Consider the following 194,340-nt stretch of genomic DNA (forward strand, 5'->3'; position numbering starts at 1 on the left):
AAGCCCACCAGCGCCGATGGTACTGCGAAAGCGGGAGAGTAGGTCGCCGCCAGTTTTTATTCAAATCCTCAATCATTTATTTGATTGGGGATTTTTTTTGTTTTGGTGCAGGATACCAGATGCCAGATATCAGATTAAGGTTAAGGTTAAGGTTAAGGTTAAGGTTAAGGTTGCGAGATGCGGGATGCGGGATGCGGGGTGCGAAATTCAATGTTTAAAATTCAATATTCAGGATTTAAGATTGGGGATGGAGGTGAGGTTAAGGTTGCGGGTTGCAGGGTGCGTGTTATGGATGATCGGGGGTTAGGTGATGATTTTAATGTTTAACTTGAATTGACTTGAATAATCCACTATCTAAAACCTGAAACCCATCATCCATCATCCATCATCCATCATCCAACACCCAATATCAATCATCACTCATCATTCATCACTCATCATTCATCACTCATCATTCATCGCTCACTACTCATTACCCATTGCTCATTACTCATAGAACTTTTCTTCTCAGAAATAAATATTCTTCTTAGCTCGCTTCCCTAGCCCTGATAGTAGCGGCATCCTTTAAAGAGTGGGAGACAAAAAAGATACAGCGGATTACAGGAATCAGCTCCTGATAAAATTTTTAATGTTCTCTGTTATTTTGTTCAGCTGTTGTAAAAAGTTGATTTTTCGTAACCGTTAATTTCTATTAACAAACACTTAAATAGACCAAATCATTCGCTATGCTGGTGCTGAATGTCGTAACTTTATGTTATGAAAGAAAGAATTGTAAGCGGTTTCAGATTTGGAAACTATACGGCGCCGGAATCTTCTGTGTTTGACCGGCTTCTGGCAATCTTTACGGATCTGCTCACTCATACTTCAGGAGATTTTGACGAAGCTATAGACTGGTTGAGAATGCTTGATGAAGAATATAAACTGACTACTCCTGAGTATACTATTGAAGATTTTATTGAAGATCTGAAGAAGAAAGGCTACATCAGAGAAGAAATTCGTCCTAATGGTAGCGGAACAGGTATTGATTTAAGTGCCAAAATGGAGCAGAACATCCGCAAGCAGGCGCTCAATCAGATTTTCGGAAACCTTGCTAAAAGCGGGAGCGGCAATCATAAGACGAACAAAAGCGGAACTGGCGAAGACAGCACGGGAGAATTCAGAAATTATAATTTTGGTGATCCGGTAGAGAAGATTTCTATTACCGAAAGTCTTAAAAATGCTCAGATCAATAACGGAATTGGAGATTTTCATCTTACAGAAGAAGATTTGATTGTGGAAGACAGCATTCATCAGTCGCAGATGAGCACGGTTTTAATGATTGACATCAGCCACAGTATGATTCTCTACGGTGAAGACAGAATTACACCTGCCAAAAAAGTAGCGATGGCTTTGGCGGAACTCATCACGACAAGATACCCTAAAGATACTCTGGATATCATCGTTTTCGGTGACGATGCGTGGCCTGTGAAAATACAAGAACTACCTTATCTGCAGGTGGGGCCCTATCATACCAACACGGTTGCCGGACTTCAGCTCGCGATGGATATTCTCCGCAGGAAAAGAAATACCAACAAACAGATTTTCATGATTACAGATGGAAAACCAAGCTGCATCAGGGAAGCGGACGGAACTTATTATAAAAATTCTTTTGGTCTGGATGAGTACGTAGTTCAGAAATGCTACAACATGGCGGCTCAGGCGAGGCGTCTGCATATTCCGGTTACTACATTTATGATCGCTCAGGATCCTTATCTGCAACATTTTGTGAGTGAATTTACTGCAGCCAATCAGGGTAAAGCTTTTTATACTGGCCTGAATGGTTTAGGGCAGATGATTTTTGAGGATTATGAAACCAACAGAAAAAAAAGAATTCGTTAATCATTTTTAATGTGACTTATCGTTAAAAATATTCAACATTTAAACAGATTTTAAAAAGATGACATCAAAACCGGAAATAAATACGTTAGGATTATTAAAAGCTTCAGGCTATAAAGTAAAAAGTATTAAAGATGAATTAAGAGAAAATTTAAAAAAGAAAATACTCAATAAAGAAAATGTTTTTGAAGGCATTTTCGGATATGAAAACACGGTAATTCCTCAATTGGAGCAGGCAATTTTAAGCAGACATAATATCAATCTTTTAGGTTTAAGAGGCCAGGCTAAAACACGGTTGGCGAGAATGATGACAACCTTATTGGATGAATGGATTCCGTTTGTAGCCGGGAGTGAGATCAATGACGATCCTTTACAGCCGATTTCAAGATTTGCTAAAGAACTAATCAAAGCTGATGGAGATGATACACCGATTGAATGGCTTCACCGTGACGAAAGATTTTTTGAGAAACTTGCGACACCTGATGTGACGGTTGCCGATCTGATTGGTGATGTAGATCCAATAAAGGCAGCGAATTTAAAGCTTTCGTATGCAGACGACCGTGTGATTCACTTCGGAATGATTCCGAGAGCGAACAGAAGTATTTTTGTAATTAATGAACTGCCGGATCTTCAGGCAAGGATTCAGGTTTCTCTATTTAATATTCTGCAGGAAGGCGATGTTCAGATCAGAGGATTTAAGGTGAGAATGCCTTTGGATATTCAGTTTGTGTTTACGGCAAATCCGGAAGATTATACCAACCGTGGAAGCATTGTTACGCCTTTAAAAGACCGTATCGGTTCACAGATTCTAACCCATTATCCTGAAAATATTCAGACGGCAAAAGAGATTACTAAATATGAGTCTTCTCTTGATGAACGTCAGAAAGGAATGGTTTACGTGCCGGAACTGGCGAAGGATTTACTCGAGCAGATTAATTTTGAAGCTAGGGAAAGCGAATATGTTGATGCTAAAAGTGGCGTAAGTGCAAGAATGAGCATCACAGCGTTTGAAAATCTTTTGAGTACAGCAGAACGACGGGCTCTGATTACAGGCGATGAAAAAACTTCGGTTAGACTTACTGATTTTGTAGGAATTATCCCTGCCATCACCGGAAAAGTGGAATTGGTTTACGAAGGCGAGCAGGAAGGTGCCGAAGCCATTGCTGAGTTGCTGATTGACAATGCAGTCCGCACCTTATTTGGAGTACTGTTTCCGAAAATTGAAAAGCTGCAGAAAAAAGATGCTTCAACGCCTTACGACAGTATTATCGAATGGTTTTTGGATGACAAAGGTTTTCTTGAAATTACCGATAATTCATCGGATGAAAATTATGTAAAACAGTTAAATCTTGTCACTCCATTAGATGAACTAATCAACGAATTCAGACCCGAAACGGATGAAAAAGGCCGTCTTTTCCTGAAAGAATTTATACTCTGGGGCTTGGCAGTGAGTAAAAAACTGAATAAAGAACGATTCAGAACGGGAGTTTTCTTCTCGTAAAATTGTTTGATTTAACATAACAAAAAAGCTTGAGATATTACATTTCAAGCTTTTTTTATAGTAAAAAATAATTTTAAAGGTTTTACTTAGGCTGTTTTTAGTGACTTGCTGTCTTCCAGAAGTTCGAAGTGAAATCTGATGTTGGCAATGTTTTTCCACGTCGCATATTTAAAAAGAATAAATCCTATACACATTCCTAAAGTGTTTAGAAATACATCGTCAATATCTGCAACGCCGCGTCCAGAGATGTACTGAACAGATTCAATAATAGTAATTACCACCAGAAAAAATCCTGTGATAGGAACCAGAGAGTTGAATCTTCTCACACATAATCCCAACCATCCAAATGGGCTGAAGACAAAAACGTTTCCAATAATATTGACTAAAAATGCTTCGCTGTCTACGTCATCTGTAAAAAAATGCTGGATTGTAATAAACGGTCGCATCTGTAAATAAGATATTTCTGACGCCTCTCTTCCCGAAGCAAAAAACATCATATAAAGTAAAAAAATTGTATAAAGGCTGATAAAAACCACAAAATATCTTCTCATAACTCCATCGCATCACATTAAATATTCTAAAAAGTGGTTATTAAGGGTAGTTATGAAGCAACAAGAATCTTTCCTTTCTCTTCTGAAACGCGATCTTTTATGATTCTTTAAAAAGATTTAACATAATATATGAATTTTACTTAGCAGGAATTGCGAATTTGTCTGATGGACTGTGGCATTGGTAATTACCAGCTGAACCTCTTTAGCATGTTAACATAATTTATTTTTTTAACAAAATATGCCCTTAAAATTGCCTGGTTTTGCTTTGTATCTGCTGATAACTTCCCTGAATATATTTTCGCTGTTCAACCTTTTCCACTTTTGGAAACCAGAATTTTTCATCGTAAGTTCTTGTGATTACAGAAAAACAATTTGAAGATTTATTGATAATCTTTACTAAAACAGTATTTATGATGGCGGAAGGACTGTTGGGGAATTGTGGAATTTTTTCTTCAGATTCTTTGATAGAGCCATCTGAATATGTCGCCTGCCAATAATAAAAATATTTCTGAGATATTTTATCTGGAAAAAAAGACATGGTGCTATCATCAACTTTTACATCTTTAAAATCTGAAATTTCAATGTCGCACTGTTTTTCTTTTACAGGCGAAGGATTTTGAATTTCCACATTTTTTTCACAGGTAAATTTGCCGTCAGCAGTTTCCACTGTTAGATTTACATTTATAGTTCCGGCTTTCAGTGCTTTCAGTATAATTTTTCCTTCGGCGGAAGATTGTATATGCAGCAATTCATCAGAAGATACGTTCCACCTGTAGCAGTCTATACATTTGGCGGCAGTGTTAGACATCAGCTGGAGGCTGTCGCCTACTTTCACTGTGGAAGCGCCTGTGATCTGGCATTGTGCCGGAAGCAGGAGACTCATCGTGGTCAGGATTAAAATAAATACAGTTTTCATAGTGTTCAGTTCAGTTTTCAGTTTAAATATTTGGCAAAAATATGGGTACAAGTTGAACAGCAAAAATCATACTCTTAAGAAAAAGCATTAAAAAAGCCTCACACAAAGGTAAGGCTATTAACATAATTATTTTTAAACAAATCAGACCTGAATTACTCCAAGGTTGAATTTCTCAGTAATTGGTGAGTGATCTGCCGCTTCAATTCCCATCGAAATCCATTTTCGGGTATCAATTGGGTTAATAATAGCATCCGTCCATAGTCTTGCTGCAGAATAGGTGGCCTCAGTTTGTTTTTTATATTTTTTTGTAATGGAATCAAGAATTTCTTTGTGTTCTTCTTCAGTAATTTCTTTTCCCTGTTTTTTCAAAGTTGATTCCTGAATCTGGGCCAAAACTTTTGCTGCCTGAGAACCTCCCATCACTGCAAGATCTGCCCATGGCCAGGCCACAATCAATCTTGGGTCATAAGCTTTACCGCACATTGCATAATTTCCGGCACCGTAAGAATTTCCTGTGATAATCGTGAATTTCGGAACTACGGAATTTGAAACTGCATTAACCATTTTTGCCCCGTCTTTAATAATTCCGCCTTGTTCAGATTTTGAACCGACCATAAAGCCTGTCACGTCCTGTAAAAAGATTAAAGGAATTTTTCTCTGGTTACAGTTTGCAATAAATCTTGTAGCTTTATCAGCAGAATCGCTGTAGATTACACCTCCAAACTGCATTTCGCCTTTACCGCTTTTTACAAGTTTTCTCTGGTTGGCAACAATTCCCACAGACCAGCCATCGACTCTTGCAGTCGCACAGATGATGGTTTTGCCGTAGTCTGGTTTGTATTCTTCAAATTCAGAATTATCTACAATACATTTGATGATTTCTAAAGTATCGTACTGGTCAGCTCTGGAAACGGGCATAATTCCGAAAATATTCTCCGGTTTTTCCTTTGGCGGGAAACTTTCGATTCTGTCGAAACCTGCTTTGTCATAGCTTCCGACAGATTTCATAATGTTTTTAATTCTGTCTAAAGCATCTTTATCATCTTTAGCTTTATAATCCGTCACTCCCGAAATAGAGCAGTGAGTTGTGGCTCCACCCAGCGTTTCGTTATCTATAGTTTCTCCAATCGCGGCTTTCACAAGGTAACTTCCGGCTAAGAAAATTGAGCCGGTTTTGTCAACAATCATCGCTTCGTCGCTCATAATGGGCAGGTAAGCGCCACCGGCAACGCAGCTTCCCATCACGGCAGAAATCTGGATAATCCCTGCTGCACTCATCTTAGCATTATTTCTGAAAATTCTTCCGAACATTTCTTTATCAGGAAAAATCTCGTCCTGCATTGGAAGGTAAACTCCTGCAGAATCTACGAGGTAGATGATTGGAAGTCTGTTTTCCATCGCAATTTCCTGTGCTCTGAGATTTTTCTTTCCGGTGATGGGAAACCACGCTCCGGCTTTTACTGATGCATCATTGGCAACCACAAGACATTGCTTTCCTGAAACATAACCCATTACCACTACAACGCCTCCACTTGGGCAGCCTCCATGTTCTTCGTACATTTCGTAGCCTGCAAATCCGCCAATTTCTATGGAATCTGAATCTTTGTCTAATAGATATTCAATCCGCTCTCTGGCAGTCATTTTACCTTCATCACGCAGCTTTTGAAGACGCTTCTCACCGCCACCCTTTTTTATCTCGGTAAAGAGCCTGTTAATTTCAGAAAGTTTGAGTTTATTTTGATCTTCTCTTTTATTAAATTCTAAATCCATTACATCTTATTTATTACGTTTTAAATATACTACTTTTAGATAAATCAGATAAATCAGATTTTTTAGTGATTAAAGAAGTGGTATTCAGAAAATTATGAAATTTTTAACTTGATGTTAGTTTAATTTTGGCAATACTTTTGCTAAATTTACAGTAGAGATAAATGGGATCGCATCTCAGTTTACGCTCTAAGTTCCTAGTTTATTTTTTTAATAGTTTATTATTTGAAGGCCCTGAAAGTTTCATAGATTTTCAGGGTTTTTTGTGGGATGAGATTAAGAAAGTTTTTCATGTGGATAGCGTTTCTAATTTGTACTTTTGCTAAGTTTTAAATTGATCTCAAAACATGAAGCAACAGGCGCTTTTCAGACTGCATTTTATCGTTTTTCTGTGGGGTTTTACAGCGATTTTAGGAAAGCTTATAACGGCGTCTGCTCCAGTACTTGTTTTTTACAGGATGCTTTTTGCAGCTCTTTTTCTGTATTTGTATTTGAGAATATTTAAAAAAGAAAGCATTAAAATTTCAAAAAAACTTTTTTTTCAGCTTGCGGGAATTGGTTTTGCCATGGCGCTGCACTGGTACTGTTTCTTTTATTCCATCAAAGTGTCCAATGTTTCTATTGCACTTAGTTGCCTTTCATTATCCACATTATTTGCCTCGATCATGGAGCCGGTTATTTTTAAACGGAAAATCGATATTGCCGAAGTAATCATGGGAACGGTGATTGTGGCGTGTATACTTTTAATTTTTAAAACTGAATTTCAATACAAAGAAGGAATTTTTTACGGAATTTTATGTGCGGTTTTCGGGACAGTATTCTCAGTTTTTAATGGAAAAATGTTCGGAAAAACAAGTTCTGGAAATATTATTTTCTATGAAATTTTCTCAGGATGGTTTATGTTGATGATAATTTATCTTTTTACAGGACAGTTTTTTAGTTTAAATGAAATAAACTACCGTGATTTGGCGTTAATAATCTTGCTGGCGAGCGGTTTTACGGCCTTTCCAATGTTGGAATCTGTGAAGCTGATGAAATATATTTCGCCATTTACCTTAATTTTAACAGTAAATTTAGAACCAGTCTACGGAATTATCTTAGCTTTCTTTATCTTTGGAGAATCAGAACACATGAGTTCAGTATTTTACGTGGCCTCACTGGTAATGATTTTGGCAATTGTGGTGAACGGTTTTATAAAAGCAAAAAAACAGAAACAACTCAAATAAGCATCAATTTATATGATGAAAAAATATTTTTTACTGGTTTTCTCATTGGTATTCGGGATTTCTCAGGCACAGATTGTAAGAAAATATTCCAACGAATTCCTTAATATCGGCGCAGGTGCGAGAGGTTTAGGGATGGGAGGAGCTGTAATTTCCAATCAGGACGATGTATACTCACCGATGTGGAATCCCGCGGGACTTTTGGGTATTCAGAAAGACTGGCAGGGAGCTGCAATGCACGCAGAATATTTTGAATCGATAGCGAAATACGATTATCTGGCTTACGCAAAAGTTTTGGAGAACGGTGTTTTCGGAGTTTCAGTGGTAAGATTAGGGGTTGATAATATTTTGAATACCACCCAGTTAATCGACGCTGAAGGAAATATTGATTATGACAAAATCACGCAGTTTTCACAGTCAGACTATGCTGGGATTTTATCCTACGCTTTCCGTCCCGGAGGAAATGAAAATCTTGACGTGGGGGTGAATGCGAAAATCGTTTACAGAAATGTAGGGAAATTTGCCAGCGGCTACGGTTTCGGGTTTGACGTGGGAGCGATCTACAAATTAGACAGCGGTTACAAAATCGGTGCGATGTTGAGAGATGCAACAACCACAGTTAACTTTTGGAATGTAAACCAGAAAGAATTGTCAACGGTAGTAAACGGTGAAGAATTTAACCCTGCACCAACTGATAAAATGGAACTAACGATGCCTAAACTAAACATGGGTGTCAGCAAAAATTTTGCGATTAATAGTTCGATGTATGTTCTACCGGAAGCAGGAATCAATGTAGATTTTGCCAAAACAGCAGCTTTGCTTTCAACAGATTTTGCGAGCATAACACCTTATGCCGGAGCAGAATTTGGTTACCAGAAAATGATTTTTGTCCGTTTGGGGGTCAACAGATTCCAGTCGATTACAGATATTGAAGATTTGAGCAGAAAAGTTTCTTTTCAGCCGAGTGCAGGTATAGGGATCAGATATAGAGGTCTGACGTTGGATTATGCCATCAGCAACTCCGGAATCGGAGCATCTAATTTTTACTCAAACTTCTTTTCTTTAAAGCTGGACATCGGAGAATTCAGAAATGACTAGTGTGCTTTTGGCTATATGCTGATGTAGAAATAATGTAAAATTTAATTTAAAATGAAAAAATTAGCCATCGCCTTTTCAATGCTGAGCTTCACCGCAATTTTCGCACAGAAGGTTTCAGATTATCAATACATAGTGATTGCAGATAAGTTTGAAGGATTCAAAGACAGCAATTATGGTCTGGATAAAGCTTTAACCAAATCTTTAAACTCGAAAAAATATACCGTTTTATCTTCCAACCGTAACGAGTGGCCTGCAGCAGCTCAGCAAAATCCATGTTCCGTTCTTGTGGCAGAAGTGGAAAATGACAGTGGAATGCTTAGAAATAAAGTCCTTGTAAAATTCCGAGACTGCAACAATAAAGAAATTGCCACGCAAAAAGGTGGATCATCCATTAAAGAATTTGAGGAAGGATTTCAGGATGCTCTGAAACAGGCTATGACAGCAGTTCCTGCTTCAAATCCAATTGAAAATTCCGTAGTTCAATCTCCGGCAGGAAATAACAGTGTGCCCGAAATGATGACGAAAGAAGTTGTTTCGGAAGATACAGGATCTGTCTCGGGAGCGGAAATGTATACCAATCAGGGTATTAAATTCCAAAAAGTGAAGCTGAGTGCTGAACAGTTTATTTTAACAGACCAAAGCTCGTCTCCTTTCGCTACTTTCACAGCTACAACAAAAAAAGATGTTTACAGAGTTAAATTCAGAAGCGGACAATTAAGCATCGCCTATTTTGAAAATGGAAATCTCATTGTAGAAATGCCATTGTCTGGAGAAAGTTACCTGAAACAGGTTTTTAGTAAAAATTAAAAATATTTTCATTTAAAAATCCGATTCCGTACAGAATCGGGTTTTTTTTATATTTCCGGGTTGTCATTAAAATATTCCCAGACAACCTTTGCTTTGGTTTTCCCTAAAATTTCTTCCAACGTCACAAGATCTGCTTCTTTTATTCTCTTTACAGATTTCAGTTTAGATAAAAGCAGTTCAATAGTTTTTTCTCCAACGCCGGGAATTTCTTCCAGTTCCGTTTTTATAGTGGAATTTTTTCGGCGTGTTCTGTGATGTCTAACGCCGAAACGGTGGGCTTCGTCACGTACCTGCTGTAAAATTTTCAGCGTCTCAGATTTTTTATCCAAATACAATGGAATAGGATCTTCCGGAAAGAAAATCTCTTCAAGCCTTTTCGCAATCCCGACAATAGTAATTTTGCCGTAAAGTCCGAGAAGTTTTAAACTTTTCACAGCGGAAGAAAGCTGACCTTTTCCACCGTCAATCAGGATTAATTGAGGTAAAGTTTCGCCTTCATCCAGCATTCTTTTGTAGCGGCGGTAGATGACTTCTTCCATGGTTTTAAAATCATCCGGACCGACTACCGTTTTGGGATGGAAAATTCTGTAATCAGCCTTGCTGGCTTTCCCATTTTTAAAAACCACGCACGCCGAAACCGGATTGGTACCCTGAATGTTGGAGTTGTCAAAACCTTCAATATGTCTTGGCTCAACGGGCATTCTCAGCAGCTTCTGCATCTCAGCCATAATCCTGTTGGAATGTCTTTCAGGATCGACAATCTGTACCTGTTTCAGTTTTTCAATTCTATATTCTTTTGCATTTTTCTCTGAAAGTTCAACGATTCTTTTTTTATCGCCAACTTTCGGAACAATCAGTTTTACATTCGGGATTTCAACAGATAAATGGAACGGAAGCAAAACTTCTTGTGAATCAGAATCAAACTTCTGGCGGATTTCAATCAAAGCTTCCTCCATAATTTCCTCATTCGTTTCCTCAAGCATTTTCTTGATTTCGGTGGTGAAACTCTGTATGATATTTCCGTTTCTGATTTTAAAATAATTCACGTAAGCCGCCGTTTCATCACTTGTCATTGCAAAAACATCCACATCATCAATATTCGGATTCACAACCGTGTGTTTCGACTGATAATCTTCCAGGATATGAAGTCTTTCCTTGATCAGCTGAGCATTTTCAAACTGAAGATTTGACGCATATTTTGTCATCTGATTCACCAGATATTCCCTTGCACGGCGGAAATCTCCCTTAACAATTCCACGGATGGCATCTATTTTTTCATCATAATCCTTCTTGCTTTCCAGTCCTTCACACGGGCCTTCGCAGTTTTTGATATGGTATTCTAGACAGACTTTGTATTTGCCCTCATCAATTTTGGATGGTGCTAAATTTAAATTGCAGGTACGGAGTTTATAAATATGCTTAATTGTATCCAGCAAAATCTTTGCGGGACGCACTTTTGCATAGGGTCCATAGTATTCTGAACCGTCTTTTATCTTAGTTCTTGTGAGAAAAATCCTTGGGAAATTTTCATTTTTAATACAGATCCACGGGTAGGTTTTGTCGTCTTTCAACATGATGTTGTAAAACGGCTGATGTTCCTTTATTAGATTATTTTCCAGTAACAACGCATCATACTCGCTATTCACGATCGTGGTTTCCAGACGGTTAATTTTCCCGACCATAATTCGGGTGCGGTATCCTGAAAGTGTTTTGTTGAAATAGGAGAGGACTCTTTTCTTCAGATTTTTTGCTTTACCTACATACAGAAGATTTTCGTTTTTATCGTAATACCGATAAACGCCAGGCTCTGATGGTAAAGTTTTAAGCTGTAGTTCTAAAGAAGGATTCATAGAGCAAAATTAAGCAATTTTAAGCCCATAAAAAAAGCCACGGAAAATTTCCGCAGCTTAACTGTTATTTTTTAATCTCAATTTTATCCGTTACTCATCTCTGTGTATTCTCTGATCAGGAAGCTTAAGTAATCCCATTCTACAGATTTTTTAGGATACATTTTCATAAATTCTGCATTGTCTCCGAATAAGAAATCGTAGTTGTCTTGAAAATCATCTTTGTGAAGCCAGATTACTTTGTCGCCTTTTTTCACATAGAAAGATTTGGTAAGTCCGCCGCTCACCTGCATTCCTCCGAAGCTCATTCCTCCGGTTTCTTTAGCTCTCGGATCATGATAAACAGAGATAATATCGTTAAACTCAGGATTGATGAGCTGCATTAAAAATTCTTTCTCATCTTTCTTGTTTTTAAGTGAAACAGTCTGATTGATAAAGTGAATTCTTTCTTCAGAAACACTTTTGTTCATTTTTTTTCTGTTGATGTTGTTCACGTTTGAAACAAATTTCATTGCCTTCAGACCTTTTTCAAAATTTCTTGGCATCAGATACATTTCTCTCACATTTTCAGCGTCAAGTTTCAATTGCTTTCTGGTTGCGCTGTCTTTCAGTACGATTTGATAGATCTGTCCCTTTTTCATATCGGTTTCTTCACAAAACCCTTTGTGGATGGTTCCGTCTTTCAAAATAACCGTTGAAACTTTCTTGGAAGATGGGGCAGAAAATCCTTCGTTGAAGAGATACTGTTCCATGTTTTTGATCTGCTCTTTGGTGTATTTTACCTTTTCCTGAGCGAATGAGAAAGCACTTGTAAATGAAAGTGCCACTAATAAAGCTTTAATTTTCATACATGTATGTTTAATATTAAGGCGTAAAAATAATAAAATATTTGACTTGAGCTCAAAAAAAATTTGCTTCCAAAGATGCCGTTTCCAGTTCGCTTCAAAATGTGTATTTTTAGGCAAATTTTTTTAGAATGATATACGGTATAGATACTCTCAGTTTCCATGATGTTCTGGAAATCTGCAAGACCCCAAATAAAGCTATCCTCAACGAAGCGGCAAAAAATCAGATTTTAAAATCTCAGAATAATGTAAAGCAGATTGTACAGTCAGACCGGACGGTTTATGGTATCAATACAGGTTTCGGGCCACTTTGTGATGTGAAAATTTCTGAAGAAGAAACAGCGCAGCTTCAGTATAATCTTATTATTTCTCACGCGGTAGGAGTGGGAAAACCTATTGATAAAGACCTGTCTAAAATTATGATGATCGCGAAAGTTCATGCGCTGTCTAAAGGTTTTTCGGGAGTTTCTCTGGAAGTAATCGAGCGTCTGATTGTAATGCTTGAAAAAGATATTATTCCCGTGGTTCCGGAACAGGGTTCTGTAGGAGCTTCCGGCGATTTGGCACCGCTTTCACACCTGGTTTTACCGCTTTTAGGATTGGGGCAGGTTTGGGTAGGAAACGAAATCTTTGAAACGGCCCATATTTTAGAGAAAAATAACCTGGAGCCATTGGTTTTAGGTCCAAAAGAAGGTTTGGGATTAATCAACGGAACTCAGTTTATACTGGCTCACGCCATAAAAGGTTTGGAAAAATTCGAATACCTTCTAGATTTGGCTGATTTGACTGCCGCAATGAGTCTTGAGGCGTACAGAGGTTCTTCCAGTCCTTTTAAAAAAGAACTTCATGACATCAGACCTTTTGAAGGAAGTAAAATAGTAGCCGCAAGAATGCTGAAATTTTTAGAAAATTCACACAATCTGAAAGCGCACGAATACTGCGACAGAGTACAGGATCCATATTCGATGAGATGTGTTCCTCAGGTGCATGGAGCGAGCAGAAATGCTTTCGAACATTTAAAAGTAATGGCAGAAACGGAATTAAATTCTGTGACAGACAATCCTATCGTTTTGAGCGCAGAAGAATCTATTTCTGGCGGTAATTTCCACGGTCAACTGATGGCAATGCCCTTAGATTATGCAACTTTGGCGGCTGCAGAACTGGGAAATATTTCAGACAGAAGAAGTTATCTTTTACTGGAAGGAAAATATGGTTTGCCGAGATTATTAACGGAAAGTTCAGGTTTAAATTCCGGATTTATGATTCCTCAGTACACTTCCGCAGCTTTGGTAACCGAGAACAAAACGCTTTGTTTCCCTGCATCGGCAGATTCTATTCCTACGAGCTTGGGTCAGGAAGATCATGTTTCTATGGGAAGTATTTCGGGGCGAAAATTCAATCAGGTTTTAGGAAATTTGGTTAATATTTTAGCGGTAGAATTGATGTTTGCTGCACAGGGATTAGAGTTCAGAAGACCTGCGAAATGCTCGAAGATTATTGAAGAAAACCACGCCATCCTCCGTTCAAAAGTTGCAAAACTGGAAGACGACAGATTGATTGGAAAAGATATGCTGGCAATCGCTGAATTGATTAATCAGAAAAAGTTTATTGTGAATTTTTAAACTTAAAAATATTCTATGTCAATCAAAGCTTCCAATCCGGAAGCTTTTTTTAATCACCCAACTGATAGTCTAAGGGAAGAAGTTTCTCTATTTTGGTACTTGCAAACTCACCCTGATTCATCATTTCCTCAGGGTTGGAATTGTTTCCGTTTACATAAATTTCAAAAGTATGCCCCTCCGGATGCAGATAAGAAGTCTGAATAACGGGAATATTTGATTTTACAGACTTTCCTTTTTTCAGTTCGTAAAAATATTTTTTGTAATTGATCTGCATCATATGATCATAATCCAGAATGACTTTTCCGTCAGTATATTTAATGTAGTCAGATTCAGGAATTTGACTTTTTGTAACTGCTATTTTGTAAGGTACTTCATTTCTTTTTCTGCTGGAAATATCAAGTAAATCTGGGGGCAGGCTAATAATCGTTTTGTTTTTTAAATCTTTTGCAAAGTCTTTCAAACGTTGCAGCTCTTCTGCTGTAGGATATTTCTCATTGGGAAACTTCGTGATCTGATTCACCACAAAACCGTCATTTTTTGTAGTTCCCATAAAAACGCTTCTGAAAAAATGTTCCTGAATTCCTTCGAAAGCATTCATTCTGTTGAGTCTTATTTTATCTGTATTTTTGGTTTCAGTAAAAAAACTTGTACCAATGTAGCGCATGGTTTGATTCTCAAAATCTGCAGTAAAATCTACCAGATTGTAATCTACAGTGTAGCCCAGTTTTTTATTTTCAATACGCAGTGTCTGTGGAGATTTCACCTTTAAAATTCTGTTTTCTTTATCATAAGAAAATTTCAGCGTGCGTTGATTTTTAATTTTTACATTTTCCTGATCGTAACCAATAAAAGTATCCAGAAAATACTGAATGTAATTTCTGTAAGCAGCTTCTGTGTAGGGGATTATTTTTACTTCCTCAATGGTTTTTGCCTTAAGTAATTCTACTTTTATAGTTTTGTTGGGGATTTCAGAAATATTTATGGTAAAAGTATCGTAACTATCTTTCTGAAAAACCACAGTTCCGTTTTTAATATTCGAAATATTCAGGCTGAAACTTCCGTCCACGGCTGAGGTAGTTCCTGTCGTAGTACCATCAAGGTAAATACTGACCTGTGGAATGGGTTGGTCTAAATTATTTACTACAGTTCCGTTAACAGTCTGAGCAATTGAAAGATAGAATGGCAGAATAATCAGTAAAAGTAATAGCGTTTTCTTCATAGAATACAATAATACTCTTTTTTGTGTGATTAAAGAAATGAATTTTATCCAATTCTCACACTCGTCATGCTGAGAGATCCGGCGATAAGCTCATCATTAAAAAGTTTCAGATCTTCAGATTTTTCTTTTAAACCTAAAGTATACAGCAATGGAAAAAAATGATCGGGAGTAGGAATGGCATATTCAAGCGAGGTTCCATGGCTGCGGTAATCAATCAGATTTTGAAAATTTCCGTCAGTCAGCCAGTTGTTGGTTTTTTCTCTGGCTTCGATTGCCCAGTCCCAGCCTGCTCCCACGGTGTTGATGTTTTTCCAGTCGACCATTCTGAGGTTGTGAACAATATTTCCGCTTCCGATAATTAGAATTCCTTTTTCTCTGAGTTTTGAAAGTCTTTTACCTAAATCGAAATGATACTGCGGAGGTTTATTATAATCAACACTCATCTGAATCACGGGAATATCAGCATCAGGATACATATGTTTGATGACCGACCATGCACCGTGATCGAGTCCCCAACTGTGATCTTCTTCCGCAACCGGATTCAAAATATTCACTACTTCACTCGCCAGTTCCGGACTTCCGTGAGCGGGATACTGCACATCAAACAAAGCCCGTGGAAAACCTCCGAAATCATGAATGGTTCTGGGCATTTCCATCGCAGTAACAAAAGTTCCTCTGGTCAGCCAGTGTGCCGAAATACAGAGAATAGCGTTCGGCTTCTCAATCTCTGAAGCAGCCTTCCGGAATCCCTGTACAAACTGATTTTCTTCAATCGCATTCATCGGCGAACCGTGCCCAAGAAATAAGACAGGCATTTGTTGAGATCGTTTAAAACCGCTGCTTATATTTTCGAGATCGTGGAGATTCATAGTTTAGAAAAAAGAAACCTTCAAGGTTTTTAAAACCTTGAAGGTTTGGATTATAAGAATATAATTTTTCGCTAAAAATTAAGCTTGCTTAACAAACTGAAGTTCGCCGGCAATTTTCACTTCTTCGCTCACCATCACACCACCTGCTTCAAGAGCTGCGTTCCAGTTCAGACCAAAATCTTTTCTGTTAATTTTCGTTTCGAAAGAGAAACCGGCTTTGGTATTTCCCCACGGGTCAACGTTTACTCCACCGAACTCCACGTTCAGAACTACAGGTTTTGTAATACCGTTTACGGTAAGATTTCCTTCCACTTCATCATTAAGAGATGTTGATTCAAAAGTGATGGTTGGGTTTGCTTCTGCGTTGAAGAATTCAGCAGATTTTAAGTGATTGTCTCTGTCTGTGTTGTTGGTAAAGATTGAATTTACATCAATTGTTGCCTCCACTTTAGCGCTTTTGAAAGTATCGTCATTTGCTTCGATATTGGCATCAAAACTTTTAAACTGACCTTTAATGTTAGAGATCATCATGTGTTTTACTTTAAAAGTAACTTCGCTGTGCGTAGGATCAAGATTCCATTTTGTAGACATAATTTTTGAATTTTTAATTGTTATTGTATGATGCAAATTTAGGGCAAGTCTGTTGTGGGATTCATTGATTTAGGATAAGAAATGTTTTTTTTCCATAAAATAAATTAGTTGAAACTGCTCACTGGCAAAAAATTCAGACTTCTTTTTTCAGGTTTTGCACAAAAAAAAGCAGATAAAATTAATTATCTGCCTGTGTATCACGATTGAAGATTAATCTTCTGAGATTACGCTTTTTTCACGTTAACCGCGTTAACGCCTTTTGCTCCGTTTTGTAGATCAAATGTTACTACATCATTTTCACGGATAGTATCTACTAATCCTGAAGTGTGTACGAAAACATCCTGACCTCCTGTTGATGGTGTAATAAAACCAAATCCTTTGGTGTCGTTAAAGAATTTTACTGTTCCTTGTTGCATTGTATTGTATTAAAAAAATTATTGTATTTGCTGATAAATTGTTTGGCTGTTGCCATTATCGTTCTGATCAGCAGGTCAAAACCATAATAAATCGATTTGTAAGCAAAAAATGATGTTGGAAATTTTTAGATCCTGAAATTATTCAGATTAAAAAAAGGTACAGCACCTGTTCTGTGACGACAAAAATTAGCGACTGTAAAAGCGAAAACTGATAGAAGAGCGAGCTCAAAGTTTCAGAAGTAGCATTGGCAGAAGCCTGATTATGGCACAAATGTACGCATAATATATTGAAAACAAGCACTTTTTATTGTTAATCAATTATTTCATTGAAATATGACTTAATAAAATATATAGTTGATGACTTTATATTAGACTGAAATTTTGATTTAATTAAACTATTCTATCACATCTGATTTTGCCTGAAAGATTGTGCTCAGATGCTGTGAGTATGCTTTTGTTTTAAATTTAAGAAGGATTACAGACTTTTTTGTTAGACATTTTAGTCATTGAAATCTCATTTCATTTACTTGTGTTTATCGGCTGATTTTTATTTCTTATTTTTGGCAGATTCTATTTAATTTTATGAAAATGGCATCAGAAATATTGTTTTATGTACAATTATCCTGTTGCCGGACGACATATTATTGATACAAAAATGAAATTTTACTTATGAAACTACATCAATTATCTTTAATGATGATTCTTTTGGGAGGAAGTGCTTTTGCACAAACCCAGAAATTCACAATGGCCGAAGCAGTCAATGGACTGAGATCCAATCTGGCTGTGAAAAATATTTCTCAGTTTTCATGGTCGGAGGATGGGAAATCGTATATCAACGCTGTAAAAAACGGTTATCTGATTACAGATATCAAAACCGGAAAACAGGATACTCTGGTTTCTTTAAACCAATTAAATAAAGGCTTGGCAGAAGATAAGCTGAAAGGTTTCCCACAGGTGAAATTTACAGATGCCTCAAAAGGCTATTACATGTCCGGCGGGAAAATGGTTTGGGTAGAAAGAACAGGCAGCGAGTGGAAGGCTAAAAAATCTGTCGAAATGCCGAAAACTACTGAAAATCTTAAAGTTTTTAAAGATAATCAAACCTTTGCATTTACGGATCAGAATAATCTTTTTGTCAATAAAAACGGAAAAACAATTGCGATCAGCAATGAATCCAACGAAAATATTCTTTTTGGAGCATCCAATGTGCACAGAAACGAATTCGGGATTGATACCGGAATTTTCCCCTCACCCAATTCAGAATCAGTAGCTTTCTACAGAATGGATCAGACAATGGTGGCAGATTATCCTATCATCGACTGGTCTGTAACTCCCGCTGTAAATACAAATATCAAATATCCGATGGCCGGGAAAACTTCGCATGAAGTAACCTTAGGAATCTATAATATTAAAACTGAATCTACAACTTACCTTAAAATTGAGGGCGAAAAAGATCAGTATTTAACGGCAGTGACCTGGAGTCCGGATTCAAAATATATTTTTGTGGGCGTGCTAAACCGCGGACAGAATCATTTACAGATGAATCAGTACGACGCGGCAACAGGAAATTTAGTTAAAACTTTATTCGAAGAGAAAAGCGATAAATATGTAGAGCCACAGCATCCGCTTTTGTTTTTTCCTGATTCAAACACAGATTTCATCTGGCAGAGTCAGAGATCCGGATACAATCATTTGTTTCATTACAATTTAGAGAAAGGTTTAATTGCCCAGATTACGAAAGGGGAGTGGCTGGTAACTGATGTTTTGGGTTTTAACGAAAAGAAAAAAGATATTTATTACACCTCCACAGAAGTAAGCCCCACAGAAAGACATTTGTACAGAATCAACTGGAATTCCTACAAAAAACAGAGGCTCGACGATGCCGAAGGAACACATTCCGGAGTTTTGAGCGCCGATGGAAACTACCTCTACGATAACTATTCAAACGCTGTGACGCCGAGAAAAGTGAATCTGATTAATACCAACACTTTAAAAATTCAGAATATTCTTACTTCTGAAAACACTTTAAAAAATTATAAAAGGCCAGAAATAAAAGAAGTTAATCTCAAAGCCGACGACGGAACCATTTTATATGGAAAAGTAATTCTTCCTACTGATTTTGATCCCGCTAAAAAATATCCTGCGATTGTATATCTATATAACGGACCGCATTTGCAGCTCGTAAACAATACTTTTCCGGCGTCAGGAAATCTTTGGTATGAATATATGGCTCAAAATGGCTATATCATTTTCACAATGGATGGCAGAGGTTCTGCAAACCGTGGACTGAAGTTTGAGCAGGCTGTTTTCAGAAGCCTGGGAACTACGGAAATGAATGACCAGATGAAAGGGGTTGACTATTTGAAATCTCTTCCTTATGTAGATTCTCAGAAACTGGGAATTCACGGTTGGAGTTTTGGAGGTTTTATGACGACAAGTTTTATGCTGCGTCATCCAGAAACCTTTAAAGTGGGTGTTGCCGGCGGTCCTGTAATAGACTGGAGCATGTATGAAATTATGTACGGAGAAAGATATATGGATTCTCCTCAGGAAAATCCACAGGGTTATGCAGCATCGAATCTTTTGGATAAAGTTCAGAATTTAAAAGGAAAACTTTTAATGATCCACGGTGCTCAGGACGATGTTGTGGTTTGGCAACATTCTGTAAAGTTTCTGAAGTCGGCTGTTGACAACGGTGTTCAGCTGGATTATTTCATGTATCCGGGGCATCCTCACAATGTTGTTGGAAAAGACCGAGTGCATCTGATGCAGAAGGTGACTGATTATTTTGATCAGAATCTGAAGAAGTAGATGGCTACTGGCTTTTGGCAAATGGCCTTTTGCTTATTGCTGTTAAAATTTATCTAACTATTAGTTCCAGTCTTAAGAGGCTGGAATTTTTTTTAATGTATAATGATTAGTGCCATTCGTAAATTATTTGTGGAATTCGTATTCATTCCATTCTTACCAAACATCAACGTTTTTAAACAACCATTCAACTAATTTTACCCTATAAATATCAACAATATGGAATTAGGAATAGGAATGTTTGGCGATGTCGCCTTCGACCAAAAAACCGGAAAATATAGAGACGCAGGAGTAAAGATCCGTGAAATCATCGGTCAGGTAAAATTGATGGATGATGTAGGGATCGATGTTTTTGCCATGGGAGAGCATCACCGTGCAGACTACGCTGTCTCTTCGCCTGAAATGGTTCTGGCAGCCGCAGCAAGTGTCACCAAAAATATTAAACTTGCGAGCGGTGTAACAGTTTTGAGCTCTTCTGAACCCGTAAAAGTGTATGAAGATTTTGCAACTTTAGATCTGATCTCAGACGGACGAGCAGAAATTTTCGTGGGTCGTGGAAGCTTTATTGAATCTTTCCCTTTATACGGCTATTCTCTGAAAGATTACGAGCAGCTTTTCGACGAAAAATTAGATTTATTAATGAAGATCAATTCTGAAGAAAACGTTTCGTGGTCGGGAAAACTTCGGGCTCCTATGGAGAACCAAACCGTTTATCCGAGAGCGAAAAACGATGGTAAAATTCAGATTTGGAGAGCTGTTGGCGGAACACCACAGTCTGTTTTAAGTGCCGCAAAAATGGGAATGCCTTTGGTGGTCGCCATCATTGGAGGAATGCCGATTCAGTTTAAAAGCCTCATTGAATTTTACAGACAGGAATACCTGAAAGCCGGTCATCCTGAAGACGAAATGCAGATTGCCGTTCACTCACACACTTTTGTAAGTGAAGATCAGAAGGTGATCGATGAATATTTTTACACTTACAAATCTCAGATGGACAGAATTGGGAAGTCCAGAGGCTGGGCACCTTTTTCCAAAATGCAGTACGAGGGTGGTAGAAGCGAAGATGGCGCATTATTTATCGGAAATTCCAATCAGGTTGCCGACAAAATCAATTACATAAAAGAGATCTTCGGAATCACCAGATTTATCGGGCATATGGATGTAGGCGACCCTTCAGACGATGTAATGAGAAAATCAATTGAGCTGTTTGGCGGAAAAACCGCAGAGCTGATAAAGTAAAAAAAAAACTCCTTAGGTAAATTTCTGAGGAGTTTTTTTATGTCTCAGTACATTGAAAAAAATAAAATTTATCTGAAAAGACAGACTTGTTAAAGATAAAATTGTGGGGTATGTAATCTGCTTTAGATTGTAATGGAAATAAAACAGAGCAGTTTTTTCAACCGCTCTGTGACCTAAACCAAAACACAAATCATGAAAATGAATGTTGGTTTAAATATAAAATTTTTTATAAATGTTTGCAACTATTTTTAAATAATATTCAAATAAAATAAAAATCCATTGCAGTAACCGCAAAACAGAGTTTTTTTACACTACTTCAATCAAACTTCCCCGCTCCTCGTCTTTTGTGATGTGTAGCGACACCGGAATTTTCTCTTTAAGTTCCTCAACATGGGAAATAATTCCCACAATTCTGTTCTCTTTCTGAAGATTCATCAGTGTTTCGAAGACTACGTTTACAGATTCTACATCCTGAGTGCCGAAACCCTCGTCAATAAAAAAGAAATTTTTCTCAGACTGTGCGTTCGTCTGTACACTTTCAGCGAGAGCCAGCGCAAGACTCAGAGAAACCTGAAAAGCCTGCCCGCCGGAAAGCGTTTTTACACTTCGGCTTCGGCCTTCATTCAGATAATCAATGATTTCAAAATCGTTATTTTCGTTCAGCTGTAAGCTCAGCTGATTTCTCGTCATTTTGTGAAATCTTACATTAGCATGATCGCAAAGCTGACGCAGATATATGGACGAAATATAGCGCACAAAACCCGCCCCATTAAAGAGATTCTGCATTATTCCCAGATTCTCGCGACGCTTCTGAACTGTAGCCAGATCCAAAAGTAGATTTTCTTTTTTCTTAAATTCTTTCTCCAGACGCTCAATTTCTGAACTAATTTTTACAACCGAATCATTCGCAGATTTTAAATCGTTTTCAAAGATTTTGAACTGATTTTCTGTCGCTGAAAACTCTTCTTCATCAAAAGAAAAATCCTTCAGTTTGTTCTCTAAATCTGAAATTAAATTCTTCAGAGTCTCAAATCTTACTTTAAATTCCTGAATTCTGCCTCTCGCTTCCTGAATGTTGATTTCCTGTTTTAAAATTCCCGTAATTTCTTCTAAATCAGAGAATTTCTGTTCAGTTAAAGCTTTTTCAAGAGAAGTTATGTTTTCTGAAATCTCTTTTTCAAGCTCTGAAATCCGTTTTTCTAACTGAGAAACAATTGTTTTCTGTTCGGCAAGTTTTGGTGAAAGTTCTTTTTCTTCCTTAATTAACTGTTTATAATTTTCTTCCGTTTCATGATTTGATTTTGAAAGTTTGGTGAAAATTTCCTCCACTTCTACAAAAGTTTTTTCCTGATAATCAAGCCACTGTAAAACTTTTAAATTCGCTTCGTTGCTCCTGATTTGCTCTTCTTTTTTCGCTTCATCCAACCTGAATTTTTCCAGGGCTTTGTTGTAGCTGTCGAGATGTTCTCTTTCTTTATCTGAATTTTTCTGTTCCAGAGAAATCTGTTGATTCAATTCATCAATCTGTTTTTCTATGGAGAAAGACTGCAACCGTTTTTCCTCGAAATCAGTTTGGTTTTCAGCTGAAAATTCTTTCCAGATAAAACTTTTTGAATGCTCAGCAATCTGAGTCTGAATCTGTTTTAAAATTTCCTCTTCAGATTTCAGCTGTTCTTCAAAAATCTTTTTCCGGTCAAGAATTTTATCAATTTCTAAAGACTTTTTTTGCATATTTTCTTTCTGAATTTCAAGTTGCTCAATTTGTTTCAGAATATCATTCAAATCAGAATTCACATCATCAAAATGTACAATATTCGGATGTTCCAGAGCACCACAGAGCGGACAGGATTCGCCGTCATGCAGTTCATTCGCAAAATGAGCCAGCTTCTGCTGAACTTCAAGGTGATTTCGTTTTTCAGCAAGTATTTTTCTTTTATTTTCTAAGGTTTCAATCTGAATTTTAAAATCATTTTTAAATGTTTCTGACTTAATTTCAAAAGGTTTTAACTCCTCTGAAATTCTTTCAATTTCAGTTTTTTTTGTAACAGTTTTCTCGGTTTGATTCTGTAAACTTTCCTGTAATTTTTTTTTATCCGAAAACCAGTTTCCTACATTCAGAATCAGGTTAGAATCCAGTTTTTTCGGCTTTAAAACTTCAGCATTTTTTATAAGTTCCTCAATTTTTTTCTGAATTAATATCTGCTTTGCTTCAACTTCTTTTACTTTTTCCGAACCTTTTTTTGTCCGCTCTTTTAAAGTTTCTATTTCCTCTGAAAATTTCAGCATCTGAAGAATAAAATTCAAATCAGTTTCCTGAATTTTAGATTGAGCTAAAGCTTCATATTTAGGCTTAATCGCTAGTAATTTATTTTTATTATTTTCAAACTGCACTTCTGTTTTCTGCAAAATTTCAGTCTGAACTTCTTTATTCCTGTTTTGATCATCAAGCTCTTTTGCCAGTTTATTTTTCTCCGAAATCAAAGGCATAAAAATTCTGAAAACCCTGTCGTAGACTTCAGTTTCTGTTTCTAAAATATCAAATTCAACCTTTTGCGCTGTCAGTTTTTCAAAATCTGATTTTTTAGAACTCAAATCAGCAAAATAATCCTTCAGATTTTTGAGTTTCAGATATTTTTCTTCTGTCTGTTTAAATACCGTCTGAATTTCGTCAAACTTTTGTTTTTCAGTTTTTAAATTTTCTTTCTGAACTGAAATCTGCTCTTCATTCACCTCCTCAAAACCTTTCAACTGACCTTCCAATTGATCTAATTCACTTTTGTTTTTCGAATTTAAAGCCGAAACATTATCCTTCAAATCAAATTTCTGAAGATTAAAAATTTCTTTCATCATTGTCGTTCGTTCCGTCGCGCCCAGTTCCAGAAATTCTTTGAACTGACCCTGCGGAATGATAATCGTGCGCTTGAAATTGGCATAGCTTAAACCAATAATTTTTTCAGCACTCGAATGTTCCAGAGGAATCCAGTTTTCATTTTTCCACTCGTAAAAAGTCACATTCGGAGTTTTTACATCTTCAAAATTTTTAGAATTCCGTTTAAATTCTCTTGTCGCACGAAACTTTTTATTTTCATAATTAATAAAATCAAACTCGATCAAAGATTTATTTGATTTTAAATTCATCATATTATAAGTACGTTTATCCCGTGCGTTCAGTCTTTCCGTTTCGCCATACAGGGCAAATGAAATGGCTTCCAAAATAGAGGATTTCCCCGATCCCACCGAGCCGAAAATCCCGAAAAGACCAGCTTCCGTAAGGTTTTCAAAGTTTATTTTCTGGCGTTCCTGATAAGAATAAAGACCTTCTAAAGTCAATTGAATTGGAATCATGATTAAATGTGTGTTATTTACCGCAAAAGAGACAAAAGATTTTAATGCTTTTAGTTTTTCAAAAGTCTGCAAAAAAATATACATTTTGTAGACTTTTGAATTTCTAATTTTCATTAGCTTCTATTGTACCTTTGCGGTTAAAAATATTTTACAGATTAAAAAAATATTTTTTCTTACTAATTGCCTGAAGCTATTTCATTAAACAAATTAATCAAATCTTCATTCGCTTCCTGACCGCCGTTTTTAGATTTAAAATAATCTTTAAACAGTGCCTGAATATCCTGATTGAGATTAATTTCGCTCAGCTGATTTTCATTAAACTCCTGGTTTTTCACCTTAGGAATCAAATGAACAATTCCGCTGTGGGACTGAAAGATGCGTTTTCTTTCTTCAGCTTTTAAAAATGTTTCACTTTCCAATGTTAATTCAACGAGAGAATTGGGATTTTCTGTAAGCCACTCCAGGGTTTTATCAACGCAGTCAAACGTTTTTCTTTCAAGACGTTTTCCATTTTTGATTGCAATTTTCTCAAATGAAACCTGTTGATTGGGTTCAGCTGCGATAATGGAAACATATTTCGTCTGTCCGGCCTCAGAAAAGCTGTAACACAAAGGCGAAGACGAATATACAACGGGTTTTCCGGCAGTTCCTATGTTCTGAAAACGGTGCAGATGTCCCAAAGCCGTATATTGAATCTGTGGCGGAATACTGTCAGAAAAAACCAGGTCAGCATTCCCGATTTTAATGGGTTTTTCGCCATCAGGTTCCTCCAGAAGCGCTTCACCCTTTTTGTTCATATACAAATGTGTCATCAAAAGATTGACTCCATTTTCATCGCAGAAGCCATCGGCAATTTGCTTCCAGTTTTCTCTCAAAACATTGTTGAGCTCGACTTCTTTATTCTCCCCGAAATATTCTTTCAATCGGACTTCATTCGCATAAGGTGTATGTAAAATTCTGACAGGGAAGTTCTGATTTCTAAATTCCAGTTCAATAAAACCGGCGGCAGCCTTAGAAATTTTAAAATGTTCGAGTTCAAAAGGTGCAATATTCGCTTTTGGATGTCCTATCAAAATAATTCCGCATTCTCTTGCTAACGGATCTGGTGCATCAATCAGACTTGGCGAATCGTGATTTCCGGAAATGGCGATCACCGGACGTTTTCCGTTTAATGATAAACGTTTCAAAGTTTTATAAAAAAGTTCTGTTGCCTCAACACTCGGATTGAAATTATCGAATAAATCGCCGGCAATTAAAACCAAATCTACACTCTCACGGTCTGCGATTTCAACGATTTCGTTCATCACCAAAACCTGTTCTTCCAGTCGTGAAAAACGGTCGAGGCGTTTGCCCAAATGCCAATCGGCGGTGTGGAGGATTTTCATGATGCCTGAGATTCGTCTTTTTGTTCTGTCGATAATTTAGCTTTCGTATTTTCACGCATTTCCTTCAGGCGGTTCTTTCTTTTTAGTTCGGCTTCCTGAATTTTTCGCTTCTTGTTGGCGATTATCTTATTGTATGTTTTTTTATTGGCGTCTGTATTTCTGCTCATCTCAACTTTATTTTGGTAAATTTTACTTAAAATTGGTATTGCTAAATTAATCTATTCTTTAGAAAAAATTTGATTTCGAAAGGTATTTCATTATTTTATTCGACAGTTTTATTTATCCAAAAAAGATCTTTTTGGAATTAAAAAAATCTCCGTTTGTTCAAAACAACCTTGTTTGCGACTTCCGGAGTCTGCATTTTATTTAAAACAACCCTGTTTGTAATAAAATGCGTTTGCAGTTGGTTTGTTTCAAGGTTGTTTGTAACCAAATGCAGAATACTTTAAAACAACCTTGTTTGTAATCAAATGCAGTTGCAGTTGGTTTGTTTTAATGTTGTTTGTAACCAAATGCAATTTTACACGATCAAACTTAACGGGTTTTTAAAATCCGTTAGGTTAGAAACGTACATTTATAGGTGAATTTGCCGAATAAAACCTCATAGGTTTTCAAAACCTATGAGGTTTAGAGAAGGTTTAAAATTGAAATAATTAACTTTACAAAATTATGGAGCAACAGTCAAAAGATCCTTTACACGGAAAACGCCTCGATACCATTCTTGAAGAGCTGATAGAATATTATCAGGGCTTTGAAGAATTGGGAAAACAAATCAACATCAAATGCTTTACAGATAACCCGAGTATCAATTCATCACTGAAGTTTTTGAGAAAAACAGACTGGGCAAGAGCGAAAGTGGAAAGTCTGTATCTGTATGTTCTGAGGCAGAAAAAAAGAGAGGATAAAAACAGCAGAGGGTAGACTTTCGGTTGGTTTAATTTGTATTGATGACATATTAAATATAGTGCTGAAGATTATTAAGACCGTTTGAATCATTTCAAAAACCTTATCTTTGTGCCGTTTAATCGTGAAAAAAAGTCACGCAAAAAAAGAAATATGACAATTGACAACAATCATGTGGTAGCTGTAAAGTATGTTCTTCACACTATCGAAGAGGATGGGAGCAAAATCCTTGTAGAAGAAACAACTGCAGAAAATCCGCTTACATTTTTATATGGTGTGGGAATGATGATTCCTAAATTTGAGCAAAATATCCACGGTTTGACGGCTGGTGACACTGCTGCTTTCGTGATTCAGCCTGAGGAAGCTTATGGTGAAAAACAGGAAGATGCAATCGCACAGTTGCCAATCGATATGTTTGCTGAAGCTGGAATTCCACCAGTGGGCGCTATTTTGCCTTTGTCTGATAACGAAGGAAATAATTTTCAGGCATTTGTAGTGGAAGTTACTCCGGAAGTTGTTGTAGCAGATTTAAACCACCCAATGGCTGGTAAAACTTTAGATTTCCAGGTTGAAATCTTAAATACACGTCCTGCAACTGAAGAGGAATTATCTCACGGTCACGCTCACGGTATCGACGGGAACGAGGCTCACTAAGAGTTTTCTAAATAAAATTAAAAAGTCCTGCAGAAATGCCGGACTTTTTTTTGACACATAAGTCACATAAGTATTAGTTTAAAACTTTGAAAATATTTTAGAACACATAAGATTTGAAAATCAAAGATTTTCAATTGTTTGCTTATTCAAGAATGCACGATTTTGCTGTGACACATTATAAAAAACTTTGATTTTCCTCTAAAGTGGTCTGAAAATGTTTTCAAACAAATAAAAATCTCTTTGACTTATGTGTTAACATTTTTTGTGGTTAAATAATCAGTCTAAAAATTCCCCGGAAACATAATACCAGCGGTTTTGAATCATTTTAAATGTCGACAGTTCATGATGAATATTTTTTTCGCCGTCTTCATCAGTATAAAATGCTTTGAATTCCACCTTATTCACCGATGGTTTTCTGACGATTTCCAGTTTTGTCCATTCGTTGATTTCTCCCCATTCCTGCAAATCTTTGGTGTTGTGGAACTGTCTTTTGCTGGGCGAGGTGGTTTCCATTAAATATTTCCCATTTGGAATGGCAAAAGCTGAAAATCTTGAACGCATCAGAGCTTCAGAGGTCGGAGCAAATTTTTCTCCATTGTGAAAAGGTTGGCAGCATTCTTCATAGGATTTTCCGGAGCAGCAAGGGCAGTTCATTTCTTTGATTTTTTTTGAAACACAAATTTACATGATTATTTTTCACAAAAGCACAAAGCTTGTTTCAATACGGACGGGCTTTAGCCCGTCCAGAATTTAAATTGATCCGATTGGCTTTAGCCAAAACTCATCTCCTGTTACAAATTTACCCGAAGAATATTACACTCACATCTGTGTAAATCCGTGAAATCTGTGAGAAATAGCTCACAGATTTCACAGATATACACAGATTTTATGCTCAAAATCATCTCAATCAAATCTGCGTAAGTTCAATTCGAGATAATTCGCATAAAATCGTACAATCTGTATCAAAAAAAAACATCCAAAAATTGAATACTTCTTAAATTATTGATTAATTTCTGTCTTCAATTTTTGTGTCAACAAAAGAATATTCATTATTCATCATCTCCATAGACATACTTTTTGATTTAAATTTTATATGTGATTTGTCCGGAATTTCATAAGTGTAAACATCGGTGTTTCCTGAGTAGAAATGTAGTTCATGGAATTCTCCGTTTTCAATCCACCATTGTCCTTTTTCAATTTGCTGATTCACTTCGCAATCCTGAACTGTAGTAAAAATAAGGGTAAAAGTTCCATCCTCTTTTCTGTCCATTACCCAAAGTTTTTCCATTCCTGCAATTTGTTGGTCTTTTTCACTGCCCTTCCATAAGCCAACTAGTTTTTTGTCGATTTTATTTGCTTGTGGTGTTGCTTTTTGTGCATACAAAGTTCCGAATCCTAAGATTAATGCGGTTAAAACTATATTTCTCATAGTTATTTAAAGTGTATTGTTAAGTTCATTTCACTATTTACTTTTGTTCCTAAGCTGGTCGCTGGAACCCATTTAGTATTTTGTACAAATTGTTTTAGATGATTAATGAAATATGAAGAATATTTATAATTTTTTTTATTCTGGAAGTGGAGATCAATTCTTACATCTGATATTTCTCCGGTTTTGTAGATGACAAAAGCTGCACTCATATAAGAATATGGCACTTCTTTTTTGAATTCAAAATCTTCTGGGTAGCTCACATTGCTCCAAAAATCTTTAATACTTTTTTTTGAAAGCTCTTTTTTATTATTATCATTTGGATATCTTGAGATATAATCACATTCCATAAATGTGAAAATTCTATTCGGGTTATTTTTTACATACTGTTTCTGTGCAAGTAATCTTAAAGAATCGATGAATTTATGACCAAATCTTTTGCTAATTTCATTTTCCATCAAAGTAGCATAGCAATGTTGTAATTCACTAGGCGCCATACAATAATGTAATGCAGAATCTACTTTAATATTATTTTCTTTTAATAAATTATAAAACTCTTTATTATTTCGATTCCATGAAATGTTGACATACGTTAATTCATTATTTTGAATATCGTTTTGTGCTTTCTTAGTTTCTTTTTCGCAAAGTGATGTCCAATATTTATTTTCCTCTTCCCAATATTTTGCTATTTCAGTCCGTAATGAATCCGAAATTGTGTCACGCTTCGATTGATAGTAAGTTTTTCCTAACTCTTCAACTTTTTTATTTGTCACAGTAAAAAAAGCAAAAGTGAGAGTTGATGTGAAAAATAATAGTTTTAATCCGCTATTTATCATGATAAGATATTACTTAATAAAACCTCTGTTTCTCAGCAACGGTTTAATATCCGGATCGTGTCCTGTGAAATCTCTGAATGCCTGATTCAAATCAACAGAATTTCCCACAGATAAAATGTATTTTCTGAAACGGTCGCCGTTTTCTCTGGTCAGTCCACCGTTTTTTTCAATCCATTCCCATGCGTCACTGTCTAAAGTTTCAGACCATAAATATGCGTAATATCCTGCCGAATATCCACCGCCCCAAATGTGCGCAAAATAAGGAGTGTGATACCTTGGAGGAACGGTTGCTAAAGTAAATCCGTGATTTTTAAGAGAGTTTTTTTCAAACTCTAGAACCGGAAGCAACTGATTTTCATTTGTCACAGAATGCCAATCCATATCCAGAGATGCGGCAGAAACCAGTTCGGTGGTCATATAACCTTGGTTGAAAGTCGCTGCTTTTTTAATTTTATCAACCAAAGCCTGCAGAATCGGCTGTTTTGTTTCATAATGAAGAGCGTAATTCTTCAAAACGACAGGATCTAATGCCCAATGTTCATTGATCTGCGAAGGAAATTCCACAAAATCTCTCGGTACGCTGGTTCCTGAAAGTGACGGATATTTCTGGCTCGCAAACATTCCGTGAATAGAGTGGCCGAACTCGTGGAAGATGGTGGAAACATCATCAAAACTGATTAATGATGGCTTGCCCGGTGCCGGTTTCTGGTAATTGTAGCAATTGACAATCACAGGTTTTGTTCCCAACAGATAAGACTGCTCTACATAATTGCTCATCCACGCTCCGCCGCTTTTAGAATCTCTAGTGTAAAAATCTAAATAATAAATGGCCAGAGATTTTCCGTCATGGTCAAAAACTTCGTAGGTCACAACATCAGGATGATACACAGGCAGGTCAGTTCTCTTTTTAAACGTCAGTCCGTAGAATTTTTCAGCGGCAAAGAAAACTCCTTTCTCCAAAACAGTTGTAATTTCAAAATAAGGCTTGATTTGGTTTTCATCTAAATCAAACTTCGCTTTTCTTACCTGTTCAGCGTAGAAATTCCAGTCCCAGGGTTCTACTTTAAAACCACCTTTCTGCTGATCAATCAAATCCTGAATATCTTTTGCTTCCCTTTTTGCCGTTTCCACAGCGGGTGTAGCGAGCTGATTCATCAATTTCACTGCTGCATCAGGTGTTTTTGCCATTTGATCCTGTAATTTCCACTCTGCGAAGCTTTTTTTACCTAAAATCAGAGCTTTTTTAAGTCTGAGTTTTGCCAGTTTTTCAATGGTTTCTCTGGTATCGTTGGCATCGCTTTTTTCGGCTCTCGTCCACGATGCTTTGAATAATTTTTCTCTTGATGCTCTGTTTTTTAGGTTTTGCAAAAGAGGTTGTTGCGTAGTATTTTGTAAAGCTAAAAGGTATTTTCCGGGTTGTCCTGCATTTTTAGCATCACTTGCCGCTGCCGCAATTTCATCGGTTGTAATTCCGTCAAGTTCTTTCGCATCAGAAAAATAAACGCCACCTTGTTTTCTCGCTTCCAGTAATTTATTGGAATACTGGGTGGAAAGTGAAGCGAGTTCCTGATTCACCTGCTTCAGTTTTTCTTTGTCAGCTGCAGAAAGGTTGGCTCCTGCAATTTCAAAATTTTGCTTGTAAAACTGCACGAGTCTTTTGCTTTCAGCATCCAAACCGTTTTCGGAAATAGATTTAATTCTTTTATAAAGATTTTCATTTAGATACATTTTATCGGAATGAGCTGCAAAAACCGGGGCGTATTCTTCGTCTAAAGCCTGCAAAGTTGGGTTGGTATTTGCGCTTGTGAGATTTGAGAATGTAATTGATGCTCTTTTTAAAACTTCACCACTTTTTTCCAGTGCTACGATTGTGTTTTCAAAAGTTGCGGCTTCAGAATTGTTGGCGATTTTTAAAATTTCGGCATCGTGTTGTTTTAAACCAAAATCAAATGCGGGTTTAAAATGTTCATCTTTAATCTTATTAAACTCCGGAGCTTCGTACTGAAGTTTGCTTTTCTTTATAAAAGGATTTGAAGAAAGAGATGCGTCTGGAACAGGAATTTCCTGTTTTTGGTCGTTTGTTTTCATTGTCGTTGTACAGGAATAATTGAATGCCAGGGCAGAAATTAATAATACTGATGAAATATTTTTCATAGGTATAACTTATTTAAAGATAGGGTTGGAGCTCTTTTCTGATTTAAAAAATACAGATTTTGTTGTCAGTTGTAAGAGATTCCTTAATTTAGTTGTTATTAAAATATAAAGATATTAAAAACTAAACTTTTAAGCATCAAAACATGAAATCTACAACTATTTTACTTTTGACAACGCTAATTGCTCTTTCTTCCTGTAAAGAAAATGACAGAAAAGACGGAAACTCAACCTGGCTTCCGGACGTAACCAACAAAGATCACGGACCTTTAAAACAGAAGGAAGTGAAGGGAGATTTTGACGAAATTGAAGTTTCGCAAGCCATCGAAGCCGAAATTATTAAATCTGATGTTGAAAGAGTGGTAATCTCTGCTCCTGCCAATATTATTGATGAAGTCTTGGTAGACAATAACGGAGGTGATCTGCATATTCATTATAAAAGTGGTTTCCGGGTGATGAATACCAATAATGTAAAAGCTAAAATTTATGCAAAAGATTTTAAAAAACTGGAAGCCAATTCTGCGGCAGTTATCGTGGTAAGAGATCAGTTTACACAGGATAAAACTGATGTGGAAGTCTCAAGTTCAGGGCATATTTCCGGGAAGCTTGAGGCGAACGAAATGAATATCGATGCGGGAAGCAGCGGAACTTTTAAAGGAAATATCTGGGCGGTCAACCTCACAGTAGAATCCTCCTCGTCTGCTGAAGTAATTCTTTCCGGCAAGTCTAAGAATGCCGATGTTAGCGCTTCATCTTCAGGTACAGTTTCGGCAAAAGAATTAGTGGCAGAAAAGGTGAAAGCAGAATCTTCCAGCAGTGCAGATATCGAAATTGGTGTCTCTTCTTCTTTTGAAGGCAGTGCATCATCAAGCGGTTCAGTAAAAGGAATCAAAAAAGGTAATGTGACGACGGTTTCTAAGGAAGAAAACAGCAGCGGAAGCGTAAGTTTACAGTAGCTATTTATCGCCTTCCTCTTCACCTTCAGTGGATGAGGTTTCCCAGTCTTTATTTTCAAAATTCAAATTATCATAAGCCAGTAAATCCTCCTCCCGTTGGAGGATTTCTCTTGTAGTGAACAGCCGGATGTCTTCATCGTCTTTTGATTTTGCCAGTTTCCGGATCGAAGCTTTATCGATGGCCATAAACCTCTGTCCCAAACGCCTTGCCGCATATTTTCTCATGCCGGTTTCGTGAAGAACATCCACTGCCATATCCACAGCCGTTCCCAGAGTTTCGCGGTAAATATTGTCAATTCCGTTGTCTAAATAAGTGTATGCATCAATTCTGTTTTTGGCACGTACAAATATTTTCACATCTGGATATTGCTCACGTACGACCTCTGCCACAAATTTATTGTCATCAGGATCGTCCAGACATAAAACCAAAATTTCAGCGTCTTCAATTCCCGCAGCTCTCAAAACGGGAATTCTGGTCGCATCGCCGTAATATACTTTAAAACCGTAGCTCCTCAGGAGTTTTACACGTTCAGAATCTCTGTCTAAAACCGTGGCTGTAATTTTATTGGCTTTCAAAAGCCTTCCGACTGTGCTTCCAAAATGACCAAAACCAACAATGATGATCTTTTTCTGAGAAATACTGCTGTCTAAAATGTTAAACGGAGAATCTTTATCCGGAACTTCTTTAATGAATTTTGGAGTGATTATTTTTTCATTGATAATTAAAAGAATCGGTGTGATACACATCGTGATCGCAGTTACGGCCATCATCTGAGCGTTAATTTCTGAATTGAAAAGTGAAAGATCTGATGCATAATTGATCAGAACGAAAGCAAATTCTCCCACCTGAGACAAGGCAAATGCATAAAACAGACTTTGCACCGTTTCTATTTTAAAGAATTTACCGATAGCATACAGTACAAAAAATTTCACTGCTAAAACCACAAAAACAGTACTGAAAATAAAAACAGGATCTGCAGCAATCACATTAAAATTCATTGTAGAGCCCACGCTGACGAAGAAAACGGCGAGAAGCAATCCTTTAAATGGGTCAATATGAGCTTCCAGTTCATGACGGAATTCACTGTTGGCAAGCATTACACCTGCTAAAAACGCTCCCAAAGCCGGAGATAAACCAATGGCAACCATTAGTTCTGAAACCCCAATCACCAAAAACAGGGAAGTAGCCGTCAGTAATTCAGTCATTCCGGCTTTTGAAACATATCTTAAAAAAGGTACAAAAACATACCTTCCCAGTAAAATCAACGCAACTACTCCGAAAATTACCGTTGCAGCCTGAAGCCAGTCGGGAAGTTGCTGGATGAGCATGTGAACTTCATTGTCATCCTTTTTTGCTTTAGAATGTGCCAAAACAGGCAGCAGTGCCAAAATAGGAATCACCGCAATATCCTGGAACAAAAGAGTAGTGAAAGAAGCTTCACCCGCGGATGTTTTTAAATTATTTTTTTCCTGTAAAGTCTGAAGTACGATTGCCGTGGAAGACAGAGCAAAACACATAGCAATAGCAATTGCTTTATCGGTTTTCCAGCCTGCCCATACAAAAATCACGAAGAGAATTGAAATGGTGGCCACCATCTGGGTTAACCCGAGTCCTACAATTTTTTTCCGCATTTCCCAGAATTTCCTGGGTTCCAGCTCCAGTCCAACCAAAAACAGAAGCATGATGACGCCAAATTCGCTGGCGTGCATAATGTCGTTAACATCGTTTCCGGTAAATTTTAAAACGTAAGGGCCGATGATAATCCCGCCTAAAATGTAGCCAATTACCGAGCTTAAACCAAATTTTCTTGCCAGCGGGACCATGATAATGGCAACGCCCAAAAAAATCAGGGTATTCATTGCTATTGTTGATTCCATATTATTGATTTAAGATTTCTACAAATTTCTTTTTGTGTAAAATAATTTCTTTTTTAGACAGTTTATTGGCTTCGTATACGATGGTGATGTCTTTAATATTTGCCCCAAAAACGTTGAGAGAAACAATCAGCGTGCTGATGATTTCATCGATGGTGTATTTGTATGTTCCATCCTTAGAAAAAGATCTTTCTTTACCGCCGGTGGTCACAACAATGTAAACTTCTTTGTTTTTGAGGGGATTATATTCACCTTCCTTGACCCAGTTTCTGTCGAAAACTTCGTCAATCCACAACTTAAGTAAAGGCGGAATTCCAAACCAGATAATCGGAAACTGAAAAATAAAACGGTCGTACTGCTGTAGTCTTTTTCTTTCTCTGAAAGCTGCAATGTGAAAATCGGGATATTCTTCGTACAAATCACGAAGTGTAAAATGCTGATGACGAACGTAGAAATTAATCAGTTCCACGTTTGAGGTAGAATGCTCGAGGTAAGGATGGGCAAAAACCACCAGTGTTTTCTTCATAAACCCGTTTTCAGTAAATATAATGAAAATTGCTCAAGAATTTGCGGGTGTTGACGGTTTTATTAATGAAATTTTAATCAGAAAAAAGATATAAATGAGTATGATTAAAAATTATTCACACTCTTTAAAACCCATTAATAAGCAGGAAGCTAAATTTTCCGAATTTTTATCTATGATTATTTTTCTTTCTGCTATTTCAGTGTAACCACGATTATGACCACTCGTACCACCATTTTTGGTAGGTGTAAAAATAATATGCTGATCATTTCGAAATATTTGAACACTTTTAGAGTCTTTCATTTGCTTTTTTATTGAGGAGTGGGAAGTTAGTTTTTTATAATTTTCATACATCTCTTTAAAATCAATGTTTTTTTCCTTCACACATTTCGAATAATTCAGATGTTTTAAAATTAAATTATTAAGATTTGATTCTCCTGTATTTTTTTCACAAATGGTAATAAGGTCAGTTCTTTTCCATAAACCTGTTTCAATTTTGAAATAGGTTTCGAATGTATAATTTTTAGGGTATTCAATAACTGAAATTAATTGGCTGTCAGGTTCTTTTTTTCTGAATAGTTTTTCAAACATAATCGTGTGAAATTTAAATCTACCATCCCCCCGAAGCACCACCGCCTCCGAAACTTCCGCCACCGCCGAAGCCTCCAAAGCCTCCACCGCCGCCTCCTGAGCTGCCGCCACCAAATCCGCCACCGCCAAAACTGCCTGGGAAAGGGAAGGGGAAAAATCCTCCGGGATAATTTCTTCGGCCACGTCGCGTAATGATCACATCGTCGTCATCGTTATTTCCGCCGCCGCGGTTTTTAAAGATGATGATCAGAATAATAATTATAATAAAAACGATAAGCATAATTTGTCCCAAACCTGCATCTTCGTCCTTTTTCTTCTCAATAGGTTTAAACTTTCCCTGAACCGCATCCATAATGGCTGAAGTGCCCCGGTTGATGCCCTCGTACCAGTTTCCTTCACGGAAATGCGGTGTCACGATGTAATCGATAATCTGTTTTGAAGTAGAAGCGGTAAGATACTGCTCAACTGCTCTCCCTTGCTGAATAGCCAGTTTGCGGTCTTCGGTCGCAATGAGAAAAACAACGCCGTTATCGATTCCTTTTTGCCCGATTCCCCATTTTTCGCCGATCATCGTAGCAACAAAATTGATGTCTTCACCTTTTGTGGAAGGGATAATTACAACTTCAATTTCTGTAGATGTAGAATCTGAGAATGCAATCAGCTTTTTATTTAATTCATCGGTTTCCTGTTTCGATAAAAGTTTAGCTTCGTCATAAACAGGATAAAGCAATTTAGGTTTTTCGGGAATGCTGTATTGTGCCGATACGAAAGCGTAAAAGCATAGAAAAAGGAATGAAAATACGGTTTTATGAAAATGTAATTTCATTGGAAAGTTCGTTGGTGTTTTCTCCCGTCACCGGAAAATGTTTTTTAAGTTCGAAACCTGTTTTTAAAATTGCATCGCGCAGGGATTCAAAGAAAAATCCTTTGGAAAAGCCTTCTGTAATCTCGTCGTGCAAAGCATCCCAGAAAGATTGGCTTACCTTTTCATGTATGCCTTTGTCACCAATAATGGTAAGGTATTTTTTCTCAAAATTTACATGAAACAAAACCGCATTCAATTCTGCGGTTTTGTTCATACAAAGTTCGTGGAAAACTTCAAACGCTGTTTCTGCATTTTTGGTTTCTGTATTTGAATCGATATGCACTCTGATTTCGCCCGTAGAATGATCTTCTGCGGACTCTATCGCATCTACAAGCAGTGCAATCTGACGGTCTGTAAGAAAAATGCTCACGGGATTAATTATTCTGAGAATACATCCGGTGCTTTTTCTGCTCCTGCAGCTGCTTTAAAGGATGGTTTTTCTTTAAAGTTGGTAAAGTTTGCAATGATATTAGACGGAAACTGTTTGATAGAAACATTATAGTCTTTCACAGCAGCATTATAGTACACTGTTTCAGATCTGATGCTGTTTTCAATCGCAATATATTCACTCTGAAAGTTGATGTACTGCTGATCAGCTTTTAAATTAGGATAAGATTCCACTACTGCCATTAATCTGCTGAGTGCTCCGGTAAGTTCACCCTGTGCAGCCTGGAATCTCGCCATATCCTGCTCTGTCATATTGGTTGGGTCAATATTGATGGAAGTTGCTTTAGATCTTGCTTCAACAACTTTTGTAAGCGTTTCCTGCTCAAATTTTGAATAAGATTTTACTGTACGTTCCAGATTTGGGATGAGATTGGCTCTTTTCTGATAAACCGTTTCTACGTTAGACCACTTATTGTCTACTACAGCCTCTTTTTCAACAAAATTATTGTATCCGTTTTTTCCCCAGAAAAAAACAATTGCAACAATCACTAAAAGTGCAATGCCGATAGTTCCTGCGCTTAGGCAGCCTTTATTTTTCATAATCAAAATGTTTTTTTAAAATTTTGCGTTTTCCAAATATACAAATTATGTGCTACTTTTGTAAAAAATTTTAGAAATGACAACAATTGTGGTAGCAATGGGTGAGAAGAATGAGATAGGAGCAGATAATAAGCTTCTGTGGCATCTTCCGAATGATCTTAAACACTTTAAAGAGCTTACTTCCGGACATCCGATTATTATGGGCAGAAAAACCTACGAAAGTATTGGTAAAGCCCTCCCAAACCGCACCAATATTGTTGTTTCAAGAAAGAAAAACTGGTTTCAGGAAGGGATTTTGATTGTAGGAAGCATTAAAGAAGCATTAAAATTTGCAAAAAAAATAGACGAAAATGTATTCATCATCGGAGGTGGAAATATTTACGAACAAACAATGGAAGTTGCTGATAAACTTGAAGTAACCTTAGTAAAAGCTCAACTTGAAGCCGACACATTTTTTCCAAAAATCGATACCAAAATCTGGAAACTGAAAGAAGAAATTCATCACGGGAAAGATGAGAAGAACGAATATGATTTCAGCTTTCAAACTTATGAAAGAGTTTAAAGTTTTGATTTTAATGTGTGAGGTTTATACATTATGATGTTGATGTATCGAAACTTTAAACTTTAAACATTGAACCTTAAACCTTAAATTATTACCTTTGCATTTCTAAAATTTAAACATGAACAAATACATAAAATTTGTTATCTCTGCACTTATCATAGCAGTTGCAGTTTATCTGATGATGAACAGAAACATCGGCTGGGGAATCGTTTTGGTGATTCTTGCGGCAGTACCGGTTTTCCTTTACTTTAAAAACGAATACATTCTTTTGGCCTTCTGGCAATTGAGAAAACAAAATATGGAGAAAGCTGGAGTTTGGCTTACAAAAATTACCAACTACACTTCTCAGCTGGATAAAAACCAGTACGGATATTTTCACTATTTACAAGGTTTGACTTTAGCTCAGGACAATCCTGCGAAAATAGAACCTTATATGAAAAAAGCGCTTGATTATGGTTTGAATATGAAGCATGACCGTGCAATGGCAACTTTGAATCTGGCTGCCGCAGCACTTTCTAAAGGAAGAAAGCAGGAAGGACAGAAACTTTTGGAAGAAGCAAAAAGATTAGACACGGCAGGAATGATGACCGAGCACATTAAAACAATGAAGGCTCAGCTGAAAATGCCAACGATGCAGAAACACGTTCACAATCCTCACATGAGACAGAGAGGGAAGTTTTAAGAACTTAATTTTAAATAAAATAGAAATGCATCTGAGAAATCACGTGCATTTTTTTGTTTTTACATTTCAGAATTGCTTTCATATCCATAAAATTTCGGGATCTGCCAGTGGTATTTTACGGCTAAAGTTCTAACGGCAACGATCATTAAAATCGTAAAGATCTGAATAAAAGTATAGGAAAGTGTGGTGAAATGAGTCAGCAGCAAAAAAGTAGAACCTCCAACGATACAGGCGCTTGCATAGATTTCTTTTCTGAAAATTAGTGGAATTCTGTTCAGTAAAATATCGCGGATAATTCCCCCAAAACAGCCGGTAATTGTTCCTAAACCGATACAAATCAGAGGATGAATGTCTAAATTTAAACCTTTCTGAACACCAATAATGGTAAATAATCCCAACCCAAAACTGTCAAATATAAAAAGGGTAACCTTAAAATTTTTCTCGATTGATTTAAAAACCATAGAAAAAATACTCGTCGCCAGAATCAGTCCGCACATTAAAAGATCGTGCATCCAGAAAACCGGAGTGTCCAGTAATAAATCTCTGACAGTTCCGCCACCAACCGAAGTTACGAAGGCAATAATCAAAACCCCAAACGGATCCAGCCGTTTCTGCATTGCAGCAAAACTTCCCGACATCGAAAAAGAGATCGTCCCGAGGATTTCTATGATAAAGTTTAGCTGCTCGTGCATCTTTTATGATTGATGTTTGATAAATGATGATTGATAAAATATTTGTCTTGAACATCACTGATCAATCATCACTAATCATTTATTTTTCTACTCTGACCGCTTCCGGAACCAACAATTCGTATTCGCCGCCGTGGTTGATGATTTCTCTAACGATGCTGCTGCTGATGAACGATTTTCCTGATGAGGTCAAGAGAAAAACCGTTTCCAGTTTTTTGTGAGCAAGCGTTCTGTTGGTATGGGCGATGGCTTTTTCGAATTCAAAATCGGCAGGGTTTCTGAGGCCTCTGAGGATGAACTGAGCATTTTTTTCGAAACAGTAATCGACGGTAAGGCCTTCAAAATGATCAACTTCCACGTTGGGAAATTCCGCAACAGAGTTTTGGATGAATTCCATTCTTTTTTCAAGAGGAAACATGTATTTCTTCTGAGAATTTTGTCCGATAGCGATAATGACTTTGTCGAAAAGTGCCGCAGCTCTTTCGATAATATCGTAGTGTCCTAAAGTTATTGGGTCAAAAGAGCCCGGAAAAACGGCAATTTTCATGCGTGAAAAGTTTTTGGTTTTAGGTTTCGAGTTTAAAGTTTTTTATAATGATAAACTCTCCCCATTGAACTATATTTTATTTAAATTAAAAAATGAATGTTAAAAGCAAAGTGCAAACTTCCATCTTCCAACATCCATCTTCCTACTTTTTTAAAGCTTTTTCCACTTCATTTCCACAAAGATCTTTGATGGAAATTCCATAAATTTTTGCCTGTTGTGGAAGAATACTTGCGGGAGAAAATCCAGGGTTGGTATTCATTTCCAGCATATACGGAATTCCATCCATCAGAATAAATTCACTTCTTGAAAAACCGCTCATTCCAAGAGAATTGTAAGCTCTTTTGGCTATTTCTTCCACCCTGATTCTTGTTTCGTCGTCAATTCTTGCGGGTGTAATTTCTTCAGAAGCACCTTCATATTTAGCTTCGTAATCGAAGAATTCGTTTTGAGGAACAATTTCTGTGATTCCTAAAACAATGGTTTCCCCTTTATAGTCAATCACTCCTACAGAAACTTCCATTCCGTCGAGGAAGCTTTCAATTAAAATTTCATCATCTTCTTTAAATGCAATTTCAGTCGCAGCTAAAAGTTCAGACTTTTCTTTTACTTTAGAAATTCCAAGAGACGAGCCGGATTGATTTGGTTTTACAAATACCGGAAGTTTTAGATTTTCAACAATTTCATCCACATTAATTTCTTCTCCTTTCCTTAAATACACGCTTTTCGCAGAAGGAATTCCATACTTTGAGAGTACAGCTAATGTATCTTTTTTATTAAACGTTAAAGCACTCTGATAAAAATCGCAACCCGTATATTTTTGTCCGATAGCATCCCAGTAAGCCTGCAGAATACCATTTTCGCCAGGCGTTCCGTGGATGATATTAAAGCAAACGTTGAATTTCAGAGTTTGTTCATCAGATAATTTTACTGTGAAATCACCTTTGTTGATGTCATGTTTATTTTCGTTTTCATCCAAAAAATACCATTCGTCTTTCAGAATGACAATTTTGTATACATTATAAAGATCTCTGTCTAAAGAATCAAAGATCAGCTGCCCGCTTTTAAGAGAAACTTTGTACTCATCGGAGTAACCTCCCATTACAACGGCTACATTTTTTTTGTTCATATCTAAAACTGTGTGTCTAACAGGGCAAATTTAATGATTTTAAAGAATGCTGAAGCCTAAATTGATAAATTTTAAGCAGCAAACCAAATGTATTAAATAAATCCTATTCTAAAATTATTATTTATATTTGCCGTTACAAACAAAGAGTTTATCAGTATGCTCAAATCACTTTTCAACTGGAGAGTTCTCCTGAATTTAATCCTTGCAGCCGGAGTTTTTGTAGGTTTAGTATACCTCACATTCCGCTGGCTGGAGATTCACACCCATCATGGTGATGAGATTCAGGTTCCCAATGTAGTAAATAAATCTGTACACGATGCCGTAAAAATTCTGGATGATTCCGGATTGGAATATGAGGTAGACAGTTTTAAATATGATCCCAAATACAGACCTTTTCAGGTACTGCAGATTTATCCTGCGCCGGGATCGCGTGTGAAAAACGGAAGATCGGTTACTTTAAAAGTTAACCCGAGAAGCTGGGCGCCGGTTTCGGTTCCGGATGTAATCAATAAATATTCGGGATTAGGCTTTCAGCGTCTGGATCAGGTAGGTCTGAAGGTAGGTGATACCATTTATGAACCGAGTATTCAGAAAGATGCGATTTTAAGAATTTTATTTAAAGGAAATACCATCAAACCGGGAACTAAAATTCCACGATTCTCAATAATTGATGTGGTAATCGGCAGTGGACCGATGAGAAATATTGGTATCCCGAATATGGTAGGTCTTACCGTGAAAGAAGCAAAAGCATTGATTGCAAGAAATCTCTTTGAAGTAGGAATTGTGGATTATGAAGATGGTGGAAGTGACGAAAATGACATTGTGTACTATCAGGATCCGGCTTCCGGCGATGTCCGGGATCAGGGAATGCAAATTGACCTCTGGGCGAGTAAAAAAACACCTGCCGAGCTGATGAATAAAATTAACGAACTGAACTCTATGTACAGAATGAAGATTGATACCACGCTGCCTCCGGTAAGATATGAAGAAGTTCCGAACTTCCCGGATCCGGTGCCTGTTGATCCTGTACCGGTAGCTCCGCCAAAAAAAGAAGTTCCGAAGAATGATCCACCAAAACAGAATGCAACGCCGGCAAAATCTTCTGCAGATAAGCCTAAAACGACAACAACCCCAACCAAGCCTGCAGATAAGCCAAAAGCAAAACAGGTTATCAATTAGATTAAAAGTTATACACATAATCAGGCTTCAACGGTAATTTGCGTTGGAGCCTTTTATATAGAAAAAAGATGATAGAAGACAGCGAAGATTTTTTAGACGGGGAAATTGAAGATTCCGGAGAGCAGAATCTGGATCTTGATGAAGAAAACAGAGGACTCTATGAGCACCTGAATATGACGGCAGACCCGAAACAGGAACCCTTAAGGATTGACAAGTATCTTCTGAGTTTCCGCCAGAATTCATCCAGAAATAAGATATCACAGACGTGCCGTGCAGGAAATGTGATTGTAAACGGTTTTCCCGTGAAGCAGAATTACCGAGTGAAGCCGGGTGACCAGATTTCTGTTCTGCTTGCTCATCCGCCGAGGCAGAATGTTATCATTCCACAGGATATCCCTCTCAATATAGTTTATGAAGACGAAGATCTAATTATCGTAGACAAAGAACCGGGCATGGTAGTACATCCGGGACATGGAAACTGGGATAAAACTTTAATCAATGCGTTGGCTTTTCATTTTGAAAAAAACGGATCAAAATCTGATCTGGACAGGGTAGGCCTTGTTCACAGAATTGATAAAGACACTTCAGGGCTTTTGGTGATTGCTAAAAACGAATTTGCCTTAAGCTATCTTGCCAGACAGTTCTTTGAGCGGAAAACAAAAAGATTATACTGGGCTTTTGTGTGGGGGAACGTGAAGGACGATGAAGGCACCATCAACGGCCATATCGGCCGCCACCCGAAGAACAGAATGCAGATGCACACCTATGTAGATGGAAGCCAGGGCAAGCATGCCGTTACCCACTATAAAGTTTTAGAAAGATTTAAATATATGACGTGGGTAGAATGCAAATTAGAAACAGGCAGGACACACCAGATCAGAGCCCACTTCAAGCATATAGGTCATACTCTGTTTAATGACGAAAGATATGAAGGTCATACGCCTCTCCGCGGAGTGAATCTTCCTAAGTATAAGCAGTTTATAAAAAATGTCTTCGAAGTATTACCAAGACATGCACTGCACGCACATACCCTCGGTTTTATACATCCCACTACCAAAAAGGAATTGTATTTTGAGAGTCCGATGCCATCAGATATGGCGGATGCTGTAAAAAAATGGAGAAATTATTCAGAAAACTAAAAATATATTGAGATTTTTTTTATATTTGTTGAATTGAAATCAAGATTTGTTATGAGAAAACTATATGCTATCGTATGTTTAGCTCTTTTGTCGAATGCATACAAAGCACAAGAATCACTACCATACTATCAACAATATCTTTTGGATGGTGAGTTCCTGTTCAACCCTGCTCAATACGGTAAAACGGACTATGTACAGCTTAACCTTAACTATCAGCAACAATTTTCAAAGTTCAGCGAATCCCCAAATGTTCAGTCAGTAGGGATCAACGCGAATATCTTTGATAGAGTAGGTGCCGGAATTTCTGTCTTCAGAGACAGCAACGGACCCATCTCCGCAGGTGGTATTACGGCTGGTGCGTCTTATTTTATCCCTTTAAGCAGTGAGGGAGAGAGAAAAGATCAGTTTTCATTCGGTACCAGTGTTAATTTTTATAACATGAATTTTGATTATACCAAAATTAATACTGAAGACGGTTACGATCCTTTGCTACAAGGTAATGAGAGTAATATTTTTATGGTATATGCCAACTTCGGTATGGCTGCAACCTACAAAGGTTTATTCGGAGGTGTATCTGTAAATGATATTGCACTAAGCAACGATGAAGCAATTGTAAACAACTACGAGCCTTCTCCAATTAAATTCTTCTTAAACTTAGGTTACGACTGGAATCTTGCTGATAATATCGCTTTAACACCATCAGTATTGGTAAATTTGAATACCAACTCTACAAGAATGATGGATGTGAACCTAATGGCAACGTTCTCAAACGACGTCAATGCGTTCTCAGTAGGAGCAAGTTACAGAACTGTACAGAACAGATTTGATAACCAGACTCTTCAGGTTGCACCAGTAGTAAAAGTAAGATTAAACAAACTGATGATTGGAGCTACTTACAACCTTGGACTTTCTGATATTCAGGAGTACGGTGGGAACAGCTTTATGATCGGTCTTGGTTATAACTTTGATAACTTTATTAATCATAGAGGATTTAGATACTAATATGATTTAATTTGAATAAATTTGAGCTCTGAAATTTTCAGAGCTTTTTTTATGATCTACATTCACATTCCTTTTTGCAAACAGAAATGCAGCTACTGCAATTTTCATTTTTCAACTTCATTAAATTTTAAAGATGAAATGATTTCGGCAATAAAAAATGAAATTTTTCTTCGTAAAGATGAACTTCAAAATAAAAAACTAAACTCACTTTACTTCGGTGGCGGCACACCTTCAATACTTTCTTCAGACGAAATCAAGGCTTTGATGGATGAGATTCTGAAATATTTCAGTTTTAATGCTGATATTGAAATAACTTTGGAAGCCAATCCGGATGATTTAGATAAAAATTTTTTGAAAGGAATTGCCACTTCTACCATCAACAGACTCTCCATTGGAACTCAGAGTTTTTTTGAGGAAGATTTAAAATTAATGAATCGCGCACACTCGGCTTCAGAAGCTGAAAGTTCGATAAAAAGAGCTCAGGATTTTGGGTTTGAAAATATCAGTATCGATTTAATTTACGGTTCGCCAACTTCCAATATGGAAATCTGGAAGGAAAATTTAAACAAAACCATCGCTCTCGAAGTTCCGCACATTTCTTCTTATGCTCTTACAGTGGAACCCAAAACAGCTTTGGAGAACTGGATTGCCAATGGAAAAGTAAAATCCCCAAAAGAAGCCGAACAAAACCGCGAGTTTTTCTACATGAAAGATTTTCTGAAAGATCATGGTTTTGATCATTATGAAATTTCAAACTTCGGTAAACCTTGTTTTCATTCAAAACACAATTCTGCCTACTGGAAATCCTGTGAGTATCTTGGTATCGGCCCTTCAGCACACTCGTACAACGGAAATGAGGTTAGAAGTTGGAATGTCGCCAACAATAAAAAGTATACAGACGAGATAAACTCGGGAATTCTGCCTAAAGAAACTGAAATTCTTTCTCAAAAAGATCAGTTCAATGAAATGATTATGATCGGCCTCAGAACAACTTGGGGTGTAGACCTATCCGTTTTAAAGGAAAAATTCAATGATGAAGTTCTGGAACATTTTCAATATGAATCTAAATTAAAATTAGAAGAAGGAACTTTAATCGTTGAAAACAATCATCTCAAAATTCCTGAAAAACATTGGTTTATGGCCGATGGAATTGCTGCGGATTTGTTTATAGTTTAGTTCTGATGTCCGAAGTCTGACGATGGAAGATTGTGCTTGTGAAAAACTTCAAGCATCCAGCATCCAGCATCCAACAATTTCCTTATTTTTGCACTAAATTTAATCAGTTTTGAAAACTAAAAAACACGATTATTCTCATCTTTCCGCGAAGCAGCCCATCGGTATTTTTGACAGTGGCGTTGGCGGACTGACGGTTGCCAAAGAAATCAAACGCCTTCTTCCCAACGAAGATCTGATTTATTACGGCGATACAAAACACCTTCCGTACGGGGAAAAATCAAAGGAAGCCATTGTAGGCTACTGCGAAAAAATAACGAATTTTCTGCTTGAGAAAAACTGTAAAGCTATCGTCATTGCATGTAATTCGGCAACGGCAAATGCGCTGAAGGAAGTTCTTGATCTGGTTGCTGATCATGTGCCTGTAATTGATGTGATTAATCCCGTGGCAGAAAAGGTTTCGTACGAAATTCATAACAACGTCGGTGTAATTGCGACCAAAGCAACCGTCAATTCAGGACTCTACAGAAAAAGCATCAAAAAACACAATAAATGGATCAAAGTAGACGAGTTGGCAACACCACTTTTGGTTCCTGCGATTGAAGAGGGTTTTAAGAATCATCCGATTACGCATTCCATCATTTACAATTATCTGAGCAATGCCAAGCTGAAAAATATCGAGACACTGATTTTAGGCTGCACGCATTATCCGCTTCTGATTGACGAGATCAAACAGTATTACGGAAACCGCGTAAGAGTAATAGATTCTCCAAATATTGTTGCGAGTCATCTGAAGATTATTTTAGATAAATACCATTTGCTGAACAACAACAATTCAAAACCCAATTATCATTTTTACCTTTCGGATCTTACCAAAAATTTTGAGAAAATATCTAAAAAATTCTTTGGAAAAACCATCGATCTTGAGCTGAAAGTATTATAAATCAAAAAGCTGTTTCAAATTCTGAAACAGCTTTATTTTTATCTTTCTAAAATGACTTTGTGGCTTTCGAGTCTGCGTTTTGGTGTGTGAATCGGCTGGTTGGTATCTGCCTCAGATTTTTCGCCAATTGCTACAGCAAAAAGACTTTGGTATTTTTCATTTTGCAGAATTTCGTCATATTCGGCAGATTTAATGCCTTCCATCGGAGTACAGTCGATTCCCATTTCGGCGCAGGCGGCAAGAAGAATTCCCAATGAAATGTATACCTGCTTTGCCATCCAGTTTTTAACGTATGCTTCGCCATTCGGCTCAACCATGTTTTTATAATAATTAACAGCCATTTCCGGAAGGTTTTCATTGATTTGAGTCTCAAAATCTTCAACAGATTTTAAAACCTGAAAAACAATAACCAACTTGCTTTCAATCACCTTAGAGGTGTTGTGAAAAGAAACTTCCGACAGCTGTTCTTTAACTTCCTTGTCCGTCACAAAAACAAAATTCCAGGGCTGACTGTTGATGGAGGACGGACTAAGTGTAAGGATTTCCTTTAATTCCTCAATTTGTTCAGCACTGATTTCTCCTTCAGCATTGTATTTTTTCACCGTGTACCGGTCTTTCATTTTTTGCAGAAAACTCATTTTGAATTGGTTTTAAAATTTTAATCAATATAAATTTACATTTTAAGTCTGACTTTAGAAAATTGACCAAAAAAAATCAGGAATTAATTTTCCTGATTGCTTATTTCTTCTTCAACTTCTGCAGTAGGTTCATAAAAACTGAAGCTTACATTTCCGTATTTTCTTGTAAACTTAAAATTCGGATGATCAAGCTTTAATCGGCTTTGATGTTCTACAATCAAAACTCCGTTAGGTTTCAGATATTTATTTTTTAAAACTAAAGATAGCAGCTCATGATACTTTTTTTCTTCAGTTTCAAAAGGTGCATCAGCAAAAACAATTTCATAAGACTTATTGTTTCTGAATTTCTTCAGCCAGTCGTAGACATCGCCTCGCTGTGTGCTGATTTGCAGACTCATATCCAATTCCGAAGCAGTTGAGTTGATGAACGATGTGTGCTTCGGATTCATTTCCACAGAAGTTACATCCTGACAGCCTCTCGAAGCAAATTCAAGACTGATGGAACCGATTCCTGCGAAAAGATCAAGAACGGAAATCGACTGCATGTCGTAAGTATTTTCCAAAATACTGAAGAGTGCCTCCTTGGCAAAATCTGTTGTAGGTCTTACATCAAAATGTCTGGGAGCGGCTATTTTTTTTGCTTTCCACTTACCGGAAATTATTCTGTACATAAATGTGGGGTGTTAGATGTTAGGTGTTGGATGATCGATGATTTAATTAAAACGATACTACTGAAAATCCAAAACATTGCGTGCTTTTGCAAGTGAAACGGCTTGGTGAAATTTAAAACAGTTGATAATATAATTACTTTGTGAGCTTCGTGTTCAAAAATAATTTCAAGACATCATCCAGCCTAATTCAAAATAAAATTCTTACTTGGAAGATTATCAAAAACAATCTTCAGATTCTTCACAAACTTCTGAAGTTCCGAAATAAAAGTCTCATTTTCTGTCGTCTCTCCGTAAGCGAAAAATTTGGTTTCATTAATTCCAAAACCGATTTTGCTTAAAGTAAACATCACAAAATAAAGAAAATCAACTTCAGAATTAACGTCTAAATTATTATAAAGAATCACCTTTTTATCATCAATCGCAAAAAACTCACACTGATTGTGATACAGATTAATGTGAATCTCTTTATTGTTTTTAAAACTGATAGTATTTAAAAACTTTTCACCTGAAAAATTAAAGAAAACCGGAATTGACAAAGCCTTGATTTTCTGATAATATTCTTTTGGAAAAGTATAGTAAAACTGCACATTAAACTTGCGGTTTACAGACAGCATCAATTCTTCATTTTCCTTATTTACAGGTGTGTTGAAGGCTATCAGGTCAAAACCCGATTCGTGATCAGAAAAACCTTCCGGCATGAGTGTAAAGCTGTTTAAAGCAGAAACCACGTGCACTTCTTCGAATCTCTGTTTGAGTAAAACCTCATCAAGTGCGTCAAGTAAAAAGTTTTCCGGCGGTTCTTCGTCAGAGAAATAAGATTTTTCTTCTACAATGCTTTTATTTTTAGCAATCTGGTAGATCAGTCCATCTTTTGTGAAAAGTAAATGTAGTACGTTCATAAGTCAATTCCTGCAAATTTAGTGAAAATCTACCATTACCGCACCCGATTGATGATGAAGTATTTCTTTGTTGTAAAAATCAAGATTGGTTTGGCTTTCAAGCACATCCAAAACCATTCTCTGTAAAGTTCCGTCGCCGATTCCGTGTACGATTTCAAGTCTTTTAAGATGATTTTTTCTACAAAAATTGATTGTCTGAATCAGCTTTTCTTTTTGAAGAAACAACCGCTCAAAACTATTGTAGTCATTAGGATTTTTAACTAAATTTTCAAAATGAAGATCCAGAATCATCGGATTTTTATCGTGTTTTTTGGAAACTGTTTTTTTTGGTTCAGCCTTCTTTACGATTTTAATATTTTCATAGATTTCAGCATTTTTCGGAACCAGTTTTTCTTTCGGGTATTGGTAAGTAAAACCATATTCGTCTTTAAAAACCACCGTATTTCCATTGACCGAAGTGACAACTCCACCCAAATCTTCATCCAAAACTGAAACTTTTTCTCCTATTTTCATTGTATTGCGAGTGAAACGAAGCCATCCGTTTCTTTATTTTTTTATTTTTTTTCAGGAGCCGGGAACCTGCTTTCCGCTCATACTCCTCACGCCACCGCTTTTGCCATCGCCAGTTGCGGGGTGACCGCTGCAATCAGGGCTAGTTACAACAATTTCCCCAAAACCCGTTAGGTTTACTCCCGAACTCCGAACTCCGAACTCCGAACTCCGAATCCCGAATCCCGAATCCCGAATCTCAAATCTTCGCTCCCAATTCTATCACTTCCAAATCCTTTATTTCTTCGCCATCTATTACAAACCGCATCATCGTTCTCATTTTATGCCAACCCTGTTTTCCGCAAGCTCCGGGATTCAGATGCAGAAGATTGTTTTTTTGATCAAACATCGCTTTCAGAATATGAGAATGCCCTGAAATAAACAGTTTCGGAGCTTTTTCAGAAATTTCTTTATTCGCCAACGGTGTGTATTTTCCGGGATAACCACCAATGTGAATCATCAAAACTTCCACATTTTCACAAAAAAAACGATTCACTTCAGGGAATTCTGAACGGATTTTTGCTCCGTCAATATTTCCCCAAACGCCTTTCAATTGTTTTATTTTTTCAAGCTTTTCAATGATTTCAAAACTCCCGAAATCTCCACAATGCCAGATTTCATCAGCCTGCGAAGCATATTCTAAAATTCTGTCATCAATATAGGAATGAGAATCGGATAGGAGAAGGATTTTGGTCATTGAGTTTTCATTTACCACAAAAGTCACAGAAGATTTTATTTTGCGAAAGCATTTTAAAGTTCAAAAAAGCCTGAGCTTTATTTTTTTTATAAAATTATATAAAGCAAAGCTTCAAAAATACTGTTCAATAATCGGTCTGGATTTTTGCAGATATTAAATCAGCCACAAATTTACTCAATAATCCCGAAATGTTTAAATTTGGTGAAATTTAAAACTTATGAATTCGCCATATTTGATTATATCTGTAATAAGCAAAATTAGATTCTGGCGATTCCATATGACCTTCAAAAAAATAAATATTTACATATGAAAAAGAAACTTTCTTTTTTCCTTTTTCTGTTGACGGTAGGCATTGCGAATGCCCAGGTTGAAGAAAAAAAACTTGATGAATTGATTCAGAATACTTTAAAAACATTCGACGTTCCGGGAATGTCTGTCGGAGTGATCAAAGATGGAAAAGTTATTTATTCCAAAGGTTTTGGTGTCCGTTCATTGACCTCAAAACAGCCGATGGATGACAATACTTTGGTGGGAATTGCTTCCAACTCGAAAGGATTTACGTGCACGGCTCTCGCAATTTTAGCAGATGAAGGAAAATTGGATTGGGACGATAAAGTTTCAAAATATATCCCTGAATTTCAGATGTATGATTCTTATGTTTCTCAAAATGTAACCATCAAAGATCTGGTAACGCACAGAGCCGGCTTGGGTCTCGGACAGGGAGATTTGATGTTCTTTCCCGAAGGCGGAAATTTAAGCGTAAAAGATATTGTACATAACGTAAGATATTTAAAGCCTGAAAATCCTTTCAGGACTACTTTGGATTACAATAATGTGATGTTCATTGTTGCCGGAGAAGTAATTACAAGAATTTCGGGACTGAGCTGGGCAGAATTTATTGAGCAGAAAATTCTGAAACCTGTGGGCATGACTTCAAGTTTCGGAAGCTACAACAGAGCAAAAGCCGTTGCCAATAAAATCGATGCTCACGCTCCCGTTGACGGAAAAGCCATCGCTGTGCCACACGACTGGAACGAAACTGCCAACGCAGCCGGCGGAATTATGAGCAACATCAAAGACATGACGACGTGGGCAGAATGTCTGATGAATAATTTCACCACCAAAGACGGTAAAAAACTGGTTTCAGATAAAAACATCATGCAGCTTTGGAATCTTCAGATCTCCAGTGGCGCGGCTTTGAAAAATCCTTACGACACAGGTTTCTACGGCTATGGACTGGGATGGTTTTTAAGTGATGTAAAAGGTCACAAACAGGTTCAGCACACAGGTGGATTAATCGGAACGGTGACTCAGTTTACTTTGATTCCGGATATGAAACTGGGAATTGTGGTGTTGACGAATCAGCAGTCAGGTGCAGCTTTCAATACTATAACCAACACGGTAAAAGATTCTTACCTTGGTGTAGCCGACAGAAACTGGCTGAAAACCTACGGCGACAGAATGAAAAAAATGGAAGAATCTTTTGATAAGCAGAAAAAAGAGGCGTTTGCAAAATCAGAAGCATTTAAAAAAGACAAAAACCTTCAGCCAAAAGCGGAACAGTTCACAGGAACTTACAATGACATTTGGTTTGGAGATGTGAATATTACTAAAGAAGGTAATACTTACAGACTGAACTGCAAAAATTCACCAAGACTGAAGGGCGAGTTACTTCCGTATTCCAACAATACTTTTATCGTTAAGTGGGATGACAGAAGTTATGACGCAGATGCATTTATTATTTTCAGTTACGACGAAAGCGGAAAAGCAGAATCTGCGAAAATGAAGGCAATTTCAGACATCACAGATTTTAGTTTTGACTTTGATGATCTGGATTTGAAGAGGAAATAAATCTTTTAAATTAAAAATATTCTAAAGCGTGTCATTTTAAAAGTTGATGCGCTTTTTTTGTAGATGTCTGACAAAAATTCTGTTTTACTAAAATCAGGAATGTTAATCTTTTCAAAGATTTCTTTTTGACTTAAAACGATGGTGTTTGTATTCTCATAGATTTGTTCTAATTAAAACAAGAGTGTTTGTTCTTTCACAGAGTTCTGTTTAATTAAATCATAGCTATTTGTCCTTTCACAGAATTTTTGAATAAAATTGTTATTTCTTCATATCTGATTAATGTTGCGTGAAGTTTTTATCAATAGGGGTGGGCTTCAGCCCGCCTGATTTGTTAGCGCTGTGAATTGGCTTTAGCCGAAATTTAAATTTACGCGTGTAACCACCCCGTCAAAAAATCGAAGATTTTTCGCCACCAGTGCCTCATTATTTTATTTTTGCTTCGGAGAATCTCGCGCCTCGATTTCCAAAGGAGGGGAATTAAAAATACCCGTCAAAATAGAAAGGCATTTTGGTTTCAGAATATAGATTTTTACATTTTAATCTGTTTAGGTTCATAAAAGAAAAGCAGCTTTTTTCTGGCTCCCTCGAACTGCGACCAGGAATCACATTCAATCTGAAATCCGGCAACGCCACAGGTAGGGAAATGATAAATATCCTCGGAAATAGAATTTGCAAAATTGGAAATCCCGTTGTTGTGCGAGAAAACGGCAACAGAATTCAGAGAATCATCCAAAGTATAAATAGCAGATTCGAAATTTCTTTCTTTTGGATTATAAAGATTCTGATCAGTTCCTATTGTCAGCTGATAAGTTTGATTGAATATCTCGCAGGTATTCAAAGCCCTTACTGCAGGACTTGAAAGAAGGTAATCAATGTTGATATTGTTGTTTTTCAGGTATTGGGACATCTTCACGGCGTCTTCTAAACCTTTGGTGGCGAGCGGTCTGTCGAAATCTTCTGTTTCTTCCGGCCAGTCGCTTTTTGCGTGCCGTACTAAGATGAGTTGCTTCATAATGAGAGGTTTGGAAAATTAAATTTATAAAAAAAATCACGGAAAATATCAATATTCATAAAAAAAACTGTGTTTAGAATAAAATGAGTAAAATTTCTTAAATTTGCAGTCTTATGAAACAGGCCTTTTCAAAATCAGAAGATGAGTGTATAAAGGATGACCGGGGATTCATAAGAAACAAATACATCTGCACATGAAACAAATCCTGGCTGTTGACTATGGAAAAGCGAGATGTGGTATTGCTGCCACAGACGATATGCAGATTATTGCAAGCGGTCTGGATACCGTACCTACAGCTTCACTGATGGAATTTTTTAAAAAATATTTCTCAGAGAACAAAGTAGAAGCGATTGTTGTGGGTTTGCCCACAGATTTAAAGGGAAATATTTCTGAGATAGAAACCCATATTCTGGTTTTTATTGAAAAGTTTAAAAAAGAATTTCCGGAGGTGGAAGTTTACCGTTTAGACGAAAGATTCACTTCAAAAATGGCTTCGTTTTTCATTTCCCAAAGTGGAAAAAATAAAAAGCAGCGGGAGCAGAAAGGATTGATAGACAAAGTAAGTGCAACGATCATATTGCAGAATTTTTTAGAACAAAAAAGAAGATGATTTTACCCATAAGAGCATTCGGAGATCCGGTTTTGAGGAAGGTAGCGAAGGATATAGACAAAGATTATCCGGGGCTGCAGGAGTTGATTGATAACATGTTTGAAACCATGTACAGTGCCAACGGAATCGGTCTCGCAGCGCCACAGATCGGTCTGGATATCAGGCTTTTCATGGTGGATGTTTCGCCTTTGGCCGATGATGAAGATTATGAAGATATTGCTCACGAGCTGAAAGATTTTAAAAAAGTTTTCATCAATGCCACTATTCTTGAAGAATCTGGTGAAGAATGGAAATTTAATGAAGGATGTCTTTCGATTCCGGACGTGCGGGAAGATGTGAAGAGAAGAAGCAATATTCTGATTGAATATTATGACGAAAATTTCGTTAAACATACAGAAACTTTTTCCGATATTAGAGCCCGCGTAATTCAGCATGAGTATGACCACATTGAAGGGATACTTTTCACTGATCATTTAAGCGCTTTAAAGAAAAAACTGGTGAAGGGGAAACTGGTGAAAATTTCTCAGGGCGAGGTGGGAATCAGCTATAAAATGAGGTTTCCTAAGTAAATTGTAAGAGTAAAAAAAGAAAATAAATAGCTAAAGGTGGTTTTGTACTGCCACAAAAAACAAGATTATGCAGTTAGAAAAAATAATTTCGATTTCCGGTAAACCGGGACTTTTCAAATTGGTTTCTCAGCTTAGAAACGGTTTTATTATTGAGGATGTTTCAAACAAAAAGAAAGTGAGCATCGGAAATTCAAGTCAGGTAAGTCTTTTAGACAATATAGCAATGTTTACCTTTGATAAAGAAGTTCCTCTTTTTGAAGTGTTTGAGAATATCGCAAAAAACTACGATTATAAAGAAACCATTTCTCACAAATCTTCAGAAGCAGAATTGAAAGAATTCATGAATGCGTCTCTTCCCAATTACGATACAGAAAGAGTGTACGTCTCTGATATTAAAAAATTGGCGCAGTGGTACAATACACTTCACAAGGCAGGATACATCACGCCGGAAAGCTTCGTAAAAGCAGAACCTGAAACTGTAGAAGGCGAAGCAGCTGCTGAAGAAATCAACGTTGAAAAAGAAGCTCCCAAGAAAGCTCCAAAAGCAGAAAAACCGGCTACACCAAAAGTAAAGGCGAGCACCGGAGCTAAAGCAGCTACAAAGAGCACACACAGAAAAATGGGATAATTTTTTATCTGAATTGATACAGAACCTCGTCAGCAATGATGAGGTTTTTTTGTCATTGCAGGCAAAGCGCAACAAGCATTTGAGGCTATTTTGTACAGGTTCAACAGATTGCTTCGCTGTCCCTGATGGCAACGACAGCCAGTTTTTACAATCGGTTTTACTAAATTTGCCTTAACCTTAACCTCAAAAAAATGAATACCAGACAGGAAAAATTAGAAGCTTTCGGAAGACTTTTAGATATAATGGATGACCTTCGTGAAAAATGTCCATGGGATCAGAAACAGACGCTTCAGACCCTTCGTCATCTGACTTTGGAAGAAACTTATGAGCTTTCTGATGCGCTTTTGCAGGATGATTTAACGGAAATAAAAAAAGAACTCGGCGATGTTTTGCTGCATTTGGTTTTTTATGCTAAAATTGGTTCGGAAAAAGGAAGTTTTGACATTGCTGATGTTATCAATTCTTTAAATGAAAAGCTGATATTCCGTCATCCTCATATTTACGGCGATACCGAAGTGAAAGACGAGGAAGAAGTGAAACAAAACTGGGAAAAATTAAAATTAAAAGAAGGCAACAAATCTATTTTGGGTGGTGTTCCGAAAGGTCTGCCTAGTTTGGTTAAAGCTTACAGAATTCAGGACAAAGTAAAAGGAATTGGTTTTGAATTTCACAATGCCGAGGATGCGTGGAAGAAAGTGGATGAGGAAATTAAGGAATTTCATGAAGAAACCGATTTATATAAAAAAGAACTGGAATTGGGCGATGTGTTTTTCTCGATGATCAACTATGCCAGAATTTCAGGCTTAAATCCTGATTCCGCTTTAGAAAGAACCAATATAAAATTCATATCAAGATTCCAGAAAATGGAAGAGCTTGCAGCTGAGGCAGGTTTAAAATTAGCTGATATGAATTTGGAAGAAATGGATGAGCTTTGGGAGAAAGCGAAAAAACTGATGTAAGTATTTTCAACCTTTCTTTCAGCAAAATGAGCTGAAAGGCGTTGCGATTATCAGTTCCGTTTTTTTCTCTCATAAATCTATATGCAGGAATAAATTTTATTTTAGATATGATAAATTTTTTCAGAACTTAGTGAATATTTTATATATGAAAGGTATTTTCTATGATATTATTCTAAATTGCTGTTAATACGTTGTAATTAATTAATGTTAATGTAATTTACAATGCAGTTTTTGCATTGATAAAAAGTATATTTTTGCAGCAAATTAAGGTTAATTTTTATGAAAAGAAATTTATTTATTCCAAAAACAGCTCTGGCGTTTTTGATGGCACTCTTCTCTGTGTGGGGATGGGGGCAGACGACGATATTCTCAGAGAATATGGGAACCACTCTTACGGGAAATCCTTCGCCATCGAGCTACACGGGATTTCAAAATTATGGAAACTATGTTTTCTCAGGCACTGGAGATCTGAGAAATACCTCAGCTTCATCAGGTTACACGGGGGCATCTGGGTCAAATCATGTGATGCTTAATAGTAGCGGTGAAACTTTAATTATTGGAGGCTTTAATGTGTCTTCTTATATTAATTTAGTTCTTTCTTTCGGTGTTAGAAAGGGAACTAATTCAGAGAATGGTTCTGGATTAGTAGTTGAATATACAACAAATGGTTCATCATATGTTGCTATATCTAAGGACGCATTACCAACAGGAGAAAACGGCTGGTATTTAAGAAGTTCAACATCATCTATCCCAACTACTGCAACTGCAATTAGATTTCGTAGTACGAACACTACAGAATGGAGAATTGATGATGTGAAGTTAATCGGAACTTTGGCCAGTGGTACAGCGGCTCCTGTTGTAACTCCAGATAATTTTAGTGGAACCGTAGGAAGTTTTTTTACTCAACAACTGCAGGCAAGTCAATTTCCCAGTTCGTACACATTGACAGGAAGTTTACCAACAGGTTTAACATTTGATAACACGTCGGGAATTATTTCGGGAACTCCAACAGTGGCAGGATCTGCTACTGTAACTGTAACTGCTACTAATAATATTGGAACTTCTAATCCTGCAACATTTAATTTAACAATTGCAAAAGGGAATCAAGTTCAGGCATATAGCGATATTAATGCTGTTATCAATGATCCTGCTGTCACTCTTCCCGCAGTCACTTCTTCCGGGTTGGCAATTAATTACAGTAGTTCAAACAACGCAGTAGCTTCAGTTTCAGGCAATGTTTTAACATTTGGATCCGTAGGTACCGCAACAATTACTGCAAACAATTCAGGAGATAGTAATTATAATCCTTTCAGTAGTTCATTTACAGTATCTGTTACTGCTACCCCAATCCTGCCATGGGAAGATTTTGAAAATGGAACGAAAACCGGCTATACATTGGGTAATGTCACATCAACGGCAGGAAGCTGGACAATGAATGATGCATTACTTGGAAATGCAGCAGGAGACAAAAAAAATGGTTCAAAATCTGCCAGAATTCAAAATACGGGCTACATTCAAACTAATTTTGATATAACAACTGGTGTTGGAAAAGTGAAGGTTAACTATGCAAAATACGGGACAGATGTAAATACAACTTGGGTGTTAAAAGCATCGACAGACGGAGGTTTGACGTGGAATGCCTACACGAGTTCTGTAGTAAATGCAACTGCGACAACATTGACTCCCATAGAATTCACTTTAAATATCCCAGGTAATGTTAGATTAAGAATTGAGAAAACATCAGGTTCTGAAAGAATGAATGTTGATGATATCTACGTAACTTCTTATAGCGTTCCAGTTGTAACAACTACAACATGGAACGGTTCATCGTGGTCAAATAATGCTCCATCAAATTCTGTGGATGTTGTACTGACAGGTAATTATACAACTTCAGCAACAACTCCTCCTTTCACAGCCAAAAACATCACCATCCAAAACGGTGGAACTTTAGAGATTACTGATGGTAATACAATCACTGCTGCAGATGTTACAGTAGAAAACGGGGGTAATCTTATCCAGAGAGGTACAGGTGCGTCAGGCGGAATTTTAAGTTATTCAGGAACATTTAAAGTAAATAAAAACTACACAAGTGCTGCTGGTAAATATGCATTCTGGTCTTCACCGGTACAGAATCAAAATATGTTTAATGCATTTGCCACACAGCCAACAGATGTTACTACATACAATACAGCCACAAATTACTATGATGCTGTAACCACTTTTACTAACAACTCCGGTAAAGGATACTCTGTTCAAATGCCGGCAGGTACGGCTGCTTCATTTGTAGGAACTCCTAACAACGGTACAGTAAACGTAGCTCTTTCAAATGCAAGTTTTGGATTTAACTTAGTGGGAAATCCTTATCCTTCAAACGTAAGTCTTACTGCGCTTTTTACTGCCAATAATGGTAATATTGATCCAACGCTTTATTTCTGGGACAATACAAGTGCACCCGTAGCAAACCAGTCCGGACAGACTTCTTCTAACTACGGATATGCAACTTTTAATGCAAATGGTTCAGGAACCTGGGCTCCAGCGCAAACTGTAACAAACGGAACAGGAAACTATATAGATTTAACCAATGCACCTGCGCAGGTAAATCCCGGCCAAGGATTTATTGTAAAATCTTTGAATGGAAATGACCTTGTTTTTAACAATGGTATGAGAAATTCTACTGCCGGAACTTTCGTAAATAAAAATATGAACAGTAGTGCAGAAGGCAAATTCTGGTTAAAACTTACAACTCCGTTTTCCGCAGGTAATACTTTAGCGATTACTTACGGTGAAGGAGCCTCAAATGCTTTAGACGGATTTGATTCGAAAGCTTTAGCTTTGGGTTCAGATGCATTTTACAGCAAAGTTTCAGATAATAAACTGGCCATTCAGGGTCGTGCAGATTTTGTAAATACTGATGTAGTGCCTTTGGGTAGCAAACATTTTACAAGCGGTCTTCACATCATTTCTTTAGTGAATAAAACAGGAATTTTCAATAACGGACAGGCAATCTATCTTCATGATAAAGTGTTGGGAACTTACACCAACCTTCAGAACACTTCTTATAATTTCACGGTAAATGCAGGTGAGATTGCAGACAGATTTGAAGTAGTGTATTTATTAGGAACACTTTCTACATCAGAAGCTCAAAAAGGTTCATTTGAAATCTACAGAGATGGCAATGATTTCTATGCGAGAAACAACAAAAATATCGACAGCGTTGAAGTATTTGATGCTTCAGGAAGAAAAATTCAGGAAATGAATCCAGCTTCTCAGTTGGTAAGAATTCCATTAGATTCTAAAGGTTTCTATATTATCAAAGCGAAATCAGAAGGTAAAGAATACTCTAAAAAAATAACTTACTAAGATCATGAAAAAAATATTTATAATAAGTTCAGTTTTTTTATCAGGTTTAGCATTTTCGCAGAGTGATAACAGATATGTCTATGAAGAACAGGAAGATAACTCAACAGAAAAAGCAGAGGGAGATTTTCCTTCAGCTCCAGGGGCTCCTATCGATGATTATATTCCGGTTTTAGTATTGGCTGCCGTTGGTATTGCTGCTTACTACGGAAGAAAAAAGAGAGTTACAGAATAATTCTTTAAATTAAAATATCCCAAAGCCTTCAAAGTTTTCTTTGAAGGCTTTTTTTGTCACCGCAAAGGAAGCAAGGCAGTCTGTTGAAATAAAATACCTAACTTTATTGAATTAAATTTACACTCATGAAATTCACTTATATTTTCGCTATACTTTTATTGAGCTGCAATCCCAAAACACAGGAAAATGTGCAGCCTCAGGAATTGAAAACAGAATTTTCACTTCCAAAGAAACTCAAAGAAGTTTCAGGAATTGCACTTTCTCAAGACCAGAAAACCATTTGGGCAATTGAAGACGCAGGTAATAAAAATGTGGTCTACGGTTTAGATTTAAAAGGTAATCTTATCACAGATGTTTTGGTTGAAAATGCCGACAACAACGACTGGGAAGACATTACAAAAGATAAAACAGGAAATATCTACATCGGTGATTTCGGGAATAATGAAAACGACAGACAGAATCTTTCCATTATTAAGTTAGATTTAAAAGACAGTTCACAAAAATCTACACAAGTAATTCAGACTACGAAATTTCATTACGAAGGACAGACTGAATTTCCGCCAAAAAAATCTAATTTACTGTACGATTGTGAAGCTTTTGTAGAAAAAGACAGCAGTTTTTATCTTTTTACAAAAAACCGAAGCAAAGGATTTGACGGAACTTTTTTAGTTTTCCAAATTCCCAATAAAGAAGGTGATTTTGAAGCAAAATTGATTGGAAAATTAAAACTTGAAGGCGGTTATAACGATGCTGCGATTACTTCTGCTTCTATTAATTCGAAAAACCAAATTGTTCTTTTGACACACAAAAATATTCACGTTCTTTCCGGATTTACACCTGATAATTTTAACTCAGCTAAAATTGAGAAAATATCTTTAAACCACAATTCACAAAAAGAAGCGGTCGTTTTCCTTGATGATAAAACCCTGCTGATTGCCGATGAAAAGGATAAAAATGAAGGTGGAAATGTGTATAGGTTTGAATTAAAGTGATTTCATAAAAAACAAACCTTCAAGGTTTCAAAAACCTTGAAGGTTTAAAATTATACTTCCAAAAATTTCAAAAAGCTCAATAACCTAAAAACTCATTCCTACGCCACCGGAAATTCTTCCGCCATCTGAGCCGACGAAGTAATCTACCCTGGCAGAAATCATATCCAGAATTCCAAGCCAGAAACCGGCGCCGACACCTTGATGCCATTTATCTGAAATTTCATTGTCCATCCATACTCTTCCCAAATCGTATCCCACTAAAATTCCCATATTGGCAGGAACGATGCTGTTTTTCACACGGCCAAAATCCCAGCGGACTTCTGCACTGTTGACGAAGTAGGATTTCCCTGAGAATCTCTCATTTCTGTAAGCACGCAATCCGTTTCTTCCACCGATGCTTGCCGCCTGATAAAATTCAAAATTATTATTGTTGATAATCATGGCGTTGGCAGAATTGGCAAACACGAACTTTCCTTTCTTATCTATTTTTCTGAATAAATTTAAAGTTCCCTGATAAGCCACAAAATTCTGGTCAAAGTTCGAAAGATTTGTTTTCCAGCCGGCGTTTAAAATTAATTCCATACCCAAAGTTGGGAAGGAGTTGCTGTCTGAGTTTTTAAAACTAAAAGTATAGTTGGCACCTCCAAACTGCTGTCCGCCAAAAACTTCAGGATTGATATCTGGTGAAACAGCAACTATTCTGTCATCATTTCTCTGCACTTCAGAATGCTCAAAATTCAGCTGGAACTGATGTTTTATATTCAGCCAGCTCGTTTTAGAGAGCGAAGGAGCAATTCTGATCTGCGAAATCCGAACGCGGTTAAAGTTTCTGTCATCTTCATCAGCATTATTTACACTTTCATTGCCCAGTCCAAAGAATGTTCTGGCAAAATGTGGCGTTGTGTAAGAGGCATCTACATTGGCATCCCAGCTTCCGACAGCTTTTTTAAATATACCTTTATATCCTAAATTAAAACCACCCGTTGCAGTGTATAAATTGGCACTGAAAGAATGCTTTTGAGTAAACGGATCACGAATAAAATTGTTGACGGTATAATTAGCCACAAAACCCAGAATCACTCCGTCATCAGGATTGAAATTGGCATTAGGGTAGCCTGCAAAAAAGCTGTATTTGGGGTGTTTCCAGTTGTAGGTATTGATATCATAGTCATTGCTCAGGCGTTTTGAAGTGCCTTTGGTTTCATAGGTATTTTTTTGGGATTTAAAATCATAAATTTTCACCTTACTTCCGTTGGAAACTCTGTATATATCGTGGTTGTAGCCACCAATCAGGCGGATGTTTATTTTAGATTTTCCATCGCCGTTCACTTCATAAATATCATCATCTTCCAATCCGTAAACCCAGATTTCTTTGGTTAAAGTGTCGTTGTAGGTTTTTTCGAAAACCAGTTTTTCTTTCTGACTTTTGTCGTCGAGTTCGTATTGTTTTACAGTCACCAAACCGTCAGTGTCCTTTGTAATTATAAATTTATCTTTGTTGACGGTACCTGCGACAGGAACTTTTTCAATTAAATTAAAATAATAATTTGTCGCATATTTTCCAAGATCTTGTTTTCTTACTTTCAATTTTCTCTGAATATTGGCAATCGTTTCATCCTGAACTTCTTTCGGAAGGTTTTTGAAAGCTTCATCAATATCTTTGTCTGAAATGTTTTGCTGAATAAATTCTGCCTGCTCATTCCACTGTTGTTCGCTGGCGGCTTTCAGAATTATTAAATCCAACGGGTACGGTTCCATATTCATCCACTTCACATTTTTGATTTCATCTTTAAAAGATTTCATGTGACGAATCATCGGGATATTCATAATCACTTTAAAAGCTGTCCCGTCATAATTGCTGAACGCCTGATCGTGATCTCTCGGAATAGGTTTGTAGAAAACATTTTTTCCGTTTTTATATTCTGCCCATTTCCATTGGTCTTCGTGCCTGTCCCAGTCGCCGATGAGCATGTCAAAAAGCCTCGCACGGATATACAAATCCTGATCAACAGTATAACTGCTGTTTTTCTGAAGGTTTTTAATTAAATCAGCTGTCGAGATAATATCTGTAGCGTTTTCCAGTGAAGCCAGTGTTTTTGGATCAGAAGAAAAGCGCTCTTCAATCATATACATTTCGTCACCATAATTTTGGTTAAACTGACCGAGTTGCTTTTGTTTCGGAATGTAATACAACTTCGGATTACTGTGAAAAAGATCGATTTTATCAGCAAGACTGTTGACTGAAAACGCGGTAAAAGGATGACTTGTGGTATAAAAATCCATCAGAAATCTTTCAGGAAAAGTATTAGAGAGTTCAGAACCGAAACTGTTTTTCTTAAAACCCTGATTGTTCAAAAAACGGATGGCATTTTTCTTCACGCCACGCATCACAAATTCCTGTCCGTCTTTAGATTGAAGTCGCAAACTGTTCGACTGATTTCCGCCACCTTCACGAAAAGGTGTGTAGCCGCCGTTCAAAGTCGATAAATCGGCAACCTCATTGGTAATCGGTGTTGCATAATATCTTCTGTAATGATTTCCCCAAAGCCAGCTGTAAAATTTCCCACGCTTCGTCATTTTTTCAGTGTAAACTGTACTTGTAAAAGTTGATGGTAAATCTGAAGGATAATTATTGACAAATTCTTTCGGTGTTTCTTTCACCTGAATATTCGAAAGGCTTTTCAGTTCATTATTTTTAGTTGAAAAATACTGTACATCAGCACTTTGGTCTTTTCTTAAATTTAAAACAGCAAAACCGCTACCGCCAAAAGAAAAATCGTTTTTTGAAGCGATCGTAACGGGATCTGTTTTTGAGCCTGCTCCACTGATGATCTGTCTCAGATTTTTATCTGAATGGTATTGAAGATTGTGATCGTGTCCTGAAACAAAAATCACATTTTCTTTGTCCTGAACAATGTTTTTAATTCTACCTGCAAATTCTGCGTAATGATTGTTGCTGAGGTCTTCCATACTCGCTCCCGACGAACTTCGTAAAGTATTAATCAAAGTGGCAACGCCCGGAACCGGAAGTTTTCCCTGAAATGAAGAAAGATGCGATTTTGCAGAATTGAATCCGGCATGAACTCCCGAACTGATAATCGGATGATGCACCGCAACGATAATTCTTTTATCCTGATTTTTGACGATTAAATCTTTAAATTCTTTATAAAAATCTTCCTTTGTTTTGATGTCACAGCCTTTATTGATGCCGGGATATTTGTCCCAGTCGATCAGTGCCCATTCAGAATCGATGATGATCAGTTTAATGTCTTTGGTTAAATTAACATCATCAATCGGGCATGAATTTTTTGGTAAAAATGATTTTTTGTCATTGAGATAGTTTTTTACGAAATCTTCCTGAGCCTTCAAGCCTTCCAAACCGTGGTACCAATCGTGATTTCCGGGAATAACGAGTGTTTTCCCTTTAAAATTTTTGGTTACAGCCAATTGATTTTCCATTTTCACTCTGGCAGAATCATATTCTTTACTGCCTTCTTTCGGCATTCCGAGAGGGTAGATGTTGTCTCCCAAAAAGATCACCATCGAATTTTTATCTGCGGAATCGAGTTTGTTTTTAAGCAGATTTAAAGTGTTCTGAGCCTGCTTTTCATTGGCGTTTCCGGCATCACCGATGAGGAAAAGTTTAAAATCATTCTCAGTTTTGGTCTGTGAAACAGGGATTTCCTGCAAATCTTTTCCTTTCTGAACTTTGTAGGTGGCACAGGAATAGAGAAGTACAGAAGATATAATTAAGCCGGAAAGTGTACGGCTGTTTTTGCGAAATTTAATACAAGATAAATTCATACATTTACATTAAGAAAAATCTGCAATGAATATTTTAGATAAGGCTAAAAATCACGTAGAAAGCTTATTCAAAGATAAGTTATCTTCGGTTTACTTTTACCATAATTTTATTCACACCTCTTTTGCTGTTCAGAAAGCGGAAGAGATCATTAAACACAGCCAAATTTCAGAAGTTGAGAGGGAGAAAATAATTCTTGCTTTGTGGTTTCACGATGTTGGTTTTACTGATTGCAATGCAGAAGGACACGAGGCAAAAGGAGCTGTTTTAATGAGAGATTTTCTCAGAAAAGATAATTTCTCTGATGAGTACATTGATGAAGTGGAAAAGCTGATTCTTTCCACAGAAAAATACCATCAGCCTCAAAATATGGCGGAAATGATTATGAAAGATGCAGATTTCAGTCATTTTGCGAGCCCCTTTTATAATGATTCTGCAGAAGCTTTAAGAAAAGAATGGGAACTCACAGGAGGGCCGTGCTTTTCAACCGATGAATGGAACGAAATGAACGTAGATTTCCTCAAAAATAAACATCAGTATTTTACCGATTATGCGAAGGAAAACTGGGAGCCTTTAAAGCTTAAAAATGTAAAAAAAATCGAGAAAAAATTGGAGAAAGAGGATAAAAGTAAAAAAGAAAAGCCAGAGAAAAAAGAAGAAAAATCAGACCGCAGTGTCGATACACTCTTCAGAGTTACGTTAAATAATCATACAAGGCTGAGCGATATTGCCGACAGTAAAGCGAATATTTTACTTTCTGTAAATGCGATTATCATTTCAGTTGGTCTTTCAGTTTTGGTTCCGAAATTAGATACTCCCAAAAATACTCATTTGATTATTCCTACATTTTTGCTTTTGCTGTCGAGCGTTCTGACGATTATTTTTGCGATTCTCTCAACAAAACCGAATGTCACAAAAACCAATTTTACGAAGCAGGATGTTGCTGACAGAAAGGTAAATCTTTTGTTTTTCGGGAATTTTCATCAGATGATGTTTGATGATTTTCAGACTTCAATGCATGATCTGATCAAAGACCGGGATTATATTTTTGATTCTATGATCAAGGATTTATATTATTTGGGTAAAGTTTTAGACAGAAAATATAAACTGCTGTCGATAACTTATCAGATTTTCATGGCGGGAATTATAATTTCTGTTTTGTCATTTGCGTACGCGTTTATGATGTTGTAGGTTAGTTTTATATTTAGTTTGACGGGTTTTGATTTTGCCCTTTCAGGGCTTCTACTAATTCGTTTGTATTTATTCACAGGGCTTCACCTTGGCTGATGATTTTGCCATTTCAGGGGATTTTCGAAAAGTGATTTCTATTTAAGCCAATGAAACCCGCATTGCCAGAAGTCCGGAAGCGCCCTGCAGATCTTCAACGCGAAGTAATTCTACATCATTTTTCAGAATGCCGGTTTTCTGAAGCCGGGAAATGTAACCCAGATATTCTTTCTGATTTTCCATACCGAAGTAGACGATCGTAATTTTCCCCGGACACGTAATTCTTTCCTGAGAATCTTTTATTTTGGCCTTCTCAAGACGTTTTTTAATGATTTCGTAAAAGGAATTATGAGCGCCGTCTACATCGAATCTTTTTTCATCCATACGGAAACGGATATCAATTCTTTCATTGTAAACAAAGATCAGGGAAGCAATTTCCAGAGAAACGGGAAGTTCTTTGCTGAAATTTTCAAACTCATGCTCAATTTCACAGATGGTTTGAAGTTGCCAGTACCGCAATTCATTAAGCTGTTTTGCAGAGTATTTTAAGGTAGGATTAAGATTTTGCCCAATATATAAATTATGTTCAACACCATCAGATTTGAACCTTTCGAAGTAATGAGGATAAATTTCCTGCGCTTTTACCTGTCTTTCATCTAAAATATCTGCTATTTTACGGTTGATTAATGTGATCGACTCATCCAGTTTTCTTCGGTTGGAATAGAAAAGACTGTTAACTGAATACACTTTAGAAAAATAATTTTTGATACTTTCAAGCGATTTTATCTCCAGCTGTGCCTGTAAATACGGATGGATTTCTTCTCTTAAAAAATACTGAAATCTCTGTTCTGTATCGGCTTTAAAATCATTATTAAGTTCGTTTTCGAAAACATCGAGTGCGAGAAGGTATTTTTCACTTTCGTCAAAATGAGATTCTGAGAAAAGAAGATTCAGAGATTCAATCTGTTCGTTCAGATCTTCCAGCATCAGGTGGAAACGCTTTTCGGAGGAAGACCTGATGTCTGAAACTCCAAAAAGCGGACTAAGGTTTTTAAAGCTTATTTCCCTAAGCGTATAAAGTTTTTTCTGAAGAGACGCGTTGAAATATTTTTCAGCTTCGTTTCTAAATTTCCAGATGACAGAATTATGAATGGTGGTGTATTCCCGTTGGATAATCGCCTCAATCTGATTGTCCCTCTCGTGTTTAAAACGGTTAAGAGAAAATACCAAAATATCGCTCAAAGAATCCAGTTTGCGGAGTTTAAGTCCGTTAAAACTTCCGGCGATTTCTGAGGTAAATTCCATTAAAGCCAAAACTTCGCCTTCGTGCACAATCGGGATTACCATAAAACTTTTGATATTGTTTTTGGTAAGCACAGAAAAATTCGGAGCATTTTTTATCTCATCATCAAAATGATCTACATCTGAAATAACAACGGGTTTAGGATTGTATTTGAGGTTTTGAAAAGCTGTTTTCTGAAGTTCTTCATCGTAGAGGTTGATCCAGAAATCGAGCAGATAATTGCTGAAAACATTTTCGTAGATGGGAAGTTTTTCGAGCTTCTGGTGTTGGTGATCCATGAGCATTAATCCAAAATTAAGCTGTGGAACATCAAAATATGATTTGAATATTTCCTGCAGATTTTCATTAGGCAGCGGGTTTTCAGGATCTATCTGTATCATGGTAGATTTCAGATCAGAGAGAGCGACTTCCGTGGTACAGTCTATGAGTGAAAAGATATTAAAACCCTTTAAAGTCCAGGATTGAGGTGGAAAGTGTTTTTTCCAGAGGCTTACATCGTCGAGGTTTTCCAGAAGGAATTCGATTTCCTTGTCACCTGGAAAAGGATCTGCTTGAAGAGGCGCGATTTCAGAAAAATCTGAGTTTACAGTGATTTTATAGTGTTTTGTTATTCCATTTCTATCTGGTATATCGTAATAAAAAGGAATTGTGATTTTGATATCTTTCTTAAAGTAAATCTGAATGATGATGCAGCAGGAGAGCACGTAAATTTCGTCCTGAGACATATCTCTGAATTCCAGCTGAAAATCATGACCGGCATCAGAGAGTATTCTGCTGAAACGTTCTGTGTAATTGAAAGTAATGTCTGTAAACGGGATGCTTGCTGCTTTAATTTCATTGTTGGTAAGACCGGTAGGGAAGAGGTCTGCCAGCAGCATTCTTATCAGTTCCTGATGTTTGGAAAGTAAAGTAAAATCCTGCGAACCATCGCGCAGTTCAGGAAATTTTTTGAATCTTTCGATGATAGATTTTGCGTAGTTTACACGGTATTCCAGCCTGTCGTTATATTTAATATGTTCCAGCACATCCAAATATTTTTTGAATGATAAAAAAACCTGAAACGGACTGTCTTCGTGAAAAAATTCTGACACTGATGAAATAATTGGGATGCTAAAGGTAGGGAATTTAATGAAAATTTTTATGTCTGAAATAGAGAGTTTTCACATGTTTCCAAAAAAAAATACAATCCGGAGACTGTATTTATATTTTAATTGAGCGCGGGATTTATCCTCCCATTCTTGCCATTTCTTCTTCAGTCATTACTTTGTAACCTTCAGGAATTGTAAGGTTAAAAATGGATGGGCTTACGGTTTTATCAAAGTTTGTAGCTTCAAAATGTACGTTCATACCCTGTTGCATAGTAGAAAACTCCAACGGTACACCTTCGAGACCGTTTGAAAACTGCTCCTGTCCTGCTAATGTTGTTTTGATGTCTGTAGTTACCCAAAGCACAGAGTCATTACCATTTCCTTCAGGATCTTTAACGGTGTATTTTTTACAGTTGAAACCCAAGATTTTCTTTGTTTCAGAAGTTGCAACTGGCTTTCCGATTTTGTCTTTATCTATTTTCTTTTTAGAGATAGATTCGATGTTGTTGGCAATTTTCTGCCCCATTACTTCCATCAGAAGAATTCCTTTATCTGCCTTCGTGTCCATTACGCTTTTCATTTTCATAAAGCTGCCCATAGTAACGTCTGCCGCAGATTTATCTTTCATAAAGTAAAGCTGCATCGTAGATCCCTGCATCATAGGAATTGCTGCTGCCATCTGAGGATTATCGCTACCGAACTCCATTTTGTAGGTAAGCTGGCCTTCTGTGGTTTGTGCAGATAATGTTCCTAAAGAAAGAACCATCATCAGCGTAAGAAATAGTGATTTCATTGTTTTTTGATTTAAATTTAATTGGGTCTAAAGATAGGGAGAATTTTCGTTTGGAAGTCAATTTATTTTTGGCTGAGGCTGAGGCTTAGGTTGGGGTTGAGGTTGAGGTGGAGGTTGAGGTTGAGATTGCGATTTATTCTGAATTTTTCTGTCATATCTGAATTTACATTAACCGCAAATAGGCGTATTTTAACTAAAAGTATTCTTTCATTAAGTACAAACAGGGGTGTTTTAACTAAGTGTATTCTTGCATTGAGTACAAATAGTGGTGTTTCACTTCACTGTAAATATACATTGAATACAAGCAGGGTTGTTTTAATTCAATGTAAAAATATTCAGACAGTTTACTTGAATATTTTAAACAAAAAATGCAACCCGAAGATTGCATTTTCTGTATTTTAAATTCAATTTCTTATCCCACGAATACAAAGACTTTTGCAAACAGATCCGGGAAAACACCGAAAACTACTAATGAAGCAATTACAAAAACCGCTACAATGTTGTAGGTAACTGAAACTTTTTCTGAGGTTTTAAACGTGCTTTCTTTGAAGAAGAACATGGCAATGATCAGTCTTAAATAATAAGCAATTGAGATCGCTGAACCTAAAACGGCTACCAATACAATTCCTACATTATCATCATTTCCTAAGGCCTGTGCAAACAATGAGAATTTACCCATGAAACCTGCAGTTAAAGGAATACCTGCCATCGAAAGCAAAGATATTGCAGTTACTACTGCTAAAAGAGGTTCAGATTTTGCCAAACCTTTAAATGCTTCGTAAGAGGCTTCTCTTTTGATTTTTTCTACATAAATAAGGCACATAAATACACCTACTGTCGCCAGTGAATAGGCAAAAAGGTAGAATGCTAAAGTGTAGTTAGACATTGCGTTCATCCCGAAGAATACCAAACCGATGTATCCGGCGTGAGAAACGGAAGAGTAGGCCAGCATTCTTTTGGCGTTGGTCTGTGCAAGTCCCATCACGTTTGCCAAAAGCAGAGTGATAATTACGAAAACCCCTAAAATATTAATCCATTCCTGTGTAACACCCACGAAACCGATGCTCATCATTTTAAATAAAGCAAAGAATCCTGAAATTTTTACCACACTCGCCATGAAACCTGTGATTAATGACGGTGAACCATAATATACGTCAGGGCTCCACATGTGAAAAGGTGCCAAAGCTACTTTGAAAGACATCGCACAGAGAATCATAATCACACCGATGATAAACATAATATTCCCCGGATATGCAATACTGAAATCCTGAATGTTCATTAAATCAAAACTTCCTGTACTTCCGTAGATGAAAGCAATACCGAATAAGAGAAATCCTGTGGCGAACGCTCCCATCAGGAAATATTTAATGGAAGCTTCATTTGATCTTAAATCTGTTTTATTGGCTCCTGCCATTACGTATAACGGAATAGACAAAATCTCGATCCCGATAAATAATGTCACCAAATTCTGGAATCCGAAAATGGTAATCCCTCCACACAAAGCAAAAAGCATCAGTGCATAGAGTTCAGACTGGTGGCTTCTGTGGTTGCTGAATGCGAAACCTCCCAAAAAGAAAAGCAAAAGTGTGACTACTAAACTAATTTTAGTAAATAATGCTGCATTCTCTCCGTAGTTGTACATTGCTTTGTACTGATCAAAGAATTCCGGTTGTGGCATGTAGCTTATGATCATTGCGATGATAAGACCAAAAATACCGATGTATCTTGCCAATTTCCCTTTCTCAAAAACTCCTGAAAACAATGCTGCAACAGCCGTTAGGAAAACAATAATTAAAACACTCATAGTATAGATTTGAGATTTGAAATTTGAGATTTGAAATTTATCTTATCTAAATTTTTTTGTTCTCTTATTTTTAGATTATTTAATTAAAATTTATGTACGTAATCTTATTTCTTAAGAAATTAAAGATTTGTAAATAAACTGTACAGAACTTCCAACCATATCGATAATTGGCTGAGGGAAAATACCCATCACGATTACAAACACAGCAATGCTTGCCAAAACCGAAAACTCTACTGCCGACAGATCTCTCGCCGTACTCAAGACAGCATCATCACCTTTCCCGAACATTGCTTTCCCATAGAATCTTAAAAGATAAACTGCACAAAGAATAACTGTAAGTCCGGCAATAACGGTTGCTAAAACATTAAAGCTGAAAATAGATTTAATAAGGATAAATTCACCGATGAAACCATTCGTCAACGGAACGCCCATTGAACCTAAAATGATGATTAGGAAAAGAACCGCAAATTTAGGAGCAACTTTTGCCAGTCCACCCATTTGTCTGATGTCTCTTGATTTGAATCTCTTGTATAAAATATCACAACAGTAGAAAAGTCCGACAACGTTAATACCGTGAGCGAAAGTCTGTACCAGAGCACCTTCAGCACCTTCCACATTGAAAGTTCCTCTTAAAGTAACAACAGCTGAAGCAAAGATTCCAGCTACCATCAAACCTACGTGAGAGAATGATGAATAAGCAATGATTCTCTTCATATCAGTCTGAATAATCGCAATTAAAGCACCGTGTACAATTCCTACAATCGCTAAAATAATAACAATCTGTCCGCTGATTCCTAAAATAGCAGATGGTGTGATTGGTAATAAATAACGGAGAACTCCGTAGATCGCCATTTTCAGCATAATACCTGATAAAAGCATCGATCCCTGAGTAGGAGAGTAGGTATACGTATCCGGCTGCCAGGTGTGGAAAGGGAAAACCGGAAGTTTCACTGCAAAAGCAAAGAAAATCATCCAGAAAACAACTACCTGCTGTGTGTCTCCCAAATTGGCATTATATAAATCTGTAAGTGCAAATGAAGCAGAATGAATTCCAACATAGATCAATCCTGCAAGCATAAATAAAGATCCTACGAAAGTATACACGAAGAATTTTGTAGTGAATTCAAATCTCTTGTTTTCCTGGCCCCAAAGAGCACCAATGAACCAGATCGGAATCAAAGTAACTTCCCAGAAAATATAGAATAACAGTCCGTCTAAAGAAGTGAAAACTCCGATAAGACCAAATTGCATCAATAATATTAAACCGTAGAAAGAGTTTCTGTAGCTTACATTTTCATTGAAAGATGAAAGAATGATGATCGGCATCAAAATGTTGGTCAGCAACAAAAGAAGCAAACTCATCCCGTCAATCCCGAAATGCAGCGTACTTTTGATAAACTGAGACCAAGGATAATTGATTTCGTACTGCAACACGCTGTCTACGGTAGGCGCAAAATCGAAATCCGCAGCCACGTAGAAAGTTAGAAGCATTTGTACAAGGGCAATCGCCAATGCTACATATTTGCTGGAAGCATTTTTCCAGGCAAAGACTATTCCCGAACCTACAAGAGGTAAAAGTAATAATGTTAATAGTAAATAAGACATTATTGTAATATAAAGTTAACAATCAATATAATTCCCACAGCTAAAGACATGATGAGAATGTAGGTTTCTACATTTCCGTTCTGAATACGCTTCATAGATCTTCCGCTGTCTTCAGCACCTTCGCCTACGAAGTCAACAACCTTGTCCAGCACGCTTTTATCAAACATTTTTCCGCCACGTCCCAGTCCTTCAAACGTTTTTACAATTAAAGCATTGTAAAGTTCGTCTACATACAGTTTTTTAGCAGAAAGCTTTTCCCATCCAGTATACTGGTCTTCCGGCAAAGCCTGTTTCTTTTTATTTACATAAATGTTTTTTACGATAAACCAAACTGTGAAGAACATTACAACTGTCGCTCCCAAAAGAATCATTTCTGTACCGAAAGGAACTCCAGATAAAGTAGCTTCCATTTGCTTGTAGCTTTCTTCTGTAAGAACCGGTTTCAGCCATTCCAGCAGTTTAGCATAATGACCGTGACCAATGAAGTGAGGAAGATTGATTAAACCACCCAAAACTGAAAAGATAGCCAGAACGATCAACGGTAAAGTCATCGTAGACGGACTTTCATGTAAATGATGTTTCTGCTCTTCAGTACCTCTGAACTCCCCGTGGAAGGTTAAATAATACAGTCTGAACATATATGCTGCGGTTGTTGCTGCCAAAATGAATAATAATACCCAATACATTGGATTTTTAGCAAAAGCGGCAACCAAAATTTCGTCTTTGGAAATCATCCCTGAAAGCAAAGGGAATCCTGAGATGGCCAAAGTTCCGATAAGGAATGTAAAGTGTGTAATTGGAATATATTTTTTTAAACCTCCCATGAAACGCATATCCTGCTCGTTGCTCATTGCGTGAATTACAGAACCAGCTCCAAGGAACATCAAAGCTTTAAAGAAAGCATGCGTCATTACGTGGAACATCGCCGTTGTATAAGCTCCCAAACCTAAAGCAATAAACATAAAACCAAGCTGTGAAACTGTAGAATATGCCAGTACTTTTTTGATGTCGTTTTGTCTCAATGCATAGAAACCAGCCAACGCTGCCGTTAAGAATCCGATGAAAAGAATTCCACCCTGAACGGTTGGTGCTAATGTAAATAAGAAGTTTGATCTCACTACTAAATAAATACCCGCCGTTACCATCGTCGCTGCGTGAATCAAAGCAGAAACCGGCGTTGGACCTGCCATCGCATCAGGCAACCAAGTGTACAAAGGAACCTGAGCAGATTTTCCAGTTGCTCCTATGAATAAACTCGCTGTGATAAAGATGATAATCGTTCCGTCCAATTCAAACTGTCCGGCGTTTTGTTTTATAGAAAGATAATCGATCGCGTTGGTCTGCGATGCAATCATAAAGATCCCAATTAATAAAGCAAGGTCACCGATTCTGTTCATGATGAAAGCTTTTCTTGCTGCTTTACCATATTCTTCGTTGGTGTACCAAAATCCGATCAAGAGATAAGAACAAAGTCCTACACCTTCCCATCCGATGAAGAGGATGAGGTAGTTGCTTCCCATTACCAAAAGCAACATGGAGAAGATGAAGAGATTTAAATAAGTAAAAAACTTATAGAAACCTTTATCATGACTCATATATCCGATAGAGTAGAGGTGAATCAAAGATCCTATCCCTGTAATGATCATCACCATCATTAAAGAAAGCTGATCGATAAGGAAACCGAAATTAATCTGAATACCATTTACTCTGAACCATTCAAAAGCTGTAAAAACCTGTGGCTGGCTTTCAGAATCAAAATTTAAAAATAAATAAACGGCAATTGCAAATGATCCGAAAACCATTGCTGTAGCCAAAGAACCGACAACTATTTTAGGAAGGTTTTTCCCGAAAAGGCCATTGATGAGAAACCCTAAAAGAGGTAAAAGTATTATCGCATACACTAAATTTTCCATTCTTATCCTCTTAATTTATTAAATATACTAACATCTACAGAACGGGTATTTCGGTAAAGCATCGCAATAATTGCAAGACCCACCGCAACTTCGGCAGCAGCTACCACCATGATAAAGAATACCAAAAGCTGTCCGTCGCTGTTTCCGTTATACGCTGAAAATGCAGCCAGTAAAAGGTTTACAGAATTTAGCATTAGCTCTACACAACCCAACATTACAATCGCATTTTTTCTTACCAATACGCCCAAAACTCCTAAGCTGAACAATACAGACGAAAGAATAATGAAGTACTCTAAGGGAATGCTTTGCATAAATGTATTTACTTCTCCCATAATTTTATAAATCTTTTTTACCGATTAACACCGCACCTACAATACCAGCCAGAATAAGGATGGATGCAAGCTCAAACGGCAAAACATATTCGTTAAATAAAAGTCTTCCCAAATTTTTTGTCAGTCCGACACCTTTATCTACATTGGCAACAACCACGTGTTTCTGATCGATTCCTCTGAAAACACCTAAAATACCGATCAAAAGCAAACCTGCAGTAAAAACTCCGATGAATTTTAAAGTACCGGACTTCTTACTTTCGTCTTCTTTATTAAGATTAAGCATCATTAGTATATAAAGGAACAAAACCATGATCGCACCTGCGTAAACGATGATCTGGATGATCGCCAAAAACTGTGCATTCAGAAGAACATACATTCCGGCGATTGAAAACATTGTAACAATTAATGACAGAACAGCATATAAAGGATTTTTTGCAAACACGAAGTAAACCGCACTTGCCACTGCTAAAAACGCCACCAAGAAAAATAAAAACTGATCCATTATTTTACCGCATTTTTTTGTTTCTCGGACTGTCTTTCAGTAATATCAATCCTTTCATTTATTTTTTCTACCAATTTATCTTTACCGTAAATGAAAGAGCCTCTGTTGGTTTCTACATCCACCAAACGGTCTGTAAGATAGATTGCAGATTTAGGACAAGCCTCTTCGCACATACCGCAGAAAATACATCTCAACATGTTGATTTCATATACCGATGCATATTTTTCTTCTCTGTAAAGATCTTTTTCTTCTCTGGTTCTCTCTGCAGCAGTCATTGTAATCGCTTCCGCAGGACAAGCCACGGCACACAAACCACAGGCTGTACATCTTTCTCTGCCTTCTTCGTCTCTCTTCAAAACGTGCTGACCTCTCCAGATATCTGCTCTCGGTTTCTGTACTTCCGGATAAGAATAAACATTCGGAGCACGCTTTACAACGGTTCTCACAGCATGTTTGAGAGTAATCCCCATTCCTTTAAAAATCGCCGGAAGGTAGATTTTTTCAGCAAGGGTCATCTCTTTATTCGAAACAACTTTTGATCTGTTGGTTAATTTCATTTTCTATTGTTTAAATGTTGGAAGATGGAAGCTGGGTGATGGAAGTTATCTCATCGCTGCTTTCTCATCAGCTCATTTTTCAAATTTATATTTCTGTCAGAACTTGGAAATGGGATGTTTAATATCAAATCCCCATTTTCAAATTCTCAAATTATTTCATTTTCAAATTAATTACCGAAAGCAAGTATAACCGCTCCTGTAATCATTAAGTTTACCAATGCCAATGGAATTAAAGTTTTCCATCCTAAGTGCATCAATTGATCGTATCTGAATCTTGGCAACGTCCATCTGATCCACATGAAGATCAGGATTCCGATAACTGTTTTTGTTAAAAAGGCTACGATGCTTATAATTCCTGCTGTATTTTCTCCCCAGTTTTGAGTAACCCACTCGATTCCCGGATAGTTGTAACCTCCAAAGAAAAGAACCACCATGAAAGCATTGGAAATAAACATATTCACGTATTCACCGAACATGTATAAACCTAATTTCATTGATGAATATTCGGTTGTATAACCTGTTACCAATTCAGATTCACATTCAGGTAAATCGAAAGGGTGACGGTTGGTTTCTGCCAAAGCTGCAACGAAAAATATTAAGAAAGCTAACGGTTGGTAGAAAATATTCCAGTTCATTCCTGAACCGATAGGGATAATTCCCCAAAGTTTTCCTTCAGTCTGATTTTCGGTAATTACTTTTAAATCTAGACTTCCTGTCATCATAATGATAGAAAGTAATGCGAGACCCATAGCCAATTCGTAAGAAATCATCTGCGAAGAAGCGCGGATTGCACCTAAAAGAGAATACTTGTTGTTGGAAGCCCAGCCACCGATCATAATTCCGTAAACTCCGATAGAAGCCATACCGATAATAAAAAGCACACCTACATCAATATTAGCAACCTGAAGATCATAGGAAACATCACCAATATTTAAGGTTTTTCCCCAAGGGATAACCGCTCCGGTAATTAATGAGATAAACATCACCAACGCAGGTCCCAGTACGAAAAGAAACTTTTCAGCATTGGCTGGTGTAAAATCTTCTTTGAAGAAAAATTTACCACCATCCGCAAGTGGCTGCAGCAAGCCGAAAGGTCCTGATCTGTTTGGCCCGATTCTGTCCTGCATAATGGCTGCCACTTTTCTTTCTGCCCAGGTAGAGTAGGCTGCAATCGTTAATGAAAGCAGGAAAAGTGCAAATACAAGTATTAATTTAAATGTAATTAAATCCATTGTTTTATTTAAATGTTTGAAGATGGGAGCGGGGAGCTGGAAGTTTTGCAATTCGTCGCACTAACTCGTCATCTTGATCAAATTTTATCTTCTAAGTTTTGATGTTTGAATCTGGATATAAACGTTCAGTTTTAAACTTCAAACTTCATTATTTTTCGTCTTTTTCGCTGATTTCCTTCGCCATCGGATTGTCTAAAACTCTCAATTCGTCTTTAGGCTTCTCGTAATGGTTTAATGAAATCACCGAATGTCTGTCGATATGTCTTGGTCCTTCAATGTTCCAGTCTGAAAGAGATTTTCTTTCGAAACGGCAAGTGTCGCAGATAAATTCTTCAACCTCTCCCCACTGATCTTTTCTTGCGGTTACTCTTACCACTTCGTCACCTTTAAGGTAAACAGTAGCTTTTCCAGAACATTTATCACATTTACAAGAACCGTTCATTGGCTTTGTAAACCAAACTCTGCTTGTAAAACGGGCTGTTCTGTCTGTTAATGCTCCCACCGGACAAACGTCGATTACGTTTCCTATGAAGTCATTATCTAAAGCTTTATTCAAGTAGGTTGAAATTTCAGCATGATCTCCTCTGAATAAAATTCCGTGTTCTCTTTCGCCAGTGAGTTGATTGGCTGCCAAAACGCATCTTGCACACAGGATACAACGGTTCATATTCAATTTGATGTTCGGACCTAAATCGTCTGCATCATAAGTATTTCTTTCGAATTCAGTTCTGGTTTCAAGATTTCCGTGCTCGTAACCCAGATCCTGAAGATGGCATTCTCCTGCCTGATCACAAACCGGACAATCCAAAGGGTGGTTTACCAATAAGAATTCGGTAACCGCTTTTCTGCCTTCCTGAGCTTTTTCAGAAGAAAGGTTTTTCACTTCCATTCCGTCCATCACATTCGTTCTGCAGCTTGCTACCAATTTTGGCATAGGACGCGGATCTGCTTCTGAACCTTTGGAAACTTCCACCAAACATGTTCTGCATCTTCCACCGCTGGTTTCCAGTTTGCTGTAGTAGCACATTGCCGGAGGAACAGATTTTCCACCGATTTGTCTTGCAGCTTCCAAAATAGAAGTGCCAGGCAAAACTTCAGCAGTCTGTCCGTCTATCGTTATTTTGAATTTTTTAATCTCTTCGCTCATATTCTATGCTGTTAGCTATTAAGCTATATTTTAATTATACTTTTTCGTATTAAATGTATAGCCAATTCCAAAATTGAACTGTGCATACACAAAATCCTGAGAAGCCTTATCCGGCTTATTGTTCAGGGTAGTTTTTATATCCGGCATATTGATGTAGCCTAATTTGCCTTCAGCCTGCAAAACTATATGTTTTACTGCAACTACCGAAACTGCTGCTCTCACATCGGTTCCAAAACCTGCCAGATGAAATCTGTCGCTCCTTGCGTTGCCCATCAGCTGAACATTTGATTTTGGCAATAATGCTCCAATTCCTGCTCCATAACTCAAGAAAACATCTATATTTTTCCTGTCCAGCACATTATGATATTTCTGTGCGCCGATATTGATATAATTAAGACCATCGGTGTGTTCGAATGTTAAAAAATTGCTTCCACTCAGGTCTACTTTACTGTTATTAATCATTCCTGCATATTTCGGATCATCAATATATCCCTTGAAATCTACAGTCTGGTTTTGATCCATTACATATTTCATGTGATCCATTCCTAAGGTAATTCCAAAATTATCTTTTGGGAAATAGGTAATCCTATAATTTACCTGCGGAATCGTAATGCTTCCGGGATTAAAATACTTTCCCCAAGAAAATTTGGTCTGTCTGTCACTGGCAATGACATCATTCAACTGAAAATCATAACCATCACCTTTAAAATGAATGTCTGACTTGGAATATTTTGCATTATTCCAACCCCAAAACGCCATCACAGATCCTTTTTTAAAAGGATTGATATCTTTTTTTTCTGCAGTAACCTGACCAAAAACAAAATTCGACAACAAAAGGCCTACAGCAATTATCTTTTTCAAAATGTCAATCTCTATTAATTACTCGCTGCAACAGGAATCGGGTCTGCATAATTTGCCAGACCGTAATTTTGTGTTAAACACAATTCTGGATTTTTAATATGCCACTCAAATTCATCTCTGAAGTGACGAATCGCTGCTGCTACAGGCCACGCTGCTGCATCACCCAATGGGCAGATCGTATTTCCTTCGATTTTTCTCTGGATGTCCCAAAGTAAATCGATGTCTTCCATTTTACCTTCTCCCTTCTCAATTTTCTTTAAAATTTTGTACATCCATCCCGTTCCTTCACGGCAAGGAGTACATTGTCCGCAACTTTCGTGATTGTAAAATCTTGCTAAAGTCATGGTATGTTCCACGATACACTGGTCTTCATCCAAAACGATGAAACCTCCTGAACCCATCATTGTTCCGGTAGCAAAACCACCGTCAGCAAGAGATTCATAGTTCATGTATCTTGGTTCACCGTTTACCGTTTTCAACAATAAATTTGCCGGAACAATCGGAACTGAACTTCCTCCAGGTATACACGCTTTCAGCTTTTTACCGTTTGGAATTCCGCCACAATATTCATCAGAGTAAATGAATTCTTCTACCGTAATGGTCATGTCGATTTCGTAAACTCCTGGTTTGTTGATGTTTCCGCAGGCAGAAATTAGTTTTGTACCTGTAGATCTTCCAACGCCAATTTTAGCATATTCTGCTCCTCCAATTTCGATGATAGGAACAATTGCCGCTATAGATTCAACATTGTTTACCACAGTTGGTCTTTCCCAAAGTCCTTTTACAGCCGGGAAGGGTGGTTTTAATCTTGGATTACCTCTTTTTCCTTCAAGAGATTCCAGCAAAGCAGTTTCTTCACCGCAGATATAAGCGCCACCACCTCTCTGAACATAAATTTCACAATCGAAACCAGTTCCGAGGATGTTTTTACCTAAAAATCCTGCAGCTTTAGCTTCTTCAATTGCCTCTTCCAAAATATCAGGAATCCATGAATATTCTCCACGGATGTAGATATAAGAAACATTTGAACCTAAAACGAAAGATGAAATCAACATTCCCTCAATCAAAAGATGAGGAAGAAATTCCATTAAATATCTGTCTTTAAAAGTTCCCGGCTCAGATTCATCTGCATTTACAACCAAGTGTCTTGGTACGCCTTCTGGTTTTGCCAGAAAGCTCCACTTCATCCCTGTTGGGAAACCTGCACCACCACGACCACGAAGACCTGAAGTTTTTACCTCTTCAAGAATTTCTTCCGGTGTCATTTTAAAGGCTTTTTCTGCTGCTGTGTAACCTCCCTGCTTACGGTAAGTTTCAAAGTAGCGGATGCCTTCTACATGTGCGTCTTTAAGTAAAAGTTTTTTACTCATTTTAATATGCTTTTAGCGTATGGCCTCTAGCTTTTGGCTATTTGCTGTGCGCTTTTTTTAATTAGTTTAAAATTTATTTACCCCAAATCAACCTGTCCTTCTCTGCAAAGATCAAGGATTTCGTCAACTTTTTCTATGGTTAAATTTTCGTGATAGAACTTTCCTAACTGTAGCATTGGAGCATAACCACAAGCACCCAGACATTCAGCTGGTTTTAATGTAAACATTCCGTCTGCAGTTGTTTCACCGTCTTTAATGTTCAGTTTGGTTCTGATGTGGTCTAATATTTTTTCGCTTCCACAAACCATGCAAGGTCCGGTTCTGCATACTTCCAAAACATATTTACCAACAGGTTTCATATTAAACATGGTATAGAAAGTGGCTACTTCGTACACTTCAATTGGCTTAATACTTAATAATTCAGCAACATAATCCATCACAGGAACGTCTAACCAACCTCCGAATTCTTTCTGCGCAATGTGAAGCACAGGAAGAAGAGCAGATTTTTGTCTTCCCTCAGGATATCTTGCCATGATTTTATGGACCTGCTGTAAACTTTCCGGTTTAAAAGCTATTGTTTCGCTCATCTTTATCTGATTTGAAATTTGAGGTTTGAAATTTGAGATTCAAAAGCTCAATTCTAAATTTATTTTAATTAAAAAGTTCTTTTTGGAACTATTTAGTTGTAAAATATACGAAGTACAGAGTACTGGGTAATTATTTAACTATTTATATTTTCAAGTACATTATACATTACTACATTGTACTTTCTACAATTTTATGCGTCTAATTCTCCCGCAATCACATTCATACTACACATCGTTACGATGGCATCTGAAATTACCGAACCTGTAATCATCTCAGGATAAGCCTGATAATAAATGAAACAAGGTCTTCTGAAATGCAGTCTGTAAGGTGCTCTTCCTCCGTCACTTACCAGATAAAATCCTAATTCTCCGTTACCACCTTCGACAGCATGATAAACTTCTCCTTTTGGAACATCAGTTTCTCCCATTACAATTTTGAAATGGTAAATTAAAGCTTCCATCTTTTTGTAAACATCGGCTTTTTCAGGAAGATAAAATTCAGGAACATCTGCGTGGAAAGGTCCTTCAGGCAAATTGTCGTAGGCTTGGTTGATGATTTTTAAAGATTCCCAAATTTCCTGCTGACGAACCATAAAACGATCGTAAGTATCACCAGAAGTTCCTACAGGAATGATGAAATCAAAATCTTCGTAAGAAGAATAAGGTTCTGCAACTCTTACATCATAATCAACCCCTGTTGCACGTAAATTCGGACCTGTAAACCCGTAACTTAAAGCTCTTTCAGCTGAAATTGCTCCTGCACCAATGGTTCTGTCCATAAAGATTCTGTTTCTTTCCAAAAGATTACAGAACTCCTGAAATCTTGCAGGGAAAGTTTTTAAGAAATCTTTCAGCAACTCATGGAATTTTGGAGTGAAATCTCTTTCAAATCCTCCGATTCTTCCCATGTTGGTTGTCATCCTCGCTCCACAAATCTGCTCGTACATATCATAAATACGCTCTCTTTCGATGAACATATAAGTAAGACCTGTAATTGCACCTGCATCCATTCCGGTTACCCCGTTACAGATTAAGTGATCACCGATTCTCGCCAATTCCATTAAAATAACACGCATATAATCTACACGTTTCGGAACTTTTACACCAATCAGTTTTTCTACAGTCATGTGCCATCCGATATTATTAATCGGAGCTGAACAATAGTTCATACGGTCAGTAAGTGTAGTGATCTGAGCATAATTTCTTCTTTCAGAAATTTTTTCAAAAGCTCTGTGGATGTAACCAACAGTTTGCTCAGCATGGAGAATTCTCTCGCCGTCCATGGTAAGAACGTTTTGGAAGATTCCGTGTGTCGCAGGGTGAGTAGGTCCCAGATTCAGGGTGTATAATTGCCCGTCAATTTGCTCGTTACTGTCGTGTTGGTTAAGTATATTAGATAATGAGTTGTCTTTCATAATATATAATTGATAATTGATAAGTGATAATTGATCATTCATCAATCATCATTAATCATTTATATTTTTATCTTCCGAACATCGCGTCGTCCTTATCTGTTCGTGTTCCGTCTTCCAGACGATATTCTTTCAGCATTGGATGATAGCCAAGATCTTCCATGTTCAGAATAGGTCTTAAATCTGGATGACCTTTAAATTTAATTCCGTAGAAATCAAATGTTTCTCTTTCCATCCAGTTGGCACCGGCGTATAATTCTGTTAAGGAATCAACTTCGATGTTTTCTCTAGACATGAAGATCTTTAAACGAAGTCTAAAGTTGGTCATCATGTTTTGCAGGTGATAAACCACACCGATTTCTTTTTCGGGAAATTCCGGGTAATGGATTCCACAGACATCGGTAAGGAAATTAATTCCAAGAGAAGAATCTTTAAGGTAATGAATTATTTTTTTAATATCATCTTTGTTTACTTCCACAGTAAGCATTCCATAAGGTTCTGAACTTGAAATTACAGATTCCGGAAATTCTCTCGAGAGTGCTTCTAATACAAATTCGTTCGTCATTATTCCTTAGTTGTCGATGTTGTAAGAGTCTAATAAATGCTGATATTCCGGTGTATCTCTTCTTCTGATGCTTTCACTTTCTGCTAAAGCCTGAACCTGCATCACCCCTTCAATAATCTGCTCCGGTCTTGGCGGACAGCCTGGAACATAAACGTCTACAGGTATAATTTTATCAATCCCCTGAAGAACCGAATACGTATCAAAAATACCGCCGCTGGAAGCGCATGCTCCTACGGCAACCACCCATTTCGGTTCTGCCATCTGAGTGTAAACTTCTTTTAAAACAGGACCTAATTTTTTAGAAATAGTTCCGCAAACCATCAGCATATCTGCCTGTCTTGGTGAGAAAGAGTTTCTTTCCATACCAAATCTGGATGCATCATAGGTTGGGTTTAGCGTAGCCATGAACTCGATTCCGCAACATGAAGTAGCGAATGGTAAAGGCCAAAGTGAAAACTTTCTTGCCATCCCGATGACACTGCTCAATTTCGTTGCGAAAAATCCTTCTCCTTCAAATCCTTCCGGAGCTGGTGCATCTGTTCTTATAATTGGTTTTTGATCTGACATTTTGTTGATTTTAAAGATTTTAATTTAGATTTCAAATCTGTTATTATGTTAACTAAGATTTGATAGAGTTAATCTAAAAGTCTTATTTAAAATTGATACCTTATTTATCCCAGTCCAGCGCGCCTCGTTTCCAGACATAAAAAAATGCCAGGAAGAAAATCGCAACGAATGTGAGCACCGCAAAAAACCCTTCGAAACCGAATTCTCTGAAGTTTACAGCGTAAGGATAAAAAAATACGATTTCAATATCGAATAGTACAAAAAGCACTGCGGTCAAGAAATATTTAATTGAGAATGGCGTTCTCGCATTACCTTCTACAGGCACACCGCATTCCCAGCTTTGGTTTTTTGCAGAATTTCCTTTTTTCTGCTTTGGTCCTAAAAAGTGAGCGCCTAGTAGCGAAATCGCCACAAATCCTATAGCTACACCCGCTTGAATAAGGATTGGAATGTAATTTTCTGGTAAATTCATTTTTACATTATTATCTCAAGTTGCAAATTTAGGCAATAAACAAGAAAGGGTGAAATTAATCATACTAAATGTCGCTTCATTATGAAGAAAAAGCATAATTTAGAATTATTAAAAATAGTGTTATTTTCTGAGCTTTTTTAATACTGTAAATGCAACAAAAGAAATGTATCCGAAAAGTACACTTGCATAAACGATGTTAAATAAAATGTGCATTCTTTCGTCCGGCAAAACGAAAAAAAAGTTATAAACCACAAAACCTGCAATTAAAACCGCGAAAATGATCAGATGTACTTTCATGTCAGAATTTTATGGCGTACGTTCTTCTTCTTTTATGATTGGTTGGATTATAGTCCTGCCATAAAACCTGAACGCTCTTGTTTTCTTCCAGCTCCGGGTTTGTCTCTGCAAAATCGATTCCCATACTGTTGAAACGGACGAATATTTCTTTGAAAATAATTGCCGTCACGCCACGACGCTGATATTCAGGGTGAATACCGATAAGATAGAAATTGGCGCGGTCATTTTTCTTCTGAGCCTGCATAAAATGCCACCATCCAAACGGAAAAAGTTTGCCTTTAGATTTCTGCAGGGCTTTGGAGTAAGAAGGCATTGTTACGGCAAAAGATATAAGCTCATTATGCTCATCAACCACGCAGATCACATAGTTTTTGGCAATCATCGGGAAGAATTTTTCTTTGTAGGTCTGAATTTGCTCTTCTGTGATAGGAGTGTAGGTAGAAAGATGTTTGTACGTTTCGTCAAGCAGTTTAAACATTGGTTTTACATAAGGTAAAATTTCTTCCTTGCTTTTGAAATCCAAAACTCTCAGATTGTATTTTTCAGCTATTAATGAACTGAATTTTTCAACTTTTGGTGGCAGTACTTTAGGGAAATTCATTTCAAATTCTACCCATTCTTTTTCTTTTACCAAACCGAGTTCTTCGATATGCTGATGATAGTATTCGTGATTGTAAATCCCAATCATCGTTGCTATTTTCTCAAAACCAAAAGTCAGCATTCCTGCTTTGTCTAAGTTTGTGAAACCCATTGGGCCTTCAATGTTGTCAATTTGGTGTGACCTGGCGTAATTAACTGCCGTATCAATTAAAGCTTTTGAAACCTGTCTGTCATCAATAAAATCAATCCACCCGAAGCGCACCTTTCTGATGCCAAGCTCTTTTTCTTCTTTACGGTTAATCATCACGGCAATTCTACCCACGATTTTGCCTTCTTTTTTTGCTAAAAACTGTTTCGCTTCAGAATAATTCAGTGCAGGATTTTCTTTGGGATTCCAGACATTAATTTCATCCTTAATAAAGGACGGAACATAATATGGATTGTTTTTGTACAATTCCATTGGAAACTTTACAAACTGCTTTAAATCTTCGGGAGTTTTTACTTCAAAAATGGAAACTTCAGACATAGTTTTCGGCTAAATAGAACCACAAATATAAAAAATTTAAGCGTAAACTTTGGCACAATTTTTACATAGTGTAGTCATAAACTTATTTTAAAATTAAGCGCAAAAAATGACAAGCTATTATATCATTATAGGAATCTCAATGTTGGTCAGTTGGTGGGTTTCTTCAAGATTAAAATCTAAATTTGAACATTATTCACAGGTTCATCTGAGAAACGGACTTTCCGGTAAGGAGGTAGCTGAAAAAATGCTTTCTGACAACGGAATACATAACGTACAGGTTATTTCTGTCCCTGGCCAGCTTACCGATCACTACAATCCTGAGAACAAAACAGTAAATTTATCTGAAGCTGTATACATGCAGAGAAATGCTGCCGCAGCGGCTGTTGCAGCTCATGAATGTGGTCACGCAGTGCAGCATGCTGTAGGATATTCCATGTTGCAGCTAAGATCAAAGCTTGTTCCTGTGGTAAGTATCAGTTCAAATCTGATGCAGTTTGTAATTATGGGAGGTATTATTCTGATGGCGATGAGTGGGAATAGAATCCTTCTCTTCGCAGGTGTAATCATGTTTGCTTTAACCACACTTTTTGCTTTCGTTACACTTCCTGTAGAATATGACGCGAGCAATAGAGCAATGAAATGGCTGAAAGATACCGGCACTGTAACTTCTGAAGAATATGTGGGTGTACAGGATAGTTTAAAATGGGCAGCAAGAACTTATCTGGTAGCTGCACTGGGATCTTTAGCCCAGTTGTTATATTTTGCGTCACTTTTAATGGGTGGAAGAAGAGACTGAAAAATCCTGAGATAAAAATAAACAGACTGATCCTGAAATAACGTTTTCAGGATTTTTTTTGGTTGTCACTCGCCAGAAACATGAATTTATCATCAAAATCAAATGAAATATGCTGCATTTCTGATAATTTGTCTGCCAGATTCTCTTTATCTGAAAGTTTTACAGAAGCTTTTATCTTACAGTTTTCCAGTGTTTCAAAACTTAAAATTTTTGCATCAAATTTTGTAAGTAATGTGAAAATTACGTTCTGCTGATCAAAATTAAACTGTACTCTTATTTCAGTTTCTAATTCTCTGGTGATGATTTCAGCATTTTCCAAAGTGATTTTAGCACATTCTTTATATGCTTTTACCAAACCTGAAACGCCGAGTTTAGTTCCGCCATAATATCTTACCGAAATTACAAGAACATTAGTGATTTCATTGGCTAAAAGCTGATTGTAAATGGGTAAACCGGCACTTCCTGAAGGCTCGCCATCATCATTGGCACGGTAGTTTTCACCATTGAAACCCATTCTAAAAGCGTAGCAGTGATGTGTTGCTTTGGGATGCTCGCCACGAATTTTCTCCAACGCAGTTTTCAGTTCTGCCTCAGTAGCAACAGGAAATGCGAAGCCGATAAATTTGCTGCCTTTTTCTTTGAGGATCGTATTTTCTATCGGTTTTGATATCGTTTTATATTCGTACAACATTATTTCGCCCGCTTAGTTTTTATTGATATGGAACTCAATGATAATGTCTCTGAAACTTTGAATTTGGGAAGGCTGGTTCTCAAATTCCGGAGCTTTTGTACCGTTTTTTAAAACCAGACTGTTGTTTTTAATCACAATACTTTCATCCCAGAGATCAGCATCAATAAACTGCTGAAGAACCATTCTGCCACCCTCTACAATCATCGACTGAATGTTGAGTTCATGAAGTTCTGCAATTAAATTCCCGATAAAATTTTCTCTTGATGTTTTGATGTATTTCACATTTCCGGCCTCATCATTTTTAACTGTATTGAAAACCAAAGTTTCAGCTTCATTATTGAAAATGTTGTAATGCGGAGGAACTTTCAGATCGATATCAATAAGTATTCTTACAGGATTTCTGCCTTGAATTTCCCGTGTTGTAAGACTGGGATTGTCTCTTAAAGCTGTCATAGTTCCTATAAGAATCGCGTGTTCATCACTTCTGAGTTGATGTACAAACTGTTTCGTTAAAGTATTGCTGATTTGAGTTGGTTTAAAATCCTGATCCATAAACCGGTCCGCAGATTCTGCCCATTTCAGAACAATATAAGGACGTTTTTTTTCGTGATAAGCAAAAAATCTTTTATTGAGCTCAATGCATTCTTTTTCTAAAACTCCAGACACTACTTCAATACCGGCATCCTGAATAAGCTTTTTGCCTTTTCCGTTTACTTTATCATGAGAATCCATAGCGCCGATGACTACTTTTTTAAAGCCAAGCTCAATAATTTTCAGAGCACACGGCGGTGTTTTTCCAAAATGAGCGCACGGTTCGAGAGAAACGTAAATGGTGCTTTCAGAAATCAGTTCCTTATTTTTTACCGAACTGATGGCATTGATTTCAGCATGCGGTTCGCCGGCTTTTTGGTGGTAACCTTCGGCAATAATTCTGTTGTTGTGCACAATTACACTTCCAACCATGGGGTTGGGGTAGGTTTTTCCCAAAGCTTTTTTGGCAAGCTCAATACAGCGTTGAATGTAAAATTCGTCGTTCATTTTTACAATTAAAAAAGGCGAAGACAAATTGCTTTGCTCCGCCCGTATTAGGTTTTTCAGAAATTATTCACCGCTGATGATGGTGTGAAGATTCTGTTTTAAAGTTTCCAGATGGGCTTTTTTACTGTCTAATGTGTTGTAAGTATCTGCCAAAAGAGGGTTTTCTCTCGTTGGTTTGGTAAAGAATGCCAGGTTGTTTTCCAGCTTTACAATTTCACCTTCCAATTCAGAAATCTGAGTCTTTATTTTTCTTGCCTTATCCGTAAGCTGGTTTTCAGATAAGCCTTCTTCCTTCAGCTCCAGCTCATTCATTTTATTAAGCTTCAGTTTTTCTCTCAAAGCTTTATTAAATTCAGAATTGATCCCGATTTTATCTCTTGGCACTTTACCAATATTATTCCAGGCAGTTTTGATGCTTTCAATTTTTTCTACACTTCCTTCTTCATCGGTTACCAGTTTAAGGTCGTCCAGCAAAGCTTTTTTGGTTTTGTAGTTTTCTTTCCAGTTGTCGTTAGACACATTGCTTTTTTCCCTGTAATTATTGAAGAAGGTATTACAGGCTTCACGGAAATCTTCCCAGATTTTATTGGTCATACTTTTCGGTACGTGACCAATTTTTTTCCAGTCTTCCTGAAGTTTTTTGAAAAGGGGAACAATTACATCCCAGTCTTCACTGTTCATATTGTCTTTTGCAGTTGCAATTAACTTCAGTTTTTCGTCCAGATTAGTCTGTTGAGAACCTTTCAGAGATTTGTAATATGAGTTTTTTGTGGTATTGAAACTGCGTAAGGTAGATTTGAAGTCATTCCAGTTTTGATTAGAAAGTTTTCTTGGAACGCTCCCGGTTTTTAAAAATTCTGTACGTAAATCTTCAACTTTTCTGATCGCGTTTTGCCAGTAATTGTGATTGGCATTTTCAGCAGTTTGAGAAAGTTTTTTAATTTCCTCAATAATATTGTTTTTCTTTTCTAAATTTTCGTTCTGCTCTGTTTCAATAGCGGCAGAAAGTTCAGATTTTCTTTCGTGAATTTTATTTGAAATCTCCTTAAATTCATCCCATGTCTTTTCACGGAATTCTTCGGCAACGGGCTCTGCTTCTTCCTTCCAGAGTTTGTGGAGGTATTGCAGCTCGTTCAGTGCCTTTTGAATTACCGGCTCATTTTCCAGCTGTTTTGCACGCTCGATGATGTGCTGTCTTTTTTCAAGATTGTGAGCATATTCCTGCTCCAGGTATTCTTTATTGAGATCAAGCATCTGATAAAACTGGTTCAGATGATGAAAGTAGTTGTTGTTCAGGATTTTAAATTCAGACTTTGCAACCTGCCCTGCATTTGACCAGTCTTCTTTTACTTCTCTGATGGATTTAAAAAGATTAACGCCAGGTTCAGAATTGGTGTAAAGATTTTTCAGTCTTTCGATGATTGACTGCCTGTGCGCAAGGTTTTTGTGCTGTTCTTCATCCTGATCTTTCTGGTAATCATCATGTTTTTCTCTGAAAATATGAACCAGAGCGTTAAATCTGGACTGCTGTGGATGCTGAAAGCTGAATGTCTCGGGAGCATTACCTCCGTCTGTGTACTCATGTTTTTTGTCTTCCACCTCGTCATGAATGAAGTGATTTGCTTTTTCTTTCAGAAAGTTAAATCTTTTGTACTGTTCGCCTGCATTGGGAGTATTGATGATGCTTTCCATTTCTTTCAGAGAATCGGAAAGATTGAGTTCCTGCTCAGGCTCCTCGTGATGCTCTGCCTCAGTTTCCTGATATGCTGTATCGTTCTGCACCGGAATAATTTCCTCTGTGTGAGGATCATTGATGTTCTTTTCTTCGTTTTCAGAAAAGTTATTTTCTGTAGTCATATCAAATCTTTTATGTGTATTGGTACTGCATTCTTTCTAAAATGTAAAAAAAGCATAACAGAGTACTAATTTATACTATTTTTTTTGATTACTCCAAATTTCCCATGCTTTTTCTGCTTGTTGTTCAAGCATATAAAATCCATTTGCTGTTTTCGCTCCTTTTTCAGAAGCATTTATGATGAATTTTGTATAATTTGGATTGTAAATCAGATCGATAATCAAATGTTGGGGCGTAATTCCGTCAAAAGGAAAATCCAGGCAGTCATCAATATGCGGAAAAGTTCCTACAGGTGTTGTCTGAATTATTAACTGATAATTTTTTACCGTTTCAGCAGAAATATTTTCAAAATTATATTCGTCAGAGCTTCTTGCAACGGTAATATTAGGAATTTTCATTTGGTCTAAAACATATTTTACCGCTTTTGCCGCACCTCCGTTTCCTAAAATCATAGCAGATTGATGGTGAGGCTTGATGTGAAGAAGCAGAGTCTTATGAAAACCTGCAGCATCAGTATTGTAGCCTTTTTTTATTCCGTCGCTGATTTTTACACAGTTTACAGCGCCGATTTCTCTTGCCTCATCGCTTAGTTCATCTAAAAAATCAATAATTTTTTCTTTGTAAGGAATCGTAACGTTGAAACCTAAAAGTTCGGGATTACTGAAAAGCGTATTCACATCTTCAATATTCTGCAGATCAAAAATGTTGTAAGAATGATTGTGAATCATCAGTTTCTGAAATTTATCTTCAAAATATTTTTTAGAAAAAGAGTAGGAGATGTTCCGTCCTACCAGCCCCAGTTGTTGTTTGCCTTCCATGTTTCAAAAATAAAAAAAAGACCGGAAAATGCCGGTCTTTTGATGTTTAATTTGGTTTAAGATTAATCGATGATGAATTTTGCAGAGAATTGATCAGTTTTCAGAATATAAACTCCGTTGGAAAGGTCTTTTACGTCGATTTTATTGGAATGAACAAACGGTTTTTCAATTTTCTTTAAAAGCTGACCGTTTAAGTTATAAATCTCAGCAGTTTTAATATTATCCAGTTTTTCACCTTTAATGAATATCTGGTAGTTTTTTACCGGATTTGGATAAAGTTGATACTGAGTTTTCTCAACGATAAGATCTTTTGTGCTTAAACTACCGCAAGTCCAGCTTAGATCATCAATCGCAACACGATCGCCGGTTGAAGTGATTGAGATCACGGCATTTCCAGAAATGTTGATGTTACTTATTGTTGTGGTCTGAACCACAGAACTGTAAGGTATTGTGCCTACAGTAGTTCCGTTGATTTTTAAGGTAAGTGTTCCGGATGAATCATTTGTGAATGGTAATCTGGTGGATACAGTAACACTGTTTACTCCACCTGAAAGAGTAGAACTTGTGAGATTACCGTTTCGGATAACCACCGCACGTCCGTTAATCGTCTGGTCTGTTCTTGCGTCTGTTGCATTCCAGGTGATTCCATTGCTCGTCCACGTTCTAATAGCGTAGTTGCTTGCATTGGCAGGCATGGCCGAGAAATCTTCTGTTCCACAGGTTGATCCTCCTGGTGGAATTGCTGTAGTGCTGGCCTGCACGGTATTGCTTTGAGGAGAAAGGTTGCTGGCGGCATCTGTAGCAATCACATAGAAGCTGTATGCAGTTGACGGTGCTAAACCGGATACGTTAGCTGTGGTTCCAGAAACTGTAGAGTGAAGAGTTCCGTTAACGTAAATCATATATCCTGTAACAGCAATATTGTCTGTAGCAGCTGTCCAGCTTAAAGAAACTGAGTTGCTTGAACTTCCTGTTGCAGCAAGGTTTGTAGGCGCTGTAGGTGCTTGGGTATCTAAAACTGTTGTTGCCTGAACGGTGTTGCTTTGAGGCGAAAGATTATTGGCCGCATCTTTTGCAATGACATAGAATGAGTAGGTAGTGCCGGATGCAAGTCCTGAAACAGTTGCAGTAGTACCTGTAACGGTAGAATAGAAAGTACCGTTTACATAAATGTTATATCCTGTAACGCCTATGTTGTCTGTAGCGGCAGTCCAGCTTAGAGAAACTGAATTCGTGGTAGTTGCCGTAACTGCAAGATTTGTTGGAGCAGTTGGAGCCTGAGTGTCAGTGCTTGGCGCCCAAATATCATTTGCATAAGACGGGTTGTCTATGAAAGGATTTCTGTTTCCCTGATATGTGTAGGAAGCATTATTTCTTATAACTTCATTAGGTGAAACCGGGTCTGCGTTATGCCACGCCAAAAGCTGGTTGAGCTCCCACGTCTGAAGGCCTGGAAAAGCAGAATTACCAAGCATATTTCCTGAAGAAAATCCTGATAGCTGGGTTTCATATCTTGTTACAAAATAGAAAATCATTCTTGCAACATCCCCTTTGAAAGCATCAATAGGTTCAAATACGGTTCCGGAGTAACCCGCAGAAACAGAATTACCTCTTTTAGATCCATTTTGTGAGATATAATTAGTAACGCCCACCACACCAAAAGGGAGGCTACCTCTTGCATTATTTACATATCCGTCGGTTGCTCTGATGAAATGTATATCTGAAACCATCGGAGAAGCTTCGTTGAAGAGACTTTGCGGTACAATGTGTTCTCTGTTGTAGCAGTCACCTTCGCCGCCGTAATTTCCGCACTGCGAACTTGTGCTGACGTAATTGTAAGGGTCTACACCGTTAGGGTTTTCAGAGTAGATATCAAGGATACTGTTGTCATTTTCAAGCCCCAGAACTCCTGGCGCATTGTCGCGGTCTGTGGTCTGATATGCTGTCCATAATCCGCTGTAGCTTCCTGGGTTGTGGTTGGCTGTGATAATGTTTTTAAGCGCGGTTTTGAGAGGGGCGCCCGTTAACCCGTTTGCGGCAGTGTAATATCCTGCCGGAGCCTGAGCGTTGCTGAAGATTACAGCAAAACTGAATGCTAAAAAGGAGAGAAATCGCTTCATTTTTTTGAAATTGGGCGACAAAGGTACAAAAATTAAATCGCTGATATATTAACTTTTAGTAATATAGCCCTTGCTGATTTTAGAAAAAATCCACGAAATAAGAATTCCAAAACCTGCGGCTGTAGCAGAAACAATTACGTAATTTTTCCATTCTATTCTTACAGGAAACGGCAGGTTTTCAACTACTTTAAACAGACCGGTGTATTCCTGAAAAAGACAGAGTGAAGTGCCAATCACGAGTCCGCTGATGATGCCGGCGGAGACGATTAGAATTCCTGTGTAGAAATATGTTTTTCTGAGGTGGCTTAAAGGGAAACCCAGCGATACCAAAGATCTCGCCTGCTCCCGCTTGTCCAGCTGCAGAATAATGATTGCGCCCGCAAGATTAAATGTTGTAATGAATATTACAAGTCCGAAAATAAGATAAATAAAGAGTTTCTCGGTATTGATCATTTTCCAGAATGCAGAATTTTCTTCTGTTTTAGTGCTTAATATCACATCTTTACCCAAGCTTTTTTGAAGTTCACGCCTCACTTCATTTACGTCATCAGGATTTTTAAGTTTGATAACGATGTTGTATGCAGAATTTTTTGGAAGATTTAAAAGTTCTTCGGATAAAGCGATTGGAGCAATAATGTAACTGTTCAGCTGATCTTTCCCGTTAAAAACTCCGGTAATGAAAATATTTTTCCGGTTATAAATGTCTTCTTCTCTATTGATAAGGCCTTTGCCTGGCTTTGGCATGTATAAAGTTGCCAGATCCTTATCTGAATTTACAGGAATTGAAAGCCGCAAATCAAGAGAATTTTCAATTAAAACCTCATCATTAAATCTAAAATCAGGATATGTACCCAAAATAATACTGCGGTGGAGAGGATTAACTTGGGCATACACAGAATCTACGCCACGGAGGTAGGCAATATCGCCTTTTCCGTCGAAATTAATGTAAACCTTCTCTTCAATGACCCTCGAAAAATGAGCGATCTCTTTGTTCTTTTTTAAAATTTCAGAAATTTCTGAAGTGTTTTTAATAGTTTTTCCGATTTTGCTTTTAATCGTAATATCGGCGTGGAGGTCTTTTACAAGATCTTCATTAAAATCTTCCAGCCCTGAAAATACCGAGATAATTACAAACATTGCTGTTACTGCCACGCCCATTGCTCCCACGGCGAGCCATGTGATAAAAGTTACCGCCGTACTTCCTTTTTTGGAAATAAGGTAGCGCGATGCAATGTAAAATGCAATGTTTTTCAAGATTTACAGAATAGGATTTTCTCCCTCGCCACGAAGTTCTTTTTCAATTTTTTCCACATCATCCAGAGTGGTATCCAGATAAAAATTAAGCTGTGGAATAATACGAACCTGCTTTGCCATTTTCTGACCGATAAAATTTCTGTACTGTGCCTTGTTTTCCTCAATTTCCTTCATAATTGAAGAACGGAATTCCTGAGGGAAGATGCTTAAATAAATTTTTGCAATCCCCAAATCCGGAGTTACCTTCACATCAGAAACCGAAACCAAAAAGTTCTGTTTGCTTTCCGATGCCTGTTTGCGGAAAAGTTCTGCGAAATCTTCCTGTATAATCTGTGCTACTTTTCTTTGTCTGTTACTTTCCATAATTTGTGCAAATTTACTACTTTTGTTTTAATTGTTATTTCTAAATACTTCGTAAAACTTATAATTTGCTGTGATTATTCTGAAATAAAGAGTTTTCACAACTTCAAGTGAAAAAAGTCGGAAGTAAATTGTTAGAAAAAGCTCCCACACAATCAGTGGGGGAGACCATTAAAAAATTATTTATGAAACTTGAGCATATTGGTATTGCCGTAAAATCACTGGGATTTTCTGATGAATTATTCACTAAATTACTAGGTAAAGAATCTTATAAACAGGAATCTGTAGAGCGCGAAGGTGTGGTGACTTCTTTCTACGCCGCCGGAGAATCCAAAATAGAACTTTTGGAGGCTTCAAAAGAAAGCAGTGCGATCTCAAAATTTATCGGGAAAAAAGGTGAGGGCATTCATCATTTGGCCTTTGGGGTAGAAAATATTCAGGTAGAGATTGAAAGACTGAAAAAAGAAGGATTTCATTTTATCTCAGAAGAGCCTAAAGAAGGTGCTGATAATAAAATAGTTGTCTTTCTGCATCCCAAGTCCACCAACGGTGTTTTGGTAGAATTGTGCCAAGAAAAATCATAAAAAGTTTTGTAAAGAGATAAATTTTGCTATTTTTGCACACACAAAATTTAACCAAATTTTTGAGGTCCTATAGCTCAGTTGGTTAGAGTCCCTGACTCATAATCAGGTTGTCCTTGGTTCGAGCCCAAGTGGGACCACAATAAAACCCTTGAATACGCTGATATTCAAGGGTTTATTTTTTTTTAATGTTTCTGCAGGCAGCTTTGCTTTTTTTTAATTTCCTTTTTTAAAATTAAAATGATTAATTAAAATTCTGATTTCATTAAACTCAAAATCTGACGGCAGCGCAGATTTCCACTCGTTGAGAGTTTCGTGAGGGTTTTTGTAAAATTCATCTTCAAATTTTTTGATTTTGTCTGAAGTAATCACTCTCGTAATATCCAAAAGACCATTTTCTGCATATTTTGCGAGATGACCTATGACGGTTTCTTTTACCAGACCTCTTTCCATTGCAATCTGAGAAATGGTTTTTCCCTGCTCGAATAACTGGAAAGTTAAAACCTGAGAAGGTACTTTGGCAATCTGCATCGTCACTTCTTTATCATTTTTTTCATCTAAAAGTTTGGTTTCCAACAAATGAATTTCTCTCAAACTGTTTAAATATTCTTCTATATCTTCGAGCCAGTTTCTGAGGTCGTCGTTGTATTGTTTCAGCCCTTTTGCGCCTTTTATTTCAGAATAAAAATCCTTCGTCGGATCAAAGATTTTATTTCTTGTTTCTGTAAAAAAGAAATTAACAGCGCCTTTGGTTTTGCTTTCAATTTCAGTCCATTCTTCTTCTCCGTTGATGAAACTGATGATTTTTTGGTTTAAAATACGGTCAAGTTTCTCAAAGATTTTGATGAGATTCAGAGTATCGTGCTTCAGTTCCTGATACAGCTTTTTAGCCTTGAGATGATCGATGCTTTTAGTAACGATGGATCGGTTGTTCCAGTCTTCCACTTCTTTCAGAAACCAATGGCAATCAATTGATCGGAGAACTTTTCTGATGCTGTAATCGTATTTTTCTTTATGAATTATGGTTTCCACATGATCGTTGGCGTGCGTGTCTCCCTGAAATTTCAGAATTCTGTTGTCTTTAAAAATAACTTCAGGTGTAATTTTAGATTTTAAAACAATTCCTTCCAAAGTACGGCAGCGTGAAAGAGCAACATAAACCTGCCCCGCTGTAAAACTTTTTCCGGCATCAATAATTACTTTATCAAACGTCAAACCCTGACTTTTATGAATGGTAACTGCCCACGCCAGCTTTATCGGAAATTGCTCAAAGCTTCCCAATACTTCTTCCTTGATATTTTTTTCGCTGTCAAGAAAGTATTTTTTCTGCTCCCAGACTTCTCTTTTTACAGTAATTTCTTTTTCCGAACCTTCCAGAATTACTTTTATTTCATTGTCGTCCAGAGAAGAAATTTCACCTAATTTTCCGTTGTAATATTTCTTTTCTCCAGAAATATCGTTCCGGATAAACATCACCTGAGCGCCAATTTTTAAATCTAAAAACTGCTCATTCGGATATTGGTTTTCTTTAAATTCACCAAAAAGTTTGGCTTCGTAGGTTACGCCGTCATATTTCAGTTCCTGCAGCTTTTCCTGATTGATGTCGTCTGCCATTTTGTTGTGCGAGCACAGATAAACGTACGGCTGATCTCCGGAATCAAAAAGCGGATCGTATCTTTTATTTAATTCCTCAAAATCAATATTCGCAACATCGCCGTCGCGGATGGCATTTAAAATTTCAAGAAAATCTTCGTCGGTCTGTCTGTAAACCTTCGTCAGTTCGATGGTAAGTAACGGAATCTGTTTGATGGCTAAACTGTCGAAGAAGAATGGTGAATTATAGAACATTTTTAAGACATATTCATCTCTCACCACGGGCGGAAGCTGGTATAAATCTCCGATAAAAAGCATTTGCACACCTCCAAAAGGCGAGGCGTTTCTTCTGATAAAACGCAGCGAATGATCCATCATATCCAAAACGTCGGCTCTCAGCATTGAAACCTCATCGATGATGATTACTTCTAATTCACGCAGGAGTTTTAATTTATCTTTTCTATATTTGAAATGTTGTTGAAGATCAAAAATATTATTGGCAAGATTGGTATCTATTCTGTCTGTAGTTGGCAAAAAAGTCCGCAGCGGAAGGCCAAACATGGAGTGCACGGTAACTCCGCCCGCGTTGATTGCGGCTATGCCTGTGGGAGCTACCACGATGTGTTTTTTGCGGGTGCGCTTTACGAAATCATTCAGGAAAGTGGTTTTTCCGGTTCCGGCTTTTCCTGTTAAAAATACGCTTCTGTTGGTATGCTCAATTAATTCAAAAAAATGATCTTTCATCGTGTTCAAAATTACAAAAATGTTGCGAAGGCATACACTTTGATTTCGTTTAAAAAAATGATATAATGAAAATGAATTTCATAAAAATAATGTCAGTCTGTTTATTTTCTGTGATGATTACCGCCTGCAAAACGGCCGCACCGGATCCGGAAACGTTACCTAAAGATATTGCTGAAAGACCTGCTGATGCAGAGAGCAGAAAGTATGATCAGGCACAGCTTGATATTCTGAAATCATCCATTGATGCTGAGATTGAAAAAGAAAAATGTACAGATCCTAAAGAATGGGCATTTGCTCCAATCGGTGCCAAAGCTTGTGGTGGGCCATATTCTTACATTGCCTATCCAAAGAAAAATGAAACTTCAATTCTGGCAAAACTTGAAAATTTCAAAAACAGAATGATTGCTCACAATAAAAAATACGAACTTGTTTCTGACTGTATGCTGCCGGCAGAGCCGGTTTCCGTCAGATGTGAAGCGGGAAAGGCTGTGTTGGTATATCCTTAGGGTAGAAACAAGGCAAAAGTAAAAAAGAGTCAAGGTTATCTAAAAAAGCCAAGTAATGAGGTTAAAGAGCCAAGTGAAAAGGCAAAAGTGCCAAGTTTGTTACGGAAAACCAGGTGATAAATTTGATTTTTTAAATAATTCTGTTACAAAAAAAATTAGGTGATCAACCACGAAGTGGTTCAATTAACCGATACCTGTAGAAATAAAAACGACTTTGAAAAATATTTCCGAAGTCGTTTTTATTTTAAGTCTTTGCAAAACTAAAAATTATCAGTAAACTTATAAACCATTAATCCACTAATCCAATCCGACTCTCAAACTCACTTTTCTTCCTTATACCATGAAGAATATTTCACATAATTATCTGCGATTCTGTTTACTTCGCCTTCCAGAAGCTGAGAATTTATGTCTTTTAATTTCCTTGCAGGAACGCCGCCCCAGACTTCTCCGGATTTGATGTGTGTTCCCTGGGTAACCACAGAACCTGCGCCAACGATGGAATTTTCTTCAACAATACAATCATCCATCACGATGGAGCCCATTCCAATTAAAACATTATCCTTGATGGTGCAACCGTGAACAATTGCGTTGTGACCGATGGATACGTTGTTGCCAATATTCAAAGGATGTTTCTGATAAGTGCAGTGCAACATCACGTTATCCTGAATATTGACCTTGTTTCCCATTTTAATGTAATGTACATCGCCTCTGATTACGGCATTGTACCAGATGCTGCAGTCAGTTCCCATGGTAACATCTCCAATAATTGTTGCGGTTTCTGCTAAAAAAGTATTTTCTCCAATCTGAGGAGTTTTTCCTAAAAGTTCTTTTATTAAAGCCATATTCTGATTTGAAAATTTAATAATGTGTTAATTTGAAAATTAGATTTAAAACTACGGTGGTAAATTACAGTGATAGCAAAAATCTAACTCCCAACTTCCAGCTTCTAACTTCTAAATCCGTATTTTTGTACATTCAAATTTAATTAAAAAATGCGTACTATACTTATAGAACCAACCGAAAACCCTAAAGTGATGAAATTTGTATCCGACTACAATTTGATTCCCGGGTCTTTGGAGCTGGACAGAGATTCTGATATATCAGAAATTCCTTTGGCACAGGAACTTTTCAATTATCCTTTTGTGGAAAGAATCTTCATCACCGCGAATTTTGTTGCTGTGGCAAAACAGGACACTGTAGAATGGGAACACGTTGCAGAAAGCCTGAAAAATGTAATCGAAGACGAACTTTTGGCAAACCCGAGAATTTATCTTCAGAAAAAGAAAGAGATGTATCAGATTTATGCTGAAATGACGCCAAATCCTAATGTGATGAAGTTTGTTTCAAGTCAGGTTTTGATGGATGGCTTTGTAGAGGTGAAATCAAGAGATCAGGCGCAGGGTGTACCTTTGGCTCAGGCAATTTTTACTGAATTTGATTTTGCGAGCGAAGTATTCATTTCTGATAATTTTGTTGCCGTTACCAGAAATAATTCTGTAGAGTGGCACCAGGTGATGATGGCTGTACGTGGTTATATTGCCGAATATCTGCAGAGTGGAGGCGAGATTTCCAATATTGAAAGTCAGAAGCATGAAAATCCTGTAGAAAAAATTATCAACAGAGATTATACTGAAGATGAGCAGAAGATTTCTGATATTTTAAATGAATATGTGGCCCCGGCTGTAGAAAATGATGGTGGTAAAATTTCTTTGATGGAATACGACGGCTCTACAAAAACAGCCAAAATGCTTTTACAGGGCGCATGTTCAGGATGTCCAAGCTCAACTGCAACTTTAAAAGGAGGAATTGAAAATATCTTAAAACAGTTCGTACCTGAACTGGTAGAAAAAGTAGAAGCCGTAAACGGATAAATAGATAAGTAATCAGCAATGAGTAATGAGCAATATGTAAATTACTCATTACTGATTACCCATTACTCATAATTATGAAGGGAATTTTATTAGTCAACCTCGGTTCGCCAAGGTCAACATCTGTTCCGGATGTGAAAGAATATCTTGATGAATTTCTGATGGATGAAAAGGTAATTGATTACCGTTGGTTTTTCCGTGCACTTCTGGTAAAAGGAATCATCCTCAACACAAGACCTGCAAAATCTGCAGAGGCTTACAAAACAGTCTGGACAGACGAGGGTTCTCCTCTAATCGTTATCACCAAACAGCTTCAGGCAAAACTTCAGAAATTGGTGGATGTTCCGGTAGAAATCGGGATGAGATACGCCCAACCCAGCATTGAAGCCGGAATTCAGAAGTTGGTGGATCAGGGCGTTACAGATATTGTACTTTTCCCGCTGTATCCGCAATATGCGATGAGTACAACAGAAACAGTAATTGATAAAGCCGAGGAAGTAAGAAAAAAATCTTTTCCGCAGATTAGAATTAATTACATTCAGCCTTTTTACAACAGAGATATTTATATAGACTGTCTCGCGGAAAGCATTAAGGAAAAACTTCCGGAAAATTTCGATGCGTTACAGTTTTCCTATCACGGTGTTCCCGAAAGACATATATATAAGACAGATCCTACCAATACCTGTAACTTAAATGACTGTTGCTCGCGGAATTCAAACCCAAGTCATCAGTTCTGCTACCGTCATCAGTGTTTCAGTGTAACGAATTCGGTGATTAAAAAATTAGGTTTACCTAAAGAAAAAGTGATGGTCACGTTCCAGTCGAGATTAGGAAAAGATAAATGGATGGAGCCTTACACGGATGAGACGTTGGAAAATGTCGGCAAAAAAGGGGTGAAAAACTTAGCAATTGTTTGCCCGGCCTTTGTTGCTGACTGTCTGGAAACGCTTGAAGAGATTTCTGTGGAAGGAAAACATCAGTTTGAACACGGTGGAGGAGAGAATTTCCATTACATTCCATGTCTGAACGATGAAGACCGATGGGTGAATGTGGTAAAAACACTTTGTGAAGAAAAATTAAATGATTTTTATGGGGTTTGACTCAAATAAAACTTGTTTTTAAATACCGTGCCCCCTTTTTTTTTCAATAGATTTTATTTAAAATATAATTTTTTTTAACAATACCCCTAAAAATTAGGGGTATTGTTTTGTTTTTTAAATTTTTTTTCTACCTTTACTTCATCAAAGACAAACTGACACTTCAAAATTTGAAATAATGGAGACAACTATTGAAATTTTAAAAAAGAAAATCGACATTTTAAGTCCGGATCTTGTAGAAGCATTATCTAAAATTCTGAACACTGTGGAAACACAGGATTTGAAAGATATCTCTCAGTTTCAGATGGACGAAATTTCATACAGAATTTATTTCCATTCTGAAAATCCGAATACGAAGCTCGATTTTTTCGAAAATATAGATGAACTTGAGCATTTGTGTGCTTAGGATGAAGCAATGAAAGTGCTTTTATCATCCATCGCAAAGAATGACATCCGTTTGCTGATGCGTGTTTTCAATGCTGAAAAAAAGAATAAAGACAGATATTTCTTAGATGTACTGAAAGATTCTGTACAGCAGATTGTTGAGAATACAAATCATTTAGATATCAAAAGTAAAAAGATGCAGGTTTTTAAAACCGAAAATCTCCCAATCAATATTCATTATGTGATCGAAGATAATAACGATTTACTGATAACAGCGGTCTTTAAAGAATAGACCTTAAACCCAGAACACTTTGTTTGTTGACATATTATATTTTATTTTTCTGTGAGTCTTAAAAAGACAGTTGATCTGGACCTTACAGTTATTCTGTAAGGTTTTTTTATTTCACAGGTGTTCTGAATTCTCCGTAGCCTATCAGTCCGTCGTAATTTCTGCCAAAAGGTCTGTAGTAAAGAAAGGCCTGATATAGATTTTCTGTCTGCCAGAAATTTCCGTTAATCTCCCCAAAATTCATTCGTCCGTCTGTCTCTTTTGTGGCTAAAATATAGTTGTAGAAACCCTGTTTCATAAAGATTTTGGCGATGTATTTTTTCTTTTCTGCATCATAAGTCATCATATATTCTTTTGATGGTTTAAAATCATTAAAACCACCTAAAACATAAAGCTCTTTACCCATCGGTTCAGAATCTAAAGAAAAATGAACCACCGCATAATCTCCCTCACGCTCAGCATTCCGCTCAATTCCCATATCGTTTCTTCTGAAATACCACGCTCCGTTCACATCTGGCTGATACTGATAATCTAAAGGATAAGCCCAAACCGGATGCAGATAGGTCTGATGAACATTGTCGATAATTTCTGTCGCGCGCACCATATCGGCAGGCATTCTGATATTTTTATTGTCGAAATAATAAAATTCATTATTCCCGGGGAAAGTAAGATTCATCTGTTGGAAAAGCAGTTGATTTCCCATTGTAGAACTTGCCTTCTGATTAAAAACAGTCATGTGCGGGTTGTTATTCTGAACCACATTCATGGTCATAGAATTCACGTTGGAAGAAATGTCGCCGCCTTTGGAAGTTGCCTGTACTTCAACTCTCTGGTTGATGTTCGGGTTTCTGGCATCTGAAACTCTGGTTATGTTTAAAGCTAAATTCACCCCATTTTCCGAAATACTGAATCTTCTTTTAAATAAAGGCTTATCTGCAGAATCTTTGTAAACGATGATTTCAAAATTACCGGAAATTTTGGGTCTGATTTTATCATTCGGAAATGAAAGCTTGTAATGCGTATAAGGCCGAAGCGTGTTGAAAGAATATTCAAACTGGTCGAGCAAGGCATTCATCGTTCCTGTAGCGATTTCGGTGAAAAATAAGTTATCATCCTGCCAGTTTCTGTCGTAATGTTTTAAAGTATAACGGAAAATCGTGCTGCTGTTTGTAAGATCATCAAAACTTAATACCAGCTGCTCACCCATGTTGATTACAGGTGTTTCGTCGTTGGTCTGAGGATTAAAAAGCTGTATGCTCTGTATGTTTTGGCCGAATACGAGACCACTCAGACCCAGTAAAAATATCTTTAACGTTTTCATTCTTACGAAGATAATGAAAAATGCCCATTTCACTATTATTATCGTATTTTTGATGAAAAATTAATCTCAATATGTTTCAGATACAGGCTTTCGTATTCAATTTTGCAAGTGAAAATACTTATGTTCTTTTTAACGCAAATAAAAACGCATGGATTATCGATCCGGGAAATATGAATGAGCAGGAAACGAAAGCAATTTCAGATTTCATCAACGAAAAGGAATTAAATGTCACCAAAATTATTCTTACTCATGCCCATATTGATCACGTTTTAGGTCTGCAGTGGGCGTTTGATGCGTATAAAGTTCCGGTTATGATGCATCGGGATGATAAAGAGGTTTTAGATATGTTTCAGATCAGCGGGATGAGGTTTGGTTTTGAACTGGATCATATTAATGTTGATTTAGAATACATCAATGAAGATGACGAAATGGATTTTGACGGAGAAAAATTTAAAATATATCATGTTCCGGGGCATTCTCCGGGAAGTGTGGTTTACCATAATGAAGCTCAGAAATTTATGATTTCCGGAGATGTTCTTTTTGAAGGAAGTATCGGCAGAACAGATTTGTACAAAGGAAATTATGAACAGCTGATTGATGGGATTAAAACCAAACTTTTTGTTTTGGATGATGAAACGCAGGTCTTTTCAGGTCACGGAAATCCTACAACAATCGGTTTTGAGAAACAGTATAATCCTTTTTTGAAGTAAATTTTCGAGATTTTTCTGAAAATTAAATGTAAAAACCGCCAGAAAATCTGACGGTTTTAATCAATTTTTATGAAGAAATTAAATTAGAAATCCAAAGTAATTGAAGCTCTTACAGCCGCGCCCATAATCGGTCTTGCCATGATGGTTCCGTCTCCGGATGGAGATCCTGCTCTTGGGTCACCTTCAGTAATTCCGATGGTGTTGAAGATATTGGTTCCGTCAACTGCAAATCTTATTTTCCCCAGCTGATAGGAAGTTCCCGCTCCTACCTCTGAGAATGACGGCAATGTCTGCGCATTTTTCTCATCCTGGAAACGTTTTCCGTAATAATTCACACTTGCATACGCTCTCCATTCTTTCGTAATGTTTACAGCAGGATCGATGTTGAAATAGAATTTCGGCATTCTTCTCACGGTATTGTCATCATAGTTAAATGTAGAGCCGTCCCCGTTTCTACCAGTAAAATCCTGATATTTTGGGTTTTGTACGGTTCCGTTGAAGGTGATTTCCAACAGATTGTTAAAAAGTCTTGCATAACCTTCCAGTTCTACCCCAAAGTTGGTGGTGTTTGCAAATTTGTTTTCTGAAGTTCCGTCTGAATAAACATCGGTAAAAGACAGGTTTTTTAAAGTAGAGTAGAAAGGAATTACTGCTACATCAAAAGTTCTGGAATAATATTTATATCCCACTTCCAGCTGATTGGTCGTTACGGGTTTGATGGCAGAAAGATTGTTCATATTGCTGTAATATGATTCTTCGTTCGGAGATCTGAAACCATTGGAAAAGCGTGCGTAAACAGCATTTCCTTTATTGATTTTATAATTCATCGCTGTAGTGAAAGAAACTCTGTTTACATCATACTTCCAGTATGTGAATTTATTTCCCAAAACAGATATATTATCATCTGCCGTAGTTGTAAGGAAGCTGTGCGTTCCGTCTGTTGTTAAGCCAGAATTATTTAAATTTCCGGAAGTTGTATTTACGCCGTAACCTTTGTAGAAATCACGGCTGTAACGGATTCCTCCGTTTAAGCTTAAAGCATCAGTGATGTTGTAATCTAAGTTCGCATATAGGTCATTCAAACTTCCCTGAACCTGAGAATCTCTTAAAAGAAAAGATATTTCTGTAACTCCGTTGTAGGTTTTAGAATATCCCGTGCTGTTTGGTGTAAGAGACGTATCTGTTAAATTTAAAAGTTCGGGATTGTCTGTTGCTGTTGCCAGAATATTGCTCCAGTTCCAGTTTTGATGAGTTTTCCAGTTAGATTTGTAGAAACCAGCGGTCAGGTTTCCTTTATCAAATTTATAGCTGAACTGTAAGTCATTCACAAAATTATTCATCTGTTTGTCTATTGCCCAGAATCCTAACTTCTGTACAAAAGCAGGATTCACAACTGCACCAGAACTTACAGACGTAAATTGGAAATTATTTCCTGTAATTCCGTAATCGTTTGCAAATTTGGCCGCAGTTGTAGGTACGCCAGCAGGGAAAATTCCCGTATAATTCATATCAATATTGGTGTATCTTGTTTTGTTTAAAACAGAGAAATTTCCCCCTAAATCATACTTAAATTCAGCGCCCAAAACATCAACTTTCGGATGAATTCCGTCTTCTAAATTTCTGCTGAAGAAACCTCCGCCCGCTTGAGGAATATTCAGCTGACTGATATTTCTGTAGCTGTACGTTCCGTAATTGGCATCGAAACCGGCAAATTCTTTAAGATCACTTCCATTCTGCACCAAAGGAATCGGCAGGAAAAACGTATTTCTGTCGTCTAATTTTTTATAATAAACCTTAGCGTATCCTTTGTCGAAAACGTATTTCAGATTCATTCTGATCTGCCCGCCCTGATTGGCTTTAAAATCAGTTTTTCTGATTCCGTCATCTGTTCTGTAAAATCCGCCTACATTGAAGAATAATTTGTCCTGAACCAAAGCGCCGCCCACATTCATATCAGTACGCATCAATCCGTAAGTACTGGTTTCAAGTTTCGCGGTTCCTTTAAAATCATTTCCGCCCTCTTTGGTAATAAAGTTGATCAAACCACCCGGCGAATTGGTTGCAAAAACAGAACCCGAAACACCTCTCAAAGCTTCTAATCTGCTGACAGAATTATCTACTCTGAAAAAATTATCTGCATTGGCAAACTGTAGAGCTCCGTCTTCAAAAACCGGAAGACCATCTTCCTGAACCTGAACAAATTCATAAGCTCCGGCCGAAGGAATTCCCCTTGCAAAAAAGGTTATTTCCAACTTCTCCACCAGAAGTTTCTACCGCAAAACCGGGAACTCTCTGTAACAGGGCAGCCGCATTGATTGGGTTTTGTTTCTGAATTTCTTTTGCGGTAAATGTGGAAATTGCAGTGCTTGATTCGATTTTTGGTTTTGGTCTGGAGTTACCCGTTATTACAACCTGGTCAATAGATGAAACTCTGGCAGAATCCTGAGCAACTTCCTGACCGAAAGCACTGTTGAAATAGAATGTTGCGATACCGGTAAGCAACAGAATGGATCTTTTTTTCATAGCTTTTAATTTTTTAATGTTTGTTTATTTGAAGTTTGATTAACTGTTTATGATAAACACCGTTCGTCCATACAAAACCATCCTGGTTGGGATATTCTCCTCCGCCAGCAATGGTTTCTGTGTCTAAAGCGTTATATTTTTCCATTAATTTTCCGGTGTTGCTGTACACTCTTTCTACATTGCGGCACCAGTTGTTTTTAATTTTTTCGGCGGCATCATCAAAGCCATAATTTTTCATAGACTGAAAACCCAACCATTGATAAGGTGCCCATGCATTAGGGAAATCCCATTGCTGCCCGGAATTTTTGGTTGTGGTAACCAATCCTCCTGCGTACAGAAATTTTTTCTCAATATTTTCTGCAACCGCGAGAGCCTGTGCCTCACTGGCCAGACCCAAAAATAAAGGATAAAGAACGGCAATGTGTTCAGACGGGGTTTTTGTGTTTTTTTGGATGTGATAATCGCTGTACATTCCAGAATCTTCGTTCCAGAAATACGTATTGATCATCTGTCTTCGCTTTGCCGCTCTCTCTGAATATTCCTTTTCTTTATGTGTGTCATTTTTTGAAGCTGAAGTTTTTGCCAATGTACTTTCCAAATGCCAGAGAAGACAGTTCAGATCCACCTGTGCAATATTCAGAGTTTCTATGGTCTGTATTGTTTCTCCATCTTCAAACCATCTGCTGGAAAAATCCCAACCAGATTCGCAGGCACTTCTTATATTTCTGTAAAATTGTTTTCCAGCATTTTCACTGTCTTCAATATCAACTAGATAACTCTCTGTTCTTGGCGTATTTTCGGAGTCGAAATATCTGTTTAAAACATCACCATGAATCGTTTTTAAAACTCTCTTCGAAGTTGAATTTTTATCTAAATTTTCCTCGCCATCCATCCAGAAAGCATATTCTTTTTCTAAAGTATCATGATATTTGATGTAAATATTTTCATCTTTTGTTGTTTCAAAAAGTAAATCGAGCATTAACGAAAAATAAGGCGGCTGAGAACGACTCAGGAAATGAGTCCGGCTTGCATTCGGCACAAATCCAACTGTTTGAATGAGATAAGAGCAGTCTTCAATGATATTTTCCATCATTTCAACTCTTCCCGAAACCTGTAAACCGAGCATGATAAAATAACTGTCCCAATAGAAAAATTCGTTAAAACGCCCTCCCGGAACGATGTATGGTTTCGGAAGTTTCAGCAGTGTTCCTCTTTCTTCATAAGCAGTTCTGGTCAGTTCATCCCAAAGTTTTTCTATGTGTTCGTCAATCGGTAACTGAGTTTCTCCTGTAACTGAAATTTTAGTTTCCAAAAAATCGAAATTGGCAAGGACGAATTTTTTTAAATCAAAGTTTTCAGTATTTTTTTCATTTTCATATTTTGCATTAATGTCATCAGCAGAAAAAAGAGGAACAGCATCAGTCATTATTTTTTGGTCTTCAAAAATCTGTGACCGCTGAACGTCATCAAAGAGCGCCTGAATTTGGTTGATATGCAGTGGATTACCCATTTTTATTTATTAGAATTTATTTTAAATTTATTCATCGTCATTGCCGAAATTAGCAGAAGTGCAAGCGGAATCAGTGAAAGATAAAATGCCTGCTGTCCGCTGAATTTCTCAAACACAAAGCCTGTAATTACAGAGCCTACAGTGCCTCCAACTGCGGAGAAAACTACAATTAAACCTGCCATGGCGCTGTGCAGATATTTTGGGATGGATGCCAGAATCACAGAGTTGATGCTGGGGTAAATAGGAGCCAACAAACCGCCCATTAATGGAAATAAATACACAACTAAAGGAGCGTTGAGCCATGTTGCATCAGTTCCCACCTGAATACTATGAGTAAGCGGCAACACCAATAAAATACTTATTGCAAAGCCAACTACACAAAAAGAAACCACATAAATCCAGCTGAATTTCTTAGAGAAAAAGCCCGATAAAAATCTTCCTAAAGCAAAAGCACCCGCCAAAACTGCGCCCGCCTGAATAGACATTGAGGTCGGAACTTTTAAGACTTCTTTATAAAAAGTAGGTGTCCAGGTATGGAAACTTTGTTCCACCAAAACAAATAGAAAGGCGCACAGTAAAAAGAACAAAACTTTTTTGTAACTGAAAAGACTGAGGCTGTTTTTTACATCTCCCAGCAAATCTGTTTTCTCACTTTTCGCTTCAGTTTCGTTGAGTTTTGTAAAAAACAAAAAAAGAGATGATAAGGTTGAAAGCGCTCCCAAAACCCAGTACACATTGAGCCATTGGGTGGATTTCGGATTGTGGTCATCAATAAAAAGACTGAAAATAACGTTTCCTACCAAAACACCAATCATAAAAAACCCTTCCAGATATCCCATAAAACTGGTGTTCTTTATCTGTATCTGTCACCAGACCGATTGAGGTAAAGACGGAAATTTTAATTAAAGCAAATGAAATCCCGACAATAGTAAAAAGTAATTTGAAAAACCAAAAATCATTGGAAAACGCCATTACGAAACACATACAGCTCACCACGAATAACGCAATTAACATTGAGTTCTTAATCCCTATTTTCGGTAAAAATGATGCTAAAATAAACGAGCAAATGGCTATTGGTAAATCTTTAAAACCCTCCAGAACACTTGCGGAAGATTTGGAAATCCCGAAATTCTGCTGCACCTGCAAAATGACAGTTCCCACAGAGTTTAAGAGAATTGCAAAAACAAAATAGCTTAAGAATAAAACTGCTTTTATATTGAAATTTTTCATTATTAATTTTATGTTGGCGAAGATATAAGCTAATCCGTTCACATTAATTTAACATAGTAAACCATTATTTGAACTATATTAATATATTTTGTATTTTAACAGATTTATTATAGTTAATTAAATGAAAGTTACATTTGAACACGTTATTCCAGACGACAACAGTTCGTTTTGTGTAATTCACAATAATTTACCTGTATCATTATTAAAATGGGAGTATCATTATCATCCGGAAATTGAGTTGGTTTGTGTTCTTTCAGGAAGTGGAACACGCCACGTGGGATACCATAAAAGTAATTATACCAACGGAGATCTGGTGCTTATAGGCTCTAATATCCCACATTCGGGATTTGTATTAAATTCAATAGATCCTCACGAAGAAATCGTTTTGCAGTTTAATGAAAATATTCTGCAGTTTCCTGCGAAGGAAGTTGAAACGGGACTTATTAAAAATTTATTTGAACTCTCAAAATATGGCGTGAAATTCAGCCGGAAAACTAAGAAAAATATGATCCCAAAACTGAAACTTATGCTGGAATCTGAAGGCTATAAAAGATATGTTCTGCTGCTGGAAATTCTTTTCGAACTCTCAAAATCAAAAGACTACGTGCTTTTGAATAGCGAGATTATGCCTTATACCATCATTTCAAAGAATAAAACAAGACTTGAAAATATTTTCACTTTTGTGGAAAAGAATTATGACAAAGAAATCAAAATTGAAGATGTGGCAAAACTGGCCAATCTCACGCTTCCTGCGTTCTGTAATTTCTTCAAAAAAGCTACCCAGATTACTTTTACAGAGTTTGTAAACCGTTACAGAATCAACAAAGCGTGCCTGCTGATGGCGCAGGATAAAAGTATTTCTGAGTGCAGCTACAGTTGCGGATTTAACAATGTTACGTATTTCAACAGAATGTTTAAAAAATATACTTCAAAAACGCCTTCAGAATTTCTCAAGAATTTTTCCCACAGCAAAGTGAAAGTATAAATAAAAAAAGCTGTCCGAAAATAGAACAGCTGTATATGTTTTTAAACTACATGCATCAGTGTGTAATAAAAAAGTATATTATTTCCACTTGATACCACACCCTAAACTTGGTCTCTGCATTTCTTCCTGTGGTGCGCCAATGAGAAGGTTTTCAAACGCGATTACCAAATCTTCGCCGGTAACTTCTTTGTTATTTCCAGGTCTTGAATCATCCATTTGGCCTCTGTAGATCAGGTCTAATTTTTCGTCAAACAAAAAGAAATCTGGTGTACAGGCTGCGTTGTAAGCCTTTGCAATCGCCTGGCTTTCATCGAATAAATATGGGAAATCAAATTTTCTGTCTATTTGAAACTCGATCATTTTTTCCGGAGAATCAGCAGGATATTTTTCAACATTATTAGAATTGATGGCGATAAACTCAATCCCTGCTTCGTTATAATCTTCGTAAAGCTCATTCAGCTTGTCGATTACATGAAGAACAAACGGACAGTGGTTGCAGATAAACATCACCAGAGTTCCTTTTTCACCTTTCAATTCTTCCAATGACTGGATTTCACTGGATTTTGAAGGGTTTGGCAGCTCAAAAAAAGGTGCTTTCGTGCCAAGTTCTATCATTTTAGAAGGAGTATCCATATTTTTAATTTAGTGTACAAAGATAAAAATTTCTTTCAGTATTTAAAGGCTCAGAATTTAATGGACGGTTAGATGTTATTACTGAAAAGATAAATTGAGCATAGCAATATAACTTATTTATATTTCCAATAATATTTTATAAATAGAGCGTATCGCCCTATGTTAGGGCATTGCGGCACAATTCTAATGGTTATGAAGCATTCCCGAAAAATTATCTGAACTTCAATGTTTGGAACTTAACAATAAAAGTTTGTAGTTTTGCTAACGCTGTTAGAAATACAGCAATCGTTATATGGGAGTTCATGAACGCCGTCAGAGAGAAAAAGAAAATATACGTACCAGCATTCTGGATGCGGCATTTACTTTGGCTAAAACTGAAGGCTGGGCTTCTCTCTCAATTAGAAAAATTGCGGATGCCATAGAATACAGCGCTCCCGTCGTTTATGATCATTTCGAAAATAAAGAAGCAATTCTCTATGAAATCTCACTGAACGGTTTTCACTGTCTTCACATTGAGTTGTTAAAGGCTCAGAAAAAGCATGATACTCCTGAAGATCAACTCGTTGCGATTGTAGATGCATACTGGAAATTTGCTTTCAATAATAAAGAATATTATCAGCTGATGTTTGGTCTGGGAATGCAGTGCAGCGGGAAAGGGATGATGAAAGAAGAGTTTTCTTCGTTTCAGGATATGTTGTATGAGTGTACTTTAGAAATCATCACAAAAAAAGGATCCAATCCTGATAATGCCTGTCACTCTTCACACGCTTTGTTCTCAGCAGTTCACGGATTGATTTCTATCATGATGATGAGAAATGATGATATTCCTTCCACAATGAACAAAACAACTTTAGACGAAACGGTTTCTGCTTTTATTAAATCTCTGTGATTTTTTTTTAAACAAATATTAACACTGTTAGGAAAAATATCACATATAATTAATATAGTCCGAATTTTAATAATTTAAAAAACTTTAAAAATGAAATACGATTTTATCACCATGATTATGGCAATCTTCTTTCCATATCACTAACAGCGTTAGAATTACTAACATCAATTTTGTATTCCTCCTGTCAGCTAAAAAATCGGGAAAGAATACCTTCACAAAAATGATCTGCATATATTTTTTTTGTATAATGATTAACACTGTTAGCATTAATTATGTCTGTTTTAAAACTTTCACCTTCTAATATTAAAAAAACTAAAGTCAAAAATCATGAAAACATAAAGATGTCATCTTTCTGATTCCTACTGTCTTTTTTTAAGCTAAAAATTAACACTGTTAGAAAAAGTAACGGAATTCAAATCTTTTATACAATTTTAAATCAACACACATTAAAACTTAAACTCAAAATGAAAATACCTGGAAAAATAAGGTTTATCGTACTTATATCAAGTATTATCCTTTTACAGAACTGTACCAAAGCTGCTGAAGGTGGGAACGCTGCTCCAGCTGCACCAGAATTACCTGTCTACACCGTCATCACTTCTCCGGCAACCGTCTATCAGGAATTCCCAACTGCACTGGAAGGCAAAAATAACGTCGAAATCAGATCACAAGTCGATGGATATTTAGATAAAATCTATGTGGAAGAAGGCGCTTACGTAAGAGCCGGACAACCTTTGTTTAAAATAGATTCAAGAGCTTACGGCGAGCAGGTGAATATGGCAAACGCCAATTTACAGGTTGCCAATGCCAACATTCAGAAAGCAAAAGTGGAAGTGGACAGACTTCAGCCATTAGTCGCTGCAAAAGTAGTTTCTAATGTACAGCTGAGAACAGCAAAGGCCAATTATGCAGCAGCCGTTGCCGCTGGTTCACAGGCAAAAGCTTCTGTTGGAGGAGCTAGAATTAATGTAGGATTTACCACAATTACAGCTCCGGTTAGCGGTTACATCGGGAGAATTCCTTACAAAAAGGGAAGCTTAATTTCAAGAACAGATGCCAATCCGTTGACGATGTTGTCAGACATCAGTGAAATTTACGCTTATTTCTCTTTAAGTGAACTTGATTTTATCGGTTTCCAAAAGAAATATCCGGGAGCAACTTTAAATGAAAAGCTTAAAAATATGCCGATGGTAGAATTGGTGATTGCCGATAACAGCACGTATCCTGAAAAAGGTAAAATGAGCATTGTTGACGGACAGTTTGACAAAACCACCGGCGCAATCAGCGTTCGTGCAGTTTTCCCAAATGCCAACGGAGCGTTGAGAACGGGAAATACAGGCAGAGTCCGTATGCCACAGTTATTCACCAATACACTTGTTATTCCTCAGGAATCCACATTTGAAATTCAGGATAAAACCTACGTTTACGTTGTTGGAAAGGATAAAAAGGTAACTTCAAAACCAATCACCATTTCAGGAAAAACGGAGAGCTATTACTTTATTTCTGAAGGACTTTCTGCTGGTGATAAAATCGTTTACACAGGAATCGGAGCTTTAAAAGATGGAGTTATGATTCAGCCAAAAGCGATTTCTTCTGACAGTCTTTTGAGAGCGAGACCTCTTTAAAACGGCTTAAAAATTTTGACACAAAAGTCAGAATAGCGTTTAAACAACATTAAAAAATAAACTTCTTATGTTAAAAAAATTCATAGATAGACCTGTACTTTCTACGGTTATCTCCATCATATTGCTGCTGTTGGGAGCGATGTCGGTTTTTAATCTTCCGATTACACTGTTTCCCGATATTGCACCACCGAGCGTTCAGGTGACAGCATTTTATCCGGGAGCGAATGCAGAAGTTGTTGCTCGTTCCGTTGCGGTTCCGATTGAAGAAGCAGTGAATGGTGTTGAGAATATGACGTACATGACCTCCAATTCAAGTAACGACGGATCAATGACTTTGAGTGTATTTTTCAAACAAGGTTCGGATCCGGATAATGCCGCAGTAAACGTTCAAAACCGTGTTTCAAAGGCGATGAGCCAGCTTCCGCAGGAGGTTGTACAGGCCGGAATTTCGACTCAAAAAGTTCAGAACAGTATGATTATGTTTATGGGATTGTCAAGTGATGACCCGAAACAATACGACGAACTTTTCTTACAAAACTATTTGAAAATCAACGTCATTCCACAGATACAGCGTATTCCGGGAGTCGCTCAGGCGCAGGTTTTCGGTACGAGAGATTACTCCATGAGACTTTGGCTGAAACCGGATCGATTAGCAGCCAATAATCTTTCTCCGCAGGAAGTTTTGGCAGCAGTAAAAGATCACAACTTAGAAGCTGCTCCTGGTCGTCTGGGACAGGGAAGCAAGGAAACTTACGAATATATCTTAAAGTATAAAGGTAAATTAAACAAAAATGCAGACTATGAAAACATCGCCATCAAATCAAACAGTGACGGTTCATTTTTAAGATTAAAAGATGTTGCGAGAGTAGAATTCGGTTCTTACACGTACACCGCAGCCAACAGAATGGACGGTAAACCTGTCGCAGGTTTTGCAATTCTCCAGACAGCAGGTTCAAATGCAAATGAAATTTTAACTGCCATTGAAAAGCAGATTGAAGAAATGAAAACTACCTTACCAAAGGGAGTTGAGCCTATTATCATGTACAATTCCAAAGACTTTTTGGATGCGTCGATTCATCAGGTAATTGAGACATTAGTGATTGCATTTATCCTGGTATTTATTGTAGTGTACATTTTCCTTCAGGATTTCAGGTCTACATTAATTCCTGCGATTGCCGTTCCGGTAGCAATTATCGGTACGTTCTTTTTCCTTCAGATGTTTGGTTTTAGCATCAATATGTTGACTTTGTTTGCATTGGTACTCGCGATTGGTATTGTGGTAGATGATGCGATTGTCGTCGTTGAAGCCGTCCATTCAAAAATGGAACAGACGGGAATGCCGGTTGAACAGGCTACTACACATTCAATGAGCGAAATTTCTGGAGCGATTATTTCTATTACATTGGTAATGTGTGCGGTATTTATTCCGGTTGGTTTTATGCAGGGGCCTGCTGGAGTTTTTTACAGACAGTTTGCCTTTACTTTGGTCATTGCGATTATGATTTCAGCGGTTAATGCGTTGACATTAAGTCCTGCTTTATGTGCTTTATTATTAAATGATCCACAAGGAGAACATGGTGATCACGGTCAGAAAAAAGGTTTTGGGGCGAAGTTTTTCAACGCTTTCAACAAAAGCTTCAACAACATGACCAGAAAATATATCTACAGCCTTAAATTTTTAATTAAAAATAAATGGGTTGCCGTTACAGGTTTAGCGTTGATTACAGCGGCAAGTGTTTTCTTAATTAATAAAGCTCCGACAGGATTTATTCCTACAGAAGATCAGGGATTTGTTTTGTATGCAGTGAATACGCCTCCGGGAAGTTCATTAGACAGAACACACAGAGCCACTGAGCAAATTGATAAAATCATCAATGGTGAAAAAGCAAAAAATCACCTTTGGGTAGCCGACGGAATGAACTTCATCAGTAATTCCAATGCTTCTCCTTATGCTGCAGGTTTTATTAAACTGAAAGATTTTGAAGATCGTGGTGAAGTGAAAGATCCCGATCAGATTGCTGCGGGCTTGACAGGAAAAGTAGCACAGGTAAAAGATGCCAGTGCATTCTTCTTCAACTTCCCTACCGTACAGGGTTTTGGTAACGTTTCAGGGTTTGAATTTATGCTTCAGGATAAAACGAACGGATCTTTTGAACAATTGGGAACAACCACTCAGACATTTATCGGAGAATTAATGAAACGTCCTGAAATTGCTTTTGCGTTCACAACGTATGCAGCAGGAAATCCTCAATATACGATTGATGTAGACACCGATAAAGCCAATCAGCTCGGAGTTTCCGTAACTGAATTGATGCAGACGATGCAGATTTACTATGGAAGTAGTTTCGTTTCAGATTTCAACAGATTCGGTAAATATTACAGAGTAATGGCTCAGGCAGATATTCCTTACAGAACTGATGCGAATTCTATGGAAGGAATTTATGTTAAAAATAAAACAGGCGAAATGGTTCCTGTAAAGACTTTGGTAACATTAAAAAGAACTTTCGGACCAGAAACGGTTTCAAGAAACAACTTATTTAACGCCGTGACCATTAATGGAACTCCAAAACCTGGTTACAGTACCGGAGACGCCATTAAAGCGGTAGAAGAAGTTGCTCAGAAATCACTTCCTAGAGGTTACGGTTACGAATGGACAGGAATTACCCGTGAAGAAATCAAAACTGGTGGACAGACTGCTTTTGTATTTATGTTAAGTATTTTGTTCGTGTATTTCCTATTGGCAGCTCAGTATGAAAGTTATATTCTTCCGTTTGCTGTTATTTTGACCATTCCTACAGGGATTTTCGGAGTATTTGCTTTCACAGGATTGGCTGGAATTGACAATAATATTTATGTTCAGGTAGGATTAATCATGCTCGTCGGATTATTGGCGAAAAACGCAATTTTGATTGTCGAATTTGCCGTTCAAAGAAGAAAAGCAGGAAAAACATTGATTGAATCTGCTCTTCAGGCTTCAAGATTACGTTTAAGACCAATTCTGATGACTTCATTTGCCTTTATTATCGGTATGCTTCCATTGGTCTGGACGCAAGGTGCCGCAGCAAAAGGAAACCATTCCATCGGAATCAGTACCGTTGGTGGAATGTTTACAGGAGTTGTTTTCGGGATTTTCATTATTCCGGTAATGTATGTGATCTTCCAGTATTTACATGAAAAAATGCCAAGCAGAAAACAAAAAAGACTTCTAAGACAAAAACTGGAGGAAGAACTTTTAGCAACTGCACATTAATAAAAATGATTAACAAAACTTTGAGAGTACTTTAACCACAACAGTCGAAAAAGATTATACAGCTTTTATTTAAGCTAAAATGTTTGAAAATAAAAGAAGATATAAGTTTTTTTTATCATAAAAACATCTGTGAACATCTGTGAGATCTGTGGGAAAATTAACAGGTAAAACATTCTCCTACTAAAGACATTTTTGCTTGATCTCAAAGTTTTGCAATCAATAAAATTTAAATTATGAAAAGAGTAAAAAATATAATCATCGCTTTTGGAATTGCATTAGGTGCAGTTTCCTGTGTGCCGAAATTGGCCTACCAGGAAACGAAACCCGAACTTCCCGAAACATTCAAATATACTGCAACCGCCGATACAGCAAGCGTTGCCAACTTAGAATGGAAACAGTTTTTCAACGACCCCATTTTACAGGAACTAATTGAAAAAGGAATAAAAAACAACTACGATTTACAAATTGCTTTAAAGCAGGTCGCTTCCTCACAGGAAAAACTGAAACAGGCAAAATACCTTCAATATCCCGATATTGGTTTCGGAGTTTCAGCACAAATTTCAAAACCTTCCAAAAACAGCATGAACGGGCAAAGCTTAAATTTATTTTTAGGGCAAAGTCATGTTGAAGATTACAATGCAGCATTCAATTTATCTTGGGAAGCAGACATTTGGGGCAAAATAAAAAACCAGCAGGAAGTTTCAAAAATGCAGTATCTGCAGACTTATGAAGCGACAAAAGCAATTCAGACACAGGTTGTTGCGGCAATTGCTCAAGGTTATTATAATTTATTGATGCTTGACAAACAATTACAGATTGCAAAATCAAACTTAGATTTAAGCACCAATACCCTTTCTCTTACAGAAAAATTGTGGCAAAGTGGTGACACAACCTCTCTGGGAGTTCAGCAGGCAACCGCTCAAAAGCAGTCGACAGAACTTTTGATCACTCAATTAGAACAAAACATTGCCATTCAGGAAAATGCTTTGAGTATTTTGGTCGGTGAAAATCCCAATAAAGTCAGCAGAACGATTGAAATGTCGGATAGTTCTTTGCCGCAGGATATTTCGGCCGGACTTCCGGCTGCCATGGTTAGCCGTCGTCCGGATGTTCGTCAACAGGAATTGGTTTTATTGGAATCAAATTCAATTGTGGGAATTGCTCAGGCAAACATGTATCCTTCCTTAAAAATCACAGCAACTGGTGGAGTTAATTCATTTAAAGTTGATAATTGGTTTTCAATTCCGGCTTCACTGTTCGGTTCTGTTTTAGGAGGATTGACTCAGCCTATTTTCCAGAAAAGACAGTTGAAAACAGATTTAAATGTTGCTAAAATTCAACGAGAGAAAAACGTTTTGGCGTTCCGTCAATCTGTTTTGAATGCAGTTGGTGAAGTTTCTGATGCGTTAGTTTCTAATGAAAGCTTAAAAGTTCAGGAACAAAAAGCAAGCGAACAGGTAACAACGTTGAAAAACGGAATCAAAAGCGCCGAAATGTTGTACAAAGGCGGAATGGCCAATTATTTAGAAGTGATTACCGCTCAGGGAAATTCCCTGCAGGCTGAACTGAATCTTGCGTCCGTAAAAAGACAGAGATTAAGTAGTATTGTAGATTTGTACCGAGCATTAGGAGGCGGATGGAAGTAGTAAATTAATTATATTGTTTGAAGTGCGGTCTTTCGGGATCGCATTTTTTTGTTTAAAATTATATTGAAGTTTCAGCTTTTATGTACTCAATCAATCCATCAAAATCCTCTGGTGAATATTCAGCCTGTATATAATGAATATTTTCTTCCTTCCTGTACCAAGTCAATTGCCGTTTTGCAAATCTTCTCGAGTTTTTCTTAATCTCAGAAACCGCAAAATCAAGCTCCCATTCTCCATCAAAATATTTGAAAAGCTCCGAATAACCAACCGTATTGAGTGACGCCAAATTCTTTCCTTCCTGAGATTTTCTTAATTCATCCAGATTTTTCGCCTCATCAAGCAAGCCACTTTCCATCATTTTATCGACGCGAAGATTGATCCTTTCATAAACGATTTCCCGTGGCGCTTCAATGCCGATTCTAATCGTTTTGAAATTTCTTGGATTTTTGTCTTGAGAAATATTTTCTGTATATGTTTTTCCGGTTTGCCAGATAATATCGATCGCACGCAAAAGCCTTCTCTGATTATGAATATCTACATTTTCATAATATTCAGGATCCAAATCTTTCAGCATTTCCTGAAGTTTTTCGATTCCTTCAGTTTTCCAGATCGTTTCAAGTTTTTCCTGATTTTTTTCGTTCGCTTCAGGCAAATCATTCAGACCTTCAATTACCGCTTTTTCATACATCATACTTCCGCCAACCATAATAACCATGTCGTTTTTTTCGAAAAGTTGATGTAATAATTCTAAAGAATCATGCTCAAACTGACCGATAGAATAATAATCTTTTACAGAAAGCTGACCAATAAAATGATGTTTTGCCTGCGAAAGTTCATCTTCCGAAGGAGCAGCGGTACCGATTTTCATTTCACTGAAAAACTGTCTGGAGTCGCAGGAAATAATTTCTGTATTAAATCGTTTAGCAAGCTCAATAGCAAGTTTTGTTTTACCAATTCCCGTTGTGCCTAGAACAGAGATTAAAGTTTTATTTTTCACTCGGCTAATTTACGAAAATGAGTTAGTTTTCTTAATACAGTATTTGCTGGAAGATGGATGCTGGGAGATGGAAGTTTAAAATTTAATTATTTACAATATGCTGCCAACAAACAAAATATGATTTTTCATTAAATAGCATAAGTATTGTCATCTTCACACTTCACACTTCACACTTCCCGTTTCCTGCTTCCCGCCATCTTACTTTAGCAAAACTATAGACTTAAATGTTTATCTTTGTACAACAATAAAAAACTATGATTTTATCAATGACTGGCTTCGGTAGAGCCGAAGGTGTTTTTGAAGGGAAAAAAATTTCTATCGATATTAAATCACTGAACAGCAAGAGCTTTGATTTAAACATCAAAATTCCTTTACGTTATAAAGAAAAAGAATTTGAAGTAAGAAAAATTCTGAACGATAGAATCATCCGCGGAAAGGTAGATTGCTACATCAATATCGAGAACCTTGAAGAAACCAATGATGTGAAAATCAACAGAAGTTTAATCGATTCTTACATGAATGAGCTTAAAAAAATTGCTTCTGACGGACCTGATTTTGAGTACCTGAAAATGGCGGTAAGACTTCCTGACGCCATCACTTCAAGACCAGACGAACTGAATGAAGGTGAATGGGAAGCTTTGGCGAAAATTGTAAATAATGCCGTAGATAAATTTCAGGAATTCAGAAAAACGGAAGGGAAAATTCTTCACGAGGAACTGGAAAGAAATATCAAAAATATCGATAAATCTCTGGCAGAAGTTGTTCCTTACGAGCAGGTGAGAATCGACGCTGTAAAAGAACGTTACATGAAAACTTTGAGAGAGTTTGAAAACGTTGACGAAACAAGATTCTATCAGGAAATGGCTTATTTTACTGAAAAATTAGACATTCAGGAAGAAAAAGTTAGACTTTCCCAGCATTTGAAATACTACTCTGAAGTAATGGAAAATGAAGATTTCAATGGAAAAAAATTAGGTTTTATTTCTCAGGAGATCGGAAGAGAGATCAATACTTTAGGTTCAAAAGCCAACCACGCTGAAATTCAGAAACTGGTTGTGATGATGAAAGATGATTTGGAAAAAATTAAAGAGCAAACGCTTAATGTATTATAAATGATCATTGATAAATGATGATTGATTAAAATAGCAATCAAGTTTTAATCAATCATCAATTATCGATCATCAATCATTATTTATGAGCAAGGTTATTATATTTTCAGCGCCGTCGGGAAGCGGGAAAACGACATTGGTAAAACACTCTCTGGAAGTAATTCCGGAATTGGAATTTTCCATTTCATGCACAACGAGACAGCCGAGAGGAAGTGAAATTCATGCGATTGATTATCACTTTATTTCGCCAGACGAATTCAGACAGAAAATTGCGGAAGACGCTTTTGTAGAATTTGAAGAAGTTTACACCGATAAATATTACGGAACTTTAAAATCTGAGGTCGAAAAGATCTGGAACCAGGGAAAAGTTGTTATTTTTGATGTAGACGTTAAAGGCGGAATTTCACTAAAAAAATATTTTGGCGAAAAAGCATTATCCATTTTCATAGAACCACCTTCGATTGCCGAATTGGAACGAAGATTGAATTCAAGAGGAACGGATGACGCCGAAACCATCAAAACCCGCGTAGAAAAAGCCGAAGAAGAGCTTACCTACGCCATAGAATTTGACAAAATCGTTATCAATAGCGATTTGGACGACGCAAAAAGAGAAATAGAAAGTTTAATAAAAGGTTTTATTGGAAGTTAAAAGTCAGAAGCTGGAAGCTGGAGGATGGAAGTTTGACATCATTCAAATAAATTCATTTCAGTATTTTCAAATCTAATTTATCTTCAATAAATAAAAACACAGGTCTATATGAGTACCGAAACATTAGAAAAAGCAAAATCTTCAATTCCCGTAAGAGGATTTTTAGATATTAAAGACCTCATTATTCCGGAAGGAGAGGAATTGGTAAAAGCGATTTTAAAATTAAAAGAAGAAAAAAACGCCGTTATTCTGGCGCATTATTATCAACCGGCAGCAATTCAGGACATCGCTGATTTTCTGGGAGATTCTCTTCAGCTGGCGAGACAGGCAAAGGATACCGACGCTGACATGATTGTATTCTGCGGAGTACATTTTATGGCAGAAGCTGCAAAAATTTTGAATCCAACAAAAAAAGTAGTTCTTCCTGATACAATGGCTGGCTGCTCTTTAGCAGATGGCTGCTCAGGAGAAGGTTTGAGAAAAATGCGTAAGCAGCATCCGAACGCTTTGATTGCAACTTATATCAACTGTAATGCGGAAACAAAAGCAGAAAGCGACATCATCGTGACAAGCTCAAACGCTGAAACAATTATTGAAAATCTTCCGACTGACAGACCGATTATTTTCGCTCCGGATAAAAATTTAGGAAGATATTTATCTCAAAAAACAGGTCGAGATATGATTCTTTGGGACGGAAGCTGCATCGTACATGAAGCTTTCTCAATGGAGAGAATTGCAAAACAGTTGGCAGAAAATCCAGATGCAAAACTGATCGCTCATCCTGAAAGTGAAGAATCTGTTTTAAAACTGGCTCACTTCATCGGATCTACTTCGGCACTTTTGAATTATGTTGAAAAAGAAGACTGTCAGAAATTCATCATCGCTACTGAAGAAGGAATTCTTCACGAAATGAGAAAGCGTGCACCACACAAGGAACTGATTCCTGCTCTGGTTTTTGACGAAAGCTGTAATTGCTCAGAATGTTTTTACATGAAGAGAAACACAATGGAAAAACTGTATTTGTGTATGAAATATGAACTTCCGGAAATCATCATTGAAGAAGAGCTTCGACTGAGAGCGTTGAAGCCCATTGAGGCAATGCTTGATCTTTCGAAAAGCATCAAATAAATTTTAAAGCGGGTTTTTTTACTCGCTTTTTTAGTTCGAAAATATAATAAATAGATGTCACCAAAGGAAATATTAACTTATGCTAGAAAACTTCATGATGAGGGACGATATGATGATGCCATACAACTACTTTTGCCATTAAAAGATATTAGTCCTAAACTAGAAGAACATCAATATATATCTATATCCTACAGTTATTATTGCCTGAATGATTTCAGACAATCTTTTTATTATGCAGAAATGGTTTCCAGCAAAAATAGATCAAATGAATTTGCATCTCAACTAAAGTATTTTTGTCTTTTTGAAGAGAATAAAATTGATGATGCTTTATCAGAAGTCATCAACTTTCTAAATGACTTTCCAGCAAATCTTTATAAAATTACATTAGAAGAACTTTTAGTTGATGTAAATGAAGATAGAATTCATGGAGAATTTGCTGCTAAAATATTATTTTTAGCAAATAAAAATAACGTTATAAATCAGGTAAAATTCAATCCGATTGATAAAGATCGATTAAATTAAAAAAAAAACATGAGCAAAATTTTTTTAGAAGATGTAAAAATCTACGCTTACCATGGCGTTCTTCCCGAAGAAAACATCATCGGAACGTATTATATTTTAAATGCAGAAATTCATACAGATTTGTGGGATGCCGCTGAATCTGATGATTTAAATGATACAATCAGTTATGCCGATATCAATGAAATTATTCATGAAGAAATGAAAATTAATTCTAAACTTTTAGAGCACGTTGCAGGAAGAATTATAAAAAAAATTAATGAAAATTTCAATGATGTCTCTTATGTGAAACTCAAAATTACCAAAACTTCTCCGCCGATGAAAGGTGAAATGAAAGGGGCAAGTATCGAACTGGAAAAAAGTTTCCTTTTGGGAAGTTCAGAAGATTAATTTAATGCAAAAGACATTGAAAAAAATTGTAATAATTCTGTTTTTATCTTTCGTCAGTTTCATGTTCAGTCAGGAAACACAGCAGATTTACACTTTCCCGAAAATAAAATCCAGTATCACGATGCCGGTTAGAATTCCTTTGGCTGAGGTGAGCAAGATGGTTAATTCTTCTGTGAAAGATTTGATTTTTGAAGATAATTCTTATTCAGACAACAATAACGATCAGTTTAAAATTAAGGTTTGGAAAACAAAACCTATCCGTCTGGTTGGTGATGTCAACAACAGAATTTTTATCGAAGTTCCGCTGAAAATATGGGCAGAAAAGGGTATTGGAACGCTTGGTGTTTACGCTTATCAGGAAACAACTTTTGAAACAGTGATGTATTTTGTGACGTCAATGGAGTTTAAAAATAACTGGACAGTTTCTACCGAGACGAAAGCCAATGGTTTTAAATGGGTTGTAAAACCTGTTTTAGATTTTGGCAAGATTAAAATTCCAATAACGGGGCTTGTAGAAAAAAGTCTGAAAACACAACAAGCGGAATTCAGCAAAACTATTGACAGGCAGATGGCTTCACAACTCAATTTTCAGCAGTACGCAGTGTTGGCTTGGAACAGTTTTTCTCAGCCTTTCAAAATCTCTGATGAGTATGATACTTGGCTGAAAGTGACGCCAGTTAACGTCAATATTGCTCCACTGAAATTTTACGGTGATGCGATTGACACTACAATCGGAATTGATGTTTTTACGGAAACTTTCACAGGGATAAAACCTGAAGCGTCACAGCCCATCAGGACGGCCATGAATTTCAGTTTTGTGCCTTTGCCAGTCGAGAGTTTTCTGATGCAGACCACAGCAAATATTCCGTTTTCTGAAGCTACGGAGATTGCAGAAAAAACTTTTTTAAACAAAGAATTTGATGTTCGCGATTCTAAAGTGAAAATTACCGATATTAAAGTGTATGGTGAAGGAGAGAGATTTGTCATAGAAGCTCAGACAGATGGTTACGTTAAAGGAAAATCTTTAATTTCGGGTATTCCGGTCTTCGACAAAGCAAAAAATAAAATCGTTCTTTCTCAAACAAAGTTTAAACTTAAAACAGGAAATATTCTTCAGAAAACAGCGTCCGTCTTATTTCAGGGAAAGATTGTGAAAATGATTGAAGATGAGTACGGGATTCCCACATCTGAGCTTGAGAGTTCTTCGCAAAAGAGCATTGAAGAAGCTTTTAACAAAGAATATTACAAAGGTCTGAAAATGAATGGAAGGGTTTTTAAAATTGAACCGTCTAAAATTCTTGTGAATAATTCGGGACTAACAGCTGTTGTAGATATTCAGGCGGGTTTAAGACTTATTATGAGTAGTTTTTGATAAGAATTTTAAATCTCTAATGCTTTGAAAATCTTAACTCTCGGAGTTTTTGCTGTAAAAAATAGGATAGAAATTTGGATTTACATTAAAAATATTGATATATTTGCACACCTTAAAAAATGGTGCTTTGGCCGAGCGGCTAGGCAGTGGTCTGCAACACCATCTACAGCGGTTCGAATCCGCTAGGCACCTCGCAATAAAACCCTAAAGCATCGAATGTTTTAGGGTTTTTGTTTATTTGTAAATCAAACCAACATAGATTATTTATAAATGTCTAAATACTCTTTCAGAACAGATCTAAATTACCATAAAATGCTATAAAATATTTTTTTACATACTCTTAAACGAACAGTTCTTCTAACTGATGCAACATTTTATTATTTGAAATAATTTGTATTAGTTTTTAAATACTGAGTTGAGAAGTTTAGTAGTTAATATTTTTATCTTTATGATAATTATATACAAATTTAATGGAAATACCTGAAGGGTACGTTTTAGTACCAAAGCTCTGGGCAGAAAAATACTTCATTCGTGCAGAATGGCAAGAGATAGAAAATCCTACAATTTCAGAATTAAGCATTTATTTAGGAATCAGTAAAGAAAAAATAAAGAAAGATTTAAAATATTACGATTGTCCTTTGAGAAAATTTAGTTCAGGAGCAAAAGGAAGAGGTTATCAAATGAGATTTATAAAGTGTACTGTTAAATTCTATGAAGAATGGCTTACTAATAAAAAAATAGTAAATTTATAAAGGTTAAGAAAGTTTCTTGAGATAAAAATAAAGTTAAAATCCTATGAACAATGGTGTGCCACAAGTTTTTTACGCTGAAACAGTTTCACAATGGCGAAAATGGTTAGAGAAAAATCATATTTCTCAGGATTCGGTATGGCTGGTTTTTCATAAAAAATCATCAGACAAAAAATCGATTACGTGGAGTGAATCTGTGGATGTTGCATTGTGTTTTGGATGGATTGACAGTAAGAAAATTAAGCTGGATGAAGACACTTCTCATCAGTTTTTCAGCAAAAGAAAACCTAAAAGTACGTGGTCTAAAATTAATAAAGATAAGATCGCGAAGCTTACAGAAAACAATCTGATGACTCCCGCCGGTCTGAAATGTGTAGAAACGGCTAAGGAAAATGGCTCGTGGACTATTCTTGACGAGGTAGAAGAACTCATTGTTCCGGATGATTTAAGCAAAGCCTTAAAAACTCATGATGGGGCAGAAGATTATTTTTTGAGTCTGAGCAGGTCTGTACGAAAAATGATGTTATATTGGATAGTAAGCGCAAAGCGTCCTGAAACGCGAAATGCCAGAATTATGCAGATTGCAGAAGCATCTTCACTGCGTACAAAACCAAAACAGTTTCTTTGAATCACTTTTAAACTAAAAAATACGTTTTAAATACCACATTGTTAAAATGCAGAAAATTAGGCACTGTTTTTGACTGAGTGATTTTACCAAATCACAAAATATTTTTTATGGAACTTCAAAAAAGCCTACTGCACAATATTGGGCAGTGTCTCTCAGCCGCCAGCGAAACTGTTGCCATCGCTGAAAGTGTAACCGCCGGATTCTTACAGTTCTCATTTTCACAAATTCATGATGCTTCCACGGTCTTTAAGGGAGGTCTTACGGTTTACGATAAATCGCAGAAAAAAGAACTTATGAAACTCGGCCAGAGTCATAACAGTGACCGGGATCTGGTCTCCGGTGAAATTGCCGAAGAGATGGCGTTGAAAATCTCAGAAATTTTTGATACAGACTGGGGAATAGGAATAACAGGATACTCACAACCCTCTGAAATATCAGATTTTAAGACATTTGCCTATTTCAGTTTTGCATACAAAGGTGAAATTATTCTCACTAAAATTTTAGAACTTCATCCCCGTACAGAGTCTGTGAATGCACAGTTATACTACACAGAGTTTCTGCTGGGCTGTCTGAAATGTGAGCTTAACAAGATTGCGATGCAGTCTCACAGTTTTACTGGTCATGGATGAAAACATCCTGGGCCTTATTGCAGGAGTACTCACAAGTATCGCTTCTCTGCCGCAGCTCGTCAAAGTTTTTAAAACTAAAAACACCGATGATATTTCTGCATTGATGCTCATCATTTTAATATCCGGGCTCTCGCTATGGGTTTGGTATGGTGCGATACAGGAAGAATGGCCCATTATATTTTCTAACGCATTTGCTGTACTTCTCAACGGTATTTTGCTTCTCTTTAAACTTAGTTTTAAAAAGTAAAATTCATTATTCTGTCTTTTGCATACAATTTGTTTTAATAAGGCATAACATCAATCAAAATATTATGGAAAATCAAATCACAGATAGAAGTCTTGAAGGAAAAACGGTGGTCATTACCGGAGGAACTAGTGGAGTGGGGCGGGCCGCAGCAGAGGCATTCGCTTTGGAAGGCTGTAACGTTGTAATAGCAGCGCGGGGAGAAAAAGGCCTTGAAGACACCACTGCCTTACTGCGTGACCTGGGAGCTGTAACTTTAGGTGTGAAAACAGACGTTTCGGTAGATGAAGACGTAAAAAAATTAGCCTACCAGGCTTTACAGTTCAACGGCAGAATCGATATCTGGATCAATAATGCAGGTGTAATGGCTACGGGGAAATTTGAAGATATGCCGGCTGAATCTGTTGATCAGGTGGTTAAAACTAATCTTTTAGGTTATCTGCATGGAGCTCATACAGTTTTGCCAATATTTAAAAAACAGACAGACGGAATTTTAATCAATAACATCTCAATTGGCGGATGGGTTCCTACCCCTTACGGAACGGCCTATTCCGCCTCAAAATACGGAATCAGAGGAATGGCAGATGCCTTACAGGGCGAAATTTCTGACTTCCCTAATATTCATGTATGTTCTTTATATCCGGGAATGCAGAAATCTACGGGAAATTCTCACTCCGCAAAATTTTCCGGATTGGATTTCAAAGTTCCGCCTGGAGCAGCAGATCCGAGAGATACTGCTCAACTGATGGTGAAGACTGCTAAAAATCCCAAAAAATCTGTCATGCCGGATGTTTCAACCATGATGATGAAAGGTTTTTATAAATTATTACCTGGCGTTTTCAGTAATGTCAGTTCAGGTGTGTTGAGAATGATGATGAAACCGGATAAAAACAAAGAATCCAATGGAAATATATTTATTCCTTCACCCGGGCCATCAAGAATTTATGGCGAAACAATACTGCCGGAAATTACCAGAAAAACAAAGATGATTGCTGCAGGAGCTCTGGCTGCAGGTGCAATTTACCTTCTTCTGAGACGAAGAAATAATCATTAAATCATAAATAACAGTCATTTAATTGATTTAAAATATTATGAAGGTAAGATTTTGATTGGTTTTAAACATAAACCTAAACCTTACAAAACAAAACAAAACAAAACAGCCTGCAAAAAAATTGCAGGCTGTTTCTGAAGTATAGAAATTAGTAAAATAAAGTTAATAACCTTCGTTCTGCACCAGATATCCCGGCGAACTTGAAGCCCCGTCAATCGCAGACTGCGGAATCGGGAAAAGCCTTTTTCTTGGGTCGGCATTGGTTTTTGAAGTGTAGGTATCTTCATACCGGCCAAATCTGATCATATCTGTTCTTCTGGAAAATTCCCAGTAAAACTCAAAGCCTCTTTCTCTGTATAACGTATTTAAAGTAATTGAAGCTAAGGGTTGCGGTGTGACTGCCGGTCTCGATGTTCTTGAAGCTCTTACTAGATTTACATCAGCCAAAGCGGCTCCTGCATTTCCTTTTCTCAACTGAGCTTCTGCTCTCATCAAATAAATATCTGCCAAACGCAACAGAACTATATCGGCATTTCCTCTGTTTCTTCCCGTATCTGAAGTTCTGCTGAATTGATACTTAGCAACTCTGTAACCGTCTGCATAATCCTTGTTGGCTGGGTTTTCAAGATCGATTTCCAATACATGATTTACATATTTGGTAAAGCCATCTCTCTGCTCAATCATTGGATATATTCTAAACTGCCCGTTTGCACCTGGTTGGAAGGGCTGTCCGTTGGCAGAATTTCTCAGTCCCCACTGAATTCCTCTCTGAATTCCTCTATTGATTTCATACGTTGAACCATTGACCAGGAAATAATGATTTGAATCATTTGCAGGAGAAATACCGGTTAAATTCTGCAGATTTGCAGGTACTGTAAAGTTCTCTTTGTAAAATCTCGCATCAGCCTGCGCCGGATCTGTACTTCCATTGGCCTGAACCCACGTCTGATAAAACTCAGGAGTGATCGCAGGGCCATCTGTTCCGTTGGCTTTTGGGAAAGCTGCCAAAGGATACTGACTTCCGGAAAGTGACCAATATCCCAGTCTGTTGTGAGATGTTGTTAAATCCTGACGTTGATCGATTGCAAAAATAAGTTCTTTGTTTGAATGGTTATTGTCATCAAAAATGGCAAAATATTCAGGTGATAAAGAGAAAATTCCTGTGTTGATAACTTTATTGGTGTACTCAATCACCTTATCCATGTCAGTGGCTGCAAAAGCAGGTGTTCCGTATGGATCTCTGTAAACTCCGGCGTTCAGATAAAGCTGAGCTAAAAATCCATTTACAGATGCCTGAGACATTCTTCCCGGACCTTTTGTATTGTCAAGATCATTCACTACTGCAAGAAATTCGCTTTCAATGTAAGCAATAGCTTCCTGTTTTCTGAGAATTACTGAAGGCTGACTGGCGGCGTCTTTTTTAAATGCGATTCCCCAGTTATCCAGCATCAGCATATTGTAATAAGCTCTCAATGCTTTCATTTCAGAGAGGCCTTTTGCTGCTTCAGGATTGGTAGAGGCAATCGGCTGTAGTCTTTCAATAGCTGTTACGGTTCTTGAAAGCATTAATGTAAAAGCATTCCATGTGTCTCTTACTACTACGTTTGTAGTGGTAGTATTGTGTTGTTTAAGTTCTATATATTTTCCGCCGTCGTACCAGTCATTTCCACTTCCTCTCGGAGGCAAAATTCCCTGATCTGAACTGATGAGCTGCAGACCATAATTTTTTGTATGGGTGAATGCATCAGGAAGCGGTCCGTAAGCAGGTGCCATGACTCCCAAAGTGAGATTTTCTGTGCTTGCATCCAGCGATTCATCAATGATTTCTTCTGAAAGATCTGTACATCCGGTCGCTACAAGTATTCCCAGACTCAATATTGTGATTAAAAATTTATTTTTCATTGTTAATTTTTTAAATATTTAATTAAAATGCTACGTTTACACCAAATACAAAGCTTCTGGCTCTCGGATAGGTCGCGTAATCAATCCCGAAAGACTGAATTCCTCCCTGTGAAATTCCTGTATTGATTTCCGGATCAAACCCTGAGTACTTTGTGATGACAAAAAGATTCTGAGCAGTTACCGTAAATCTGATATTTCTGATCTGTTCCCCGATACCAATGATTTTCGGGTCTAAACTGTAGCCTAAAGTCGCATTGTTAAGTCTGAAGAAATCTCCTTTTTCCAAATATCTTGTAGAAATTACGTTGGTGTTGTTGGCACTTTCGTTCGGGAATTGCGTCGCAGCGTCTGTTGTATTTTGAGAAAGACCTAATCTTCCTCTTGTAAATAAAGTTGAAGCGGTGTTGTTGTAAATCATATTTCCTGCAACACCATTGAAGTTTAGTCCTAAATCAAAGTTTTTGTAGGCTGCTTTCAGGCTGATGTTGTAGGTGAAATCAGGTAGTGCACTTCCCGCAGCGATTCTGTCGTTATCAGTGATCTGTCCGTCGCCGTCAACATCCCTGAAGATATTGGTTCCATTGGCATTCAGTCCCTGAAAATCTCTTACATAAAAGGTTCCGATAGGCTGACCGTTGATATATCCGTTAATTACGGCGTTCGTCGTTCCAGGTCCCTGAGCACCTCCCGTTGAAATTACTTTGTACGGAGAATCTTTTACTTCATTTTTGATGAAAGACATATTTCCGCCGATACTGTAGGTAAACTCGCTGTTTCTGTTGCTGTCGTAGTTCAGGGCAAATTCAAGACCTGTGTTGTTGATGGTCATGTCGGGAATGTTTTTCCACATGGTTTCTGCCGGCTCAATAGGGTCTTCAGGACTGATCTCCAAAAGAATATCGCTGGAAACTTTTTTAAAGAAATCTACACTACCGGATAATCTGTTATTTAAAAATCCGAAATCTAAACCGATATTGCTTTGGGTCGTAACTTCCCACTGAAGATCGGGATTATTTGCTCTGACCAGATAAATTCCCACCGGATAATTTCCACTGCTGTCCATGGGGTAAGTTGCCTGTCCGCTTCCGTCCGATGCAGATTTGTAGCTTCTTTTTGTGATTTTACTTGGGATTTCCTGATTTCCTGTTTTACCCCAGCTTGCTCTAAGCTTCAGATTGCTGATGGCATCTGCATCGGCAAGGAAATTTTCTTTACTGATGTTCCAGCCCGCAGCCAGTGACGGGAATACTCCGTAACGGTTGTTTTCACCGAATTTTGACGATCCGTCTGCTCGTAAAGTGGCTGTAAGTAAATATTTATCTGCATACCCGTAATTTATCCTCCCAAACCAGGACTGCAGCTCGTTTTTGTTTGCAAGTGAAGATGAGGTGGTATTGTTTTTATTGGCTGCTCCGATCTGATGCTGAGGTTCAATTCCGTTATTTGGAAATACTGAATAATCCCAGCTTCTCGCTACAAGATAAAGTCTTTGGTAAGACTGTCCTGCCATCACGTTAAAATCATGACGGTCAATTTGTAATTTATAGGTTAAAGTATTCTCAATCAAAGTGTTGTTGTTTGAGAAGTAATTTAAATTTAAAGATCCTACTTCCAACGGAATTGCGTGAGGCGTATTCTGAATAACCCTGTCAGCCGAAGAATAGTCAACTCCAAGATTCATTTTATAAGTTAAACCTTTAATGATTTCTACTGAAGGAGAAATATTGGCTAAAATCCTGTTGTTGTTTGTAAAATCTTTATAAATATCCTGACGGATAAGGGGATTAAAACTTCCGTTATTGAAAACTGTTGTTGGCGAACCATTGGTGAAAGCAGGATACGTTGGATTGAGCGTAAGCATTGTAGAAACCATGCTCGTTACGCTGGGTCTGCTGTTTTCTGTTCTGGTTCCGTTCAGATTGAAATCAATATTTACCCTTCCGTCAAATGCTTTTTGCGAAACATTTACACGTCCCGAATACCTTCTCAGATTACTGTTATACAAAATACCTTCCTGATTTTCGTAACCTAAGGCTGCATAATAATTTGAATTTTCTGTGGCTCCTGCCGCTGAGAAATTGACGTTTTCAGAAATTGCTGTTCTCGTCAGTTCATCCTGCCAGTCGGTGTTTCCGCCCATGTCATCTACCTTTGCACCCATTGCGGCAACCTGTCTTCTGAATTCATCTGCACTGAAAACATCCATTTTATTAGCCAATTTGGATACCGTGAGATTGGAAGAAAGATTCATCTGAGTTCTTCCTTTTTTGCCTTTTTTAGTAGTAATCACAATAACCCCGTTTGCGCCTCTTGCCCCATAAATTGCAGCAGCAGAAGCATCCTTCAAAACATCCATCGATGCAATATCATCAGGATTAATAAAGTTCATCGGGTTATTGGCAACTCCGGTATTGCTGTTATCGATAACAAAACCGTCGATCACATACAATGGAGTAGTTCCCGATCTCAAACTTCCGACACCTCTGATGACGATATTTTGATTGGCTCCGGGCTCGCCGCTCACGTTGGCAACATTTACTCCGGCTACTTTTCCCTGAAGAAGCTGACCTACGTTGGCCACCATACCTTTGTTAAAATCTTCGGCTTTTACAGAACCAACAGCTCCGGTTACATCCGATTTTTTCTGGGAGCCATAACCAATCATTACAACTTCTTCAATGTCTGTCGATTTGTTCTCGCTGCTAATAGAATCAGACTCTTTTTTTTGTGCAAATGTTAAGCTGACACAGCCCATCAAAACAGTTGGCACGAGATAAATACGCTTCATTCCTTTTTATTTTGGTGCAAAATTAGGCTCAAAAAAAGCCGACTTCCGTTAAATTACCGTTAAGTAACCGATTTTTAAAATTAATAAAATGTAAATTTTATTGCGAAAAATTAAATTTCAGTAAACTTATTGTTAAATGGATTTGTCTAAATGTCTGGAAGTAAGAATAAAGTCTGTTAACATTGAATTATACTGCTATCGTGTCAATGTTTCGTTTTGATATAATGCCTAATTTTGCCCGTTGATTTTGGAAATAATTAATTATTAAAATAATAATCATTATGAATTATATTTGTAAAAGTCCTAATATAAAGGTGTTTGCGGCTGTTTTAATGCTTCTGTTTGAAACTATAATATATGCGCAAAGTCAAAAACCCATCAATGTCATCTTTATGATTGGTGATGGGATGGGAGTATCTCAAGTAACATCTGCATTTTATTTCGGAGAAGGAAAACCGAATTTTCAACAATTTAAATATGTAGGTCTTTCTGAAACGTCAAGTACTAGCGACCGAATTACAGATTCTGCGGCTGGCGCAACAGCATTGTCCACCGGACAGAAAACCTACAAAAGAGCGATTGGAGTTGACAGGGATTCTGTTGCCATCCCAACAATTCTGGAGCAACTGCGGGATAAAGGTTACAAAACCGGACTGGTCAGCTTAACGAGTCTCACCCATGCAACGCCCGCTGCCTATTACGCACATATCAAAGACCGCGACTGGCACGAGGATATCGCTTTGGATTTTATAAAATCTGATGTCGATTTCGCAGCAGGCGGAGGTCTGAAGTTTTTTACCAAAAGGAAAGATAGCAGAAATCTTTTGAAAGATTTAGCAAAGAAAAATTACAGGATAGACACCGTTTCCCTTTCAAAACCGATTGCCGGAAAAAGAAATTTATACCTTCTGGCTCAGGATGAATTGCCCAATAAAATTCAGGGACGGAAAGATTTCCTTCCGGAAGCTACTCAAGCCGCATTGGATTATTTTTCTGGCGAAAAGAAACCTTTCTTTTTAATGGTTGAAGGTTCGTTCATCGATTGGGGCGGCCACGCAACCAATGCAGAAATGATGGTAAAAGAAGTCCTTGATTTCGATAAAACCATAGGCGTTGTGATGGAATTTATCAGGAAAAATCCAAATACTTTATTGGTTGTAACCGCCGATCACGAAACAGGGGGTGCTAGCATTGGAAAGTTTATGGAAAAAAATGAAGAGACGGGAAAAAAGAAAGAAGTAAAAGATAAAGTACAGGTCAATTTTATAGACAATCAGCACACTGCCGCTTTGGTACCTGTGTTTGCGATGGGAAAAGGAGAAGAATTGTTCTCAGGAGTTTATCCCAACAACACCATTTACCACAAACTGGTAGAAGCTTTAAAAAAATCTGGTGTTTCCGTAAAGTAATTTTTTAATGACCACATGAGAAAACCCTGTCAAGGTTAATCAGCAGCCAAAAAAATAATCTTGATAAGGTTGTATCTTATCTGAAAATGTATTCAAAAAACTTGCTGTTTAATTTTTTTTAATCCAAAACAGAAAGTTTACTTCGACGGAGCAATGACGAACCGACGACGAAGAAACGGCGAAGCGATTGACATCCAAAAAAACCACCAGTTTTTACAACTGTTTAATTTTTTAAACGATCTCATCCTCATCCTCATCCCTAACCTTAACCTTAACCTTAACCTTAAAAAATGATTTCCACAATAAAAAAAATAAGTTTTGCCATCGCTTTTTCAGCGGCGAGTTTTGCTTTTGCACAGAATTATTCAGCGCATTCTCATAACGACTACGAACAGAAAGTGCCGTTTTGGTACGCTTTGGGTTCGGGGGCAAAGTCGATTGAAGTGGATGTTTTTTTAGTGAATAATGAACTTTTCGTTTCGCATGAACAGAAAAATATTCAGAAAGAAAGAACTTTCGATCAACTGTATTTAAAGTCTATTGAAAAAGCTCTTGATGTAGGAATAATCAAAGATCAGCCGGTTCAGATCTTAATTGACCTGAAAACAGATGGCGAACCGACATTAAAGAAAATCGTTGCTGAAATTTCAAAATATCCAAAAATCACTGCTCAGAAAAATATCAGTTTTGTGATTTCCGGAAATCATCCAAAACCCCAAAAATTCACTTCGTATCCTGATTTTATTAAATTTGATTATCAGTCTTTGGAAAATCTTACGCCACAGCAATGGGAAAAAGTAGGACTTTTAAGTTTAAATTTTAAAGCCTATTCTGTCTGGAACGGTAAAGGCGGTCTGACTGAAAATGACCTCCCGAAAGTGACCGAAGTTATCAAGAAAGCCAAATCATTTGGTAAACCATTTCGTTTTTGGGCAATTCCTGATGGTAAGACTTCATGGGAATTTTTTGCGCACGCCGGCGTCGATTTTATCAATACAGACCATCCCAAAGAATGCGCAGATTATCTAAATAAATTAGACCAACGGACTTTCAAAAACACGCTGTACAGTGAAGTTTATCAACCTAAATTTTTATATGAAAATAAAAATGTTCCAGTAAAAAATGTGATCTTACTGATTGGCGACGGAAATGGTTTATCGCAGATTTCGTCTTCGGTTTTAGCCAACAAAGGTCAGTTAACATTAATTCAGCTTAAAAATATTGGTTTAATTAAAACTACAGCAACCGATAATTTTACAACAGATTCCGCAGCGGGAGCCACCGCTTTTGCCACAGGAAAGAAAACCAAAAACAGATTTATCGGCGTAGATTCTGACGGGAAACCGATTCCGAATATGACTGAAGTTTTGTATGAAAACGGCTTCAACACGGGAATTATCACAACAGACGAAATCGTTGGTGCCACACCATCCGCATTTTATGCGCATCAAAAAGACCGCGGGATGGAAAAGGAAATTGCACAGGATTTGACAAAATCTAAACTCACTTTTTTTGCTGCCGGAGGAAAATCTAAAGTTTCAGGTTTAAATCACTTTAAACTCGCCAATAATGCTAATGAGGTGGGAGAAAGCAAAGCAGAGAAGGTGGCATATTACCTCTCAGACAACGGAGTTCCACAGGTTTTGAAAGGCCGTGGAAATCTTCTTGCAGAAACGGTGGAAAATGGTCTGAAGTTTTTAAACAGCAAGAAAAAACCATTTTTTATGATGGTGGAAGCCGCCCAAATCGACAGTGGCGGACACAGCAATAATGTCGGAACAATCGTTACGGAAGGAATTGATTTCGACAGAGCAATTACCAAAGCCATTCAGTTTGCAGACGAGAACGCCGGAACGCTGGTGGTGATTACGGCAGATCACGAAACGGGCGGTTTCAGCATTCCACATGGAGATATGAAAAGCAGCACGATTGAAGGAGATTTCACTACAGATGACCATTCGGCGACATTAATTCCTGTGTTTTCTTACGGTTCCGGTTCTGAAAATTTCACGGGCGTTTATGAGAACAATGAGATTTTTCATAAGATTTTGAAGTCTTTGAAACTGCAGTAAATTGGCTTACGCAGATTTTGCAGATTGAGCTGATTATTAAGATTTGCTGAATCAGCCTAATCTGCGTGAGATTTTTTTTATTAAAATTTAAAAAATATCGGTTTGAAAACGTTTTTAAAACTCCTTGTAATCATCTTTTATCTAAATCATTTTACGGTTTGTGCTCAACGAACTCCCGTAAAGATTGTATTTCTTGCAGATGTACATTTTCAGGATCTGTATGGTGAATTTTCAGACTCTGATTTTAAGGGAATAGATAATCCGAAAACTGGAAAGAAAACCATTCTCAGAACAATGGATTCTCAACTTCATTCGACCAGAATTTTTAATGAAAATTATTTTGCTTTCATTGCTGCTTTGGATGATATTGCAAAGAGAAATATTAAAATTGTTGTACTTCCAGGAGATTATACGGATGACGGACAGGCCTACAATCTCCGTGGTTTAAGGAAAATTTTGGAGGGATATCAGAGAAAATATCAGATGCGGTTTTTCATCACAACCGGAAATCATGATCCTGTCGGGCCATTTCTGAAGCAAGGCGGAAAATCTGATTTCATGGGCGAAAATGGGGGAGAACTTTCGATTGTAAGTGATGAAAATTTAATTAAAGATAAAAATTTAAAGGCAATTATTACTAAAGATATTGCGATGTCAGGTTACTTGGAAATTCTGAATGAACTGAAGAATTTTGGTTTTGCACCAACGGAAAAAGATCTGTTTTGGCAAACGCCTTTCACTAAAAATTCTTTTGAAAACTACAGTTACAAAACGGCTTCAGAAGATGCTCGTTATGAAAACAGAATGTATGAAGTGCGTTCAGGATTTTCCGTTCCCGATTTTTCTTATGTTGTCGAACCTGTAAAAGGAATCTGGCTTTTGGCTATTGATGGAAACACTTATATTCCCAAAAATCTAAACGCAAATCCTACTGATGAAAGCAATTACAACGGTGCATCCATCGGATATAACAATGTTTTGACTCATAAAAAACATCTGTTTGCGTGGGTTGAAAAAATTGTCAGTGAAGCGGAAAAACAACACAAAACTCTGATTGCTTTCACGCATTATCCGATTCTGGATTTTAATGATAATGCAGATTCTGAAATCAAACAGTTTTTAGGCGAAAACAAATGGCAAATGGATCGGGTTCCACAGGATGAGGTTGCAGAACTGTTTGCAAAAGCAGGTTTGAAGCTCCATTTTGCGGGGCACATGCACATTAATGATACGGGAATTAAGAAGTTCAATGATGGAAAAATGCTTGTCAATATTCAGGTGCCTTCTTTGGCGGCATATATTCCTGCGTACAAAATTCTGACAGTGAATTCGCAGGATGAGTTTGAAGTGGAAACAATTTCAATAAAAGATGTTCCTCGGTTTGATGAACTGTTTCCGCTGTATGAAAAAGAATTTGAAAATTTAAAAGTTATAAACTCAAAAAACATCTGGAACAAAGATATTTTAAAGATAAAAAACTATCAGGATTTCACATTATTTCATTTGAAAGAACTGGTGCGTTTGAGATTAATTCAATCAGATTGGTCAAAATATTTTATTGAAAAAGCGTCAAAACTTTCGGGTAAAGATTTGCTCGAATTAAGTTTAGGAAATTCTAAAAACTTAAGTAAATTCAACACAAAAAGTTTTGAGAGATGGAAGTTTGAAGATGCGCTTTTAAACCTTTACCAATTTCAATCTGCAGATGAACTGGCAAAAAAAGATATTCCGAAAAAAAGGCTTGAGCAATATAGGATTTTAGAACAGAATTTTGATAATTTGAAAACGGAAGACAAATTTTTAAATCAGCTTAAAACGTTCTTTAAAATTTTAGAAAAACTCTCTTCCGGAGATGCTTCTGATCATTTTAAAATAGATTTTCAAAAAGGAGAAGTTGTGAGATTGAGGTGATGGTTAGCATTAGATTTATTCCCAATATCCAAATTCATTAAAGTAATCTAAGCAAGTTCTCCCTTTTTTAATTCTGCTTCACAAATCAAGCAAAACAGATCTTCGCGCAAAACACGGTTGAGTCTGTAATCGAGGATGGCTCTTATTTCAAGATCAAAGTCCTGCTCGGCAACAGTTTTTTTTGGATCTGATGTTTTACCAGCCAGAATTTTAGGAATTATTGGATTTTGCGATTCTGTTTTTACGATGCTTTGCTTCAAAGTTGTTGTGACAGAATCTGCTTTAGATTGATTTTCATGCGGCTGGCTTTGCGCAAAAGTAAAATGACAACTCAATAGAAATATGATGGGTAAAAACAGTTTCATCGATGATAATTTGTGAAAACTAAGGTAAGAAAAATATGCTCTTATTGTTCTCTTGTTTGTGATTTTTTTAAAGACAACTTCTCATATAGGAATTTACAAATTCCTAAAACGATACGGAATCTTCACAATATCAATCACCTTTTGTCCCTGACTGTTTTTTCCGGCAGTCCATTTCACATCCTGAGTTGATTTTGTCGCAGCATTTTTTACTTCTTTATTGAAAATTTCATTTTTTCCGTAGGTTGAAATATTGAGAACATTTCCCTGCTTGTCTATCTTTAAAATGATTTCAGTATTCAAAGTTGCTCCTTGATTTTTCAAATTATTTCTGTTGATATTTTGGTCAATTATTTTTAAAAAAGCTTTATTTCCATTTGGAAATTGTGCCGGAAAGCTCACTCTTGGCGGTGGCGGTACAGACTGATCTTGCGGTTGCGAAGATTGGTAGCGGTCTGCTATTTTTTGAGAAAAGCTGTTGGAGAAGAGTAAGAGAGTTGGGAGTAAGAGTATTTTTTTCATAATCATATTTTAGGATTTTTAATAAATTATTACAACATTTCACTCGTGAAGATAATATCTGCCCGTTTAAAACTCAAAATTAGTATAATCTTTTCTGAGTTTATAATTGTAACTTTTTCTAATTGTTTTCTACTTTGCTTTTAATCTCAGAAATTTCAGGATATTTTACGGAATAAATTATATCGTATTTGTCTCCTTTTTTAAATCGGCTATTATAATTATAAATTCCTTTTTTAAAAATACCGTCTTGGGTTCTGTATTGAAATATTGCCCAGATTTTCCACCCACCTCTTGTATGTCTGCTTTCCAGATTTATTACTTCTGCGATAGATTTTCCGGTTGGTTCATTATTTAATATGTTTTGAATCCTTTTATCAGTTAAGTTTCCAGTAACAATAATTGAAAAGAACATTCCAATAATTGCAAAACCTATTATTGTAGTATTCTTAATAGTTTGTGTTATCCATAGCATTTTATTTGCGCTGAAATTTGGTTTTTTAAAATTGTAATACTTTCCAAATAGTGAAAAAGTAATGATTAACCAACCACAAAAAAAAGCGAAGTAGCTTATTATTCCCAAAAAAATGTTGTCCTTATAACCAAAAAAGAAGACTATTAAAAAGCCTACAGAGATTAAAAGTATTCCATACAAGAAAGATTTATTTTTCAATTTAAATATTTTATTGTTTAATAATTTCAAGGTTCGCATATCCAATAAATGCAGCACTAATTCACCCCAAACCAATCCTCCCATCAACCTCCTTCAGCATCCCTTTCCCAATCAAATCCTCCACACAAAACTTCACCACCGCATCAATCTGCGAGCCCACTTTTGAAAAACCAAAAGTCTTGCAAACGGCACGAACCAATTCCTCTTTATTTAAGCTTAAATTCGAATGCATCAATTCCATCATCGCCACCGAAATTTCTTCAGGTGCAATCTCATCAATCAACCTTTTTTCTGCGGAATTATCTCGGTAAAAATCGAGATTTTGAGGTTGTGAATTTTCGCTCCAGTAAAATTTCTGGTAACTTTCCGTGGTTTGAATATTCGGAATAGAAGCCAAAGTTTCCAAAAGATAGGTATTCAGTTTTCCGCCGGCTCGCGACGTGTTCCAAAGCTTAAGAATCTTCCTGAACAAAGCATTCTGACTAATCGGCGATTCTGTATCAATGATGGTTTTTAACTGACTTAAAAGCGTCTGTCTGTTTTCAAAATGATAAATCGATTCTGAATTGGCATTGGCCTCCGGACTCAAATTTGCAACAACATAAGAAACCATTTTTGAAGGTTGTTCGTCCTCCGCAACCTCACTCAGATAGATTTTTTCAAAAGTTTTCAGTTCGGTAATTTCTTCCTTTTTTTCTTTAACCTGAGTTTTGATTTTTTCTAATTCGATCTTGATTTTTTCAACAATTTTCTCTTTATTTTTAATCCAGTCCAACGTCCAGATCCTGAAAACATTCCAGCCGAGACCTTTCAGTACATTCGGAACCAGCAGTTCACGGTCATTGGTCGTGTGGATGTTAAAATAATTTTCACTGTCCAGCAAAATCGCCAGAAGATATTCGCTTTCATTTTCAGGATCGATGATTCCGATGTCGATTTTATATTCTGAAGTGCCAATGTTGGTTTTTATTTTCAAGCCTTTTTCTTCAAGCGTTTTCGCAACAGCATTCACCATCAGTTTTTGCTGATTGACGCTTTGATTTGAGTTGTAATACACCAGTCCTTTTTCAGAAAAATTCAAAAAGTTTTTCAATCCCAAAACACCTTCCGAGCTGGTTCTGTTCATGTCAATCTGGTCGCCTTTTAACGAAGAAAACACTTTCATTTCATAACGCGCTCTCGTCACAGCAACATTCAGTCGTCTCCAGCCACCGTCACGGTTGAGCGGACCAAAATTCATTGAAACTTTCCCATCTTCATCGGGTCCGTAGCCAATCGAGAACAGAATTATATCTCTTTCGTCACCCTGTACATTTTCCAGATTTTTAATGAAAATAGGTTCTTCAGAATTGATTGCAAATTCTTCCAAATGCGGATTTTCCTGAAATAATTTCTGCAGCAAATCTTCAATTAAACTTTGCTGAGTCTGGCTGAAAGTCACGACCCCAATCGACTTTTTATCTTTCTTTTCGAGATGATTTTTAATGTATTGAATAATCGCTTCTGCTTCATTTTTATTGGTTCTCGTTTTTCCCTTGTCGTAAAATCCATCAATAAATTCAAAGGTCACTTTTCGGTTTAAATCGTCCGGAGAGGGGAATGTGAGCAATTTATTGTCATAAAAATGAGCATTGGAGAACGAAATTAAACTTTCATGCTTACTTCGGTAATGTCTCAGCAAATAATTCGATGGAATTGAAAGCGCTAAACAATCATCGAGAATACTTTCCAAATCTTCCAGTTCAAAATTTTCTTCATCCACTTTCTGGGAAGCAAAGAAACTCGTCGGCGGCATCTGTTTCGGATCGCCTACAATAATTGCCTGCTTTGCCCTCGCCAAAGCACTGACCGCCTCAGAAGTCGGCAGCTGCGAAGCTTCATCGAAAATCACCAAGTCAAAATGCTCTTCATTCACATCAAAATACTGCGCTACCGAAATCGGACTCATCAGCATACACGGTTTCAGTCTCGGAATTAAAGTCGGAATTTGGTCAAATAATTTTCTGATGGATAAACCCCTGCCTTTATTGCGAATCGCTTTCTGCAAAATCCCAATTTCAGAGCTTTGGACGGCTTCCTGAGAAAAATTCGGAATACGGTCGCTGAGCTTCATCGTCAGCTGATTTTTCGTGAGTTCAGTAAATTCTTTGTGCAGATTTTTATACTGCTGAATCTGAGATTCGTAAATACTGGCGTCAAAACCATTCAAAGTTCCCGAACTGTAAATAGTTTTAATGAATAAATTCAGATGAATGATTTTTTCAAATTCCAATTCAAGAGATTCTGTATCGAGCCAGCCTTTTTCAAGGAAACCGATGAACCAGTTTACGTTTAAATCCTGTGCTTTTTCTTTTAAACCATTAAAATTAATCCAGTCTTCCAGCTGATGAATATTCTGTACAACCGTCTGCAAATCGGCTTCATTAGGTATTTCTTCTACATATTTCAATAAATTGTTTTCTGCATCGTAAAGTTCTTTCAGCTTTTCAACATGGTCAGAAATATTCAGACTGTTGTTTTGTTTTGATGAAAAATCTTTCAGCCATTCAGGGAAATTTCTGATGGCAATTTTTTGGGCTAAATCTTTCGCGTTTTCAATGGTTTTTAAATCTTTCTCAATCGCAGAAACGTCAAACGAATTTCCGTTAAAATAAAGATTCGTCACCGGTGAAATTGCGTTGTAATGAAGATTTGAAAGTTTATTTTTAAGCTGCTGATAATTTTCAAGCTTCTCAAAAAGTCCGTCAATCTGCACATCAGATTCCATTCCTGATTTGGCGTAACCGTTCAGTTGCTGCTTGACTTTCTTCTGTTTAAACCATTTTGGAATAAACCAAGTGTGCTTTGCCTGATTCCAGATTAATTTCAACGAAACAAAGTCAATATTTAAAATGGATGAATTGAAACTGGCAGTAATTTGACTTTCAATCTGCTGAAACTGTGTCTGCTGTGACATCCAGTTTTTAAATAAATTCAGTTGACCTTCATTAAAAACCAAATCAACCAAACCGGATTTTACAGGATTATCTTTTAAAAACTCAAGAATTTCCACACTGTCCGCATTGGAAACTTCCTCGAGCTGGAACTGCTTTTTTATCTCCTCGGTTACATTTTTCTTTTCATTAAACTGAGAAATCGCCGAGAGAATCAGTTTTTTATTTTCAAACTGATGACTTGAAGTTTTTATCGGCCGCAAAGCATGAAGCGAAGGCTGCCCGATTTTCTGCACAATCGATGCAAACGGAATGAGCCAGTCTTTCCACTGATTCCAGTTGAACACATCGGCACTTTCCAAAGGAAAATTGATATGAAAACGTTCATCAGCTTTTACGTGATTTGTTTCCAGAAAGGCAATCGTTTCAAATAAGCTCCAGCCAATCGGGAATTTCTGATGCAGATCATTCACATATTTTCCAAGCTCTTTTCTGCGTTCGTCGAGCCGTTTTGCCTCTTCGTGATAATCGGCGTTGATTTTATATTTCGGAACTTCCAAAGTTCTTTCAAACTGTTTCAGAACATCCGACTTTTTGGATTTATTGGAATGCAGTTCGAGACAGAATGCCCCCAGACCAATATTTTCCAGACGGTTGTGAACGACATCCAAAGCGGCCTTTTTAGCAGCCACGAAAAGTACTTTTTTATCATTCGACAAAGCATCGGCGATGATGTTGGTAATCGTCTGCGATTTTCCCGTTCCTGGAGGCCCGTGTAGAATAAAGCTTTTGTTGAGGTTGGCATTTTTTACGGCGTTTAGCTGAGAGTTATCTGTAGAAATCGGCAAAACCAATTCGGATGCTGGAATGTTTTCCAAACTTTCCACATCGTTTTCTACACTTTCCAAAGTTCCGGTCAGTCGCCCATCAATCAGACTTTTTACAATCGAAGATTTCTGAATTTCTTCAGAATATTTTGAAATATCCTGCCAGAGAATCAATTTATTAAATGAGAAAATCCCCAAAACCAACTGCTCCAGAACATCCCAACCTTCAAGATTCAGAACGGCATTTCTGATAATCGCCAAAACTTTTGGAACATCTACTCCGGATTCGTCCATCGGAAGATTTTCGAGGCTGTTGATGTTGAGTTTAAATTCCTGTTTTAAATATTCAAGCAACGTAATGTTAATCATCGTTTCCTCCTCACGGCTTCGAAGCGTAAATTTAGAATTCACCGACTTCCGTGACAGTTCGACGGGAATCAGTAAAAGTGGAGCAAGCCTTGGGATGTCTTTATTTTTGGGTTCAAACCATTTCAATAAACCGATTCCCAAATACAAAGTACTTTTTCCGTTCTCTTCCTCGGCAAGTTTTGCGCTTCGGTAAAGGTTGGTGAGGATATTATCGAGGTCATCCTGATGATAATAGGTGAGGAGTCGGTTGTATTTAAACTCATCCTGAGTCATTTTAAAAAGCGGCTGCGACTGATGTAAAGGTTCGCCGTAAAGACTGTATTTTCTGAGAACCGCCTGATTGTTATCGGGATGAATGGTGAAAGATTTTCCGTCGGCGAGGCTGTCTTCGAGCACATTGATTTTCGTATCGATCAACTGGAGCATGCTTTTGGTAAAGCGCAGATTCAGAAGGTTGTTTCTGAGCGAAAGATCGAGCAGTTTTCTTTCCCAGACTTTTTGTTTGGTTAAATTTGAAAAATCCGTCACTTCGAGGTCGTCGTACTGCGTTCCCAAATCAAAATCCTGATCGAGCTCAGTTGAATGTTGAATAGAACTGAAATCCTGAGTTTTTAATGTTTCATTTTTCAGAAGTGGGAGAGGAGAAATTCCCGCCGACCGTGCGTTTTTAATATCTAAAGACAACAGAAATCTTGAAGAATCCATCAGTTGGGTTTCGGCAGAATTCATCGCATCTTTGAACGAAATGTTGCTTCCTCGGCAAAGGCTGGTCGATTCAATTAAAGCAATTTCTTTAATTCCCGAAGCAATCCTTTTGGAGATTGCCGCCTGATCAAAATTAACCATTCCATCGAATCGCTGATCATCCAACCAGACTCCGACAAAAGCGTGACCTTCTGTTACCACGATTATTGGATTTAAATCAATAGCTTCCAGACACGCCGCAAACAAAAGGGAAATATCGATACAGTTTCCGAATTTTGTTTCTAAAACAGTGTCCACAAGCCTGATTCTTTGTCCGTTCTTTTCAAAACTTGGCGGCATCGCGCTGTAAATTAGATCCAGATTCTGAATGGCTTTGTAAATCGCCGAAACCATCTGCAAAACCCTTTCTTTGCTTTTCTGCTGATACCCTTCAAACGACGGCGTGAGTTTATTTCTCGCCAAAATATCAATCGCATCGGCTTTCAGTTTGTACAGTGAAGTAGTATTGGAAAGGACATACGAAGCCAGAAGTTGGGGGTAAGACTGCAATCCACCGAAATAATCCATCGGCAGCACTTCGATGCTGAAAGTTTTTTCAAAAATCGATTCGCCATCTTTAAAAACCTGAATTTTTATCTGATCTAAATCTTTTTCCGTCAGTCTTTTCAGCAAAGCATTATCAAAGACAAAATTGAAAAGCGAGATTTTGTACTGTGCATTCGCCTTGATTTTATCAATATAAACATCGTATTTTTGAAATAAACCCAATGAAGAACTGATCTGAAGATTGAGATTTTCAAGATCTTCAGTCACGTCTCTGAAAGCAATGCTCTGCAGAAAAGGATATTGGTTTAAGCAAAAAGTATAGTTGAAATAAGTGCTGTGCTGTATCTGTAAGTCAAACGGAATAATCTGATTCATAAATGTTTTTTGTGATTGTCATTCTCTTTTTTGGGAGATAATGCAATTTAGAAATAAAACAGATATTGACAAAATGGATGTGTTTTAAGTTAGTACTGTTTTTTCAAAAATGACTGGATATTTTCATAGTAAAAATTATTCAACGTATTTTTTTATTTCTTCTTCAATCTGATCTAGCTCACCCAATTTTCTGGCTACAATTTTTCCATTGCGGTCAACCAATATTTGTAGTGGATATCCTGAAGCATTGAGTTTTTTTGGAAATTCCTTTTTCGTATCAAAGTAATTTTTCCAGGCAACATTGTTTTTCTTCAAAATCTCTGTCGCTTTTTCCATATTTTCTTTTTTATTCTCATCAGTCACGCTGATGAAATTAACCCCTTTTTCTTTAAATTTTTTGTGAAGTTCAACCAGCTTTGGCAGATCTTCAATGCAGGGTTTACAAGTAATAGACCAGTAGTCAATTAGAGTTAAATTATATTCAGAAAAGTCAGATTTTGAAATCATTGAGTTTTTATCAAACACGACATCCGGAAAATTTCCGTTAACTCCGGTTGAGTTTTCTATGGCAATAATTTTTTTAAATTCATTATAGCTGAAGTTTTTCTTTACCTCTGAAGAGAATAGAGCCAATGATGTGATATAGGACTTATGAAACTGAAATTTGGAAAAATCACTTACAATTTCCCAAAATGCAACAATCGAGTTTGGGTTTTTCCTGATATAGCTTTGCAGAAATTTCTGTTTAGCTTCGATATCAGTTGGATTATTATTTTGGAATGGCTTTAATTTATTGTCAAAATTTTCTAACTGTTTTTTTAAGGTCAAGTATTCTTTATTGGAAGGAGTTTCCGTCTCCAAAACCGAGCTTATATTGTTTTCCTTGTTTATACTTATCTCAATGTTGCCTTTTTCTATGAAAAAAGGTTTTGTCATGTAGCCTCCGTTAATTTTAGGATCGTAATATGAAATCTCGAAGGGATGAGGATACTCAATTTTTCCTGTAATAGTATTTTCGTCTGCAATTTTAATTTTGACATAACTATTTTCCTCATTGAAAATGACATTTTTTGTAGTAACAATATCGTAGCTATAAATATTTCTTATATTTCCTGTACTCGTTGGAGGTCCCATAAATAAAGAATCTTTCTCAAATTCAGGTGCGTCAATTTTTAAACTAAAATTGTTCTGAGAAAAAAGCAGTGAACTTAGAAGCGAAAATAATAGTAGGTAGTTTTTCATCGTTTTAATTCATTAACTTTTCAAAATTAAGTGAAAATTATTGATGAGAATTAAAAAACTTTTATTAAATTATTTTATTGAGATTTTTAAATTTAATAATTAATTACCTACGGATGAAAAGACTAACTCAATTTATATCTGCCATTATCATCAGTTTTCTGTTCCAACAGAATTTAAATGCTCAAAAAGTTGAAACAGTGAAAGAACCAATCGATTACACCATCGAAAATTGTGTCACCGAGTTTGATCTGTCGAAAGCAAAGAAAACAAATTCAGGTTATCAATATTGGTTCGCCGATAAGAAATTCACAGAAGAGAATACTTTAAAAATGAGCATCGTAGAACCAAGAAAATCCACACACGCGCCACACCGACATCCTGAGGAGGAATTTTTTTATATTCTCGAAGGTAAGGCTGCATTTTATCTCAACGGAAAAACTGTGGAAGTCGGTCCAAATACGAGTCTGTATTGTCCGCCAAATTCAGAACATGGAATTAGCAATGCGGGGGATAAGGATTTGAAGTATCTGGTTATTAAAAAGGATTTGAAATAGAATTACAATTTATTTTTTGACTGTAAATTTCTGAATGGTCAATAATAAAAATGATAATTCAATTATATCAATGTTTCTTTTTATTATTTCGATCAAATTCATCTTTGCGAAATTTAACTTGGTTTCCAATTGCAAAAGGAAAAATGATAAATACTAAAACGAGCAGAAAAATTATTTGGAACAACATATTTCATTTTTAAGTAAAGTTATTAAATTTTATGTGGCAACTCATATGCTTCCAATGAAAATTGGTGAGCAATATTCTGAAAAATATGGTAAAATTGACACAGAAACAAGTTTTGAAAATTTGGAATTTGAAATTGAACTGACCGATGAAAACCATAATCCTCTACTTGAAGATCCTATCTTAAAAGGTAAACTTGTTGATTATTCGCCAATTGTAAAAGAGGCAGAGGGTCATACAAGAATTTCAAATGGAACTGCAAATATTCAGTATGAATTCCCAATTTTAATAGATACTAAATGGAAAGATGATATTCATACTAAAGATGAAAAAACTAAAGCTTATTCTGTAACAATAAAAATAGTCAATACTAAAACAAAACACGAATATTTTTTCACACCCAACATGAGCCAGATACGTAGGGTTGCGGATAATAAAAGAGATTTTGATGACATTGAAGTCTCACCAATATTTATGGTAAAATATGAATCTATGGACACTATTCTTTCTCAGATGGAAGATAAAAAAAGTAATATGATTCAATACATAGGTGATATCGACTACAGCTATAAGGAATCAAATCCTTGCGCATATTCTAAAATCACAATTAATAATGGTGAAAAAGATTTCGAAGTCTTTAATGAATATAAGCTTTCGGTGAAGAAAATTAAAGATGATACACAACGAATTGTTGATATAGTTTGTGGAGATAAAGAAACAAAAGATATTAAAATATCTGCAATGTTTCTGCTCTCAAAAGATGGCGCTGAGGATCATGTCAGAACTGATAAAAATGGATTTAAATGTCAAATGATTTTAAATGATGGGAAACTACATGATGGCATTTATGATGTTTTCAAAATGAATTGGATTGTGGGGCAGTGGGTACCATCTAAAGATCCTGCACTTTTTGCAGAACATTACATGAAAATGATTGGTTTAGGACAAAAACCATCCTTTTTTCACCCTTCGAATGGATCCTCTTCTCCAAAATTAGAATGGAACAAATCTGACCAGGAAGCCAAAGGAATAGAATCTCCAGATAAAAAGGATTATCAAACTGTTTCTGTCGCAGGAGTTCAAGGATTATCAGAGGGAACAGATTATACCTTAAATGAGGCAGATGATTCTATCACTTTAAAATTAAAATATAATTACAATAAATCTTATGATGATAATATTTTAAATTATCTCTATGGTGAGCAAGAGTATCTAACAAAGGGATTTTTTGACGAAAATTTTAAAAATATCTGGGTGATTAGATATTTATTAAAATGGGTGAAAAATGAACGGATCTCACAAACTTATTTTGTTCCCGTTACCACTTGCAGATACCCCAACCAGATTGCGAAAATTGGAGTTTATCCTGATATGAAATGGGTAATCAACTTTAATTATAATATTGAAACACCTCTTTATTATAAAGCATCTACTCCATTAGTAGAACATTATAGTGGCTTTAATGAAGGAAAAATAAATACATCAAACAACAATAAAAGAAAAGAAATTTTAGATAAAAAAGTATCTAATGGCTTACAACATTATGTAGGCAGAAAAACTACATTTGGTCTATATGTTGAGTGTGAAGTTTCTGGTGAAGATGACGTATTCAAACTTGGAAATGAATTTGGTGAAAAGTACAGAGAAATGTGTGCTCCTCTTTTGTGGATGGTCAACAAATTAGATAGTGACTTGGGTGTTTCAGATGCTAAAAAAGAAGCTGGAAAAATTAGGACTGGGTCAGCGCCAAAAGGTTTAAAAGCTAGATTAAGTGCTCTACCTATGAGTTTTACCCTTAATCCACCCAGCTTAAGTTTAGGTTTTGGAATTGGTTATTCAACATCTCAAAATGGAAATATAACTTATGAGGTTGATGCGAGAATAAAAGCGGATCCAATTATTGGAGCTAAAGTAACCTTAGATGTATTAGCTTTAGGGAGTAAATTAAAACCGTGGGGAGCTATTATTGATGCACTTGATATAGCATCTTGGCTCATAAATTTTTGCAGTGCTGGAAAAATCGAAATTGATTATAAAGTTGAAGTAAGGTTTACTGCTGAGATAAAATTAGTAGGTAAAAAAACAAAAGAGGAAACAGAAACAGAACCAGCCGAATATGAGTCCGAAGCAAAATTTACATATAATTTTGCAGACAGAAACTTAGATTTCCATGGAGGAATACAAGGGCCAATATTAGGTGAAATCGAAATTAGTACCTCTGTGAAAATTAAAGCAAATATTAAAGACGCACAAGGAAAGCCAGCCGAAGAACCTAAAGATGTGGCCGAATTAAGTATAGGTGTTAAAGCAAGTTCCTCAGTTACACTTACATGTCCATTTAAATTAAACAAAGAGGGCAAATTAGATTTAGACTTAGAATTTTCAGGTGTCAAGTTAGAAATCTGGTTTAAAGCCGGCTTAAATATGGATGAAGAGGATTCCGAAGAGCCAGACAAAATTGTACCTTTAATACCTAAAGTAAATTTTAAAGAATCAATTGAATTTTAGTATGAAACAAGTTGCAATATTAATTATCGTGCTTTTCATTTCATGTGGAAACAAAGAAAGTATAAAAACAAAAGAGCAATTAACTGAATATAATTACAAAAAAGGAATTATGAAGAAAACGTATTTTGCAGATTTCAATTTCAGAGGAGATTTCGAAATAATCTTTAATGGTTTATCTATAAAAAGAAATAGTAGTGATGGTGTATCAAATGGTTTGGAGTATTTAAATCCATTTATTGAAAAATCTGGAAAACAAACAATCACTTTATTGTTAAAACCTGCGTCAGGCAAAATATTACCGTCAGAAATTAAAGATTATTATATAGATATTGTATATACTGATAACGGAGAGTCATCACCTATACATAAAGTTATGAGATGTTCTTTTCCTCAGTCAGACAAAGCAGTTGAATCTCTAATGGATACTTGGACATTTGACGCAGAAGTTCCCTTTGATATTTCTACTTTAAGTGATGCAAAAGATTTAAAAGATGAGAAACCGGAAGAGCTTCTCAAAGCGGTAGTTTCAGAATATGAAAAAGTAAGTTCTTTTATTAACAGTGGAAATATCACAGAATATATGAATTTATATAAAAAATCAAGAGAAAGGGAAATGATATCTATGTATTATGATGATACTAAAAAAAAGGAATATTTAAGCAGTCTTCAGCAAAGGGCATCATCATCAAAAGGATTTATGCAATTATTATCAGAGTATAAACTTTTAATTCATCCTAATAATAAAGTTGTCAGTTTAACTAACTCACAAGGGAAATCTCCATTATTTTCGAAGGACAAGGAAGGTAAGATAAAGACCTATGGTTTACAATTATACCGTTCAAAAACTACAGGAAAATTGGAAGTTTATTAATGAAATTTTAAAGTATGAACAAGTTAATCGCATTATTTCTTCTCTCGATATTTTATAATCCCATTTTTTCGCAAAAAAAAGAAAATCCTCCAGAAGTAAAAGTTGAATCAAAAAGATATCATGTGGTATATGATGAGAATGCCTCGTATACTTACATTTTAAACACTGAAAAAATCAAAGTTTTGAAGCCTGAGACAACAATAATAAAAGTCTTAACTTTCAAAAACGAAAAGCTGGCATATCTCAGCATGGTTTATGTACCTGAAGAGGTACAGCTTGTAGATCACGACTTATATAAGACAAATTTTAAGAGAAGAATTTCCGATGAAATTCCATTAAAAGTGAATATCGATTATGACAAAATAGTTTTGACAAATAAAGATTTTAAGCAAAACTTGACTTTAAAGATTATGGGAGAATATGATAATATTTCGTTAAAAAATATTAAAACAGGAGAGGTTTTTATCAGTAATAATCCGGTCATTAAAAATTCCAGAGACAATAGAGTTCCACTTTATAAATCATCTGCTACCAAATAAGTGATAGCGGAATCATTATTATCAGATTTTTTTTCATATTATTAAAAATGAAAAAGTTACCCCAAATTATACCGGCCATCATCATCAGTTTTCTGTTTCAGCAGAATGTAAATGCCCAAAAAGTTGAAAATAAGAAAGAACCAATCAATTACACGATAGAAAACTGTGTCAATGAGTTTGATCTGTCGAAAGCGAAAAAAACAAATTCCGGTTATCAATATTGGTTTGCTGATAAGAAATTCACTGAAGAAAATACTTTGAAAATGAGTATTGTAGAACCCGGAAAATCTACCCACGCGCCACACCGACATCCTGAGGAGGAATTTTTTTATATTCTGGAAGGAAAGGCTGCGTTTTATCTCAACGGTATAACTGTGGAAGTCGGCCCAAATACGAGTTTGTATTGTCCACCCAATTCAGAGCATGGAATTAGTAATGCGGGAGATAAGGATTTGAAGTATCTGGTGATTAAAAAGGATTTGAAGTAAATTTATCGTAGAAATTATTCTGAGGTTAATGAAATTTCGGTGAAATGAAATTCATCGCATCCATCCTTCAACAATATAATTTTTCTGATTCACTTTATATTCTTTATCATTATTTGGCTTGTACCAAAGTTCAATTCTCGCTCCATATTTATCTCCCCATGAGCCTTCATAAATTGCAAATTCTCCGGTGTAAATCTTTTCTGAAGGTTTTTCCATAACAATTTTCGAACGTTCGTTTATCCGTTCTTCTGACAATCTGTCGTTTGAAGTTATTTCATATGCTTTGATGTAAAAATATCCTGCAACTTTTGGTTGATGATTAATGTAAAAATTATAAATACCGGGCTGCGAAATTTCTGATAATCTAAAATCGTTTAGCTTTAAATCTTGTACCGTGATTTCTTTGTCAACAGGTATTTCAAATTTTATATTTTTTGGAATTGTTTTGTCTGCGCCATAAAAATCGGGTGGTGAAAATGTAAAATACATTGAAACGGAAAAGAACAAAAATGCCGAAATTATCATTTGAGGAAACAGTAAATACCATTTTTTAATAACGATTTGAACAAGCGCAGAAATTATGTTACCCAAAACATTGAGATAGAAAATGCCCAAAGCAAGATCTACAACATTGTCTTTTTTCAGAATCATTCCCAATTCCAAAATAACATAAGGAATCAAATAGGCAATTATTGGAATCCACCAGATCAGAAAGTATTTTTTTATATATTTCATTTAATATTTTCTACTAAGATTTTTTATCTCCTCCAAAAATTGCTTCATCTCCACTGCTTTCTGTGTCCCAATCAACAGTTTCTTCCCATCCTTAAAAACCAGTTGCAACCCCATATTTCCTGAGATATTATAGGCTTTTCCTCTTCCAAAAGATATAATTCTTAAACCCCAGCCACCATAATCCATAAGCGGAGAATATTGCCGGATGAATGCTTTGTCAATGTTTTTCCATGGAAAATATTTGAACTGCAGATGAAAAGGAAAAAGCCGAACCCTTATGCCCAAATGATCAATTTTAGTTTCCAGTTTAATGATGAAAAATAAAAAGAAAATCACAACAGGAACAGCAGTTGAAATTATCAACTCTGTGCGGGAGAAATATTCTGCATTTTCATAGGAGTTGTACGCAGAAAATCCGAGTACAAAAAAAATAATCAACCAAAGCCACCATTGTCTGAAGCGCTGTATTTCGTAAAATTCGGGATTCTCTTTCATTGGATTTAATTGGTGTTTAAAATTATGAAAATTTTAATTGGTTTTGTGTTGGAAGTTCAGTCTGATTACACAAATGCTGATAATTTCACAGAATTTCAGTTTAAAATTTGAAACACCACATCAGTTTGACAGATGAAGATTTATCCGTTAAATAATATCGGGAGAAGTTGAAATGACTTTTAAGAAATATTTAAGGTTTTAAATCTAATAAATACTCAGAATATTTTTACTTTTGATAAAACTACATTTTATGTTCAGACAAAAAAAATGGAAACTGGGTTTGAGTTGTGCAATCGTTTGCATTGCTGCAAATTTTATGAATGCGCAGACTTCAATTCAGGTTAAAAACACTCAGGATTTTGCCAGAAATGAAGTCGTTTCTGTTTCAACTAAGCAATTGAAAGTATTTTTAGGGAAAAATAAAGCGGAAGATTTAAGAATAAAAGACGCCCAAAACCAATATCTGCCGATTCAGTGGATCGATAATGACGGTGACGGGAAAAATGATGTACTTCTTTTTCAGGCGAAACTGGATGCGAAGAAAACAAACTCTTACACAATTATTGCGGATGCAAATACACCGATTCCTGAGAGTAAAGTGACCACATATTCCAGATTGGTTCCGGAAAGAGTTGACGATTACACGTGGGAAAATGATAAAATTGCGTTCAGAGTGTATGGCCCGAAAGGTCAGGCTGAAGCGTTGGCAAAAGTGAAAGGAAGCACACTTTCCAGCGGTGTCGATATCTGGTTTAAAAGAACCGAAAAATCTGTTATTAATGAATGGTACAAGGGTTATCAGACGGATCCGATGTATTATCACAAAGACACAAGAGGTGAAGGCTACGATCCGTATCACGTGGGAGACAGCCGTGGAACGGGAGGAATAGGAATATGGAAAGACGAAAAACTGCAGGTTTCCCAGAACTTTGTGACTTCAAAAACCATTGCAGAAGGTCCGCTGAGAACCGTTTTTGAACTGACGTATGCGCCGTGGAGTGAATTTGGAGTAAAAGAAACAAAAAGAATTTCTCTTGATTTGGGTTCCAATTTTTCTAAATTTGAATCTACTTTTGAAACTGAAAAACAAGTTCCCAATTACACGGTCGGAATTTCTTTACATAAAAACGAAGGCGAATCTAAACTGAATGATCAGGCCGGATATTATCTGCATTGGGAAAAAATAGATGATGCTTTTGTGGGCGAGGGAATTGTGGTAGATCCGAAAATTGTTCAAAAATCGGTAGCTTTCAAATCTGAAACACCGGACCAGAGTAATCTTCTAGTTATAACGAAGCCTCAGAAAAAACTTACATATTACGCAGGTTTTGCATGGCAGAAAAGCGGACAAATTCAAACTCAAAAAGATTGGGAAAATCTGTTGCAGAAGCAGGCGAAAATTGTTGCCAATCCGCTTATAATTACTCTTAAATAATTTAAAAAAATGATCAATTTAAAACTGACTGTAGCTTCATTTTGTCTGATAACATCAGCATTTTCTGCGCAGGTAAAAGATACTTTAGCCGAAAAAATGATGGTGTATCAGCTTCCGAACGGCGGTTGGGGAAAACATAACAGCGACAAAAAAAATGTAGACTACACTAAAAAGATAGACGCTAAACTTTTAAAAATAATCAAGGCCAACGATAATGATCTTGCGACAATTGACAACAATGCAACCTCAAAGGAGATTAATGGTTTGATAAAAGCTTACGGTACTACAAAAAATCCTGCATACCTGAAATCTGCTGAAAAAGGAATTGAGTATTTGCTGTCGATGCAGTATGAAAACGGTGGATTTCCGCAATATTTTCCAAACTCTGCGATTTACAGAAAGCAGGTGACTTACAATGACAATGCGATGATCAACGCGTTAACTGTTCTGTACAATGTTGCTGAAGGAAAAGAGGGTTTCGATGCGGTAGATCAAAAATTAAAGGAAAAATCAAAAATTGCCGTTCAAAAAGGGCTTGACTGTATTCTAAAAACTCAGGTCATGCAAAACGGTAAACTTTCCATCTGGGCAGACCAATACAACGAAGTGACTTTAGTTCCTGAAAAAGCGAGAGCCTTTGAACCGATGTCTCTGGCAACCGGAGAATCTGTGAACATTGTGAAGTTTCTGATGATGCAGCCCGTAACTCCGGAAATTGAAAAATCTGTAAGGGCGGCAGTTGAATGGTTTAAGGCGAGTAAAATTGAAGGGTACACCTACAGTGTTTCGAAAGAAAATGATAAACCAATCCGTACACTGAGCAAAAAAGAAGGCTCAGCAGTTTGGGCGAGATTTTATGATATTCCAACAAACAAACCTGTTTTCGGTGACCGAGACGGAAGTGTGAAATTTAATTATGAAGAGGTTTCTGAAGAGCGTAGAATGGGCTACAGCTGGTACAATGAGGCGGGAACAAAACTCATTGAGAATGATTATCCAAAATGGTTGAAGAGAAATAAACTTTCGCAATAATTAAAGAAACCTCATTGGTTTTCAAAACCTATGTGGTTTGATCTAAAAACAAATCCTGACGCTTGACTGCATCAGGATTTCTTATGTTTCCAGCTCACGCGGATTTTGCGGATCGTGCTGATTTTTTCTTCGATTACTTTTACCTAAAATTATATTAAAAATTCGTGTATTCGTGGCAACAAAAAGATCTGTGAAAATGCGTGAAATCTGTGCAAATCTACTTCGCTTCAAAACTGTAAACTCCGCCTTTTTCAGTTTTAAAATCAAACATTTCTGTTTCCGGAACTGCAAAATCTTTCAGCTCTGCTTTGGCCGATTTTAAAGGCGTTTTAATAACATCCACTTCATAATATTCGTTGGAGTTTGACCCTTTTGCTGAGGTGAAATTTGTTTTCGATTTTAAATTTAGACCTTTCGCCACTCTTATTCTTGCATTTCCACCTAAAGAAGATTTTATAACCAGTTTGGTCAGTTTGGAATTTTTCCAGTCCATATCGATTTCAAAACCGCCTCTTGCTTTCAGACCTTTCACAGAGCCGTTTGGCAATGCATCGGGAAGTGCAGGCAACAGGTAAATGTATCCGTCATAGCTTTGCAAAAGCATTTCAGCAATGCCGGAAGTACAGCCGAAATTTCCATCAATCTGAAACGGCGGATGTGCATCCAGAAGATTCGGATAGGTTCCTCCAGACTGGCCTTTTGTTTCGAGTGGAGCGGGAGTCAACTGGTCTGAAATGAGTTTAAAAGCACGGTTTCCATCCAATAATCTTGCCCACCAGTTCACTTTCCAGCCCATCGACCAGCCTGTGGATTTATCGCCACGGTAAATCATTGAATTTTTTGCAGCTTCAGCCAGTTCAGCGTTTCTCAACGGTGAAATCTGTCCCGAGGGAAATAAGCCGTACAGATGCGAAATATGTCTGTGTTTGTCATCCGTTCGATCCATATCAGTCAGCCATTCCTGAAGTTGAGCATGTTGCCCGATCTGCATTGGCGGAAGTTTTGACAAAGCCGATTTCACTTTATCGGAAAGATTTTTATCCTGATTTAAAATTTTTGATGCATTGATGAAATTATTGAATACATCAAAAACCAACTGGTTGTCCATTGTCGTTCCCGCAGTGATGCTTACGTTTTTGAAGTATTTATTTTCCGGCGACATTGATGGCGACACCACGAGATATTTTTTTGAAGGATCCTGTTGAAGAACGTCTAAGTAAAACAACGCACAACCTTTTAGAGCTTCATAATTTTTCTTTAAAAATTCCTTGTCTCCGGTGTATAGATAGTGGTTCCAAACGTGTTGAGTAAGCCACGCTCCGCCCATCGGCCACATTCCGTAGAAGCCGCCATCAACGACTCCCGTGATTCGCCAAAGATCGGTGTTGTGATGCATATTCCAGCCTCTTGCTTTGTACATTTCTTTGGCAGATTCTTTTCCTGTCACAGACAAATCCTGAATCATATCAAACAATGGCTCGTGCATTTCGCTGAGGTTGGTATTTTCGGCAGGCCAGTAATTCATTTCTGTATTGATGTTGACCGTATATTTGCTGTCCCAAGCCGGATTCAGCTGATAATTCCAGATGCCTTGCAGATTGGCTGGCTGCGTTCCCTGTTGAGAGGAAGAAATCAAAAGGTAACGTCCAAACTGGAAGTATAAAGCTACCAAATCCGGATCTTGTGAATTTCCAAATTCTTTAATTCTTATATCGGTTGTTTTCTTAGCTTGTTCGGTTATTCCTAAATCTAAACTGACACGCTTGAAATATTTCTGGTATTTTTCAATATGAGCCTTTAATTCATCATTATATTTTTTGTTTAAAGCCTTATTTAAATATTCTGAAACTCTTGCGTCTGGATTTCCTGAAAGGTCATTATATTTTTTAAAATTAGTTGCAATAGAAACATAAATTACAACTTCATCTGCAGTGGTAATTTCAAGCTTGTCTTTTGTTGAGGTCAATTTTCCACCTTTTAAAACTGGAACTGCAATAGTTTTAAAATTAATTTTCCCGGTTTTATTGTCCACAGAACCACTTGTTCCATTAATGACCAATTGATTTTTCTCTGTGAAAATAGAATTGATTTTGTGTGGAGTAGAGGCATTGACAGAGAAATTTAGACTACCTTTTTTGCTTGAGGAAAGTTTAATCACCACCACATTATCGGCAAATGATGAGAAAATTTCACGTTTAAAAGTCACACCATTCACTTCGTAAGAAACCGTGCTTATTGCTTTTTCAATATCTAAAGTCCGGCCGTAGTTTTTAAAATTTTCATGACCTTTAAAATCTAAAAAAAGATCGCCCATCGTCTGATACGGCATTCCGTAATTCAGATCTTTCGGAGCTTGTCGCGGATAGGTTATATTGGTTAAATCCTGTGCTTTTTCAAACTGTCCATCACTAATCAGTCGACGAACTTTTTGAATACTGTCGAACGTGTTTTTCGGGACATTATTTCCTGGTTCGCCCGCCCAGATTGTCTCCTCATTGAGCTGAAGATGCTCCTGAGCTACGCCACCAAAAACCATTGCTCCCAATCTTCCGTTTCCGATGGGAAGTGCTTCGTTCCAGTTTTCAGCGGGCTTGTTGTAAGTTAATTTAAGATTCTGTTGTGCAAAAGTTGATATAGAAATCACCGTTCCGCAAGCCAGTAAGATTATTTTATGTTGAATGATTTTTAGCATTATTTGATTTAAGTTTTTTAATAAGTATTTAATTATTACTCACCAATTATTTATTATTCATATTCCTAAGCCAGTCTGCACAGATTTTCTTCCAGTTATCTGTCAATTCAGTTTTATTTGAAATTCCGATGTTGTGTTCACCTTCCGGGAAAATAAACAGGGCTCCTTTAACTTTATTTTTATTCATCGCTTCGTAATATAAAATTGAGTTGATTACTGGTACGGCATTGTCATTTTGAGCATGAAATAAAATGGTTGGTGGTGTTTTTTCGGTCACGCTATTTTGCATTGAATATTCTTTGATTTTTTCGTAAGAAGCATTTTCTCCTAAAAGATTGTTGCGGCTTCCTTTATGAGCAAATTCTCCCAGATCAATCACGGGAGAAACCAAAATGGCAAAATTTGGAAGTGTTGAAACACCTATCCATTCACTTTTCAATTCAGTATAATCAGTCGGAATATTACTTACCATTGCCGCCAGATGTCCACCCGCAGAAGTTCCTAAAACTCCAATCTGATCAGGTGAAATTCCGTACTGACTAGCATTTTTTCTGATTAGTTTAATTGCGGCCTGAATATCCTGCAATGGACCAATTTCTCTCTGTTTTAAATCCGGAGAAGTAGGTAAGCGGTAGTTTAAAACAAATGCTGAAATTCCTAATGTGTTGAGCCATTTTGCGTACGAATATCCGCCCAAATCGTAAGTTAAATGTCTGTAGCCACCACCGGGAATAATGATGACAGCCATCTTTTTTCTCTCTTCTTTGGCAGGCAGAAAAGCGAACAGTTCAGCTTCCTGAATCTGTGTAATCCGTCCTTCTTTTTCTTCAATAATGTTTAATTTTAAACCTTTGGAATTGGGCATTGTACCTTGTTCCCAAACTGCTATTTTCTGTTGAGCTGAAATTTGAATTCCAATAAAAATGCTGAATATAAGGATGAAGTTTTTCATTGATTAAAATTTGTTTAAATCTGAATTACTGACACTTTTTTAATTAATAACAAATTTGTTTTGATGACAAATCCGCAGCCCGACTTGAACGGAGCTCTTTTTGTGAGGAGGAAAGACGAATAAAAAAGCGGGAGTGGAAGGCGGAATAGCTGCCCAAATGAATTACTCATTACCCATTACTTATTACCCATACTAAAAAGCCAGTCTGCACACAGTTTTTTCCAGTTTTCGTTGATCGGATCTTTATCAGTCACAAAAAAACGGTGGCCACCTTTAGGAAAAATAAATATTGAACCTTTTACCTTATTTGTTATCATCGCTTTGAAATAAAGAATGCTGTTCATCGGCGGAACGGCGGTATCATCCTGATTGTGAAATAAAATGGTAGGTGGCGTCTTTTCCGTTACTCTATTTTGCATCGAAAATTCTGCAATTTTTTCTGAAGAAGCGTTTTCTCCGAGCAAACTTTCACGACTTCCCTTATGTACAAATTCCCCAAAGTCGATGACCGGACAAAAAAGAACAGCAAAATTCGGGATGGTGGAAATTTCTGACCAATCACCTTTTAACTCGGTATAATCTTTAGAAATATTGCTCGCCATTGTCGCCAAATGTCCGCCTGCTGAGGTTCCCACAACGCCTACCAGATCGGGAGAAATTTCCCACTGGTCTGCATTTTTTCTGATGTATTTGATGGAAGCCTGAATATCCTGCAAAGGCGCAATTTCTCTCTGAATTAAATCGGTTGAGGTAGGCAATCTGTAGTTTAAAACAAATGCGGAAATTCCCAAAGTGTTCATCCATTTTGCGATTTGAAAAGCCCCTTCATCATAAGTCAGTTTTGAATAACCACCGCCGGGAATGATGATAACGGACTTCTGATTTCTCTCCTTTACGGGAGGCAAAAATGCAAAAAGTTCAGCTTCTTTCAGTTCTGCCAATTCTTTTTTCTTTTTGGTCTTTGAAACCAAAATTTTCGAGTTGGGCATTTCACCTTTTGGCCAAAATAGAAGTTTTTCCTGAGCAGAAACTTGCGCAAAAAGTAAAATAATTAAGATGAAAATTGCTTTCTTCATAACTTATTTAAAGCTTACTGTTAAAAAAAACCTAACAGGTTTTAAAAACCTGTTAGGTTTGAGTATTTTGAATTTAGCCAATTAAAAAATCTTCTCTAAACGGTGTGAACGCATCAACTAGTTTTCCTGCTTCAAGACATTTTACGCCATGAAAAATATTGGGTTGGGCAAAAAAACCGTCGCCTTTTTGTAGGATTTTGGTTTCACCGTCAACGGTCACTTCAAACTTTCCTTCCGCAACGTATGTGATTTGCGAATGAAAATGCTGATGTAAAGTTCCAATCGCATTTTTTTCAAATTTAACGATGACCATCATCACCTGAGAATTGTATCCCACAAATTGTCTGGAAACACCATCTCCTAAATCTTCCCATTCGGAATTGCCATCGAAAAAAGGTTCTTTTTTGAAATTCATTGTATTGATTTTTCTATTGTATATATTAAATATTAGTAGATTTTATAAGCTGTTCGATAAAAATTAAATACAACTATCAGGTCGCTCCTCTGGAGCTTGAATTCTCAACATAGCTGTTTTCTATTAACATTTCGCTCCCATGGAGCTGAATATAATCCCATCGGGATTGACTGTTAGTAGAAAAAGAATAAAGTACCCAAAACAAAGCTCCAGAGGAGCGAACTGTTGATTCCATCCTACAAACATTGATTTGTTATTTTATTAAATTTTTTACGTAAAATAATGATTTTTTTGAAATTAAATCTGTGAAAATCTGTGCGATCTGTGGGACATCTATTTAATATATTTTTCCAAACCTGTCTTTAAGTTCTTTAAAAACTTTGTAGCCAGTTTGGCAACCGTTTCAGCTCCCAGTTTTGATAAATGCGTGTCATCTGCTTTGTCTTTTTCATAATATGCATTTTCACCTGCTTTGAAATAGAGGTGAAGCAGTTTCGATTTCTCAGGACCTGCAGCAATCTCCATCTGTTCGGTCAGTAATTGCATGTCTACAAACGCGACTTTCATGTCATTCGCCACCATTCTTACCACCAAAGGATAATCGGTGTGTGTATCAATTAAAACGCCGTTTTCGTTGAAGTTTCTTCTGGTAATGGAAGTCATCAGAATGGGTGTTGCTCCTTTTGCTCTGGTCTCATTCACATATCGCTCAAGATTGGCTCTGTACTGTGTATGAGGATTTGTAAATTTTGTAGAATCTTTCAATTTCTGATCGTTATGACCGAACTGTATGACTACGAAATCTCCTTTTTTCAATTGTTTTTCCACTTTATCCCAACGTCCTTCGGTTCTGAAACTTTTTGAGCTTCTTCCGTTCATGGCGTGGTTCTGAATTTCAATTCCGTTGGTCATGAATTGTCCTAAAACCTGTCCCCAACCGTGTTCCGGGTTTTTATCAGGATTGTCTTTATTGGACATTGTGGAGTCGCCGATTAAAAATAAGGTTGGTTTTTTCTGAGCTGTCGATAATGCTGAAATTATGATGCTTAGGACTAAAAGTATTTTTTTCATTTTAATTTTTTATTTAATGTATAAAATTTTAAACCGCAAAAGAATCAAAAGAAATAATTAAAATAAGACTGTCAAAAGTTTACAAAATGTAAAAAGTTCCATTTTGCAAACTTTTGATTATCTATCATTCTCAAACGTCTTTTGTTTCTTTTGCGGTAAAATAACTTTTCATAGTATGGTTTTACTGTTTTGAAATGCTTCGACAGGCTCAGCATGACATCGCTAATACTAACTATTATATTTAAAATGGCTTTGAGATTGCTCATTACCAATTACTTATTACTCATACTCGGATTCCAGTCGCCGAAAATATTTTTAATGGTATATCTTTTTGCTTCTTTTTTTGTCAACTGATGCGACCACGCAACTCTTTGAGAAGTATTTCCGCCTTCGCCTTTGTTGTTGTATTCTGCATAGTATGCGGTTTTGTCTTTGTCGGGGAACATTTTGTCGCCTTTCCATGGGTTCCAGCCTTCAGGAAGTATGTGGCTGCCCATTTCGGTGTTGATGAAAACGGTTTTTGCGTACGGTCTCCACGGTCTGCCTAAAAATACTTTGTTGGTGCCTTCTTCCGCAATTAATTTGCAATCGAAAAATACATATCCAAATTCTTTGCTTTGGTCTGTGGATGCTGCTGTGATATAAGAATTGGCCAAACTTTTTATCGTACAGTTTTTGAAAATCACCGTTGCCGAACCAAAAATAAAGTCGGTTGTTCCTTCAATAAAGCAGTTTTCATAGTATTGCCTGCTGTGATTTCCGCCTGTATAAACCGTATCCTGACAGCCTAAAATCCTAGAATCTTTCACGGTAAAACGGTCACCTTCCACATGTAGTGCAACAGCCTGTCCCTGATTGCATGACGAATTTTTTATGGTGAGGTTCGAAATTTTCACATCATCAGACATTACCAACAGCGTGTACGAATTGAAAGTCGTCATTTTTTGGTTTAAAGCATCCATCTTGCCTGAATAATCGTCGTTGGTAATGATTGTATTTTCTTTACTCTCACCCTGTAAAGTGATTTTATGTTTTGAAGATGGAATAACGATCTTCTCATTATACTTTCCGGCTTTTATTTGAACCAAAGCTTCAGAAGGCCCGAAATCTCTGATGGATGTAATGGCCTGTTGAATGGATTTGAACTGCCCGCTGCCGTCCTGCGCCACGGTTACGGTAATATATGGATTGTTTTGAGCCAATACAAAATTGGTTGCTGAAATGATGAGAATTAAAAGTAGTTTTTTCATAAATACATTTTACGATTGATTCTTAATTTTTTAACGCAAAGATTTAATTTCTTGCTGTAAATGTTAAAGGAGCAAAGGATGTGAACAAGTCGCTTAAGCTTGAAAATAAACATTAGCTTAAAATCAATTTATTGATTATTCTTTGCTCCCTAAATGTTTTCAATTAAAATAAATCTTTGCGTTTAAATTTTGCCTAAACCTTAACCCCAATTTACTTCAACGTTTTATCTAAAAAATCCACTGTTAAATTCAAGGTTTCTGTGAACCATGGTTCAGCAGACCAGAAGGAGTGCGGAGTATCTTTGATTTCGTGATATTCTGTGAAAGTTCCGTAGCTTTTTAATTTTTTCATCATGTCATCCCGTCCTGCATGGAAGCGGGGTTGAGAAGAATTGATGAACAGAATAGGAGCTGTGTTTTTGTCAACGTATTCCAATGGGGAAGCTTCTGTCCAGTTTTTAAGATTTACATCTCTGTCACCGCCCAACCAGAAGGCTGCGTAAGTGCTTTCTTCAGCTTCGGGATGGATGAAGGAAACAATGCCATCGATGTTGACAATTGCCTGAATTTTATTCTTTTTTTGAACTCCTACCAAAGTTGCGATTTGCGCTCCGGCTGATTCTCCCAAAATTGCGATCTTTTTGGGGTCTACAGAATATTTCTTTTTGTTTTTCTTTAAATATTTAATCGCATTGCTCACATCATCAATTGCTGCAGGAAATTTTGCAACTTCGCTTAAACGGTAACCGACCGCAATGGCGACATAGCCTTTGGCAGCCAACTCCTGAGCCATGTATTTTTCGTTTTCCTTACTTCCTGAAATCCAGCCACCACCGTGAACCATTGCGACTGCCGGATGTTTTTTGGATTTGTCGAGAGGGTAGTAGATATCGGCTTTCAGGGAAAGTCCGTTGATGTTGGCATATTCTACATCTTTATCGATCCCGATGTTGGGCGGAACCGGTCTGTTCAAAGGGGTGATGAACGGATGTTTCTTTTTAAGTTTTTCGTATGTTGCTTCGTTTGTGTAAGGAGTAGCATTCGGCTTTGTCTGACCGAATGCTATAGCTCCTACAAAAAAAACAAAAAGAAAATATAGTTTGTGAAAACTCATTTTTAAAATTAATTTGGTTTTGTTTGACCGCAAACTTTTTAGTTTAACCACAAAAGGCACAAAAGTTTTTTGACACATGAGTGACTTTGAAGTTTACATCTTTGAAAATATTTAAGAACACATCAGTTGAAAAATTAAAATTTTTCTCTTACGTGAAATTTCAACTCTAATATTGTCATTTTGATAGGATTTCATCCTATCCTATATTAGAACGTCCTTTCAGGACTTTAACATCAAACTTTAAATTTCTTTTGTGTTCGAATCTCTAATCCCGAATCTCAAATCTCAAACTTCAAATATCAAATTACTTCACCGCATTCTTTGCAATCTCTTTCGAGATACTTAATTGCTCGCCTTTTACGTCTTTCGGAAGTTTTACCGATGTGGTTTTTGCTCCCAAAACTTTGATGGTTGGTTTTTGAGTTGATTCCAGCTGCAGGCCTGTCAAGTCAATATTTTTACTGTTGAGAATGGTTGCTCCCATTCCTTCGGTGTATTTCAGTTTCACATTTTTCAATTGAATCCCGTCTGCATCAACGATTGATAAACCTTTTTTGGTTTCAAACTGAGAATCTTCAATCACGATATTTTTAAGATTCATTTCTGCCAGACCGAATAAAGTAATTGCCTCGTCAGAATTGGTTGCTGTGATATTTTTAAAGTAAATATTTCTGAAAACCGGAGTTTCTTCCGTTACCGGGTATACTTTTTCAGGGGCTTTGTTGCCTTCAGCTTTTTGTCCGTCTTCCAAAACAGGTGAAGCACCTTCGTAGAACATATTAAAACCTATCGTCTGCGTTGGGATGTTGATCATATCGATGTTTTTAATATAAATATTTTCAACAACACCACCTCTTCCACGGGTAGTTTTAAAACGAAGACCGATGTCTGTTCCGATGAAAGTACAGTCTGAAACGTGCATGTTTCTTGCTCCACCAGACATTTCACTTCCAATTACGAAACCACCGTGACCGTGATAAACCATATTATTTTTGATGATTACGTTTTCAGTTGGCATTCCTCTTTTTCTTCCGTCTTCATTTTTCCCGGATTTAATGCAGATCGCATCGTCACCCACGTCGAAAGTATTGTCGTAGATCAGAACATTTTTACAAGATTCTAGATCTACACCGTCACCATTTTGAGAATACCAAGGGTTTCTAACGGTAAGATTTCTTAAAATTAAATTAGAAGTCATCAGTGGATGAAGATTCCAAGCCGGAGAATTCTGGAAAGTTGGGCCGTCCAAAAGTACCTGATCACAACCAACGATGCTCACCATTACCGGACGAAGGAAATCTTTTACAGATTCCAGTTCAGATTTGTTGATTTTATCGGGAACATTGAAGCTTGAGCTGCCTTCAAATCCTTTTTTATAGCTTTCTGAAGGGTACCATGTTTTACCGTCTTTGGAAACAATTCCGCCTGATGCAACGAATTTTTTCCATTCCACTTCAGATAATTTTGATTTTTTCACTGCTCTCCACGCGTCACCGCTTCCGTCGATTACTCCTTTTCCTGTGATGGCGATGTTTTTAGCATTTCTTGCAGAGATCGGAGACTGACAGCGGATTGTATTTAAACCTTCAAAACTCACGTCTACCAAAGGATAATCGCTTTTGTCTGTACTGAAAATAATCATCGCACCGTCTTCCACATGAAGATTGATGTTGCTTTGCAAAACGATAGGGCCTGTCAACCAAAGACCTCTTGGAACGACTAGTTTACCACCACCTTTTTTTACCAAAGCGTCGATTGCTTTTTTGAAAGCTTCCGTATTTTTTACACTTCCACCTGCAACACCTCCAAAATCCTTGATCGATACGGTATTTGCTGCGAAAGAAGTTTCTACCACTTTAGGCATTTTAAACTCAATTCCTTTGTAAATATCTGTATTTTGAGCGTAGAATTGTCCCGAAAACATCATTGCCGCGACAAGACCTATTATTTTGAATGACTTCTTCATATCGTTATATCTTTTTATTTTTCTGTTGATTTTTTTCATTCTCCCAAAGATTTTCGCAGATGAATGCACATAATTTGAAAATTAACCTTCAATAAAATCTGTGAAAATCCGTGAAGTCTGTGGGAAATATCTAATTTTTTGTTATTCTGAAATATTCAAAATCTGCATAGCCACCGCGGTTTGCTTTCTGTGTGCTTACAGAATATAATCCCACTTTTGCACCAATCCATTTTCCGGGTTTTGCCTGAAAAAGTTCGCCAACTTTGATAAAATTTTTACCATTTTCACTGTAACTGAATGTACAGATTCCGTTAGGTTCGCTGACATTTACTTTAAAATAAGCTTCGTTTGATTTTAATTTGGTTTCAAATAAAACTTTTTCTTCGCCACCTTTTTCAGCCTTTTCTGCTTTTCTCAACTGAACATAATATCCATCGGTTTTGTTGGTGATGACAATCGATGCGTGATCCATTCCCATAATTAAAAGTCCGGCAGTTTTTCCTTCTTTGGCATCTTCGGGAGTTAACTTAACTTTCGTGGAAGCCACAAAATTCGGAGCGGGAAATTTTTGAGTCAGAAGATTCGGAACGTTCCAAAGATTTTTATCGTTTTCAGCCATTTTCATGGAGAATAATCTCAGGAATTTCTGTCCCGGAAGTTTGGATGACCAAACGATGTTTTCGTTGGCGCTCCATTGCCATTGCAAACCTAATTTTTCACCATCAAATTCATCAGTTTCAGCTGGAGTTACGACAGGATAAGTTTTCCCGACGTTTGGTTTTTTATATGTTAAAACCGGTTCGCCGATGCCATTTTTATCGTTGTCGATTCCCATGGCAGGCCAATCTTTTTCCCATTTCATTGGTTGCAAATGCACAATTCTTCCACCTGCATCCACATCCTGAAAATGATAAAACCAGTCTTCACCTGAAGGCGTATCTACCCACGCTCCCTGATGCGGACCGTTGATTTTTGTTTTTCCCTGCTCAAGAACAATTTTCTCTTCGTAAGGACCGTAAATATTTTTTGATCTTAAAACCAATTGCCAACCTGTAGCCACACCTCCCGCCGGAGCGAAAATGTAGTAGTAGCCGTTTCTTTTATACATTTTTGGACCTTCAACTGTTGGATGAGCATCGTGACCATCGAAAATATGAACGCCTTTATCCAAAACTTTTGTTCCTTCAGGATTCATTTTATTTAATGACAGCAAACTTTTCACTCCGGCGCGGCTTCCTGCCCAGCCGTGAACTAAATAGGCCTGTCCGTCCTCGTCCCAAAACGGACAAGAATCGATTAAACCTTTTCCTTCCATTACCAAAACGGGCTCGTCCCATTTTCCAAGCGGATCTTTGGTTTTTACCATGTAAATTCCGAAATCAGGATCGCCCCAGTAAATGTAAAATTCGCCTTTGTGGAAACGGATTGCGGGAGCCCAAACGGCGTCACCTCTTCTTGGAACGGAAAAATGTTCTTTCGGCAAAACATCCTGAATGGCGTAGTTGACCAATTTCCAGTTGACCATATCTTTTGAATGAAGAATAGGCAATCCGGGAGCTTCGTTGAAACTTGAAGCGGTCATATAATAATCATCACCAACACGCGTAACGTCCGGATCTGAATAATCTGCGTATAAGATCGGGTTTCTGAAATTTTTCCCCTGATCGGCTGTCCAGACTTCTGAAACGTATGGTTTTTCCTGTGCATTTAAATATGATGATGCAATGGAAAATGCGGTGATTGAAAGTATATTTAAAATTTTGTTTGTCATAAAATCAGATTTTTGATCTGGTTTGTTTTAATCCCGAAACTTCGGGACAAAGATTTTTTTTATACTTGATGTATATTTTAAGTTCGCAAAGGCGCTCTGCTCAGCAAAGGCTTGAAGTTTTAAATTTCAGAGTTTGTTCAAAAATTTGAAACTTTTTATACGTTGAATTGCATGCAGCCCGACTTGAACGGAGCTCTTTTTCTGAAAAATGGTGTGGGAAAAGCCCTGGAGATTTTTCAGAAAAAAGCGGGAGTGGAAGGCGGATTAAGCTGCCCAAATATTCATTCTACTTTTCAAATTCTAAACTTGCCAAAATAAACGGTCCTGTTCCTTTTCCGTCGTTTGAACGGATCTCTTCATTCACGTAATATTCGTAAGAACCGTCTCTATAAGGTTTTCCTCCCAAACCGGCAACAGCACAACATTTATTTAAATTTACAACACCATTTTCATCAACAGTGATAAGATTTTTGATGATTCCGTCGTAGCCTTTTTTTGCTGCGGCTTTGTACGATTTTGGCAAATAACCTTTGTTTACAGACTTTATCATTGTGTACACAAACATGGCTGAAGCCGTTGCTTCTTCATAGTTTCCGTTTGCCAATGGCTTATCCAAAACCTGATACCAAAGTCCTGATTTTTTATCCTGATATTTAATAACAGCATCAGAATAGGATTTGATGTAAGAAATAATTCTCGCTCTTCCCGGATGGTCTTTCGGTAAATAATCCAAAACGTCTACCATCGCCATTCCATACCAACCCATGGCTCTTCCCCAGAAATTCGGCGAAAGTCCGGTTTGTTTATCTGCCCATGCCTGTTCTTTGCTTTCGTCCCAGGCGTGATAAAGCAATCCTGTTTTTTTGTCTAAAAGATTTTTCTGAACAGAGTCGAACTGCATTACGATATCGTCATATGCCTTTGCAGCATCTGCACCTTTTGTAAAATCTTTGGTATAGTGTGTGTAGAAAGGCATTCCCATGTATAAACCATCTAACCAAACCTGGTTTGGATATATTTTTTTATGCCAGAAAGAACCCTCGTTCGTTCTTGGCTGTCCGTCGATTTGTAAACGAAGCGTTTGAAGTGCTTTCAGGTATTTTTCTTTTTTCTCTTTTTCGTAAAGATAAAGCAGTACGTTTCCGCTGTTCAGCATGTCGATGTTGTACTTGTCAAGATCGTAAGTAGCGATTGTACCGTCTTCCTTGATCAAAGTTTCACCGAAACCGCTGATGTAATCGTAATATTCTTTCTTACCAGTTTTAATGTACAATTGTTCAGCACCATCCAAAACAATTGCTGACGGATACGTCCATTTCGGGCTTTTGCTGAAATCGAGCATCCACGCTTCCGGGAATCTCTGCATTTCAGAAAGCATCATTCTTTCAGACCATTTCAGGTTTGTGGGAACTACTTTTCCTGATTTTGCAGTTTGTGTTGTAGCTTTTGAAGCGGTTGCCGTTTTTGTCTGTGCACAAGCCAGGAACATTCCTGAACCTAAGACGGCTACAGCGTATATTTTTAATTTTTGATTAATAAAACTCATTGTAAGTCAATTTTAAAGTTGATTGTTATTATCTAAAATTTCTAATTTTTTATCTAAATCTTTATAGAATTCTTCCTCAGTTTTTATTCCGTTAGGTTCCTGAGACCACGCTCCCATAAAGTAATACGAAACGTTTTTGGTCTTTTTGAAAACCACAACGTGAGTCGATTTTGTTTTTACAATTTTATCTAAATTTCCGACAGGGTAGAAGATGACCATTCCTAACTGATCTTCTTTTTTAGCCAAAGTCTGCGTTCCGTATGTTGCAATATAACCCCATTTTTTGTTTTTACTAACCGCCTCTTTCATGGGAATATCTTTAAATGCGACAATTCCGGTACATAATCCTGAAATTGGTTCATTTAAATTTAAATCAACCTTCACAAAACGGTCTTTGTTGAAAATGGTCAGCTTGGATTGAAGATCAACTGCTTTTCCCCACGTTTTCCAGCCTTTGTAATCGATGGTTGCGAAAGATTTATCGTTTTCATTAACAACTTTTGCAGTTGTAGTTTTTACGGTTTTAAAAGTTTCGACAAAATCGTTCTGCTCGTCATATCTTCCGTAAGAACCGACTCCTATGGTGCGGCCGGATTTCAAAATATCCTGTCCCCAGGGTGCATCGTGATGATAGGTTTCAAAGCCGTCCTGTCCAACTTCCGGCAAAACCAAAGTATTCACTTTTTTACCGAAAATATCTGTGGCATTTCTCCAATCAAGGTATAATCTGTAACCGATCTGACTGTTTTCCAAACCAATTCCTTCGTATCTGATGTAGTATGAATGGTCTGTGTGTTCAGCAGGAAGCTGTAATTCGTTAACGTTTTTGAAAGTTCCGCCGATGTACTCATTGCCCTGCCATATTCCGCCATCTTTTATGGATAATTCAGCGTAGGAGAAAGGAGCTTTCGGGTTTTTACGGATTTTCTCGATCACATTTTTTTGGGCGAAAGATGAACCGCCAGCAAAAACTGCTGCCGCTAGAAATATTTTGAATAAGTTTGATTTTAGTTGTACTGACATTATTTTTAATTTAGATAACCGATGGGTCTGAAAGTTCAGTGACTAGCGTTGATTTTCGGTTATTTTTTTCACGAGGTCATTCATATACACCTCGATATTATCATAATTTTTATCTAAATCTTTTCCGTTGGCATTGGCCGTATTTGGATCAAGATTATTTTTGATTTCCCATTCATCCGGCATTCCGTCATTGTCTGAATCGAGCAGAGCTTTTCCGGGTTTTAAATCAGGAAATCCACCGACATCGTTCTGAGAATCGATAATTCCGTTTTTGCTGCCCCGTGAACCTTCGTAAGTGAAAGTTCCTTTTTTCATATCTTTTAAAACTCTCAAATCTACCGCATCCCGCACCAGACTTGCTCCGCCGATTTTTAAAATTTTTTCATAAGCCTCTTTCGGAGAATCAGTTTTTATATTGTTCTGAATATCGTGTGGCTGATTGACTTTAATTGAATTTTTATCAGCATCCGTAAGATTATAGGCTTTATTCATCTGGTTGAAAACTCCTTTTTCCCAATTGTCTGCGGTTACTTCAGGATTGCCTTCAGAATCATTTCCATTAATATAGTATTTACCCCAAATGTTGTAGACTTCAGTTTCAGGCTTTTGATTTTTATCGATGGCAACTATTCTTTTTTTGTTCATCGATGCGGGACCGGGTTTGTAGTAATTGTTGACCAAGTTTACATTCATTCCCTCACCTCCGTAGACATTGTTGTGCCCCCAGTTGTAAATGACGTTGTTTCTGAAATCAACCAAATCGGTCAGTGCAAATTTACTTCCGGCATATTCTCCTAACCTCGGATTTCTGCTGTCGTGATTAGCGTACATGTTATGATGGAAAGATGCAAATTTTCCACCGGCAATTCCGCCGTATCCGTGAGCTCCTTTTTGATGGGCCGAATTTCTAAGGCTTTCTGTAATTACACACCACTGAAGTGTCGTATTTTCATTAACGTAAATGGAAACCGTCTCGTCTGTTGACCAGCTCATCGAACAATGATCGACAATCAGATTTTTGATAAATCTCGCGCCTAAAGCATCGCCTTCCACCTTTTTCTGGTCGCCCATTCTGAATCTCATGTAACGGATGATGACATTATCTGCAGCTACAAAAGTTTCGTAGTTGGCAACAGTAATTCCGTCTCCGGGAGCGGTTTGTCCGGCAATCGTAACGTCGCCTTCTTTTATTCTTAAAGGAGATTCCAGATAAATCGTTCCAGCAGTTTTAAAAACAATATATCTTGCGCCTTTTTGTTCCAGAGCGTGTCTTAATGTTCCTTCCGAACTGTCATCTGTCAACTTAGTCACAAACAAAACTTTTCCGCCTCGCCCTCCGGTTGTGAATCTTCCGAAACCTTCAGCACCAGGGAAACTCAGCGTTTTTTCCTGAGCTGATACCTGCAGAGAGAGCATTGCGAGAATGCCTGTTGCAAAGATTTTATGTTTCAGATTGAATTTCATTTAGATGTTATTTCATTATTTTGAAGGTCTGTCCATTTATTAACAGGTCGCTCCTACGGAGCTTTAATTTTTTTGCATTCATTTTCTATTAACAGTAAATCCCGATGGGATTATTCACAGTCGCATGAGCAGCGAACTATTCATTATGAAATTTGCTAATAGTATGAAAGTTCTAAAAGAGCGAACTGGTGACTTTGTCTAATTCTTATCTGGAAATATGATTTATTGAAAATTTTTCTTAAAATTCCAGTTGTCTTTTCCTTTTAAAATATTTTCAGCATTATATTTTTTACTTTGTTCCTTTGATAATTGATGTGACCATGAAACTCTTTTTTCAGGGTTGGCTCCTGAACCTTTAGAATTGTATTCTGCGTAGAAAGTTGTTTTCTCTGCATCAGGTTTAGACCAGTTATGCCAACCTTCCGGCTTGATTGTGGAATCGATTGCACAATTCACATAAACGGTTTTGGCAAACGGCCTCCACGGACGACCCAAATATACAGAATTTGCATCGGCATCTCCTGTTACATTACAGTTAATAAATACATAACCGAATTCGTTACCTTCAATTGTAGAAGCTGCAGTAACGTAAGAAGCGTTTTTCTTTGAGTAAATCGTGCAGTTTTCAAAAACAGCAGTTCCTGCTCCGAAAATATAGTCGGTAGTTCCTTCGATGTAGCAGTTTTTAAAATAGTTTCTGGAAACTTTTGTTTTATCAGGATTGTCTTGTGCACCTTTGGTGTAAAGTGTATCCTGAAATCCTAAGAATTTACAGTTTTCAAAAGCAATTCTGTCGCCAGTTGTTAAAACGGCAACGGCCTGTCCGATTGGTCCTGCATCGTTTTGAAACGTAATATTTTTAGCTGAAAAATCGTCAGAGAAAATAAAAATGCTTGATGAACCTGTAGTTCCAATGTTTTTACCTTCAGCATTTTGTTTTGATGCGTGATCGCCGTAAACTAAAATTGTGTTTTCTGCATTTTCTCCAATCAGAGTAATGGGGCTTTTTGCAACATCTACTGTGATTTTTTCTCTGTAAGTTCCGGGTTTAATGATAATTTTTGTCCTGTTCTCTGTATTATTTTCAACTGAATTTACCGCTTCCTGAATGGTTTTGAAATCTCCTTTTCCGTCTTTCGAAACCACGATTGTTCTGTCGGAAGTTTTGAAAGAAAAAACAATTAGAAGAATTACAAATGCTGAAATTACTGTGAGAAAATTTTTGAAAATCGCTGACATAAAATTTTTCTTTAGGAAAAATACAGACTTGCTCCCGTAAAGGAGAAAGTCTGTATTAAAATCAATTTAATATGAATGTGTATTTTTACTAGTAACCATAATCCTGGGTAAGATTGAAGTTATTCTGAATGTATTCGAAATAAATCGGCAATAATTCTCTCTTGTTAACCTGGAAATACTGTGCATATCCCGAAGCTGGATTATCTACATAAGTTGCAGTAATTCCAGATCTCCATGCAATAGATTTGTATCCGGCAGGAGTGGTAGCAGACTGGTTTGGAAGGTAAAATACCGCACTTTTATCTGTTCCTGTAGTGTAAACATCTATTGCAGCTATATTTTGCTGAGCCGTTTTAGTAGGATCGTAAACAGAATTTTTGTAATAAATGTTTAAAGGTACATTGGCATACGCGCCTGTGCCGTTGATAAATGCTGTAAGTTTCGCTTTTGTTTCAGCAATTTTAGTTGCCAATAAATTCCAACGGATCAAATCATATTTTCTGATTCCTTCTGAACCTAATTCTAATAATCTTTCCTGAACAACAGCATTAAAGAATCCTACTTTATCCGAAGGAATTGCTCCTACCTGACCGAGGTTTCCTGTGTATGCTCTGTTTCTCACTGCCAATAAAGCATTTTTAGCTTCCTGAGAAGGTGCACCATTGATTTCGTTGTCTGCTTCTGCAAACATCAACATTACATCTGAAAGACGAAGTAAAGGCCAGTCAACAGCTAATGTCTGAGAAGGACCGGTAATGCTTGTCCATGATTTTCTGTATTTAGAATCTGTCCACGCATTAGATGCAGCCAATTCCGCTTGATTCGTAGCATTAATGGTGAAGATTCCGACATTCATGTCTCTTCTTAAGTCAAATTTTGAAAACTCGTAGAAATAAGTTGGAAGTGCATTGATACCTCCACCACCTTTCCATACAGAATTGTCGTGATGCTTTAAGCCATTGTAATATCCGATTTTAGAGTCTGTTCTTACACCACCTCCAAATGCTCCTACTGCGAAAATCACTTCATTGGTTGTATCCTGAGCATTGGTATGTAACGCTCTGAAAACATTTTCATAGCTAGGGTTAAGACTATGCTCACCGGAATGGCTCATGATATCTTTACATTCAGTTAAGGCAATCTGATAATATTTTTGAGGGTTTGATCCCTGAGCCATAATCTGCGGGCTTCTTCTGAGAGAATATCCTGCTCTTGCTAAAGCAATTCTAGCTCTTAAACCTTTTACAAATCCTTTAGAAATTCTGTTACTCGTTGTACCACCTTCAGACCTCCATGGAACTAATGTTGCGGCTTTTTCAAGATCATTAATCATCTGATCATAAATGATATCGCGATCTGTTTTTGGCTGGTTCTGTTCAGTTAAGTCAGATGCAGGTACTAAATAAAACGGTACGTCGCCCCAGTTTCTGATTAATTCATAATAATACTGAGCTCTAAGCGTTAATGCTTCACCCATGTACCTGTTCATCAGAGCTTTTTCCTGTGCACTTCCTGTCTGCATAACAGGGGATAGTGGAATATTTTTCAGAACAAGGTTAGCACGCTCAATTCCTGTATATAATTTCCCAAACGGATTGTTGAGTTCTGTATTGGTTGTACATGCTCCGAAAGTGGCAACACCCCTTCTGTCGTTACAGTTGTAGTTTCCAGAAGTTCTGAAGTCGTCACCAGATTGAGGGATAATAAGAGATAATCTTTGGCCGTACCCATCATCACCACCTAATTGCGCATAAACACCAATTAATGCTGAAAAAGTATCGTCTGTACTGTCAAACTGTTGTGCTTCAGAAATACTTGAAAGATTTTCCGGATCAAGGAAATCGTTACAGGAATTAGTAAAGAAAAGTGCTCCAACGAGGCAACTTGCTATAAATATTGATTTTGTTTTTTTCATGATAATAAATTTTAGAAAGTGATATCTACACCTGTTACGAAGAATCTGCTGCGCGGGTAAGCTGAATAATCAACTCCCGGAGTTAAAGGATTTCTTCTTGTACTTGCTTCAGGATCGTATCCAGAGTATTTCGTCAGAACGAAAACGTTGTTTACTGTTGCATACAGTCTGAAGTTTTTAACACCTACCGCCTCAAGGGAACCTTTAGGTAATGTGAAACCTAAAGTTACGTTATTTAATCTTAAGAAAGATCCGTCTTCGATTCCGTAAGAGTGTAAGATGTACTGTCCGCTTGGAGGAGTCCACATTGTTGTATTAGCGTTTAATGCTGCCAAAGCAGTAGGATCATTCACTTTCACCCCATTGTTGTCAAACCATCTCCATCTGTCTGCTACTTCTGCAGCCATGTTGTTGTCTCTGTAAAGATATTGAGTTGTGTTTTCTATTTTATTGGCATTGTATACTTTATTTCCTACAGAGAAGTTGAAGAATAAACTCATGTCAAAGTTTTTGTATCTGAAAGTTTGGTTAAAACCTCCAAAAAACTTCGGCTGGGCGCTTCCCAGCTCCTGTCTGTCTGCATCAGTAATCTGTCCGTCGCCATTTAAATCTTTTAATTTAAGATCTCCAGGCTGCACAGCTCTTGCTCCTAAAGCGATAGCACTTGTACTTGGTACTCCTGCTTTTAATGTATAAACCTGAGTTGCGGCATTGTAATCAAAATCGCTTACTTCGTATCTTCCTTCAGTTACATATCCGTAATAGGTTCCTACAGCGCTTCCCACTTTTGCAATAAAGTCAAATCCGCCGATACCTCCAGATTGAACCAGATAATAATCCTGGCCTGGACGTACACCGCTTCCCAAACTTAAAATTTTATTTTTGTTTGCAGAAAGGTTGATGTCTGTTTTCCATGTGAAATCTTCTTTGTTGACGATAGCTCCACCTAAAGTAAATTCTAAACCTTTGTTTTGAGTTTTACCAGAATTCTGGAACTGGTTAGCATATCCCGGGAAAGGAACTTTAGCCAAAACCAACAAATCTTTAGTGTCGGTGATATAACCGTCTACACTACCATATAATCTACCGTTGAAAAATCCGAAGTCAATACCCGCATTTTTAGAAACCGTAGCTTCCCATTTTACATTTGGGTTTGCCTGTGTTGTAGAGATTCCGGCTCCCGGAGTTACAGAAGTTCCGAAAACATATCCGTTGTTTGCACCGATGTTGTAGAAATTCGCCCATAGGTAAGATGTGATTCTGTTGTTACCTGAAAGACCGTAACCAACACGAAGTTTCAATTCTTCAAGCCAGGAAACATCTTTCAAGAATTTCTCTTCGTTAACTTTCCACGCCAATGAAGCTGCCGGGAAATATCCCCACTGATTTCCCTTCATGAAAACGTTAGATCCATCAGCTCTTACAGAGGCGGTAAGAATATATTTATTATCAAAAATATAATTTACACGTCCGAAAAATGAAGCTAAACGATCAGGAGCCATAGCTGCTGTTCTTGCAGCATCCTGTATTAAACCTGCCGGTGGTGTTGCAGCAGCAATATTGGAAAATGCTTCTTGCGGGAGAATAGACTTTGGAAACCATTTTACATAGGTGTTACTTGTTTCTCCGTCAGTCTGAATGATTTCCTGACCAAGCAAAACATCCAGTTTATGTCTGCCAAATTTTTTAGTGTAATTTAAGGTATTGGTATTGGTAATTCTTCTCGATTGAGATCTGTCTAACTGTACAATCGGCATATCTGCATTAGCTCTTGCCTGTGATGTTACAGTACCCCAAAACTGATTGGTGATAATATCTCTCTGTACGTACCCAATAACACTTCGGAAAGTGAAGTCTTTTGAAATGTTCCAGTTGATGTAACCGTTTAATAATAAGTCATTTGAACGGTTAGTTCTAACTTCGTTCTGATTTAGAATTAAAGGATTAACCAAGTTGGTGTTGGTAGCGTAATCTGGGTCAAAATCATCAACAGGAATATTAGATCCTCCTTCAAAAGGCTGGTATCTCACCGCATTTCTTAATCTGTTGTTACTTTGAGAACCGGTACTTGAAGTACCTACACCATCTATTAGTGATCTGCTGTATCTTGCATTAAAACCAAACTTTAATTTTTTGCTGATATCATAATCGTACTTAAAGTTAACCATGCTTCTCTTGAATCCAGAATTGAGCATGATCCCATCTTCGTCTACATGATTTAATGTTAAAGCAAAAGCCGATTTTTCTGAACCACCATTTACCGTAAGGTTATGGGTAAAGTTAAAAGCTTCGCGACCGAATAATTCATCCTGCCAATCTCTTCTTTTAACGTTGCTGTATTTATTGTACAGCTCGTTATAAGTTCCATATCTGGTTGTGAAAGCCAAAACATCAGCTGCCACACCATTTTTGTTGTATAGTTCGTACTGATACATTACAAATTCATAAGGATCAAGAACATCCAATGTATTCATGATTTTCCTTACACCTGTAAATCCGTTGTAGTTTATGGAAGTAGTTGCTCTCTTTTTACCACTTTTTGTAGTGATGAGCACCACCCCGTTTGCACCTCTGGAACCGTAGATTGATGTAGATGAAGCATCTTTCAGAACTTCGATTGATTCAATTTCTTTCGGAGTAAGAAGCGACATAGCGTTATCCATCTGTACACCATCTACAATATAGAGTGGGGCATTGCTTCCGGTAATAGAAGTTCCACCTCTTACTTTAATATCTACTTCTGCACCCGGGGAGCCTTCACTTGCCTGCACCTGAACTCCTGCCAGTCTGCCCTGAATTGCTTCAGCGGCACTGTTTACAGGCATATCTTTCAAAGCTTCTGCTTTTACAGATGAAACAGCGTTGGTTACGTCTTTTTTAGAAACTTTGGAGTAACCTACCAAAACCACCTCGTCGATATTTCTTTCTTTTTCTTTCTCCTGCGCCATCGCTAGCATTGGCAAAAGAAAAGCAGAAAGATATAACCACTTAATCTGTTGTACTTTTTTATTCATTGAACTGTATTCTTAATTTAATTACTGTAATTTCTGTTGTCTGTTTCTGTGAATGGGGCTAAGTATTTTTTATCGTTAAGTGATTATCATTTCAGTCAAAAATTTACGTTCTCCAGTGTGCAATCGATTGCGTAAATTTTTTCAACATGAAATACCTGGCTCCTAAACTAATATTATTTTCGATTACGCAAAGAAAATTTGAATAATTTTTTATTAATTTAATTGTCTAAGTTTTAGAAATTTGGATAACAATCGTTAGGTTTTTTATTTTAAATAATTAATAATCAGTTCAATGATATTTTTTTCTGCACTTTAAAATTTCTTTAAAATTTCTTAATGTTTCTTCCTGTTTAATGTATTTTGACCATCTTTTCAAGACTAAATCACCCAAATTTTAAGCATTGAAAATTCCCAAAATTAGTACTCAAGATTAACTTTATGTGAAATTAAATGATTTTTGTCACGTTTTTCAGACGATTTCTCATTGTTTCATTAAGGAACTAATTAGGTATTTCTATTCTGTCAGTCTTATCATAAAAATTAATGATAATTGTCATATTTAATTTGTAGTTTTTTTGGCATGATTTTATGTTTTTATGTCTGTTAAAGTAAATTTTAGGGAATTTATTTTCTTTTTTATAGATATTAATTATCCTGTTTTTCTTTAATCATTACTTTTATTTTATTGTAAATCTATTAGTTATGAATAAATATTAAATTTTTGTTAACCAATTGAAATTTAATTCTATATTTAACACCAAGTATTTCAATCGTTAAAAATGTGTAATTTTATGCAATCGATTACACAGTAAAATTTATCGGCTTTCGGGCCACAGAAAAATTCAAAATTAAGAGTATGACAAAATCAGAATTTCGTTACGCCCATCATCCTGAAGATGTAAAAAAATATACAACTGAAGACCTGAGAAGGGAGTTTCTAATCAATGATTTATTTAATGAAGATCAAATCAATGTAGTGTATTCTATGTACGACAGAATGATCGTAGGTGGTGCAATGCCCGTAAAAAGCGCATTGAAACTGGAACCTACTGATGATCTGAAGGCAGAGAACTTCTTAGACAGAAGAGAATTGGGAATCATCAACGTTGGCGCTGCCGGAAATGTAACTGTTGACGGAGAAGTTTTCGAGCTTGGAAATAAGGAAGCTTTATACATAGGAAAAGGGGCAAAAGATGTTGTTTTTGAAAACGGAAATGAAGGTCAGACTTTGTTTTATTTCAACTCTGCACCTGCGCATCACACTTTCCCTACAAAGAAAATCACTAAAAATGAAGCCGAAATTGTAGAATTAGGTGAAGCGAAATATGCCAACAGACGTACAATCAACAAATTGATCGTCAACAGCGTATTGGAAACCTGCCAGCTGCAAATGGGAATGACCGAGCTGCACGAAGGAAGTGTTTGGAACACCATGCCTTCTCACACGCATACCCGAAGAATGGAAGCTTATTTTTATTTTGATCTTGAAGAAGGGCAGGCGGTAAGTCATTTTCTTGGCCAGCCGAATGAGACCCGTCATATCTTTATGAAAAACAATGAAGCAGTCTTGTCTCCGGAATGGTCTATTCACTCAGGAGTTGGTACTTCCAACTATACTTTTATCTGGGGAATGGCAGGAGAAAATATGGACTATGGCGACATGGACGCTGTTAAAACTAACGAACTAAAGTAATTTTTTCTACATGAATTTATTCGATTTATCCGGAAAAGTAGCCGTTGTAACCGGCGGTACTCACGGATTAGGAATGGCAATGGCTGAAGGTCTTGCCTCTGCAGGTGCTGAGCTGGCAATCACAAGTACAACTCCCTCAAAATTAGACGAAGCCTTAGAATATTATCGCAGTAAAGGATATAATGCAACGGGCTATCTTTTTGATGTGACGGACGAATTGGAAGCCGCTCAGAAAGTAGCATTAATGCTTGCTACACATGGGAAAATAGACATCTTAGTCAATAATGCAGGGATTATCAAACGTGTTCCGGCTTTAGAGATGGATGTTGCAGACTTTAGAAAAGTAATCGATGTAGATCTTACCGGTCCTTTCATCATGTCTCAATTGGTTGGGAAACACATGATCAAAAGACAGTCCGGTAAAATCATCAATATTTGCTCTATGATGAGTGAGCTTGGCCGCGACAATGTAGTAGCGTATGCTTCTGCAAAAGGCGGACTGAAAATGCTGACCAAAAATTTAGCAACAGAATGGGCAAAACACAATATTCAGGTGAACGGTATCGGTCCCGGATATTTTGCTACAACTCAGACAGAACCTATCAGAGTTGACGGTCATCCGTTTAACGATTTTATTATCAGCAGAACTCCGGAAGGAAGATGGGGGAACCCAGAAGATCTTGCAGGAACGGCTATTTTCTTAGCTTCAGACGCAAGCAAATTTATCAACGGACATATCATTTATGTTGATGGAGGTATTTTGGCGACCATCGGGAAACCTGCTAATGAATAACACAAGAATTTTACAGAAATGAAATCTTTTATTACAGATAACTTTTTATTACAAAATAAATACGCGGAAGAATTATACTTCAATTTCGCAGAAAAACAGCCGATCATCGATTATCACAATCATTTGATTCCTAAAGATATCGCTGAAGATACGGTTTTCGAAAATATTTCTAAAGTATGGATTGCGGGCGATCATTACAAATGGCGTGCAATGCGTACGATGGGCGTGAACGAAAGATTCATCACGGGTGACGCAACAGATAAAGAGAAATTCAAAGCTTGGGCAAAAACGGTTCCTTACACTTTAAGAAATCCTTTGTACCATTGGACGCATTTGGAATTAAAGCGTTATTTCGGAATTGATGAATTATTGAACGAAAAAAATGCATCAGAAATTTACGACAACATCACGGCACAGCTTCAGACTCCTGAAAAGTCGACAAGAGGTTTGCTTAAAATGATGAACGTAGAATCTTTGTGCACTACAGAAGATCCGATTGATGTTTTAAATTACCATCAGGATTTGGCGAAAAGTGATTTCAGCATTAAAGTAAGTACGGCTTTCCGTCCGGATAAAGCAATTTTAATTGAAAACCACAATTTCGCAGATTATATTTCTAAATTAGGCGAGTCAGCTGGAATTGAAATCAATTCTTACCAGACTTTGTGCGATGCTTTATTAAAAAGAGTAGAATATTTCCACGAAAACGGATGCAGACTCTGCGACCACGGATTGAATAATATTTCTTTCGAAGATGCTTCAGAAGCTGAAGTGAGTGCAATTTTCAATGATAAAATTTCAGGAAAAGTAATCGCTGAAAAGCAGGTGAATCAGTTTAAAACTGCCATTTTACTATTCTTAGGCGAAACATATCATAAATTCGGATGGGTTCAACAGTTCCATTTGGGAGCGTTGAGAAACAATAACGAAAGAATGCACAGAATCTTAGGTCCTGATACAGGATGGGATTCTATCGGTGACTTCGTTCAGGCTGAAACTTTATCTAAATTATTAAACGCTTTAGACGGAAAAGATAAACTGACCAAAACAATTCTATATAACTTAAATCCTGCCGACAACGAAATTTTCGCTACAATGATCGGGAATTTTAATGACGGCAGTATCAAAGGAAAGGTACAGTTCGGTTCCGGATGGTGGTTTTTGGATCAGAAAGACGGAATGATCAAGCAGATGAATGCCCTTTCAAACATGGGATTGATCAGCTGTTTCGTAGGAATGTTGACAGATTCAAGAAGTTTCTTATCTTACCCGAGACACGAATATTTTAGAAGAGTATTGTGTAATCTTTTCGGAGAAGAAATGAAAAACGGCGAATTGCCGGACGATATGGAACTGATCGGGAAAACCATTTCCGATATCTGTTATCATAATGCTAAAAATTATTTCGATTTTTAATTAAAACAAATTTCAAACCTTCGAGGTTTCCAAAACCTTGAAGGTTTAAAGATAAAATTTGAACCATAAAGAGAATTAATAAGTTAAGTATTTTTAAGGTGAAAATATAAGATTTTATTAAGCACACTGCTTAAAGCAAAACTCAACTTGAAAAATCTTTATAACTTATAGATCTTAATGGTTTAAAAAATAAAACATTGATGATCATTAATAGCAAAAGCTTATGTGATCTTTATATTCTCAATATTTTAAACTTCAAAAAACCAAAGCATTAAAAACTTTTGTGCCTTTTGTTGTTTAAAAAGAAGTCAATTAAAAGTTATGAGTAAAATACTTACTTACGGTGAAGTAATCATGAGGCTTTCACCTCCCGGAAACAAAACAATGAAACAGAGCCACGAGATGGAATTCTTTTTCGGCGGAACTGAGCTCAACGTAGCCTCCTCATTGGCAACAATGGGTTGCGACGTAACGCACATCAGCAATGTTTCTGACGATTTTGTGGGAGAATCTGCATTGTCTTTCATCAAAAGCTTTGGGATTGATACAACTTTCATCAACAAAAACGAACATCCTTTAGGTTTATATTTCCTTGAAGTAGGGGCATCCGTTCGTGCAAGCAGAATCGCTTACAACAGACTGAACGGTTCTTTCGCCAACATCAAACCAGAACAGATCTACTGGAAAAATGCTTTGGAAGGGTGCGACTATTTCCACTGGACAGGCATCAGCCCGGGAATCTCTGAAGGTGCTTACGAAGCTTTAAAAGAAGGTTTATTGACCGCCCGTGAAATGGGAATCGAAGTGACCACCGATCCTGCTTACCGTTCCAACCTGTGGAAATATGGTAAAAACGGAAACGAGGTTTTAAAGGAACTGGTTTCTTACTCAACGATTTTCATCGGTGGTGTCAATGAGATCAATGAAATTTTGGGAACTCAGTTTTCATCAGATCAGCAAGGTTTTATGGAAGCTTGTGAAGAATTAAAAAAGCAATGTCCATCCATCCATAAAATTTTCGACAAAATAAGAATTGGGGTTACGGCAAGTTCTCAGCAAACGCAGGGAAGAGCGTTGATTAATGGGAATTATTTTGAAACCAAGTTTTTAGAAATAGACAACGTAGTCGACAGAATCGGAACGGGAGATGCTTTTGCAGCAGGTCTGATTTATGGATTATTAAATTTCGATGACGAAAAAGCTTTAAATTTTGCCAACGCAGCCTGTGCCATCAAACACACCATTTTAGGCGACATCAATTATTGCAGCGCAGAAGATATCCTCGAAGTAATGGCCGGAAATTCCGGAGGAAGAATCAAGAGGTAGATTTTGCTTTTGGCTATTAGCAATTGGCTTAGGAAGTTTTAAAAATAAAAGTCATCATATTTAAATTATAATGGTCTTTTATAAGCGAAGCGGCTTTGTGAAACTAAAAAACAGTTAGTAGTAAAAAACCTCTGTGAACTCTGTGTTCAAAAAAAATTCAAACTGATAACCTCTCCAAAGAGAACAGCATAGCAAAGGATGGATAAAACCCCATCAAAGATTATTTTAACAAAATAATTAAAACAAAATGACAAAAATTCAATTGGTTACAAACACCATCATCAATCAGGGAGCTTTGCCTCTGTATTACAATGCTGATGAAACGGTAACTTTAGAAATATTAAAATCGCTTTACAAAGCAGGAATCCGTGCGGTAGAATATACCAGCCGTGGAGAAGCCGCGTTGAGCAATTTCACAAAAATGGTAGAAGTTCGTAATGCAGAAATGCCTGAAATGCTTCTTGGTATCGGAACTATTAAAAATGTAAAACAAGCAGAAGAATATTACAAAGCAGGGGCGGATTTCTTTATCAGTCCGGGCTTTGTGGCGGAAGTTGCAGCATTTTTAATTCCTAAAGACTTATTGTACAGTCCGGGTTGTATGACTCCGACTGAAATTATCGAGGCTGAAACGGCTGGGGTAACTTTCATTAAATTATTCCCAGGAAATGCTTTGGGACCAGGATTTATGAGTGCTATCAAAGATGTTTTCCCGAATCTGAAATTTATGCCGACCGGAGGTGTTGATACCACGAAAGAAAGCATTGAAAGCTGGTTCAAGGCAGGAGTTTCCGCAGTTGGAATGGGAAGCAAGCTGGTAAGCAAAGAATTGATGCTTGCGAAAGACTATGCGACGATAGAAAGTGAAACCAAAAAAGTGCTGGATATTATTCAGACTTTAAAATAAATAAATTGACTATGAGTTCAGTTAAATCTCTTAAGCCGACGCAATACAGATGGACGATCTGTCTTCTTTTATTTCTCGCCACCACGATCAATTATCTGGATCGTCAGGTTTTATCATTGACATGGAAAGATTTTATCGCACCGGAATTTCACTGGAATAATAACGATTACGGAAACATCACCGCATTATTTTCTATATTTTATGCTGTGGGAATGCTTTTCGCAGGAAAGTTTGTAGATTTCATGGATACCAAAAAAGGTTTCCTTTGGGCAATCGGAGTTTGGTCAATCGGTGCAGTTTTACACGCATTTTGTGGAATCGCTACTTCAGGAATCCTTACAGGAACTTGGACGGCTGGTTTTCATGGTTCAAAAGAATTAATCTCTACAGTTTCCAACACTTCTGCAATCATCAGTACGAGTGTAACTTTATTCATTTTTGCGCGTTTCGTATTGGCAATTGGTGAGGCAGGAAATTTCCCCGCTGCGATCAAAACTACGGCAGAATATTTCCCGAAAAAAGACAGAGCATTTTCTACAAGTATCTGGAATGCTGGAGCGACGGTTGGAGCTTTGGCAGCACCGCTTACAATCCCTTTTATTGCAAAATCCATGGGTTGGGAATGGGCGTTTATCATTATTGGTGCTTTAGGATTTGTTTGGATGGGACTTTGGGTATTCGTTTACAAAAAGCCACATTTACACAAAAGAGTTAACGAACACGAACTGACTTATATCAATCAGGATCAGGACGATCTTCCGAATGAAGACACTTCAGTGCCGGAAAAAGTATTTACGTTCAAAGAATGTTTCAGCTACAGACAGACATGGGCTTTTGCCTTCGGAAAATTCATGACAGACGGTGTTTGGTGGTTTTTCTTATTCTGGACTCCCGCTTACTTAAGTTCGGTTTACGGAATGGATTCTACTGAAAGTGCATTGCCGCTATTCGTACTCTACATGATTACTTTATTATCCATCATCGGTGGATGGCTTCCAAAATATTTCGTTGAAAAGAAAGGTATGAACGCTTACACTGGAAGAATGAAAGCGATGTTGATTTTCGCATTTTTCCCTTTATTAGCACTTTTGGCTCAACCATTAGGAACAGCAACTTACTGGATTCCGGTTTTAATTATCGGTGTAGCAGGAGCAGCACATCAGGCTTGGTCAGCAAATATCTTCTCAACCGTAGGTGATATGTTTCCTAAAAAAGCCATCGCAACCATCACAGGAATTGGCGGAATGGCTGGAGGAATTGGTTCTTTCATCATCAATAAATCTTCAGGAGTTTTATTCGATCACGCCCACAAAGCATGGTCAACCGTAGACGGAGTTCCGTTGTTGGAAAAATATCCTCAATACGTTAACGACCGTTTGCCCGACGGTTTCTTTGAGCAGTTGGAAAAATCAGGAGCCGTAGTTTCAGACGGAATCGACAAAGGATACATGATTATTTTCTCCATCTGTGCAGTCGCTTACCTGATTGCATGGACAGTAATGAAAATGTTGGTTCCTAAATATAAGGTTATTAGTAAGTAGAAATTTTCAAAGCATTTTTCTTTTCCCCAACCCTAAAGGGAGGAAAAATGTCTTGAAAATTTCATCAGAATTAACTCCCTTTAGGGTTGGGGTAAATTAGTTTTGATGAAATTTTAAGAAACCAAAATAAATAAGAAGCAAATCAGTTTTACAATGCTCTTAGCTAAGTGAAACGCCTTTGCGAACTTAAAAATATATATCAAGCATTAAAAAAAATCTTCGCGGACTTTGCGTTAAAAAAAGCATTCCGCATCATGATTTAGCAGAATTAAAAACACAATTTAATTCAATTTAGAAAAATGGAAAATCAGACAAAACAACAGTTAAACCGTCAAAATAGCGGTATAGATACAAAATTACCAATCAAAATCGTACAGTTCGGGGGAGGAAACTTCATGCGTGGTTTTACAGATTATGTGATTGACAAGTTAAACAAAGAAGCAGATTTCAACGCAGGAATTGTCAACATTCAGCCGACACCCAACGGTTCAGTTCACAAGCTTGAAGAACAGGGGAATTTGTACACTTTATTTTCAAGAGGAATTAAAAAAGGAGAAATTATCGATGAGAAATGTGTGATTTCGGCAATTCAGAAGTCAGTTAATCCTTACGCAGATTACAACAATTTCCTTGAATTGGCTAAAGAAGGGGAACTCGAATTTGTTTTTTCAAATACAACCGAAACCGGAATTGCTTACGACGAAACTGAAAATTCTTACGAAGGTCCGCATAAAAATTTCCCGGCAAAAGTAGCAATTTTACTTCACGAAAGATATAAGCACTTCAATGGTGCAGCTGACAAAGGTTTAAGAATTATTCCTTGTGAGCTGATTGAAGAAAATGCAATTGTTTTAAAAAGTATCATTTTAAAATATGCAAAGCTTTGGAATTTAGATGAAGGTTTTACACAATGGGTTGAAAACAGCAATCATTTCCACAATACTTTGGTCGACAGAATCGTTCCGGGCTACCCGAAAGATGATGCTGCAACTTATGAAGATCAGTTGGATTACGAAGATCCGATGATGGTTGTTTCAGAAACATTCCTTTTATGGGTGATTCAGGGAGGTGAAGATTTAAAAAAGAGAATTCCTTTCGATAAAATCAACGAACAAATTTTGGTGGTGGATGATATTCAGCCCTACCGTTTGAGAAAAGTTAGAATTCTGAATGGCGGACATACTTTGATGTTGGCTCCGGCAATTTTATCAGGTAAAGAACTGGTAAAAGAAGCGATTGATGACCAGTTTATCGGAACTTTTTTAAGCGAATCAATATTTAATGAAGTCAATCAGACTTTAGGTTTAGATGAAACTGAACTGAAGGAATTTGCGGAAGAAGTGTTTGACAGATTCAGAAATCCTTTCATTAAGCACCATTTGGCAAGCATCGCTTTATATTTTGTTTCTAAATTTAAAGTAAGAGTCGTTCCGAGTTTGCTGACTTATGTTGAAAGAAATAACAAACTTCCGTTGAACTTAACGTTCTCTCTGGCAAGTTTAATCCGATTCTATCAGGGAAGTTTTGGTGAAAAATCTCTTCCTCTGAATGACGAAGAGGCGATCGTAAACAGATTCAAAGAAATCTGGAAAAACGAAGATTATGAAACAGTTTCAGAACAGGCATTAAGCGAAAAACTGTTCTGGGATACCGACCTGACGCAGGTTGAAGGTCTGAAAGCCGCAGTAGCAAAAGCATTGTACGAAATCGACCACAATGACATGGAAACTGCTTACAAAAATTTTATTCAATTTTATTCTTAAACAATCATGCAAAAGAAAGTACTGAAAGTAAATCCCAAAGACAACGTTATTGTAGCGTTGATGGATTTGCCTGCCGGAGAATCGGTGCACTTAGACGGTACAGATTATACGATTCTTAAAGATATTAAAGCAAAACATAAATTCGCTGCCGTAGATTTTGAGGATGGCGACCATATTTTAATGTATGGCGTAATCGTTGGGAAAGCCAACCAATCCATCAGACAGGGCGAAGTGATTACCACCGAAAACGTAAAGCACCAAAGTGCAAAAGTGGTCGGTAAAACTGCTACTTTGGGTTGGACTCCACCCAATGTTGACAAGTGGAAAGACCGTACTTTCATGGGCTATCACCGTGAAGACGGACAGGTAGGCACAGAAAATATCTGGCTGTTTTTCCCGTTGGTATTCTGCGAAAACAAGAATATCGAAACACTGAAGGATATTTTTGAAAAAGAACTGCTTCATGATAAAGCCAGCAAACATCAGTTATTACTGCGTTCTTTATTGAACGGCGGCGCAGCTGTTGAAGTTGAAGAAGAACAAGCGGACACAAGAATATTTAAAAATATCGATGCAAGATTCATCACGCATCAGGGCGGTTGTGGCGGAATTCGTCAGGACGCTGAAGCGTTGGGAAGATTGTTCGCAGGATATGTCAACAATCCGAATGTGGCGGGAGCTACGGTTCTCAGCTTAGGGTGTCAGAATCTTCAGGTACAGATTTTCATGGATTCACTGCATGCATTGGCTCCAGATAACAAAAAACCAATCGTCGTTTACGAACAGCAAAAATCGGGTACTATTGATGAAATGCTGACCGGCGTTATCAAAGATTCTTATGAAGGCATTAAAAAAGCCAACGAAATAGAAAGAAAACCAGCCTCCATCACCAAACTGAACATTGGTCTGGAATGTGGTGGCTCAGACGGTTTCTCAGGAATTTCTGCAAACCCTGTTTTGGGTGAAGTTTCAGATATTATGGCGGCAGTGGGCGGAACAACGATGTTGGCCGAATTCCCTGAATTGTGTGGAGTAGAGCAGGAGCTGGTCAACCGTTGCATCAACGATGAAGACGGTGTAAAATTCCTGAAACTGATGAAAGATTTTGAAGCATCCGTGGTTGCGGCAGGTTCAGGATTTGATATGAATCCGTCTCCCGGAAACATCAAAGACGGTTTAATTACCGATGCTATGAAGTCTGCAGGAGCATCCAAAAAAGGAGGAGCTGCACCTATTGTAGAAGTTCTTGATTTTACAGAATATGCCACAAAGCCAGGACTGAATCTTCTGTGTACTCCCGGAAATGATGCCGAATGTACAACGGCTTTAGTAGGTTCAGGTGCAACAGTCGTACTTTTCACCACAGGTCTTGGAACTCCGATGGGAAATCCTATTTCGCCGGTTGTGAAGATTTCTTCCAACACAATTTTGGCAGAAAAAATGTCAGACATCATTGATTTTAATGCAGGTACCGTAATCAGCGGAGAAAAAACAATTCCCGAAGCAGCAGACGAACTTCTGGAACTCATCATCAACGTAGCCAGCGGCGAAGTAAAAACCAAGGCAGACGTTCTTAATCAGAATGATTTCATTCCATGGAGACGAGGTGTCTCTCTGTAATGGGTTAATTATATTAAATATTAGGGTTGAAAATGCTTCTTGCTTCGGTGGGGAGCATTTTCTTTTTGTTGATAGTGCGGATTCGATAGCGCGGATTTGTAATTTGATAGCGCGGATTTGCAATCCGTGCTTAGACTAGTATGATGAACGTCACGGATTGCAAATCCGCGACATCAGTTCAGTGTATTGCTTTTTTGTTTAAATTTGCTTGGTAGTAATGCTAATATCATGGATTTAACAGTAAATGATTTAAGACGACATGCTTTATCTTTTGATCTATATTTTTCTAGATTAGAAATTATAATCGAAGGATTAAATAATGCTGTTAAACATCTTTATGAATCTGAACTAAGTATTGATTGGTGGGGAAGTATGGACGAAAAACATGAACTTGGGACTATTTATAAATTAGCCATCATAGCTTATGAGAATTATATTATTTCAAGTGTTAGGTATTTTCTTGAAGAAGGTGAAAACCCACAACAATTTTACAATATTTCCCCAGATATAATCTTAGTTCTTTCTTTGGCTGAATACATGAAATCACATTCAAAAAATAATCAGGAAATTTTTAAGAAATATTCATTATATGAAGATAATTATCCGATCTATCATGGAATCAAAATTTTAAATAAAATAAAGATTTAACTCAAATCTCAAAAATATTAAAATCATGGCGAAACCAAATAGTTTATATAAAATATCCTCATAACAGAAATGAAAATATTTTAAAATGAAAATGTTATTTAAGTTGTTAAGCGATAACTGCAGATTTGCAATCTGTGCATAAATTGAATTATACTTGATGTCGCAGATTTACCATCCGTACTTCTTATTTAGCCCATAAAAATCACAAAAACATCTAAGCATTATCTAATTCTGCATAATTTCTGGCACTGCTAAAATATTAATGCTCAGGTTCTGCCACTATTTTCTGTTTTACAGGATTTTGATGAATGTAATTTATCTTTTCCTTAATCCATTTATTTGAAAAAACTTCTTCAGCATGATAGCCATCTTGCCAAACTATAAACTTTTGTTCTCGGGATAAATGCTCACAGGTATTGTTAATCATCTTCAAATTCAAGACAAGAATGTATAAAATCAATATCCGATTCTTCTAAATCATCTTCAATATTTGAAAAATCTAATCTAATAAATGCCTTTTTTGAACATTCGATGCATCTAGCCCTCAAAACAGCAAAATACATAATGGTAAAAACTATTGTTAAATTTTCTAACTTCAATTGGGGGATTTTGGAGTGTAGTGAAATGCTTAACATTTCGCTGATTTGTTTTTTTCCTAAAACTTCACAATCGGAGTCAGATTCAGTTATTTTGTATTGAAAACCAAGACTTCTCAAATCATCTAATATTTCAAGTATTTCGTCTTTTGTAAAGTTTGTAGCTCGTTGAATTAATTTTATATCTTCATGCAAATCTTCTTCAATATTATGTGTGCATGAATTTATAACCATCTCTGAAAGAAAAATTCTTTCCCTTTCATTTGTTTTTTTTAGTGTTTCAAAAACTGTATGAACAGTCACCTTTGCATCTTCTTCAGAAAAATTCTCATAGATATTAGTAAGAGCTGAGATTAAATAATTTTGCTTTTTAGGAATAAAATTTTCAGGTTCAATCTCTCCAAGCTTTTCAATTATTTTTTTTCCTAGTTGTATTGGTTTTAAATCCTTTAAAGATAAATAACCAATAGTATTTCTAATTCCTGGAATTTCGGTTTCATCAAATCTTACAGGCAAAATATATTCTTCATTTTCACTAAAAGCTCTTGCTTGTGCACTTTTTAATTCATGATTAGTCCATAATTTTTTCGAATAAGCTTCTGAAATAAAAATTACTGCATATTTTGCTTTTCTTTGATAAACATTATCTAAATGTTGATATAAATCTTTTCCCCATAAGTCAACAGTTTCGTAGTTGTCATAAAAGACTTTTACTCCTTTGTTTCTCAGATATTTTGCTGTTTGTTCAACATACACTCTATCTTCACCAGCAAATGATAAAACAACGTCATATTCAAGTTCTAAACATTTCATTTATTTAAGTTTATAATGCTCTAATTTAAATTTTTATTACGAATTAGATAGTAATTCAGTTTTCATTTCAATAAAAATAATTAAATAAATATACAAACACAAATTTTTTAAAAGTCATTCTTGGTGCAATATTCACGCTCGTACCCATTGCCTATGATTAGAGCGGTCACAAGCGAGACGCTTGCGCCAGCGAAAACCAGCTCGACAGGTCTTCAACCCCAAATTCCACGTTCCGCACCCCAACCAATACGTCCAAAACCTATCCCGACACGTCCCGAAGAAATCCCGCCACGTTCTGTAAAGGTTTCGATACGTTGCACAACCTATCCGGACACGTTCATCAGAAGTCCATCGGGGTTACCGATGCCTCCGATGGGGTTATCAATACATCCAGATACGTAACACCACCTATCCCGACAGGTAAAACATATGTCCGGATAGATAAAAGACCACTCCCGGCCTATACTGAACGTATACAGAGAAGTCAACCGCCGCTCCCGACCATTAAAAAACGTCTCGGGACAACTGAAAGACGTCTCCAGACCGATACGGGACGTGTTAGGAGGAGTATAAAACTTCTCCCGGGTATTCCACAACGTATCTAAATTGGTTTAATGGAAAGTTGAAAGCATAAAAATACCCCTCCAAAATACTGAAGGGGCAATTACTGACTGGCATTTTACTTTTTTTCCTCAGGCGGTGCAGTAGAAGTTGAATTTTTCACAAAAAACTGTTTCAGATCTCTGTACTTATCTTCAAATCCCGGTGCCGAAGAACCTGCTTTGTAGGTGGTGAAAGAGTAATCGATCAAAGCCGCCTGATAATTGTCGAAATCGTGAAGAATCTTGGCATTTATCTTTCTTGTGGTCAGACTCTCCAATTTACTGATCATGGCATCCATGGTTTTTCGGGAGCTGTAATCTCTGTTAAATTCATCCCATTCAACTTCGGGCGACCTCAATTCAGGCTGATTGTGGTTGTAGTCGTCGACCTTGTTTACAAAGAGTTTGTTTTGCTCGTTGATGCTGCCATACTTTTTTCGGTCGTCGGCTGAAAGGTTGTGTGTGAGTTCATCAAGAGCTGTGTCCAATGCCGCGATGGCATCCTGTGCCGCAGTGATCTTTGCACTGCTCAAATGGGTGGAGTTCAAATTTGTTAGTCCCATCATTTTAGATTTTAAAGGTTAATACTAAAAGAAATAAAATCGTGTGTTTTTTTGATTTGCTGTAAAACTAAATTAATAAACCATTCAACAGAACAGAGAAAAAATTGGTAATTTGAAAATTTTGTGCAGTAAATCATGTTGAATAAAGAAACATATTCATTTATGTCAGTATACTGCAAATACCGCTTCCAATTTGAAAAAGCGTTAAAAATAGATTTTATTGGTCTGAAAATGAAAAACATATAAATAAATTGTGGTATGTTGTTGATTTTTGTTATTTTTAAAAAAAATATAAATGTTATGAAAAAAAAATTTTTTATTTTGCTTGTTTCAATCTCTACCTATGCTAGTGGACAGATTAGCTTAACTACTTCTGGTGTTGCATATTCACAAAATTTTGACAGTATGGGTACTACAACTACACCGCCTGCAGATTGGAGTGCTATTACGGCTGGTGGTCTTTTGCCCAGTGGAGTAACAATACTTCCCGTGGTTAGTGATGGAGGAGCTTCATCTTCGGGTGGTGTATTCAATGTTGGAACGGTTTCAGCTACTGACAGAGCTTTAGGAGTTCTTGCTGCAACAAATATTGCTGCTTTTGGGGCGAGATTTATTAATAATACCGGATCTCCTGTTACAAGTGTTACAATATCATTTACTGAAGAGCAGTGGAGAACGGGTGCAAATTCTGTGGTAGAAAATGTTGCTTTCTACTACAGCACCAATGCTACAAGTTTATTGGTAAATTCTGGAACATGGATTCCGGTTACTACCCTGAATTTAACGGAGATACTCAGCTCAAGCAATGATAATATAGCAGTTGATGGCAATTTAGCACTAAATAAAGCAGACAAAACTTTTACCATCACAGGTTTAAATATTGCAAACGGAAGTGTGCTTTCAATAAAATGGATTGATGCTAAAGAAACTGGTAATAATGGAATGTATGCAATAGATGATTTTTCTTTAACACCATATGTAGACTTATTGGGAGTTTCAGATACTAAAGATTTTAAATCAGATTTCATTAAGAATACTTTTGTTGAAAACGGAGAAATTATTTTCGGGGCAGAGGTACAAGATATTAAAATATTTACACTCACAGGACAAATTATTAAAACCGGTTCAGTAAAAAAAGGTATGGCTTTAGATGTTGCGGAATTGCAAAAAGGAAATTATATTGTGACAGGAACAATAAATAACCAATTGGTTTCTCAGAAGATTTTAAAAGACTGATCTGAAATACATTATTTAAATTTAATCAGTTGTCTAAGATGGACAACTGATTTTTTTTACAAGGGATTAAAAATAATTTTACTCCCCCCCCCCCACACACACACACTGGCTTGAGCGCAATGTCATTAAGTTAAGCAAAAATCACAACGCATCTTTCATGTTTTTAGGGATTTTGGTTTTTTTTCTGTTACGATATTTGTCCTTGTGGCGTTCAAATTTTCTGTCGGGTCTTATGGGAACGAGATGTTTGCTAAAAAGTTCTTTTAAGTCTGTAAATATTATTTCTGTTTTTGTTTAAGAGAAAAATAGGGATACAATTCTGTCTTTAAGTAGGCCATATGAAAGATTATTATTGACTTTATAAACATATTTTGTATTTCTCTTTACTTTCAATTCTTCATTAATTTCACCTACAATTAAACTTTGAATATTTGATACAAACAACGCAACATAAAAGTCTTGTAAAATACTATTTTTTGAATAGCCTGAAAAATGCTCTGCCTTGACTTTATTTTTAAATTCATCATAAAACGTTTCTACACTCCATCTTTGAAAATACAGGTGTTTAAAGATCTGTGATGGATATTTTTTAACGTCTAAAAGGGATGTTATCAGTATTTCGGCTTCTCCATTTGAAAGCTCTACCCGAAGAAGCCTTACCGTTTGAGAGGTTTTGTAGCCATACTGTTTATCACTGATTTTAGTGTTTTTCCCGGGATATATTTTTACAATTTTAGTCCTGGAACCATTTTCATAAAAATCTATAATTTCCTTATTAAAATCGTTTTTAGCTCGAATAACAAAATCAATATTTCTACTGTAATGCTCAAATATTAACTGGAAGGAAGGATAGCCTCTATCATAAATGATTAGATCTTGATGTCTTGCACATTCAAGATGCTTAAGTGCAGAAGAAGGCTCTCCAATCGAAAGAGGAGAGAGTTTACCATCTAACACAAAATGATTTAAACATCATACAACACCGAAGCCCTTGCCTGAACAACGCCTGTTGAAGTTTGATTTTTAGTTTCTCCATATTCATTTTTAAGCTCTTCTGTGTTAGGTAAAGTCATTCTTGAACCATCTACTGATAATAGGCGAAACCCTTTCCAAAGCTTCACTGAAGCCTCATTGTCAGTATAAAACTCAGTTATTAAAGAATCATTAAGGTGTTTAAATACTTATGGCTGAATTTTGTTACGACATTGCACAAAAACACTTTTTGAAAAGCCTGTAAACTTAGCATTTCCTATAAAGAACTTAAAATGTTTCGCAAAATTTTCAATCTCTAGTGCAAGGCTTTTTCTTAAGAAATTCATCATAAAAAGTAATGTTGTAGAAAATGCTTGTTTTCGAGTTATTGTGAAATGTTCTTTAGAAATTTTGTATCTCTCTACAAGCTCTGGATTATTAATTTCATTCTTTAAAACATCAAAGATAAAGGTAGAAGTTTTTTTCATAAAACTAAATAACTGTCTGATTACCATATGAATATACGGAATTTCAAACTAAAAAATGATATTAAATTATTGAAAATCAATAATTTAAATCACTAACTTAATGACATTGGGTGCGAGCGTCACGTTCGTACCCATTAGAAAAAGATACGATCGAGACGCTCGCACCAGCGAAAAATAAACCGGTACCCGATGTCGCGGATCTCAAACATCAAATCTCAAATCTCAAAACTTTTTGTCCGCTGTTTCGGTCTTGGTGCTCGTCCTCACTCAGAAAAACGAGAACGAGATTTCAGCAAAAAATCTCCAGACATTTATTAAAAGTCATTAAAGCCAAAAAACCTTCACTTTTCAAGATAGAAAATCCGCATTACTCCAAAGGAATAAAATCTGTGTAGCGAAAAAAAATCGTATTCCATCGCACTCCATGGGAGTGCCATCTCAATACCGGTTAAAAATAATCCCCCACCCCAAATCCCGAATCCCGAATCCCCTCACACCCGAATCAAATCTCAAATCTCCCTTCACTACAACTTTTCCCACACCTAGCCAGCGCGTTAAATAATTATGTTAAATAAATATGAACAAAAGTTTGGTGGGTGTGTTAAAAGTTTCTACTTTTGCACCACTGAAAACGAAAG

169 protein-coding genes and 2 tRNA genes are annotated in these 194,340 nt (G+C 37.0%); 75 read left to right on the forward strand and 96 right to left on the reverse strand.

Annotation, left to right across the window (positions count from 1 at the left end; genetic code table 11):
- The 3 genes from ASG31_RS18780 to ASG31_RS15480 form a co-directional block, all read left to right on the forward strand.
- On the forward strand, positions 1-307 hold a 307-nt coding region (locus tag ASG31_RS18780), incomplete at its 5' end, for a hypothetical protein (RefSeq protein ID WP_206549406.1).
- A gap of 449 nt (positions 308-756) precedes the next feature.
- Positions 757-1,878 (forward strand): vWA domain-containing protein, encoded by a 1,122-nt coding sequence (locus tag ASG31_RS15475; RefSeq protein ID WP_056034755.1) that lies wholly within the window; start codon positions 757-759, stop codon positions 1,876-1,878.
- 58 nt (positions 1,879-1,936) lie between these two features.
- Positions 1,937-3,376: a sigma 54-interacting transcriptional regulator gene (locus ASG31_RS15480; protein ID WP_056034758.1), complete on the forward strand. Its 1,440-nt coding sequence runs from the start codon at positions 1,937-1,939 to the stop codon at positions 3,374-3,376.
- 86 nt (positions 3,377-3,462) lie between these two features.
- Here ASG31_RS15480 and ASG31_RS15485 read toward each other — a convergent pair whose 3' ends face one another.
- The 3 genes from ASG31_RS15485 to ASG31_RS15495 all read right to left on the reverse strand — a co-directional run bounded on the left by ASG31_RS15485 (position 3,463) and on the right by ASG31_RS15495 (position 6,613).
- On the reverse strand, positions 3,463-3,927 hold the full coding sequence (locus tag ASG31_RS15485; protein WP_056034761.1) for a VanZ family protein: 465 nt from the start codon (positions 3,925-3,927) through the stop codon (positions 3,463-3,465).
- A 244-nt stretch (positions 3,928-4,171) separates the two neighbouring features.
- The gene (locus tag ASG31_RS15490) at positions 4,172-4,843 is read right to left on the reverse strand and encodes a hypothetical protein (RefSeq protein WP_056034764.1); all 672 of its coding nucleotides are present in this window, start codon (positions 4,841-4,843) and stop codon (positions 4,172-4,174) included.
- A gap of 141 nt (positions 4,844-4,984) precedes the next feature.
- Positions 4,985-6,613 carry an acyl-CoA carboxylase subunit beta gene (locus ASG31_RS15495; protein ID WP_056034767.1) on the reverse strand — a complete coding sequence of 543 codons (1,629 nt, stop codon included), beginning with the start codon at positions 6,611-6,613 and terminating at the stop codon, positions 4,985-4,987.
- Positions 6,614-6,957: 344 nt separating this feature from the next.
- Here ASG31_RS15495 and ASG31_RS15500 point away from each other — a divergent pair, with 344 nt between their 5' ends.
- The 3 genes from ASG31_RS15500 to ASG31_RS15510 are packed head-to-tail and all read left to right on the forward strand — an operon-like array spanning position 6,958 to position 9,738.
- The gene (locus ASG31_RS15500) at positions 6,958-7,836 is read left to right on the forward strand and encodes a DMT family transporter (RefSeq protein WP_056034770.1); all 879 of its coding nucleotides are present in this window, start codon (positions 6,958-6,960) and stop codon (positions 7,834-7,836) included.
- Positions 7,837-7,848: 12 nt separating this feature from the next.
- Positions 7,849-8,931: a PorV/PorQ family protein gene (locus tag ASG31_RS15505; RefSeq protein ID WP_056034773.1), complete on the forward strand. Its 1,083-nt coding sequence runs from the start codon at positions 7,849-7,851 to the stop codon at positions 8,929-8,931.
- A gap of 51 nt (positions 8,932-8,982) precedes the next feature.
- Positions 8,983-9,738 (forward strand): hypothetical protein, encoded by a 756-nt coding sequence (locus tag ASG31_RS15510; RefSeq protein ID WP_056034776.1) that lies wholly within the window; start codon positions 8,983-8,985, stop codon positions 9,736-9,738.
- A 47-nt stretch (positions 9,739-9,785) separates the two neighbouring features.
- Here ASG31_RS15510 and uvrC read toward each other — a convergent pair whose 3' ends face one another.
- Both uvrC and ASG31_RS15520 read right to left on the reverse strand, forming a co-directional pair.
- Positions 9,786-11,588: an excinuclease ABC subunit UvrC gene (gene uvrC / locus ASG31_RS15515; protein ID WP_056034780.1), complete on the reverse strand. Its 1,803-nt coding sequence runs from the start codon at positions 11,586-11,588 to the stop codon at positions 9,786-9,788.
- Positions 11,589-11,671: 83 nt separating this feature from the next.
- Positions 11,672-12,433, reverse strand: a complete 762-nt coding sequence (locus ASG31_RS15520; RefSeq protein ID WP_056034783.1) for a hypothetical protein — start codon at positions 12,431-12,433, stop codon at positions 11,672-11,674.
- Positions 12,434-12,561: 128 nt separating this feature from the next.
- On the opposite strand from ASG31_RS15520, the gene hutH reads away from it, so the two are divergent.
- Positions 12,562-14,052 (forward strand): histidine ammonia-lyase, encoded by a 1,491-nt coding sequence (gene hutH, locus ASG31_RS15525; protein WP_056034786.1) that lies wholly within the window; start codon positions 12,562-12,564, stop codon positions 14,050-14,052.
- Between the two features lie 49 nt (positions 14,053-14,101).
- Here hutH and ASG31_RS15530 read toward each other — a convergent pair whose 3' ends face one another.
- The 4 genes from ASG31_RS15530 to ASG31_RS15545 form a co-directional block, all read right to left on the reverse strand.
- The gene (locus tag ASG31_RS15530) at positions 14,102-15,271 is read right to left on the reverse strand and encodes a carboxypeptidase-like regulatory domain-containing protein (RefSeq protein ID WP_056034789.1); all 1,170 of its coding nucleotides are present in this window, start codon (positions 15,269-15,271) and stop codon (positions 14,102-14,104) included.
- A gap of 44 nt (positions 15,272-15,315) precedes the next feature.
- On the reverse strand, positions 15,316-16,140 hold the full coding sequence (gene ygiD / locus ASG31_RS15535; protein WP_056034793.1) for a 4,5-DOPA dioxygenase extradiol: 825 nt from the start codon (positions 16,138-16,140) through the stop codon (positions 15,316-15,318).
- Between the two features lie 78 nt (positions 16,141-16,218).
- Positions 16,219-16,731, reverse strand: a complete 513-nt coding sequence (locus ASG31_RS15540) for a YceI family protein (protein ID WP_056034795.1) — start codon at positions 16,729-16,731, stop codon at positions 16,219-16,221.
- Positions 16,732-16,955: 224 nt separating this feature from the next.
- The gene (locus ASG31_RS15545) at positions 16,956-17,147 is read right to left on the reverse strand and encodes a cold-shock protein (RefSeq protein ID WP_056034800.1); all 192 of its coding nucleotides are present in this window, start codon (positions 17,145-17,147) and stop codon (positions 16,956-16,958) included.
- A gap of 669 nt (positions 17,148-17,816) precedes the next feature.
- On the opposite strand from ASG31_RS15545, the gene ASG31_RS15550 reads away from it, so the two are divergent.
- Positions 17,817-19,958 carry a S9 family peptidase gene (locus ASG31_RS15550; RefSeq protein WP_056034803.1) on the forward strand — a complete coding sequence of 714 codons (2,142 nt, stop codon included), beginning with the start codon at positions 17,817-17,819 and terminating at the stop codon, positions 19,956-19,958.
- A 216-nt stretch (positions 19,959-20,174) separates the two neighbouring features.
- Positions 20,175-21,194, forward strand: coding sequence for an LLM class flavin-dependent oxidoreductase (locus ASG31_RS15555; protein WP_056034806.1), 1,020 nt, complete (start codon positions 20,175-20,177; stop codon positions 21,192-21,194).
- 306 nt (positions 21,195-21,500) lie between these two features.
- On the opposite strand, the gene ASG31_RS15560 is transcribed toward ASG31_RS15555, so the two are convergent.
- The 3 genes from ASG31_RS15560 to ASG31_RS18655 all read right to left on the reverse strand — a co-directional run bounded on the left by ASG31_RS15560 (position 21,501) and on the right by ASG31_RS18655 (position 26,091).
- The gene (locus ASG31_RS15560) at positions 21,501-24,653 is read right to left on the reverse strand and encodes an AAA family ATPase (protein ID WP_056034809.1); all 3,153 of its coding nucleotides are present in this window, start codon (positions 24,651-24,653) and stop codon (positions 21,501-21,503) included.
- A 62-nt stretch (positions 24,654-24,715) separates the two neighbouring features.
- Positions 24,716-25,924 carry an exonuclease SbcCD subunit D gene (locus ASG31_RS15565; protein ID WP_056034812.1) on the reverse strand — a complete coding sequence of 403 codons (1,209 nt, stop codon included), beginning with the start codon at positions 25,922-25,924 and terminating at the stop codon, positions 24,716-24,718.
- Positions 25,921-26,091: a hypothetical protein gene (locus ASG31_RS18655; RefSeq protein ID WP_185113225.1), complete on the reverse strand. Its 171-nt coding sequence runs from the start codon at positions 26,089-26,091 to the stop codon at positions 25,921-25,923. The genes ASG31_RS15565 and ASG31_RS18655 overlap by 4 nt, the downstream gene beginning before the upstream one ends.
- A 502-nt stretch (positions 26,092-26,593) precedes the next feature.
- Between ASG31_RS18655 and ASG31_RS15570 the strand changes: the two genes are divergently transcribed.
- Both ASG31_RS15570 and ASG31_RS15575 read left to right on the forward strand, forming a co-directional pair.
- Positions 26,594-26,845, forward strand: coding sequence for a VF530 family DNA-binding protein (locus tag ASG31_RS15570; protein WP_056034814.1), 252 nt, complete (start codon positions 26,594-26,596; stop codon positions 26,843-26,845).
- 135 nt (positions 26,846-26,980) lie between these two features.
- Positions 26,981-27,481 (forward strand): peptidylprolyl isomerase, encoded by a 501-nt coding sequence (locus ASG31_RS15575; protein WP_056035201.1) that lies wholly within the window; start codon positions 26,981-26,983, stop codon positions 27,479-27,481.
- Between the two features lie 276 nt (positions 27,482-27,757).
- On the opposite strand, the gene ASG31_RS15580 is transcribed toward ASG31_RS15575, so the two are convergent.
- From ASG31_RS15580 to ASG31_RS15595, 4 genes are all read right to left on the reverse strand, one after another.
- A complete protein-coding gene (locus tag ASG31_RS15580; RefSeq protein WP_056034821.1) occupies positions 27,758-28,135 on the reverse strand; it encodes a YchJ family protein in 378 nt (125 codons plus the stop codon).
- Positions 28,136-28,487: 352 nt separating this feature from the next.
- Positions 28,488-28,910 (reverse strand): hypothetical protein, encoded by a 423-nt coding sequence (locus ASG31_RS15585; RefSeq protein ID WP_056034824.1) that lies wholly within the window; start codon positions 28,908-28,910, stop codon positions 28,488-28,490.
- Between the two features lie 2 nt (positions 28,911-28,912).
- Complete coding sequence (locus ASG31_RS15590) at positions 28,913-29,743, reverse strand: hypothetical protein (protein WP_056034826.1); 831 nt, start codon at positions 29,741-29,743, stop codon at positions 28,913-28,915.
- A gap of 9 nt (positions 29,744-29,752) precedes the next feature.
- Positions 29,753-31,897, reverse strand: coding sequence for a M3 family metallopeptidase (locus ASG31_RS15595; RefSeq protein WP_056034829.1), 2,145 nt, complete (start codon positions 31,895-31,897; stop codon positions 29,753-29,755).
- Between the two features lie 143 nt (positions 31,898-32,040).
- Here ASG31_RS15595 and ASG31_RS15600 point away from each other — a divergent pair, with 143 nt between their 5' ends.
- Positions 32,041-32,850, forward strand: coding sequence for a head GIN domain-containing protein (locus ASG31_RS15600; protein WP_056034832.1), 810 nt, complete (start codon positions 32,041-32,043; stop codon positions 32,848-32,850).
- Here the strand turns inward: ASG31_RS15600 and ASG31_RS15605 are convergent, their stop codons facing one another.
- The 6 genes from ASG31_RS15605 to ASG31_RS15630 form a co-directional block, all read right to left on the reverse strand.
- Positions 32,851-34,728: a monovalent cation:proton antiporter-2 (CPA2) family protein gene (locus tag ASG31_RS15605; RefSeq protein ID WP_056034834.1), complete on the reverse strand. Its 1,878-nt coding sequence runs from the start codon at positions 34,726-34,728 to the stop codon at positions 32,851-32,853. It lies immediately after the preceding gene.
- A gap of 1 nt (position 34,729) precedes the next feature.
- Entirely contained in the window at positions 34,730-35,251 is a 522-nt protein-coding gene (locus ASG31_RS15610; protein ID WP_056034836.1) for an NAD(P)H-dependent oxidoreductase, read from the reverse strand.
- Positions 35,252-35,362: 111 nt separating this feature from the next.
- A complete protein-coding gene (locus ASG31_RS15615) occupies positions 35,363-35,839 on the reverse strand; it encodes a hypothetical protein (protein ID WP_056034839.1) in 477 nt (158 codons plus the stop codon).
- 19 nt (positions 35,840-35,858) lie between these two features.
- The gene (locus tag ASG31_RS15620; protein WP_056034842.1) at positions 35,859-36,665 is read right to left on the reverse strand and encodes a TPM domain-containing protein; all 807 of its coding nucleotides are present in this window, start codon (positions 36,663-36,665) and stop codon (positions 35,859-35,861) included.
- Positions 36,646-37,074 carry a TPM domain-containing protein gene (locus ASG31_RS15625; RefSeq protein WP_056034845.1) on the reverse strand — a complete coding sequence of 143 codons (429 nt, stop codon included), beginning with the start codon at positions 37,072-37,074 and terminating at the stop codon, positions 36,646-36,648. Before ASG31_RS15625 ends, ASG31_RS15620 begins: the two co-directional genes overlap by 20 nt.
- 8 nt (positions 37,075-37,082) lie before the next feature.
- On the reverse strand, positions 37,083-37,691 hold the full coding sequence (locus tag ASG31_RS15630; protein WP_056034848.1) for a LemA family protein: 609 nt from the start codon (positions 37,689-37,691) through the stop codon (positions 37,083-37,085).
- Positions 37,692-37,767: 76 nt separating this feature from the next.
- On the opposite strand from ASG31_RS15630, the gene ASG31_RS15635 reads away from it, so the two are divergent.
- Both ASG31_RS15635 and ASG31_RS15640 read left to right on the forward strand, forming a co-directional pair.
- A complete protein-coding gene (locus tag ASG31_RS15635) occupies positions 37,768-38,253 on the forward strand; it encodes a dihydrofolate reductase (RefSeq protein ID WP_056034851.1) in 486 nt (161 codons plus the stop codon).
- A 118-nt stretch (positions 38,254-38,371) separates the two neighbouring features.
- Entirely contained in the window at positions 38,372-38,935 is a 564-nt protein-coding gene (locus tag ASG31_RS15640; RefSeq protein WP_056034853.1) for a hypothetical protein, read from the forward strand.
- A gap of 59 nt (positions 38,936-38,994) precedes the next feature.
- Here the strand turns inward: ASG31_RS15640 and ASG31_RS15645 are convergent, their stop codons facing one another.
- The 3 genes from ASG31_RS15645 to ASG31_RS15655 form a co-directional block, all read right to left on the reverse strand.
- Positions 38,995-39,627: a trimeric intracellular cation channel family protein gene (locus tag ASG31_RS15645; RefSeq protein ID WP_056034856.1), complete on the reverse strand. Its 633-nt coding sequence runs from the start codon at positions 39,625-39,627 to the stop codon at positions 38,995-38,997.
- A gap of 79 nt (positions 39,628-39,706) precedes the next feature.
- Positions 39,707-40,171, reverse strand: a complete 465-nt coding sequence (coaD, locus tag ASG31_RS15650; protein ID WP_056034859.1) for a pantetheine-phosphate adenylyltransferase — start codon at positions 40,169-40,171, stop codon at positions 39,707-39,709.
- Between the two features lie 142 nt (positions 40,172-40,313).
- Entirely contained in the window at positions 40,314-41,297 is a 984-nt protein-coding gene (locus ASG31_RS15655) for a D-alanine--D-alanine ligase (protein ID WP_056034862.1), read from the reverse strand.
- A gap of 156 nt (positions 41,298-41,453) precedes the next feature.
- Here ASG31_RS15655 and ASG31_RS15660 point away from each other — a divergent pair, with 156 nt between their 5' ends.
- From ASG31_RS15660 to murI, 5 genes are all read left to right on the forward strand, one after another.
- Positions 41,454-42,476 carry a PASTA domain-containing protein gene (locus ASG31_RS15660; protein ID WP_056034865.1) on the forward strand — a complete coding sequence of 341 codons (1,023 nt, stop codon included), beginning with the start codon at positions 41,454-41,456 and terminating at the stop codon, positions 42,474-42,476.
- Between the two features lie 68 nt (positions 42,477-42,544).
- Entirely contained in the window at positions 42,545-43,615 is a 1,071-nt protein-coding gene (locus tag ASG31_RS15665) for an RluA family pseudouridine synthase (protein WP_056034868.1), read from the forward strand.
- A 51-nt stretch (positions 43,616-43,666) separates the two neighbouring features.
- Positions 43,667-44,617 carry a PorP/SprF family type IX secretion system membrane protein gene (locus ASG31_RS15670; RefSeq protein WP_056034871.1) on the forward strand — a complete coding sequence of 317 codons (951 nt, stop codon included), beginning with the start codon at positions 43,667-43,669 and terminating at the stop codon, positions 44,615-44,617.
- Positions 44,618-44,668: 51 nt separating this feature from the next.
- Positions 44,669-45,793 carry a radical SAM family heme chaperone HemW gene (hemW, locus tag ASG31_RS15675; protein WP_082504614.1) on the forward strand — a complete coding sequence of 375 codons (1,125 nt, stop codon included), beginning with the start codon at positions 44,669-44,671 and terminating at the stop codon, positions 45,791-45,793.
- Between the two features lie 109 nt (positions 45,794-45,902).
- Positions 45,903-46,733 carry a glutamate racemase gene (gene murI / locus ASG31_RS15680; RefSeq protein ID WP_056034874.1) on the forward strand — a complete coding sequence of 277 codons (831 nt, stop codon included), beginning with the start codon at positions 45,903-45,905 and terminating at the stop codon, positions 46,731-46,733.
- A 38-nt stretch (positions 46,734-46,771) separates the two neighbouring features.
- Here murI and ASG31_RS15685 read toward each other — a convergent pair whose 3' ends face one another.
- The 5 genes from ASG31_RS15685 to ASG31_RS15705 all read right to left on the reverse strand — a co-directional run bounded on the left by ASG31_RS15685 (position 46,772) and on the right by ASG31_RS15705 (position 50,187).
- On the reverse strand, positions 46,772-47,371 hold the full coding sequence (locus ASG31_RS15685; protein ID WP_056034877.1) for a nitroreductase family protein: 600 nt from the start codon (positions 47,369-47,371) through the stop codon (positions 46,772-46,774).
- 83 nt (positions 47,372-47,454) lie between these two features.
- A complete protein-coding gene (gene rsmD, locus ASG31_RS15690) occupies positions 47,455-48,042 on the reverse strand; it encodes a 16S rRNA (guanine(966)-N(2))-methyltransferase RsmD (protein ID WP_056034879.1) in 588 nt (195 codons plus the stop codon).
- Positions 48,043-48,224: 182 nt separating this feature from the next.
- Positions 48,225-48,941 (reverse strand): DUF3822 family protein, encoded by a 717-nt coding sequence (locus ASG31_RS15695; RefSeq protein WP_056034882.1) that lies wholly within the window; start codon positions 48,939-48,941, stop codon positions 48,225-48,227.
- An 18-nt stretch (positions 48,942-48,959) separates the two neighbouring features.
- Entirely contained in the window at positions 48,960-49,454 is a 495-nt protein-coding gene (locus ASG31_RS15700; protein ID WP_056034885.1) for a Smr/MutS family protein, read from the reverse strand.
- Positions 49,455-49,689: 235 nt separating this feature from the next.
- A complete protein-coding gene (locus ASG31_RS15705) occupies positions 49,690-50,187 on the reverse strand; it encodes a metallophosphoesterase family protein (RefSeq protein WP_056034889.1) in 498 nt (165 codons plus the stop codon).
- Positions 50,188-50,493: 306 nt separating this feature from the next.
- Here ASG31_RS15705 and ASG31_RS15710 point away from each other — a divergent pair, with 306 nt between their 5' ends.
- Positions 50,494-52,038: a serine hydrolase gene (locus ASG31_RS15710; RefSeq protein ID WP_056034892.1), complete on the forward strand. Its 1,545-nt coding sequence runs from the start codon at positions 50,494-50,496 to the stop codon at positions 52,036-52,038.
- A gap of 529 nt (positions 52,039-52,567) precedes the next feature.
- Here ASG31_RS15710 and ASG31_RS15715 read toward each other — a convergent pair.
- On the reverse strand, positions 52,568-53,050 hold the full coding sequence (locus tag ASG31_RS15715) for a SixA phosphatase family protein (protein ID WP_056034895.1): 483 nt from the start codon (positions 53,048-53,050) through the stop codon (positions 52,568-52,570).
- 193 nt (positions 53,051-53,243) lie between these two features.
- Between ASG31_RS15715 and ruvX the strand changes: the two genes are divergently transcribed.
- The 7 genes from ruvX to ASG31_RS15750 all read left to right on the forward strand — a co-directional run bounded on the left by ruvX (position 53,244) and on the right by ASG31_RS15750 (position 60,400).
- Complete coding sequence (gene ruvX, locus ASG31_RS15720; RefSeq protein ID WP_056034898.1) at positions 53,244-53,660, forward strand: Holliday junction resolvase RuvX; 417 nt, start codon at positions 53,244-53,246, stop codon at positions 53,658-53,660.
- Positions 53,657-54,229, forward strand: coding sequence for a peptide deformylase (def, locus tag ASG31_RS15725; protein ID WP_056034900.1), 573 nt, complete (start codon positions 53,657-53,659; stop codon positions 54,227-54,229). Before ruvX ends, def begins: the two co-directional genes overlap by 4 nt.
- Positions 54,230-54,296: 67 nt before the next feature.
- A complete protein-coding gene (locus ASG31_RS15730) occupies positions 54,297-54,857 on the forward strand; it encodes a DUF5606 domain-containing protein (RefSeq protein WP_056034904.1) in 561 nt (186 codons plus the stop codon).
- 191 nt (positions 54,858-55,048) lie between these two features.
- Complete coding sequence (gene mazG / locus ASG31_RS15735; protein ID WP_056034907.1) at positions 55,049-55,816, forward strand: nucleoside triphosphate pyrophosphohydrolase; 768 nt, start codon at positions 55,049-55,051, stop codon at positions 55,814-55,816.
- Positions 55,817-56,095: 279 nt separating this feature from the next.
- Positions 56,096-59,176 (forward strand): putative Ig domain-containing protein, encoded by a 3,081-nt coding sequence (locus ASG31_RS15740; RefSeq protein ID WP_056034910.1) that lies wholly within the window; start codon positions 56,096-56,098, stop codon positions 59,174-59,176.
- Between the two features lie 4 nt (positions 59,177-59,180).
- Positions 59,181-59,408, forward strand: coding sequence for a hypothetical protein (locus ASG31_RS15745; RefSeq protein WP_056034912.1), 228 nt, complete (start codon positions 59,181-59,183; stop codon positions 59,406-59,408).
- Between the two features lie 125 nt (positions 59,409-59,533).
- A complete protein-coding gene (locus tag ASG31_RS15750; protein ID WP_056034915.1) occupies positions 59,534-60,400 on the forward strand; it encodes a hypothetical protein in 867 nt (288 codons plus the stop codon).
- A gap of 84 nt (positions 60,401-60,484) precedes the next feature.
- On the opposite strand, the gene ASG31_RS15755 is transcribed toward ASG31_RS15750, so the two are convergent.
- The gene (locus ASG31_RS15755) at positions 60,485-64,204 is read right to left on the reverse strand and encodes a metallophosphoesterase (RefSeq protein ID WP_056034918.1); all 3,720 of its coding nucleotides are present in this window, start codon (positions 64,202-64,204) and stop codon (positions 60,485-60,487) included.
- Between the two features lie 25 nt (positions 64,205-64,229).
- Between ASG31_RS15755 and ASG31_RS15760 the strand changes: the two genes are divergently transcribed.
- Positions 64,230-65,393 (forward strand): Pycsar system effector family protein, encoded by a 1,164-nt coding sequence (locus ASG31_RS15760; protein ID WP_056034920.1) that lies wholly within the window; start codon positions 64,230-64,232, stop codon positions 65,391-65,393.
- A 138-nt stretch (positions 65,394-65,531) separates the two neighbouring features.
- Here the strand turns inward: ASG31_RS15760 and ASG31_RS15765 are convergent, their stop codons facing one another.
- The 19 genes from ASG31_RS15765 to ASG31_RS15850 all read right to left on the reverse strand — a co-directional run bounded on the left by ASG31_RS15765 (position 65,532) and on the right by ASG31_RS15850 (position 84,962).
- The gene (locus ASG31_RS15765) at positions 65,532-67,823 is read right to left on the reverse strand and encodes a GAF domain-containing protein (RefSeq protein WP_056034922.1); all 2,292 of its coding nucleotides are present in this window, start codon (positions 67,821-67,823) and stop codon (positions 65,532-65,534) included.
- Positions 67,824-67,956: 133 nt separating this feature from the next.
- Positions 67,957-68,613, reverse strand: a complete 657-nt coding sequence (locus tag ASG31_RS15770) for a hypothetical protein (RefSeq protein WP_131725572.1) — start codon at positions 68,611-68,613, stop codon at positions 67,957-67,959.
- Positions 68,614-69,025: 412 nt separating this feature from the next.
- Positions 69,026-70,417: an NADH-quinone oxidoreductase subunit N gene (locus tag ASG31_RS15775; RefSeq protein WP_056034927.1), complete on the reverse strand. Its 1,392-nt coding sequence runs from the start codon at positions 70,415-70,417 to the stop codon at positions 69,026-69,028.
- Between the two features lie 111 nt (positions 70,418-70,528).
- Positions 70,529-72,022 (reverse strand): NuoM family protein, encoded by a 1,494-nt coding sequence (locus ASG31_RS15780; protein WP_056034930.1) that lies wholly within the window; start codon positions 72,020-72,022, stop codon positions 70,529-70,531.
- On the reverse strand, positions 72,022-73,935 hold the full coding sequence (nuoL, locus tag ASG31_RS15785) for an NADH-quinone oxidoreductase subunit L (protein WP_056034933.1): 1,914 nt from the start codon (positions 73,933-73,935) through the stop codon (positions 72,022-72,024). Before nuoL ends, ASG31_RS15780 begins: the two co-directional genes overlap by 1 nt.
- Positions 73,936-73,937: 2 nt before the next feature.
- Positions 73,938-74,267 (reverse strand): NADH-quinone oxidoreductase subunit NuoK, encoded by a 330-nt coding sequence (nuoK, locus tag ASG31_RS15790; RefSeq protein WP_056034936.1) that lies wholly within the window; start codon positions 74,265-74,267, stop codon positions 73,938-73,940.
- Positions 74,268-74,271: 4 nt separating this feature from the next.
- Positions 74,272-74,769: an NADH-quinone oxidoreductase subunit J gene (locus ASG31_RS15795; protein ID WP_056034939.1), complete on the reverse strand. Its 498-nt coding sequence runs from the start codon at positions 74,767-74,769 to the stop codon at positions 74,272-74,274.
- Positions 74,769-75,326 (reverse strand): NuoI/complex I 23 kDa subunit family protein, encoded by a 558-nt coding sequence (locus ASG31_RS15800; protein WP_056034942.1) that lies wholly within the window; start codon positions 75,324-75,326, stop codon positions 74,769-74,771. The genes ASG31_RS15795 and ASG31_RS15800 overlap by 1 nt, the downstream gene beginning before the upstream one ends.
- A gap of 167 nt (positions 75,327-75,493) precedes the next feature.
- The gene (nuoH, locus tag ASG31_RS15805) at positions 75,494-76,558 is read right to left on the reverse strand and encodes an NADH-quinone oxidoreductase subunit NuoH (protein WP_056034945.1); all 1,065 of its coding nucleotides are present in this window, start codon (positions 76,556-76,558) and stop codon (positions 75,494-75,496) included.
- 148 nt (positions 76,559-76,706) lie between these two features.
- Positions 76,707-77,705 carry a 2Fe-2S iron-sulfur cluster-binding protein gene (locus ASG31_RS15810; RefSeq protein WP_056034948.1) on the reverse strand — a complete coding sequence of 333 codons (999 nt, stop codon included), beginning with the start codon at positions 77,703-77,705 and terminating at the stop codon, positions 76,707-76,709.
- 30 nt (positions 77,706-77,735) lie between these two features.
- The gene (locus ASG31_RS15815) at positions 77,736-78,566 is read right to left on the reverse strand and encodes a hypothetical protein (RefSeq protein ID WP_056034950.1); all 831 of its coding nucleotides are present in this window, start codon (positions 78,564-78,566) and stop codon (positions 77,736-77,738) included.
- 14 nt (positions 78,567-78,580) lie between these two features.
- Positions 78,581-79,936: an NADH-quinone oxidoreductase subunit NuoF gene (gene nuoF / locus ASG31_RS15820; protein WP_056034953.1), complete on the reverse strand. Its 1,356-nt coding sequence runs from the start codon at positions 79,934-79,936 to the stop codon at positions 78,581-78,583.
- A gap of 77 nt (positions 79,937-80,013) precedes the next feature.
- On the reverse strand, positions 80,014-80,523 hold the full coding sequence (nuoE, locus tag ASG31_RS15825) for a complex I 24 kDa subunit family protein (RefSeq protein ID WP_047447219.1): 510 nt from the start codon (positions 80,521-80,523) through the stop codon (positions 80,014-80,016).
- A 191-nt stretch (positions 80,524-80,714) separates the two neighbouring features.
- Entirely contained in the window at positions 80,715-81,938 is a 1,224-nt protein-coding gene (gene nuoD, locus ASG31_RS15830) for an NADH dehydrogenase (quinone) subunit D (RefSeq protein ID WP_056034956.1), read from the reverse strand.
- Positions 81,939-82,005: 67 nt separating this feature from the next.
- Positions 82,006-82,500, reverse strand: a complete 495-nt coding sequence (locus ASG31_RS15835) for an NADH-quinone oxidoreductase subunit C (protein WP_056034959.1) — start codon at positions 82,498-82,500, stop codon at positions 82,006-82,008.
- Positions 82,501-82,506: 6 nt separating this feature from the next.
- On the reverse strand, positions 82,507-83,067 hold the full coding sequence (locus ASG31_RS15840) for an NADH-quinone oxidoreductase subunit B (protein ID WP_056034962.1): 561 nt from the start codon (positions 83,065-83,067) through the stop codon (positions 82,507-82,509).
- A 100-nt stretch (positions 83,068-83,167) separates the two neighbouring features.
- The gene (locus tag ASG31_RS15845; RefSeq protein ID WP_056034965.1) at positions 83,168-83,539 is read right to left on the reverse strand and encodes an NADH-quinone oxidoreductase subunit A; all 372 of its coding nucleotides are present in this window, start codon (positions 83,537-83,539) and stop codon (positions 83,168-83,170) included.
- A gap of 120 nt (positions 83,540-83,659) precedes the next feature.
- Positions 83,660-83,836: a hypothetical protein gene (locus tag ASG31_RS18660; RefSeq protein ID WP_185113226.1), complete on the reverse strand. Its 177-nt coding sequence runs from the start codon at positions 83,834-83,836 to the stop codon at positions 83,660-83,662.
- Between the two features lies 1 nt (position 83,837).
- A complete protein-coding gene (locus ASG31_RS15850) occupies positions 83,838-84,962 on the reverse strand; it encodes a hypothetical protein (protein ID WP_056034967.1) in 1,125 nt (374 codons plus the stop codon).
- A gap of 106 nt (positions 84,963-85,068) precedes the next feature.
- Here ASG31_RS15850 and ASG31_RS15855 point away from each other — a divergent pair, with 106 nt between their 5' ends.
- On the forward strand, positions 85,069-85,758 hold the full coding sequence (locus tag ASG31_RS15855) for a zinc metallopeptidase (RefSeq protein WP_056034968.1): 690 nt from the start codon (positions 85,069-85,071) through the stop codon (positions 85,756-85,758).
- Positions 85,759-85,804: 46 nt separating this feature from the next.
- Here ASG31_RS15855 and ASG31_RS18410 read toward each other — a convergent pair whose 3' ends face one another.
- The 7 genes from ASG31_RS18410 to rbfA form a co-directional block, all read right to left on the reverse strand.
- Entirely contained in the window at positions 85,805-86,449 is a 645-nt protein-coding gene (locus ASG31_RS18410; protein WP_056034969.1) for an IMPACT family protein, read from the reverse strand.
- Between the two features lie 12 nt (positions 86,450-86,461).
- Positions 86,462-87,487, reverse strand: coding sequence for a bifunctional diaminohydroxyphosphoribosylaminopyrimidine deaminase/5-amino-6-(5-phosphoribosylamino)uracil reductase RibD (gene ribD, locus ASG31_RS18415; protein WP_056034971.1), 1,026 nt, complete (start codon positions 87,485-87,487; stop codon positions 86,462-86,464).
- A 63-nt stretch (positions 87,488-87,550) separates the two neighbouring features.
- On the reverse strand, positions 87,551-89,344 hold the full coding sequence (locus ASG31_RS15870) for a DUF349 domain-containing protein (RefSeq protein ID WP_056034974.1): 1,794 nt from the start codon (positions 89,342-89,344) through the stop codon (positions 87,551-87,553).
- 75 nt (positions 89,345-89,419) lie between these two features.
- Positions 89,420-90,160: a shikimate dehydrogenase family protein gene (locus ASG31_RS15875; RefSeq protein ID WP_056034977.1), complete on the reverse strand. Its 741-nt coding sequence runs from the start codon at positions 90,158-90,160 to the stop codon at positions 89,420-89,422.
- A 62-nt stretch (positions 90,161-90,222) separates the two neighbouring features.
- Entirely contained in the window at positions 90,223-92,280 is a 2,058-nt protein-coding gene (locus ASG31_RS15880; RefSeq protein WP_056034980.1) for an endonuclease, read from the reverse strand.
- Positions 92,281-92,328: 48 nt separating this feature from the next.
- Positions 92,329-93,534 (reverse strand): ABC transporter permease, encoded by a 1,206-nt coding sequence (locus tag ASG31_RS15885; protein ID WP_056034982.1) that lies wholly within the window; start codon positions 93,532-93,534, stop codon positions 92,329-92,331.
- Positions 93,535-93,537: 3 nt separating this feature from the next.
- On the reverse strand, positions 93,538-93,897 hold the full coding sequence (rbfA, locus tag ASG31_RS15890) for a 30S ribosome-binding factor RbfA (RefSeq protein ID WP_056034986.1): 360 nt from the start codon (positions 93,895-93,897) through the stop codon (positions 93,538-93,540).
- A 182-nt stretch (positions 93,898-94,079) separates the two neighbouring features.
- On the opposite strand from rbfA, the gene mce reads away from it, so the two are divergent.
- Positions 94,080-94,478, forward strand: a complete 399-nt coding sequence (gene mce / locus ASG31_RS15895) for a methylmalonyl-CoA epimerase (protein WP_056035208.1) — start codon at positions 94,080-94,082, stop codon at positions 94,476-94,478.
- A 63-nt stretch (positions 94,479-94,541) separates the two neighbouring features.
- Positions 94,542-94,615, forward strand: a tRNA-Ile gene (locus ASG31_RS15900).
- 76 nt (positions 94,616-94,691) lie between these two features.
- On the opposite strand, the gene ASG31_RS15905 is transcribed toward ASG31_RS15900, so the two are convergent.
- Positions 94,692-96,812: a helix-turn-helix domain-containing protein gene (locus tag ASG31_RS15905; protein ID WP_056034988.1), complete on the reverse strand. Its 2,121-nt coding sequence runs from the start codon at positions 96,810-96,812 to the stop codon at positions 94,692-94,694.
- A gap of 89 nt (positions 96,813-96,901) precedes the next feature.
- On the opposite strand from ASG31_RS15905, the gene ASG31_RS15910 reads away from it, so the two are divergent.
- Positions 96,902-97,318: a hypothetical protein gene (locus ASG31_RS15910; RefSeq protein WP_131725573.1), complete on the forward strand. Its 417-nt coding sequence runs from the start codon at positions 96,902-96,904 to the stop codon at positions 97,316-97,318.
- Between the two features lie 320 nt (positions 97,319-97,638).
- On the opposite strand, the gene ASG31_RS15915 is transcribed toward ASG31_RS15910, so the two are convergent.
- Positions 97,639-98,160: a gamma carbonic anhydrase family protein gene (locus ASG31_RS15915; protein WP_056034996.1), complete on the reverse strand. Its 522-nt coding sequence runs from the start codon at positions 98,158-98,160 to the stop codon at positions 97,639-97,641.
- Positions 98,161-98,310: 150 nt separating this feature from the next.
- On the opposite strand from ASG31_RS15915, the gene ASG31_RS15920 reads away from it, so the two are divergent.
- The 4 genes from ASG31_RS15920 to ASG31_RS15935 all read left to right on the forward strand — a co-directional run bounded on the left by ASG31_RS15920 (position 98,311) and on the right by ASG31_RS15935 (position 100,959).
- On the forward strand, positions 98,311-99,189 hold the full coding sequence (locus ASG31_RS15920; RefSeq protein ID WP_056034998.1) for a NifU family protein: 879 nt from the start codon (positions 98,311-98,313) through the stop codon (positions 99,187-99,189).
- A 68-nt stretch (positions 99,190-99,257) separates the two neighbouring features.
- Positions 99,258-100,286: a ferrochelatase gene (gene hemH, locus ASG31_RS15925; RefSeq protein WP_117585864.1), complete on the forward strand. Its 1,029-nt coding sequence runs from the start codon at positions 99,258-99,260 to the stop codon at positions 100,284-100,286.
- A gap of 175 nt (positions 100,287-100,461) precedes the next feature.
- Positions 100,462-100,689, forward strand: a complete 228-nt coding sequence (locus ASG31_RS15930) for a hypothetical protein (RefSeq protein ID WP_056035004.1) — start codon at positions 100,462-100,464, stop codon at positions 100,687-100,689.
- Between the two features lie 9 nt (positions 100,690-100,698).
- Positions 100,699-100,959: a hypothetical protein gene (locus tag ASG31_RS15935; protein ID WP_056035008.1), complete on the forward strand. Its 261-nt coding sequence runs from the start codon at positions 100,699-100,701 to the stop codon at positions 100,957-100,959.
- A 106-nt stretch (positions 100,960-101,065) separates the two neighbouring features.
- On the opposite strand, the gene ASG31_RS15940 is transcribed toward ASG31_RS15935, so the two are convergent.
- Positions 101,066-102,277 carry a type IX secretion system plug protein domain-containing protein gene (locus tag ASG31_RS15940; protein WP_056035011.1) on the reverse strand — a complete coding sequence of 404 codons (1,212 nt, stop codon included), beginning with the start codon at positions 102,275-102,277 and terminating at the stop codon, positions 101,066-101,068.
- A gap of 71 nt (positions 102,278-102,348) precedes the next feature.
- Between ASG31_RS15940 and ASG31_RS15945 the strand changes: the two genes are divergently transcribed.
- On the forward strand, positions 102,349-102,987 hold the full coding sequence (locus ASG31_RS15945) for an MBL fold metallo-hydrolase (RefSeq protein WP_056035014.1): 639 nt from the start codon (positions 102,349-102,351) through the stop codon (positions 102,985-102,987).
- Positions 102,988-103,070: 83 nt separating this feature from the next.
- Here the strand turns inward: ASG31_RS15945 and ASG31_RS15950 are convergent, their stop codons facing one another.
- The 4 genes from ASG31_RS15950 to ASG31_RS15960 are packed head-to-tail and all read right to left on the reverse strand — an operon-like array spanning position 103,071 to position 107,859.
- On the reverse strand, positions 103,071-105,239 hold the full coding sequence (locus tag ASG31_RS15950) for a TonB-dependent receptor (protein ID WP_231433787.1): 2,169 nt from the start codon (positions 105,237-105,239) through the stop codon (positions 103,071-103,073).
- Positions 105,190-105,510, reverse strand: a complete 321-nt coding sequence (locus ASG31_RS18975) for a TonB-dependent receptor plug domain-containing protein (RefSeq protein WP_231433786.1) — start codon at positions 105,508-105,510, stop codon at positions 105,190-105,192. The genes ASG31_RS15950 and ASG31_RS18975 overlap by 50 nt, the downstream gene beginning before the upstream one ends.
- A gap of 13 nt (positions 105,511-105,523) precedes the next feature.
- Positions 105,524-107,020 carry a trehalase family glycosidase gene (locus tag ASG31_RS15955; RefSeq protein WP_056035018.1) on the reverse strand — a complete coding sequence of 499 codons (1,497 nt, stop codon included), beginning with the start codon at positions 107,018-107,020 and terminating at the stop codon, positions 105,524-105,526.
- A gap of 2 nt (positions 107,021-107,022) precedes the next feature.
- A complete protein-coding gene (locus ASG31_RS15960; protein ID WP_231433785.1) occupies positions 107,023-107,859 on the reverse strand; it encodes an MFS transporter in 837 nt (278 codons plus the stop codon).
- Between the two features lie 119 nt (positions 107,860-107,978).
- Between ASG31_RS15960 and ASG31_RS18980 the strand changes: the two genes are divergently transcribed.
- Positions 107,979-108,212: a hypothetical protein gene (locus tag ASG31_RS18980; protein ID WP_231433784.1), complete on the forward strand. Its 234-nt coding sequence runs from the start codon at positions 107,979-107,981 to the stop codon at positions 108,210-108,212.
- Positions 108,213-108,371: 159 nt separating this feature from the next.
- Positions 108,372-109,235 carry an AraC family transcriptional regulator gene (locus tag ASG31_RS15965; protein WP_056035022.1) on the forward strand — a complete coding sequence of 288 codons (864 nt, stop codon included), beginning with the start codon at positions 108,372-108,374 and terminating at the stop codon, positions 109,233-109,235.
- 78 nt (positions 109,236-109,313) lie between these two features.
- On the opposite strand, the gene ASG31_RS15970 is transcribed toward ASG31_RS15965, so the two are convergent.
- Positions 109,314-109,868, reverse strand: coding sequence for a thioredoxin family protein (locus tag ASG31_RS15970; protein WP_056035025.1), 555 nt, complete (start codon positions 109,866-109,868; stop codon positions 109,314-109,316).
- Between the two features lie 292 nt (positions 109,869-110,160).
- Between ASG31_RS15970 and ASG31_RS15975 the strand changes: the two genes are divergently transcribed.
- The 4 genes from ASG31_RS15975 (at position 110,161) to ASG31_RS15995 (ending at position 117,278) form a co-directional block, all read left to right on the forward strand.
- Complete coding sequence (locus ASG31_RS15975; RefSeq protein WP_056035028.1) at positions 110,161-110,757, forward strand: TetR/AcrR family transcriptional regulator; 597 nt, start codon at positions 110,161-110,163, stop codon at positions 110,755-110,757.
- A 464-nt stretch (positions 110,758-111,221) separates the two neighbouring features.
- A complete protein-coding gene (locus tag ASG31_RS15985; RefSeq protein ID WP_056035035.1) occupies positions 111,222-112,382 on the forward strand; it encodes an efflux RND transporter periplasmic adaptor subunit in 1,161 nt (386 codons plus the stop codon).
- A gap of 67 nt (positions 112,383-112,449) precedes the next feature.
- Positions 112,450-115,632 (forward strand): efflux RND transporter permease subunit, encoded by a 3,183-nt coding sequence (locus ASG31_RS15990; protein WP_056035038.1) that lies wholly within the window; start codon positions 112,450-112,452, stop codon positions 115,630-115,632.
- Positions 115,633-115,865: 233 nt separating this feature from the next.
- A complete protein-coding gene (locus ASG31_RS15995) occupies positions 115,866-117,278 on the forward strand; it encodes an efflux transporter outer membrane subunit (protein WP_056035041.1) in 1,413 nt (470 codons plus the stop codon).
- Positions 117,279-117,336: 58 nt separating this feature from the next.
- Here ASG31_RS15995 and miaA read toward each other — a convergent pair whose 3' ends face one another.
- The gene (gene miaA / locus ASG31_RS16000; protein ID WP_056035044.1) at positions 117,337-118,275 is read right to left on the reverse strand and encodes a tRNA (adenosine(37)-N6)-dimethylallyltransferase MiaA; all 939 of its coding nucleotides are present in this window, start codon (positions 118,273-118,275) and stop codon (positions 117,337-117,339) included.
- Between the two features lie 254 nt (positions 118,276-118,529).
- On the opposite strand from miaA, the gene ASG31_RS16005 reads away from it, so the two are divergent.
- The 12 genes from ASG31_RS16005 to ASG31_RS16060 all read left to right on the forward strand — a co-directional run bounded on the left by ASG31_RS16005 (position 118,530) and on the right by ASG31_RS16060 (position 126,746).
- A complete protein-coding gene (locus tag ASG31_RS16005; protein WP_056035048.1) occupies positions 118,530-119,387 on the forward strand; it encodes a YicC family protein in 858 nt (285 codons plus the stop codon).
- Positions 119,388-119,469: 82 nt separating this feature from the next.
- Positions 119,470-120,033 carry a guanylate kinase gene (gene gmk, locus ASG31_RS16010; RefSeq protein ID WP_056035050.1) on the forward strand — a complete coding sequence of 188 codons (564 nt, stop codon included), beginning with the start codon at positions 119,470-119,472 and terminating at the stop codon, positions 120,031-120,033.
- Positions 120,034-120,141: 108 nt separating this feature from the next.
- On the forward strand, positions 120,142-121,161 hold the full coding sequence (nadA, locus tag ASG31_RS16015) for a quinolinate synthase NadA (protein WP_056035054.1): 1,020 nt from the start codon (positions 120,142-120,144) through the stop codon (positions 121,159-121,161).
- A 54-nt stretch (positions 121,162-121,215) separates the two neighbouring features.
- Positions 121,216-121,683: a hypothetical protein gene (locus ASG31_RS16020; protein WP_056035057.1), complete on the forward strand. Its 468-nt coding sequence runs from the start codon at positions 121,216-121,218 to the stop codon at positions 121,681-121,683.
- 9 nt (positions 121,684-121,692) lie between these two features.
- On the forward strand, positions 121,693-122,070 hold the full coding sequence (gene folB / locus ASG31_RS16025; RefSeq protein ID WP_056035060.1) for a dihydroneopterin aldolase: 378 nt from the start codon (positions 121,693-121,695) through the stop codon (positions 122,068-122,070).
- A 16-nt stretch (positions 122,071-122,086) separates the two neighbouring features.
- On the forward strand, positions 122,087-123,442 hold the full coding sequence (locus ASG31_RS16030; protein ID WP_056035211.1) for a DUF4403 family protein: 1,356 nt from the start codon (positions 122,087-122,089) through the stop codon (positions 123,440-123,442).
- A 121-nt stretch (positions 123,443-123,563) separates the two neighbouring features.
- Positions 123,564-123,634, forward strand: a tRNA-Cys gene (locus tag ASG31_RS16035).
- Positions 123,635-123,912: 278 nt separating this feature from the next.
- Positions 123,913-124,194 carry a hypothetical protein gene (locus ASG31_RS16040; RefSeq protein ID WP_056035062.1) on the forward strand — a complete coding sequence of 94 codons (282 nt, stop codon included), beginning with the start codon at positions 123,913-123,915 and terminating at the stop codon, positions 124,192-124,194.
- 43 nt (positions 124,195-124,237) lie between these two features.
- Entirely contained in the window at positions 124,238-124,819 is a 582-nt protein-coding gene (locus ASG31_RS16045; RefSeq protein WP_056035065.1) for a YdeI/OmpD-associated family protein, read from the forward strand.
- 107 nt (positions 124,820-124,926) lie between these two features.
- The gene (locus ASG31_RS16050) at positions 124,927-125,448 is read left to right on the forward strand and encodes a CinA family protein (RefSeq protein WP_056035068.1); all 522 of its coding nucleotides are present in this window, start codon (positions 124,927-124,929) and stop codon (positions 125,446-125,448) included.
- The gene (locus ASG31_RS16055; protein WP_056035072.1) at positions 125,441-125,695 is read left to right on the forward strand and encodes a SemiSWEET transporter; all 255 of its coding nucleotides are present in this window, start codon (positions 125,441-125,443) and stop codon (positions 125,693-125,695) included. The genes ASG31_RS16050 and ASG31_RS16055 overlap by 8 nt, the downstream gene beginning before the upstream one ends.
- A 64-nt stretch (positions 125,696-125,759) precedes the next feature.
- A complete protein-coding gene (locus tag ASG31_RS16060; RefSeq protein ID WP_056035074.1) occupies positions 125,760-126,746 on the forward strand; it encodes an SDR family oxidoreductase in 987 nt (328 codons plus the stop codon).
- Positions 126,747-126,905: 159 nt separating this feature from the next.
- Here the strand turns inward: ASG31_RS16060 and ASG31_RS16065 are convergent, their stop codons facing one another.
- Positions 126,906-128,645, reverse strand: coding sequence for a RagB/SusD family nutrient uptake outer membrane protein (locus ASG31_RS16065; RefSeq protein ID WP_056035078.1), 1,740 nt, complete (start codon positions 128,643-128,645; stop codon positions 126,906-126,908).
- Between the two features lie 22 nt (positions 128,646-128,667).
- Positions 128,668-131,433, reverse strand: a complete 2,766-nt coding sequence (locus ASG31_RS16070; RefSeq protein WP_056035081.1) for a SusC/RagA family TonB-linked outer membrane protein — start codon at positions 131,431-131,433, stop codon at positions 128,668-128,670.
- A gap of 281 nt (positions 131,434-131,714) precedes the next feature.
- Here ASG31_RS16070 and ASG31_RS16075 point away from each other — a divergent pair, with 281 nt between their 5' ends.
- The 3 genes from ASG31_RS16075 to ASG31_RS16085 all read left to right on the forward strand — a co-directional run bounded on the left by ASG31_RS16075 (position 131,715) and on the right by ASG31_RS16085 (position 136,825).
- Positions 131,715-132,842 carry an alkaline phosphatase gene (locus ASG31_RS16075; RefSeq protein WP_082504610.1) on the forward strand — a complete coding sequence of 376 codons (1,128 nt, stop codon included), beginning with the start codon at positions 131,715-131,717 and terminating at the stop codon, positions 132,840-132,842.
- Positions 132,843-133,132: 290 nt separating this feature from the next.
- Positions 133,133-134,914, forward strand: a complete 1,782-nt coding sequence (locus ASG31_RS16080) for an alkaline phosphatase (protein WP_056035083.1) — start codon at positions 133,133-133,135, stop codon at positions 134,912-134,914.
- A 102-nt stretch (positions 134,915-135,016) separates the two neighbouring features.
- Complete coding sequence (locus tag ASG31_RS16085; RefSeq protein WP_082504611.1) at positions 135,017-136,825, forward strand: metallophosphoesterase family protein; 1,809 nt, start codon at positions 135,017-135,019, stop codon at positions 136,823-136,825.
- Between the two features lie 47 nt (positions 136,826-136,872).
- On the opposite strand, the gene ASG31_RS16090 is transcribed toward ASG31_RS16085, so the two are convergent.
- The 5 genes from ASG31_RS16090 to ASG31_RS16110 form a co-directional block, all read right to left on the reverse strand.
- Complete coding sequence (locus tag ASG31_RS16090; RefSeq protein ID WP_056035088.1) at positions 136,873-137,190, reverse strand: hypothetical protein; 318 nt, start codon at positions 137,188-137,190, stop codon at positions 136,873-136,875.
- A 93-nt stretch (positions 137,191-137,283) separates the two neighbouring features.
- Positions 137,284-137,709, reverse strand: a complete 426-nt coding sequence (locus ASG31_RS16095) for a hypothetical protein (RefSeq protein WP_056035216.1) — start codon at positions 137,707-137,709, stop codon at positions 137,284-137,286.
- Positions 137,710-137,827: 118 nt separating this feature from the next.
- Entirely contained in the window at positions 137,828-138,379 is a 552-nt protein-coding gene (locus tag ASG31_RS16100; protein WP_131725574.1) for a hypothetical protein, read from the reverse strand.
- 61 nt (positions 138,380-138,440) lie between these two features.
- Positions 138,441-144,134: a DUF3320 domain-containing protein gene (locus ASG31_RS16105; protein ID WP_056035093.1), complete on the reverse strand. Its 5,694-nt coding sequence runs from the start codon at positions 144,132-144,134 to the stop codon at positions 138,441-138,443.
- Positions 144,135-144,269: 135 nt separating this feature from the next.
- Positions 144,270-145,376, reverse strand: coding sequence for a TlpA family protein disulfide reductase (locus tag ASG31_RS16110; RefSeq protein WP_056035097.1), 1,107 nt, complete (start codon positions 145,374-145,376; stop codon positions 144,270-144,272).
- A gap of 113 nt (positions 145,377-145,489) precedes the next feature.
- On the opposite strand from ASG31_RS16110, the gene ASG31_RS16115 reads away from it, so the two are divergent.
- The 5 genes from ASG31_RS16115 (at position 145,490) to ASG31_RS16135 (ending at position 150,520) form a co-directional block, all read left to right on the forward strand.
- On the forward strand, positions 145,490-145,930 hold the full coding sequence (locus ASG31_RS16115; protein WP_056035100.1) for a cupin domain-containing protein: 441 nt from the start codon (positions 145,490-145,492) through the stop codon (positions 145,928-145,930).
- A gap of 175 nt (positions 145,931-146,105) precedes the next feature.
- Positions 146,106-148,622 (forward strand): hypothetical protein, encoded by a 2,517-nt coding sequence (locus ASG31_RS16120; protein ID WP_131725575.1) that lies wholly within the window; start codon positions 146,106-146,108, stop codon positions 148,620-148,622.
- Position 148,623: 1 nt separating this feature from the next.
- Positions 148,624-149,493 carry a hypothetical protein gene (locus ASG31_RS16125; RefSeq protein WP_056035109.1) on the forward strand — a complete coding sequence of 290 codons (870 nt, stop codon included), beginning with the start codon at positions 148,624-148,626 and terminating at the stop codon, positions 149,491-149,493.
- Positions 149,494-149,507: 14 nt separating this feature from the next.
- Positions 149,508-150,032 (forward strand): hypothetical protein, encoded by a 525-nt coding sequence (locus ASG31_RS16130; protein ID WP_056035112.1) that lies wholly within the window; start codon positions 149,508-149,510, stop codon positions 150,030-150,032.
- Positions 150,033-150,079: 47 nt separating this feature from the next.
- On the forward strand, positions 150,080-150,520 hold the full coding sequence (locus ASG31_RS16135) for a cupin domain-containing protein (RefSeq protein ID WP_056035115.1): 441 nt from the start codon (positions 150,080-150,082) through the stop codon (positions 150,518-150,520).
- 51 nt (positions 150,521-150,571) lie between these two features.
- Here ASG31_RS16135 and ASG31_RS16140 read toward each other — a convergent pair whose 3' ends face one another.
- Positions 150,572-151,255, reverse strand: coding sequence for a hypothetical protein (locus tag ASG31_RS16140; RefSeq protein ID WP_056035118.1), 684 nt, complete (start codon positions 151,253-151,255; stop codon positions 150,572-150,574).
- A complete protein-coding gene (locus ASG31_RS18985; protein ID WP_056035121.1) occupies positions 151,256-151,750 on the reverse strand; it encodes a hypothetical protein in 495 nt (164 codons plus the stop codon). It abuts the gene before it with no gap.
- Between the two features lie 250 nt (positions 151,751-152,000).
- Here ASG31_RS18985 and ASG31_RS16150 point away from each other — a divergent pair, with 250 nt between their 5' ends.
- Both ASG31_RS16150 and pelA read left to right on the forward strand, forming a co-directional pair.
- Positions 152,001-153,185: a DUF4861 family protein gene (locus ASG31_RS16150; RefSeq protein ID WP_056035123.1), complete on the forward strand. Its 1,185-nt coding sequence runs from the start codon at positions 152,001-152,003 to the stop codon at positions 153,183-153,185.
- A gap of 9 nt (positions 153,186-153,194) precedes the next feature.
- A complete protein-coding gene (gene pelA / locus ASG31_RS16155) occupies positions 153,195-154,217 on the forward strand; it encodes a pectate lyase (protein WP_056035127.1) in 1,023 nt (340 codons plus the stop codon).
- A gap of 217 nt (positions 154,218-154,434) precedes the next feature.
- Here pelA and ASG31_RS16160 read toward each other — a convergent pair whose 3' ends face one another.
- The 15 genes from ASG31_RS16160 to ASG31_RS16230 form a co-directional block, all read right to left on the reverse strand.
- On the reverse strand, positions 154,435-156,909 hold the full coding sequence (locus tag ASG31_RS16160; protein WP_056035130.1) for a glycosyl hydrolase family 95 catalytic domain-containing protein: 2,475 nt from the start codon (positions 156,907-156,909) through the stop codon (positions 154,435-154,437).
- 46 nt (positions 156,910-156,955) lie between these two features.
- On the reverse strand, positions 156,956-157,861 hold the full coding sequence (locus ASG31_RS16165; RefSeq protein ID WP_056035133.1) for an alpha/beta hydrolase: 906 nt from the start codon (positions 157,859-157,861) through the stop codon (positions 156,956-156,958).
- Positions 157,862-158,037: 176 nt separating this feature from the next.
- Entirely contained in the window at positions 158,038-158,937 is a 900-nt protein-coding gene (locus ASG31_RS16170; protein ID WP_056035138.1) for an alpha/beta hydrolase, read from the reverse strand.
- Between the two features lie 73 nt (positions 158,938-159,010).
- Entirely contained in the window at positions 159,011-159,352 is a 342-nt protein-coding gene (locus tag ASG31_RS16175) for a cupin domain-containing protein (protein ID WP_056035141.1), read from the reverse strand.
- A gap of 333 nt (positions 159,353-159,685) precedes the next feature.
- Positions 159,686-160,423, reverse strand: a complete 738-nt coding sequence (locus tag ASG31_RS16180; protein ID WP_056035142.1) for a rhamnogalacturonan acetylesterase — start codon at positions 160,421-160,423, stop codon at positions 159,686-159,688.
- 272 nt (positions 160,424-160,695) lie between these two features.
- A complete protein-coding gene (locus ASG31_RS16185; protein ID WP_056035146.1) occupies positions 160,696-161,673 on the reverse strand; it encodes a pectinesterase family protein in 978 nt (325 codons plus the stop codon).
- Between the two features lie 211 nt (positions 161,674-161,884).
- Positions 161,885-162,787 carry an alpha/beta hydrolase gene (locus ASG31_RS16190; RefSeq protein ID WP_231433783.1) on the reverse strand — a complete coding sequence of 301 codons (903 nt, stop codon included), beginning with the start codon at positions 162,785-162,787 and terminating at the stop codon, positions 161,885-161,887.
- Between the two features lie 304 nt (positions 162,788-163,091).
- Positions 163,092-164,792: a glycoside hydrolase family 28 protein gene (locus ASG31_RS16195; RefSeq protein WP_231433782.1), complete on the reverse strand. Its 1,701-nt coding sequence runs from the start codon at positions 164,790-164,792 to the stop codon at positions 163,092-163,094.
- Positions 164,793-164,883: 91 nt separating this feature from the next.
- On the reverse strand, positions 164,884-166,524 hold the full coding sequence (locus tag ASG31_RS16200) for a glycoside hydrolase 43 family protein (RefSeq protein ID WP_056035147.1): 1,641 nt from the start codon (positions 166,522-166,524) through the stop codon (positions 164,884-164,886).
- A gap of 286 nt (positions 166,525-166,810) precedes the next feature.
- Positions 166,811-168,070, reverse strand: coding sequence for a glycoside hydrolase family 105 protein (locus ASG31_RS16205; RefSeq protein WP_056035150.1), 1,260 nt, complete (start codon positions 168,068-168,070; stop codon positions 166,811-166,813).
- Between the two features lie 12 nt (positions 168,071-168,082).
- Positions 168,083-169,093, reverse strand: a complete 1,011-nt coding sequence (locus ASG31_RS16210) for a DUF4861 family protein (RefSeq protein WP_056035153.1) — start codon at positions 169,091-169,093, stop codon at positions 168,083-168,085.
- Between the two features lie 42 nt (positions 169,094-169,135).
- Positions 169,136-170,557, reverse strand: a complete 1,422-nt coding sequence (locus tag ASG31_RS16215; protein WP_056035156.1) for a polysaccharide lyase family 1 protein — start codon at positions 170,555-170,557, stop codon at positions 169,136-169,138.
- 222 nt (positions 170,558-170,779) lie between these two features.
- Positions 170,780-171,796, reverse strand: coding sequence for a pectinesterase family protein (locus ASG31_RS16220; RefSeq protein ID WP_056035159.1), 1,017 nt, complete (start codon positions 171,794-171,796; stop codon positions 170,780-170,782).
- An 88-nt stretch (positions 171,797-171,884) separates the two neighbouring features.
- Positions 171,885-173,711, reverse strand: coding sequence for a RagB/SusD family nutrient uptake outer membrane protein (locus ASG31_RS16225; protein WP_056035163.1), 1,827 nt, complete (start codon positions 173,709-173,711; stop codon positions 171,885-171,887).
- A gap of 11 nt (positions 173,712-173,722) precedes the next feature.
- Complete coding sequence (locus ASG31_RS16230) at positions 173,723-176,725, reverse strand: SusC/RagA family TonB-linked outer membrane protein (protein WP_056035166.1); 3,003 nt, start codon at positions 176,723-176,725, stop codon at positions 173,723-173,725.
- Positions 176,726-177,581: 856 nt separating this feature from the next.
- Between ASG31_RS16230 and kduI the strand changes: the two genes are divergently transcribed.
- The 9 genes from kduI (at position 177,582) to ASG31_RS16275 (ending at position 188,432) form a co-directional block, all read left to right on the forward strand.
- A complete protein-coding gene (kduI, locus tag ASG31_RS16235) occupies positions 177,582-178,418 on the forward strand; it encodes a 5-dehydro-4-deoxy-D-glucuronate isomerase (RefSeq protein WP_056035169.1) in 837 nt (278 codons plus the stop codon).
- A gap of 10 nt (positions 178,419-178,428) precedes the next feature.
- Positions 178,429-179,211, forward strand: coding sequence for a gluconate 5-dehydrogenase (locus ASG31_RS16240; RefSeq protein ID WP_056035171.1), 783 nt, complete (start codon positions 178,429-178,431; stop codon positions 179,209-179,211).
- Between the two features lie 18 nt (positions 179,212-179,229).
- Positions 179,230-180,627, forward strand: coding sequence for a glucuronate isomerase (gene uxaC, locus ASG31_RS16245; RefSeq protein WP_056035174.1), 1,398 nt, complete (start codon positions 179,230-179,232; stop codon positions 180,625-180,627).
- A gap of 321 nt (positions 180,628-180,948) precedes the next feature.
- Positions 180,949-181,953: a sugar kinase gene (locus ASG31_RS16250; RefSeq protein WP_056035175.1), complete on the forward strand. Its 1,005-nt coding sequence runs from the start codon at positions 180,949-180,951 to the stop codon at positions 181,951-181,953.
- 247 nt (positions 181,954-182,200) lie between these two features.
- Positions 182,201-182,860 carry a ketohydroxyglutarate aldolase gene (locus ASG31_RS16255; protein ID WP_056035177.1) on the forward strand — a complete coding sequence of 220 codons (660 nt, stop codon included), beginning with the start codon at positions 182,201-182,203 and terminating at the stop codon, positions 182,858-182,860.
- 11 nt (positions 182,861-182,871) lie between these two features.
- On the forward strand, positions 182,872-184,401 hold the full coding sequence (locus tag ASG31_RS16260; RefSeq protein WP_056035179.1) for an MFS transporter: 1,530 nt from the start codon (positions 182,872-182,874) through the stop codon (positions 184,399-184,401).
- A gap of 299 nt (positions 184,402-184,700) precedes the next feature.
- The gene (locus tag ASG31_RS16265; RefSeq protein WP_056035181.1) at positions 184,701-186,164 is read left to right on the forward strand and encodes a tagaturonate reductase; all 1,464 of its coding nucleotides are present in this window, start codon (positions 184,701-184,703) and stop codon (positions 186,162-186,164) included.
- 6 nt (positions 186,165-186,170) lie between these two features.
- Positions 186,171-187,784: a UxaA family hydrolase gene (locus ASG31_RS16270; RefSeq protein WP_056035183.1), complete on the forward strand. Its 1,614-nt coding sequence runs from the start codon at positions 186,171-186,173 to the stop codon at positions 187,782-187,784.
- 228 nt (positions 187,785-188,012) lie between these two features.
- Complete coding sequence (locus tag ASG31_RS16275; protein ID WP_056035185.1) at positions 188,013-188,432, forward strand: hypothetical protein; 420 nt, start codon at positions 188,013-188,015, stop codon at positions 188,430-188,432.
- Positions 188,433-188,691: 259 nt separating this feature from the next.
- On the opposite strand, the gene ASG31_RS18790 is transcribed toward ASG31_RS16275, so the two are convergent.
- The 3 genes from ASG31_RS18790 to ASG31_RS16290 form a co-directional block, all read right to left on the reverse strand.
- Complete coding sequence (locus ASG31_RS18790) at positions 188,692-188,859, reverse strand: hypothetical protein (protein ID WP_317038661.1); 168 nt, start codon at positions 188,857-188,859, stop codon at positions 188,692-188,694.
- Positions 188,852-189,841 carry a toll/interleukin-1 receptor domain-containing protein gene (locus ASG31_RS16285; RefSeq protein ID WP_056035187.1) on the reverse strand — a complete coding sequence of 330 codons (990 nt, stop codon included), beginning with the start codon at positions 189,839-189,841 and terminating at the stop codon, positions 188,852-188,854. Before ASG31_RS16285 ends, ASG31_RS18790 begins: the two co-directional genes overlap by 8 nt.
- Before the next feature lie 679 nt (positions 189,842-190,520).
- On the reverse strand, positions 190,521-191,009 hold the full coding sequence (locus tag ASG31_RS16290; protein ID WP_317038662.1) for a hypothetical protein: 489 nt from the start codon (positions 191,007-191,009) through the stop codon (positions 190,521-190,523).
- Positions 191,010-191,306: 297 nt separating this feature from the next.
- Between ASG31_RS16290 and ASG31_RS16300 the strand changes: the two genes are divergently transcribed.
- The gene (locus ASG31_RS16300) at positions 191,307-192,242 is read left to right on the forward strand and encodes a T9SS type A sorting domain-containing protein (RefSeq protein WP_157844481.1); all 936 of its coding nucleotides are present in this window, start codon (positions 191,307-191,309) and stop codon (positions 192,240-192,242) included.
- Positions 192,243-192,536: 294 nt separating this feature from the next.
- Here ASG31_RS16300 and ASG31_RS16305 read toward each other — a convergent pair whose 3' ends face one another.
- Positions 192,537-193,199 (reverse strand): transposase, encoded by a 663-nt coding sequence (locus tag ASG31_RS16305; RefSeq protein WP_056035195.1) that lies wholly within the window; start codon positions 193,197-193,199, stop codon positions 192,537-192,539.
- 224 nt (positions 193,200-193,423) lie between these two features.
- On the reverse strand, positions 193,424-193,702 hold the full coding sequence (locus ASG31_RS16310) for a hypothetical protein (RefSeq protein WP_131725576.1): 279 nt from the start codon (positions 193,700-193,702) through the stop codon (positions 193,424-193,426).
- Positions 193,703-194,340: the final 638 nt, after the last annotated feature.

Source organism: Chryseobacterium sp. Leaf404 (assembly GCF_001424145.1).
GTDB lineage: Bacteria > Bacteroidota > Bacteroidia > Flavobacteriales > Weeksellaceae > Chryseobacterium.

Excerpts from the sequence above, each read along its gene's own strand:
- ASG31_RS15475 (WP_056034755.1), top strand. The coding sequence starts at position 757 with ATGAAAGAAAGAATTGTAAGCGGTTTCAGATTTGGAAACTATACGGCG.
- ASG31_RS15480 (WP_056034758.1), top strand. The coding sequence starts at position 1,937 with ATGACATCAAAACCGGAAATAAATACGTTAGGATTATTAAAAGCTTCA.
- ASG31_RS15485 (WP_056034761.1), bottom strand. The coding sequence starts at position 3,927 with ATGAGAAGATATTTTGTGGTTTTTATCAGCCTTTATACAATTTTTTTA.
- ASG31_RS15490 (WP_056034764.1), bottom strand. The coding sequence starts at position 4,843 with ATGAAAACTGTATTTATTTTAATCCTGACCACGATGAGTCTCCTGCTT.
- ASG31_RS15495 (WP_056034767.1), bottom strand. The coding sequence starts at position 6,613 with ATGGATTTAGAATTTAATAAAAGAGAAGATCAAAATAAACTCAAACTT.
- ASG31_RS15500 (WP_056034770.1), top strand. The coding sequence starts at position 6,958 with ATGAAGCAACAGGCGCTTTTCAGACTGCATTTTATCGTTTTTCTGTGG.
- ASG31_RS15505 (WP_056034773.1), top strand. The coding sequence starts at position 7,849 with ATGATGAAAAAATATTTTTTACTGGTTTTCTCATTGGTATTCGGGATT.
- ASG31_RS15510 (WP_056034776.1), top strand. The coding sequence starts at position 8,983 with ATGAAAAAATTAGCCATCGCCTTTTCAATGCTGAGCTTCACCGCAATT.
- uvrC (WP_056034780.1), bottom strand. The coding sequence starts at position 11,588 with ATGAATCCTTCTTTAGAACTACAGCTTAAAACTTTACCATCAGAGCCT.
- ASG31_RS15520 (WP_056034783.1), bottom strand. The coding sequence starts at position 12,433 with ATGAAAATTAAAGCTTTATTAGTGGCACTTTCATTTACAAGTGCTTTC.
- hutH (WP_056034786.1), top strand. The coding sequence starts at position 12,562 with ATGATATACGGTATAGATACTCTCAGTTTCCATGATGTTCTGGAAATC.
- ASG31_RS15530 (WP_056034789.1), bottom strand. The coding sequence starts at position 15,271 with ATGAAGAAAACGCTATTACTTTTACTGATTATTCTGCCATTCTATCTT.
- ygiD (WP_056034793.1), bottom strand. The coding sequence starts at position 16,140 with ATGAATCTCCACGATCTCGAAAATATAAGCAGCGGTTTTAAACGATCT.
- ASG31_RS15540 (WP_056034795.1), bottom strand. The coding sequence starts at position 16,731 with ATGTCTACAAAATGGAATCTTGATCCTACGCACAGCGAAGTTACTTTT.
- ASG31_RS15545 (WP_056034800.1), bottom strand. The coding sequence starts at position 17,147 with ATGCAACAAGGAACAGTAAAATTCTTTAACGACACCAAAGGATTTGGT.
- ASG31_RS15550 (WP_056034803.1), top strand. The coding sequence starts at position 17,817 with ATGAAACTACATCAATTATCTTTAATGATGATTCTTTTGGGAGGAAGT.
- ASG31_RS15555 (WP_056034806.1), top strand. The coding sequence starts at position 20,175 with ATGGAATTAGGAATAGGAATGTTTGGCGATGTCGCCTTCGACCAAAAA.
- ASG31_RS15560 (WP_056034809.1), bottom strand. The coding sequence starts at position 24,653 with ATGAAAATTAGAAATTCAAAAGTCTACAAAATGTATATTTTTTTGCAG.
- ASG31_RS15565 (WP_056034812.1), bottom strand. The coding sequence starts at position 25,924 with ATGAAAATCCTCCACACCGCCGATTGGCATTTGGGCAAACGCCTCGAC.
- ASG31_RS18655 (WP_185113225.1), bottom strand. The coding sequence starts at position 26,091 with ATGAGCAGAAATACAGACGCCAATAAAAAAACATACAATAAGATAATC.
- ASG31_RS15570 (WP_056034814.1), top strand. The coding sequence starts at position 26,594 with ATGGAGCAACAGTCAAAAGATCCTTTACACGGAAAACGCCTCGATACC.
- ASG31_RS15575 (WP_056035201.1), top strand. The coding sequence starts at position 26,981 with ATGACAATTGACAACAATCATGTGGTAGCTGTAAAGTATGTTCTTCAC.
- ASG31_RS15580 (WP_056034821.1), bottom strand. The coding sequence starts at position 28,135 with ATGAACTGCCCTTGCTGCTCCGGAAAATCCTATGAAGAATGCTGCCAA.
- ASG31_RS15585 (WP_056034824.1), bottom strand. The coding sequence starts at position 28,910 with ATGAGAAATATAGTTTTAACCGCATTAATCTTAGGATTCGGAACTTTG.
- ASG31_RS15590 (WP_056034826.1), bottom strand. The coding sequence starts at position 29,743 with ATGATAAATAGCGGATTAAAACTATTATTTTTCACATCAACTCTCACT.
- ASG31_RS15595 (WP_056034829.1), bottom strand. The coding sequence starts at position 31,897 with ATGAAAAATATTTCATCAGTATTATTAATTTCTGCCCTGGCATTCAAT.
- ASG31_RS15600 (WP_056034832.1), top strand. The coding sequence starts at position 32,041 with ATGAAATCTACAACTATTTTACTTTTGACAACGCTAATTGCTCTTTCT.
- ASG31_RS15605 (WP_056034834.1), bottom strand. The coding sequence starts at position 34,728 with ATGGAATCAACAATAGCAATGAATACCCTGATTTTTTTGGGCGTTGCC.
- ASG31_RS15610 (WP_056034836.1), bottom strand. The coding sequence starts at position 35,251 with ATGAAGAAAACACTGGTGGTTTTTGCCCATCCTTACCTCGAGCATTCT.
- ASG31_RS15615 (WP_056034839.1), bottom strand. The coding sequence starts at position 35,839 with ATGTTTGAAAAACTATTCAGAAAAAAAGAACCTGACAGCCAATTAATT.
- ASG31_RS15620 (WP_056034842.1), bottom strand. The coding sequence starts at position 36,665 with ATGAAATTACATTTTCATAAAACCGTATTTTCATTCCTTTTTCTATGC.
- ASG31_RS15630 (WP_056034848.1), bottom strand. The coding sequence starts at position 37,691 with ATGAAAAATAAAGGCTGCCTAAGCGCAGGAACTATCGGCATTGCACTT.
- ASG31_RS15635 (WP_056034851.1), top strand. The coding sequence starts at position 37,768 with ATGACAACAATTGTGGTAGCAATGGGTGAGAAGAATGAGATAGGAGCA.
- ASG31_RS15640 (WP_056034853.1), top strand. The coding sequence starts at position 38,372 with ATGAACAAATACATAAAATTTGTTATCTCTGCACTTATCATAGCAGTT.
- ASG31_RS15645 (WP_056034856.1), bottom strand. The coding sequence starts at position 39,627 with ATGCACGAGCAGCTAAACTTTATCATAGAAATCCTCGGGACGATCTCT.
- coaD (WP_056034859.1), bottom strand. The coding sequence starts at position 40,171 with ATGAAAATTGCCGTTTTTCCGGGCTCTTTTGACCCAATAACTTTAGGA.
- ASG31_RS15655 (WP_056034862.1), bottom strand. The coding sequence starts at position 41,297 with ATGAACAAAAAAAATGTAGCCGTTGTAATGGGAGGTTACTCCGATGAG.
- ASG31_RS15660 (WP_056034865.1), top strand. The coding sequence starts at position 41,454 with ATGCTCAAATCACTTTTCAACTGGAGAGTTCTCCTGAATTTAATCCTT.
- ASG31_RS15665 (WP_056034868.1), top strand. The coding sequence starts at position 42,545 with ATGATAGAAGACAGCGAAGATTTTTTAGACGGGGAAATTGAAGATTCC.
- ASG31_RS15670 (WP_056034871.1), top strand. The coding sequence starts at position 43,667 with ATGAGAAAACTATATGCTATCGTATGTTTAGCTCTTTTGTCGAATGCA.
- hemW (WP_082504614.1), top strand. The coding sequence starts at position 44,669 with ATGATCTACATTCACATTCCTTTTTGCAAACAGAAATGCAGCTACTGC.
- ASG31_RS15685 (WP_056034877.1), bottom strand. The coding sequence starts at position 47,371 with ATGAGTTTTCTGCAAAAAATGAAAGACCGGTACACGGTGAAAAAATAC.
- rsmD (WP_056034879.1), bottom strand. The coding sequence starts at position 48,042 with ATGTACAGAATAATTTCCGGTAAGTGGAAAGCAAAAAAAATAGCCGCT.
- ASG31_RS15695 (WP_056034882.1), bottom strand. The coding sequence starts at position 48,941 with ATGAACGTACTACATTTACTTTTCACAAAAGATGGACTGATCTACCAG.
- ASG31_RS15700 (WP_056034885.1), bottom strand. The coding sequence starts at position 49,454 with ATGAAAATAGGAGAAAAAGTTTCAGTTTTGGATGAAGATTTGGGTGGA.
- ASG31_RS15705 (WP_056034889.1), bottom strand. The coding sequence starts at position 50,187 with ATGACCAAAATCCTTCTCCTATCCGATTCTCATTCCTATATTGATGAC.
- ASG31_RS15710 (WP_056034892.1), top strand. The coding sequence starts at position 50,494 with ATGAAAAAGAAACTTTCTTTTTTCCTTTTTCTGTTGACGGTAGGCATT.
- ASG31_RS15715 (WP_056034895.1), bottom strand. The coding sequence starts at position 53,050 with ATGAAGCAACTCATCTTAGTACGGCACGCAAAAAGCGACTGGCCGGAA.
- ruvX (WP_056034898.1), top strand. The coding sequence starts at position 53,244 with ATGAAACAAATCCTGGCTGTTGACTATGGAAAAGCGAGATGTGGTATT.
- def (WP_056034900.1), top strand. The coding sequence starts at position 53,657 with ATGATTTTACCCATAAGAGCATTCGGAGATCCGGTTTTGAGGAAGGTA.
- ASG31_RS15730 (WP_056034904.1), top strand. The coding sequence starts at position 54,297 with ATGCAGTTAGAAAAAATAATTTCGATTTCCGGTAAACCGGGACTTTTC.
- mazG (WP_056034907.1), top strand. The coding sequence starts at position 55,049 with ATGAATACCAGACAGGAAAAATTAGAAGCTTTCGGAAGACTTTTAGAT.
- ASG31_RS15740 (WP_056034910.1), top strand. The coding sequence starts at position 56,096 with ATGAAAAGAAATTTATTTATTCCAAAAACAGCTCTGGCGTTTTTGATG.
- ASG31_RS15745 (WP_056034912.1), top strand. The coding sequence starts at position 59,181 with ATGAAAAAAATATTTATAATAAGTTCAGTTTTTTTATCAGGTTTAGCA.
- ASG31_RS15750 (WP_056034915.1), top strand. The coding sequence starts at position 59,534 with ATGAAATTCACTTATATTTTCGCTATACTTTTATTGAGCTGCAATCCC.
- ASG31_RS15755 (WP_056034918.1), bottom strand. The coding sequence starts at position 64,204 with ATGAATTTATCTTGTATTAAATTTCGCAAAAACAGCCGTACACTTTCC.
- ASG31_RS15760 (WP_056034920.1), top strand. The coding sequence starts at position 64,230 with ATGAATATTTTAGATAAGGCTAAAAATCACGTAGAAAGCTTATTCAAA.
- ASG31_RS15770 (WP_131725572.1), bottom strand. The coding sequence starts at position 68,613 with ATGAAATCACTATTTCTTACGCTGATGATGGTTCTTTCTTTAGGAACA.
- ASG31_RS15775 (WP_056034927.1), bottom strand. The coding sequence starts at position 70,417 with ATGAGTGTTTTAATTATTGTTTTCCTAACGGCTGTTGCAGCATTGTTT.
- ASG31_RS15780 (WP_056034930.1), bottom strand. The coding sequence starts at position 72,022 with ATGTCTTATTTACTATTAACATTATTACTTTTACCTCTTGTAGGTTCG.
- nuoL (WP_056034933.1), bottom strand. The coding sequence starts at position 73,935 with ATGGAAAATTTAGTGTATGCGATAATACTTTTACCTCTTTTAGGGTTT.
- nuoK (WP_056034936.1), bottom strand. The coding sequence starts at position 74,267 with ATGGGAGAAGTAAATACATTTATGCAAAGCATTCCCTTAGAGTACTTC.
- ASG31_RS15795 (WP_056034939.1), bottom strand. The coding sequence starts at position 74,769 with ATGGATCAGTTTTTATTTTTCTTGGTGGCGTTTTTAGCAGTGGCAAGT.
- ASG31_RS15800 (WP_056034942.1), bottom strand. The coding sequence starts at position 75,326 with ATGAAATTAACCAACAGATCAAAAGTTGTTTCGAATAAAGAGATGACC.
- nuoH (WP_056034945.1), bottom strand. The coding sequence starts at position 76,558 with ATGGATTTAATTACATTTAAATTAATACTTGTATTTGCACTTTTCCTG.
- ASG31_RS15810 (WP_056034948.1), bottom strand. The coding sequence starts at position 77,705 with ATGAGCGAAGAGATTAAAAAATTCAAAATAACGATAGACGGACAGACT.
- nuoF (WP_056034953.1), bottom strand. The coding sequence starts at position 79,936 with ATGAGTAAAAAACTTTTACTTAAAGACGCACATGTAGAAGGCATCCGC.
- nuoE (WP_047447219.1), bottom strand. The coding sequence starts at position 80,523 with ATGAGCGAAACAATAGCTTTTAAACCGGAAAGTTTACAGCAGGTCCAT.
- nuoD (WP_056034956.1), bottom strand. The coding sequence starts at position 81,938 with ATGAAAGACAACTCATTATCTAATATACTTAACCAACACGACAGTAAC.
- ASG31_RS15835 (WP_056034959.1), bottom strand. The coding sequence starts at position 82,500 with ATGACGAACGAATTTGTATTAGAAGCACTCTCGAGAGAATTTCCGGAA.
- ASG31_RS15840 (WP_056034962.1), bottom strand. The coding sequence starts at position 83,067 with ATGTCAGATCAAAAACCAATTATAAGAACAGATGCACCAGCTCCGGAA.
- ASG31_RS15845 (WP_056034965.1), bottom strand. The coding sequence starts at position 83,539 with ATGAATTTACCAGAAAATTACATTCCAATCCTTATTCAAGCGGGTGTA.
- ASG31_RS18660 (WP_185113226.1), bottom strand. The coding sequence starts at position 83,836 with ATGAAAGTACATCTGATCATTTTCGCGGTTTTAATTGCAGGTTTTGTG.
- ASG31_RS15850 (WP_056034967.1), bottom strand. The coding sequence starts at position 84,962 with ATGTCTGAAGTTTCCATTTTTGAAGTAAAAACTCCCGAAGATTTAAAG.
- ASG31_RS15855 (WP_056034968.1), top strand. The coding sequence starts at position 85,069 with ATGACAAGCTATTATATCATTATAGGAATCTCAATGTTGGTCAGTTGG.
- ASG31_RS18410 (WP_056034969.1), bottom strand. The coding sequence starts at position 86,449 with ATGTTGTACGAATATAAAACGATATCAAAACCGATAGAAAATACGATC.
- ribD (WP_056034971.1), bottom strand. The coding sequence starts at position 87,487 with ATGAACGACGAATTTTACATTCAACGCTGTATTGAGCTTGCCAAAAAA.
- ASG31_RS15870 (WP_056034974.1), bottom strand. The coding sequence starts at position 89,344 with ATGACTACAGAAAATAACTTTTCTGAAAACGAAGAAAAGAACATCAAT.
- ASG31_RS15875 (WP_056034977.1), bottom strand. The coding sequence starts at position 90,160 with ATGGAAGGCAAACAACAACTGGGGCTGGTAGGACGGAACATCTCCTAC.
- ASG31_RS15880 (WP_056034980.1), bottom strand. The coding sequence starts at position 92,280 with ATGAAGCGATTTCTCTCCTTTTTAGCATTCAGTTTTGCTGTAATCTTC.
- rbfA (WP_056034986.1), bottom strand. The coding sequence starts at position 93,897 with ATGGAAAGTAACAGACAAAGAAAAGTAGCACAGATTATACAGGAAGAT.
- mce (WP_056035208.1), top strand. The coding sequence starts at position 94,080 with ATGAAACTTGAGCATATTGGTATTGCCGTAAAATCACTGGGATTTTCT.
- ASG31_RS15905 (WP_056034988.1), bottom strand. The coding sequence starts at position 96,812 with ATGAAAGATCATTTTTTTGAATTAATTGAGCATACCAACAGAAGCGTA.
- ASG31_RS15910 (WP_131725573.1), top strand. The coding sequence starts at position 96,902 with ATGTCAGTCTGTTTATTTTCTGTGATGATTACCGCCTGCAAAACGGCC.
- ASG31_RS15915 (WP_056034996.1), bottom strand. The coding sequence starts at position 98,160 with ATGGCTTTAATAAAAGAACTTTTAGGAAAAACTCCTCAGATTGGAGAA.
- ASG31_RS15920 (WP_056034998.1), top strand. The coding sequence starts at position 98,311 with ATGCGTACTATACTTATAGAACCAACCGAAAACCCTAAAGTGATGAAA.
- ASG31_RS15930 (WP_056035004.1), top strand. The coding sequence starts at position 100,462 with ATGGAGACAACTATTGAAATTTTAAAAAAGAAAATCGACATTTTAAGT.
- ASG31_RS15935 (WP_056035008.1), top strand. The coding sequence starts at position 100,699 with ATGAAAGTGCTTTTATCATCCATCGCAAAGAATGACATCCGTTTGCTG.
- ASG31_RS15940 (WP_056035011.1), bottom strand. The coding sequence starts at position 102,277 with ATGAAAACGTTAAAGATATTTTTACTGGGTCTGAGTGGTCTCGTATTC.
- ASG31_RS15945 (WP_056035014.1), top strand. The coding sequence starts at position 102,349 with ATGTTTCAGATACAGGCTTTCGTATTCAATTTTGCAAGTGAAAATACT.
- ASG31_RS18975 (WP_231433786.1), bottom strand. The coding sequence starts at position 105,510 with ATGAAAAAAAGATCCATTCTGTTGCTTACCGGTATCGCAACATTCTAT.
- ASG31_RS15955 (WP_056035018.1), bottom strand. The coding sequence starts at position 107,020 with ATGGGTAATCCACTGCATATCAACCAAATTCAGGCGCTCTTTGATGAC.
- ASG31_RS15960 (WP_231433785.1), bottom strand. The coding sequence starts at position 107,859 with ATGGGATATCTGGAAGGGTTTTTTATGATTGGTGTTTTGGTAGGAAAC.
- ASG31_RS15965 (WP_056035022.1), top strand. The coding sequence starts at position 108,372 with ATGAAAGTTACATTTGAACACGTTATTCCAGACGACAACAGTTCGTTT.
- ASG31_RS15970 (WP_056035025.1), bottom strand. The coding sequence starts at position 109,868 with ATGGATACTCCTTCTAAAATGATAGAACTTGGCACGAAAGCACCTTTT.
- ASG31_RS15975 (WP_056035028.1), top strand. The coding sequence starts at position 110,161 with ATGGGAGTTCATGAACGCCGTCAGAGAGAAAAAGAAAATATACGTACC.
- ASG31_RS15985 (WP_056035035.1), top strand. The coding sequence starts at position 111,222 with ATGAAAATACCTGGAAAAATAAGGTTTATCGTACTTATATCAAGTATT.
- ASG31_RS15990 (WP_056035038.1), top strand. The coding sequence starts at position 112,450 with ATGTTAAAAAAATTCATAGATAGACCTGTACTTTCTACGGTTATCTCC.
- ASG31_RS15995 (WP_056035041.1), top strand. The coding sequence starts at position 115,866 with ATGAAAAGAGTAAAAAATATAATCATCGCTTTTGGAATTGCATTAGGT.
- ASG31_RS16005 (WP_056035048.1), top strand. The coding sequence starts at position 118,530 with ATGATTTTATCAATGACTGGCTTCGGTAGAGCCGAAGGTGTTTTTGAA.
- gmk (WP_056035050.1), top strand. The coding sequence starts at position 119,470 with ATGAGCAAGGTTATTATATTTTCAGCGCCGTCGGGAAGCGGGAAAACG.
- nadA (WP_056035054.1), top strand. The coding sequence starts at position 120,142 with ATGAGTACCGAAACATTAGAAAAAGCAAAATCTTCAATTCCCGTAAGA.
- ASG31_RS16020 (WP_056035057.1), top strand. The coding sequence starts at position 121,216 with ATGTCACCAAAGGAAATATTAACTTATGCTAGAAAACTTCATGATGAG.
- folB (WP_056035060.1), top strand. The coding sequence starts at position 121,693 with ATGAGCAAAATTTTTTTAGAAGATGTAAAAATCTACGCTTACCATGGC.
- ASG31_RS16040 (WP_056035062.1), top strand. The coding sequence starts at position 123,913 with ATGGAAATACCTGAAGGGTACGTTTTAGTACCAAAGCTCTGGGCAGAA.
- ASG31_RS16045 (WP_056035065.1), top strand. The coding sequence starts at position 124,238 with ATGAACAATGGTGTGCCACAAGTTTTTTACGCTGAAACAGTTTCACAA.
- ASG31_RS16050 (WP_056035068.1), top strand. The coding sequence starts at position 124,927 with ATGGAACTTCAAAAAAGCCTACTGCACAATATTGGGCAGTGTCTCTCA.
- ASG31_RS16055 (WP_056035072.1), top strand. The coding sequence starts at position 125,441 with ATGGATGAAAACATCCTGGGCCTTATTGCAGGAGTACTCACAAGTATC.
- ASG31_RS16060 (WP_056035074.1), top strand. The coding sequence starts at position 125,760 with ATGGAAAATCAAATCACAGATAGAAGTCTTGAAGGAAAAACGGTGGTC.
- ASG31_RS16065 (WP_056035078.1), bottom strand. The coding sequence starts at position 128,645 with ATGAAAAATAAATTTTTAATCACAATATTGAGTCTGGGAATACTTGTA.
- ASG31_RS16070 (WP_056035081.1), bottom strand. The coding sequence starts at position 131,433 with ATGAAGCGTATTTATCTCGTGCCAACTGTTTTGATGGGCTGTGTCAGC.
- ASG31_RS16075 (WP_082504610.1), top strand. The coding sequence starts at position 131,715 with ATGAATTATATTTGTAAAAGTCCTAATATAAAGGTGTTTGCGGCTGTT.
- ASG31_RS16080 (WP_056035083.1), top strand. The coding sequence starts at position 133,133 with ATGATTTCCACAATAAAAAAAATAAGTTTTGCCATCGCTTTTTCAGCG.
- ASG31_RS16090 (WP_056035088.1), bottom strand. The coding sequence starts at position 137,190 with ATGAAACTGTTTTTACCCATCATATTTCTATTGAGTTGTCATTTTACT.
- ASG31_RS16095 (WP_056035216.1), bottom strand. The coding sequence starts at position 137,709 with ATGAAAAAAATACTCTTACTCCCAACTCTCTTACTCTTCTCCAACAGC.
- ASG31_RS16105 (WP_056035093.1), bottom strand. The coding sequence starts at position 144,134 with ATGAATCAGATTATTCCGTTTGACTTACAGATACAGCACAGCACTTAT.
- ASG31_RS16110 (WP_056035097.1), bottom strand. The coding sequence starts at position 145,376 with ATGAAAAACTACCTACTATTATTTTCGCTTCTAAGTTCACTGCTTTTT.
- ASG31_RS16115 (WP_056035100.1), top strand. The coding sequence starts at position 145,490 with ATGAAAAGACTAACTCAATTTATATCTGCCATTATCATCAGTTTTCTG.
- ASG31_RS16125 (WP_056035109.1), top strand. The coding sequence starts at position 148,624 with ATGAAACAAGTTGCAATATTAATTATCGTGCTTTTCATTTCATGTGGA.
- ASG31_RS16130 (WP_056035112.1), top strand. The coding sequence starts at position 149,508 with ATGAACAAGTTAATCGCATTATTTCTTCTCTCGATATTTTATAATCCC.
- ASG31_RS16135 (WP_056035115.1), top strand. The coding sequence starts at position 150,080 with ATGAAAAAGTTACCCCAAATTATACCGGCCATCATCATCAGTTTTCTG.
- ASG31_RS16140 (WP_056035118.1), bottom strand. The coding sequence starts at position 151,255 with ATGAAATATATAAAAAAATACTTTCTGATCTGGTGGATTCCAATAATT.
- ASG31_RS18985 (WP_056035121.1), bottom strand. The coding sequence starts at position 151,750 with ATGAAAGAGAATCCCGAATTTTACGAAATACAGCGCTTCAGACAATGG.
- ASG31_RS16150 (WP_056035123.1), top strand. The coding sequence starts at position 152,001 with ATGTTCAGACAAAAAAAATGGAAACTGGGTTTGAGTTGTGCAATCGTT.
- pelA (WP_056035127.1), top strand. The coding sequence starts at position 153,195 with ATGATCAATTTAAAACTGACTGTAGCTTCATTTTGTCTGATAACATCA.
- ASG31_RS16160 (WP_056035130.1), bottom strand. The coding sequence starts at position 156,909 with ATGCTAAAAATCATTCAACATAAAATAATCTTACTGGCTTGCGGAACG.
- ASG31_RS16165 (WP_056035133.1), bottom strand. The coding sequence starts at position 157,861 with ATGAAAAACTTCATCCTTATATTCAGCATTTTTATTGGAATTCAAATT.
- ASG31_RS16170 (WP_056035138.1), bottom strand. The coding sequence starts at position 158,937 with ATGAAGAAAGCAATTTTCATCTTAATTATTTTACTTTTTGCGCAAGTT.
- ASG31_RS16175 (WP_056035141.1), bottom strand. The coding sequence starts at position 159,352 with ATGAATTTCAAAAAAGAACCTTTTTTCGATGGCAATTCCGAATGGGAA.
- ASG31_RS16180 (WP_056035142.1), bottom strand. The coding sequence starts at position 160,423 with ATGAAAAAAATACTTTTAGTCCTAAGCATCATAATTTCAGCATTATCG.
- ASG31_RS16185 (WP_056035146.1), bottom strand. The coding sequence starts at position 161,673 with ATGAAAAAACTACTTTTAATTCTCATCATTTCAGCAACCAATTTTGTA.
- ASG31_RS16190 (WP_231433783.1), bottom strand. The coding sequence starts at position 162,787 with ATGAGTTTTCACAAACTATATTTTCTTTTTGTTTTTTTTGTAGGAGCT.
- ASG31_RS16195 (WP_231433782.1), bottom strand. The coding sequence starts at position 164,792 with ATGAAAAAAATCAACAGAAAAATAAAAAGATATAACGATATGAAGAAG.
- ASG31_RS16200 (WP_056035147.1), bottom strand. The coding sequence starts at position 166,524 with ATGACAAACAAAATTTTAAATATACTTTCAATCACCGCATTTTCCATT.
- ASG31_RS16205 (WP_056035150.1), bottom strand. The coding sequence starts at position 168,070 with ATGAGTTTTATTAATCAAAAATTAAAAATATACGCTGTAGCCGTCTTA.
- ASG31_RS16210 (WP_056035153.1), bottom strand. The coding sequence starts at position 169,093 with ATGTCAGTACAACTAAAATCAAACTTATTCAAAATATTTCTAGCGGCA.
- ASG31_RS16215 (WP_056035156.1), bottom strand. The coding sequence starts at position 170,557 with ATGAAATTCAATCTGAAACATAAAATCTTTGCAACAGGCATTCTCGCA.
- ASG31_RS16220 (WP_056035159.1), bottom strand. The coding sequence starts at position 171,796 with ATGTCAGCGATTTTCAAAAATTTTCTCACAGTAATTTCAGCATTTGTA.
- ASG31_RS16225 (WP_056035163.1), bottom strand. The coding sequence starts at position 173,711 with ATGAAAAAAACAAAATCAATATTTATAGCAAGTTGCCTCGTTGGAGCA.
- ASG31_RS16230 (WP_056035166.1), bottom strand. The coding sequence starts at position 176,725 with ATGAATAAAAAAGTACAACAGATTAAGTGGTTATATCTTTCTGCTTTT.
- kduI (WP_056035169.1), top strand. The coding sequence starts at position 177,582 with ATGACAAAATCAGAATTTCGTTACGCCCATCATCCTGAAGATGTAAAA.
- ASG31_RS16240 (WP_056035171.1), top strand. The coding sequence starts at position 178,429 with ATGAATTTATTCGATTTATCCGGAAAAGTAGCCGTTGTAACCGGCGGT.
- uxaC (WP_056035174.1), top strand. The coding sequence starts at position 179,230 with ATGAAATCTTTTATTACAGATAACTTTTTATTACAAAATAAATACGCG.
- ASG31_RS16250 (WP_056035175.1), top strand. The coding sequence starts at position 180,949 with ATGAGTAAAATACTTACTTACGGTGAAGTAATCATGAGGCTTTCACCT.
- ASG31_RS16255 (WP_056035177.1), top strand. The coding sequence starts at position 182,201 with ATGACAAAAATTCAATTGGTTACAAACACCATCATCAATCAGGGAGCT.
- ASG31_RS16260 (WP_056035179.1), top strand. The coding sequence starts at position 182,872 with ATGAGTTCAGTTAAATCTCTTAAGCCGACGCAATACAGATGGACGATC.
- ASG31_RS16265 (WP_056035181.1), top strand. The coding sequence starts at position 184,701 with ATGGAAAATCAGACAAAACAACAGTTAAACCGTCAAAATAGCGGTATA.
- ASG31_RS16270 (WP_056035183.1), top strand. The coding sequence starts at position 186,171 with ATGCAAAAGAAAGTACTGAAAGTAAATCCCAAAGACAACGTTATTGTA.
- ASG31_RS16275 (WP_056035185.1), top strand. The coding sequence starts at position 188,013 with ATGGATTTAACAGTAAATGATTTAAGACGACATGCTTTATCTTTTGAT.
- ASG31_RS18790 (WP_317038661.1), bottom strand. The coding sequence starts at position 188,859 with ATGATTAACAATACCTGTGAGCATTTATCCCGAGAACAAAAGTTTATA.
- ASG31_RS16285 (WP_056035187.1), bottom strand. The coding sequence starts at position 189,841 with ATGAAATGTTTAGAACTTGAATATGACGTTGTTTTATCATTTGCTGGT.
- ASG31_RS16290 (WP_317038662.1), bottom strand. The coding sequence starts at position 191,009 with ATGATGGGACTAACAAATTTGAACTCCACCCATTTGAGCAGTGCAAAG.
- ASG31_RS16300 (WP_157844481.1), top strand. The coding sequence starts at position 191,307 with ATGAAAAAAAAATTTTTTATTTTGCTTGTTTCAATCTCTACCTATGCT.
- ASG31_RS16310 (WP_131725576.1), bottom strand. The coding sequence starts at position 193,702 with ATGAAAAAAACTTCTACCTTTATCTTTGATGTTTTAAAGAATGAAATT.